Source organism: Streptomyces cinnabarinus (genome assembly GCF_027270315.1).
Taxonomy (GTDB): domain Bacteria; phylum Actinomycetota; class Actinomycetes; order Streptomycetales; family Streptomycetaceae; genus Streptomyces; species Streptomyces cinnabarinus.
The window spans coordinates 1485455-1710409 of record NZ_CP114413.1 but is presented as its reverse complement, the minus strand read 5'-3'; the positions used below and the strand labels follow the sequence as shown (position 1 = coordinate 1710409).

222 protein-coding genes, 1 tRNA gene, 3 rRNA genes, 4 pseudogenes and 2 riboswitches (1 of these 232 running past the window's edge) are annotated in these 224955 nt (G+C 70.7%); of the genes and pseudogenes, 161 read left to right on the top strand and 69 right to left on the bottom strand.

Annotated features, from left to right (window positions below):
• Positions 1-66 precede the first annotated feature (66 nt).
• From STRCI_RS07620 to STRCI_RS07595, 6 genes are all read left to right on the top strand, one after another.
• A complete protein-coding gene (locus STRCI_RS07620; RefSeq protein ID WP_003977346.1) occupies positions 67-390 on the top strand; it encodes an integration host factor in 324 nt (107 codons plus the stop codon).
• Positions 391-450: 60 nt separating this feature from the next.
• Positions 451-1008, top strand: coding sequence for a guanylate kinase (gene gmk / locus STRCI_RS07615; protein WP_269658087.1), 558 nt, complete (start codon positions 451-453; stop codon positions 1006-1008).
• A 50-nt stretch (positions 1009-1058) separates the two neighbouring features.
• Entirely contained in the window at positions 1059-1331 is a 273-nt protein-coding gene (gene rpoZ, locus STRCI_RS07610; RefSeq protein WP_003988945.1) for a DNA-directed RNA polymerase subunit omega, read from the top strand.
• A 102-nt stretch (positions 1332-1433) separates the two neighbouring features.
• Positions 1434-2636 (top strand): bifunctional phosphopantothenoylcysteine decarboxylase/phosphopantothenate--cysteine ligase CoaBC, encoded by a 1203-nt coding sequence (gene coaBC, locus STRCI_RS07605; RefSeq protein WP_269658086.1) that lies wholly within the window; start codon positions 1434-1436, stop codon positions 2634-2636.
• A 240-nt stretch (positions 2637-2876) separates the two neighbouring features.
• The gene (gene metK, locus STRCI_RS07600) at positions 2877-4085 is read left to right on the top strand and encodes a methionine adenosyltransferase (protein ID WP_269658085.1); all 1209 of its coding nucleotides are present in this window, start codon (positions 2877-2879) and stop codon (positions 4083-4085) included.
• 110 nt (positions 4086-4195) lie between these two features.
• Positions 4196-6355, top strand: coding sequence for a primosomal protein N' (locus tag STRCI_RS07595; protein WP_269658084.1), 2160 nt, complete (start codon positions 4196-4198; stop codon positions 6353-6355).
• Between the two features lie 127 nt (positions 6356-6482).
• Here STRCI_RS07595 and STRCI_RS07590 read toward each other — a convergent pair whose 3' ends face one another.
• Entirely contained in the window at positions 6483-7025 is a 543-nt protein-coding gene (locus tag STRCI_RS07590; RefSeq protein ID WP_269658083.1) for a hypothetical protein, read from the bottom strand.
• Between the two features lie 207 nt (positions 7026-7232).
• Here STRCI_RS07590 and fmt point away from each other — a divergent pair, with 207 nt between their 5' ends.
• From fmt to STRCI_RS07575, 3 genes are all read left to right on the top strand, one after another.
• Positions 7233-8165 carry a methionyl-tRNA formyltransferase gene (gene fmt / locus STRCI_RS07585; protein ID WP_269658082.1) on the top strand — a complete coding sequence of 311 codons (933 nt, stop codon included), beginning with the start codon at positions 7233-7235 and terminating at the stop codon, positions 8163-8165.
• Between the two features lie 84 nt (positions 8166-8249).
• Positions 8250-9668 carry an RsmB/NOP family class I SAM-dependent RNA methyltransferase gene (locus STRCI_RS07580; RefSeq protein WP_269658081.1) on the top strand — a complete coding sequence of 473 codons (1419 nt, stop codon included), beginning with the start codon at positions 8250-8252 and terminating at the stop codon, positions 9666-9668.
• 55 nt (positions 9669-9723) lie between these two features.
• Positions 9724-10152 (top strand): DUF6027 family protein, encoded by a 429-nt coding sequence (locus STRCI_RS07575; RefSeq protein WP_269658080.1) that lies wholly within the window; start codon positions 9724-9726, stop codon positions 10150-10152.
• On the opposite strand, the gene STRCI_RS07570 is transcribed toward STRCI_RS07575, so the two are convergent.
• The gene (locus STRCI_RS07570) at positions 10103-12250 is read right to left on the bottom strand and encodes an MMPL family transporter (protein ID WP_269658079.1); all 2148 of its coding nucleotides are present in this window, start codon (positions 12248-12250) and stop codon (positions 10103-10105) included. The genes STRCI_RS07575 and STRCI_RS07570 overlap by 50 nt on opposite strands.
• A 104-nt stretch (positions 12251-12354) precedes the next feature.
• Here STRCI_RS07570 and rpe point away from each other — a divergent pair, with 104 nt between their 5' ends.
• From rpe to STRCI_RS07540, 6 genes are all read left to right on the top strand, one after another.
• Positions 12355-13041, top strand: a complete 687-nt coding sequence (gene rpe / locus STRCI_RS07565; protein WP_269658078.1) for a ribulose-phosphate 3-epimerase — start codon at positions 12355-12357, stop codon at positions 13039-13041.
• A 78-nt stretch (positions 13042-13119) separates the two neighbouring features.
• Positions 13120-14163, top strand: a complete 1044-nt coding sequence (locus STRCI_RS07560) for a sugar-binding transcriptional regulator (protein ID WP_041820331.1) — start codon at positions 13120-13122, stop codon at positions 14161-14163.
• A 40-nt stretch (positions 14164-14203) separates the two neighbouring features.
• Positions 14204-14584, top strand: coding sequence for a guanyl-specific ribonuclease (locus tag STRCI_RS07555; protein ID WP_269658077.1), 381 nt, complete (start codon positions 14204-14206; stop codon positions 14582-14584).
• Positions 14585-14705: 121 nt separating this feature from the next.
• Positions 14706-16157: a GuaB1 family IMP dehydrogenase-related protein gene (locus STRCI_RS07550; RefSeq protein ID WP_269658076.1), complete on the top strand. Its 1452-nt coding sequence runs from the start codon at positions 14706-14708 to the stop codon at positions 16155-16157.
• 452 nt (positions 16158-16609) lie between these two features.
• Positions 16610-18079, top strand: coding sequence for an amino acid permease (locus STRCI_RS07545; RefSeq protein ID WP_269658075.1), 1470 nt, complete (start codon positions 16610-16612; stop codon positions 18077-18079).
• Positions 18080-18089: 10 nt separating this feature from the next.
• On the top strand, positions 18090-18542 hold the full coding sequence (locus STRCI_RS07540) for an Lrp/AsnC family transcriptional regulator (RefSeq protein ID WP_015661832.1): 453 nt from the start codon (positions 18090-18092) through the stop codon (positions 18540-18542).
• A 61-nt stretch (positions 18543-18603) separates the two neighbouring features.
• On the opposite strand, the gene STRCI_RS07535 is transcribed toward STRCI_RS07540, so the two are convergent.
• Both STRCI_RS07535 and STRCI_RS07530 read right to left on the bottom strand, forming a co-directional pair.
• Positions 18604-19065, bottom strand: coding sequence for a hypothetical protein (locus STRCI_RS07535; protein ID WP_269658074.1), 462 nt, complete (start codon positions 19063-19065; stop codon positions 18604-18606).
• The gene (locus STRCI_RS07530; protein WP_269658073.1) at positions 19062-19808 is read right to left on the bottom strand and encodes a GntR family transcriptional regulator; all 747 of its coding nucleotides are present in this window, start codon (positions 19806-19808) and stop codon (positions 19062-19064) included. The genes STRCI_RS07535 and STRCI_RS07530 overlap by 4 nt, the downstream gene beginning before the upstream one ends.
• A gap of 212 nt (positions 19809-20020) precedes the next feature.
• On the opposite strand from STRCI_RS07530, the gene STRCI_RS07525 reads away from it, so the two are divergent.
• From STRCI_RS07525 to STRCI_RS07490, 8 genes are all read left to right on the top strand, one after another.
• Positions 20021-21175, top strand: coding sequence for an ABC transporter substrate-binding protein (locus STRCI_RS07525; protein WP_269658072.1), 1155 nt, complete (start codon positions 20021-20023; stop codon positions 21173-21175).
• Positions 21172-22059, top strand: coding sequence for an ABC transporter permease (locus tag STRCI_RS07520; RefSeq protein WP_269658071.1), 888 nt, complete (start codon positions 21172-21174; stop codon positions 22057-22059). Before STRCI_RS07525 ends, STRCI_RS07520 begins: the two co-directional genes overlap by 4 nt.
• Positions 22047-22859 (top strand): ABC transporter permease, encoded by an 813-nt coding sequence (locus tag STRCI_RS07515; protein WP_269658070.1) that lies wholly within the window; start codon positions 22047-22049, stop codon positions 22857-22859. The genes STRCI_RS07520 and STRCI_RS07515 overlap by 13 nt, the downstream gene beginning before the upstream one ends.
• Positions 22856-23905 (top strand): ABC transporter ATP-binding protein, encoded by a 1050-nt coding sequence (locus STRCI_RS07510; RefSeq protein WP_269658069.1) that lies wholly within the window; start codon positions 22856-22858, stop codon positions 23903-23905. Before STRCI_RS07515 ends, STRCI_RS07510 begins: the two co-directional genes overlap by 4 nt.
• Before the next feature lie 41 nt (positions 23906-23946).
• Positions 23947-25359, top strand: coding sequence for an HAD-IA family hydrolase (locus tag STRCI_RS07505; RefSeq protein WP_269658068.1), 1413 nt, complete (start codon positions 23947-23949; stop codon positions 25357-25359).
• Between the two features lie 108 nt (positions 25360-25467).
• Positions 25468-26658 (top strand): MFS transporter, encoded by a 1191-nt coding sequence (locus tag STRCI_RS07500; protein ID WP_269658067.1) that lies wholly within the window; start codon positions 25468-25470, stop codon positions 26656-26658.
• Positions 26659-26814: 156 nt separating this feature from the next.
• The gene (locus tag STRCI_RS07495; protein ID WP_269658066.1) at positions 26815-27603 is read left to right on the top strand and encodes a carbon-nitrogen hydrolase family protein; all 789 of its coding nucleotides are present in this window, start codon (positions 26815-26817) and stop codon (positions 27601-27603) included.
• A 50-nt stretch (positions 27604-27653) separates the two neighbouring features.
• A complete protein-coding gene (locus STRCI_RS07490; protein ID WP_269658065.1) occupies positions 27654-29351 on the top strand; it encodes a flavin monoamine oxidase family protein in 1698 nt (565 codons plus the stop codon).
• Position 29352: 1 nt separating this feature from the next.
• Here the strand turns inward: STRCI_RS07490 and STRCI_RS07485 are convergent, their stop codons facing one another.
• On the bottom strand, positions 29353-30039 hold the full coding sequence (locus STRCI_RS07485; RefSeq protein ID WP_269658064.1) for a DUF5995 family protein: 687 nt from the start codon (positions 30037-30039) through the stop codon (positions 29353-29355).
• A gap of 173 nt (positions 30040-30212) precedes the next feature.
• Between STRCI_RS07485 and STRCI_RS07480 the strand changes: the two genes are divergently transcribed.
• Positions 30213-31334, top strand: coding sequence for a glycoside hydrolase family 6 protein (locus tag STRCI_RS07480; protein ID WP_269658063.1), 1122 nt, complete (start codon positions 30213-30215; stop codon positions 31332-31334).
• On the opposite strand, the gene STRCI_RS07475 is transcribed toward STRCI_RS07480, so the two are convergent.
• On the bottom strand, positions 31313-32692 hold the full coding sequence (locus STRCI_RS07475; protein ID WP_269658062.1) for a uracil-xanthine permease family protein: 1380 nt from the start codon (positions 32690-32692) through the stop codon (positions 31313-31315). The two genes, STRCI_RS07480 and STRCI_RS07475, sit on opposite strands and share 22 nt — an antisense overlap.
• 85 nt (positions 32693-32777) lie before the next feature.
• On the bottom strand, positions 32778-33989 hold the full coding sequence (locus STRCI_RS07470; protein WP_269658061.1) for an MFS transporter: 1212 nt from the start codon (positions 33987-33989) through the stop codon (positions 32778-32780).
• 116 nt (positions 33990-34105) lie between these two features.
• Here STRCI_RS07470 and STRCI_RS07465 point away from each other — a divergent pair, with 116 nt between their 5' ends.
• Entirely contained in the window at positions 34106-35311 is a 1206-nt protein-coding gene (locus STRCI_RS07465; RefSeq protein ID WP_269658060.1) for an ROK family transcriptional regulator, read from the top strand.
• A 49-nt stretch (positions 35312-35360) separates the two neighbouring features.
• Here the strand turns inward: STRCI_RS07465 and STRCI_RS07460 are convergent, their stop codons facing one another.
• The 3 genes from STRCI_RS07460 to STRCI_RS07450 all read right to left on the bottom strand — a co-directional run bounded on the left by STRCI_RS07460 (position 35361) and on the right by STRCI_RS07450 (position 39502).
• Positions 35361-36104, bottom strand: coding sequence for an SDR family oxidoreductase (locus STRCI_RS07460; protein ID WP_269658059.1), 744 nt, complete (start codon positions 36102-36104; stop codon positions 35361-35363).
• 93 nt (positions 36105-36197) lie between these two features.
• A complete protein-coding gene (locus STRCI_RS07455) occupies positions 36198-37085 on the bottom strand; it encodes an RNA polymerase sigma-70 factor (protein ID WP_269658058.1) in 888 nt (295 codons plus the stop codon).
• A gap of 89 nt (positions 37086-37174) precedes the next feature.
• Positions 37175-39502: a chitinase C-terminal domain-containing protein gene (locus tag STRCI_RS07450; protein ID WP_269658057.1), complete on the bottom strand. Its 2328-nt coding sequence runs from the start codon at positions 39500-39502 to the stop codon at positions 37175-37177.
• A 208-nt stretch (positions 39503-39710) separates the two neighbouring features.
• Positions 39711-39841: riboswitch (FMN riboswitch) on the top strand.
• Between the two features lie 149 nt (positions 39842-39990).
• Between STRCI_RS07450 and STRCI_RS07445 the strand changes: the two genes are divergently transcribed.
• The 9 genes from STRCI_RS07445 to STRCI_RS07405 all read left to right on the top strand — a co-directional run bounded on the left by STRCI_RS07445 (position 39991) and on the right by STRCI_RS07405 (position 47218).
• A complete protein-coding gene (locus STRCI_RS07445; RefSeq protein ID WP_269658056.1) occupies positions 39991-40584 on the top strand; it encodes a riboflavin synthase in 594 nt (197 codons plus the stop codon).
• Entirely contained in the window at positions 40581-41222 is a 642-nt protein-coding gene (locus STRCI_RS07440; RefSeq protein WP_269658055.1) for a nicotinamide mononucleotide transporter family protein, read from the top strand. The genes STRCI_RS07445 and STRCI_RS07440 overlap by 4 nt, the downstream gene beginning before the upstream one ends.
• The gene (locus STRCI_RS07435; RefSeq protein WP_269658054.1) at positions 41219-42508 is read left to right on the top strand and encodes a bifunctional 3,4-dihydroxy-2-butanone-4-phosphate synthase/GTP cyclohydrolase II; all 1290 of its coding nucleotides are present in this window, start codon (positions 41219-41221) and stop codon (positions 42506-42508) included. The genes STRCI_RS07440 and STRCI_RS07435 overlap by 4 nt, the downstream gene beginning before the upstream one ends.
• Before the next feature lie 23 nt (positions 42509-42531).
• On the top strand, positions 42532-43017 hold the full coding sequence (ribH, locus tag STRCI_RS07430; RefSeq protein WP_269658053.1) for a 6,7-dimethyl-8-ribityllumazine synthase: 486 nt from the start codon (positions 42532-42534) through the stop codon (positions 43015-43017).
• Positions 43018-43051: 34 nt separating this feature from the next.
• The gene (locus STRCI_RS07425; RefSeq protein WP_015661856.1) at positions 43052-43324 is read left to right on the top strand and encodes a phosphoribosyl-ATP diphosphatase; all 273 of its coding nucleotides are present in this window, start codon (positions 43052-43054) and stop codon (positions 43322-43324) included.
• A gap of 46 nt (positions 43325-43370) precedes the next feature.
• Positions 43371-44219: an ATP phosphoribosyltransferase gene (gene hisG / locus STRCI_RS07420; RefSeq protein ID WP_269658052.1), complete on the top strand. Its 849-nt coding sequence runs from the start codon at positions 43371-43373 to the stop codon at positions 44217-44219.
• 12 nt (positions 44220-44231) lie between these two features.
• The gene (locus STRCI_RS07415; RefSeq protein ID WP_269658051.1) at positions 44232-44675 is read left to right on the top strand and encodes a PH domain-containing protein; all 444 of its coding nucleotides are present in this window, start codon (positions 44232-44234) and stop codon (positions 44673-44675) included.
• A 174-nt stretch (positions 44676-44849) separates the two neighbouring features.
• Positions 44850-46175, top strand: coding sequence for a hemolysin family protein (locus tag STRCI_RS07410; RefSeq protein ID WP_269658050.1), 1326 nt, complete (start codon positions 44850-44852; stop codon positions 46173-46175).
• Positions 46172-47218 (top strand): hemolysin family protein, encoded by a 1047-nt coding sequence (locus tag STRCI_RS07405; protein WP_269658049.1) that lies wholly within the window; start codon positions 46172-46174, stop codon positions 47216-47218. Before STRCI_RS07410 ends, STRCI_RS07405 begins: the two co-directional genes overlap by 4 nt.
• Before the next feature lie 106 nt (positions 47219-47324).
• Here the strand turns inward: STRCI_RS07405 and STRCI_RS07400 are convergent, their stop codons facing one another.
• Both STRCI_RS07400 and STRCI_RS07395 read right to left on the bottom strand, forming a co-directional pair.
• The gene (locus STRCI_RS07400; RefSeq protein WP_269658048.1) at positions 47325-49187 is read right to left on the bottom strand and encodes an AAA family ATPase; all 1863 of its coding nucleotides are present in this window, start codon (positions 49185-49187) and stop codon (positions 47325-47327) included.
• A 431-nt stretch (positions 49188-49618) separates the two neighbouring features.
• Positions 49619-50269: a uridine kinase family protein gene (locus STRCI_RS07395; protein ID WP_269658047.1), complete on the bottom strand. Its 651-nt coding sequence runs from the start codon at positions 50267-50269 to the stop codon at positions 49619-49621.
• Positions 50270-50435: 166 nt separating this feature from the next.
• Between STRCI_RS07395 and STRCI_RS07390 the strand changes: the two genes are divergently transcribed.
• From STRCI_RS07390 to STRCI_RS07380, 3 genes are all read left to right on the top strand, one after another.
• Positions 50436-51800, top strand: coding sequence for a peptidase C39 family protein (locus STRCI_RS07390; RefSeq protein WP_269658046.1), 1365 nt, complete (start codon positions 50436-50438; stop codon positions 51798-51800).
• 97 nt (positions 51801-51897) lie between these two features.
• Positions 51898-52038, top strand: coding sequence for an SCO1431 family membrane protein (locus STRCI_RS07385; protein WP_269658045.1), 141 nt, complete (start codon positions 51898-51900; stop codon positions 52036-52038).
• Between the two features lie 77 nt (positions 52039-52115).
• The gene (locus tag STRCI_RS07380) at positions 52116-52775 is read left to right on the top strand and encodes a TetR/AcrR family transcriptional regulator (RefSeq protein ID WP_269658044.1); all 660 of its coding nucleotides are present in this window, start codon (positions 52116-52118) and stop codon (positions 52773-52775) included.
• Positions 52776-52836: 61 nt separating this feature from the next.
• Here the strand turns inward: STRCI_RS07380 and STRCI_RS07375 are convergent.
• Positions 52837-54087, bottom strand: a pseudogene (locus tag STRCI_RS07375) (glycoside hydrolase family 18 protein).
• Between the two features lie 325 nt (positions 54088-54412).
• Here STRCI_RS07375 and STRCI_RS07370 point away from each other — a divergent pair.
• Complete coding sequence (locus STRCI_RS07370; protein WP_269658043.1) at positions 54413-55585, top strand: acyl-CoA dehydrogenase family protein; 1173 nt, start codon at positions 54413-54415, stop codon at positions 55583-55585.
• Here STRCI_RS07370 and STRCI_RS07365 read toward each other — a convergent pair.
• Together STRCI_RS07365 and STRCI_RS07360 are read right to left on the bottom strand one after the other, a co-directional pair.
• Positions 55548-55796, bottom strand: a complete 249-nt coding sequence (locus tag STRCI_RS07365) for a hypothetical protein (RefSeq protein ID WP_269658042.1) — start codon at positions 55794-55796, stop codon at positions 55548-55550. The genes STRCI_RS07370 and STRCI_RS07365 overlap by 38 nt on opposite strands.
• Positions 55797-56001: 205 nt before the next feature.
• A complete protein-coding gene (locus STRCI_RS07360; protein WP_269658041.1) occupies positions 56002-56445 on the bottom strand; it encodes a uroporphyrinogen-III synthase in 444 nt (147 codons plus the stop codon).
• A 279-nt stretch (positions 56446-56724) separates the two neighbouring features.
• Here STRCI_RS07360 and STRCI_RS07355 point away from each other — a divergent pair, with 279 nt between their 5' ends.
• The 4 genes from STRCI_RS07355 (at position 56725) to fxsA (ending at position 60750) form a co-directional block, all read left to right on the top strand.
• A complete protein-coding gene (locus tag STRCI_RS07355; protein WP_015661871.1) occupies positions 56725-57165 on the top strand; it encodes an Lrp/AsnC family transcriptional regulator in 441 nt (146 codons plus the stop codon).
• 48 nt (positions 57166-57213) lie between these two features.
• Positions 57214-58815, top strand: coding sequence for an amidohydrolase (locus STRCI_RS07350; RefSeq protein ID WP_269658040.1), 1602 nt, complete (start codon positions 57214-57216; stop codon positions 58813-58815).
• A 492-nt stretch (positions 58816-59307) separates the two neighbouring features.
• A complete protein-coding gene (locus STRCI_RS07345) occupies positions 59308-60120 on the top strand; it encodes a polyprenol monophosphomannose synthase (RefSeq protein WP_269658039.1) in 813 nt (270 codons plus the stop codon).
• Between the two features lie 72 nt (positions 60121-60192).
• Entirely contained in the window at positions 60193-60750 is a 558-nt protein-coding gene (fxsA, locus tag STRCI_RS07340; RefSeq protein WP_269658038.1) for an FxsA family membrane protein, read from the top strand.
• Positions 60751-60853: 103 nt separating this feature from the next.
• Here the strand turns inward: fxsA and STRCI_RS07335 are convergent, their stop codons facing one another.
• The 4 genes from STRCI_RS07335 to yczE form a co-directional block, all read right to left on the bottom strand.
• Positions 60854-61228, bottom strand: coding sequence for an RNA polymerase-binding protein RbpA (locus tag STRCI_RS07335; RefSeq protein ID WP_003977404.1), 375 nt, complete (start codon positions 61226-61228; stop codon positions 60854-60856).
• Positions 61229-61483: 255 nt separating this feature from the next.
• Positions 61484-62824, bottom strand: coding sequence for an MFS transporter (locus tag STRCI_RS07330; protein ID WP_418953455.1), 1341 nt, complete (start codon positions 62822-62824; stop codon positions 61484-61486).
• Positions 62825-62882: 58 nt separating this feature from the next.
• Entirely contained in the window at positions 62883-63650 is a 768-nt protein-coding gene (locus tag STRCI_RS07325) for a glycerophosphodiester phosphodiesterase family protein (protein WP_269658036.1), read from the bottom strand.
• Positions 63647-64336 carry a membrane protein YczE gene (gene yczE / locus STRCI_RS07320; protein ID WP_269658035.1) on the bottom strand — a complete coding sequence of 230 codons (690 nt, stop codon included), beginning with the start codon at positions 64334-64336 and terminating at the stop codon, positions 63647-63649. The genes STRCI_RS07325 and yczE overlap by 4 nt, the downstream gene beginning before the upstream one ends.
• A gap of 64 nt (positions 64337-64400) precedes the next feature.
• On the opposite strand from yczE, the gene STRCI_RS07315 reads away from it, so the two are divergent.
• Positions 64401-65900, top strand: a complete 1500-nt coding sequence (locus tag STRCI_RS07315; protein WP_269658034.1) for an SCO1417 family PLP biosynthesis transcription factor — start codon at positions 64401-64403, stop codon at positions 65898-65900.
• A 3-nt stretch (positions 65901-65903) separates the two neighbouring features.
• On the opposite strand, the gene STRCI_RS07310 is transcribed toward STRCI_RS07315, so the two are convergent.
• Positions 65904-67535: an ATP-binding cassette domain-containing protein gene (locus tag STRCI_RS07310; protein WP_269658033.1), complete on the bottom strand. Its 1632-nt coding sequence runs from the start codon at positions 67533-67535 to the stop codon at positions 65904-65906.
• A gap of 40 nt (positions 67536-67575) precedes the next feature.
• A complete protein-coding gene (locus STRCI_RS07305; RefSeq protein ID WP_015661880.1) occupies positions 67576-67770 on the bottom strand; it encodes a hypothetical protein in 195 nt (64 codons plus the stop codon).
• 260 nt (positions 67771-68030) lie between these two features.
• Here STRCI_RS07305 and STRCI_RS07300 point away from each other — a divergent pair, with 260 nt between their 5' ends.
• The 5 genes from STRCI_RS07300 to STRCI_RS07280 all read left to right on the top strand — a co-directional run bounded on the left by STRCI_RS07300 (position 68031) and on the right by STRCI_RS07280 (position 73417).
• On the top strand, positions 68031-68423 hold the full coding sequence (locus tag STRCI_RS07300) for an ankyrin repeat domain-containing protein (RefSeq protein ID WP_015661881.1): 393 nt from the start codon (positions 68031-68033) through the stop codon (positions 68421-68423).
• A 300-nt stretch (positions 68424-68723) separates the two neighbouring features.
• On the top strand, positions 68724-70142 hold the full coding sequence (locus STRCI_RS07295; RefSeq protein WP_269658032.1) for a HEAT repeat domain-containing protein: 1419 nt from the start codon (positions 68724-68726) through the stop codon (positions 70140-70142).
• A gap of 139 nt (positions 70143-70281) precedes the next feature.
• A complete protein-coding gene (locus tag STRCI_RS07290) occupies positions 70282-71412 on the top strand; it encodes a glycosyltransferase family 4 protein (RefSeq protein WP_269658031.1) in 1131 nt (376 codons plus the stop codon).
• On the top strand, positions 71409-72569 hold the full coding sequence (locus STRCI_RS07285; RefSeq protein ID WP_269658030.1) for a glycosyltransferase: 1161 nt from the start codon (positions 71409-71411) through the stop codon (positions 72567-72569). Before STRCI_RS07290 ends, STRCI_RS07285 begins: the two co-directional genes overlap by 4 nt.
• Entirely contained in the window at positions 72566-73417 is an 852-nt protein-coding gene (locus STRCI_RS07280; protein WP_269658029.1) for an SGNH/GDSL hydrolase family protein, read from the top strand. Before STRCI_RS07285 ends, STRCI_RS07280 begins: the two co-directional genes overlap by 4 nt.
• A gap of 9 nt (positions 73418-73426) precedes the next feature.
• Here STRCI_RS07280 and STRCI_RS07275 read toward each other — a convergent pair whose 3' ends face one another.
• Genes STRCI_RS07275 through STRCI_RS07255 form a run of 5 tightly spaced genes read right to left on the bottom strand, consistent with a single transcriptional unit; the run spans position 73427 to position 77852 of the window.
• Positions 73427-74296 carry a 5-oxoprolinase subunit C family protein gene (locus STRCI_RS07275; protein WP_269658028.1) on the bottom strand — a complete coding sequence of 290 codons (870 nt, stop codon included), beginning with the start codon at positions 74294-74296 and terminating at the stop codon, positions 73427-73429.
• Complete coding sequence (locus STRCI_RS07270; RefSeq protein ID WP_269658027.1) at positions 74293-74934, bottom strand: 5-oxoprolinase subunit B family protein; 642 nt, start codon at positions 74932-74934, stop codon at positions 74293-74295. Before STRCI_RS07270 ends, STRCI_RS07275 begins: the two co-directional genes overlap by 4 nt.
• Positions 74931-75689, bottom strand: coding sequence for a LamB/YcsF family protein (locus STRCI_RS07265; RefSeq protein ID WP_269658026.1), 759 nt, complete (start codon positions 75687-75689; stop codon positions 74931-74933). Before STRCI_RS07265 ends, STRCI_RS07270 begins: the two co-directional genes overlap by 4 nt.
• Before the next feature lie 10 nt (positions 75690-75699).
• A complete protein-coding gene (locus STRCI_RS07260) occupies positions 75700-76530 on the bottom strand; it encodes a putative hydro-lyase (RefSeq protein ID WP_269658025.1) in 831 nt (276 codons plus the stop codon).
• Positions 76527-77852 (bottom strand): MFS transporter, encoded by a 1326-nt coding sequence (locus STRCI_RS07255; protein WP_269658024.1) that lies wholly within the window; start codon positions 77850-77852, stop codon positions 76527-76529. Before STRCI_RS07255 ends, STRCI_RS07260 begins: the two co-directional genes overlap by 4 nt.
• A 172-nt stretch (positions 77853-78024) precedes the next feature.
• On the opposite strand from STRCI_RS07255, the gene STRCI_RS07250 reads away from it, so the two are divergent.
• Genes STRCI_RS07250 through STRCI_RS07235 form a run of 4 tightly spaced genes read left to right on the top strand, consistent with a single transcriptional unit; the run spans position 78025 to position 85888 of the window.
• Positions 78025-78729 (top strand): GntR family transcriptional regulator, encoded by a 705-nt coding sequence (locus STRCI_RS07250; RefSeq protein WP_269658023.1) that lies wholly within the window; start codon positions 78025-78027, stop codon positions 78727-78729.
• Positions 78730-78788: 59 nt separating this feature from the next.
• Positions 78789-80315: a hypothetical protein gene (locus STRCI_RS07245; RefSeq protein WP_269658022.1), complete on the top strand. Its 1527-nt coding sequence runs from the start codon at positions 78789-78791 to the stop codon at positions 80313-80315.
• Positions 80316-80364: 49 nt separating this feature from the next.
• Entirely contained in the window at positions 80365-81246 is an 882-nt protein-coding gene (locus STRCI_RS07240) for a hypothetical protein (RefSeq protein ID WP_269658021.1), read from the top strand.
• Between the two features lie 37 nt (positions 81247-81283).
• Complete coding sequence (locus STRCI_RS07235; RefSeq protein WP_269658020.1) at positions 81284-85888, top strand: coiled-coil domain-containing protein; 4605 nt, start codon at positions 81284-81286, stop codon at positions 85886-85888.
• On the opposite strand, the gene STRCI_RS07230 is transcribed toward STRCI_RS07235, so the two are convergent.
• From STRCI_RS07230 to STRCI_RS07200, 7 genes are all read right to left on the bottom strand, one after another.
• Entirely contained in the window at positions 85885-87441 is a 1557-nt protein-coding gene (locus STRCI_RS07230; RefSeq protein ID WP_269658019.1) for a GMC family oxidoreductase, read from the bottom strand. The genes STRCI_RS07235 and STRCI_RS07230 overlap by 4 nt on opposite strands.
• A 10-nt stretch (positions 87442-87451) precedes the next feature.
• A complete protein-coding gene (locus STRCI_RS07225; protein ID WP_269658018.1) occupies positions 87452-88993 on the bottom strand; it encodes an APC family permease in 1542 nt (513 codons plus the stop codon).
• A gap of 98 nt (positions 88994-89091) precedes the next feature.
• Positions 89092-90561 (bottom strand): aldehyde dehydrogenase family protein, encoded by a 1470-nt coding sequence (locus tag STRCI_RS07220; protein ID WP_269658017.1) that lies wholly within the window; start codon positions 90559-90561, stop codon positions 89092-89094.
• Positions 90554-91684: an aromatic ring-hydroxylating oxygenase subunit alpha gene (locus STRCI_RS07215; RefSeq protein ID WP_269658016.1), complete on the bottom strand. Its 1131-nt coding sequence runs from the start codon at positions 91682-91684 to the stop codon at positions 90554-90556. Before STRCI_RS07215 ends, STRCI_RS07220 begins: the two co-directional genes overlap by 8 nt.
• Before the next feature lie 119 nt (positions 91685-91803).
• A complete protein-coding gene (locus STRCI_RS07210; RefSeq protein WP_269658015.1) occupies positions 91804-94248 on the bottom strand; it encodes a GcvT family protein in 2445 nt (814 codons plus the stop codon).
• 86 nt (positions 94249-94334) lie between these two features.
• Complete coding sequence (locus STRCI_RS07205; protein WP_269658014.1) at positions 94335-95420, bottom strand: S-(hydroxymethyl)mycothiol dehydrogenase; 1086 nt, start codon at positions 95418-95420, stop codon at positions 94335-94337.
• A gap of 213 nt (positions 95421-95633) precedes the next feature.
• Complete coding sequence (locus tag STRCI_RS07200) at positions 95634-96464, bottom strand: IclR family transcriptional regulator (RefSeq protein ID WP_269658013.1); 831 nt, start codon at positions 96462-96464, stop codon at positions 95634-95636.
• A gap of 359 nt (positions 96465-96823) precedes the next feature.
• On the opposite strand from STRCI_RS07200, the gene STRCI_RS07195 reads away from it, so the two are divergent.
• Both STRCI_RS07195 and STRCI_RS07190 read left to right on the top strand, forming a co-directional pair.
• Positions 96824-97147 (top strand): bifunctional 3-phenylpropionate/cinnamic acid dioxygenase ferredoxin subunit, encoded by a 324-nt coding sequence (locus STRCI_RS07195; RefSeq protein WP_269658012.1) that lies wholly within the window; start codon positions 96824-96826, stop codon positions 97145-97147.
• Positions 97148-97205: 58 nt separating this feature from the next.
• Positions 97206-98405: an NAD(P)/FAD-dependent oxidoreductase gene (locus STRCI_RS07190; protein ID WP_269658011.1), complete on the top strand. Its 1200-nt coding sequence runs from the start codon at positions 97206-97208 to the stop codon at positions 98403-98405.
• A gap of 107 nt (positions 98406-98512) precedes the next feature.
• On the opposite strand, the gene STRCI_RS07185 is transcribed toward STRCI_RS07190, so the two are convergent.
• The gene (locus tag STRCI_RS07185; protein WP_269658010.1) at positions 98513-99112 is read right to left on the bottom strand and encodes a hypothetical protein; all 600 of its coding nucleotides are present in this window, start codon (positions 99110-99112) and stop codon (positions 98513-98515) included.
• 420 nt (positions 99113-99532) lie between these two features.
• Here STRCI_RS07185 and STRCI_RS07180 point away from each other — a divergent pair, with 420 nt between their 5' ends.
• Genes STRCI_RS07180 through STRCI_RS07160 form a run of 5 tightly spaced genes read left to right on the top strand, consistent with a single transcriptional unit; the run spans position 99533 to position 107497 of the window.
• Positions 99533-102412 (top strand): nitrate- and nitrite sensing domain-containing protein, encoded by a 2880-nt coding sequence (locus tag STRCI_RS07180; protein WP_269664503.1) that lies wholly within the window; start codon positions 99533-99535, stop codon positions 102410-102412.
• Complete coding sequence (locus STRCI_RS07175; protein WP_269658009.1) at positions 102409-102846, top strand: roadblock/LC7 domain-containing protein; 438 nt, start codon at positions 102409-102411, stop codon at positions 102844-102846. The genes STRCI_RS07180 and STRCI_RS07175 overlap by 4 nt, the downstream gene beginning before the upstream one ends.
• A 9-nt stretch (positions 102847-102855) precedes the next feature.
• Positions 102856-103251, top strand: coding sequence for a DUF742 domain-containing protein (locus STRCI_RS07170; RefSeq protein ID WP_015661898.1), 396 nt, complete (start codon positions 102856-102858; stop codon positions 103249-103251).
• A gap of 24 nt (positions 103252-103275) precedes the next feature.
• Positions 103276-106911 (top strand): hydantoinase B/oxoprolinase family protein, encoded by a 3636-nt coding sequence (locus tag STRCI_RS07165; RefSeq protein WP_269658008.1) that lies wholly within the window; start codon positions 103276-103278, stop codon positions 106909-106911.
• Positions 106892-107497: a GTP-binding protein gene (locus tag STRCI_RS07160; RefSeq protein WP_269658007.1), complete on the top strand. Its 606-nt coding sequence runs from the start codon at positions 106892-106894 to the stop codon at positions 107495-107497. The genes STRCI_RS07165 and STRCI_RS07160 overlap by 20 nt, the downstream gene beginning before the upstream one ends.
• A 78-nt stretch (positions 107498-107575) precedes the next feature.
• Here the strand turns inward: STRCI_RS07160 and glpK are convergent, their stop codons facing one another.
• The 5 genes from glpK to STRCI_RS07135 all read right to left on the bottom strand — a co-directional run bounded on the left by glpK (position 107576) and on the right by STRCI_RS07135 (position 113553).
• The gene (gene glpK, locus STRCI_RS07155) at positions 107576-109087 is read right to left on the bottom strand and encodes a glycerol kinase GlpK (protein WP_269658006.1); all 1512 of its coding nucleotides are present in this window, start codon (positions 109085-109087) and stop codon (positions 107576-107578) included.
• A 22-nt stretch (positions 109088-109109) separates the two neighbouring features.
• Positions 109110-109835, bottom strand: a complete 726-nt coding sequence (locus STRCI_RS07150; protein ID WP_269658005.1) for an MIP/aquaporin family protein — start codon at positions 109833-109835, stop codon at positions 109110-109112.
• 329 nt (positions 109836-110164) lie between these two features.
• Positions 110165-111814: a GGDEF domain-containing protein gene (locus STRCI_RS07145; protein WP_269658004.1), complete on the bottom strand. Its 1650-nt coding sequence runs from the start codon at positions 111812-111814 to the stop codon at positions 110165-110167.
• A gap of 121 nt (positions 111815-111935) precedes the next feature.
• A complete protein-coding gene (locus STRCI_RS07140; RefSeq protein ID WP_269658003.1) occupies positions 111936-113126 on the bottom strand; it encodes a lipid-transfer protein in 1191 nt (396 codons plus the stop codon).
• A 4-nt stretch (positions 113127-113130) separates the two neighbouring features.
• Positions 113131-113553, bottom strand: a complete 423-nt coding sequence (locus STRCI_RS07135; protein WP_269664502.1) for a Zn-ribbon domain-containing OB-fold protein — start codon at positions 113551-113553, stop codon at positions 113131-113133.
• 169 nt (positions 113554-113722) lie between these two features.
• Between STRCI_RS07135 and STRCI_RS07130 the strand changes: the two genes are divergently transcribed.
• Positions 113723-114259 carry an NUDIX domain-containing protein gene (locus STRCI_RS07130; RefSeq protein WP_269658002.1) on the top strand — a complete coding sequence of 179 codons (537 nt, stop codon included), beginning with the start codon at positions 113723-113725 and terminating at the stop codon, positions 114257-114259.
• A 2-nt stretch (positions 114260-114261) separates the two neighbouring features.
• Here the strand turns inward: STRCI_RS07130 and STRCI_RS07125 are convergent, their stop codons facing one another.
• A complete protein-coding gene (locus STRCI_RS07125; protein WP_269658001.1) occupies positions 114262-116628 on the bottom strand; it encodes a glycoside hydrolase family 31 protein in 2367 nt (788 codons plus the stop codon).
• 212 nt (positions 116629-116840) lie between these two features.
• Here STRCI_RS07125 and STRCI_RS07120 point away from each other — a divergent pair, with 212 nt between their 5' ends.
• Both STRCI_RS07120 and STRCI_RS07115 read left to right on the top strand, forming a co-directional pair.
• On the top strand, positions 116841-118808 hold the full coding sequence (locus STRCI_RS07120) for an acetoacetate--CoA ligase (RefSeq protein WP_269658000.1): 1968 nt from the start codon (positions 116841-116843) through the stop codon (positions 118806-118808).
• A 129-nt stretch (positions 118809-118937) separates the two neighbouring features.
• Positions 118938-119828: a hypothetical protein gene (locus tag STRCI_RS07115; RefSeq protein ID WP_269657999.1), complete on the top strand. Its 891-nt coding sequence runs from the start codon at positions 118938-118940 to the stop codon at positions 119826-119828.
• Positions 119829-119897: 69 nt separating this feature from the next.
• Here STRCI_RS07115 and ptsP read toward each other — a convergent pair whose 3' ends face one another.
• Positions 119898-121568 carry a phosphoenolpyruvate--protein phosphotransferase gene (ptsP, locus tag STRCI_RS07110; protein ID WP_269657998.1) on the bottom strand — a complete coding sequence of 557 codons (1671 nt, stop codon included), beginning with the start codon at positions 121566-121568 and terminating at the stop codon, positions 119898-119900.
• 79 nt (positions 121569-121647) lie between these two features.
• Positions 121648-122097, bottom strand: coding sequence for a PTS sugar transporter subunit IIA (locus STRCI_RS07105; protein ID WP_269657997.1), 450 nt, complete (start codon positions 122095-122097; stop codon positions 121648-121650).
• Between the two features lie 552 nt (positions 122098-122649).
• Between STRCI_RS07105 and STRCI_RS07100 the strand changes: the two genes are divergently transcribed.
• From STRCI_RS07100 to STRCI_RS07040, 13 genes are all read left to right on the top strand, one after another.
• Positions 122650-124175, top strand: a 16S ribosomal RNA gene (locus STRCI_RS07100).
• Positions 124176-124488: 313 nt separating this feature from the next.
• A 23S ribosomal RNA gene (locus tag STRCI_RS07095) occupies positions 124489-127615 on the top strand.
• A 90-nt stretch (positions 127616-127705) separates the two neighbouring features.
• Positions 127706-127822, top strand: a 5S ribosomal RNA gene (gene rrf / locus STRCI_RS07090).
• Together the 16S, 23S and 5S rRNA genes form the textbook arrangement of a ribosomal RNA operon.
• 110 nt (positions 127823-127932) lie before the next feature.
• Positions 127933-128541, top strand: coding sequence for a cardiolipin synthase ClsA (gene pgsA, locus STRCI_RS07085; protein WP_269657996.1), 609 nt, complete (start codon positions 127933-127935; stop codon positions 128539-128541).
• A 115-nt stretch (positions 128542-128656) separates the two neighbouring features.
• On the top strand, positions 128657-131152 hold the full coding sequence (locus STRCI_RS07080) for a mannose-1-phosphate guanyltransferase (protein ID WP_269657995.1): 2496 nt from the start codon (positions 128657-128659) through the stop codon (positions 131150-131152).
• Positions 131153-131259: 107 nt separating this feature from the next.
• The gene (locus STRCI_RS07075; protein WP_269657994.1) at positions 131260-132162 is read left to right on the top strand and encodes a DUF881 domain-containing protein; all 903 of its coding nucleotides are present in this window, start codon (positions 131260-131262) and stop codon (positions 132160-132162) included.
• Complete coding sequence (locus STRCI_RS07070; RefSeq protein ID WP_003988855.1) at positions 132159-132491, top strand: small basic family protein; 333 nt, start codon at positions 132159-132161, stop codon at positions 132489-132491. The genes STRCI_RS07075 and STRCI_RS07070 overlap by 4 nt, the downstream gene beginning before the upstream one ends.
• 5 nt (positions 132492-132496) lie before the next feature.
• Positions 132497-133336: a DUF881 domain-containing protein gene (locus STRCI_RS07065; protein ID WP_269657993.1), complete on the top strand. Its 840-nt coding sequence runs from the start codon at positions 132497-132499 to the stop codon at positions 133334-133336.
• A 61-nt stretch (positions 133337-133397) separates the two neighbouring features.
• Complete coding sequence (locus STRCI_RS07060; protein WP_269657992.1) at positions 133398-134357, top strand: FHA domain-containing protein; 960 nt, start codon at positions 133398-133400, stop codon at positions 134355-134357.
• Positions 134358-134377: 20 nt separating this feature from the next.
• A complete protein-coding gene (gene ftsR / locus STRCI_RS07055) occupies positions 134378-135115 on the top strand; it encodes a transcriptional regulator FtsR (protein ID WP_269657991.1) in 738 nt (245 codons plus the stop codon).
• An 84-nt stretch (positions 135116-135199) separates the two neighbouring features.
• Positions 135200-135673, top strand: coding sequence for a bifunctional nuclease family protein (locus STRCI_RS07050; RefSeq protein ID WP_004002801.1), 474 nt, complete (start codon positions 135200-135202; stop codon positions 135671-135673).
• Between the two features lie 205 nt (positions 135674-135878).
• Entirely contained in the window at positions 135879-136562 is a 684-nt protein-coding gene (locus STRCI_RS07045; protein ID WP_269657990.1) for a MerR family transcriptional regulator, read from the top strand.
• Between the two features lie 69 nt (positions 136563-136631).
• Positions 136632-138014: a DNA polymerase IV gene (locus STRCI_RS07040; protein ID WP_269657989.1), complete on the top strand. Its 1383-nt coding sequence runs from the start codon at positions 136632-136634 to the stop codon at positions 138012-138014.
• Positions 138015-138084: 70 nt separating this feature from the next.
• On the opposite strand, the gene STRCI_RS07035 is transcribed toward STRCI_RS07040, so the two are convergent.
• Complete coding sequence (locus tag STRCI_RS07035) at positions 138085-138459, bottom strand: PRC-barrel domain-containing protein (protein ID WP_269657988.1); 375 nt, start codon at positions 138457-138459, stop codon at positions 138085-138087.
• A 113-nt stretch (positions 138460-138572) separates the two neighbouring features.
• A riboswitch (glycine riboswitch) is annotated at positions 138573-138668 on the top strand.
• A 175-nt stretch (positions 138669-138843) separates the two neighbouring features.
• Between STRCI_RS07035 and gcvP the strand changes: the two genes are divergently transcribed.
• Positions 138844-141729, top strand: coding sequence for an aminomethyl-transferring glycine dehydrogenase (gene gcvP / locus STRCI_RS07030; protein ID WP_269657987.1), 2886 nt, complete (start codon positions 138844-138846; stop codon positions 141727-141729).
• A 75-nt stretch (positions 141730-141804) separates the two neighbouring features.
• Here the strand turns inward: gcvP and STRCI_RS07025 are convergent, their stop codons facing one another.
• The 3 genes from STRCI_RS07025 to STRCI_RS07015 form a co-directional block, all read right to left on the bottom strand.
• Entirely contained in the window at positions 141805-142224 is a 420-nt protein-coding gene (locus tag STRCI_RS07025; protein WP_269657986.1) for a TOBE domain-containing protein, read from the bottom strand.
• A gap of 109 nt (positions 142225-142333) precedes the next feature.
• Positions 142334-144289 carry an APC family permease gene (locus STRCI_RS07020; RefSeq protein ID WP_269657985.1) on the bottom strand — a complete coding sequence of 652 codons (1956 nt, stop codon included), beginning with the start codon at positions 144287-144289 and terminating at the stop codon, positions 142334-142336.
• A gap of 180 nt (positions 144290-144469) precedes the next feature.
• Entirely contained in the window at positions 144470-144991 is a 522-nt protein-coding gene (locus STRCI_RS07015) for a hypothetical protein (RefSeq protein WP_269657984.1), read from the bottom strand.
• 211 nt (positions 144992-145202) lie between these two features.
• Between STRCI_RS07015 and STRCI_RS07010 the strand changes: the two genes are divergently transcribed.
• From STRCI_RS07010 to STRCI_RS06955, 12 genes and pseudogenes are all read left to right on the top strand, one after another.
• Positions 145203-147047, top strand: a complete 1845-nt coding sequence (locus STRCI_RS07010) for an APC family permease (RefSeq protein WP_269657983.1) — start codon at positions 145203-145205, stop codon at positions 147045-147047.
• Positions 147048-147273: 226 nt separating this feature from the next.
• Complete coding sequence (kdpF, locus tag STRCI_RS07005) at positions 147274-147363, top strand: K(+)-transporting ATPase subunit F (RefSeq protein WP_018543380.1); 90 nt, start codon at positions 147274-147276, stop codon at positions 147361-147363.
• Between the two features lie 8 nt (positions 147364-147371).
• Positions 147372-149033 carry a potassium-transporting ATPase subunit KdpA gene (kdpA, locus tag STRCI_RS07000; protein ID WP_269657982.1) on the top strand — a complete coding sequence of 554 codons (1662 nt, stop codon included), beginning with the start codon at positions 147372-147374 and terminating at the stop codon, positions 149031-149033.
• Positions 149033-151147, top strand: coding sequence for a potassium-transporting ATPase subunit KdpB (kdpB, locus tag STRCI_RS06995; RefSeq protein ID WP_269657981.1), 2115 nt, complete (start codon positions 149033-149035; stop codon positions 151145-151147). The genes kdpA and kdpB overlap by 1 nt, the downstream gene beginning before the upstream one ends.
• Before the next feature lie 9 nt (positions 151148-151156).
• On the top strand, positions 151157-151789 hold the full coding sequence (locus STRCI_RS06990; RefSeq protein WP_269657980.1) for a potassium-transporting ATPase subunit C: 633 nt from the start codon (positions 151157-151159) through the stop codon (positions 151787-151789).
• A gap of 63 nt (positions 151790-151852) precedes the next feature.
• Positions 151853-152122: pseudogene (locus tag STRCI_RS06985) on the top strand (winged helix-turn-helix domain-containing protein); the annotation flags it as partial.
• A 2-nt stretch (positions 152123-152124) separates the two neighbouring features.
• On the top strand, positions 152125-154659 hold the full coding sequence (locus STRCI_RS06980) for a sensor histidine kinase (RefSeq protein ID WP_269657979.1): 2535 nt from the start codon (positions 152125-152127) through the stop codon (positions 154657-154659).
• A gap of 108 nt (positions 154660-154767) precedes the next feature.
• The gene (locus STRCI_RS06975; RefSeq protein WP_269657978.1) at positions 154768-156267 is read left to right on the top strand and encodes a glycoside hydrolase family 43 protein; all 1500 of its coding nucleotides are present in this window, start codon (positions 154768-154770) and stop codon (positions 156265-156267) included.
• A 196-nt stretch (positions 156268-156463) separates the two neighbouring features.
• Positions 156464-157759 (top strand): extracellular solute-binding protein, encoded by a 1296-nt coding sequence (locus tag STRCI_RS06970; protein WP_269657977.1) that lies wholly within the window; start codon positions 156464-156466, stop codon positions 157757-157759.
• 6 nt (positions 157760-157765) lie between these two features.
• Positions 157766-158764, top strand: coding sequence for a carbohydrate ABC transporter permease (locus STRCI_RS06965; protein ID WP_269657976.1), 999 nt, complete (start codon positions 157766-157768; stop codon positions 158762-158764).
• A complete protein-coding gene (locus STRCI_RS06960) occupies positions 158761-159597 on the top strand; it encodes a carbohydrate ABC transporter permease (RefSeq protein WP_269657975.1) in 837 nt (278 codons plus the stop codon). Before STRCI_RS06965 ends, STRCI_RS06960 begins: the two co-directional genes overlap by 4 nt.
• A 59-nt stretch (positions 159598-159656) precedes the next feature.
• Entirely contained in the window at positions 159657-160715 is a 1059-nt protein-coding gene (locus STRCI_RS06955) for an endo-1,4-beta-xylanase (protein WP_269657974.1), read from the top strand.
• Here STRCI_RS06955 and STRCI_RS06950 read toward each other — a convergent pair.
• The 3 genes and pseudogenes from STRCI_RS06950 to STRCI_RS06940 form a co-directional block, all read right to left on the bottom strand.
• Positions 160708-161731, bottom strand: a pseudogene (locus tag STRCI_RS06950) (LacI family DNA-binding transcriptional regulator). The gene STRCI_RS06955 and the pseudogene STRCI_RS06950 sit on opposite strands and share 8 nt — an antisense overlap.
• Before the next feature lie 200 nt (positions 161732-161931).
• On the bottom strand, positions 161932-162138 hold the full coding sequence (locus STRCI_RS06945) for a DUF5999 family protein (protein WP_186282666.1): 207 nt from the start codon (positions 162136-162138) through the stop codon (positions 161932-161934).
• Positions 162139-162465: 327 nt separating this feature from the next.
• Positions 162466-163050, bottom strand: a complete 585-nt coding sequence (locus STRCI_RS06940) for a hypothetical protein (RefSeq protein ID WP_269657973.1) — start codon at positions 163048-163050, stop codon at positions 162466-162468.
• Between the two features lie 551 nt (positions 163051-163601).
• On the opposite strand from STRCI_RS06940, the gene STRCI_RS06935 reads away from it, so the two are divergent.
• Positions 163602-165119, top strand: a complete 1518-nt coding sequence (locus STRCI_RS06935; RefSeq protein ID WP_269657972.1) for a glutamate-cysteine ligase family protein — start codon at positions 163602-163604, stop codon at positions 165117-165119.
• An 89-nt stretch (positions 165120-165208) separates the two neighbouring features.
• Complete coding sequence (locus tag STRCI_RS06930) at positions 165209-166009, top strand: CPBP family intramembrane glutamic endopeptidase (RefSeq protein WP_269664501.1); 801 nt, start codon at positions 165209-165211, stop codon at positions 166007-166009.
• Positions 166010-166066: 57 nt separating this feature from the next.
• Here the strand turns inward: STRCI_RS06930 and STRCI_RS06925 are convergent, their stop codons facing one another.
• Positions 166067-166876 (bottom strand): PhzF family phenazine biosynthesis protein, encoded by an 810-nt coding sequence (locus STRCI_RS06925; protein WP_269657971.1) that lies wholly within the window; start codon positions 166874-166876, stop codon positions 166067-166069.
• A gap of 164 nt (positions 166877-167040) precedes the next feature.
• Here STRCI_RS06925 and STRCI_RS06920 point away from each other — a divergent pair, with 164 nt between their 5' ends.
• Positions 167041-167670 (top strand): PadR family transcriptional regulator, encoded by a 630-nt coding sequence (locus tag STRCI_RS06920; protein ID WP_269657970.1) that lies wholly within the window; start codon positions 167041-167043, stop codon positions 167668-167670.
• A gap of 63 nt (positions 167671-167733) precedes the next feature.
• On the opposite strand, the gene STRCI_RS06915 is transcribed toward STRCI_RS06920, so the two are convergent.
• Together STRCI_RS06915 and STRCI_RS06910 are read right to left on the bottom strand one after the other, a co-directional pair.
• Entirely contained in the window at positions 167734-168162 is a 429-nt protein-coding gene (locus tag STRCI_RS06915) for a type II toxin-antitoxin system Rv0910 family toxin (protein WP_015661945.1), read from the bottom strand.
• A 140-nt stretch (positions 168163-168302) separates the two neighbouring features.
• Positions 168303-168491 carry a hypothetical protein gene (locus STRCI_RS06910; protein WP_269657969.1) on the bottom strand — a complete coding sequence of 63 codons (189 nt, stop codon included), beginning with the start codon at positions 168489-168491 and terminating at the stop codon, positions 168303-168305.
• Positions 168492-168689: 198 nt separating this feature from the next.
• On the opposite strand from STRCI_RS06910, the gene STRCI_RS06905 reads away from it, so the two are divergent.
• Both STRCI_RS06905 and STRCI_RS06900 read left to right on the top strand, forming a co-directional pair.
• On the top strand, positions 168690-169232 hold the full coding sequence (locus STRCI_RS06905) for a peptidase (protein ID WP_269657968.1): 543 nt from the start codon (positions 168690-168692) through the stop codon (positions 169230-169232).
• Between the two features lie 109 nt (positions 169233-169341).
• Positions 169342-170346 carry an EamA family transporter gene (locus tag STRCI_RS06900; RefSeq protein ID WP_269657967.1) on the top strand — a complete coding sequence of 335 codons (1005 nt, stop codon included), beginning with the start codon at positions 169342-169344 and terminating at the stop codon, positions 170344-170346.
• Positions 170347-170360: 14 nt separating this feature from the next.
• Here STRCI_RS06900 and STRCI_RS06895 read toward each other — a convergent pair whose 3' ends face one another.
• Positions 170361-171038 carry a pyridoxamine 5'-phosphate oxidase family protein gene (locus tag STRCI_RS06895; protein ID WP_269657966.1) on the bottom strand — a complete coding sequence of 226 codons (678 nt, stop codon included), beginning with the start codon at positions 171036-171038 and terminating at the stop codon, positions 170361-170363.
• Positions 171039-171073: 35 nt separating this feature from the next.
• Between STRCI_RS06895 and STRCI_RS06890 the strand changes: the two genes are divergently transcribed.
• On the top strand, positions 171074-172405 hold the full coding sequence (locus tag STRCI_RS06890) for an aminotransferase class I/II-fold pyridoxal phosphate-dependent enzyme (protein ID WP_269657965.1): 1332 nt from the start codon (positions 171074-171076) through the stop codon (positions 172403-172405).
• Positions 172406-172546: 141 nt separating this feature from the next.
• On the opposite strand, the gene STRCI_RS06885 is transcribed toward STRCI_RS06890, so the two are convergent.
• On the bottom strand, positions 172547-173497 hold the full coding sequence (locus tag STRCI_RS06885; protein ID WP_269657964.1) for a DMT family transporter: 951 nt from the start codon (positions 173495-173497) through the stop codon (positions 172547-172549).
• 74 nt (positions 173498-173571) lie between these two features.
• Between STRCI_RS06885 and STRCI_RS06880 the strand changes: the two genes are divergently transcribed.
• Positions 173572-174495: a LysR family transcriptional regulator gene (locus STRCI_RS06880; protein ID WP_269657962.1), complete on the top strand. Its 924-nt coding sequence runs from the start codon at positions 173572-173574 to the stop codon at positions 174493-174495.
• Here STRCI_RS06880 and STRCI_RS06875 read toward each other — a convergent pair.
• The gene (locus STRCI_RS06875; RefSeq protein WP_269657961.1) at positions 174473-174940 is read right to left on the bottom strand and encodes a pyridoxamine 5'-phosphate oxidase family protein; all 468 of its coding nucleotides are present in this window, start codon (positions 174938-174940) and stop codon (positions 174473-174475) included. The two genes, STRCI_RS06880 and STRCI_RS06875, sit on opposite strands and share 23 nt — an antisense overlap.
• 136 nt (positions 174941-175076) lie before the next feature.
• Here STRCI_RS06875 and STRCI_RS06870 point away from each other — a divergent pair, with 136 nt between their 5' ends.
• On the top strand, positions 175077-175727 hold the full coding sequence (locus STRCI_RS06870; protein WP_269657960.1) for a cysteine hydrolase family protein: 651 nt from the start codon (positions 175077-175079) through the stop codon (positions 175725-175727).
• Here STRCI_RS06870 and STRCI_RS06865 read toward each other — a convergent pair.
• Positions 175714-176166 (bottom strand): Rieske (2Fe-2S) protein, encoded by a 453-nt coding sequence (locus tag STRCI_RS06865; RefSeq protein WP_269657959.1) that lies wholly within the window; start codon positions 176164-176166, stop codon positions 175714-175716. The genes STRCI_RS06870 and STRCI_RS06865 overlap by 14 nt on opposite strands.
• Positions 176167-176254: 88 nt before the next feature.
• Here STRCI_RS06865 and STRCI_RS06860 point away from each other — a divergent pair, with 88 nt between their 5' ends.
• On the top strand, positions 176255-177010 hold the full coding sequence (locus STRCI_RS06860; RefSeq protein ID WP_269657958.1) for a HipA family kinase: 756 nt from the start codon (positions 176255-176257) through the stop codon (positions 177008-177010).
• On the top strand, positions 177007-177423 hold the full coding sequence (locus STRCI_RS06855; protein WP_269657957.1) for a DUF3037 domain-containing protein: 417 nt from the start codon (positions 177007-177009) through the stop codon (positions 177421-177423). Before STRCI_RS06860 ends, STRCI_RS06855 begins: the two co-directional genes overlap by 4 nt.
• Position 177424: 1 nt before the next feature.
• On the opposite strand, the gene STRCI_RS06850 is transcribed toward STRCI_RS06855, so the two are convergent.
• The gene (locus STRCI_RS06850) at positions 177425-177883 is read right to left on the bottom strand and encodes an excalibur calcium-binding domain-containing protein (RefSeq protein ID WP_269657956.1); all 459 of its coding nucleotides are present in this window, start codon (positions 177881-177883) and stop codon (positions 177425-177427) included.
• A gap of 272 nt (positions 177884-178155) precedes the next feature.
• On the opposite strand from STRCI_RS06850, the gene fabG reads away from it, so the two are divergent.
• The 5 genes from fabG (at position 178156) to STRCI_RS06825 (ending at position 182984) form a co-directional block, all read left to right on the top strand.
• Positions 178156-178917, top strand: a complete 762-nt coding sequence (gene fabG, locus STRCI_RS06845) for a 3-oxoacyl-ACP reductase FabG (protein ID WP_269657955.1) — start codon at positions 178156-178158, stop codon at positions 178915-178917.
• A 12-nt stretch (positions 178918-178929) separates the two neighbouring features.
• Entirely contained in the window at positions 178930-179688 is a 759-nt protein-coding gene (locus tag STRCI_RS06840; RefSeq protein ID WP_269657954.1) for an SDR family oxidoreductase, read from the top strand.
• A gap of 220 nt (positions 179689-179908) precedes the next feature.
• Positions 179909-181492: an ABC transporter substrate-binding protein gene (locus STRCI_RS06835; RefSeq protein WP_269657953.1), complete on the top strand. Its 1584-nt coding sequence runs from the start codon at positions 179909-179911 to the stop codon at positions 181490-181492.
• A 106-nt stretch (positions 181493-181598) separates the two neighbouring features.
• A complete protein-coding gene (gene ung, locus STRCI_RS06830; protein ID WP_269657952.1) occupies positions 181599-182282 on the top strand; it encodes a uracil-DNA glycosylase in 684 nt (227 codons plus the stop codon).
• 186 nt (positions 182283-182468) lie between these two features.
• Positions 182469-182984, top strand: coding sequence for a hypothetical protein (locus tag STRCI_RS06825; protein WP_269664500.1), 516 nt, complete (start codon positions 182469-182471; stop codon positions 182982-182984).
• 21 nt (positions 182985-183005) lie between these two features.
• Here STRCI_RS06825 and STRCI_RS06820 read toward each other — a convergent pair whose 3' ends face one another.
• The 3 genes and pseudogenes from STRCI_RS06820 to STRCI_RS06810 form a co-directional block, all read right to left on the bottom strand.
• A complete protein-coding gene (locus tag STRCI_RS06820; RefSeq protein WP_269657951.1) occupies positions 183006-183473 on the bottom strand; it encodes a hypothetical protein in 468 nt (155 codons plus the stop codon).
• Positions 183474-183585: 112 nt separating this feature from the next.
• Positions 183586-184095, bottom strand: coding sequence for a DinB family protein (locus STRCI_RS06815; protein WP_269657950.1), 510 nt, complete (start codon positions 184093-184095; stop codon positions 183586-183588).
• A 42-nt stretch (positions 184096-184137) separates the two neighbouring features.
• Positions 184138-184576 (bottom strand): annotated as a pseudogene (locus STRCI_RS06810) (TetR/AcrR family transcriptional regulator); the annotation flags it as partial.
• Positions 184577-184578: 2 nt separating this feature from the next.
• Here STRCI_RS06810 and STRCI_RS06805 point away from each other — a divergent pair.
• Together STRCI_RS06805 and STRCI_RS06800 are read left to right on the top strand one after the other, a co-directional pair.
• On the top strand, positions 184579-184737 hold the full coding sequence (locus tag STRCI_RS06805) for a hypothetical protein (RefSeq protein ID WP_418953495.1): 159 nt from the start codon (positions 184579-184581) through the stop codon (positions 184735-184737).
• Between the two features lie 9 nt (positions 184738-184746).
• On the top strand, positions 184747-185652 hold the full coding sequence (locus tag STRCI_RS06800; protein WP_269657949.1) for a Gfo/Idh/MocA family protein: 906 nt from the start codon (positions 184747-184749) through the stop codon (positions 185650-185652).
• Here the strand turns inward: STRCI_RS06800 and lnt are convergent.
• The 4 genes from lnt to STRCI_RS06780 form a co-directional block, all read right to left on the bottom strand.
• The gene (lnt, locus tag STRCI_RS06795) at positions 185576-187150 is read right to left on the bottom strand and encodes an apolipoprotein N-acyltransferase (protein ID WP_269657948.1); all 1575 of its coding nucleotides are present in this window, start codon (positions 187148-187150) and stop codon (positions 185576-185578) included. The two genes, STRCI_RS06800 and lnt, sit on opposite strands and share 77 nt — an antisense overlap.
• Positions 187151-187228: 78 nt before the next feature.
• Positions 187229-187705: a nuclear transport factor 2 family protein gene (locus STRCI_RS06790; RefSeq protein WP_269657947.1), complete on the bottom strand. Its 477-nt coding sequence runs from the start codon at positions 187703-187705 to the stop codon at positions 187229-187231.
• Between the two features lie 58 nt (positions 187706-187763).
• Entirely contained in the window at positions 187764-187943 is a 180-nt protein-coding gene (locus STRCI_RS06785; protein WP_269657946.1) for a hypothetical protein, read from the bottom strand.
• Positions 187944-188033: 90 nt separating this feature from the next.
• A complete protein-coding gene (locus tag STRCI_RS06780) occupies positions 188034-188909 on the bottom strand; it encodes an undecaprenyl-diphosphate phosphatase (protein ID WP_269657945.1) in 876 nt (291 codons plus the stop codon).
• A gap of 169 nt (positions 188910-189078) precedes the next feature.
• On the opposite strand from STRCI_RS06780, the gene STRCI_RS06775 reads away from it, so the two are divergent.
• Positions 189079-189882, top strand: a complete 804-nt coding sequence (locus tag STRCI_RS06775) for an alpha/beta fold hydrolase (protein WP_269657944.1) — start codon at positions 189079-189081, stop codon at positions 189880-189882.
• 20 nt (positions 189883-189902) lie between these two features.
• Here STRCI_RS06775 and STRCI_RS06770 read toward each other — a convergent pair whose 3' ends face one another.
• Positions 189903-190376, bottom strand: coding sequence for a winged helix-turn-helix transcriptional regulator (locus STRCI_RS06770; RefSeq protein ID WP_269657943.1), 474 nt, complete (start codon positions 190374-190376; stop codon positions 189903-189905).
• Positions 190377-190483: 107 nt separating this feature from the next.
• Between STRCI_RS06770 and STRCI_RS06765 the strand changes: the two genes are divergently transcribed.
• A complete protein-coding gene (locus STRCI_RS06765; protein WP_269657942.1) occupies positions 190484-191653 on the top strand; it encodes a thiolase family protein in 1170 nt (389 codons plus the stop codon).
• Positions 191654-191677: 24 nt separating this feature from the next.
• Here the strand turns inward: STRCI_RS06765 and STRCI_RS06760 are convergent, their stop codons facing one another.
• Positions 191678-192445, bottom strand: coding sequence for a TVP38/TMEM64 family protein (locus STRCI_RS06760; protein WP_269657941.1), 768 nt, complete (start codon positions 192443-192445; stop codon positions 191678-191680).
• Between the two features lie 64 nt (positions 192446-192509).
• Here STRCI_RS06760 and STRCI_RS06755 point away from each other — a divergent pair, with 64 nt between their 5' ends.
• The gene (locus tag STRCI_RS06755; protein ID WP_269657940.1) at positions 192510-194096 is read left to right on the top strand and encodes a recombinase family protein; all 1587 of its coding nucleotides are present in this window, start codon (positions 192510-192512) and stop codon (positions 194094-194096) included.
• Between the two features lie 569 nt (positions 194097-194665).
• Positions 194666-195790 (top strand): FAD-dependent monooxygenase, encoded by a 1125-nt coding sequence (locus tag STRCI_RS06750; RefSeq protein WP_269657939.1) that lies wholly within the window; start codon positions 194666-194668, stop codon positions 195788-195790.
• A gap of 10 nt (positions 195791-195800) precedes the next feature.
• Here STRCI_RS06750 and STRCI_RS06745 read toward each other — a convergent pair whose 3' ends face one another.
• From STRCI_RS06745 to STRCI_RS06735, 3 genes are all read right to left on the bottom strand, one after another.
• Entirely contained in the window at positions 195801-196742 is a 942-nt protein-coding gene (locus STRCI_RS06745) for an MmyB family transcriptional regulator (RefSeq protein ID WP_269657938.1), read from the bottom strand.
• Between the two features lie 18 nt (positions 196743-196760).
• Positions 196761-197096 carry a hypothetical protein gene (locus tag STRCI_RS06740; RefSeq protein WP_269657937.1) on the bottom strand — a complete coding sequence of 112 codons (336 nt, stop codon included), beginning with the start codon at positions 197094-197096 and terminating at the stop codon, positions 196761-196763.
• Between the two features lie 133 nt (positions 197097-197229).
• Positions 197230-197742, bottom strand: coding sequence for a hypothetical protein (locus tag STRCI_RS06735; protein WP_269657936.1), 513 nt, complete (start codon positions 197740-197742; stop codon positions 197230-197232).
• Between the two features lie 205 nt (positions 197743-197947).
• Here STRCI_RS06735 and STRCI_RS06730 point away from each other — a divergent pair, with 205 nt between their 5' ends.
• The 52 genes from STRCI_RS06730 to STRCI_RS06475 form a co-directional block, all read left to right on the top strand.
• The gene (locus tag STRCI_RS06730; RefSeq protein ID WP_269657935.1) at positions 197948-198358 is read left to right on the top strand and encodes a helix-turn-helix transcriptional regulator; all 411 of its coding nucleotides are present in this window, start codon (positions 197948-197950) and stop codon (positions 198356-198358) included.
• Entirely contained in the window at positions 198358-198546 is a 189-nt protein-coding gene (locus STRCI_RS06725) for a hypothetical protein (protein ID WP_269657934.1), read from the top strand. Before STRCI_RS06730 ends, STRCI_RS06725 begins: the two co-directional genes overlap by 1 nt.
• A gap of 188 nt (positions 198547-198734) precedes the next feature.
• Complete coding sequence (locus tag STRCI_RS06720; RefSeq protein WP_269657933.1) at positions 198735-199007, top strand: hypothetical protein; 273 nt, start codon at positions 198735-198737, stop codon at positions 199005-199007.
• Positions 198997-199302, top strand: coding sequence for a hypothetical protein (locus tag STRCI_RS06715; protein WP_269657932.1), 306 nt, complete (start codon positions 198997-198999; stop codon positions 199300-199302). Before STRCI_RS06720 ends, STRCI_RS06715 begins: the two co-directional genes overlap by 11 nt.
• Positions 199292-199960: a LuxR C-terminal-related transcriptional regulator gene (locus tag STRCI_RS06710; RefSeq protein ID WP_269657931.1), complete on the top strand. Its 669-nt coding sequence runs from the start codon at positions 199292-199294 to the stop codon at positions 199958-199960. Before STRCI_RS06715 ends, STRCI_RS06710 begins: the two co-directional genes overlap by 11 nt.
• A complete protein-coding gene (locus STRCI_RS06705; protein WP_269657930.1) occupies positions 199957-200280 on the top strand; it encodes a hypothetical protein in 324 nt (107 codons plus the stop codon). Before STRCI_RS06710 ends, STRCI_RS06705 begins: the two co-directional genes overlap by 4 nt.
• 2 nt (positions 200281-200282) lie before the next feature.
• Positions 200283-200753 carry a hypothetical protein gene (locus STRCI_RS06700; protein WP_269657929.1) on the top strand — a complete coding sequence of 157 codons (471 nt, stop codon included), beginning with the start codon at positions 200283-200285 and terminating at the stop codon, positions 200751-200753.
• Complete coding sequence (locus STRCI_RS06695) at positions 200750-202201, top strand: YqaJ viral recombinase family protein (RefSeq protein ID WP_269657928.1); 1452 nt, start codon at positions 200750-200752, stop codon at positions 202199-202201. The genes STRCI_RS06700 and STRCI_RS06695 overlap by 4 nt, the downstream gene beginning before the upstream one ends.
• 2 nt (positions 202202-202203) lie before the next feature.
• Positions 202204-203100: a recombinase RecT gene (locus tag STRCI_RS06690; RefSeq protein ID WP_269657927.1), complete on the top strand. Its 897-nt coding sequence runs from the start codon at positions 202204-202206 to the stop codon at positions 203098-203100.
• Positions 203101-203159: 59 nt separating this feature from the next.
• Positions 203160-203459, top strand: coding sequence for a hypothetical protein (locus STRCI_RS06685; protein WP_269657926.1), 300 nt, complete (start codon positions 203160-203162; stop codon positions 203457-203459).
• A 193-nt stretch (positions 203460-203652) separates the two neighbouring features.
• Entirely contained in the window at positions 203653-204147 is a 495-nt protein-coding gene (locus tag STRCI_RS06680; RefSeq protein ID WP_269657925.1) for a RusA family crossover junction endodeoxyribonuclease, read from the top strand.
• Positions 204135-204647 carry a hypothetical protein gene (locus STRCI_RS06675; RefSeq protein ID WP_269657924.1) on the top strand — a complete coding sequence of 171 codons (513 nt, stop codon included), beginning with the start codon at positions 204135-204137 and terminating at the stop codon, positions 204645-204647. Before STRCI_RS06680 ends, STRCI_RS06675 begins: the two co-directional genes overlap by 13 nt.
• 41 nt (positions 204648-204688) lie before the next feature.
• Positions 204689-205993, top strand: coding sequence for a hypothetical protein (locus STRCI_RS06670; protein WP_269657923.1), 1305 nt, complete (start codon positions 204689-204691; stop codon positions 205991-205993).
• Positions 205990-206310 (top strand): hypothetical protein, encoded by a 321-nt coding sequence (locus tag STRCI_RS06665; protein WP_269657922.1) that lies wholly within the window; start codon positions 205990-205992, stop codon positions 206308-206310. Before STRCI_RS06670 ends, STRCI_RS06665 begins: the two co-directional genes overlap by 4 nt.
• A gap of 18 nt (positions 206311-206328) precedes the next feature.
• On the top strand, positions 206329-206730 hold the full coding sequence (locus tag STRCI_RS06660) for a hypothetical protein (protein WP_269657921.1): 402 nt from the start codon (positions 206329-206331) through the stop codon (positions 206728-206730).
• Positions 206727-207059, top strand: a complete 333-nt coding sequence (locus tag STRCI_RS06655) for a hypothetical protein (RefSeq protein ID WP_269657920.1) — start codon at positions 206727-206729, stop codon at positions 207057-207059. The genes STRCI_RS06660 and STRCI_RS06655 overlap by 4 nt, the downstream gene beginning before the upstream one ends.
• On the top strand, positions 207056-207409 hold the full coding sequence (locus STRCI_RS06650) for a hypothetical protein (RefSeq protein ID WP_269657919.1): 354 nt from the start codon (positions 207056-207058) through the stop codon (positions 207407-207409). Before STRCI_RS06655 ends, STRCI_RS06650 begins: the two co-directional genes overlap by 4 nt.
• Entirely contained in the window at positions 207409-207657 is a 249-nt protein-coding gene (locus STRCI_RS06645; RefSeq protein ID WP_269657918.1) for a hypothetical protein, read from the top strand. Before STRCI_RS06650 ends, STRCI_RS06645 begins: the two co-directional genes overlap by 1 nt.
• Positions 207654-208097: a hypothetical protein gene (locus tag STRCI_RS06640; RefSeq protein ID WP_269657917.1), complete on the top strand. Its 444-nt coding sequence runs from the start codon at positions 207654-207656 to the stop codon at positions 208095-208097. Before STRCI_RS06645 ends, STRCI_RS06640 begins: the two co-directional genes overlap by 4 nt.
• Positions 208098-208171: 74 nt before the next feature.
• Positions 208172-208915: a VWA domain-containing protein gene (locus STRCI_RS06635; RefSeq protein ID WP_269657916.1), complete on the top strand. Its 744-nt coding sequence runs from the start codon at positions 208172-208174 to the stop codon at positions 208913-208915.
• An 80-nt stretch (positions 208916-208995) separates the two neighbouring features.
• Entirely contained in the window at positions 208996-209283 is a 288-nt protein-coding gene (locus STRCI_RS06630; RefSeq protein WP_269657915.1) for a hypothetical protein, read from the top strand.
• A gap of 144 nt (positions 209284-209427) precedes the next feature.
• Positions 209428-209793, top strand: a complete 366-nt coding sequence (locus tag STRCI_RS06625) for an HU family DNA-binding protein (protein ID WP_269657914.1) — start codon at positions 209428-209430, stop codon at positions 209791-209793.
• 3 nt (positions 209794-209796) lie between these two features.
• Entirely contained in the window at positions 209797-210264 is a 468-nt protein-coding gene (locus STRCI_RS06620; protein WP_269657913.1) for a WhiB family transcriptional regulator, read from the top strand.
• Complete coding sequence (locus STRCI_RS06615) at positions 210261-210716, top strand: helix-turn-helix domain-containing protein (RefSeq protein WP_269657912.1); 456 nt, start codon at positions 210261-210263, stop codon at positions 210714-210716. The genes STRCI_RS06620 and STRCI_RS06615 overlap by 4 nt, the downstream gene beginning before the upstream one ends.
• On the top strand, positions 210713-210919 hold the full coding sequence (locus tag STRCI_RS06610) for a hypothetical protein (RefSeq protein ID WP_269657911.1): 207 nt from the start codon (positions 210713-210715) through the stop codon (positions 210917-210919). The genes STRCI_RS06615 and STRCI_RS06610 overlap by 4 nt, the downstream gene beginning before the upstream one ends.
• The gene (locus STRCI_RS06605; RefSeq protein WP_269657910.1) at positions 210901-211140 is read left to right on the top strand and encodes a hypothetical protein; all 240 of its coding nucleotides are present in this window, start codon (positions 210901-210903) and stop codon (positions 211138-211140) included. Before STRCI_RS06610 ends, STRCI_RS06605 begins: the two co-directional genes overlap by 19 nt.
• The gene (locus STRCI_RS06600; RefSeq protein WP_269657909.1) at positions 211140-211358 is read left to right on the top strand and encodes a hypothetical protein; all 219 of its coding nucleotides are present in this window, start codon (positions 211140-211142) and stop codon (positions 211356-211358) included. The genes STRCI_RS06605 and STRCI_RS06600 overlap by 1 nt, the downstream gene beginning before the upstream one ends.
• A gap of 6 nt (positions 211359-211364) precedes the next feature.
• Entirely contained in the window at positions 211365-211529 is a 165-nt protein-coding gene (locus STRCI_RS06595; protein ID WP_269657908.1) for a hypothetical protein, read from the top strand.
• Positions 211526-213031 (top strand): glycosyltransferase family 2 protein, encoded by a 1506-nt coding sequence (locus STRCI_RS06590; protein WP_269657907.1) that lies wholly within the window; start codon positions 211526-211528, stop codon positions 213029-213031. Before STRCI_RS06595 ends, STRCI_RS06590 begins: the two co-directional genes overlap by 4 nt.
• On the top strand, positions 213028-214479 hold the full coding sequence (locus STRCI_RS06585; RefSeq protein ID WP_269657906.1) for a hypothetical protein: 1452 nt from the start codon (positions 213028-213030) through the stop codon (positions 214477-214479). Before STRCI_RS06590 ends, STRCI_RS06585 begins: the two co-directional genes overlap by 4 nt.
• A 238-nt stretch (positions 214480-214717) precedes the next feature.
• Positions 214718-214984, top strand: coding sequence for a hypothetical protein (locus STRCI_RS06580; protein WP_269657905.1), 267 nt, complete (start codon positions 214718-214720; stop codon positions 214982-214984).
• Between the two features lie 142 nt (positions 214985-215126).
• Positions 215127-215444, top strand: coding sequence for a hypothetical protein (locus tag STRCI_RS06575; protein ID WP_269657904.1), 318 nt, complete (start codon positions 215127-215129; stop codon positions 215442-215444).
• Positions 215441-215773, top strand: coding sequence for a hypothetical protein (locus STRCI_RS06570; protein WP_269657903.1), 333 nt, complete (start codon positions 215441-215443; stop codon positions 215771-215773). The genes STRCI_RS06575 and STRCI_RS06570 overlap by 4 nt, the downstream gene beginning before the upstream one ends.
• Positions 215773-216156: a hypothetical protein gene (locus STRCI_RS06565; protein WP_269657902.1), complete on the top strand. Its 384-nt coding sequence runs from the start codon at positions 215773-215775 to the stop codon at positions 216154-216156. The genes STRCI_RS06570 and STRCI_RS06565 overlap by 1 nt, the downstream gene beginning before the upstream one ends.
• The gene (locus STRCI_RS06560; protein ID WP_269657901.1) at positions 216153-216458 is read left to right on the top strand and encodes a hypothetical protein; all 306 of its coding nucleotides are present in this window, start codon (positions 216153-216155) and stop codon (positions 216456-216458) included. Before STRCI_RS06565 ends, STRCI_RS06560 begins: the two co-directional genes overlap by 4 nt.
• Positions 216451-216618 (top strand): hypothetical protein, encoded by a 168-nt coding sequence (locus tag STRCI_RS06555; protein WP_269657900.1) that lies wholly within the window; start codon positions 216451-216453, stop codon positions 216616-216618. The genes STRCI_RS06560 and STRCI_RS06555 overlap by 8 nt, the downstream gene beginning before the upstream one ends.
• Positions 216611-216769: a hypothetical protein gene (locus tag STRCI_RS06550; RefSeq protein WP_269657899.1), complete on the top strand. Its 159-nt coding sequence runs from the start codon at positions 216611-216613 to the stop codon at positions 216767-216769. The genes STRCI_RS06555 and STRCI_RS06550 overlap by 8 nt, the downstream gene beginning before the upstream one ends.
• On the top strand, positions 216766-217242 hold the full coding sequence (locus STRCI_RS06545; RefSeq protein WP_269657898.1) for a hypothetical protein: 477 nt from the start codon (positions 216766-216768) through the stop codon (positions 217240-217242). Before STRCI_RS06550 ends, STRCI_RS06545 begins: the two co-directional genes overlap by 4 nt.
• Positions 217229-217795: a DUF7341 domain-containing protein gene (locus tag STRCI_RS06540; RefSeq protein ID WP_269657897.1), complete on the top strand. Its 567-nt coding sequence runs from the start codon at positions 217229-217231 to the stop codon at positions 217793-217795. The genes STRCI_RS06545 and STRCI_RS06540 overlap by 14 nt, the downstream gene beginning before the upstream one ends.
• Positions 217792-218535: a hypothetical protein gene (locus STRCI_RS06535; RefSeq protein ID WP_269657896.1), complete on the top strand. Its 744-nt coding sequence runs from the start codon at positions 217792-217794 to the stop codon at positions 218533-218535. Before STRCI_RS06540 ends, STRCI_RS06535 begins: the two co-directional genes overlap by 4 nt.
• Entirely contained in the window at positions 218532-219785 is a 1254-nt protein-coding gene (locus STRCI_RS06530) for a DNA methyltransferase (protein ID WP_269657895.1), read from the top strand. Before STRCI_RS06535 ends, STRCI_RS06530 begins: the two co-directional genes overlap by 4 nt.
• 130 nt (positions 219786-219915) lie before the next feature.
• Positions 219916-220263, top strand: coding sequence for a hypothetical protein (locus tag STRCI_RS06525; protein WP_269657894.1), 348 nt, complete (start codon positions 219916-219918; stop codon positions 220261-220263).
• Positions 220264-220273: 10 nt separating this feature from the next.
• Positions 220274-220519 carry a hypothetical protein gene (locus tag STRCI_RS06520; protein WP_269657893.1) on the top strand — a complete coding sequence of 82 codons (246 nt, stop codon included), beginning with the start codon at positions 220274-220276 and terminating at the stop codon, positions 220517-220519.
• Between the two features lie 31 nt (positions 220520-220550).
• Positions 220551-221753, top strand: coding sequence for a DUF932 domain-containing protein (locus STRCI_RS06515; RefSeq protein ID WP_269657892.1), 1203 nt, complete (start codon positions 220551-220553; stop codon positions 221751-221753).
• A 108-nt stretch (positions 221754-221861) separates the two neighbouring features.
• Positions 221862-221935: transfer RNA gene (locus tag STRCI_RS06510), tRNA-Ile, on the top strand.
• A gap of 32 nt (positions 221936-221967) precedes the next feature.
• Entirely contained in the window at positions 221968-222399 is a 432-nt protein-coding gene (locus STRCI_RS06505) for a hypothetical protein (protein ID WP_269657891.1), read from the top strand.
• 82 nt (positions 222400-222481) lie between these two features.
• Positions 222482-223090, top strand: coding sequence for a cell envelope biogenesis protein OmpA (locus STRCI_RS06500; protein WP_269657890.1), 609 nt, complete (start codon positions 222482-222484; stop codon positions 223088-223090).
• Positions 223091-223228: 138 nt separating this feature from the next.
• Positions 223229-223462: a hypothetical protein gene (locus STRCI_RS06495; protein WP_269657889.1), complete on the top strand. Its 234-nt coding sequence runs from the start codon at positions 223229-223231 to the stop codon at positions 223460-223462.
• A gap of 5 nt (positions 223463-223467) precedes the next feature.
• A complete protein-coding gene (locus STRCI_RS06490; RefSeq protein ID WP_269657888.1) occupies positions 223468-223821 on the top strand; it encodes a hypothetical protein in 354 nt (117 codons plus the stop codon).
• Entirely contained in the window at positions 223821-224195 is a 375-nt protein-coding gene (locus STRCI_RS06485) for a zinc finger domain-containing protein (RefSeq protein WP_269657887.1), read from the top strand. Before STRCI_RS06490 ends, STRCI_RS06485 begins: the two co-directional genes overlap by 1 nt.
• Complete coding sequence (locus STRCI_RS06480) at positions 224192-224737, top strand: hypothetical protein (protein ID WP_269657886.1); 546 nt, start codon at positions 224192-224194, stop codon at positions 224735-224737. The genes STRCI_RS06485 and STRCI_RS06480 overlap by 4 nt, the downstream gene beginning before the upstream one ends.
• Positions 224734-224955 carry the start of a hypothetical protein gene (locus STRCI_RS06475; RefSeq protein WP_269657885.1) on the top strand. 525 nt of this gene lie beyond the right edge of the window, so the window shows 222 of its 747 coding nt (coding positions 1-222); the start codon lies at positions 224734-224736; the stop codon falls past the right edge of the window. Before STRCI_RS06480 ends, STRCI_RS06475 begins: the two co-directional genes overlap by 4 nt.

The window sequence follows — 224955 nt, the reverse complement described above, 5'->3', positions numbered from 1 at the left end:
AGGTGTGGGGCGACTAGGTTCCTCACCGGTCCGTATCCGACAGTCAACATCCGAGGTGACGTAGGCGTGGCTCTTCCGCCCCTTACCCCTGAACAGCGCGCAGCCGCGCTCGAAAAGGCCGCCGCGGCTCGCCGGGAGCGGGCCGAGGTCAAGAATCGACTCAAGCACTCCGGCGCCTCCCTTCACGAGGTCATCAAGCAGGGCCAGGAGAACGACGTCATCGGCAAGATGAAGGTCTCCGCTCTCCTTGAGTCCCTGCCGGGCGTGGGCAAGGTCCGCGCCAAGCAGATCATGGAGCGGCTCGGCATCTCCGAGAGCCGCCGGGTGCGTGGCCTCGGCTCCAACCAGATCGCGTCCCTGGAGCGTGAGTTCGGCAGCACCGGCTCCTGAACCCGGACACTGCCGGGAAGGGAGTCCCGGGCACCCCGGGATTGCTGGAATAATCGCTGCATGAGTGAACGTCCGCGGCTGACCGTGCTCTCCGGCCCCTCTGGGGTCGGCAAGAGCACGGTCGTCGCCCATATGCGCAAGGAACACCCCGAGGTCTGGCTCTCGGTGTCGGCGACGACCCGCAAGCCCCGCCCCGGCGAGCAGCACGGAGTCCACTACTTCTTCGTCACCGACGAGGAGATGGACAAGCTGATCGCCAACGGCGAGCTGCTGGAGTGGGCCGAGTTCGCCGGCAACCGCTACGGCACGCCGCGTGCGGCGGTGCTGGAGCGGCTGGAGGCGGGTGAGCCGGTGCTGCTGGAGATCGATCTCCAGGGCGCCCGGCAGGTCCGCGAGTCCATGGCCGAGTCCCACCTGGTGTTCCTGGCTCCTCCCTCCTGGGAGGAGCTGGTGCGCAGACTCACCGGGCGGGGCACCGAGCCGCCCGAGGTGATCGAGCGTCGCCTCCAGGCGGCGAAGGTCGAACTGGCCGCCGAGCCGGAGTTCGACGAGACCTTGGTCAACACCTCCGTCGAGGACGTGGCGCGCGAGCTGCTAGCCTTGATGGACGTTGTGTGATCGTCTCTGATCACCTGACTGAATCTTTCCCATCCATCGGAAGGTAGAGCGTGTCCTCTTCCATCTCCGCGCCCGAGGGCATCATCAACCCGCCGATCGACGAGCTCCTCGAGGCCACGGACTCGAAGTACAGCCTCGTGATCTACGCGGCCAAGCGTGCCCGCCAGATCAACGCGTACTACTCGCAGCTCGGCGAGGGCCTCCTTGAGTACGTCGGTCCGCTCGTCGACACGCACGTCCACGAGAAGCCGCTCTCGATCGCGCTGCGCGAGATCAACGCGGGACTGCTGACGTCCGAGGCCGTCGAGGGCCCGGCGCAGTAGTATTTCCTGCTTGAAGTAGTCTTTTCCACAGGCCCGGCAGCATGACTGCCGGGCCTGTGGTGTGTCATGGGGGAAGTACGTTTTCCGAGCCGGGGAGAGACCGTGGACAAGCCGAGGGTCGTTCTGGGGGTCAGCGGTGGCATCGCCGCGTACAAGGCCTGTGAGCTGCTGCGAAGGCTGACGGAATCCGGACATGACGTCCGCGTCGTGCCCACCGACTCCGCGCTGCACTTCGTCGGCGCCGCCACCTGGTCGGCCCTGTCCGGCAACCCCGTCTCGACCGAGGTGTGGGACGCCGTCCACGAGGTGCCGCACGTCCGCATCGGCCAGCACGCCGACCTGGTCGTGGTCGCCCCGGCCACCGCGGACCTGCTCGCCAAGGCCGCGCACGGCCTCGCCGACGACCTGCTGACCAACACCCTGCTCACGGCCCGCTGCCCGGTCGTCTTCGCCCCGGCGATGCACACCGAGATGTGGGAGCACCCGGCCACCCAGGAGAACGTGGCGACGCTGCGCCGCCGCGGCGCCGTCGTCGTCGAGCCCGCCGTGGGCCGCCTCACCGGCGTCGACACCGGCAAGGGCCGGCTGCCCGACCCCGCGGAGATCTTCGAGGTCTGCCGCCGGGTGCTGGCCAGGGGCGTCACCGAGCCCGACCTCACCGGGCGGCATGTCGTCGTCAGCGCCGGCGGCACCCGTGAACCCCTCGACCCGGTCCGCTTCCTCGGCAACCGCTCCTCCGGCAAGCAGGGCTACGCCCTCGCCCGCACCGCCGCCGCACGCGGCGCCCGGGTCACGCTGATCGCCGCGAACACCGGGATGCCGGACCCGGCGGGCGTGGACGTCGTCCAGGTCGGTACGGCCGTACAGCTGCGGGAGGCCGTGCTGAAGGCGGCCGCCGACGCCGACGTGGTGGTCATGGCCGCCGCGGTCGCGGACTTCCGCCCGGCCGCCTACGCCGCCGGGAAGATCAAGAAGAAGGACGGGCAGGACCCGGACCCGATCGTGCTGGTGCGGAATCCGGACATCCTCGCGGAGATCTCCGCCGACCGGGCCCGCCCCGGACAGGTGGTCGTCGGCTTCGCCGCCGAGACGGACGATGTGCTGGCCAATGGCCGTGCCAAGCTCGCCCGCAAGGGCTGCGACCTGCTGGTGGTGAACGAGGTGGGGGAGCACAAGACCTTCGGCTCCGAGGAGAACGAGGCCGTGGTGCTGGGCGCCGACGGCAGCGAGACACCCGTGCCGTACGGGCCCAAGGAGGCCCTGGCCGAAACCGTGTGGGATCTGGTCGCCGGACGGCTGAGCTGAATGTCGCATTCGTCGCACGACATGCGGAAACCACGCACATTGGGGCGTGGCGCCCCTGGTCAAGGCCGCAAGGGATTGGGCAGAATGCCCGTGCCGCAGGTCACAGCGCTCCCGAGAGGCGAGACAGGTGGGCCCGCGGCCGAGCGCGACCGATAAACTGTTTCTCGGACGACGCCGGGCGCAGCCCCCGTCCCGTCCGCCCATGATCAGCCAGCAGCCGCTGCAACCCCAGGGAGCGTTGTGTCCCGTCGCCTGTTCACCTCGGAGTCTGTCACCGAGGGTCACCCCGACAAGATCGCTGACCAGATCAGCGACACCATTCTCGACGCGCTTCTGCGCGAGGACCCGACGTCCCGGGTCGCCGTCGAGACGCTGATCACCACCGGCCTGGTGCACGTGGCCGGCGAGGTCACGACCAAGACGTACGCGGACATCGCGACGCTGGTCCGCAACAAGATCCTGGAGATCGGCTACGACTCCTCGAAGAAGGGCTTCGACGGCGCCTCCTGCGGCGTCTCGGTGTCCATCGGCGCTCAGTCGCCCGACATCGCGCAGGGCGTGGACACCGCGTACGAGTCCCGGGTCGAGGGCGACGAGGACGAGCTGGACCGCCAGGGCGCCGGTGACCAGGGCCTGATGTTCGGCTACGCCACCGACGAGACCCCGACCCTGATGCCGCTGCCGATCTTCCTGGCGCACCGCCTGTCGAAGCGGCTGTCCGAGGTCCGCAAGAACGGCACCATCCCCTACCTGCGCCCCGACGGCAAGACGCAGGTCACCATCGAGTACGACGGCGACAAGGCCGTCCGCCTCGACACGGTCGTGGTCTCCTCGCAGCACGCGAGCGACATCGACCTGGAGTCCCTGCTGGCCCCCGACATCCGCGAATTCGTCGTGGAGCCGGAGCTGAAGGCGCTCCTGGACGAGGGCATCAAGCTGGACACCGAGGGCTACCGCCTGCTGGTCAACCCGACCGGCCGCTTCGAGATCGGCGGCCCGATGGGCGATGCCGGCCTTACCGGCCGCAAGATCATCATCGACACGTACGGCGGCATGGCCCGCCACGGCGGCGGTGCCTTCTCCGGCAAGGACCCGTCCAAGGTGGACCGCTCGGCCGCGTACGCCATGCGCTGGGTCGCCAAGAACGTCGTCGCGGCGGGCCTCGCCTCCCGTTGCGAGGTCCAGGTCGCGTACGCCATCGGCAAGGCCGAGCCCGTCGGCCTCTTCGTCGAGACCTTCGGCACCGCCAAGATCGACTCCGAGAAGATCGAGAAGGCCATCGACGAGGTCTTCGACCTCCGCCCGGCCGCGATCATCCGCGACCTCGACCTGCTCCGCCCGATCTACGCCCAGACGGCGGCGTACGGCCACTTCGGCCGCGAGCTCCCCGAGTTCACCTGGGAGCGCACGGACCGCGTGGACGCGCTGCGCGCGGCGGCGGGCCTGTAAGGGTTCCCTTTCGTACGGCTGACGAGGCCCGGTGTCCCTGGTGGGGATGCCGGGCCTCGGCGTATGTCCGGGCCGCTTCGCTGTCAGTGGGGTTTGGTAAGAATGCAAGGGTGAGCAGGGAAGACGGGCAGGGTGGTAGTGGGGCTGAGGGGGCGCCGCCTGAGCAGCTTGCGTTCATTCGGGAGAGTGTGCGGAAGGCCAAGGGGCCTCGGGCGAAGCCTCGCACCTGGCGGGGGGCGGAGCTGGCGGCGGAGTTGCCTGTTGCTCGGGTGCTCGTGGACAAGGGGGTGCTGCATCTTGACCGGTACTTCGACTATGCGGTGCCTGCGGAGCTGGATGCCGATGCTCAGCCCGGGGTGCGGGTTCGGGTGCGGTTCGGGGCCGGGCGGCATCGGGTGCGGGAAGGGCGTCGTGAGGGCGGGGGGCTGATCGACGGGTTTCTCGTCGAGCGGCTGGCGGAGTCCGATTACTCGGGGCCGTTGGCGGCGCTGGCTCAGGTGGTGTCGCCCGAGCGGGTACTCGATGAGGAGTTGCTGGGGCTGGCTCGGGCTGTCGCGGATCGGTACGCCGGGAGCCTTGCCGATGTGTTGCAGCTTGCGGTGCCGCCGCGTAGCGCTCGGGCCGAGCAGCGGGATTCGCCGGAGCCGTTGCCGGTGCCCGGTGTGCCTGAGGCGGGGTCCTGGGCGCGGTACGAGAGCGGGGGTGCGTTTCTGGGGGCGCTGGCCTCGGGTGGGGCACCGCGGGCCGTGTGGAACGCCCTGCCCGGGCCGGAGTGGAGTGCGGAGATCGCTCGGGCTGTCGCGGCGACGCTTTCGTCCGGGCGGGGGGCGCTGGTCGTGGTGCCGGACGGGCGGGCCGTCGCCCGGGTCGACGCCGCGTTGACGGAGCTGATGGGGACCGGGCGGCATGCGGTGCTGACCGCCGACGCCGGGCCCGAGAAGCGGTACCGGGAGTGGCTCGCGGTGCGGCGGGGGTCGGTTCGGGCCGTGGTGGGGGCACGGGCCGCGATGTTCGCGCCGGTGCGGGATCTCGGTCTTGTCGTCATCTGGGACGACGGGGACGACAGCCACAGTGAGCCGCATGCTCCGCAGCCGCATGCCCGGGATGTGCTGCTGCTGCGGGCCGCGCAGGACAAGTGCGCGTTTCTGCTGGGCGGTTGGAGCTGCACGGTGGAGGCCGCGCAGCTCGTGGAGAGCGGGTGGGCCCGGCCGCTGGTCGCCTCGCGGGAGCAGGTCCGGGGGGCGGCGCCGCTCGTGCGGACCGTGGGGGACGGGGATCTCGCCCGGGACGAGGCCGCGCGGGCGGCCCGGTTGCCGACGCTCGCCTGGCAGGTGGTGCGGGACGCGCTGCGGCAGGGGCCGGTGCTGGTGCAGGTGCCTCGGCGGGGGTATGTGCCTCGGCTGGCGTGTGCGAACTGCCGGGCGCCCGCGCGGTGTCGGCACTGTTCCGGGCCGATGGAGGCGCGGGACGACGCCGGGGCGTTGCGGTGTGGGTGGTGCGGGCGGGAGGAAGGCGCCTGGCACTGCCCGGAGTGCGGGGGGTTCCGGCTGCGGGCGCAGGTTGTCGGGGCTCGGCGGACCGCGGAGGAGTTGGGGCGGGCGTTTCCGGCCGTGCCGGTGCGGACGTCCGGGCGGGAGCATGTGCTGGACACGGTGCCGGGGGCTCCGGCGTTGGTGGTGAGTACGCCTGGGGCCGAGCCGGTGGCCGAGGGGGGGTACGCGGCGGCTCTGTTGCTGGACGGGTGGGCCATGCTGGGGCGGCCCGATCTGCGGGCCGGAGAGGACGCGTTGCGGCGGTGGATCGGGGCGGCGGGGCTGGTGCGGCCGCAGGGGGTCGGCGGGACCGTGGTGGTGGTGGCCGAGCCGACGCTGCGGCCTGTGCAGGCGCTGGTGCGGTGGGATCCCGTGGGGCATGCGGTGCGGGAGTTGGCCGAGCGGGCCGAGTTGGGGTTTCCGCCGGTGTCCCGGATGGCCGCGGTGTCGGGGGCCGTGGAGGCCGTGGAGGAGTTTCTTCGCGCTGTGGAACTGCCCGCGGAGGCGGAGGTGTTGGGGCCGGTGCCGGTGCCTGTCACGGCGCCGGGGCGGCCTCGGCGGGTTGGGGGGCCGCCGCCGGGGGAGCGGTGGGAGCGGGCCCTGATTCGGGTGCCACCTGGGAAGGGGGCGGCGTTGGCCGCTGCGCTGAAGGCGGCGCAGGCCGCGCGGATGGCTCGGGGGGGTTCCGGTGGGGAGGCCGCGGTCCGGGTGCGGATCGATCCGCCGGACATTGGGTGAGTGTTCGGGTATGTGCGTGTGCGGCGTCGGGGTCGCTGTGGGGGTGGGTGGTCGCTGTTCCAGTGGCATGACTGTGCCCCCGGCCTCCCGGTGTCGGCGCGGGAGGGCGGGGGCGTGGGGGGTGGAGTCAGCCGTTTCGGGGGGAGGGGAAGGCTGGGGGGCGGGGGTCGTCTCTCAGGGCGGGGCTGCCTGCGGTGGGCTGGGTGGGCATGGAGCGGGCCGCGGGGACCGTGGGGACCGACGGGATGCCCGTGTTGACGCTCACCGTACGGCTGCCCGACTGATCGGTCGTGCGCTCCGCCTCGGCCGCAGCCTGCGTCGCGGCGCGGCGGGAGCCGTAGCGGCGGTGCACCGCCTGCTTGGTCACGCCGAGGGCGGAGCCCACCGCGTCCCACGAGAAGCCGAGTGAGCGGTCGAAGTCCACCGCGGCCGTGACCAGGGTCTCGACGCTGTCCCGCAGTTCCTGGGCGAGACGTACGGTCGGAGCGGGGGCGCGTCCGTAGACGACGAAGCCCGTGGACGGGCCGGAGCGGCGCGGGCGGTAGACGTTGCCCAACTGGGCGGTCAGCGTGCGCAGTGCGTCCACCTGCCGGCGGACCCGCTCGATGTCCCGCACCAGCAAGTGCAGGCTGGCCCGAGCCTGGGCGTCGTGGGTTGCGTGGTCGGCCATGAACAAGCCTCTCGAACCGGCGTTGAAAAGGATCGGGCCGCGCGATGTGCGGCCCGTTGTGGTCAACTCTTTCTTGACCAACGCGTTTACGCTCCGCTGGTCACGCAGAGGGGGCGTACCGGCATATTCGTGCGCCGGGTGCCGGGGCTCGCCCAATAGACTGGTGAGCTGCCCGACCAACCCTGAGCGAGAGGCCCGTACTCACCCATGAAGCTTGTCTTCGCCGGTACCCCCGAGGTCGCCGTTCCCGCTCTGGACGCCCTGCTCGCCTCCGGTCGGCATGAGGTGGCCGCCGTGGTGACGCGCCCCGACGCTCCGGCCGGCCGGGGGCGGCGGCTGGTCGCCTCGCCCGTCGCGGAGCGGGCCGCGGAGGCGGGGATCGAGGTGCTGAAGCCCGTCAAGCCGCGGGATCCGGAGTTCCTGGAGCGGCTGCGGGAGATCGCGCCGGACTGCTGTCCCGTGGTGGCCTATGGGGCGCTGCTGCCTCGGGTCGCCCTCGACATTCCGGCCCATGGGTGGGTCAACCTGCACTTCTCCCTGCTGCCCGCCTGGCGTGGGGCCGCGCCCGTGCAGCACTCGATCATGGCGGGGGACGAGATCACCGGCGCGTCCACCTTCCTCATCGAGGAGGGGCTCGACTCCGGGCCCGTCTACGGGACCGTGACCGAGGCGATCCGGCCCACCGACACCAGCGGCGATCTGCTGACCCGGCTCGCCTTCGCCGGTGCCGGGCTGCTCGCGGCGACCATGGACGGGATCGAGGACGGCTCGCTGAAGGCCGTACCGCAGCCGGGCGAGGGCATCAGCCAGGCGCCGAAGGTCAATGTCGAGGACGCCCACATCGACTGGAACGCCCCCGCCCTGCGCGTGGACCGGGTGGTGCGCGGCTGCACCCCGGCGCCCGGCGCGTGGACGGTCTTCCGCGGTGAGCGGCTCAAGCTCATCCAGGTCCAGCCGGTTCCGGACCGCACCGAGCTGGCCCCGGGCGCGCTGGCCGTCGGCAAGAACAGCGTGCACGTCGGCACGGGTTCGTACGCCGTGGAGCTGCTGTGGGTGCAGGCGCAGGGCAAGAAGCCGATGCGGGCCGCCGACTGGGCCCGCGGGGTGCGGATCGGCGACGGCGAGCGCGTCGGGGTCTGACCGGCCGGGCACCGGGCGCCTGGTGCGACGTAGGCTGGACGCACACTTCAGCGAGCGTCATCCAGCAATCCGGAGCACCTTTTCGTGAGCGACACCTCCCGTCCGCCCCGCAAACCCGGCAAGCCCTACCGGCGGCCCAAGAAGGACCCCGTCCGCGTCCTCGCCTTCGAGGCCCTGCGGGCGGTGGACGAGCGGGACGCGTACGCCAACCTCGTGCTCCCGCCCCTGCTGCGCAAGGCGCGGGAGAAGGGGGACTTCGACGGGCGGGACGCCGCGCTCGCGACCGAGCTGGTGTACGGGACGCTGCGGCGGCAGGGGACGTACGACGCCGTCATCGCCGCGTGTGTCGACCGGCCGCTGCGCGAGGTCGACCCGCCGGTGCTGGATGTGCTGAGCCTCGGTGCCCATCAGCTGCTCGGGACCCGGATCCCGACGCACGCCGCGGTCTCCGCCTCTGTCGAGCTGGCGCGGGTCGTCCTCGGCGACGGGCGGGCCAAGTTCGTGAACGCCGTTCTGCGGAAGATCTCCCAGCACGATCTCGACGGCTGGATCGAGCAGGTCGCGCCGCCCTACGACGACGACCCCGAGGACCATCTCGCCGTCGTGCACTCGCATCCGCGCTGGGTCGTCTCCGCGCTGTGGGACTCCCTCGGCGGTGGCCGGGCCGGGATCGAGGAACTGCTGGAGGCCGACAACGAACGGCCCGAGGTGACGCTGGTCGCCCGGCCCGGCCGGGCCACGACGGAGGAGCTGCTCGGCGAGGAGGCCGCGGTGCCGGGGCGCTGGTCGCCGTATGCCGTACGGCTCGCCGAGGGTGGTGAGCCCGGCGCGATCCCGGCCGTCCGCGACGGGCGGGCCGGGGTGCAGGACGAGGGCAGTCAGTTGGTCGCCCTCGCGCTGGCCAACGCGCCGCTGGACGGGCCCGACGCCAAGTGGCTCGACGGGTGCGCGGGGCCCGGTGGCAAGGCCGCGCTGCTCGGTGCGCTGGCCGCCGAGCGCGGGGCGCTGCTGCTCGCCTCCGAGAAGCAGCCGCACCGGGCGGGGCTCGTCGCCAAGGCGCTCAACGGCAACCCCGGGCCGTACCAGGTGATCGCCGCCGACGGGACCCGGCCGCCTTGGCGGCCCGGCTCCTTCGACCGCGTGCTGATGGATGTGCCCTGCACCGGCCTCGGCGCGCTGCGGCGGCGGCCGGAGGCGCGGTGGCGGCGCAGGCCCGAGGACCTCGACGGCTTCGGGCCGCTCCAGCGGGGCCTGCTGCGCACGGCGCTCGAATCCGTGCGGGTCGGCGGGGTCGTCGGCTACGCCACCTGCTCCCCGCATCTCGCCGAGACCCGGGCCGTCGTCGACGACATGCTCAAGCAGTACCCGGGTGCGGAGCTGATCGACGCCCGGCCGCTGCTCCCCGGCGTGCCGGACCTCGGCGACGGGCCCGACGTGCAGTTGTGGCCGCACCGGCACGGGACCGACGCGATGTATCTGGCGCTTGTCCGGCGGACGGCCTGACGTCCGGGGGCCGGTGAGGCGAGACTCGGGGCATCCGACCCCTCCCAGGAGGCTGATGCCCGTGTCGAGCCAGGCCGAGGATCCCGATGTGTGGACCGACGAGGACGGTCAGGACGTCGTACGGCTGCGCCGCTGGAAGGGGGAGTGGGCCGCGGACGATCCGCACGCCAACTTCAAGTCGGACGTGGTGGGTTACGGCCTGCTCGAACCCCTGGACACGCTGCACGGGATGTCGCGGAACCTGGACGTCCCGGTGGGCGCCCTCGTCCGCTATGTGCTGGCGCGCTGGGCCTCCGGCGGCAGCGGCGGGCTGCTGGAGGTGGGCCCGGTGATGGTGCCCCGGCTCTGGGAACCCATCGCGGCCGCGGAGGAGGCCGACAGCGACGAGGAACGGCTCCGCGCCTACCACCAGCTGAGGCAGATGATCGCCTGGCTCAAGGTCCCGCTGGACGAGCCATCTGTTTATCCGCCTCAGCGGGACTGACCCCGCCGTCCTCCTTCGCCAGCCGGTGCGGCCACCACACCTTCGGGCCGACGTCCAGGAACAGCGCGGTGACCAGCACGGACCGCACGATGAAGGTGTCCAGGAGGACACCGAGCGCGACCGCGAAGCCGATCTCCGCGAAGGCGACCATGGGGAGCGTACCGAGGGCGGCGAAGGTGCCGGCCAGGACCAGGCCGGCCGAGGTGATGACGGCGCCCGTCGCGGCGAGTCCGGTCACCACGCCCGCACGGGTGCCCTGACGGCCCGCCTCCTCGCGGATCCGGGTGGTCAGGAAGATGTTGTAGTCGATGCCCAGGGCGACCAGGAACACGAAGACGAACAGCGGGAAGTCCGTCGACTCGCCCGCGTAGTCGAAGAGGTGGCGGAACGCGAGCGCGCTGATGCCCAGGGCCGCAGTGAAGGACAGGATCACCGTGCCGATCAGCAGCAGCGGCGCGATCAGGGAACGCAGCAGGGCGCACAGGATCAGCAGCACGACCACCAGCACCAGCGGGATGATCAGGATGTTGTCGTGCGTGGTCGCCTTGTCCATGTCCAGCAGGGCGGCCGTACCGCCGCCGACCTGGGCGTCCGCGTCCGGTACCGCGTGCACGGCGTCCCGGACCCGCTCCACCGTCTGCTTGGCGGCCTCGCTGTCGGCCGGGTCGGACATGGTCGCCTCGAACAGCACCCTGCCGTCGGCGGACGGAGCGGTGCCCGGTGGCAGGCCGAGCGACTCCGGGACCACGCCCGGGGTGTCCGCGACGGCCCGGCCGACCTCCTCGGCCTGCGCCTGGTTGCTGATGATGACCAGCGGATCGCCGCTGCCCGCCGGGAAGTACCGCTCGGAGACCTCCTGCCCGGTGATCGAGTCCGGGGTGCCGGTGAAGGCGTCCGCGTTGCTGATGCCCTCGGCGCGCAACTGGATCAGACCGAGCGAGCAGATGGCGAGGACCACCGCGGTGACGCCCCAGACCATGCGCGGCCGGGCGGCGATACGGCGGCCCATGCGTGCCCAGATGCCCCGCTCGTGCGGGTTCGGGGCGCCGAGGTGCGGGACGACCGGCCAGAAGATCCAGCGGCCGAAGATCACCAGCAGGGCCGGAAACAGCGTCATCATGGCCAGCATGCCGACCGCGACGCCGATCGCCGCGACCGGTCCGAGGCCGCTGGTGGAGTTCATCTCGGCGGCCATCAGCACCAGCATGCTCAGGACGACGGTCGCGCCGGAGGCGATCACGGCGGGCCCGGCGCGGTGCAGGGCCAGCGCCATCGCCTCGTGGCGGTCCTCGTGGCCGCGCAGTTCCTCGCGATATCGCGCGACCAGCAAGAGGGCATAGTCCGTCCCCGCGCCGAAGACGAGCACGGTGAGAATGCCCGCGCTCTGGCCATTCACGGTCAGGCCCGCGTACTCCGCCAGGAAGTAGATGAGGGCCTGAGCGGTGAACAGGGCGGCGATCACCGCGATCAGCGGGACCAGCAGGAGGGTGGGGCTGCGATAGGTGATCAGCAGCATGACGATGACGACGGCCATCGCGGAGAGCAGCAGGGTGGAGTCGATGCCCTCGAACGCCTCCGCGAAGTCCGCGGACGTACCGCCGGGGCCGGTGATGTGCACGGCGAGCCCGTTGCCGCCCTCGCCGGTGATCTCGCGGATGTCGTCGACCGCGGGCGAGATCTCCTCCCAGCCCTTCTCGTCCATCGTGATCGGCACCTGCACCTGGGCCGCGCGCGGATCCACCTCACGGTCGTAGGTGGGCCCGCGGGTCTCGTCGCCGCGGATGCCGTGCGCGGTGAGCTGCTTCAGCTCCCTTACGTCCTCCTCGATGGCGGCCCGGTCCTCGGCCGTCAGCCCGCTCTCCCGGGCGTAGATGACGACGGCGGGGATCTGCTCGGGCCGGAAGTCCTCCGAGATCTGAAGGACTTGGGTGGACTCGGCCGACCCCGGCAGCCAGGAGGCCGCGTCGTTGTCCTGCGCGTCGGTGAGTTTCTGGGCGAAGGGGGCGACGACGAACAGCACGATGAGCCACAGCACCAGCACGACCCACTTGGCCCGGCGTCCACAGACCAGATGCGCAATCCCACGCTTTTCAGTCATCGCCACCCCCGAGGCCGAAAGGATGCCACGCACAGCAGCGCCCCGTAAGGGGCGCGGGGAACACCGATGCGGCTGACCCCCGGAGGACATGGCAGAGTTGGGTCATGGCCGCGCAGATCAATCCCAGCATCCTGTCCGCCGACTTCGCCCGCCTTGCGGACGAGGCGAAGGCGGTCGAAGGAGCCGACTGGCTCCACGTCGACGTCATGGACAACCATTTCGTCCCGAACCTCACGCTCGGAGTGCCGGTCGTAGAGTCGTTGGCCCGTGCGACGGACACCCCGCTGGACTGCCATCTGATGATCGAGGCCCCCGATCGGTGGGCGCCCCAGTACGTAGAGGCGGGGGCCGGTTCCGTCACCTTCCATGTGGAGGCGGCCACCGCTCCGGTGCGTCTGGCCCGCGAGATCCGGGCCAAGGGCGCGCGTGCCTCCATGGCGCTGAGGCCCGCGACACCGATCGAGCCGTACGAGGATCTGCTCCCCGAGCTCGACATGTTGCTGATCATGACGGTCGAGCCCGGATTCGGGGGACAGGCGTTCCTCGACATCATGCTCCCCAAGATTCGCCGGACCCGCGAGTTGATCAGCAAGCACGGCCTTGAGCTGTGGCTACAGGTGGACGGCGGGGTCTCGGCGTCCACCATCGAGCGATGCGCGGAGGCCGGGGCGGATGTCTTCGTCGCCGGTTCCGCGGTCTACGGGGCCAAGGACCCCGCCGAGGCGGTCCGCGCGCTGCGCGCTCAGGCCGACGCGGTGACCAAGTCCGCGGCCTGGGCATGCGACCACTGAGCCAAGGGAACGTGAACGGCGCCCATCAGGGCGGATCGATCGCGCCGGATCTGCAAGGATGAACGGCGAATCCAGAATGTGAACAGTAGTGAGGAGATCGCCGTGTCGGGTATGTCGGCGGGCCGGTCAGCCATGCGGATGGGACCCGCTGAGCTGGTGCAGGCGGCGGCCATGGCCCGCCGCTTCTACCTTGAGGGCAAGTCCAAGATCCAGATCGCGGAGGAGTTCGGCGTCAGCCGCTTCAAGGTGGCCCGGGTCCTGGAGACCGCCCTCGAACGGGATCTCGTGCGTATCGAGATCCGCGTCCCCGCCGAGCTGGACGCCGAGCGCTCGGACGCGCTGCGCGCCCGCTACGGCCTCAGGCACGCCGTCGTGGTCGAGTCCCCGGCCGAGGCCGAGGAGTCTCCCGACCCGGAGAACCTCGGCGAGGTCGCGGCCGATCTGCTCGGCGAACTGGTGAACGAGGGAGATGTGCTCGGGCTGGCCTGGGGCCGGTCCACCATCCATATGGCGGCCGCCCTCGACCGGCTGCCGCCCTGCACGGTCGTCCAGCTGACCGGTGTGTACGACGCCGGGACCGCCGAGCGCGGTTCGGTGGAGGCGGTGCGCCGGGCGGCCCAGGTCTCGGGCGGCGACGCGCACCCCATCTATGCGCCGATGCTGCTGCCGGACGCGGCCACCGCGGCGGCGCTGCGCAACCAGACCGGTATCGCGCGGGCCTTCGAGTACTTCGACAAGGTCACGGTCGCCTGTGTCTCCATCGGATCCTGGGAGCCGGGTATCTCGACGGTGCACGACATGCTCAGCGACCAGGAGCGGGCGCACTACGCCTCGCTCGGGGTCGCCGCGGAGATGTCGGCGCACCTCTTCGACGCCGATGGCCGCCGGGTCGGGCGGGACCTGGGCGAGCGGTGCATCACCGTCAAGGCCGACCAGCTGCGCCGTATCCCCGAGGTGGTCGCCATCGCGGGTGGGGCGCGCAAGGCGTCCGCGATCGACGCGGTGCTGCGGTCGGGGCTCGTCACCAGCCTGGTGACGGACACCTCGGCGGCGGACGTGCTGATGACGGCGGGACCGACGCCGAAGCCCGCGCTCAACAGGGCGGACCCGGACGGGGTCTGACAGCAGGTCATGACGGACGGCCCGTGACAGCATCGAGGACATGCTGCTGCGGGCCGTCCCTCGTCTGCTTCTGTGTGTGCTCCTCCTGCTCGCGGGGTGCGCGACCGACGACTCCGCGACGGCGTCCCGGGCCGGGGGCATGGCCACCGTCGGCGTGGCCGACCTGCCGGACGAGGCCCGGGAGACCCTTCGGCTGATCGACGACGGCGGGCCCTTCCCGTACCCCAGGGACGGATCCGTCTTCGGGAACCGTGAAGGGCTGCTGCCCGAGCGTGCTCGCGGCTACTACCGCGAGTACACCGTCCCCACGCCGGGCTCTCCTGATCGCGGGGCCCGGCGGATCGTTGCCGGACGGGCCGGGGAGCTCTACTACACCGATGACCACTACCGGTCCTTCAGGGTTGTTGGAGGATCCTCCTAACGGTTTCCGGGCTGCCCTGGATGAACCGACCGTGTATCGCAATCCGGCTGACATGGGACAATGAAGTACGTGCTCCTTCCCCCTGGCTGACCTGTCCGGGGGCCACCTCTGAACGACTGGGATGCAGCACGTGCGTTTCCTCAACGACATCCAGCCCGCGTATGACCTGACGTACGACGACGTGTTCATGGTGCCGAGCCGCTCGGCGGTCGGTTCCCGGCAGGGCGTGGACCTCAGCTCCCCGGACGGCACGGGAACCACGATTCCGCTCGTCGTCGCCAACATGACCGCCATCGCCGGCCGCCGGATGGCCGAGACCATGGCCCGCCGGGGCGGACTGGTGGTCATCCCGCAGGACATCCCGATCGACGTCATCTCCGAGGTCGTCTCCTGGGTGAAGAGCCGCCACCTCGTCCTCGACACCCCGATCGTGCTGGCCCCGCACCAGACCGTCGCCGACGCCCTCGTGCTGCTGCCCAAGCGGGCGCACAACGCCGGTGTCGTCGTGGACGAGAACCACCGTCCGGTCGGCGTCGTCACCGACGAGGACCTCAGCGGCGTGGACCGCTTCACGCAGCTCGCCGAGGTCATGTCCCGCGACCTGCTGCTCCTGGACGCCGACATCGACCCGCGCGAGGCCTTCAACACCCTCGACCACCACAACCGCCGCTACGCCCCCGCCGTGGACGCCGAGGGCAAGCTGGCGGGCATCCTGACCCGCAAGGGCGCCCTGCGGGCCACGCTGTACAGCCCGGCCGTGGACGCCCGGGGCAAGCTGCGCGTCGCCGCCGCCGTCGGCATCAACGGCGATGTGGCGGGCAAGGCCAAGCAGCTCCTGGACGCGGGCGTCGACACGCTCGTCATCGACACGGCCCACGGCCACCAGGAGTCGATGATCACCGCGATCAAGCTGGTGCGCGCGCTCGACCCCCAGGTCCCGATCGTGGCCGGCAACATCGTCGCCGCCGAGGGCGTCCGGGACCTGATCGAGGCCGGTGCCGACATCATCAAGGTCGGCGTGGGCCCCGGCGCCATGTGCACCACCCGCATGATGACCGGCGTGGGCCGGCCGCAGTTCTCCGCGGTGCTGGAGTGCGCCGCCGAGGCGAAGAAGTACGGCAAGCACGTCTGGGCGGACGGCGGCGTCCGGCACCCGCGTGACGTGGCGATGGCGCTGGCCGCCGGCGCCTCCAACGTGATGGTCGGTTCCTGGTTCGCGGGCACCTACGAGTCGCCGGGCGACCTCCAGCACGACGCCCAGGGCCGCGCCTACAAGGAGTCCTTCGGCATGGCCTCCGCGCGTGCCGTGCGCAACCGCACCTCGGAGGAGTCCGCCTACGACCGGGCCCGCAAGGCGCTGTTCGAGGAGGGCATCTCCACCTCGCGGATGTTCCTCGACCCGGCCCGCCCGGGAGTCGAGGACCTGATCGACTCGATCATCGCCGGCGTCCGCTCCTCCTGCACCTACGCCGGTGCGGGCTCCCTGGAGGAGTTCGCCGAGAAGGCCGTCGTCGGCATCCAGAGCGCCGCCGGCTACGCCGAGGGCAAGCCGCTGCACGCCAGCTGGATCTGATCCAACTCCCTTCCGTACGGCCCCCGTCGACCCGGCTCCCGGGACAACGGGGGCCGTTTCCTGTGCTCCGGCCGTACGGTCGACGCCTGGCCCGCGAGTGGCGCGTGAACCGTGCCCCTGACCGACTACCTCGACCGCTACGCGTAAACGGACCACGACGGGTCCCTGCGGGAGTGCGTCGACCCCCGCACCTTCCTGGTCCGCGAACTCGGCTGAAACGGCGCCCGCGCAACGCTCGACAGCCGCCGTGCAACGAACACCCACCCTGCCCCGAGGAACGCAATGATCTTGCGGGCACGCGCAAGGTTGCTGCATTACAACGGCAATGCCGCAGCTCATAGGCTGTCGCCTCGTAAGTGGCGTGGCGGGGACCCCGCTCGGTGGGTTCCTGTCTCGCAGGTGTGCCCGCCGGTCCCCGTCGCCCTGACCGGCAGCGATAAGGAGCCCCCGCAGTGCTCGATCAAGGCGCACCCCCGCAGGACAGAAGTCAGACCGCCCCCGCGTCCCCGGGGTTCGGTGCGCGCCTGCTGCGGCGCAAGCCCGTGGAACGCCTGGTCGAGGAGGGTGGCCAGGGTGAGGGAGGCTCGCTGCGGCGCTCCCTCGGCCTGTGGCAGCTGACCATGATCAGCATCGGTGCCACCCTCGGCACCGGAATCTTCGTCGTCCTCGGCGACGCCGTCCCCGAGGCCGGCCCGGCGGTCACCCTGGCCTTCGTCATAGCCGGTCTCACGGCCCTGTTCTCCGCCCTGTCGTACGCGGAGCTCGCGGGCAGCATCCCGGTCGCCGGCTCCTCCTACTCGTATGCGTACGCAACGATGGGTGAGCTCGTCGCCTGGGTCTGCGGCTGGTGTCTGGTGCTGGAGTACGGCGTCTCCGTGGCCGCCGTCGCGGTCGGCTGGGGCGAGTACCTCAACGAGCTCCTCGACGGCACGATCGGCGTCACCATCCCCTCCGCGCTCTCCTCGGCGCCGGGTGAGGGCGGCATCGTCAACCTGCCCGCGCTGATCGTCGTCCTGCTGGCGATGGTGTTCCTGCTCGGTGGTGTCCGGGAGTCCGCCCGCGCCAACACGATCATGGTCGCCGTGAAGATCGCCGCGCTGGTGCTGTTCTGCACCGTCGGCTTCATGGGCTTCAAGTCCGGCAACTACGAGGACTTCATGCCGCTCGGCATGGCGGGCGTCAGCGCCGCCGGGGCCACGCTGTTCTTCTCCTACATCGGCTTCGACGCCGCCTCCACCGCCGGTGAGGAGGCCAAGAACCCCAAGAAGGACCTGCCCCGCGCGATCATGCTCTCGCTGATCATCGTCACGGCGCTGTACGTGCTCGTCGCCGCCGTCGCCGTCGGTGCCTGGAACTGGACCAAGTTCGAGGGCTCCGAGGCCTCCCTCGCGGCGATCATGAACGATGTCAGCGGCCAGACCTTCTGGGGCACCCTGCTCGCCCTCGGCGCGGTCATCTCCATCGCCTCCGTGGTCCTCACCGTGCTCTACGGCCAGACCCGCATCCTCTTCGCGATGTCCCGTGACGGCCTGGTGCCCAAGGCGCTCGGCAAGGTAGACCGCAAGACCGGCACCCCGCGTCTCAACACGATCCTCGTGTCCCTGTTCTGCGGTGTCCTCGCCGCGCTCATCCCGCTCGGCAAGCTGGTCGACGCCACCAGCATCGGCACGCTGTTCGCCTTCGCGCTGGTCAACATCGCGGTGATCGTGCTGCGCTACAAGCGGCCCGAGCTGGAGCGGACCTTCAAGGTGCCGTTCGGTCCGGTGCTGCCGATCCTGGGCTTCGGCTTCTGCGCGTACAACATGTTCAGCCTCGACACCGTCACCTGGGTGGTCTTCGGGTGCTGGATGGCGGCGGGTCTCGTGTTCTACTTCCTGTACGGCTACCGCCGGTCCCGTCTTGCCGTGTCAGAAGTGAAGTGAAACACCCGCAGTGCTGAACGATCTCGACGAACGCATCGTGCACGCCCTCGCCGAGGACGCCCGTCGCTCCTACGCCGACATCGGGCAGCTCGTCGGCCTGTCCGCGCCCGCCGTGAAGCGGCGCGTGGACCGGCTGCGGGCCACCGGGGCGATCACCGGGTTCACGGTGCGCGTCGATCCGGCGGCCCTTGGCTGGGAGACCGAGGGGTTCGTCGAGATCTACTGCCGGCGGAACACGTCTCCGGAGACCATTCAGCGAGGGCTTGAGCGGTATCAGGAGGTTGTGGCCGCGTCGACCGTCACCGGTGAGGCGGATGCGGTGGTGCAGGTCTTCGCCTCTGACATGCGGCACTTCGAGCGTGTGCTGGAGCGGATCGCCGGGGAGCCGTTCGTTGAGCGGACCAAGTCTGTACTGGTGCTGTCGCCTTTGTTGCGGCGGTTTTCTTCTGGGTCGCCCACGTAGTTTTTTGGGTGCGGGGCCGGTGGGGGCTTGTCGCGCAGTTCTCCGCGCCCCTTCTCGGCACTTACCTCGCTGCTGGTTCTTCTGCTCGGGTTCTGATTCCGGCCAGCAAGCGCCTCATGCCCATCGCGTGGCCGCCTGTGCCGATCGTCAGGCGTCGGTAGAGGCGGCCCGCCAGGCCCGGGAACGCTGCTCTCGACTCCGCGCGGAGCAAGTAGCGGTCCGGGCCTGCCTCCTCGATGTGGAACGTCAGGGTGTAGACCGAGAAGCGGTGGCGGCCGGTCAGGGCGAGCTCTTGGGGGCTGTCCGCCGTCGTCACCCGGAAGCCCGGCAGCGTCGAGCCCTCCGTCAGGGGGCGCGGGCCGGACGTCGTCGCGTCGGCGCAGCCCACCAAGCGGGCGTAGGCGGCGAAGCGGGTGGGGCCGAAGGCGGCGTCGAGGGAGTCCGACAGGGCCTGCCAGAGCGCGTCCGCGTCCGTCACGACGATCGTCGTGTGCTCGTCGATGTACGGCAGGGCGGTCGTCACATCGCATCCCCCGTCTTGCGGGCCAGGGCGTTGTTCCCTATCGAGTTGTGGACGCTGAAGCTCACCGCGTCCGAGCGGTAGCGGTCGTCCGACCACTCCACGGGGCGTCCCTCGCGGGTCGTGGTGACCCGGCGGACCCGCAGCAGTGGGCTGGTACGGCGGATTCCGAGCAGGTCGGCGTCCTGTGCGCCCGCGGCCACGGCGTCGATGACGTGCTCGCCGTAGGCGAAGACCAGGCCGGTGTCCTCGTAGAGGCGCTGGGTGACGGACGGGCAGTCCGGTTCGATGGACTCGACCGCCTTGCTGATCCAGTCCGCGTACACCGTGCGTTCCAGCAGGACCGGCTCGCCGTCCAGGCCGCGGACGCGGAGGACGTGCAACACCTCGGTGCCGGACGGCAGTTGGAGGCGTACCGCGTCCTCCGCCGTCGCCGGGCGGTACTCCTGCGCGACCACCTTGCCCGTGGCCTCGCGGCCCATCGCCTTCGCCCACTGCGCGAAGCTGCGCAGCTCGGCGAAGCTCTGGCTGCGGCGGCTGGCCAGCACCACCCGGCGGGCGCCCTGGCGGGAGCCGATGAGTCCCTCGGCGGTGAGGGCCGCCACGGCCTGGCGGACGGTGCCGCGCGAGACGCCGTAGTGGGCCGCGAGTTCCGTCTCGGCGGGCAGCAGGCTGCCGACGGTGTACTCCTCGCGGTCGATCGCCCGGCGCAGCTCGCCCGCGATCTCCTCGTGTCGCGCCGTCATGCTTCCCCTCTGGATCGGTTGCTGTGCACAGCGTGACCAGCCTAATCGAGAACCGTGGTTGATCCGTGTCAGCCGGGATTGTGCAGGGAATCGGGGGCCAGGGTTTCGCCGATGTTTACGGTCGTGTCACCGGAGGCGGGCGTACTGAGGCCAACTTGTTCAGACAAGTTTGCAGCATCCTCGGATTCCCTCCTGCGCCCCCTGGAGCAGTCGTGACCCTGTCCCTGCCGAGAACCGCCGCCCTCGGTGCCGTCGCCGCCCTCGCGCTGAGCGCGCTGAGCGCCTGTGGCGCCGCCCCTGACGACGCGTCCACCACCGCCGACGGCAAGAGCGCCGCCACCGCCACCTCCGCCGCCGACTTCGGCGGTCTGGACGCCCTGGTGAAGGCGGCCAAGAAGGAGGGCACGCTGAACGCCATCGCGCTGCCCCGCGACTGGGCCAACTACGGCGCCCTGATCGACGGCTTCGAGAAGAAGTACGGCATCAAGATCGAGGTCGAGGCCCCCGACGGCTCCAGCCAGGACGAGATCAACGCCGTCACCTCCCGCAAGGGCCAGGACCGCGCCCCCGACGTCCTCGACCTCGGCAGCTCCTTCGCGCTGAGCGCCGCCGAGCAGGGGCTGCTCGCGCCGTACAAGGTCGAGGCCTTCGACGACCTGCCCGCGGAGCAGAAGGACGCGCAGGGCCGCTGGTACAACGACTACGGCGGCTACGTCTCCATCGGCTGCGACGCCGAGCGCGTCAAGGATTGCCCGACCACGTTCAAGGAGCTGCTGGAGCCGAAGTACAAGGGCCAGGTCGCGCTCAACGGCAACCCCACCAAGTCCGGTTCCGCCTTCGCGGGTGTCTACGCGGCGTCCCTCGCCAACGGCGGCTCCTTCGACGACATCCAGCCCGGCCTGGACTTCTTCGCCGAGCTGAAGAAGAACGGCAACTACACGCCCGTCGAGTCGACCCCGGCCACCGTCGAGAAGGGCGAGACGCCCATCAGCATCGACTGGGACTATCTGAACGCCGGTTACGCCGAGGAGTTCAAGTCCAAGGGCCTCGACTGGAAGGTCGCCGTGCCCACCGACGGCGTCTTCTCGCAGTACTACTCCCAGGCCATCAACAAGGACGCCCCGCACCCGGCGGCCGCCCGGCTGTGGGAGGAGTACCTCTACAGCGCCGAGGGCCAGAACCTGTGGCTCCAGGGCTTCGCCCGGCCCGCGCTGATGCCCGCCATGGAGCAGGCCGGCACCCTCGACAAGGAGGCCGCGGCCAAGCTGCCCGCCGTCTCCGGCACCCCGAGCTTCCCGACCGAGGCCCAGCAGAACGAGGCCAAGACGGTCCTCGGACAGGGCTGGTCGAAGGCCGTCTCCGGATGACGACCACGCTCACGCGTCCGGACGTGGCGCCCGTCGCTTCGCCTCAGAAGCGGCGGCGCCGCGTCCCGGGTTCGCTCGCCGTGGTGCCGCTGCTGGCGTTCACCGCGATCGTCTTCGGGCTGCCCGCCTGGGCCATCCTCGACGGCGCGTTCACGGCCAAGGACACCGGCGCGTACAGCACCGCCAATCTGACCGCCTCCTTGCAGGGCGCCTACCTCACCGCCTTGCTCGGCAGCGTGAAGCTGTCCGCGGTCTCCGCCGGGCTCGCCGCCCTGCTCGGACTGCCGCTCGCCCAGGCCGTGGTGACCTCACGCTCGCGCGCCCTGCGCGAGGCGGTGCTCACCGCGTCCGGGGTGCTCGCCAACTTCGGCGGGGTCCCGCTGGCCTTCGCCTTCGTCGCCACCCTCGGCAACGCCGGTGTCCTCACCCGGCATTTGGGTCTGACGGACAAGGGCTGGGACCTCTACAGCTTCTGGGGCCTGGTCCTCGTCTACCTGTACTTCCTCATCCCGCTGATGGTCCTCACCATCGCCCCGGCCCTGGAGGGCCTGCGCGCCCAGTGGCGCGAGGCCGCCCGCAACAACGGCGCCACGGCCGTGCAGTACTGGCGCCACGTGGCCCTGCCCGTCCTCACGCCGAGCCTGCTGGGCGGGCTCGTGCTGCTCTTCGGCAGCGCCTTCGCCGCGTACGCCACCGCCGCCGCCATGGTGGGCAGTTCGGTGCCGCTGGTCACCCTCCAGATCGCCGACGCGCTCTCCGGCAACGTCCTGGTCGGCCAGGAGAACGTGGCGCTCGCCCTCAGCCTCGACATGGTCCTCGTCGCGGGCCTGGTCATGGCGGTCTACCTGCCCCTGCAACGACGGAGCACGCGATGGCTCGCCTGACCCTGTGGCGGTGGGGCGTGCTCGGCCTCGCCGCCGTCTACTTCCTGGTGCCGCTGGCCGCGTCGGTGGTCTTCACCGTCGACGTGCCGGGGCAGGGCGTCACCTTCGACGCCTATACGCGGATCTTCGGCACCGAGGGCTTCGTGAGCAGCCTGCTGCTCTCGCTCGGTCTCGCCGCCGCCACCATCGCCCTGGTCCTGCTGCTGACGGTGCCCGCCGCCGTGGCGCTCCGGCTCGGCGCGGCACGGTGGCGGCCGGTGGTGGAAGTGGTGTGCTCGCTGCCGCTGGTGGTCCCGCCGATCGCCTTCGTCGCCGGCATCGGCACCGTCCTGAAGTGGGGCCCCGAGCACCTGTCCCGCACGCCCCTCTTCCAGACCTTCGTGGCGATCCAGAACCCGGACTTCCCGTTCATCCTGGTCCTCGCCTACGTCGTGATGGCGCTGCCCTTCGTCTTCCGCGCCCTGGACTCCGGGCTCCGCGTCGTCGACGTCCGCACCCTCGTCGAGGCCGCCCGGAGCTGCGGAGCCAACTGGCCGCAGGCTCTGGTCCGGGCCGTACTGCCCAATCTGCGCGGCGCGCTGCTCAACGCCTCCTTCCTCACCCTCGCCCTGGTGCTCGGCGAGTTCACGGTGGCGCAGCTGCTCGGCTTCCAGCCCTTCGCCGTGTGGATCGTCAACGTCAGTGGCTCGCAGGCCCAGTTGTCCGTCGCCGTGTCCGTGCTCAGCCTGCTGGTGACCTGGCTGATGCTCCTCGCACTCGCCGGTTTCGGCGGACGTATCCCTAAGGACTCCCGATCATGAAGACGCTCGAAAAGGCGGCCACTGTCGAATTCCGTGGCCTGCGCCGGGAGTTCGGCGCCACTGTCGCGCTCGACGGACTCGACCTGACCGTCCGCCCCGGTGAACTCCTCGCCCTGCTCGGCCCCTCCGGCTGCGGCAAGACCACCGCGCTGCGCATGCTCGCCGGGTTCGAACACCCCGATTCCGGCGAGGTGCTGGTCGACGGCGAGGACGTCACCCGGGTCCCCGCGCACCGCCGGGACGCCGGGATGGTGTTCCAGTCGTACAGCCTCTTCCCGCATCTCGATGCCGTGGACAACGTCGCCTTCGGGCTACGGATGCGGAGGGTCGGCACGATGCAACGGCGGGCGCGGGCCGCCGAGTTGCTGGAGCTGGTCGGCCTCGCCGACAAGGGCGGCCGCTATCCGCATCAGCTCTCCGGCGGACAGCAGCAGCGCGTGGCGCTCGCCCGCGCGCTCGCCCTGCGCCCGCGCGTCCTGCTCCTCGACGAGCCGCTCTCCGCGCTCGACGCCAAGGTCCGCCTCACCCTCCGCGAGGAGATCCGGCGGCTCCAGCAGGAACTCGGCATCACCACCCTCTTCGTCACCCACGACCAGGAGGAGGCGCTGTCCATGGCCGACCGGGTCGCCGTGATGCGCGCCGGACGCCTCGAACAGTGCGCGGAACCCGCCGAGTTGTACGGCCGCCCGGCCACCGCGTTCGTGGCCGAGTTCGTCGGCACGATGAGCCGGATCCCGGGGAAGGTGTCCAAGGACGCCGTCGAGGTGCTGGGGCAGCGGCTGCCCGTGGACGGGCCGGTGCCGGCCTCGGCCGACGTGGATGTGCTGGTGCGCCCGGAGGCCGTGCGGGTGCGGGTGGACGAGGACGGGGACGCCCGCGTGATCGCCGCCGCCTTCCTCGGCGCCGTCACCCGGATCACCGTACGGCTGGCCGACGGCACGGAGGTGAAGGCCGACCTGGCCGAGGCGCCGTCCCTGGGAGCCGCCGTGCAGGTGTCCCTCCCCGAGCGGCCCGTGCTCGTGGCGGAGCGCAGCACCGCCGCATGACCAGTGGAGGATCGCAAGACCGACGTATGAAAGAGACCGACATGACCCGACTCCCGCTCCAGGCCGTGCTGTTCGACATGGACGGCACCCTGGTGGACACCGAGCGCCTGTGGTGGGAGGCGGTGGAGCAGGTCGCCGGGCGGGACCTCACCGGAGCCGACGAACCCGACGTGCTCGGCCGGCCCGTCGAGCACACCGCCGACTGGCTCGCGGCCACGACCGGACGCCCCGCCGCCGCACTCGCCGCCGCGCTCCACCGCGAGTTCGCCGACCGCGTCCGCGCCGGGATCGTGCCCCGCCCCGGCGCCCTCGGCCTGCTCGACGCGCTGGCCCGCGAGGGCGTACCCACCGCCCTGGTCACCGCCTCCCCGAGGGCCGTCGCCGACACGGTCATCGAGGCACTGGGCACCGAACGGTTCGCGGTCTCCGTCACCGCGGACGACACCGAGCACACCAAGCCCGCCCCCGACCCCTACCTCGCCGCCTGCCGCGCCCTCGGCGTCGACCCCGCCGCCTGCGTGGCCGTCGAGGACACCCAGACCGGCGTCAGCTCCGCCGAGGCCGCGGGCTGCACGGTGCTCGCCGTGCCCTCGCTCGCCCCGATCGACCCGGCACCCGGCCGCACGGTCCTGCAGGGCCTGACCGAGGTCACCCCGGACCGGCTGCGTGCCCTGCTGCCGTACGAGCTGCGGGTCATGAGCTGGAACCTCTGGTGCGGCGGCACCAAGGTGCGCGACCACCTGGCCAAGCAGCTCAAGATCATCGCGGAGACCGGGGTCGACGTGGTCGGCCTTCAGGAGACTTTCGGCAGCGCGGCGGAGGAACTCGCGGCGGCGCTCGGCTGGTATCACCACCGGGCGGGGGAGAACCTCGGGATCATCAGCCGCTACCCGATCACGGCCGGGCTCGGCGACCCGGACGTCGGGTTCTACGGGGCGGCCGGGGCCCGCATCGCGGTGGGGGACCGGCAGATCGAGATCTGGACGGCGCACCTCGACTACGAGAGCTACGGGCCGTATGTGACCGACGGCGACCCGACCGCGCACGAGGGCGTGCGGCTCGGGCAGATGCGGGAGGCCCTCGACTGGATCGGGGACGCCGAGCCGGCCGTGCTAGTGGGCGACTTCAACTGCCCGTCCCATCTGGACCGGCCCGGCGTCGACTGGCCGGTCACCAAGGCGGCCGAGGAGGCGGGCTTCCGGGACTCCTATCGCGAGGCGCATCCCGACCCGGAGCGGGATCCCGGGCACACCTGGTCGCCGGTCGAGGTCCACCCCGAGCCCCAGGACCGGATCGACTTCGTCCTGCACCGGGGCCTCACCGTGCTCGGCTCCCGCACCCACGTCAGCGGCAGCCCGCGGCCCCTGCCGGAGGTCGGCGACAACGAGTGGCCCTCCGACCACGCCGCCGTGATCACCGTATTTTCGCTGCACGGGAGCGCCGAACCGGCCTAACATCGATGTCATGACCTGGCGACATTGATCCATAACGCGTCGTGCCTCCCGAGGGCCGCCGCGGACGCCGTACCTCTCGCGTCCGCATCGCCCCTCCGGGAAGGCCTCATGACACTCTCACCTGCGCGCGTGCCCGCCACCGCCGGAATCCGCCGGCTGACGGCCACGCTGTACGGTTACGCGTTCCTCCAGGACCTCGTCCTGCTCTACCCGCTGTACGCGCTGCTCTTCGCCGACAGCGGCCTTTCGCTGTGGCAGATCTCCTCGCTGTTCGCGCTGTGGTCGATCACCGGCGTCCTGCTGGAGGTGCCCTCCGGCGCCTGGGCCGACGCCGTCTCCCGCCGTCTCCTGCTGTGGCTCGGCCCGCTGCTCGGCGCGGCCGGCTTCGCCCTGTGGGTGATCGCGCCCACGTACTGGGCCTTCGCGGCCGGATTCGTCCTGTGGGGGATCAGCGGCGCCCTGTGCTCCGGCGCGCTGGAGGCCCTGGTCTACGACGAACTGGACCGGCTCGGCGCCGCCGACCGCTACGCCCGGATCATGGGCCGGACCCGGGCCGCGGGGCTGCTGGGCGTGATGGCGGCGATGGCTGCGGCCGGTCCGGTGTTCGCGCTCGGCGGCTATCCGGCCGTGGGAGCGGCGAGCGTCGCGGCGGGGCTGCTGGCCTCGGTGACGGCGAGCCGGTTCCCGGACGACCGGGGGCGACCGGGCGACGGCGAGGGCTGGGCGGAGACCCTGCGCGCCGGGCTCGCCACCGTGCGCCGGGACCGGTCGCTGCGCGGGGCGCTGCTGCTCGTGCCGGCGGTGGCCTGCGTGTGGAGCGCGCTCGACGAGTACTCGCCGCTGCTGGTCCGGGAGACCGGGGTGCCCGACGGTCTGGTGCCGTACGCGCTGCTGGGAATCTGGTCCACGGTCACCGCCGTCAGCCTGTTGGCCGGGCCGGCCGAACGCCTCGGCACGACCGGCTTCACCTGGCTCATCGCGGCATCCGCCCTCGCCCTGGCGGCGGGCGCGGCCCTGCGCACCCCGGCCGGGCTCGCCCTGGTCGCCGTGGCCTTCGCCGGTTTCCAGCTGGCGACCGTCCTCGCCGACGTCCGCCTCCAGCACCGCATCGAGGAGGGCGGCCGGGCCACCCTGACCTCGGTCGCGGGCCTCGGCACGGAACTGGTGACGGTCCTGGTCTTCGCCGCCTACGCGGCGGCGGGCGACCACGCCTCCCACGGCACCGTCTTCGCGGTGTTCGCGCTGCCCTACCTGGTCGGAGCGGTGATCCGAGCCCTGGCCGGAAAGCCCCGGACCTGACGACGACCGGGGGCCGCGCAACGAATCGCCGCGCGGCCCCCGGTCCACGCAACAATCCGCGCACGAGCACGCAACGGCTTCTTCTTGTCCGGCCGAGCGCGCCGACCGTACCGTCTACTAGGCCCCCAAAACCCCCTTGCCCGGTGAGGAACACGCATGCGCACCGCCCTGCTCCAGAGCTCCGGTCGTCCCGGCTCGGTCGCCGAGAACCTCAAGGTGCTCGACGAGGCCGCCGGCCGGGCCGCCGCCGCGGGAGTCGGGCTGCTGATCACGCCGGAGATGTTCCTGACCGGGTACGCGATCGGCGACGGCATCGCCCGGCTCGCCGAGCCCGCCGACGGCGACAGCGCGGACGCGGTCGCGGAGATCGCCTCCCGGCACGGTGTCGCCGTCGTATACGCCTACCCGGAGCGGGACGGCGAGGCCGTGTACAACTCCGCCCAGCTGATCTCCGCCGACGGCAGCCGCCTCGCGAACTACCGCAAGACCCACCTCTTCGGCTGCTTCGAGCGCGACCACTTCACACCGGGCGAGCAGCAGGTGGTCCAGGCGGAGCTGAACGGCCTCCGCGTCGGCATCCTGATCTGCTACGACGTCGAGTTCCCGGAGAACGTGCGGGCCCACGCCCTGGCCGGCACCGACCTGCTCGTCGTACCGACCGCGCAGATGCACCCCTTCCAGTTCGTCGCCGAGTCGATGATCCCGGTACGCGCCTTCGAGAACCAGATGTACGTCGCGTACGTCAACCGCATCGGCCTGGAGGAGGAGTTCGAGTTCATCGGCCTCTCCACCCTCGCCGGCCCCGACGGCGTCGCCCGCGCCCGCGCCGGACGCGGTGAGGAGCTGGTGTTCGCCGACACCGACCCCGCGTTCCTCGCCGCCTCCCGGGAGAACAACCCGTACCTCAAGGACCGCCGCCCCGGCCTCTACGGGTCCCTCGTCTGAACCTCGCTCCGCCCCCTCGCTTCTCAGTTTTCGCAAGGAGTCCGTACCCCATGACGTCCACGGTGCCCAACGCCGTCCAGCACGCCGACGAGCAGCAGCCGCCGATCACCATGTTCGGTCCGGACTTCCCGTACGCGTACGACGACTTCCTGGCCCACCCGGCCGGGCTCGGCCAGATACCCGCGACGGAGCACGGCACCGAGGTCGCCGTCATCGGTGGCGGCCTGTCCGGCATCATCGCCGCGTACGAGCTGATGAAGATGGGCCTCAAGCCCGTCGTGTACGAGGCGGACCAGATCGGCGGCCGGCTGCGCACCGTCGGCTTCGAGGGCCCGGAGACCGAGGGGCTGACCGCGGAGATGGGCGCGATGCGATTCCCGCCGTCCTCCACCGCCCTGCAGCACTACATCGACCTGGTCGGCCTGAAGACCTCGCCGTTCCCGAACCCGCTGGCCGAGGCCACCCCGTCCACCGTCGTCGACCTCAAGGGCGAGTCCCACTACGCCGAGACCATCGACGACCTGCCGCAGATCTACCGCGACGTCGCCGACGCGTGGAGCGCCTGCCTCGACGAGGGCGCCGACTTCTCCGACATGAACCGGGCGATGCGCGAGCGCGACGTCCCGCGGATCCGTGAGATCTGGGCCAAGCTCGTCGAGAAGCTCGACGACGAGACCTTCTACGGCTTCCTCTGCAAGTCCGAGGCCTTCAAGTCCTTTCGCAAGCGCGAGATCTTCGGCCAGGTCGGGTTCGGCACCGGCGGCTGGGACACCGACTTCCCGAATTCCATCCTGGAGATCCTCCGGGTCGTCTACACCGAGGCGGACGACCACCACCGCGGCATCGTCGGCGGCTCGCAGCAACTGCCGCTGCGCCTGTGGGAGCGCGAGCCGCAGAAGATCGTCCACTGGGCGCAGGGCACCTCGCTGCAGTCCCTGCACGAGGGCGACCCGCGCCCGGCCGTGACCCGGCTGACCCGTGCCGCCGGCAACCGGATCACCGTCACCGACGCGTCCGGCGACATCCGGACGTACCAGGCGGCGATCTTCACCGCCCAGTCCTGGATGCTGCTGTCCAAGATCGCGTGCGACGACTCGCTCTTCCCGATCGACCACTGGACGGCGATGGAGCGGACCCACTACATGGAGTCCTCCAAGCTCTTCGTCCCCGTGGACCGGCCGTTCTGGCTGGACAAGGACGAGGAGACCGGCCGGGACGTCATGTCGATGACGCTGACCGACCGGATGACCCGCGGCACCTACCTCCTGGATGACGGCCCGGACAAGCCCGCCGTCATCTGCCTCTCCTACACCTGGTGCGACGACAGCCTGAAGTGGCTGCCGCTGTCCGCGCAGGAGCGGATGGAGGTCATGCTGAAGTCGCTCGGCGAGATCTATCCCAAGGTCGACATCCGCAAGCACATCATCGGCAACCCGGTGACCGTGTCCTGGGAGAACGAGCCCTACTTCATGGGCGCGTTCAAGGCCAACCTGCCCGGCCACTACCGCTACCAGCGCCGCCTGTTCACGCACTTCATGCAGGAGCGGCTGCCCGAGGACAAGCGGGGCATCTTCCTCGCCGGCGACGACATCTCCTGGACGGCCGGCTGGGCCGAGGGCGCGGTGCAGACGGCGCTGAACGCGGTGTGGGGCGTCATGCACCACCTCGGCGGCTCGACCGACACCACCAACCCCGGTCCGGGCGACCTGTACGACGAGATCGCGCCGGTGGAGCTGCCCGAGGACTGATTCAGTCCGGCAGCGGGGTGAGCAGCATCCGGCTCGCGAACCCCACCGCCGCGTCCAGGCGCTCGGTGAACTCCTCGGCCAGGTCGGGGAGTCGGCGCAGCGCCCACAGTGCCCGGGCCGCCGACCAGGTGGCGTCCCGGGCCCGCTCCAGGCTCCACGAGCCGAGCAGATGGGTGAGCGGGTCGGCGATCTGCAAAAGGTCGGGGCCCGGCATCAGATCCTCGCGGATGCGCTCCTCCAGCGAGACGAGGAGATCACCCACGCGATCGAACTCGTCCTCCAGCTCGACGGGTTCGCAGCCGAGCGTACGACAGGCGTCCACGAGGGCGAGCGCCAGATCGTGCCCGATGTGCGCATTGATGCCCGCCAGCGCGAACTGCAAGGGTCGTACGCCGGGATGGCGGCGGTACTGGAACAGCGGCCGCCAACAGGCAGGGGGGCGCCGCTCGTCGGCGGCCGTGTCGACCGCCGTGAGGTAGCGCTCCGCGAACCGCACGTCCAGTGTGATCGCGGCCCGCGCGTCGGCGAACCGGCCGGTGTCGATGCCCCGGTCCACCGCCTCCGTCACCGCCAGGTAGACGCGGTTGAAGACGGCGACGCCGTCCCGCGCGGGCAGCTCCGCGTCGAGGGCGCGCATACGGCGGATGACCGCGTCCACAGGTGAGGTGAGTTGTTCGCATTGCGCCATGGGGGCAGAGTCGCAGCTTTAAGCTGGCGGAAGTACCGGCGGGCCCGACGCTTCCCCAGAACGGGGGAACGCACCCGCCGTTGGGGGAGGGGGAAAGCGCTGTGGGCGGCTCACGTGCCCAACGGCTTGCCACGCGCAGGTCCGCGCGTCGACGGTCCGCTCGGCGCGGAGCCATGGTGGTGGCCGCGTCCGTCGTGGTCGCCGTCGGGACCGCGACCGGGATGATCTCGGCGGTCGACGACGGGGGCGGCTCCGACGAGGCCCGCCCCGATGTGACGTACTCCCCGCGCCTGGAGACCCTGCCGGTGGAGCCGCCACCGTCCCCGTCCGCGTCGCCCTCGGCCAAGCCCTCGCCGACGAAGAAGAAAAAGGCGAGCCCGACGCCCTCGCCGAAGAAGACCGACACCGAGCGCCGCACGGCCGCCGTCTCCACCCAGCTGTACCGCCACCCCGATTCCCAGGTGCTGGACTGGGTCGGCTCGAACTCCGGCGACCCCCGGCACGGCGTCATCCGGTCCCGGATCGCCGCCCAGCCCGCCGCAGTGTGGTTCGCCGACTTCACCCCGGACACCATCACCGCCCGGGTCCGCGCGGTCACTTCGGGCGGCGCCGCCCAGGGCCGGACCCCGGTGGTCGTGGCGTACGCGATCCCGGACCGCGACTGCGGCGGGGCCAGCCAGGGCGGGGCGCCCGACCTCGGTGCCTACGACGACTGGATCGACCGCTTCGCCGCCGGGCTCGGCTCCGGCGATGTCATCGTCGTCCTCGAACCCGACTCCATAGCCCAGGCCGAGTGCCTCTCCGGCGGCCAACGGGCCGACCGCTTCGCCTCGTTGGCCCGCGCCGGACGCGTCCTCAAGGACGCCAACCCCAACGCCCGTGTCTACTACGACGCCGGGCACTCCGGCTGGCACACCCCCGGCAAGCAGGCGGGCTGGCTGAGGCAGGCGGGCGCCGCCTCGTCCGCCTCCTCCGACGGGATCTTCAGCAACGTCTCCAACTTCCACACCACGGCCGCCGAGGCCGCCTACGACCGGCAGGTCCTCGACGCCCTCGGCGGCCCCGCCTCGCTCGGTGCCGTCATCGACACCAGCCGCAACGGCAACGGCGCCCCGGCCGACGGCGAATGGTGCGACCCGGCGGGACGGGCGCTGGGCCGGGTCCCGACGCTCAGCACCGGCGAGGCCCGCATCGACGGCTATCTGTGGGTGAAGCTGCCGGGGGAGTCCGACGGCTGCAAGGGGACGCCGGGAACCTTCTCGGCGTCGTACGCCTACGACTTGGCCTCGTCGTAGGAGGACGTGCCCTCGTCCAGGAGCGGGTGCTGGGTCTTGAGATGGGCCGGGGCGAAGGCGCGCAGGGCGTGGTAGCCGGTGATCACGACCAGCGTGCCGAGCGCGATGCCGCTCAACTCGAAGGTGTCGGTGAACTCCATGGTCACATTGCCGACGCCGATGATGATGCCCGCGGCGGCCGGGACCAGGTTCAGCGGATTGCGCAGGTCCACCCCGGCGTTGAGCCAGATCTGCGCGCCGAGCAGGCCGATCATGCCGTACAGGATGACGGTGATGCCGCCGAGGACGCCGCCCGGGATCGCGGCCACGACCGCGCCGAACTTCGGGCACAGGCCGAACAGGAGGGCGAAGCAGGCGGCGGCCCAGTAGGCGGCGGTGGAGTAGACGCGGGTCGCCGCCATGACGCCGATGTTCTCGGAGTAGGTGGTGGTGGGCGGTCCGCCGACCGCGGTGGAGAGCACGGAGCCGACGCCGTCCGCGGAGATGGCGGTGCCGAGCTTGTCGTCGAGGTTGTCGCCCGTCATCTCGCCGACCGCCTTGACGTGTCCGGCGTTCTCGGCGACCAGGGCGATGACGACGGGCAGGGCGACCAGGACCGCCGACCACTCGAAGGACGGGCCGTGGAAGGCGGGCAAGCCGATCCAGTCGGCCTGGCCGACGCCGGAGAGGTCCAGGCGCCAGTGGTCGGTGACCTGGCCGCTCGCGTCGGCCGCGTGGATCCGCCCGAAGATCCGGTCGAAGGCCCAGGAGATGCCGTAGCCGAAGACCAGGCCGAGGAAGATCGCGATCCGGGACCAGAAGCCGCGCAGACAGACCACGGCCAGACCGGTGAAGAGCATCACCAGCAGGGCCGTCCACTGGTCCTGCGGCCAGTAGGTGGTCGCGGTGACGGGGGCGAGGTTGAAGCCGATCAGCATCACGACCGCGCCGGTGACGATCGGTGGCATCGCGGCGTGGATGATCCGCGCCCCGAACTTCTGGACCGCGAGGCCCACCAGGAACAGCGCGACACCGACGACGAGGACCGCTCCGGTCACGGTGGCGCTGGTGCCGCCGTCGGCCCGGATGACGGCGGCGACGCCCACGAACGACAGTGAGCAGCCCAGGTAACTGGGCACCCGGCCGCGGGTGGCGAGCAGGAAGACGATCGTCGCCACGCCCGACATCATGATCGCCAGATTGGGGTCCAGGCCCATCAGGACCGGGGCCACGAAGGACGCTCCGAACATCGCCACCACGTGCTGGGCGCCGAGCCCGGCGGTGCGCGGCCAGGAGAGCCGTTCATCGGGCCGGACCACCGCTCCGGGCGCCGGGGTGCGCCCATCGCCGTGAAGTTTCCAGCGGACGCCGAGATCCATGGTGCGGTTTCGCTTTCGGTCGTGCCTGCGAGTGTCCGGACCATTGTCAGGGGTCGAAGGGGATGGTGATCGTCCGCTTGCCGGCTCAGGGCCGGGGGTCAGGGACCGCCGCGTCCGGCTTGCTGACCGCGGCGGGCTTGCGCTCGGCAGTGCGCAGTACGCCCGCGAAGCCGGCCAGACCGCTCGCCAGCAGCGTGACCAGGCCGAACGACACCACCAGGCTGGTCAGTTGCGCGAGACCGCCGATCGCGCTGGGCGCGACGAGCCCGGAGGTGTACGTGATGGTCGCGACGCCCGCGATGGCCTGACTGGGGTTGGGGCCGCTGCGGCCCGCCGCGGCGAAGCACAGCGGCACGACCACCGCGATGCCGAGGCCCATCAGCCCGAACCCGGTCATTGCCACCGCGGGATGGTCCGCGAGGACGATCAGCAGCCCGCCGGCCGCGGCGAGGACTCCGCCGGACCGGACCGTGCGCACCGCGCCGTACCGGTCCACCACCTTGTCGCCCGCGATCCGGGCGAGGGCCATGGTGAGCGTGAAGCCCATGGTGCACGCGGCGGCCAGACCGGCCGAACTGTCCAGTTCGTCGCGGAGATAGACCGCGGACCAGTCCAGGCTCGCGCCCTCCGCGAACACCGCGCAGAAGCCGACCGCGCCGATGAGCAGCGCCGACCGGGGCGGCAGTGCGAACCGGGGCGGCGGTTCCTCGTCCTGGGCGGGCTGGAGATCGAGCACCCAGGTGCAGGCGGCCACCCCGAGGACCGTGAGGACGGCCGCCGCCAGCGCGTGGTGGATCCGGGCGTCGGTGCCCAGGTGCGCGGCAAGCGTGCCGCCGAGCGAGCCGAGGACCGCTCCCGCGCTCCACATGCCGTGCAGGCCGGACATGATCGACTGGCCCAGGCGGTTCTCCACCTCCACGCCGAGGGCGTTCATCGCGACGTCCGCCATCCCGGAGGTGGCGCCGAAGACGAACAGGGCCAGACAGAGCGTGAGCAGGTTCGGGGCCAGGGCGGGCAGGAGCAGGGCGAGCGTCCACAGGGCGATCATGGCGCGCAGGGCGTTGCGGGCGCCGAAGCGGTGGGTGATGCCTCCGGCGAGCGGCATCGCCAGCGAGGCGCCGAGCGCGGGGAAGGCGAGGGCGAGCCCCAACTGGCCGGCGCTCACCCCGGCATGGTCCTGGATCCAGGGCACCCGGGTGGCGAACGAGCCGGTCACGGCGCCGTGCACGGTGAAGACGGCGGCCACGGCATAGCGTGCTCGCCGCACCTCGCGTCCGTCGTGGACCACGTCACTCATCCTCGAACCCCTCCCTCGCGATGCCGGTGCCGTAAACTATCAGGAACCCTGCCTGATAGATAGGGGATTCCATGCCCGCGCCTCGCACACCGTCGCCGATCTGGAAGGATTCCGGCATGCCCGCATCCCCCAGCACCGCCAGGGTCATCAACGACCGGCTGGCCCTGAACCTGCTTCAGCAGGAGGGCCCGCTGACGGCGGGACGGCTGAAGGAACTGACCGGCCTGTCCCGCCCGAGCGTGGCGGACCTCGTCGAACGCCTCAGCGCCGCCGGTCTGATCCAGGTCGTGGGGGAGTCCGGCGAACAGCGCCGCGGACCGAACGCCAAGGTGTACGGGATCGTCGCCGACCGCGCCCACCTCGCGGCGCTCGACGTGCGCACCGAAGGGGTCTCGGTGACCGTGTCCGACCTGGTCGGGCGGGTACTGGCGGAGGCGTCGGCGCCGATCGACACCGGTGTGGGCACCGGGCCCGCGGTGGAACAGGCGGTGGCGCTGGTGGAGCGGGCGGTGAAGGAGGCGGGCGTGGACCGGCCGCACACCGTAGGCATCGGCGCGCCCGGCCTGATCGACCCCGCCACGGGCGAACTGCGCAGCTCGTCCGGCCTGCCCGAGTGGCACCGCCGCCTGGTCGCGGCCATCCAGGAACGCCTGCCGGAAGCGCGCGTCAGCGTGGAGAACGAGACCAACCTCGCGGCGCTGGCGGAACAGCGCGACGGGGCGGCCCGTGACCGGGACACCTTCGTACTGCTCTGGCTGGGCATGGGCGTGGGCGCGGCGGTGATGCTGGACGGCACGATCCGCCGGGGCGCGTCGGGCGGCACGGGCGAGATCGGCTTCCTGCCGGTGCCGGGCACGGCGGGCCTGCCCTCGGCCACGGGCTGCGACGGCGGCTTCCACTCCCTGGCGTGCGCCGCGGCGATCACGGAATTGGCGGTGACTTACGGGGTGACGGCGACCCCGGAGCCGGGCGAGCCGGAGGCGGCGGCCCTGGTCCGAACGGCGACGGCCGAACCGTCCCTCCCACCCCACACCGCCTTCCTCAACACCCTCGCCGACCGCTTGGCCCTGGGCGCGGCTGCGGTCACCTCTGTCCTGGACCCCGGCTGTGTAGTCCTGGCCGGCGAAATCGGCGGAGCGGGCGGCCCATGCCTGGCCACCCTGGTCCAGTCCCGCCTGGCAGCCCTGTCCCCCCTCCCGACGGAGGTCAGGGCCAGCGAACTGGGCGGTGAGGCGGTGCTGCGGGGCGCGTTGCTGACGGCGAGGGAGAGGGCGCAGGAGGAACTGTTCGGCTACCACAGCTCGGGCCGGCCCGACGCCTGAGCCAGAGCGCGTCGCACCGATTTCCTTCGCGGGGGCGAATAAATGCCCGTCAGTCGCGGAAGCGCACCGTCAGATACTCCTCGAACGTCCCCTTCCCCACCGCCCGCTCCGGCGCCAGATGCCCGCCCTCCCGGAACGCCCGGTACGCCTTCCCCGCCAGCGGAACGTTCAGCACCGGACGCCGACGCCCGACCACCCGGAGATAGGCACGGGCCAGGGACTCGAACGACCGCACCTCCGGCCCCGCCACGTCCTCCACACGCCCCGCAGGCGGCCCCCCGGCCAGCTCCGCCAGCCGGTCCGCCACCTCCGCCACCTCCACCGGCTGATCCCGCACCCCCGCCGGCAACAGCATCACCGGCGACTTCGACAACGACCCGAACACCTGGGCCAGCAGGTCGTGGAACTGCGTCGCCCGCAGGATCGTCCACCCGATCCCCGAGTCCTCCACCAGCCGCTCCACCGCGAGCTTGCTCCGGTAGTAGCCGAGCGGCACCAGATCGACCCCCACGATCGAGATGTAGACCAGATGCCCCACCCCCGCCTTCCGCGCGGCGGCGATCAGATGTCCCGCCGCCTCCTCGTCCCCGCCCCGCGGCGAACTCGCGCAGTGCACGATCACGTCCGCCCCCGACACGGCCGCGTCCAGCCCCGCACCCCCCGCCCGGAGATCCACGGCGTACGGCTGCGCATGCCGGCTGAGCACCCGCACCTCATGCCCGTCCGCCCGCAGCCGCTCGGCGACGGGCCGGCCGAGGGTTCCGGTACCGCCGGTCACCAGGATCGTGGTCATGCTGTCCGTCCTTTCGCAGGCCGGAGCCCCGAACCGGGCCCCTACGTCAGCTCAGACCGGGCAGCCGCGCGAAATGTGACAGCGCCCGAGGGCCTACGCCGGTGCCAGCTGACGACGTACGAACTCCAGCTTCTCCGGATTCACCACGGCCCGCGCGTGGGTGATCACTCCGTCCCGCGTCTCGAAGGCGACCACCGAGATCAAGGCGGAGTCCGACCAGGCGGCCATCCCGGTCGCACCGTTGACCTCCACCGCGGAGAACTCCACCCCGGCCAGGAACGTCCGCCGCGACCCCACCAGGAACCGGGACACATGGTCCCGGCCCTCGATCGGCCGCCGTGCCGCGCTGACCTTGCCGCCCCCGTCGCCGGTCCAGATCACATCGGCCGCCAGGAGCTTCTCCAGCGCGACCACATCGCCCTCCCGGGCCGCCGTGATGAAGGACTCGACCAGCTCCTCCCGCCGCTCCGGCTCGGCCTCGAACCGGGACTCCGGCTCGCCCACCCGCCGCACCGCCCGCCGGTACAGCTGACGGCAGTTGGCCTCGGTCAGCTCCAGCGCCTCGGAGATCTCCCGATGGCCGTACGCGAACGCCTCCCGCAGCACGAAAACGGCCCGCTCCGTAGGAGTGAGCCGTTCCAGCAGCACCAGCATCGCCAGCGACACCGACTCCCGCTGCTCGGCGGACTCCAGCGGCCCGAGAGCGCCGTCGGAGGTGAGGACCGGCTCCGGCAGCCACTCCCCGACGTACTCCTCCCGGCGCGCCCGCGCCGAGGTCAGCCGGGACAGACAGAGGTTGGTGACGACCTTGGCGAGCCAGGCCGACGGGCGTGCGATCTCCGTCCGGTCGGCGGCGCTGAACCGCAGATACGCGTCCTGGACGGCGTCCTCGGCCTCCTGGGCGGAGCCCAGCATGCGATAGGCCAGGCCGAACAGCCGGGGGCGGTGGGTCTCGAACTCGTCGGCGGTCGCGGTCGTCATGCCGTTCACCCTGCCAGACGCGCTGCGCTGGAGGCCCGGCGGCGGGCAAGGGCCGTCGTCACCGCCGCCGGGCCGGTTCTAGCGCGGGGTCAGCAGGCGCCGAGGTCCTGCCACACCCCCCATTCACCGGTGGTTCCGGGCTCCTCGCCCTTCGTCCACCACTTGGCCTTCCACGAGTGCCCCTTGTGGGAGACCTGAGTACCGCCGCCGTACTCCGTCGTGGAGTTCCACGCGGGCGCCGTGCAGGCACCGGGCGTCGGGGTCGGGTCGGTCGGGTCCGGGGTGGGGGTGGTTCCCGATCCCGGCTCCACCAGCGTCGTCCCGCGACCCAGGTTCCCGGCCAGCGAGTACGTCGTGCCGCCGATGTTCACCGTCCAGTTCCACGGCGTGGACACCGGCAGGTAGTAGTTGAACGACAGCTCCACCGACGCGCCCGGCGCCAGCGACTGCCAGCTCGGCAGCTTCAGCGAGACCCGGTGGAAGTCACCCTTCAGCCCGCCCACGTTGGAACCGGTGTGGTCGCTGCTGATCACCTTGGCGCCGAAGCCCGACTGGTCCGAGGCATTGGCCGGAGCGGCGGTCGAGTAGTCGAACTGGAACTCTGTACCGCCCGGCAGGGCCGACTTGGTGTTGTTGGTGATCTTCACCTTCGGCGTGATCGGGTAGTTGGAGTCACCGAGCTTGAACTCGCCGAACTCCACGCCGATGTCGACGGCCTTCGTGGGCAGCGCCTTGTTCGAGACCGTCGCGCCGTACGGGGAGGCGGACTTGAACTTCTCGTACATCGCGGAGGTCAGCGTCGAGCCCGGCTCGTACTGCCCCTTCGTCGCGTTCCAGCCGTAGTCACCGGCCAGCTCCCACACCATCGTGCCACCGATGCCGTTGCGCACCACGTAGTCGGCCTTGGCGTTCACCGACTGCTCGTCCTCGGTGGACAGGAAGACCTTCTTCTCGGCGTTCCACAGCCACGGCGCGACCAGCGTGGAGTCGTACTTGCGGGCGTAGCTGCCGGTCAGCCGGGTGTCGGCCGGGAAGCCGTACTTCGTCACGTAGTCCCCGACGACGCCCTTCTCCAGGTTCTTGGCGTGCCACATCGGGTTCGAACCCGCGGGCGACTCCTTGCCGTTGGTGTCGAGGTCGTGCCAGAGGTTGTCGATACCGGTGGCGCCGTCACCGCACTTGGTCAGCCCGGACCCGGCCGGACAGTTCGTGGCGGCGGCCTTGCCCCACAGTCCGTCGGTCCCGCCGGTGACGTTCTTGAATCCCCTGGTGTAGTAGGGGAGTCCGATGTTGATACGGCCGGCCGGCATCGAACCGCGGAAGTAGTGATACGCCCAGTCGGTGTTCAGATAACCGATTCCGCCGTACTGAGAGGCCGAATACACGCCCGCCGCGGCGAGTTCGGCGTCCTTGCCGTCGTCGAAGAGCGAGGCGTTCGGACCGACGTACTCGTTCCAGGCGCCGTGCAGGTCGTAGGACATGATGTTGACGTAGTCCAGGTACTTCTGCACCTGGAAGGTCTCCATGCCGCGCAGCAGATATCCGGAGGACGGCGCCGCGACCGAGAGCAGATAGTGCTTGCCGTCCGCCGCGCCCGCCCGGTCGAGCTTCTCGCGCAGCGTCTTCATCAGGGCCGCGTAGCCCTTGACCAGACCGGCCCTGCGGGCGTTGGCGAAGGACCAGTCGAGCGGGTTGCCCGCGTCCTTCATGGTCGTCGGGTACTCGTAATCGATATCGACGCCGTTGAAGCCGTACTTCCTGATGAAGTCGACGGCGGACGTCGCGAAGGTGTCGATGCCCGCCTGGTTCACCGAGCCGTCGGCATTCGTGGCCATCGAGTAGAAGCCGCCCGAGTTCACGCGCGTGCCGTTGGCGTCGAAATAGCCGCCGGTCTCGGCCCAGCCGCCCACCGAGATCAGCGTCTTGACGTTCGGGTGCTGCTTCTTGAACTTGTTGAGCAGATTGAAATGGCCCTTGTAGGAGAAGCCCGGGTCCATTTCCGCGCCGCTCACCCCCGGCCAGGTCATCCCGGTCGCGGCGTTGGTCGCGCCGTCCGCGCCGACCGAGAGCTTGTTGGAGCCGTCGATGTGCGCGAAGGCGTAGTTGAGGTGGGTGACCTTGTCCCAGGGGATGTCCGGCGCGAGGTAGGCGGGAGTGCCGTCCTTGCCGGTGCGCCAGCCGGTGAAGTAGCCGATCACCCGGCGCTGGTGGTCGGCGCCCATCTTCTCCCGGCCCTCGGCGTCGTAGACCGAGCAGTACGGGACGTCCACGCCGGGGGTCTTGTAGAGCCCGTCAGGGCGGCAGGACTCCTGGTCGGCGGCGTGCGAGACGGTCGCTGGAAGGCCGGCGAGCAGCAGCCCGGCGATGGCCGCGGCGCCCGCGAGCAGGGAGGTTCTCGCTCGGTTGCGTGACAGCAAGTCGGTTCCTCTCCACGGAAGTTGGCCAGACAGTAGGGAGGACTAGACCAATGCGTCAATAGGTATGGACCAATTCAAGGTTGAAGAGGAGTTGAGGGACTGTGGAAGAAGCGCCGAAGGAGTCCAGCCGGACCGCCTGTGAGCCACCCCACAGCCCTCACCCGCATGGACGACTGCCGGGCGTGGCACACTGGCCCTGTACCAGAAGCAGCGCACTCCGGGGTCGGTGAAAGTCCGAACCGGCGGTTACAGTCCGCGACCCGACCGCTTCCAGCGGCCGGTTGACCAGGTGAAATTCCTGGACCGACGGTTAAAGTCCGGATGGGAGGCAGTGCGCGGCGGGCGGGCATTCGTGCGCGCCGCCGATGTGAGCTCGTTCCTTCGCGGACGAGTTCTTCCGGCGTCGTTCCCGGTGCCGCAGTCCGTGTTCTCTGTCGTCATCGACAGCCCCGGAGTCCGTGCCCCCATGAGGCAGGAGGACCCGGGAAGTGTTCACCGGAATCGTCGAAGAGCTGGGCGAGATCACCGCCGTCGAGAACCTCGGTGACGCCTGTCGCTTCCGCCTGCGCGGCCCCGTCGTCACCGAGGGCGCCAAGCACGGCGACTCCATCGCGGTCAACGGCGTCTGCCTCACGGTCGTCGACCACGAGGGCGACGAGTTCACCGCCGATGTCATGGCCGAGACCCTCAACCGCTCCAGCCTGGGCGCCCTCGACGTCGGCTCCCGCGTCAACCTGGAGCGCCCCACCGCGGTCGGCGCCCGCCTCGGCGGCCACATCGTGCAGGGACATGTCGACGGCACCGGCGCGGTGCTGGAGCGCAAGCCCTCCGACAACTGGGAGATCATCAAGATCTCGCTCCCCGCGGACCTCGCCCGGTACGTCGTGGAGAAGGGCTCCATCACCGTCGACGGCATCAGCCTGACCGTCGTGGACGCGGGCCCCGACTACTTCACCGTGAGCCTCATCCCCACCACCCTCGCCCTGACCACGCTCGGCCTCAAGCAGCCCGGCGACCCGGTCAACCTGGAAGTCGACGTCGTCGCCAAGTACGTCGAGCGGCTGCTGGGAGCAGCCAAGTGAACTGGCTCAACTCCGAGGCCTTCGTCCTGTTCGACCAGCACATCATCTGGTCGGACATGGTCGGCAACAGCCTGGGCCTCATCACCCTCGCGCTGGGCTTCAGGCGCTCCCTGTGGACCTGGCCGGTCCAGTTCCTCTCCGGCCTCGTCCTCTTCGGCGCCTTCTACGGTCATCTGACCGGCAGCGCCGGCAAGCAGGTCGTGATCATGGCCGTCGCTCTGTACGGCTGGTGGCAGTGGAACCGCGGCACCGACAAGGCCGCGGACGGCAAGGTCTCCGTACGGTTCGCCACCTGGACCGAGCGCGCCGCGATGGTGGCCCTCGCCGCCGCCGGCACGGTCGGGGTGGCCCTGCTCTTCAAGGCGTACCCGAGCCTGTCCTGGGACCCTTGGCCCGACGCCTACATCTTCGTCGGCACCATCGTCGCCATGTACGCCCAGGCCCGCAGCATGGTCGAGTTCTGGTTCGCCTGGCTCCTCGTCGACCTCGTCGGCGTCCCGCTGAACTTCGAGAACGGCTACGCCTTCTCCGGCTTCGTCTACGTCATCTACGGCGCACTCGTCCTGTGGGGCATGCGCGACTGGTGGCTGCGCTCCCGCAGGGACTCGCGGCCCGTCCTGGAAGGAGCGCCCGCATGAACAGGGTTCCCGTCCTGTACCGCACCGACAACATCGAGGACTTCTCGCTCGACCCGGTCGAGCAGGCCATCGCCGACATCGCGGCCGGCCGTCCGGTCGTGGTCGTCGACGACGAGGACCGCGAGAACGAGGGCGACCTCGTCATCGCCGCCGAGAAGGCGACCCCCGAGATCGTCGCGTTCATGATGAGCGAGTGCCGCGGCATGATCTGCGCCCCCATGGAGGGCGAGGAGCTGGACCGGCTCGGCATCCCGCTGATGGTGGAGAACAACACCGAGTCCATGCGGACCGCGTTCACCGTCACCGTCGACGGGGCCCCCGCCCACGGCGTGACCACCGGCATCTCCGCCTCGGACCGCGCGACCACGCTCCAGCTGCTGGCGAGCGGCACCGCCCAGGAGGACGACTTCGTCCGCCCCGGCCACATCTTCCCGCTGCGCGCCCGCTCCGGCGGTGTCCTGGTCCGCAACGGCCACACCGAGGCCGCCGTCGACCTGGCCCGCCTCGCGGGGCTGCGTCCGGCCGGCGCCATCGTCGAGATCGCCGGTGAGGACGGCCGGATGCTGCGGCTGCCCGAGCTGATCCCGTTCGCCCGCAAGCACGGCCTGACGATCATCTCCATCGAGGACCTGATCGCCTACCGCCGCTCCGCCGAGCCCACCGTCCGCCGCGAGGCCGAGGTCCACCTGCCGACTGCGCACGGCACCTTCACCGCCTACGGCTACCGCTCCACCGTGGACGGCGTCGAGCACGTCGCCCTGGTGCACGGCGAGATCGGCGACGGCAAGGACGTGGTGGTCCGGGTCCACTCCGAGTGCCTCACCGGTGATGTCTTCGGCTCCCTGCGCTGCGACTGCGGCCCCCAGCTGGACACCGCCCTCGAGCGCATCCAGACCGAGGGCCGGGGCATCGTCGTCTACCTCCGCGGCCACGAGGGACGCGGCATCGGCCTCGTCTCCAAGCTGCGCGCCTACGAGCTCCAGGAGCGCGGCCGCGACACCCTGGACGCCAACCTGGAGCTCGGCCTGCCCGCCGATGCCCGGGACTACGCCGCCGGCGCCCAGATCCTCAGGGACCTCGGGGTGCGGAGCGTCCGCCTGATGACCAACAACCCCGACAAGACCGACGCCCTGGTCCGGCACGGCATCGAGGTCACCGACCGGGAGCCGATGCCCGTCACCGCGGGCGAGCACAACCTCCGGTACCTGCGCACCAAGCGGGACCGGATGGGACATGACCTGCCCTGGCTGGAGACGGCTCCCGTCTCCGCGTGCGGCAACCAGTAGACGCGAACCACAGAAGGAGAGACGTGAGCGGCAAGGGTGCACCGGAACTGTCCGTACAGGGCGTGGGCGATCTGCGGGTCGCCGTCGTCGCGGCGCAGTGGCACGAGAAGGTGATGGACGGACTGGTGGACGGCGCCCTGCGCGCCCTGCACGACCTCGGCATCGACGAGCCGACCCTGCTGAGGGTCCCGGGCAGCTGGGAGCTCCCGGTCGTCGCCAAGGTCCTCGCGGGCCGCGGCTACGACGCCGTCGTCGCCCTCGGCGTCGTCATCCGGGGCGGCACCCCGCACTTCGAGTACGTGTGCCAGGGCGTCACCCAGGGCCTCACCCAGGTCTCGGTGGAGACCGGCGTCCCGATCGGCTTCGGCGTGCTGACCTGCGACACCGAGGAGCAGGCCCTGGACCGCGCCGGGCTGACCGGCTCCAACGAGGACAAGGGGCACGAGGCGGTGACCGCGGCCGTCGCCACCGCGGCCACCCTGCGTTCAGTATCTGAACCCTGGCGCTGACGAACCGGGTATGTGGCATAGGCTGAGCGTCACCATGTCCAAGAAGACGTTCGAGGAGCTCTTCACCGAGCTCCAGCACAAGGCCGCCACCGGCGACCCCGCCACCTCCCGCACCGCCGAACTGGTCGGGAAGGGGGTCCATGCCATCGGCAAGAAGGTCGTCGAAGAGGCCGCCGAGGTCTGGATGGCCGCCGAGTACGAGGGCAAGGACGCGGCAGCCGAGGAGATCTCGCAGCTGCTGTACCACGTCCAGGTGATGATGGTCGCCCGCGGGATCTCCCTGGACGACGTCTACGCCCACCTCTGAGCCACCGCCGCACACCCGTATCTCTCACGCAAAGGAAGCCGACCTCATGCTGCGCATCGCCGTCCCCAACAAGGGTTCCCTCTCAGGCCCTGCGGCGGAGATGCTGCATGAGGCCGGCTACCAGCAGCGCCGCGAGTCCAAGGAACTGCGCATCGTCGACCCGGAGAACGAGGTCGAGTTCTTCTACCTCCGCCCCCGCGACATCGCGATCTACGTCTCCTCCGGCCGCCTCGACATCGGCATCACCGGCCTCGACCTGCTGATCGACTCCGGCGCCGACGCCGAGGTGATCCTCCCGCTCGGCTTCGCCCGCTCCACCTTCCGCTTCGCCGCCAAGCCCGGCACCGCGAACGGCATCGAGGACCTGAAGGGCAAGACGGTCGCCACCTCCTACGAGGGCATCGTCGAGGGCCACCTCGCCGACAACGGCATCGACGCCTCCGTCGTCCACCTCGACGGCGCCGTCGAGACGGCCATCGAGCTCGGCGTCGCCGAGGTCATCGCCGATGTCGTCGAGACCGGCACCTCGCTGCGCAACGCCGGTCTTGAGGTCTTCGGCGAGCCGATCATGAAGTCCGAGGCCGCCGTCATCCGCCGTACCGGCGCCGACGCCGAGGACCCCAAGGTGCAGCAGTTCCTGCGCCGCCTCCAGGGCGTCCTGGTGGCCCGGACGTACGTGATGATGGACTACGACTGCCGGGTCGAGCAGCTGGAGAAGGCCGTCGCGCTCACTCCGGGCCTGGAGTCCCCGACCGTCTCCCCGCTGCACAACGAGGGCTGGGTCGCCGTCCGCGCGATGGTCCCGTCCAAGGAGGCCCAGCGGATCATGGACGACCTGTACGACATCGGCGCCCGGGCCATCCTGACGACGGCCATCCACGCCTGCCGTCTCTGAGAGCCGTACGTCATGTCTGAACTGCCCGCCCTTCCCGTCACGTTCCGGCCGGGCCGCACGCGTGCCGTGCTGCTCACCGCCGGGGTCACGATCTTCGTGGTCATCACCGCCGTAGCCCTCCTGCTGGAGAAGCTCGGTCCCGGCGAGCGCCTGAGCTTCGTCCTCACCGGGGCGCTGATGTTCGGCGTCCTGGCCATGCTCGCCCGGGTCAAGGTCGTCGCCGACGACTCCGGTGTCACCGTCGTGAACATCGCCAGTAGGCGCCGACTGGACTGGGCCGAGATCCTCCAGGTGAACCTGCGCCCCGGCGACCCCTGGGTCTTCCTCGACCTCAGCGACGGCACCAGCCTGCCCGCGCTCGGCATCCAGCCGGGTATCGCCAAGGAGCGGGCCATCGCCGACGCCCGCGCGCTGCGAGCGCTCGTCGAGGCCCGCACGACGAGGGATCTGCCGTAGGCGGCCCTGTCTTGATTAATCTGTTGGCGGAGGCGTCTTCCCGGCGCCTCCGCCACTGATGTTCCACCTGGTCCTCAGAGGCCCCCTGCTACCCGAGGAGTGACTCCCTCCAGCGATGGACGGATCGTCCTGTAGTACCTGCGCCGCCCCCTCCCGACATATCGAGGCGGCGGCATGACCATCCCCCTGCTGCTGCTTGCCGCGGCATTCCTGCTGATCCTCGCCAACGGCTTCTTCGTGGCGGCCGAGTTCGGCCTGGTGACGGTCGAGCGCCCGGAGGCCGAGAAGGCCGCCGCCGAGGGCGACCGCCGCGCCCGTACGGTCGTCGAGTCGCTGAAGGAACTCTCCTTCCAGCTCTCCGGCACCCAGCTCGGCATCACCATCACCTCCCTCGTGGTCGGCATGCTCGCCGAGCCCGCGCTCGCCGAGCTGCTGAACGGCCCGATCACCGCGCTCGGTATTCCCGAGGGAGCCGTCTCGGGCGTCGCCGTCATCGTCGGCATGCTGATGGCCTCGGCCGTGCAGATGGTGATCGGCGAACTCGTGCCCAAGAACTGGGCGGTGTCCCGTCCGCTTCAGGTCGCGCGGTTCGTCGCGGGCCCGCAGCACCTCTTCGCGCGGGTCTTCCGGCCGGTCATCGCCACGCTGAACGCCGTCGCCAACCGGCTCGTCCGGGCGCTCGGCATCGAGCCCACCGAGGAGCTGGCCTCCGCCCGCACCCCCGGTGAACTCGTCTCCCTGGCCCGCCACTCCGCCCAGGCCGGCACCCTGGAGCAGGACACCGCCGACCTGTTCGTGCGGACCCTGTCGCTCGGCGAGCTGACCGCGCAGCATGTGATGACGCCGCGGGTGAAGGTCAGCGCGCTCCAGTCGTCGGCGACCGCCGAGGACGTCGTCAACCTGACCCGCGCCACCGGCCTGTCCCGCTTCCCCGTCTACCGGGAGCGGATCGACGAGGTGGTCGGCATGGTCCACCTCAAGGACGCGCTCGCCGTCCCGGCCGCCGACCGGCTGCGCACCCCCGTCGGCCGCATCGCCCGCCCCGCCCTGCTGGTCCCCGAGACCCTGCCGGTACGGCCGCTGCTGGCCCGGCTGCGCAGCGAACAGCCCATCGCGGTCGTCGTCGACGAGTACGGCGGCACCGCGGGCGTGGTCACCCTGGAGGACATCGTCGAGGAGATCGTCGGCGAGGTCCGCGACGAGCACGACGCCAAGGACCTCCCCGAGCTCGCCGCGGCCCCGGCCGAGGACGGCAGGCCCGCCTGGGACGCCGACGGCAGCTGCCGGGTCGACATCCTGCAGCGCATAGGACTCGACGTGCCCGAGGGCCCGTACGAAACCGTCGCCGGTCTGGTCGCCGATCTGCTCGGCCGGATCCCGGTCCCCGGCGACAAGGCGGAACTGCCCGGCTGGCGGCTCTCGGTGCGCCAGGTCGGCCACTACCGCGCCGAGCGGGTGCGCCTGGTCCGCACCGCCCCCGTGGTGGAGGCAGCCCGATGAGCGTGCTCCAACTCCTCTTCGCCGCGCTGCTGGTACTCGCCAACGGCTTCTTCGTCGGCGCCGAGTTCGCGCTGGTCTCGGTCCGCCGCAGCCAGATCGAACCGCTCGGCACCGCCCGCGCCCGACAGGTGCTGTACGGCCTGGAACACCTGCCGCAGATGATGGCGGCGGCCCAGTTCGGCATCACGGTCTGCTCACTGACCCTGGGCGCGGTGGCCGAGCCGACGGTCGCGCACATCCTGGAACCGCTCTTCGAGTGGATCCACCTCCCGCACGCGATGATCCACCCGCTGGGCTACGTCATCGCCCTCGCCACGGTCGTCTTCTTCCACCTCGTCATTGGCGAGATGGTCCCGAAGAACCTCGCGATGGCCGCGCCGGAGAAGGCCGCGCTGTGGCTCAGCCCCGGCCTGGTCGCCTTCGCCCGGCTGTGCCGTCCGCTCACCGTCGCCCTCGGCGCCTGCGCCCAGGGCATTCTGCGGCTCTTCCGGGTCGAGCCCAAGGACGAGGTCGAGGCGGTCTTCACCAGCGAGCAGCTCAATCGGCTGGTGGAGGACGCGGGCCAGGCCGGCCTGCTCGACCCCGAGGAACAGGAACGCCTGGAGGACGCCCTGGAGCTGGGCTCCCGCCCGGTCACGGACGTCCTGCTGCGCCGGGAATCCCTGGTGACGGTCCCACCCTCGGTCACCCCCGGCCAGATCGTCGACCTCACCGCCCGCACCGGCTACTCCCGCTTCCCGGTGGTCGCCGACACGGGCGCCTTCATGGGCTACCTCCATGTGAAGGACGTCCTCGACCTGGAGGACTCGGAGCGTGCGGTGCCCCAGCAGGTCTGGCGCCCCATGACGACGCTGAGGCCGGAACTCCCTCTCGACGACGCCCTCACGGTGATGCGCAGGGCGGCGACACATCTGGCCCAGGTAGCGGACGCGTCCGGCAAGGTCCTGGGCCTGGTCGCCCTGGAGGACGTACTGGAACTACTGGTGGGCGAGGTAACGGACCCGGCCCACAGGGCTCTGCCGAAACAGGCCCTGGCGAGCTAGCCAGCGGTGGCCCCGCGCCCCTGAAGGGGCGCGGGGAACTGCGCGACAAGCCACGACGATCCCGCAGTCGCGAAACATCAGAGGCGACCGACCCAGTGGGCGACCCTCACATCCCCGGCGGATCCTGAGGCCCCCGCCCCGACAACACTTCCCCGTACGCCTGCATCAGATCCGGCAGCCGCAATGTCGACAAGTCATCCCGCGTCAACGTCCCGGGATAAGTCGACAACCGCAGGTCCCGATACGCGCAGCTCTTCTCGTACAGCGTCCGCAGGAACCGCCCGTTGCCCAGCTCGTCGATCCACCCCTGGTCCACGACATGCCCGGCGATGGACCGCAGCTCGTCCAGCGCCTCCTCGTCCCAAACGTCGCCGTTCTCCCCGGCGAGCACCTCTCCGATGGAGGTGAGTTCCAGGGGCCGGTAGGAGGGAAAGTCCACGCGGGTGGTGAAGCGGGAGGACAGCCCGGGGTTGGCGGCCAGCAGACGGTCCATGCCCTCGGGATACCCGGCGAGGATCACGACCAGGTGGTCCCGGTTGTCCTCCGCCCGCTTCAACAGCACCTGCAGCGCCTCGTCGCCGTACGCGTCCCCCTTGCCGTAGCCGGAGTTGGACAGCGAATACGCCTCGTCGACGAAGAGCACACCCCCGAGCGCGGAGTCGATCAGCTCGTTGGCCTTCACCGCCGTCTGCCCGAGATACTCACCGACCAGATCCGCGCGCTGCGCCTCCACGAGATGGTCGCCGCCGAGCAGCCCCAGGGCGTAGAAGACGCGGCCCAGGATGCGCGCGACCGTGGTCTTGCCGGTGCCGGAGGGACCGGAGAAGACGAAGTGCCGTTTGGGCGGCTGGACCGGAAGCCCCTGCCCGGCCCGCAGCCGGGCCATGTTCAACTGCGCCGACAACGCCTTGACCTGGCGCTTGACCGGCTCCAGGCCCACCATGCGCTCCAGTTCGGCGAGCGCCTCCTCGAGTAACACCGGATCGGTCGGCCCCGCGGGCGGCGGCTGGCCCGCGAAGTTCACCCGCTCCCGCACGGCGGGGTCGGGCACCGGCGGCAGCGGGCCGGAGGCCGGGAGGTCCGGCCCGGAGAGCTTCAGGTCCCGGCCCTCGCCGAAGAGCGGATCGAGCGTGTCGGGGCCGTCCACGGAGTCCTGGCCGAAACCGGTGAGCGTGATCGGCGCCAGATCGCCGGCCTCGTCGTACCCGTCGCCCTCGGCGATGGCGGCGAGCCGCGCCGAGGTGTCCATGAAGGCGGGGTCCACGCGGTGCACGGCCCGGTACAGCGGCAGCGCGGCCGCCGACCGCCCGGTGCCCTCATGGGCCCGCGCCAGCCAGTACCGCAGCTCCTTGCGCTGCGGCTGTTCGCTGCGGCAGCGCATCAGGGCCGCGGAGAGCAGCGGCTCGGCCTGGCCGTACATCTCCAGGCGGACCCGGGCCATCCCGCCGAACAGCCCGGCCTCGATGCCGAGCATCGGGTCGTCGAGCAGGGGGTCGGTGTGCCGGACGAGCTGTTCCCAGTCCTTGACCAGGTAGGCGCGGCAGGCGTGCAGGAAGCGGACCTGGGCGTCGGCGTCCACCGGTGGCAGTCCGGCGAGGGCCCGGTCCAGTTCCGGCACATGCCGGCCGTCCAGCCAGTGCGAGGCGTGCGCGAGCAGCAGATCGCGCGGGCTCTCCAGCACCGGTTGCACCCACCAGCCGAGCCAGTACCAGGAGTTGAGCGTGCGCCGGTGCCGGGCGCGCTGCTCCCCGAAGCGGTCCCGGTGCCGGAACATCCGCAGCAGCGCGGTCGTCGTGTCCACGCGCAGCGCGTGCAGGCCGAGCCAGCCGTCGGCCATGCCGGGATCCATCCGCACCGCGGCGCGGAACTCCTCCTCCGCCTGCGGATAAGCGCCCATCGTGTAGGCGTCCACGCCTCGCAACCAGGCGAGGTCGGCCGGGGCCTCGGGGCCCTGCGTGCCGAAGTCCATCACGTCCCCCACAAACCGTGCCCCCGTCGGTTGGCCGCCGGGCCGTCACCCGTCGGCCGCTGGAGTCGAACCGCCGTACCGCGGACCGGAGTTGCAACGGTGCGCGGAGCAACGGTCCAGGTCGCACCGAGGGCATCGTACCTGCGGTGGTGTCGCCCGCCCCAGGGTGCCGCACCGGTCGTTTGGCGAGGTGGGAGCAGATGGGGAGCGCACGACGTGGTGACCCAGGGTGAGCGAAACCCGCCTCGGGGCGGCCGGAAAACGGGGTGAGGGCAGAACGAAGCCCCCGATCACGGGGGAACAACCGGGGGCTTCGCGTCTATCGGGCGGTCTCCGATGACCGCACATTGAGAACGTAAGACCTGTACGGCCCCTGGGTCAAGCCGAGTTGGGGCACTCCGGCAAGTTCCGGTGGGGGGCTCTTCACAACTTCACCACATTGGGGACGGTCCATCACTCAGCGTGAGGAACTGGTCTGTTTCTCCTGTCCCGGCAGGCCCGGGACGCAGCTCGTACCCCTGCGCACACTGCCTTACCAGGACATCCGAGAACGGCCGTGAGGGGTCCGCCGAGAAGTGCCGTCGTTCCGCCGCGACCCAGCCGTCCCAGAACTCCCGCTGCTCCTCGCCGTCGCGCGAGCGGCCGCGCGCCCAGGACTCCGCGCGCGGCAGGTCCATCCAGAGCAGGAAGGCCAGATACGGCCGCAGTGCCTGCCGCCCGGCGCCGACTCCCTCGACGAGGACGACGGGGGAGGGCGGCAGCGGGACGGCGGGCCGGAAGCGGCGGGTGTGCCAGTCGTAGGGGGTGTAGTGGGCGGTCCCGCCGCGGGAGAGCGGGGCGATCACCTGGGTCAGCAGGCGGTCGGTCCAGTCGAACAGCTCGTCGTGGCTGGCGATGTCGTCCAGTCGCAGCACGGGCGCATCGCCCAGCGTCCGCGCCAGCCGCCCGGCGAACGTCGACTTCCCGGACCCGGCGTGTCCGTCGATCCCGATCAGACGGACCGGACCGCAGGAGGCGGGGAGGCTGTGGAGCCGCGAGGCGAGCTGGTGGATGACGGGTCCCGGGGTGAGTGGTGTGTGCACCGGGAGTCTAGTGATCCGGCGCTCGGGTGATGCCAGTGGTCGAGTCCAATATTCCTCCCGCGGCATGCTCCGAAGTGCTGGCAGCGGCCTTCCCTTGAGTCCATAGTTGGCGCACGCACCGTGCACTGGACCTGCCCCGACTCGGACACCTGGGGGTCTTCCGCCCATGAGCAGATCCGAACAGCCGTCCCGCAGAACCGTACTGAGCGCCGCGGTGGCCGCGGCCGTGGCGGGTGGGGCCGGCGCCGTCCCGGCCGTCGCCGCGAGCGGTGCCCCCACCGTTCCCGCGCGGGCCGGGAGCCGCCGGATCGACAACCGCGCCTGGACGACGTACACCGACTGGCGCTCCGGCGCCGCCAAGGGCACGCGCGCCGTGGCCGGGGTCCGGCCCGGACTGGTGATCGGCTCGCCGATCGGCCTCGCCGACTACACCGACCCGCACACCGGCACCACCGCCACCTGGGAGTACGCGAGCTGGACCTCGCCCGTGCACCGGCTCTCGGTGCCCTCGACCGAGGCCATAGCGTCCTGGAACGCGCACACCCCCGCCGGTACCTGGATCCAGATCGAGCTGAAGGGCACCTACTCCGACGGCACCGACACGCCCTGGTACGTGATGGGCCGCTGGGCCGCCGGGGACGAGGACATCAGGCGGACCTCCGTCGACGACCAGACGGACGACAGGTCCACGGTCTGGACCGACACCTTCGCGATCGACGACCCGGCGACCGGCCTGCGCCTGACCTCCTACCGGCTGCGGCTGACCCTCTACCGCAAGCCGGGGACGAAGCGGACCCCCACCGTGTGGCGGGTCGGCGCCATGGGCTCGGATGTCGAGGACCGCTTCACCGTCCCCGCCTCCACCCCCGGCCTCGCGCAGGAGCTGGCCGTCCCGCGGTACTCGCAGGAGATCCACATCGGCCAGTACCCCGAGTACGACAACGGCGGCGAGGCCTGGTGCAGCCCCACCTCCTCGCAGATGATCGTCGAGTACTGGGGCGGGAGGCTCACCCCGGAGCAACTGGCCTGGGTCGACCCGGCGTTCGCCGATCCGCAGGTGTGCCACGCGGCCCGCTACACCTTTGACTATCAGTACGAGGGCTGCGGCAACTGGCCCTTCAACGCCGCCTACGCCGCCACCTTCAAGGACCTCCAGGGCGTCGTCACCAGGCTCGGCTCGCTGACCGACCTGGAGACCCTCATCGCCGCGGGCATCCCGGCCATAACGTCCCAGTCCTTCCTGAAGGAGGAGCTGACCGGGGCGGGCTACGGCACCTCGGGGCATCTGATGACCGTGATCGGGTTCACCGCCGAGGGCGACGTGATCGCCAACGACCCGAACTCGCCGACCAACGCTGCGGTACGGCGTGTGTACCTCAGGCGGGAGTGGGAGAACATCTGGCTGCGCACCAAGCGGTACAACGCCGGCGGTAAGGTCGTCTCGGGCACCGGAGGCGTCTGCTACCTGTACTTCCCGTCCCGTCCCTCGATGCGCCAGCGCATGGCGCTCGCCGCGGTGGGCGTGCGCTGAGACGTCGTACGGCGGCCCCCCGGAGCCTTCCCGGGGGGTCGTCCCCTGTGACCAAGGTCTCGGCCGCAAAACCCCCGGCCGGTGGCAAGGTGGACGGATGAGCACGAATGCAGCCACCGCCACCCGGGTCCGTACCGGCGGCCCTGAGGAAGACGGTCCGAAGACCCTCGAACATGTCCTGGGCTGGACCCTCGTCGTGGTCGTCGCGATGCTCGTGACCCAGCTCGGTCTGCTCTGACCCGATGTGACCTGACACATATTCGAACCTGCCATACTGCGGAGGTCCCGCCGCCCGCTTGAGACCAGGGTCGAAACGTGAACAGTCAGCAGCGCGCCGCCGTCGTCCGGCCCCGGGCGCGCGGCACCGAGCGATCGGCGGCTCGGCGCGCCGAACTCATCGCCATCGGGCGGAGATTGTTCGCCGACACGTCCTATGACGCGCTCTCCATGGACGACATCGCGCGCCAGGCCCATGTGGCCAAGGGGCTGATCTACTACTACTTCCAGTCCAAGCGCGGCTACTACCTGGCGATCATCGAGGACTCCGTCGCCGACCTGGTCACCTACGCGGCGGGCGGCGTCGAACTGCCCCCGGTGGACCGGGTCCACCGCACGATCGACAGCTATCTGCGCTACGCCGAGCACAACCAGGCCGCCTACCGCACGATCGTCAGCGGCGGCGTCGGCTTCGACACCGAGGTGCACGGCATCCGGGACGGCGTGCGCGAGGCGATCGTCGCGACCATCGCCGAGGGCGCGTACGGCCGTACCGACATCGCCCCACTGGCCCGGATGAGCCTGCTGGCCTGGGTGTGCAGCGTCGAGGGCGCGGCCCTGGACTGGATAGACCGCCCCGAACTCTCCCGCGACACCATGCGCGATCTGCTGGTGAAGACCCTGGGCGGCGCCCTGCGCGCCGTCGAGGAAATGGACCCCGCCTACCAGGCTCCGCGGCCCGCCCGCCGCGACGCATGACCGCATGACGAAGGGGCGGAGTCTCGTGGTCTCCGCCCCTCCAAGTCCCCCGTGTCAGGGGCTACTTGATGGCCTTGATCAGCTCACCGTTGGCGGTGTCGCCGCTCAGCTCCCAGAAGAACGTGCCCGCCAGGCCCTGCTGGTTCTTGTACGTCATCTTCGAGGCGATGGTCGCCGGGGTGTCGTAGCTCCACCAGTTGTTGCCGCACTTGGCGTAGGCGGTGCCGCCCACCTTGCCGGTCGCCGGGCACTTGGTCTTCAGGACCTTGTAGTCCTCGATGCCCTGCTCGTACGTCCCGGCCGCCGGGCCGGTCGCGGTGCCGCCGGGCGCCGCCTGGGTCACTCCGGTCCAGCCGCGGCCGTAGAAGCCGATGCCGAGCAGGAGCTTGGAGGCCGGGATGCCGAGGCCCTTGAGCTTGGCGATGGTCGCCGAGCTGTGCAGGTTGGCCTTCGGGATGCCCGAGTAGGAGGTCAGCGGTGAGTGCGGGGCCGTCGGCCCGGCCGCGTCCCAGGCGCCGAAGTAGTCGTAGGTCATCGGGTTGTACCAGTTGACGTACCGGGCGGCGCCCGCGTAGTCCGCCGCGTCGATCTTGCCGCCGGCGGTGGCGTCGGCGGTGATCGCCGCGGTCACCAGGTTGCCGGTGCCGAACTTGGCGCGCAGCGCCTGCATCAGGTTCTTGAAGGCCGCCCGGCCGCTGGTGTCACAGGTCAGGCCGCAGCTGTTCGGATACTCCCAGTCGATGTCGATGCCGTCGAAGACATCCGCCCACTTGGAGTTCTCGACCAGGTCGTAGCAGGACTGGGCGAACGCGGCCGGGTTCTGCGCCGCCTAGCCGAAGCCGCCGGACCAGTTCCAGCCTCCGAAGGACCACAGCACCTTGAGGTTCGGGTGCTTCTTCTTCAGCTCGCGCAGCTGGTTCAAGGTGCCGCGCAGCGGCTGGTCCCAGGTGTCCGCGACGCCGTCGACCGACTCGGCCGCGGTGTAGGTGCGCTCGGTGGCCGCGTAGTTGTCCCCGATCACGCACTTGCCGCCGGTGACATTGCCGAAGGCGTAGTTGATGTGCGTGAGCCTGGCCGCGGAACCCGAGGTCTCGATGTTCTTGACGTAGTACTTGCGCTCGTAGGTGCCCCATTCGGTGAAGTAGCCGATCACCTTGGAGCCTGCCGCTTTGGTACCGACGGCCGCTTCAGCGGCGGGAGCGCTCGGTTCCGCGGTGGCCGTACCCGCCCCGGCGAGCAGTCCGGCGCCGAGTACGGCCGCGCAGGCGGCGGAGATCAGCCCCCGGAATCGGGTGCGGTGGGGAATGTGCATCGGGTGTCTCCTCGTGGGGGAGAGGGGAACGCGCGCCGATTGGCATGAACGCGGTAAAGCGTTGCCCGCACATTAGGAGGACTAGACCAGTCGGGTCAATGGTTCGGACCAATCTCACCGGGCTTGAGTTTTCTTGGAGTAAGCGGTCGTTAACTGGTGACTCGGTGCCTCCGATCGGGCATACTCACAGCGCACAGCCGCTGGTCAGCAGCTTCCGAGACCCGGGAGTGCGAGCATCGGCCCGCACCCAGTGAGACCCCGGCGGAGCCGCCCCACCCAAGGCGTACGTCCGCCGATGCGCCCGATAAGGGAGGAGAGCGTCGCCATGCCCGACCGCGCCCCGCAGCCGGTGGACCGGCCATTGCCCACGGACGAGGCCCGGGATCTGATCTCGCTCGTTCGTGACATCGCGCAGCGTGAGATCGCCCCGAAGGCGGCCGAGGAGGAGGACGCCGGACGCTTCCCGCGCGAGGTCTTCGCCCTGCTGTCGGAATCGGGCCTTCTCGGCCTGCCCTATGACTCCGAGTACGGCGGCGGCGATCAGCCGTACGAGGTCTACCTCCAGGTCCTCGAAGAGCTCGCGGCCGCCCGGCTCACCGTCGGCCTCGGCGTCAGCGTGCACACCCTGGCCTCCTACGCCCTCGCCGCCTACGGCACCAAGGAGCAGCAGGTCGAGCACCTGCCCGCGATGCTGGGCGGCGGTCTGCTGGGCGCCTACTGCCTCTCCGAGCCCTCCTCCGGCTCCGACGCGGCCTCCCTGCGCACCAAGGCGGTGCGGGACGGCGACGACTGGGTGATCACCGGGACGAAGGCCTGGATCACCCACGGCGGCATCGCCGACTACTACACGGTCATGGCCCGCACCGGCGAGGAGGGCCCGCGCGGGATCACCGCCTTCCTGGTCCCCGGCGACGCCGAGGGGCTGAGCGCGGCGGCGCCCGAGAAGAAGATGGGCATGAAGGGCTCCCCGACCGCCCAGGTCCACTTCGACGGCGTACGGGTCTCCGACGACCGCCGGCTCGGCGAGGAGGGGCAGGGCTTCGCCATCGCCCTGTCCGCGCTGGACTCCGGGCGGCTGGGCATCGCGGCCTGCGCGATCGGCGTGGCCCAGGCGGCGCTGGACGAGGCCGTGGCGTACGCGGCGGGACGCAGGCAGTTCGGGCGGCCCATCTCCGACTTCCAGGGCCTGCGCTTCATGCTCGCCGACATGGCGACCCAGATCGAGGCGGGCCGGGCGCTGTACCTGTCGGCCGCGCGCCTGCGGGACGCGGGGCGGCCGTTCGCCAAGCAGGCCGCGATGGCCAAGCTGCACTGCACCGACACCGCGATGAAGGTGACCACCGACGCCGTGCAGATCCTCGGCGGATACGGCTACACCGCGGACTTCCCGGCCGAGCGCTACATGCGCGAGGCCAAGGTGCTCCAGATCGTCGAGGGCACCAATCAGATCCAGCGCATGGTCATCGCCCGTCACCTCGCGGGTCCCGAGGGTCGCTGAACGCACCGGGCCGCACCGTCGGCGCCGCCAGCCGGATCCACTCCGGGTCGTGGCGGCCCGGCAGGGTGCGGCCCCGGTCCGCCCAAGTACGCATCAGATCCCGGTAGATGGGCGGGTCCGGGGGCTGCGGCGGGGCCAGCGGAACCGATTCTGCGGGTGGCGGCACGAAGATGCGTCGCTGACGCCCGGTCGTTGTATAGGTGGGGGTCATACCAGGGCAACGCCGGGGCGGCCGGACAGGTCACCGATCAGCTGAATCGGGAGTGCGTTCGCTGACGCCCCCGCGTCGATGTCCTCCGCGTCGATGCCCTCGCGTACACGCCGAACCCGCACACACCGAACCCGCACCACGGCAACCTGCGAGTCGTGGTGCGGGATTTCGGCTTTCCGGTACGGCTGACCGGTACGGAGATCGCTCAGGCGGCGTGGCGCCGCATCGTCGGTACGCGCATCGGGCGTGAGCCCGGGCCGCCGACGTGCGAGAAGGGCTGGGTCCGCCAGTCAAGACCCTGAGGGAGCGTCAACAGCAGCGCGGTGTCCTGCTCCTGGGGCTCGGCCGACTCGTCCGCGGAGCGGGCCTCGGTGGCACGGCGGCCGGTACCGGCGCACACCGTCAGCCCGAACGGGTTCCACGGCGAGGCACACAGTGCGTGCTCCGGCAGGACCTCCTCATCCGCCAGCAGCGCGATGGGCTGCGCGCAGTCCGGGCAGATCACCCGGTACATCTCGAAGGTGTCGTACGCGTCGAACTCGTCGTCGCCGAAGTCGGATGCGTCGGGTTCGACGCCCTCCGGCTCGGGCTCGACGACCAGCTGCGGGCGCTTGGCTCCGGTACGACCAGGGCGCTTAAGACTCTGCATGGGATTCTCCCCCTCGGGCTGGGCCGTTCAGGCACTGCGGCCTCGACCACAGCAAGCACTTCCCGCCCCGTCTCGGCGGTAATCACGAGAGCATCACGGAGCCGGTTCGGTGGCTGTGGCGTTCGTCACATGCCGCCCGCAGGTGCCCGGCGCGGCCGGTTTGTCCCCCGGGCGGCTCACAGTCTTCCGCCGGACTTCGGCCGGTCACATCACGAACCGGGTATGACCTGGGCCGCTCAGGTGTCCCAGGAGGTCAGGGGCACTGTAGGTTCTTGCGCCATGGAGGAGCTGGACCGACAGATCGTGCAGCTGCTCGTCAAGGACGGGCGGATGAGCTACACAGACCTGGGCAAGGCCACGGGCCTGTCCACGTCGGCCGTGCACCAGCGGGTGCGACGGCTCGAACAGCGTGGCGTCATCCGTGGCTACGCCGCGGTCGTGGACTCCGAGGCGGTCGGGCTGCCCATGACCGCGTTCATCTCGGTGAAACCGTTCGACCCCAGCGCGCCCGACGACATCGCGGACCGGCTCGCCGGGGTGCCCGAGATCGAGGCGTGCCACAGCGTCGCGGGGGACGAGAACTACATCCTCAAGGTACGTGTGGCCACGCCGCACGAGCTGGAGGAACTGCTCGCCCGGCTGCGGTCGCTGGCAGGCGTCTCCACCCGTACGACCGTGGTGCTCTCCACGCCCTACGAGGCACGCCCACCCCGCATCTGAGTCGACCTGCGTGCCAGGCGGGCGGGGCGAGGCGGGAGACTGTCCCCCATGAGTGAGCGCACCGCCGAGTCCAAGACCGTTCTGCTTCGCCGCGGAGAGGTCCACAGCCCCGCCGACCCGTTCGCCACCGCGATGGTCGTCGAGCGGGGGCAGGTCGCCTGGGTCGGGTCCGAAGGGGCCGCCGACGCCTTCGCGGACGGGGTGGACGAGGTCGTGGATCTGGACGGTGCGCTGGTCACCCCGGCCTTCACCGACGCCCATGTGCACACCACCGCCACGGGCCTCGCCCTGACCGGCCTCGACCTGTCCGCCGCCCCCTCCCTGGCGGCGGCCCTGGATCTCGTACGGGACTTCGCCGCCGCCCGCCCGCGGGACCGGGTCCTGCTCGGGCACGGGTGGGACTCCGCCCGCTGGCCCGACGGGCGCCCCCCGACGCGGGCCGAGCTGGACGCGGCCGCCGGCGGACGGCCCCTGTACCTCTCCCGGATCGACGTCCACTCGGCGGTCGTGACGACGGCGCTGCTGGAACTGACGCCGGACCTCGCCGCGCCCGACGGTCCGCTCACGGCCGACGCCCACCACGCCGTGCGGGCCGCCGCGCTGGGCGCCGTGACGCCCGCTCAGCGCGTCGAGGCTCAGCGCGCCGCCCTCGCCCACGCGGCCTCCCTCGGCATCGGCACCCTGCACGAGTGCGCGGGCCCGGAGATCTCCTCCGAGGACGACTTCACCGGCCTGCTCCGGCTCGCGGGTGAGGAACCCGGGCCGCGGGTCGTCGGTTACTGGGCCGAACAGGACGTCGACAAGGCGCGGGAGCTCGGCGCGGCCGGTGCGGCCGGGGACCTCTTCGTGGATGGCGCCCTCGGCTCGCACACCGCCTGTCTGCACCGGCCGTACTCCGACGCCGGGCACACCGGCATCGCGTACCTGGACGCCGCGGCCGTCGCCGCCCATGTTGCCGCCTGCACCGAGGCGGGGCTCCAGGCGGGCTTCCACGCGATCGGCGACGCCGCCGTGACGGCCGTCGTCGAGGGCGTGCGCGCCGCGGCGGAGAAGGTCGGGCTGGCGCGCGTCCGCGCCGCCCGGCACCGCGTCGAGCACGCCGAGATGCTGACCCCCGAGACCATCGCCGCCTTCGCCGAACTCGGTCTGACCGCTTCGGTCCAGCCCGCCTTCGACGCGCTGTGGGGCGGCGAGGAGGGCATGTACGCCGCCCGCCTGGGCGCCGAGCGGGCCCGCACCCTCAACCCGCTCGCGGCGCTGCTGAAGGCCGGTGTCCCGCTCGCCTTCGGCTCCGACAGCCCGGTCACACCCCTGGACCCGTGGGGCACGGTCCGCGCCGCCGCCTTCCACCGCACGCCCGAGCACCGGGTCTCGGTGCGGGCCGCGTTCACCGCGCACACGCGGGGCGGCTGGCGCGCGGTCGGGCGCGACGACGCGGGCGTGCTCGTGCCCGGCGCCCCCGCGGACTACGCCGTGTGGCGCACCGAGGAACTGGTCGTCCAGGCCCCCGACGACCGCGTCGCCCGCTGGTCCACCGACCCCCGCTCCGGCACCCCCGGCCTGCCCGATCTCACCCCGGGCCGTGACCTGCCGGTCTGCCTGCGCACGGTGGTCGGCGGACGGACGGTTTTCGTACGGCCGGGCGAGTGATCTCCGGGGGTGGCGTACCGCCGATCCGGCCCCGCCACCGCGTCGCGCGACCTGCGTATCCTCTGCCCTGACCAGGGCATTGACCGAGGACCCGCAGGTCAAACGGCTGTTGACAGCCGACGGCAGGGGGCCGGTAGGTTCGGCCGAGTCCACCACCGGACTCGCCCGACCTGGGACCCGAGAACTTCCGCAGCGCCCGCGCCACGGCGAGGGAACGTTCCGGCCGGTCGGGGAGGTGTGACCCGGGTGGGGCCCGGGCGCTCAGTAGACAACGGCTTTAGGTCGACCCGCAGCCAGCGGGCCCCAGGTCGGCCCGAAGGGCGCCGGGCCCCCATCCGCAGCGGGCCCCTCCGCACAGGGCGCGCATGATCCGAAAACCCGATGCTTACCCCGCTCTTGTGGTTTGGACACCACCATACGAACGTGATGTCACGTAATCGCAGGCCGCGCCCACTAAGGTGGACGTCTGCGGACGCACACGAAGGGGCAGCAGTGAACGACGGCGACGGGATCCGTGAGGCGGAGGCCTCAGGGAAGCGGTTCGGCCCGCTCGGCACGGCGTTGGTGATCATTCCGACCTACAACGAGGCGGAGAACATCAAGGCGATCGTCGGCAGGGTGCGCTCGGCCGTACCCGAGGCGCATGTCCTCGTGGCCGACGACAACAGCCCCGACGGCACCGGCAAGCTCGCCGACGAGCTGGCCGCCGAGGACGATCACGTCCAGGTGCTGCACCGCAAGGGCAAGGAGGGCCTCGGCGCGGCCTATCTCGCGGGCTTCCGCTGGGGCCTGGACAACGGCTACGGCGTCCTGGTCGAGATGGACGCCGACGGCTCCCACCGGCCGGAGGAGCTGCCCCGGCTGCTCACCGCACTCAAGAGCGCCGACCTGGTCCTGGGATCCCGCTGGGTGCCCGGCGGCCGGGTGGTGAACTGGCCCAAGAGCCGTGAGTTCATCTCCCGCGGCGGCAGCCTGTACTCCCGGGTGGCGCTGGACCTGCCGCTGCGCGACATCACCGGCGGCTACCGCGCCTTCCGCCGCGAGACCCTGGAGGGGCTCGGCCTCGACGACGTCGCCTCCCAGGGCTACTGCTTCCAGGTCGACCTCGCGCGCCGCTCGGTCAAGGCGGGCTACCACGTCATCGAGGTGCCCATCACCTTCGTCGAACGCGAGCTGGGCGACTCCAAGATGAGCCGCGACATCCTGGTGGAGGCCCTGTGGCGGGTCACCACCTGGGGCGCGCAGGAGCGGGCCGGAAAGCTCCTCGGCCGGGCCAAGAGGCCGCCCCTGCCGCCCCGGTCGTAGGTCCCCCACCGCGCACATCCTGCTGACCGTCCGCTTATCCCGCACTGAGCAGGGTGCAGGCACACTGGATGCATGATGACTGGTGCTCCGACTCCCACGCATCCTGCCCGGCCCCGGCGTTCCCGGCTGCGCACCTTCCTGCCGCTGGCCATCGCCGCGTGGCTGGTGCTGGAGATCTGGCTGCTGACCGTGGTGGCGGACGCGGCGGGCGGCTTCACCGTCTTCCTGCTGCTGGTCGCGGGTCTGGTGCTGGGCGCCGTGGTCATCAAGCGGGCGGGCCGGCGCGCCTTCCAGAACCTCAACGAGGCCTTGCAGCGCGGCGGCACCCCGGCGCCCTCCGGCGGCGGCAACGGCCTGATGATGCTCGGCGGACTGCTGCTGATGCTGCCCGGCCTGGTCTCGGACGCGGTCGGACTGCTCCTGCTGATCCCGCCGGTCCAGAAGGCGCTCGGGCGGTACACGGAGCGCACCTTGGAGAAGAAACTCCGCAAAGCCGGACCCGGCACCCTGGGCGACGCCTTCCAGCAGGCCCGGATCCACCGGCCCGACGGCAAGGTCGTGCAGGGTGAGGTCATCCGGGACGAGCCGGGGGACACCCCCGAGGGCCCGCGCCCGCCGCTGACGCACTGAGCCCGCGCACCGAGCGAGCAAGACCGCGGGCGCCGTACGTCGAAACGTACGGCGCCCGCGGTCTTGTGCTGTCTTGCTGAATCGGGTTCCGGACCCGGCAGGACTAGGCCGACTTGCGGCTGTCCCTGGGGTGGACCGCGATGTTCATCGCGCCGGAACGCAGAACGGCCAGGCGCTCCTCAAGGACCTCTTCGAGTTCCTCACGGGTGCGCCGCTCCATCAGCATGTCCCAATGCGTACGCGCGGGCTTGGCCTTCTTCTCCTCAGGGCCGTCGCCGTCAACGAGGAGTGCCTGGGCCCCGCAGACCTTGCACTCCCACTCCGGCGGGATCTCCGCCTCGACCGAGAAGGGCATCTCGAAGCGGTGCCCCTTCTCGCATGCGTACTCCACGGCCTGGCGCGGGGCCAGGTCGATGCCGCGGTCCGTCTCGTAGCTGGTCACCACGAGGCGCGTGCCGCGAAGAGCTCGCTCACTCATGAATCGTGCCTCCCGGGCTTGTCGCCCACAGGACAGGTGTCGCTGTCGTCGTCATCCGGTCAACGTCCGGTCGGCGGTAAAGATTCCCGTTCCGGGTCATGCGTCGCCGTCGTAGCCGCCCCTTGTTCTACCCACCGGCGCCCGGTTTGTCACATCTGCTAGCAGATGTCACCCAGCGTTTCGGCATCTTTGACGCGCAGTAACGGTACGCCTGGCAGGCCAAACGCGTACACTACAGCCCTTTCGCTCCGAACGCTAAATCCTTGCCGGAACGGGGTTGCCCGCGTCGCTGATCGCCTGCCGCACCGGGACCCGGGCGAGCAGCACGAACCCGAGCGCGAAGAAGGCCACCAGCGAGATGATCGCGTCGCGATAGCTCCCGGTCAGCTGGTAGGTGAGCCCGAACAGCAGCGGGCCGAGCCAGCTCATCCCGCGGTCGCTCACCTCGTAGGCGGAGAAGTACTCGGCCTCCTTGCCCGGCGGGACGAGATGGGAGAACAGGGAGCGCGACAGGGCCTGGCTGCCGCCCAGCACCAGTCCGATCCCGGCCGCCAGCACGAAGAACCACACCGGCGCCCCGGCCGGCAGGAAGTACCCGGCCGCCAGGGTCAGCGTCCACGCCACCAGCGAGCCGAGGATGGTGCGCTTCGCGCCGTACGTCCGGGCCAGCCGCCCCAGCAGCAGCGCCCCCGCCACCGCCAGCACCTGGACCAGCAGCACCGCGCCGATCAGCGTGGACTGGCCGAGACCGAGTTCCTCGGAGCCGTAGACCGACGCCTGAGTGATCACCGTCTGGATGCCGTCGTTGTAGACGAGGTAGGCCAGCAGGAAGGCGAGGGTGAGCGGGTGGCGGCGCATGTCGCGGATCGTCGCCGCGAGCTGCCGGAAGCCCGACGCGGTCGCGGGCGCAGTTCCGTCCGAGGCCGCCCGCCGGTCGCGCAGCCGTCGTAGCGGTACGAGGGTGAAGGCGCCCCACCATAGTCCGGCCGAGGCCAGGCAGATGCGGACGGCCGTGGTCTCGGAGACGCCGAAGGAGTCGTGGCCGAGGTACAGCGCCAGGTTCACGACCAGGACCAGGGCGCCCGAGGCGTATCCGAAGGCCCACCCGCGTGAGGAGACCGCGTCGCGCTCCTCGGGCGGGGCGATCTGCGGCAGGTAGGAGTTGTAGAGCATCATCGCCACGGACTGCGCGGCATTGGCGATGATCAGCAGGGCGCCGCCGAGCAGATAGCGGTCGCCGTCCAGGAAGAACATCGCCGTCGTCGCCGCGGCCCCGGTGTACGCGGCCGCCGCCAGCAGCGGCTTCTTCCGGCCACTTCGGTCGGCCGCCGCGCCGACCAGAGGCATCACCAGGACGGCCACGATCACAGAAAGCGACACCGAATAGGCGAAGAAGGACCCGGCGCGCACCGGGATGCCGAGCGGATGGACGAAGCCGTCCGCGCCGGCGGCCTCCTCGGCGACCGAGGTCAGATAGGGGCCGAGGAACACGGTGAGCACGCTCGTCGAATAGACGGAGCACGCCCAGTCGTAGAAGTACCAGCCGCGCTGCTCGCGCCGCCGCTCCGCGACCTCTTCGGCCGCACTGGTGCCCATGGTGCCGGTGTCCACCCGCGCCCCTCGCTTTTCCGTCCGGGCCGCGGGCCGCCGGGGCTCAGGCCCAGACGCCCCGGTCCTCCATGACCTTGCGCAATGTCTCGATGTGATCGGTCATGATGCCATCGACTCCCAGGTCCAGGAGCCGGTGCATGCGGTCTTCTTCGTTGACCGTCCACACATGCACCTGAAGCCCGCGCGCGTGGGCGGCGCGCACGAAGCGGCGGTCGACGACCGGGACGCCGGACTGCGTCTCGGGAACCTGCGCGGCGACGGCCGACCGGCGCACCACCGCGGGCACACCCCAGGAGCGCAGCCGCAGATTCAGCACCCCGCGCGTGCCGAACGACGTGGCCAGGCGCGGCCCGGCCAGCCGCTGGGCCCGGACCACCCGCGCCTCGGAGAAGGAGCCGAGGCAGATCCGGTCCCAGGTGTCGGTGCGCTCGACCAGGTCGAGGAAGGGCAGCAGCGCGGACTCCGCCTTGACATCGACGTTCCAGCGCGCCTCGGGGAAGGCCTCCAGCAGCTCCTCGAACAGCGGCACCGGTTCCTGGCCGGCCACGCGCGCGTGCGCCACGTCCGCCCAGGGCAGGTCGCAGATCCGGCCCGCCCCGTCCGTCACCCGGTCCAAGGTCGCGTCGTGGAAGGCGACCAGCTTGCCGTCGCGGGTGAGGTGGACGTCGGTCTCCAGGTACCGGTAGCCGAGGTCCACCGCGCGGCGGAACTGGAACCGGGTGTTCTCCAGGCCGTCGGCGTCCCCGCCGCGGTGGGCGAAGGGGATCGGGCCCGGATGGTCGAGATAGGGGTGGCGTATCGGCGTGCTCACCGTCGCAGTATGGCCCGCCGGGGTTGACCGGTGGCAACGACCGCGCTGCCGTCGGATGCCGGGGACACGGCGAAGACACGCAGGAAGAGCTGGGCGAGCGGGCCGATGGTCAGCGCGTACAGCACGGTGCCCACGCCGATCGTGCCGCCGAGGAGGAAGCCGGAGACGACCACCGCGAGTTCGATGCCGGTGCGCATCAGCCGGATCGAGCGCCCGGTGCGCTCGTGCAGCCCCGTCATCAGGCCGTCGCGGGGGCCCGGTCCGAAGGCGGCCGCGATGTAGAGGCCGGTGGCCACGCCGTTGAGGACGACACCGGCGAGGAGCAGGGGGATCCGGACGTAGAGGGAGTGCGCCTCGGGGAGGGCGGCCAAGGTGCCGTCCATGGCGATACCGACTACGAACACATTGGAGACGGTGCCGAGGCCCGGTCGCTGGCGCAGCGGGATCCACAGGAGCAGCACGGCTGCGCCCACGATGATCGACACCACGCCTATGGTCAGGCCGGTCAGCTCGGCCAGGCCCTGGTGCAGCACGTTCCAGGGTTCGAGGCCGAGGCCCGCCTCGACGAGAAGGGCCGAGCTCGCCCCGTACAGCGCGAGACCGACGTACAGCTGGATCAACCGTCGCCCGAGACGGCTCGTGGTGGACAAGAGGGTCCCCCCTGTGGTGGTAGTGGCCTGGCTCATGACACCCTGTGGCTTGAGGAGAACGGCCATCCATGGCCAATTCGGGGAAGGTGGACTGATTTCCATGGCGCAGTGGACCTCGGCGGTGGGACCGGCTCAGCTCGCCCGGCTGCTCAGCTCCCAGCAGGACCGCCCCGCGGGCCCCGGCACGCGCCGCCCGCCCGCCTATCGCGCGCTCGCCGACGGCATCCGGCTGCTGGTCCTGGAAGGCCGGGTGCCGGTGGCCGCCCGGTTGCCCGCGGAACGCGAACTGGCCCTCGCCCTGTCCGTCAGCCGTACGACCGTCGCCGCCGCCTACGAGGCACTGCGTGCCGAGGGCTTCCTGGAGTCCCGGCGCGGCGCGGGCAGCTGGACCGCCGTACCGGCCGGAAACCCGCTCCCCGCGCGGGGACTCGAACCACTGCCCCCCGAGGCCCTCGGTTCGATGATCGACCTCGGCTGCGCGGCGCTCCCCGCGCCCGAGCCCTGGCTCACCCGCGCCGTGCAGGGCGCCCTGGAGGAGCTGCCGCCGTACGCCCACACGCACGGCGACTATCCGGCCGGGCTGCCCGCGCTGCGCGCGATGATCGCCGACCGGTACACCGCGCGCGGGATCCCGACCATGCCTGAGCAGATCATGGTGACCACCGGCGCGATGGGCGCCATCGACGCCATCTGCCACCTCTTCGCGGGGCGGGGCGAGCGGATCGCCGTGGAGTCGCCGTCCTACGCCAACATCCTCCAGCTGATGCGCGAGGCGGGTGCCCGGCTGGTGCCGGTCGCCATGGCCGAGGGGCTCACCGGCTGGGACATGGACCGCTGGCGGCAGGTGCTGCGCGACGCGGCGCCCCGGATCGCCTATGTCGTCGCCGACTTCCACAACCCGACCGGCGCCCTCGCCGACGACGACCAGCGGCGGGCGATGGTGGACGCGGCCCGCTCGGCGGGGACCGTGCTGGTCGCCGACGAGACGATGACCGAACTCTGGCTGGACCCGGATGTCGCGATGCCGCGCCCGGTGTGCGCCTTCGACCCGGCCGGGGCCACCGTGGTCACCGTCGGATCGGCGAGCAAGGCCTTCTGGGCGGGTATGCGCATCGGCTGGGTCCGGGCGGCTCCGGACGTCATCCGCAGCCTCGTCGCCGCCCGGGCCTACGCCGACCTGGGGACCCCGGTGCTGGAGCAGCTCGCCGTGAACTGGCTGTTCAGCACCGGAGGCTGGGAACAGGCGGTGGAACTGCGCCGGGTCCAGGCCCAGGAGAACCGGGAGGCGCTGGTCACCGCGGTGCGGCGGGAGCTGCCCGGGTGGGAGTTCGAGGTGCCCCAGGGCGGGCTGACCCTGTGGGTGCGCACCGGAGGCCTGTCCGGCTCGCGGCTCGCCGAGGCGGGGGAGCGGGTCGGTGTCCGGGTGCCTTCGGGGCCCCGCTTCGGCGTGGACGGAGCCTTCGAGGGGTATGTGCGGCTGCCGTTCACCGTGGGCGGCGCGGTCGCCGAGGAGGCGGCGGTACGGCTGGCCGCGGCGGCCCGGCTGGTGGAGAGCGGCGGCGCCGGGGGCGGGGAGGCGCCGCGCACGTTCGTGGCGTAGTCGTTACGGCAGAGGGGACGTCTCCGCCGTGACGGCCTCCACCGCCAGTGCCTTGGCCGGTACGGCTTCCGTGCCGACGGCTTCCATCGACACTGCCTCCGCCGGTACCGGCTCCGCGTCCGCCGGGGTCGTGCGGGGCGGGAGCAGGTCCAGTACGGCCTGGCGCTGGGCGCCCGTCGTGGCGTCGTCGTAGGGGTCCGGGGTGGCCGGGACCTGGAGGCGCAGGACCGGGCCGGCGCCCAGGCGGGCGTAGCCGCGGCCGGGGGGCAGCTGGCTGATCGGGGTGGTGTGCGGGGGCACGCCGAGGACCGCCGTGAGCTGTTCCGCGGTCGCGGGGCCCAGGACGGCACGCGCGCGTGTGTGCTGGCGCACGGACTCGCTCAGGGCGTCCGCGGTGTCGAACTGGTCGGCCACCACGACCGTGACGTTGGCCGCGCGGCCGTGGCGCAGGGGCACCTGGAGCAGGGACTGCGGGTCCTTGTGGCCCTCGGTGGCGGCGACGTGGGCGAAGGCCGTCGGGCGGTCCAGCAGGATCCACAGGGGGCGCTTGGTGTCGTCCGGCGGCGGCTGCCCGGCCTGCCGGGCGCGGTTGACGGCGATCAGCCGGCGCTCCGTCTCGTGCGCCGCCCACTCCAGGCTGGCCAGCGCCCCGGCCAGCGCGCACTCCACGGCGAGGACACCGTCGCGGCCGGTCAGACAGGCGTACTCGCCGGTGCCGCCGCCCTCGACGATGACGATGTCGCCGTACTGCAGGGCCTGGAGGGCGATCGAGCGGAGCAGGGTGGAGGTGCCGCTGCCCGGCTGGCCCATGACCAGCAGATGCGGCTCGGTGGAGCGGATGCCGGTGCGCCAGACGACCGGCGGCATGTCGCGCAGCTCCTCGCCGTGGGTGAGGGGGAGCGTGCGCTGGACCTCGCCCGGGTCGGTGAAGCCGAGCACGGTCTCGCCCGGTGCCGTGACGAACCGCTGGGCGGCGATGTCGGTGGGCAGTGGGGGCAGGACCGAGACGGAGAGCTGGTTGCCCTCCTCGTCCCAGGCGAAGCGGTACTCCCGGCCGCGTCCCGACTTCGCGGTGAGCAGATGCTCGATCCGCGCGCGGGCCTCGGGCTCGCCGTCGGTGAAGTAGGCCGGGTAGCGGATCGTGAGGCTCGTGACGCGCCCCGAGGCGTCGAACTCGTATGCCGGGAAGGCGCTCTCCCATTCACCGCCGTGGGAGTAGAGGGGGGCCGGGTCCTCCGACGTCGAGAAGTACGGCACGAGGGCTTCGTACAGCGACTTCAGACGTTCCGTCTGGGACTCGTCCGGGCCCTCGGCGGCGGGCTCGGCGCGGTCCCGGCCCTGCCAGGCTGCCGCCGCCATCAGGGTGATGGCGGCGAGCAGCGGGCCGTACGGGACGAGCGCCACCACCAGGACCACCGAGGCGACCAGGAACAGCAGCGGCCCGCGCTTGTCCTTGGGGGTGTCCGCCCATTTGCGCCGCCCGGCCGAGGCCAGCCGACGCAGCCCGCGGCTGATCGTGATCAGCGGATGCAGGACGTCGGTGGCGCTGTCGGCCGCCGTCCGGGCCAGCTCCCGGCTCCGGGCGATCTGCGCGCTGCCTGTGCTCAGGATGCGGGGGAGGGGGCGCCGGGCCACTGCGGTCTCCTGACGGTGCGTACGGACGGGACGGTCGGGCTCAGAACTTGATGCCGCCGAGCAGGCTCGCCAGGCTCTCGCCGCCGGCCTTGATGCTCGGAGCGATGGCCGTACTGGCCAGATAGAAGCCGAACAGGGCCGCGACCAGGGCGTGCGAGGCCTTCAGTCCGTCCTTCTTGAAGAACAGAAAGACGATGATGCCGAGCAGGACCACGCCTGAGATGGACAAGATCATTTGAGTTCTCCTGGTTCGTGGGGACAGTCACCATGAGTACTTCCAGGCTCACAGGATGTATCCATACGATAAAAGGTGCAACTGGGTGAATTTCGGCGAATTTCCCTCACTTGGCGGAGCCGTCCTGGGCCGGATGAGCTGGGCTCTTGCGTCCGACCGGGTCCGTCGTGATCTTTACCTCGGGCACATCGGGTCATGTGCCCCGCGAGCCAGTACCCTGGCGATTCACCTGAACGGTTGTATGGAGAGGCGGTCCGGCGATGAGTGAAGTTCCCGACCCCGAGGTCGTGGAGCTGGCGACCAAGATCTTCGATCTGGCCCGGCAGGGGCGGACCGAGGCGCTCGTGGCGTACCTCGACGCGGGCGTTCCGGCCAACCTCACCAATGACCGGGGCGACTCCCTGGTGATGCTCGCCGCCTATCACGGCCACGCCGAGGCGGTGCGCGCGCTGCTCGAGCGTGGCGCCGAGGCGGACCGGATCAACGATCGCGGCCAGACCCCGCTCGCGGGGGCCGTGTTCAAGGGTGAGACGGAAGTGATCAGGGTGCTTCTGGAGGCCGGCGCCGACCCGTCGGCGGGTACCCCGTCGGCCGTCGACACCGCTCGGATGTTCGCCAAGACGGAACTGCTCGAACTGTTCGGCGCCCACTGATCCGACCGCGCTGACCAGCCACAACACAGAAAACGGGGGAGGCGGTAAAGGGCCGCCGAAATTTCGGTCGCGGCAGGTGGAACTGCCGAGTCATCATGACGTCGTGATTCACGGACGCGATGGCTGGGCAGGTGTTGCCGCACCGCGCGGACCGTGATGCGGTCCGCATGGGCCACCAACGAGAGGCAGAGGAAAATGGCTTACAGCAAGCAGGAAACGGCGGGCGCCCCGACGTGTTGTCACGCGGCCAGGTAGAGCACGTCCCCGGTTGCGTCGACGCTTGATGTGAGGCTGTTTCCCATGTTCGATCCGGTCATAGCGCCCAGCGGTACGCTGCTCGGCCTGCTCCAGAGGGGCCGCGGCGACGGCACGCTGCACGCGCTCACCGCCCCGCGCGCCGAAGCGCTCGCGGCACTGAACCACTGCGTGCTGAGCGACCCCCGCCACGACTGGCAGGTGGAGAACCGCTCCCTTTACTACGCCCGGCTCTACCTCGACCTGAACGGCGAGCTGGACGAGATCGAGGCCCATCTCTTCGCCGTCGAGGACGTCTTCGACGGCGAGGAGTCCCGTACCGGCCTCGCCCTGGCCGTCCTCGGCCACCTCGCCTCCTACGGCAGGCGCGACGCGCTCGCACTGCTGCGCAGGTACGCCGCCACCGGCGCCAACTGGGCCTGGGCCCTGGACGAACTGGCGCTGCGCGACGACGACGCCGCGCTGCGGGCCCTGGCCGCTCCGGTGCTGGCCCGGTTCGCCACCGACGCCGAGGGCGAGGCCGAGCTGGCCGCCGCCGTGCGCGACGCCTTTGAGCCACGGCCCTGGCGGCTGTGGGCGGAGGATCCGCGCGAATCGATCGCCACGCGCGTGCGTGCTGCTCAGGAGGCGGGCTGTTTCGACCGCTGGCAGCGGCAGATGCGACCCTCCGGGCCCCGGCCCGGGTGGAGCGTGCGGGCCGTCTTCGAGTGGGCCCAGCAGGGCGTCGACCGCGGCGCCGCGCTCCATGTGCCCGCCGCCCGCTGCCTTGCCGCCGTCGCGGGCCCCGAGGACCGGCCGGAGATCGTCCAGGCCGCCGAGGACGGCACCGAGGGCGCCCGCTGCACGGCCCTGCGCTACCTCGCCGACAGCGACGACCCGGACGCCCTCGACCTGATCGAGGCCGCCGTGGCCGCGGGGCCGCGGCCCGTCGTGGAGGCTGCCGTCGACGCCTTCGAACGAATGTGCAGTCCCGCCGTCGTGGACCGGGCCCGCGGCTGGGCCCACCGGCCCGATCCGCTGGGCGCCGCCGCCGGGCGGATGCTCGCCTGCCGTGGCGGGGCGCAGGACAGCGATCTCGTCCTCGCGGCCCTGCGCGAGGCCGTCCGCGGCGAAGGGCCCGACGCCCCAACCCTGTGGACCCTCGTGGATGGCACCGGACGGCTCGGCATCGCCTGCGCGGCCCCCGTCCTGCGCCATATCTACCGCGAGACCGCCTCCTCCCACCTACGCGGCCGCACCGCCCGCGCGCTGGCCGCCACCGATCCCTCCTTCCCCTCCGGATTCGCCGTCGAATGCCTGTGGGACTGCGAGGAGACCACCCGCGAGATCGCTGCCCGGCATGCCGAGACGGGTGACAACCGCGTCGTGGAGCGACTGCGCCGGCTCGCCGCCGACCCGGCCGAGGAGGACGAGGTCCAGACAGCCGTGCGCAGCCGGATCGGCCCTGACGCGCCCACCGGGTGAACGAGGGGTGACCCGCGGGTCAGGCGGGCATGGACACTGCCTGACCTGCTCGGGTGTGCAGCGGAACGCTCATGGGACGTTCCCTGTTCGGAAAGATCCACGTTGACGCGGCCACGTCCAGTACGGCGACAACACCGGTATGCGTGTCGTCATCGTGACCGAATCCTTTCCCCCCGACGTGAACGGCGTGGCCCACTGCGCGCTCCAGACCGCCCGACACCTCGTCGATCGCGGTCACGCCCCCGTCGTCGTCGCCCCGGCCCCCGCCCCCGGGAGCAAGCTCGGCGCGCTCGCCGCGCCGTGCCCCGTCGTCCATGTCCCCTCCCTTCCGCTTCCCGGCTACCCCCAGGTGCGCGTCGCTCTCCCCAGCAGGCGCCTGGCCTCGACGCTTATCGAGCACAACGCCGACATGGTCCACCTGGCCAGTCCCTTCGTCATCGGCGTCCGCGGCATGGCCGCCGCGGCCCGGCTCGGCATCCCCGCCGTCGCCGTCTACCAGACCGACCTGGCCGGATACGCCCGCACCTACATGGGCGCGGGCGAGGCGGCGGCCTGGCGGCGCATCCGCTCCGTGCACTCCGCCGCCGACCTCACCCTCGCCCCGTCCAGTGCCTCCCTGCGTGATCTGGAGGCCCACGGCGTGCCCCGGGTCAAGCTGTGGCCGCGCGGCGTGGACACCGTCCGCTTCCGCCCCGACCTGCGCGACGAGGCACTGCGCCGGGAACTCGCGCCCAACGGCGAGCTGATCGTCGGCTACGTCGGCCGGCTCGCCCCCGAGAAGCACATCGAGCTGCTCGCCGGCGCCTGCCGGCTGGACGGCGTCAAGCTCGTCGTCGTGGGCGACGGGCCGAGCCGCCCGAACCTGGAGCAGGCGCTGCCCGGCGCCGTCTTCCTGGGCCGCCGCACCGGCGACGACCTCGCCCGGATCTTCGCCTCCCTGGACGTCTTCGCACACACCGGGCCCTTCGAGACCTTCTGCCAGACCGTGCAGGAGGCCATGGCCAGCGGAGTGCCCGTCGTCGCGCCCGCCGTCGGCGGACCGCTGGACCTGGTCGCCCACGGGCACACCGGCCTGCTGTTCCCGGCAGGCGACGCCGACGCTCTGCGCGAGGCGGTGGCGGCCCTCCAGGCCGATCCCGCGCTGCGCGCCGCGTACGGCTCCGCCGCGCGGGAGATGGTCGAGGGGCGCACCTGGGCGGCCGTCGGCGACCAGCTCATCGGCCATTACGCGGATGTGCTGGCCGGTCGCAGGGCGAGGGTGGCGGCGTGAGCGAGCCACTGCGCATCGTCCGGCTCGCGAACTTCGTCGCGCCCTCCTCCGGCGGGCTGCGCACGGCGCTGCGCGAACTCGGCAAGGGCTTCAAGACGGCCGGGCACGAACCCGTGCTCATCGTGCCCGGCGAGCGCCACACCGACCAGGAGACCGAGCAGGGCCGGGTCATCACCCTGCCCGGACCGCTGCTGCCCGGCACCGGCGGCTACCGGGTCCTGACCGACAGGCGGCGCGTGGCCGCCCTCCTGGAGGAGCTGGCCCCGGACCGCCTGGAGGTGTCCGACCGGACGACCCTCAGGTGGACCGGCAAATGGGCGCGACGCGCGCGCGTGCCCGCCGTGATGGTCTCCCACGAGACCGCCGACGGCGTCCTGCGCACCTGGGGCCTGTCCGAGGGCGCGGCCCGCCGCGCCGCCGACGCCCTCAACGTCCGTACCGCCCACACCTACTCACGCGTGGTGTGCACCACGGAGTTCGCCGAGCGGGAGTTCGTGCGGATCGGCGCCCGGAACGTCGTACGGGCCCCGCTCGGCGTCGACCTGGTGCAGCGGCATCCCGCGCTGCGCGACGCGGGGCTTCGGGCCCGGCACGCGCATGTGGCCGAGGCGCTCCTCGTCACCTGCACCCGGCTGTCCGTGGAGAAGCGGCCCGGGACCGCGCTCGACGCGCTGGAGGCGCTCCTCGCCCGCGGGCGGCGGGCGGTGCTGGTCATCGCCGGGGACGGGCCGCTCAGGCCGCGTCTCGAACAGCGGGCCCGGGAGCGCGGGCTGCCGGTGACCTTCCTCGGGCACGTCTCCGACCGGGCCATGCTCGGGGCGCTCCAGGCGTCCGCCGACGTGTGCCTGGCGCCGGGGCCCGCGGAGACCTTCGGGCTCGCCGCGCTGGAGGCGATGGCGTGCGGGACGCCGGTGGCGGTGAGCACGTCGTCCGCGCTGCCGGAGGTGATCGGCTCCGCCGGGGCCGCGGCCGCGGACCACGGGGAGGGCTTCGCCGACGCCGTGGAGGAGCTCCTCGGGCGTCCCGAGGAGGAGCGGCGGGAGGCGGCACGGGCGCGTGCCGAGTGCTTCGGCTGGGACACGGCGGTCACGGCCTTCCTCACCGCGCACGACGCGCCCCTCCCCGGGCGGGACCGGGTGCCGGAGGGCGTCGTATGAGACCCCTGCGCTTCGTCGCCCTCGGGGACTCGCTGACCGAGGGCGTGGGGGATCCCGTCGGGGACGGGTGGCGCGGCTGGGCCGCGCTGCTCGCCGGCGGGCTCGCCGAACAGCCCGTGGACTTCACCAACCTCGCCGTCAGCGGGGCGCAGACCCGGGACGTACTGGAACGGCAACTGTCCGAAGCGCTGGACCTGCGCCCCGACGTGGTGTCCGTCGTCGTCGGCGTGAACGACACCCTGCGCTGCACCTTCGACATCCAGGCCGTGGCCGCCCGGCTGGACCAGGTGTACGCGGCGCTCACCGCGCGGGGCGCCGTCGTACTGACGGCCTGTCTGCCGGACCCGGGCGCGATGCTCGGCCTTCCGGGGGCGCTGGCGCGTCCGCTGGCCCGGCGGCAGCGGGCCGTCAACACGGTGGTGCACGCGCTGTCCGAGCGGTACGACGCGGTGCATCTGCACGCGTCCGAGGGCGCCTGGCTCACCGACCGTGCGATGTGGAGCGCGGACCGGCTGCATCCGGGGGAGCGGGGACACCGGCAGCTCGCGGTGCGGTTCCACGCGCTGCTGGCCGAGGGCGGGCTGGCCACGGGCCTCGCGCCGTCGCCGGAGCCCGAGTTCCCGGCGCCCACCAAGTCGGCGAGCCTGTGGTGGCTGGCCACCGCGGGCACGGGGTGGGTGGTGCGGCGGTGCACCGATCTGCTGCCTCAGCTGCTGACGCTGGCGGCCTCCGAGATGCGGCACCGCGCGCGCGGGACGAGCGCCCGGCTCGATCTGCGGACGGCCCACGCGGTGTCGGCGGCGTTGGCCGCGCTGTCGGTGGCGGAGCAGCAGCCGGACGCCGCGTGATGCCGTGCGTCAGTTCCGTCGCACCGCTGTGAAGCGGACCGGCGTCCCGGGCACGGCCTGCGCCGCGGCCGGCAGATCCCCGGCCCGGACCACCGCGATCACCGGGTAGCCCCCCGTGGTCGGGTGGTCCGCCAGGAACACCACCGGCCGGCCGTCCGGAGGGACCTGGACCGCGCCCAGCACCATGCCCTCGCTGGGGAGCTCGCCGGGGACGGCCCGCTCCAGCGCGGGGCCCTGGGTGCGCAGGCCGATGCGGTTGCTCGCGGGGGAGACCTGGTACGTGCGTGAGGTGAAGGTCCTGACGACCTCGGGCGTGAACCAGTCGTCGCGGGGGCCGAGGGTCACCCGCAGGACCAGTTCCGCGGGCGGGGACGGCTGGGGGGCCAGGTCCACGCGCGCGTGGAGGGCGATCGGCGCGCCGAGGGGCAGCACCGTGCCGTCCGCCAGCGGCGCGGGGCCCAGGCCGGACAGCAGGTCCGTGGAGCGGCTGCCGAGGACCGGGTCCACGGTGACACCGCCGCCGAAGGCCACGTAGCTGCGGATGCCGGAGCGGGCGGCGCCGATGTCCAGTACGGCTCCGGCGGGCACGCGCACCGGCCCGCCCCAGGCGACCGGGCGGCCGTCCACCGTGACCGCGCAGGGGGCTCCCGTGACGGCCGCGGTGACCGTCGAACGCGGGCGTACGGCGACGCCGTTGAGCGTGGTCTCCAGCACCGCCGCCTCGGGCGCGTTGCCCACCAGCCGGTTCGCCAGGGCCGCGGCGGGCCCGTCGAGCGCGCCGGAGCGGGGCACGCCGAGGTGGGCGTGGCCGGGGCGGCCGAGGTCCTGGACGGTGGTGAGGGCCCCCGCGCGTACGACGGCCAGGGCGCGGTCGGTCATGCGGGCCTCGCCGAGGTCGGGGGCGCCGCGGTCACCGGGACGAAGCGCACGCGTGTGCCCGGTGACAGGAGCGCGGCCGGTACACGTGCGTGGTCCCACAGGACGGCGTCCGTGGTGCCGATCAGCTGCCAGCCGCCCGGCGAGGAGCGGGGGTAGACGCCCGTGTACGGACCGGCGAGCGCCACCGAACCGGGCGGGACGGCGGTGCGCGGAGTGGCCCGGCGCGGTACGTCGTGGTGCGGCGGCAGACCCGTCAGATAGCCGAAGCCGGGGGCGAAACCGCAGAAGGCGACCGTGAACTCGGTGGCCGCGTGAATACGGGCCACCTCCTCGGCCCCGACGCCCCAGTGCGCGGCGACGTCCGCCAGGTCCGGGCCGTTGTAGCGGACCGGGAGTTCGACGACGTCCCGCGCGCGTGGGGGCGCGGTGGGCACGTCGGAGGCGGTGAGTTCGGAGGCCAGCCGGGCCGGGTCGGTGACACCGTCGAGCAGGACGGTGCGGGCGGCCGGGACGATCTCGCGGACGGACAGCGAGCCCTCCGCGCGGCGGCGCAGCAGGTCCGCGTGGAGGGCCTGGGCCTGCTCGCCCGAGGCCACCTCGATCAGGAGGGCGTCGCCGCCGACGCGCAGCGCCCTCATACGAAGGCCTCCACCCGGACCCCCGACCGCTGGAGGCGCTCACGGACCCGGCGGGCCAGGTCCACCGCGCCGGGCGTGTCGCCGTGCAGGCACAGGGAGCGGGCCCGCATCTGGATGCGCGTCCCGCAGTGGGCGTCGACCTCGCCGAAGCGGGCCATGCGAACGGAGCGCGCCACGACGGCGTCCGGGTCGGTGACGACGGCGCCCTCCCGGTCGCGCGGGACGAGTGTGCCCTGGTCGGTGTAGGCGCGGTCCGCGAACGCCTCCGTGACCGTCGGCAGCCCCGCCTTGGCGGCCAGCTCCAGCAGGCGGGAGCCGGGCAGCCCGAGCACGGACAGCGTGGCGCCGGCGAGCAGTACCCCGTCGACGACCGCGCCCGCCTGTTCCTCGTCGTGCACGACCCGGTTGTAGAGCGCGCCGTGCGGCTTGACGTACGACACGCGCGTGCCCGCCGCGCGGGCGAAGACCTCCAGCGCGCCGATCTGGTACGCCACCTCGGCCGTGAGTTCCGCGGGCGGCACGTCCATCGCGCGCCGCCCGAACCCCGCCAGGTCCCGGTAGGAGACCTGGGCGCCGATCCGCACCCCGCGCGTGGCCGCCAGCTCGCACACCCGCCGCATGGTGGCCGCGTCCCCGGCGTGGAAGCCGCAGGCCACGTTGGCGCTGGTGACGACGGACAGCAGCTGTTCGTCGTCGGTGAGCCGCCAGCGGCCGAAGCCCTCGCCGAGGTCGGCGTTCAGATCGATCGCGGTCATGGTTCTCCTGTCAGGCGGCGCTCAGCACGCGGTACTGCGCGTCCCGGGCGTCGGTGAGGAACATCTGGCCCGGCGCGTGGGTGATCGCGAACGGCGGCCGGGAAGCCGTCACGGCGGCCTGCGGGGTCACTCCGCAGGCCCAGAACACCGGGATGTCGTCCGGCGCGATCTCCACCGGGTCCCCGAAGTCGGGGTGGCCGAGGTCGCCGATGCCGAGCACCGAGGGGTCGCCGCAGTGCACGGGACCGCCGTGCACCGCCGGGAGCAGACTGCTCTCCCGGATCGCCGCCGCCAGATGCTCCGGCGGCACCGGGCGCATCGACACCACCATGGGTCCGTGCAGCCGCCCCGCCGACCTGCACTGACGGTCCGTCATATACATCGGGACGTTCCGCCCCTGCTCGATATGGCGGATGGGGACGCCCGCCTCGGTCAGCGCCCACTCGAAGGTGAAGCTGCACCCGATCAGGAACGACACCAGATCGTCCCGCCAGTGCGCCCGCACGTCCGTCGGCTCGGCCACCAGCTCGCCGTCCCGCCAGACCCGGTAGCGGGGCAGATCGGTGCGCAGATCCGCGCCGTCGGCCAGGACGGTCGTGTGCGACCCGGCGTCCGTGACGTCGAGCACCGGACGCGGCTTGGGGTTGCGCTGGCAGAACAGCAGCATGTCGTACGCCCAGTCCGCGGGCACCGAGATCAGGTTGACCTGGGTGTGGCCCGCCGCGACCCCGGCCGTGGGGCCTGTCAGCCCCGCGCGGAAGCGGGTGCGGGCCTCCGCCGGCCGCCACGCGTGCGCGTGCGCGTCGACGTGGAGCAGTGGGCGGTCGCCGATGCGGTTCACGCGAGCTCCTTCCCGCGCGTCTCCGGCAGCCCGAGCAGCGCCAGCGCCGCCAGGGCGTACCCGATCGCCCCGAAGACCAGCGCGCCGCCCACGCCCCAGCTGTCCGCCAGGAAGCCGACCGTGGTCGGGAAGACCGCGCCCACCGCGCGGCCGGTGTTGTACGTGAAGCCCTGCCCGGTGCCGCGCACCGCCGTCGGGTACAGCTCGCTCAGGAAGGACCCGAAGCCGCTGAAGATCGCCGACATGCAGAACCCGAGCGGGAAGCCCAGCACCAGCAGCAGGGTGTTGGCGCCGCTCGGGATGTTCGCGTACGCCAGGATGCAGAGCGCCGACAGCAGCGCGAACAGCCAGATGTTGCGGCGCCTGCCGAGCCGGTCGGTGAGATAGCCGCCGGTCAGATAGCCGAGGAAGGCGCCCGAGATCAGGAAGGTCAGATAGCCGCCCGTGCCGACGACCGACAGACCGCGCTCCGTCTTCAGATAGGTCGGCACCCATGTGGCCAGGGTGTAGTAGCCGCCTTGGACTCCGGTGGAGAGCAGCACGGCGAACACCGTGGTGCGCAGCAGGCCCGGCGATCCGGCGGTGCCCCTCTTGAAGATCGCGGCGAACGAGCCCTTCCCGGCGCTCCGTTCCCGTACCGCCACCGCCTGGGGCGCGTCGTGCACCCGGCGCCGCATCCAGACCACGAGCAGCGCGGGCAGCGCGCCGGTCCAGAACATCACGCGCCAGGCGAGGTCGTCGTCGAGCAGCGAGAACACCAGCGTGTACATGATCGCGGCGAGCGCCCAGCCGACGGCCCAGGAACTCTGGATCGCGCCGAGGGTGCGGCCGCGGTGCTTGGCGCTCGCGTACTCGGCGACCAGGATCGCGCCGACGGCCCACTCGCCGCCGAAACCCAGGCCCTGGAGCGCGCGGAAGACCAGCAGCGTCTCGTAGTTGGGCGCGAAACCGCAGGCGACCGTGAACACCGCGTAGGTGACGACGGTGATCATCAGTGCCTTGACCCGGCCGATCCGGTCCGCCACCACGCCCGCGAGCGCGCCGCCGACCGCGGAGACGACCAGCGTGACCGTGGTGAACAGGCCGGTCTGGCCGCTGTCCAGGCCGAAGTACGCGGCCAGCGCCACCATGCTCAGCGGCAGCGTGAAGTAGTCGTAGGAGTCCAGGGCATAGCCGCCGAAGGCGCCGGCGAAGGCGCGTCGGCCGCGCGGTCCCAGGGCGCGCAGCCAGCCCAGGGCGCCGTCGTCGGGGGCGTGTTCGGCGGCCGGCCGGGTGCCGGAGGCGGTCGAGGCGGGGCTGGTGTTGGTCGGGGTCGTGCTCATGTGCACCTCGCAGAGGGAGGACGGAGGGTGCTGGGGACTGAGCCGTGCCGTGCGGAAGTGAGCGGCGCCGCGGTGAGGGAGGCGGCGCCGTGCGTAGCAAGGTAGAGGATCGTTGAACGATCCCTCAATACCCACGTTGTTTCGTTCTTGTATCTGCGATTGAATTCCGGGCATGGCAGAGCAGCTGACGGGTCTGGCCGACGACCGTGCCCTCCTCGGGCGCACCAGCACCGCCGAGCGGGTCTCGGACATCCTCCGGGCCCGGATCGCCGAGGGGTACTTCCCGCCCGGCACGCGGCTGTCGGAGGACAGCATCGGCGGCGCCCTCGGGGTCTCCCGCAACACGCTGCGCGAGTCGTTCCGGCTGCTCACGCATGAACGCCTGCTGGTCCACGAGCTGAACCGGGGTGTCTTCGTCCGGGTCCTGACGGTCGAGGACGTCGAGGACATCTACCGCACCCGGATGCTCGTCGAGTGCGCGGTCGTGCGCGGGCTCGGGGAGCCGCCGTACGGGCTGGGCGATCTTGAGGGGGCCGTCGGGGAGGGGCAGCGGGCGGCGCGCGAAGGTGACTGGAACGGAGTGGGTACGGCCAATATCCACTTCCACCGGGAGCTGGTGGCCCTGGCGGGCAGCGACCGCACCGACGAGCTGATGCGCAGCGTCTTCGCCGAACTGCGGCTCGCGTTCCATGTCGTGGACGACCCGCGGCGGCTGCACGAGCCCTATCTGGTCCGGAACCTGGAAATACTCCAGGCGCTCCAGGGTGGCGACCGGGACAAGGCGGAGCGGCTTCTCGCGGTGTACCTCGAGGACTCGCTGCGGCGGGTGGTGGAGGTCTACCGGCGTCGGGTGGGGGAGGGCGTCCCGCCTGGGTGACGGCGGGGGCATCTGAGTCGTTTGGGTCGTTGTCAGACCAAGGACCTAGTCTGTGCACCGTGACTTCGCCTGCATCGACGGACAGCGTTCCGCCCCAGCTCAGCGCGGGGCCGCGGCCCGCGCCGGGCCCGGCCGCCGACGAGGGACTGGCGCGGCGCCTGCGCGCGCTCGCCTGCACCGCCCCGCTGCACGACCTGGACGCGCGCAAGGCGAACCTGGCCGGCGAGTACTCGGTGTACGGCATGGCGGAGGTGGCGCTCGCCGCCATCGATCTGGTCACCCTGAACATGGACTTCGACACGGGCGCCGACCACGACCAGATAGTGGCCCGGCTCATCCCGCGCATCGCCGCCCAGGCCCCGCGGCGGCCCGTCGCCGAGCACGAGCGCGTGGCGCGCTGGGTGCTGGAGAACCTGATCAACGTCGGCAGTGTCGACCGTGGATTCCGCGCCGTCTACGGCACATTCGCCCCTGACGGGACATATGTCCGCCGGGACTACGACTTCAAGTTGATCGAGGAGGTGCCGGGCCCCGGCGGCACGGTGTACCTCCGCACCACGGACGAAGCGGTCAACGTCCTCGTCGGCGCGCTGGACACCGATGTCACCAGCGCCCAGATCGCCGCCGAGGTCAAGCTGGAGGTGCTGATCAGCCGGGGGCGCCTCGCCGACGCCCAGCTCGCCGCCGAGCAGGCCCGCTACCGGACCGTGCAGTACTCCGAAACCCTGCGCAGGGCTCTGGACGCGACCCGGCGCAACGTCCGCGCGGTGGACTGGCTCCAGACGGTGCCCGACATGATCGCCGAGGCACTCGATCACGTCGCCGACCGGTACCGCCACGAGAACGCGATCCTCACCAACATCCGCAAGGCCCGGGACGAGTCCGAGGACCCCGAGCACAAGCGCCGCGCCGCCGAACTCGTCGACATCGTCAAGGACTGCATCCGGCGGCACACGCAATTGCAGTCCCGCCTGCTGGAGGCCGGGCCGCTGTTCCGCGCGGAGCAGGACCGCCAGGCCTTCGCGACCCCCATGACAACTTCGGGGATCGATCTCTACGGCCATCTCGTCGCGCCCGTGCTGCCGTTGCCCGTGGAGCAGGCCGTGCGGGTCACGGACGCGTTCTTCGCGCGCGGGACCGGGCTGCGGACACCGGTGTCGGTACGGGTCGCCGACCTGGTGGACATACTGCTGACGCCGCCGGTGGAGCGGGAGCACCTGGGCGCGGAGATGCCCGAGCCGGACCTCATCGCCACCCCGGACGACAGCCGGTTCAGTGAGGAACAGCTCGCTGCGGCGATGGAGCTGCTGGACCTGCCGGCGGACGCGCCGCGTCGGCTGTCGGGGCTGCTGGCGCAGGCGCGTCGGTCGGATCCCGATCTGCCGTATCTCGTCGCCCTGTTGGCCGTGCACGCGGCCAGTCCGGCGGTCGGGACCGCCTATCGGCAGGGCGAGGAGAAGCTGTTGTTCGCCGTGGACGACGGGACCGAGCTGGACGATCCGGAGTTCGGTGGGGCGGATCTGATCGTGGGGACCGCTTTGCTGGACGCGGCCGGGATGGCGGCGGACAGGACGGAAGCGGCATGAGCCGAGAAACGACACAGGGTCGACTGACAGCACAGCAAGGAGACCGACCGTGACCGAGCACGTCGAGTGGAGCGAGCCGGAGGCCGCTGCCCCCGTCGCCGGTGCCGCCGTCACGCCCGCCGACGCCGCCGACGCCGCGCGTCTTGTCGCGTTCGGCCTCCAGCCGAAGCTGCAGCCCGCGCGGGACCAGGAGTACACCGAGCTGCTGCGGCGCTACCGCGAGGACCCGCCGTTCGCCCGGCTCGCGGACGCCGTGGCCGCCGGGCTCGGCCTGATCGTGCTGGAGGTCTCCCCGCGCGCGGGGATGGCGGTGACCGCCGCCGAGGACTCGGTGTTCGCGGTGCGTATGGGGGACTACTCCCGGCGCACCTCCGCCGACGGCGGCGACCGGTTCCTGCACGGCCTCGCCCATCTCGCGGTCGCCGCCATGGCGTTCCCGCGGCCCGAGGACCTTGCGGACGACGGCTACGTCGGGCGCGTCTCCGTCAACGGCGTCGACGCGTTCGTACGGCAGGCCTGCCGTCGGCTGGAGGAGCGGGCCGAGGTCCAGGGCGAGAACACCGATCCGGCCACCGACGCGCCCGGTCTGGAGGCCGCCTGGCGGATCTGGGCCAGACGCACCGCCACCGGCGCCACCAAGGACGCCCGTCGGCTCGCCGGGTCCACCACCGGCATCGTCGGCAAGGCCGTCGCGTTCCTCACCGACTCGGGGTTCCTCCAGCGCACGGGCGACGACAACGGCGGTACGTACCGCACGACGGCCCGCTACCAGCTCCAGGTCCGCGACATGGCGGGCAGCGCCGCCATGGCCGAGCTGCTGGACCTGGGCGTCGTCCCGGTCACCGACGGCTCGGCGACCCTGCTGCCGCCCGAGGAGACGGACGACCTGGACCTGGTGGCCGACGCCGGACTGCCGTTCCACTCCGCCTGAACACCCCCCACCTGCCGAAGACTTACGAGAGTCCGCCATGTACGAGCTGTCCCGGATCCGCCTCTACTCCATCGGTCCCGCCGGTGCGCGCTACGCCGACACCGTGCTTGACCTGCGAGGCGTGGGCGAGCCCGTGCCCGACCCCGCCCCCACCCAGGCGGAGTTCTTCGAGGAGGAGCCGGTCGGCCCGCCGCGCCGGCCCGCGCCCGCCGGCGTGCTGTTCCTGGAGAACGGCGGCGGCAAGTCGGTCCTGCTCAAACTGATCTTCTCGGTGATGCTGCCCGGCCACCGCAACACCCTCGGCGGCGCCAGCTCCGGAGTGCTGCGCAAGTTCCTGCTCGCCGACGACTGCGGCCATGTCGCCCTGGAGTGGCAGCACACCCTGACCGGTGAGTGCGTGGTGGTCGGCAAGGTGAGCGAGTGGCGCGGTCGGCAGGTCTCCAACGACCCGCGGAAGTTCGCCGAGGCCTGGTACTCCTTCCGGCCCGGCCCCGGGCTCTCGCTGGACAACCTGCCGGTCGCCGAGTCCACCGCCGTACGGCCGCCCGTCGAGGGAGCCTCCGGCGCGCAGGGGCGACGGCGCACCATGAAGGGCTTCCGGGACGCCCTCACCGAGGCAGGCAAGGCGTATCCGCATCTGGAGGTGCACTGGGAGGAGATCCACGACCGGTGGATCGAGCACCTCGGAGACCTCGGCCTCGACCCCGAACTCTTCCGCTACCAGCGGGAGATGAACGCCGACGAGGGCGAGGCCGCCGGCCTGTTCGCGGTGAAGAAGGACTCCGACTTCACCGACCTGCTGCTCCGCGCGGTCACCGACACCCGGGACACCGACGGGCTCGCCGACCTGGTCAGCGGCTTCGGCAACAAGCTCGGCCGACGCGCCGAGCTGATCGCCGAACGGGACTTCACCGCCGGGTCCGTCGATCTGCTCGGGCGGATCGTGGAGGCCGCCGGGACGCGCTCACGCGCGCGTGACATCCACGCCGGGGCCGAGCGCCGGACCCGGAACCTGGCCCGGCGGCTGTCCGCGCGCGGCGTCCAGGAGCGGGTGCGCGCCGCTGACCTCGCCCAGCGGGTGACCGCCGCCGCCTACGCCGTCACCCACGCCGAGGCCGGGCGGGGGCACAGCGCCCTGATCGCCGCCGAACTCGCCTACCGGCACGCCTCGCTGGCCCTCGCCGCCGCCGAGAAGTCGGCCGCCGCGCAGAAGCGCGAGCTGGCCGAGGCGCGCACCCTGCACTCCGCGTGGCAGGCCGCCGAGGCCGTGCTGCGCCACCGCGCCGCCGCCGACCGGGTCGCCCGCGTGGCCGCCGCCATCCAGGAGGCCGAGCGCGACGCGGCCCCCGCCCTCGCCGCCCGCGCGAAGGCCGCCGTCGATCTCGTACGCGCGTTGCACACGGCCGCGGAGAGCGCCGAGGCCCTCGCCAACGAGGGCGAGGAGCGGTCCGCGGCACTCCAGGAGGTCGGCGAGGCCGCCCACCGGGACGCCACCTCCGCCGCCACCGAGGCGCAGCGCGCCCGCAGCGAGATCGGGCACCTCAAGCAGCGCCTCACCGAGGTCGAGCAGGAGACGGCCGAGGCCGTGCGGGCCGGCTGGCTGGACGACAGCGCCCCCGACGCCGACCCGGCCCGTGCCGCGCTCGCCGCGAGCGACGCCGAGAAGAGCGCCGTGGCCGCCTGGGACACCGCGCGGGAGGCCTCCCGGCGGGCCTCCGAGCACGCGCGCGAGGCGGCCGGTACGGAGTCCCGCGCGGAGCTGACCGCGGCCCGCGCGTCGGACGCGGCGACAGCCGCGGAGCGGACCTACGACGCCGAGCGGCGGCTCGCCGAGGCCCTCGCGGCCGAGGAGAGGCTGGCGGACCTGCTCAGCCTCACCGGCTCGGCACGGACTTCGGTCCCGCAGCCCCGGCACGAGGACCGGAACGCGCTGAGCCCCGAGGAACTCGACCGGTTCGCCGACGAGCTGCGGGAACTCCTCGACGACGCCGTCTCCTCCGCCGAGCGGCAGCTCTTCGAGCTGCGGACGGCGGCGGCCGACGACTCCCGGATCCTCGGCGCCCTCGGCGACGGCGGGCTGCTGCCGCCGGGACCGGACGTGCTGGCCACCGTGGAGTTCCTCGGTGAGCACGGCATCCCCGCGCTGCCCGGCTGGCGCTATCTCGCCCAGGCCGTCGACCCCGCCGACCACGCGCGCGTGCTGGCCGCCCGGCCCGAACTGGTCGACGGCGTCATCATCACCGACCCCGACACGCACGCGCGGGCCCGCGAGACACTGAGCGACGCGGCCCTGCTGCCCCGGTCGGCCGTGGCCGTCGGCACCGCCGCCGCCCTCCTCGCGCCCACGCCGGGCGCCGACGCACGGAGCGGCGACGTCTTTCTCGTACCTCCGAACCCGGCCATGCACGACGAGCATGCCGCCGACGAGGAACGGCAGGCGCTGCGGGCGCGGGCGACCGAGCGGGACGGGGAGATCCGCACCCTCGCCGCCCGGCTCGGCAAGGACCGGGAGCTGGCCGCGCGCCTCGCTTCCTGGCGTACCGGCTGCCCGGCCGGACGGCTGGTCGAACTGGCCGAGGGCGCCCGGGAGGCGCGCGCGTTCGCCGAGGAGGCCGAGGCCGAACTGGCCGAGGCACGGACCGTACGCGCGGAGGCCGACGAGGTCGCCGCCGAGACCGGTCAGGTCCGCGACGAGCGGCAGGAGGCCGCGCAGAAGGCCCGGCGCGCCGCCGACGCCCTCGCCGGGCTCGCCTTCCGGCTGCGCGAGCGGGCCGGCTGGCAGGCCAAGCTGCGCGAACTGGCCGACGAGGCCGCCGAATCGGAGGCCCGCGCCCAGTCCTGTCTGGAGCGGGCCCGCGCCGCCGACGAGGACCGGCGCGCCGCCCAGCGCGCCGCCGACGACGCCCGCCGCACCGCGCGGGCCCTGCGCGCCGAGCGCTCCGAGATCGCGGGCGCCCCCGACGACGTACCGGAGACCGACACGGACGCCCCGAAGGCGTCGCTCCCCGCGCTGCGCGAGGCGTATCGGGCCGCCTCGCAGGTGTACGAGAAGGTCGGCGTCGGCGCCGACCTGCGGGCCGAGCAGGCGCGGGCGGAGAGCGACGAGAGCGCGGCGCACGCGGAACTGGACCGGCTCAGCAACAAGGTCCGTACCCGCGCGGAGCAGTTGCTCCAGTCGCCCGACGGCTCCGACGGGCCGTCCCGGCAGGCGGCCGCCGCCCGCGCGGAGGAGCTGGTGCAGCTCCTGGAGACCCGGATGTCGACCGCGAGCGAGCAGCTGGGCCGGCTGCGCGGCGAGGCCGAGCGGCACGCGCCCGAGGACGGCGAGGCGCACACCGAGCTGTCCGAGGAGCTCCAGCCGCGCGACGCCGAGCACGCCCAGGCGCTGCTGCGCACGGCCACCGCCGAACTGGCCACGCGCACCGAGGCGTTGGGCCAGGCCCGGGAGGCGCATTCCGAGCTGCTGGACGCCCACCGCGCCGCCGAGGACGCGGCCGGCGGCTTCGACGAGATCGCCGCGATGCTCCGCGACCTGCTGCGCGAGCACGCCCCGGACGAGGAGCAGGAGGAGCCCGAGCCGTACCCGGGCAGCCCGGAGGAGGCCCGGCAGTCCGCCGCCGAGGCCCGCCGCTCGCTGCGCGGCTGCGCCGCCGACCTCTCCGCCGCCGAGTCCGCCGTGCGCGAGGCGAGCGATGTGCTGGTCCGCCACGCCAACGCCACGCGGTACGAGCAGGTACGCACCCCCGCGCGGCAGCAGATCCGTGAGCTGCCCGCCTCCGCGCTGCCCGAGCACGCGCAGAAGTGGGCCGATGCCTTCGCGCCCCGACTGCGGGTCCTCACCGACGAGTTGGAACAGCTGGAGCGCAACCGGGACTCGATCGTGGACCGGCTGCGCGGCCTGGTGGAGTCGGCGCTCGCCACGCTCCGCTCCGCCCAGCGGCTGTCCCGGCTGCCCGAGGGTCTCGGCGAGTGGTCGGGACAGGAGTTCCTGCGCATCCGCTTCGAGGAGCCCGACCAGGCCACGCTCACCGAGCGGCTCGGCGAGGTGATCGACGAGGCCACCCGCGCGGCGGTGAAGAAGAACTCCGATCTGCGGCGGGACGGCATGTCCCTGCTGCTGCGCGGTGTCGGCGCCGCACTCCAGCCCAAGGGCATCGCCGTCGAGATCCTCAAGCCGGACGCGGTACTGCGCGCGGAGCGCGTGCCCGTCGGGCAGATGGGTGATGTGTTCTCCGGCGGCCAGCTCCTCACCGCGGCCATCGCGCTCTACTGCACGATGGCCGCCCTGAGGTCGAACGACCGAGGCCGCGACAAGCACCGGCACGCGGGCACGCTGTTCCTCGACAACCCCATCGGCCGCGCCAACGCGACCTATCTGCTGGAACTCCAGCGAGCGGTCTCGGACGCCCTCGGCGTGCAGCTGCTGTACACCACGGGTCTGTTCGACACCACCGCGCTCGCCGAGTTCCCGCTGGTCATCCGGTTGCGCAACGACGCCGACCTGAGGGCGGGCCTGAAGTACATCAGCGTGGAGGAACACCTGCGCCCGGGACTGCCGCAGCAGGCCCGGGCGGAGGAGGCGGTCCACAGTGAGATCACCGCGACGCGGATGTTCAAACGGCCCCAGGCTTCCCAGGGTTAGGCCCTCGCGTCCTCCTTCAGCAGGTCCGCGCACTTCTCGCCGATCATCATCGTCGTGATGCACGGATTGACGGTGACGAGATCGGGCATCACGGACCCGTCGGCCACCCGCAGTCCCTCGACCCCCTTGACCCGCAGCCGTGGGTCGAGCGGGGCCGTGGGATCGCCGGCCGCGCCCATCTTCACCGTGCAGGAGGGGTGGTAGACGGTGTTGTGGGTCTTGTGGATGTACTCCAGCAGCTCGTCGTCCGAGCGGACGTCCGGGCCCGGCGCCAGTTCCGCGCCCGCCCATCCGCTCAGGGCGGGCCGCGCGGCGATCCGGCGGGCGAGCCGGAGGCCGTAGGTCATCACACGGACGTCGTGCTCGTGCGTGAAGTACCGCGGGTCCACCTTCGGCTTGTCCCGGTAGTCACGGGTGCGCAGACGGACCGTGCCGCGGGACTTCGCGCGGGTGACGTTCGGGGTGAGGCAGAAGGCGTTCTCGGAGGTGGGAAAGCCGTGCCGGGCCGTGTTCATGTCGAACGGCACCGAGCCGTAGTGGAACATCAGGTCGGGTCGGTCCAGGCCCGGTTCGGTGTCGTAGAAGATGCCCGCCTCCCACCACTGGCTGGAGGTGGTCGGCATGGGCTGCCGGGCCTCCCACATGATGACGCCCTCGGGGTGGTCCTGGAGGTTCTTGCCGACGCCGGGCGCGTCCACCACGACCTCGACGCCGACCTCGCCGAGATGCCCGGCCGGGCCGATGCCGGACAGCATCAGCAGCTTCGGGGAGTCGATGGCCCCGCAGGAGACGATCACCTCGCGCCGGGCCCGTACCGCCCGGGTGTGGATCAGATCGGGGTCGAGGTACTCGGCGCCGACGCACCGCCGCCCCTCCAGGATCAGCTTCTTGGCGCGTACGCCCGTCCGCACCGCCAGATTCGGCCGCTTGCCCATGACCGGGTGGAGGTAGGCCACCGACGAGGACTGCCGGATGTTGTTCTCGTCGGAGTTGATCTGGAACCAGTTGGCGCCGCGGACCACCGTCGTACCGGTGTTGAAGGCTGTGGTGGGGATGCCTTCCTGCGCGCACGCCTCCAGCAGGGCCGCGCCGCACGGGTCCGCGCCCTTCAGCGTGCGCAGCTTCACCGGGCCGGTGCGGCCGTGGTGGTCGCCGGGGGCGTCGTTGCTCTCCAGGCGCCGGTAGAGCGGGAACAACTCGGCGGCGCTCCAGCCCGTACAGCCGCCCGCCGCCCAGTCGTCGAGATCCTCGGCCGGGGCCCAGAAGGCGATGCAGGAGTTGTGCGAGGAGCAGCCGCCGAGCACCTTGGCGCGGGCGTGGCGCATGAAGCTGTTGCCGCTGGCCTGCGGTTCGACCGGATAGTCCCAGTCGTAGCCGGACTCCAGCAGGCCCATCCAGCGCTCCAGTCTGAGGACGTCGTCGTCGCCGACGTCGCTCGGACCGGCCTCCAGGACGCACACCGTGACCGAGGGATCCTCCGACAGCCGGGCCGCCACGACATTGCCCGCGGTGCCGCCGCCGACGACGACGTAGTCGAACTCGTCGATCCTCATGAGGTCTCCTTCAGTCGACGGTGGCTGTCTCGGCGGGGGACTCCAGCCGGTGCTCCTCCAGCACACCGGTGCGGTGCCGCTGCACGAACCAGTAGTAGGCGAATCCGCCGCCCGCGATGACACCCACGAACAGCACCGCGCCCCACTGGAGGTACCAGTGGAAGGGGGCGCTGGCGTTGTAGACGGAGGCCCGCGGCCAGATCAGGTTGATCGTCATGCCGAGGCCCCACAGCACGGCCAGGACATTGACGAGCAGTCCCCAACGGCCCAGCGAGAAACGTCCGTCGCCCGCCGGCTGCCACCTGCCGCGCAGCCGCGCCACCAGCATCGGGCCGGTGACGCCCAGGTAGGCGAGGTAGATCATGATGATGCCGATGCTGGTGACGACCGTGAAGATCTGCGGCTGGCGGATGTTGACCACCAGGATCGCCAGCGCCAGGATCCCGATGATCACGGTCGGCAGTACCGGTGTCTGGAACCGAGGATGACACTTGGCGAGCTTCGAGGACGCGGGCAGGTTGTTGTCCCGGGCCATTGCGAACGCCAGCCGCACCGCGGCCGTGTGCACCGCCAGCGCGCAGACGGTGACCGCGATCAGCACGCACCACAGCATTGCCTTGCCGGCCGTCGAGCCCAGCACGTCCAGCACGATGTACTGGAGGCCGTCCGTGGAGAGTTGCTCGCCCTTGAGACTGGACACGCTCATCAGCGCCAGCAGAAGGATCAGACCGCCGAGGACGAACGAGGCGACGATCGCCCGGATGATCGCGCGGGGCGCGTTGCGGGTCGGGTCGAGGGACTCCTCGCCGAGCGAGGCGGCCGTGTCGAAGCCGTACATGACGTACGCCGACGCCAGCGACGCCACCAGGAACGCGCCCAGGTATCCGGCGCCGTAGCCCGCGCCGGTGCCGTTGGTCTCCATGACGACCTGCGGACCGCGCGTGATGTGGACGGCGAACAGGACGATCAGTACAACGGTGGCGATCAACTCGATGAACACGCCCGCCGTGTTGATCGTCGCCATCAACTTGACGCCGAAGGCGTTCACCAGGGTGGTGAACAGGATCAACACCGCGGCCAGGATGACCGCGTTGGTCGCCACGTCGTACTTGCCGGTGCCGTCGCCGACGAACTGGAACGTGTCCGAGATCTGCGGCAGCGTCAGCTGGTAGGCCAGCGCCACGGCCGAGATGGACACGATGGACGCGATCAGCATCATCCACCCGGCGAGCCAGCCCAGATGCGGATTGCCTATCTTCTTCGACCAGTTGTAGACGGACCCCGCGACGGGATAGCGGGCCGCCAGCTCAGCGAAGCAGAGGGCGACCATGAACTGGCCGCCGAACACCATCGGCCACGACCACCAGTAGGCGGGGCCGCCACTGCCGTAGCCGAAGTAGAAGAGCTGGAAGGTGCCGGTCAGGATGGAGATGTAGCTGATGCCGGCGGCGAAGGTGTGGAAGTTGCCGAGGGTGCGCTTGAGTTCGGGTTTGTAGCCGAACTCGGCGAGTTCGGCGTCGTCGGTCTCTCTGGGTGGGTGGGTTGTTGCCATGAGCGGACTCCTGGTGGGCCTGAGGGAGGGGAGGGAGCGGCTCCTGCGGGTGCCGGGTGGTCCTTTCGGTGCGGGGTGTGCGGGCGGCTACCCGCGGATCAGCTGAACCATCCCTGCGGGGTGGGACTGGTGTTGCGCCAGATGTGCTTGGCCTCGCGGTACTCGGCCAGTCCGGAGGGGCCCAGTTCGCGCCCGGTTCCGGACTGCTTGAAGCCGCCCCACTCGGCCTGCGGGACGTAGGGGTGGTAGTCGTTGATCCAGACCGTGCCGATCCGCAGCGCGGCCGCGACGCGCGCGGCCTTCGCCTCGTCGCGCGTCCATACGGCGCCCGCGAGGCCGAAGACGGTGCCGTTCGCCAGGCGTACGGCCTCGTCCTCGCCGGTGAAGCGCTCCACCGTGAGTACCGGTCCGAAGGACTCCTCCTGGACCACCGACATCCCGGCGGCGCACTCGTCCAGCACCGTGGGCGGGTAGTAGAAGCCCTCGTCGAGGCCCGGTCCGGTGGGACGGGCGCCGCCGCAGCGCAGCACCGCGCCCTCGGCGATGCCCTTGGCCACGTACGCCTCGACCTTCGAGCGGTGCGCCGCCGAGATCAGCGGTCCGCTCTGGGCCCGTTCGTCGAAGGGGCCGCCGAGCCGGATCTCCGCGGCCCGGCGCACGACCTCGTCCACGAACCGGTCGTGCAGCGAGTCCTCCACCAGCAGCCGCGCGCCCGCCGAGCACACCTGCCCGGAGTGCAGGAACACGGCGGTCAGGGCCATGTCGACGGCTGTGTCGAAGTCGGCGTCGGCGAAGACGATGTTGGGGTTCTTGCCGCCGAGTTCGAGTGCGACCTTCTTGACGGTTCCGGCCGCGGCCGCCATCAGTCGCCGCCCGGTCGCCAGCCCGCCGGTGAAGGAGACGAGGTCGACGTCCGGATGGTCACCGAGCGGCGCGCCGGCCTCGGGACCGGCGCCGAGGACCAGATTGCCGACGCCGGCCGGGAGCCCGGCCTCGTCCAGCAGCCGCATGAGATGGATCGCGGTGTGCGGGGTCAGCTCGCTCGGCTTCAGCACGAAGGTGTTGCCCGCCGCGAGCGCCGGGGCCACCTTCCAGGCCGTCTGGAGCAACGGGTAGTTCCAGGGCGTGATGAGTCCGCAGACGCCGACCGGCTCGTACACCACCCGGCTGTCGATGCCCGCCGCGCCGGTGTCGACGACCCGTCCCGGCGCCTCGCTGGCGACCAGCCGCCCGAAGTACCGGAAGCAGTTGGCCACGTCGTCGACGTCGTACTCGCTCTCTACGAGCCGCTTTCCGGTGTCGAGCGACTCCGCGCGGGCGATCGACTCCTTGTCGCGTACGAGGAGTTCGGCCACGCGCAGCAGCAGGTCGCCGCGCTCCTGCGGCGCGGTCCTGGGCCAGGGACCGGTGTCGAAGGCACGCCGGGCGGCGCCGATCGCCTCCACCGTGTCCTTGCCGCCCGCCTCGTCGACCACGCCGACCGGGGAACCGTCGGCCGGGCAGTGGATCTCACGGGTGCGCTCGTCGAGCGCGCCCCGCCACTCGCCGTCGATGAACAGATCAGGCATGGCAGCCTCCCAGCTTGTGAAGGACCCACTCGTGGAAGATCCCGATGTGATGCTCGTTGGGGACCAGCACACCACCGCCGCGGTAAGCCCTGGACGCCATCGCGGGCTGTGTCCGCTCGCAGGCTTCGAAGTCCTGCGCGTTGACCCGGTGGAAGAGCTCCACCGACTTCGACACGTCCGTGCCGGACTCGACGACCTCGGGCGCATAGAGCCAGTCGCACTCCACGACCGTGCGGTCCTCGGCCAGCGGGAACATGCGGTGCAGGATCACGTGGTCGGGTACGAGGTTGACGAAGACCGTGGGCTTGACCGTGATGGCGTAGTAGCGGCGGTCCTGGTCGGCTGAGACCTCCGGGAGCTTCCCGAAGCCCTCGCTGCCGTCGACCGTGAAGCCCCTGACTCCCTCGCCGAACTCGGCGCCGTGGCCGACGTAGTACTGGGCGGCGTAGCCGTCGGCGAACTCCGGAAGGACATCGGTGAGTTCGGGGTGGATCGTCGCGCAGTGGTAGCACTCCATGAAGTTCTCGACGATCAGCTTCCAGTTCGCTTTCACGTCATAGGAGATGCGCCGGCCCAGGGCGAGGTTCGCTGTGCCGTAGTGGTCGATGGCGGCGGTGTCGCCGAGCCGTTCCACGGCGGCGCCCAGCACGGTCTCCTCGAAGGAGGGCGGTTCGTCGGCGAGGCACACCCAGGCGTAGCCGAGCCACTCGCGCAGGGCCACCTTGATCAATCCGTACGCGACCCGGTCGACGTCGGGCATCTTGATCAAGTTGGGGGCGGCGATCAATGTGCCGTCAAGGTCGTACGTCCACGCATGATAGGGACACTGGATGTTGCGCCGGACCTCCCCGGAGTCCTCCATGCACAGCCGCGCTCCACGATGACGGCAGACGTTGAGGAAGGCGCGCAGCTCACCCTTGCGGGTCCGGGTGACGATGACGCTCTCGCGTCCCACCTGGACGGTACGGAAGGCGCCCGGTTTGGCGAGGTCGGCGCTGCGGACGGCGCAGAACCACATCGACTCGAAGATGTGTTCCTGTTCCTGCCGGAAGAGCTCCGGGTCGGTGTAGTAGCGGCCCGGCAGCGTCGCGATGAGGCTCGGGGGGACGGGGGTCGTCGTCACGTGCGTGCTCCTGTTGTCGACATGCGGCTCAGACGGGCGCGGTGGCCGTGGACCGGGCCGAACCTCTCCGGGCCGAGCACGCGGACGATCACGTCGTACATGGGTGACACGGCCACCTCCTAGCGGCGGATGCGGGTCATCTTCGGGTCGAACAGGGGCTCTTCGGCGACCGTGGCCGGGACCTTCTCGCCGAAGTAGGCGATGTGCACGGCGGTGCCGACGGGCAGCACCGGCAGCCAGGCGTACGCGACGCAGCGGCCGAGCGTGTAGCCGTACGCCGCGCTGGTCACGTAGCCGGAGGGGACGCCGTCGACGTGGACGGGCTCCTTGCCGAGGACGACTGCGGCGGGGTCGTCGAGGAGGAGGGGGGTGAGTCTGCGGGTGACGGGCTCGTCGCCGAGGGCGGCGCGGCCCAGGAACTCCTTGTCGCCGCGGACCGCGAAGCCGACGCCCGCCTCGTAGGGGTTGTGCTCGTCGGTCATGTCGACGCCCCAGGCCCGGTACCCCTTCTCCAGGCGCAGGGAGTTGAAGGCCGAGCGGCCGGCGGCGACGACACCGAGGTCCCGGCCCGCCTCCCAGAGGGTGTCCCACAGGCGCAGGCCCAGGTCGGCGGTGGTGTAGAGCTCCCAGCCGAGTTCGCCGACGTACGACAGGCGCAGGGCGGTGACGGGGACGTGGCCGAGGTAGGTCTCCTTCGCGCGGAAGTAGCCGAACGCCTCGTGCGAGAAGTCGTCGCGGGTCAGGGGCTGGACGAGGGCGCGGGCGAGGGGGCCCCAGACGCCGATGCAGCAGGTCCCGGAGGTGATGTCCTGGAGGTGGACGTCCTCGGGCGCGTGCCGCAGGAGCCAGTCCAGGTCGGCGGGGGAGTTGGCGCCGACCTGGAAGCGGTCGGGGGCGAGCCGGGCCACGGTGAGGTCGGAGCGGATGCCGCCGGTCTCGTCGAGGAGGAGGGTGTAGGTGACCGCGCCGGGCTTCTTGCGGAGGTTGTTGGTGGTCATGCGGTCGAGGAAGTCCAGGGCGCCGGGGCCGGTGACCTCCAGGCGGCGCAGCGGGGTCATGTCGTAGAGGGCGACCTTCTCGCGGGTCGCCTTCGCCTCCGCCGCGGCGATCGGGGACCAGTAGCGGGATGACCAGGCGTCGCGCGGCGGGAGCTGGATCGCGTCGGTGAGAGGCGCGTTCGCCTCGTACCAGTGCGGGCGCTCCCAGCCGCCGCCCTCCAGGAAGAACGCGCCGAGCTGCTGCTGACGGGCGTAGAAGGGGCTGACGCGCAGCGGACGGGGCCGCTCCATCGGCTGGAGGGGGTGGAGTACGTCGTACACCTCGACGAACTGCTGTGAACCGCGTTCACGGACGTACGCCGGTGAACGCTGCGCTTCCTCGAACCGCGTGAGGTCGCACTCGTGCAGATCGAGGGCGGGGCGGCCGTTCACCATCCACTCGGCGACCGCCTTGGCGACTCCGGCGGAGTGGGTGACCCAGACGGCCTCGGCCAGCCAGAACCCTCTGACGTGCCGCGATTCGCCGAGGACCGGCATGCCGTCCGGGGTGAAGGAGAAGACGCCGTTGAAGCCCTCCTCGATCTCGGCGTTCCGCAGCGCCGGGATCAGCCAGCGGCAGTCCTCCCAGCTCGGCGCCCAGTCCTCCGGCGTGAAGGGGAACGAGGAGGGCATGTCGAGGTCCTGGGCGCGGGCCTCGTCGTAGGGCAGCACCGCGAACGGGTCCACGGGCAGCGGCCGGTGCGCGTAGGAGCCGATGCCGATGCGGTCGGTGTGCTCGCGGAAGTACAGGTCGCGGTCCTGGAAGCGGAGGATGGGCTTCGAGGCCTCCGTGGTGGCCGCTTCGAGCTCCGGCAGCGGCTTGGTCCGCGCGTACTGGTGGGCGAGCGGCTGGAGGGGTACGTCGACGCCGGCCATCCGGCCGATCACCGGGCCCCAGAATCCGGCCGCGGACACGACGTGGTCGGCGGGGAAGGCGCCCCGGTCGGTGACCACGGCGGTGACCCGGTCGCCTTCCCTCTCGATGCCGGTCACGGTGTGGCGTTCCAGGAAGCGGGCGCCCCTCGCGGTGGCCCGTTCCATCTGGGCACGGGCCGCCAGGAGGGCGCGGGCCAGTCCGTCGTCCGGGGTGTGGAAGCCGCCGAGCACCACGGACTGGTCGAGCAGCGGCCACAGTTGCTTGCAGCGGGCGGGGCTGATGATCTCGCCGCGGATGCCCCAGGCGGCGGCGTATCCGGCTCGGCGGTGCAGCTCGGCGAGGCGCTCGGGGGTGGTGGCCAGCTCCAGGCCGCCGACCGGGTCGAAGCAGGGAACCCCGTCGACGCTGAGCGCGTTGAACTTCTCGACCGTGTAGCGGGCGAACTCGGCAAGCGTCTTGGACGGGCTGGTCTGGAAGACGAGTCCGGGGGCGTGCGAGGTGGAGCCGCCGGGGGCGGGCAGAGGGCCCTGTTCGAGGACGGTGACGTCGGTCCAGCCGCGTGCGGTCAGCTCGTCGGCGAGTGAGCAGCCGACGATGCCGGCGCCGATGACGACCACGCGGGGGGACTGGCTTTCGGGCGTACTGGACATGCCCCTCCTTGCGGGGTGGGGGTCTCAGGGGGTTCTCGGGGCGGCAGTGGTCTCCGGGGACGGTGGTTCCGGGCTGTGAACGGTGCTTACAGGACCACGACCGAGCGCAGCACCTCACCCCGGTGCATCTTGGCGAACGCCTCCTCGACCTGGTCGAGGGCGATGGTCTCGGTCACGAAGGCGTTGAGGTCCAGCAGCCCGTAGAGGTACTGGTCGATGAGGTACGGGAAATCCCGGCTCGGCAGACAGTCGCCGTACCAGGAGGACTTGATCGCGCCGCCGCGCGAGAACACGTCGATCAGCGGGAGTTCGACCTTCATCTCGGGGGAGGGGACGCCGACCTGCACCAGCAGGCCCGCGTGATCGCGCATGTAGAAGGCCTGCTGGAAGGTCTCGGGGCGGCCTACGGCGTCGATGGCGATGTCCACTCCATGGCCGTCGGTCAGCGCCCGTACCGCCTCCACCGGGTCCGTGCCACGGGAGTTGACGGTGTGCGTGGCACCGAACTTCTCCGCCTGGTCCAGCTTCTTGTCGTCGATGTCGACGGCGATGACCTTCATGGCGCCGTTGAGGCAGGCGCCCGCGATGGCCGCGTTGCCGACGCCGCCGCAGCCGATGACGGCGACCGAGTCGCCCCGGCCGACGTTGCCGGTGTTGACGGCGGCGCCGTAACCGGCCATGACGCCACAGCCGATGAGACCGGCGGCCTCCGGGCGGGCGGCCGGGTCGATCTTCACCGCCTGTCCCGCGGCGACCAGCGTCTTCTCGGCGAAGGCGCCGATTCCCAGCGCGTTGCTGAGCGGCGTGCCGTCGAGCAGGGTCATCGGCTGGGTGGCGTTGCGGGAGTCGAAGCAGTACCAGGGGCGGCCGCGGCGACAGGAGCGGCAACTGCCGCACGGAGCACGCCAGGCGAGGACCACGTAGTCGCCGGGGGCGAGGTCGGTGACCCCCTCGCCGACCGCCTCGACGGTGCCGGCCGCCTCATGTCCCAGCAGGAACGGGAACTCGTCGTTGATCGCGCCCTCGCGGTAGTGCAGATCCGTGTGGCAGACCCCGCAGGCCTGCACCGCGACCAGTACCTCACCGGGCCCCGGGTCGGGGACGACGATCGTCCGCACCTCGACGGGTGCGCCCTTCTTCACAGCGACTACGGCACGGACCTCGTGTGGCACGACCAAGCTCCTCTGCTGTTGCGCAATGCACGATGGGTTGCGCGATGAGGAACATATTGAGAACGCCATCAAGCGGCCGTCAAGAGGTGCGAGTTAACCCTTGGCAAAAGGCGCCGGTGAGTGGAAACGCTCCGGACACACAGCGGCGCGGGACCAGGAGATTCCCGGTCCCGCGCCGCTGTTCGCGCAGCCGCGTGTCTGGACGTCCGTCGGTCAGAAGCCGTATCCCATACGGCGCGACAGCTCGGACCCGGCCGCGACCGTACGCTTCGCCAGCTCGGGCACCCGGTCGCTGTTCAGCCGGTAGACCGGCCCCGAGACACTGATCGCCGCGATCACCTTGCCGTCGTGCGACCGCACCGGCGCCGCGACGGCCGCGAGCCCCAGCTCCAGCTCCTCGATGGTGATCCCGTACCCCTGCTCCACCACCGCCTCCAGCTCGCCGCGCAGCACCGAGGCGCCGGTGATCGTGCGCTCCGTGAACCGCGGCAACGGCCGGGCCAGCAGGCCCTCCCGCAGTGTGGGCGGCATATGCGCGAGCAGCACCTTTCCGCTGGAGGTGGCGTGCAGCGGGGTGCGCCGGCCCAGCCAGTTCTGGGCCGTCACCGACGCGGTGCCGCGGGCCTGCATGATGTTGACCGCGGCGTCGTCGTCCAGCACGGCGATGTTGACCGTCTCGCCCAGCTCGTCGGCGAGTTCCCGGCAGACCGGGACGCCCTCCTGCGAGATGTCCAGCCGCACCGCCGCCGCCCCCGCGAGGCGCAGGACGCCCGCCCCCAGGTAGTACTTGCCGCGGTCCTTCGCCTGGGCCACCAGGCCGCGGTTCTCCAGGACGCCGAGCAGCCGGAAGGCCGTCGACTTGTGCACGTCCAGCTCGTCGGCGATCTCGGTGACGCCCGCCTCGCCGTGCCGGGCGAGGATCTCCAGGACGCTCACGGCCCGGTCCACCGACTGCACCGCGCTCGCCGCGCCTCTTCCGCTCTGCTTCTCCGGGCTCGCCGTGCTCTCACCTGGGTCGGACTGCTGCCTCTGCGTGCGGGTCATGGCTCAACTCTCACCACCTGTGGGCCCGGTTCGGGCCGCATCTGCGGGAAACCCTTGACGCGACGGTCGTCCCGCCCGGATTCTGTTGCGCATAGCGCTTGCTGGTGCGCCATACGAAACATCATGTTACCGAAGCGTCCGGCCCTAGGAAGGGGCCGAACAGCACCTACGGCCGCACCCGGCTCCGGACCGACGGCGTCCCGGAACCCCGTGCACTGCGGTACGGCACCCCGGAACACCGCGTTCCCGGGCTGTCTCTCCGGAGCCGGACCGAACGACGAAGGTCCGCACCCCGCACTTCTTGCTGCACCTGGACCACACATGTCCGGGCCCAGTGTCCCGGACCGAGAGGGGGGCCCGTGATTCCCGTCTGCCGCCTCGAAGACCTCCCCGAGGGCGAGTCCGTCCGTGTCGAGACGACACCGCCCGTCGCCGTGTTCCATACCGACGACGGCGAGCTGTACGCCATCGACGACACCTGCACCCATCAGGACGCCTCCCTCTCCGAGGGCTGGCTGGAGGGCTGTCTGGTCGAATGCCCGCTGCACGCCGCCTCATTCGACCTGCGCACCGGCCGGCCGACCTGCCTCCCGGCCCGCCGTCCCGTCCGCACCCACCGGGTCACGGTCGAGGACGGCGTCATCCATGTCCACCTGGCGGCGGAGGAGGGCACGGCGGCATGAACACGCGGATCCGGCCACTGAACCGGCGGCACGCCTCCACCGATCGGAGCCGCATCGCATGAGGACCGTGACTGTCGTCGGCGCCTCCCTCTCCGGTCTGTACGCGGCCCGGGAACTGCGGGCCCAGGGCTTCGACGGACGGCTGGTGATCGTCGGCGACGAACCCCACCGCCCCTATGACCGGCCTCCCCTCTCCAAGGACTTCCTCACCGGCCGGGCCGACGAGGACCAATTCGCCCTCGCCGACGCCGACGAGACCGCGGAACTCGACGCCGAATGGCTCCTCGGCACCCGCGCCCGGGGTCTCGACGCCCGCGGCCGTACGGTCCTGCTCGACGACGGCCGCACCGTGTCCACCGACGGCGTCGTTATCGCCACCGGCGCCTCGGCCCGCCGCCTCCCCGGCACCGACCTGGACGGCGTCCACACACTCCGCACCCTCGACGACGCCCGCGCACTGCGCGCGGAACTCACCCGAGGCCCACGTCGTGTCGTCGTCATCGGCGGCGGATTCATCGGCGCCGAGACCGCCTCCTCCTGCGTCGCCCTCGGCCACGCCGTCACCGTGGTCGAAGCCGCCCCGCTCCCGCTCGTCCCCCAACTGGGGCCCGAGTTGGCCGCCGTGTGCGCCGCCCTGCACCGCCGGGGCGGGGCCGAACTGGTCACCGGCGCCGGTGTGGCCGGTCTGCGCGGCACGGCCGCCGTCACCGGAGTGGCCCTCGCCGACGGCCGTACCCTTCCCGCCGACGTCGTCATCGTCGGCATCGGCGCCACCCCCAACACCGGCTGGCTGGCGGGCTCCCCGCTTGCCCTGCACGACGGCGTCCTGTGCGACGACGGCTGTATGACGGTCCTGCCTCAAGTGGTCGCCGTCGGCGACGTCGCCCGCGTCGGCGGCCACCGCGCCGAGCACTGGACCTCCGCGACGGAGCAACCCCGGGTCGCCGTCGCCAACCTGCTCGCCGGGCACAGTGCCGAGACGGTCCGGTCCCTGCCCTACTTCTGGTCGGACCAGTACGGCGCCCGCATCCAGTTCGCGGGCCGCCGCCGGGACGGTGACACGGTCCGTATCACCGAGGGCGGCCTGATCGAGGGCGGTCCGACCGGCGGCGCACCGGCCGAGGGCGGCCTGCTCGCCCTCTACGAACGGGACGGCCGCACCACCGCCGTGCTCTCCGTCGACCGGCCGCGCCCCTTCATGCGGGCACGGAAGGAACTCGAGCGCGCGGAGCGGCGGGTGGCGTCGGGGGCCGCCTGAAAAACGGGGCGGCCGGTGATGTTCGGGAGCGTGTGAGCGGGGCGGGGGCGGGCTGGCTTGATCCGGTCCCTCATGGGATGGACGACTGCTGGGCCCGGACCCTCAGCTCAAGGGTGCGACAGTTGCCCGGCGCCACCCCGCCCGCGTATCCGCTCCTGGGTGCGCTCGGCCGCCCGTGCCTGGCGTCGGGCCTTGCGGCGCTCTCGGCGCAGGGCACGCGCGGTGCTGGCCGGGGTCGAGACCACGCCGTGGCGCTGGTTCCACACCTGGCGGGTCACCCAGACGTCCAGTGCCGCCCAGGTGGCGACCACGGTGCTGGCCACGCCGCTGAGCACCATGGGGAAGGCCAACCAGGATCCGGCCAGGGTGCACAGGAAGGCCACCATCGCCTGTATCAGCGTCAGCGCGATGATCAGGACCGCGCGAACCGCCGCCGTCCGCACCGGATCTGGCATCCGGCGTCGTCGCGCCGGCTCCTCGATCCACAACGGGCGATAGGCGGTGTGCCCCAGCGCCTCTTCGTGCTCGCCCTCCTGGTCGGACCGCGTGACCTTCACAGACGCCACCGACTTCGCCCGCGCATCCCGCACAACCTCGCCCCGGTCCGCCGGAATATCGGGATCCGGTACCTGAGGACCCTGGCGCACCGTCGAGCGCACCGCCACTCCGCCGTCCTCGGGCGCCTCGCGCCGCTCCGCCGTGCCCATCACCGTGTCACTCCCCACCGCCGGTAGACCGCTCGCTTCCGCGTCCGAAGACCCGGTTCCCCAGTGGCTGCCCGGCTTGCGCTGATTTACGCCGCCGGGAGGCGAGACGCGGCTCCTGTGGCCGATTCCGCCCCCGTTTCCCATAGAGAAGGACGACCGGCATCGCCCGAAGATTCCCAACGAGGGAAAAATTCCGGCCAATTGGCGCCGCGGATGAGTGGGGCGTGTTCGACTGGTCGACGCCGGATTCCGGGAGGCAATCTCCCCCAATGGCCGGACAACTCCCCACGTCTCGCCCCCGGGGCGGAAGTCAAGCTTCCGGACGGCTCTTCGAGTTACCTGTGCGTCGGTAGTAGGCTCGCGCCGTTTGTTGACGCACATGTGTACCCCCGTCCGGTGGGGGTCGAGCTGGGGGAGGCCATGCGCTTTCGCGGGAAGTCCATCCGCCGGAAGATCGTGGCGTTGCTTCTCGTGCCGCTGGTGTCCCTGACCGCCATCTGGGGTTTCGCCACGGTACTGACGGGTCGCGAGGCACAGCAGCTGTTCAACGTGTCGTCCGTCGTGGAGAAGATCGGCTACCCCATCGAGGACACGGTCCGTGTCCTCCAGCAGGAACGCCGCCAGACTCTCGTCCACCTCGCCGACCCGCGCGCCTCCGACGGGCTCGCCGCCCTCAAGCGCAGCCGCAACGCCACCGACGAAGCCGTCGCCGAGATTCGCAGGAACGCCAAGAACCCTGATGTACGAGACGCGATGGGCCAAGGCACGGACGAGCGCCTCACCGCCGTCCTGGACGCCTTCGACGGCATCGCCTCCCTGCGCCGCAGCGTCGAGGACGGCACCGTCAACCGCGCCACCGCCCTCAACCTCTACAACAGCCTGGTCGACCCCTGTTATGTGCTGCTCGCCAACCTCCACGTCGTCGACAACGTGGAGATGGACAAGCAGTACCGTGCGCTGGTCAACCTCGCTCGCGCCCGCGAGCTGCTGTCCCGCGAGGACGCCCTCCTCGGCTCCGCGCTGATCGTCGGCAGGCTGACCCGCGAGGAGATCCGCGAGGTCTCCGACTACGCCGCCCAGCGAACGCTGCTCTACGACGTCAACCTCCCCCTGCTGCCGTCCTGGGAGCGGGACCGCTTCACCCGCTTCTGGAAGAACGCCGCCAGCGCCCCCCTGCGCGTCGCTGAGCAGTCCGCCGTCTCCACCGGGGCCGGAACGCCCAGCGGGGTCACGGCGAAGAGCTGGGACACCGCCGCGGGCAATGTGCTCGAAGAGGTCGCCGAGCTCAACGACCAGGCAGGCGACCGCTATCAGGACCGCGTCCGGCCGGTCGCGATGGGCGTCATCGCCAAGGCGGCCGTCGCCGGAGTGCTCGGTCTCCTCGCTCTGCTGGTCTCGCTGTTCCTGTCCGTCCGCGTCGGCCGCGGCCTCATCCGTGACCTGCGCCAGCTCCGGCTGGAGGCCCACGAGGCCTCCGGCGTCCGGCTGCCCAGCGTGATGCGCCGCCTGTCGACCGGCGAACAGGTCGACGTCGAGACCGAGGTCCCGCGTCTGGAGTACGACAGGAACGAGATCGGCGAGGTCGGCCAGGCCCTCAACACCCTCCAGCGCGCCGCTGTCGAGGCGGCCGTCAAACAGGCCGAGCTGCGCGCCGGCGTCTCCGAGGTCTTCGTCAACCTCGCCCGCCGCAGCCAGGTACTTCTCCACAAGCAGCTCACCCTTCTCGACACCATGGAACGCCGGACCGAGGACACCGACGAACTCGCCGACCTGTTCCGCCTCGACCACCTGACCACCCGAATGCGCCGGCACGCCGAGGGCCTGGTGATCCTCTCCGGCGCCGCCCCCTCCCGGCAGTGGCGCAAGCCCGTCCAGCTCATGGACGTGGTACGGGCCGCCGTCGCCGAGGTCGAGGACTACGAGCGCATCGAGGTCCGTAGACTGCCCAGGGTCGCCGTCACCGGCCCGGCCGTCGCGGACCTCACCCATCTCGTGGCCGAACTCCTGGAGAACGCCACCGTGTTCTCCCCGCCGCACACCGCCGTCCAGGTGCTCGGCGAGCGCGTCGCCAACGGCTTCACCCTGGAGATCCACGACCGCGGACTCGGCATGGCCGCCGACGCGCTGCTCGACGCCAACCTCCGGCTCGCCGAGACGCCCGAGTTCGAGCTGTCCGACACCGACCGGCTCGGCCTCTTCGTGGTCAGCCGGCTCGCCCAGCGCCAGAACGTCCGCGTCTCTCTTCAGCCGTCCCCGTACGGCGGCACCACCGCCGTCGTGTTCATCCCCGACGCCCTGCTCACGGACGACGTGCCGGACACCAACGGCATCGGCTTCCGTCTGGACCGCCCTGGCCCCTCCAAGGAGGCCGAGCTGGAGGAGACCCGCAGGCTGGAGGAGAGCCGGCGGGCCGCCCTGGCCCAGGTGCCCGTACCGCTGCCGGGCCTGCCCACCCAGCTCCTGGACGGTCCGGTCGAGCTGGAGGCACCGGTCGACCTGGACGCCCTGAGCGACTTCCCGGACGCGCTGGACGAGGAAGCCGACGAGCGCGGCGGACTGTTCCGCCCGCGCCGCTCCCACCTCTCCCGCGCGGAGGACGCCACCGCCCGGCCCGACGCGCCGCACCCCGGTGGCCCGGATCCGGCCGCGCCCGGCGACCAGCTGGGAGCGGCGGTCCCGCTGCCCCGGCGCGGCACGCCCAAGCTGGTCAGCTCCCATGGGCGCCCGGTCACCGAACAGCGCCCCCGACGGGACGAGGCGGCGGACGGGCCTTCCGCGGGCACCGGCCGCCACGGCTCCGACGGCCCGGCACCGCTGCCGAGCCGGCGACGGGGGGCCTCACCCCTGCGCCGTGGCCCCGGCGGAGCCGACCCGGCAACGGAGCGAGCAGGCTTCGACGACGCGGCAGGGCGCGACCTCACGGGGGAGCCCCCGGCCCTGCCCCGGCGCACCCGCCGCGCCGAGATCGAGTCCAGCAACCCCGGCTCCGCGGACCGGCGCCCGGCGCCTCTGTCGCGCCAGACCGGCTCCGGCACCGGGCCGGACCCCGTACCGCAGCCCGGCGCGGGAGCGCTGCCCCGGCGCGTACGCCAGGCCAATCTGGCCCCACAGCTCAAGCGGGACCCCGCCCGACCGACGGAGAGCCCGACGGAGCCCTCCGAGCGGGATGCCGACGAGGTACGCAGCCGCATGGCCTCGCTCCAGCGCGGCTGGCAGCGCGGCCGCGAGGAGAACGCCGCGGGCGACGACGCCACCAGCGGCACAGCACCACGAGGAACGACTAAGGGGGACGGTCGATGACCGCACCGAAGGTGACCGACCACACCACGACCACCGCGTACGGCGAGCTCAACTGGCTTCTGGACGACCTGGTGGACCGTGTCGCCAGCATCCGCAAGGCCGTCGTGCTCTCCGGTGACGGACTGGCGACGGGCGCGTCCAAGGACCTGACCCGGGAGGACAGCGAGCACCTGGCCGCCGTCGCCTCCGGCTTCCACAGCCTCGCCAAGGGCGTGGGCCGCCACTTCGAGGCCGGCAGCGTCCGTCAGACGGTCGTCGAGCTCGATGACGCCTTCCTCTTCGTCACGGCCGCCGGGGACGGCAGCTGCCTGGCCGTTCTCGCGGACGCCGACTCCGACGTCGGCCAGGTCGCGTACGAGATGACGCTCCTCGTCAAGCGGGTCGGTGCGCATCTGGGCGCCGCTCCGCGCACCGATCTGCCCGCGGGCGGGTAGTGGGATGACATGAGCGCAGACGGTCAGGGAAGAAGCCACTGGTTCGACGACGAGGCCGGACCGGTCGTCCGTCCGTACGCGATGACGCGCGGCCGCACCACCAGCGCGGCCCAGCACCGCCTCGACCTCATCGCGGTGGTCGTCACGGAGTCGCAGGCGGACGACCCGGAAGAGGACTCGACACTGTCCCCAGAGCACGTGGACATCGTCGAACTGTGCCGTGACGCCCCCCAGTCGGTCGCCGAACTCGCCGCTGAACTCGACCTTCCGATCGGAGTGGTGAGGGTCCTCGTCGGGGATCTCGTCGCCGGGGAACTCGTCCACGTCAACCGGCCCGTCCCCCCGGCGGAACTGGTCGACGAGAGTATTCTGCGCGACGTGATCAACGGCCTCCGGGCGCTGTGACCGGCGCGGAAGCGGGGTACTGACGTGACAGGCTGGCAGTTCTGGGTCGACCGAGGCGGCACCTTCACCGACATCGTCGCGCGACGCCCCGACGGCCGGCTGCTCACCCACAAGCTCCTCTCGGAGAACCCCGCGCGCTACGCCGACGCGGCCGTCGCGGGCGTACGCCTGCTGATGAACGGCTCCGAAGAGCCTGTCGAGGCCGTCCGCATGGGCACCACCGTCGCCACCAACGCCCTCCTGGAACGCAAGGGTGAGCGCACCCTCCTGGTCGTCACCCGCGGCTTCCGCGACGCCCTGCGCATCGCCTACCAGAACCGCCCCCGCATCTTCGCCCGCCGCATCGAACTCCCGGAGCTGCTCCACGAGCGGGTCGTCGAGGTCGACGAGCGCATCGCCGCTGACGGCACCGTCCTGCGCGCCCCCGACCTCGACGCCCTCGCCGGACCGCTGCGCCGGGCCTACGACGACGGGATCCGCGCCCTCGCCGTGGTGTGCGTGCACAGCCACCTCCACCCCGCCCACGAACAGGCCGTGGGACAACTGGCCGAGCGGATCGGCTTCCCCCAGATCTCGCTGTCCAGCGAGGTCAGCCCGCTGATGAAGCTCGTCCCGCGCGGGGACACCGCCGTCGTCGACGCCTACCTCTCGCCGGTGCTGCGCCGCTACGTCCAGCACGTCGCCGACGAACTCCACGGTGTCCGGCTGATGTTCATGCAGTCCAACGGCGGCCTCGCCGAGGCCGGGCAGTTCCGCGGCAAGGACGCCATCCTCTCCGGCCCCGCCGGCGGCATCGTCGGCATGGCCCGCATGTCGCAGCTGGCCGGATTCGACCGGGTCATCGGCTTCGACATGGGCGGCACCTCCACCGACGTCTCGCACTTCGCGGGCGAGTACGAACGCGTCTTCACCACACAGATCGCCGGTGTCCGGCTGCGCGCCCCCATGCTGGACATCCACACCGTCGCCGCGGGCGGCGGCTCGATCCTCCACTTCGACGGCTCCCGCTACCGCGTGGGACCCGACTCCGCGGGCGCGGACCCCGGCCCCGCCTGCTACCGCGGCGGCGGCCCGCTCGCCGTGACCGACGCCAACGTCATGCTCGGCCGCATCCAACCGGCCCATTTCCCCCAGGTGTTCGGGCCCGACGGCGACCTGCCGCTCGACGCCGACCTCGTCCGGGACCGGTTCGCCGCCCTCGCGCGGGAGATCCGCGACCGGACCGGCGACGACCGCACCCCCGAGCAGGTCGCCGAGGGCTACCTCCAGATCGCCGTCGCCAACATCGCCAACGCGGTCAAGCGGATCTCCGTGCAGAAGGGCCACGACGTCACCCGCTACGCCCTCACCACCTTCGGTGGTGCGGGCGGCCAGCACGCCTGCAGGGTCGCCGATTCGCTCGGCATCCGCACCGTCCTCGTGCCGCCCATGGCCGGGGTTCTCTCCGCCCTCGGGATCGGCCTCGCCGACACCACGGCCATGCGCGAACAGTCCGTCGAAGCCCTCCTGGAAGCCGCCGCCATGCCGGGCGTCCTGAAGACCGCCGACGACCTGGAGTCCGCCGCCCGCTCCGAACTCCTCGCCGAGGACGTCCCCGAGGACCGCGTCCGGGTCGTCCGGCGCGCCCAGCTCCGCTACGACGGCACCGACACCACCCTCACCGTCGAGCTGACCGAGCCCGACACCATGCGCCGCACCTTCGAAGAACGTCATCGCGCCACGTACTCCTTCGTCCTCGACCGCCCGATCGTCGTCGAAGCCCTCTCCGTGGAAGCCACCGGCATCACCGAACCCCCCGATCTGTCCACCCTGGCCACCCACCAGGGCCGTGCCGTCACCCCCGACACCGTCCGCCTCCACACGGGCGGCGCCTGGCGCGACGTACCCCTCCACCGCCGCGAGGACCTTCCTCCCGGCGAATCCGTCACCGGACCCGCGATCATCACCGAGGCCGGCTCGACGACCGTCGTGGACGACGGCTGGCGGGCCGCGACGACCGATGACGGGCATCTGGTCATGGAACGTGCGGCGATTACAGAGAGTTCCGATCTCGGCACACAAGCCGACCCGGTTCTGCTGGAGGTCTTCAACAACCTCTTCATGTCGATCGCCGAACAGATGGGCGCCCGCCTGGAGTCCACGGCCCAGTCCGTCAACATCAAGGAGCGTCTGGACTTCTCCTGCGCGCTCTTCGACCCGGACGGAAACCTGGTGGCCAACGCCCCGCACATCCCCGTCCACCTGGGCTCGATGGGCACCAGCGTCCAGGAGGTCATCCGGCGCCGCGGCGACTCGATGCGGCCGGGCGACACCTACGCCGTCAACGACCCGTACCACGGCGGCACGCATCTGCCCGACGTCACCGTGATCACCCCGGTCTTCGGCACGGAGGACGCGGCGGACACGGAGAGTCACCGGATTCTCTTCTACGTCGCTTCCCGCGGCCACCACGCCGAGATCGGCGGCATCGCCCCCGGCTCCATGCCCGCCGACAGCCGCACCATCGAGGAGGAGGGCGTCCTCTTCGACAACTGGCTCCTCGCCGAGGACGGCCGCTTCCGCGAGGAGAAGACGCGCGGCCTGCTGACCGAGGCGCCCTACCCCTCCCGCAACCCCACGACCAACCTCGCCGACCTGCGCGCCCAGATCGCGGCCAACCAGAAGGGCGTCGACGAAGTCGCCCGCATGATCGAGGACTTCGGCCTCGACGTAGTCCAGGCGTACATGCGCCACGTCCAGGACAATGCAGAAGAGGCGGTCCGCCGCGTCATCGACGCCCTCGACAACGGCGAGTACGCCTACGAGACCGACTCCGGCGCCGTCATCCGGGTGAGCGTGCGCGTGGACCGGGAGAGCCGCTCCGCCACCGTCGACTTCACCGGCACGTCAGCGCAGCTGGCCAACAACTTCAACGCGCCGTTCTCCGTGGTCAACGCGGCCGTCCTGTACGTCTTCCGCACGCTCGTCGACGACGACATCCCGCTCAACGACGGCTGCCTGCGCCCTCTGAGGATCGTCGTGCCGTCCGGCTCGATGCTCGCCCCCGAACCGCCGGCCGCGGTCGTCGCGGGCAACGTCGAGACCTCCCAGGCCATCACCGGCGCCCTCTACGCGGCGCTCGGCATCCAGGCCGAGGGCTCCGGAACCATGAACAACGTCACCTTCGGCAACGAACGCCACCAGTACTACGAGACCGTCGCCTCCGGATCCGGCGCGGGCGACGGCTTCCCCGGCGCGCCCGTCGTCCAGACCCACATGACCAACTCGCGGCTCACCGACCCCGAGGTCCTGGAGTGGCGACTGCCCGTGCGGCTCGACGAGTTCGCCGTCCGGCCCGGCAGCGGCGGCGACGGACGGTGGCGCGGGGGAGACGGCGCGGTGCGCCGGATCCGCTTCCTGGAGCCCATGACCGTCTCCACACTCGCCCAGCACCGCAGGGTCCCGCCGTACGGGCTGGCCGGTGGCGCGCCTGGCGCGCTCGGCGCCCATCGCGTGGAGCGCGCGGACGGCACGGTCACCGCGCTCGGCGGCAGCGACACGGCCGACGTCGGCCCCGGCGACGTACTCGTCATCGAAACCCCCGGCGGCGGAGGCTACGGCCCACCGTCGCCCGAACCCCATCAAGCAGGAGAAGAGATCGATGATCTTCGGGCGTTCTGAGCGCGGCAAGCCCCCGGTCGAGCCCGTCACGCTCAAGATCCTGGTGGCCGGCGGCTTCGGAGTGGGCAAGACCACCCTGGTCGGCGCGGTCAGCGAGATCAGGCCGCTGCGCACCGAGGAATACCTCACCGAGGCCGGGCGCCCGGTCGACGACACCAGCGGTGTGGAGGGCAAGAACACCACCACCGTGGCGATGGACTTCGGCCGCATCACCCTGCGCGAGGACCTGGTGCTGTACCTCTTCGGCACGCCCGGACAGGAGCGGTTCTGGTTCATGTGGGACGAGCTCTCCGAGGGCGCCCTCGGAGCCGTCGTCCTGGCCGACACCCGGCGCCTGGAGGACTGCTTCGCCGCCGTCGACTACTTCGAGCGGCGGTCCATACCGTTCCTCGTCGGCGTCAACTGCTTCGAGGGAGCGGCCCGTTATCCGGCCGACGATGTCCGGCAGGCCCTCGACCTCGACCACGACGTGCCGCTCGTGCTGTGCGACGCGCGGGACCGGGAGTCCGTCAAGGAGGTCCTCATCGGCGTCGTCCAGCACGCCATGGCCCAGAGCGCGGACCGCAGACAGGCCGTCACCACCTGAACCCGGCACGCGCACGGCCCGTACCCCCGCCGACCGGGGTACGGGCCGCAGCTGTGGGAGCGCCCCACGCGCGCGTGGCTACCCCTCGCCGTCCTCCAGCCAGCCGAAGCTCTTCTCCACGGCCTTGCGCCAGTTGCGGTACTCACGGTCCCGCACCGCCGCCTCCATCGACGGCGTCCACTCGACGTCCTTCTGCCAGTGCGACTTCAGCTCGTCGAGGTCGTTCCACACCCCGGTCGCGAGCCCGGCCGCGTACGCGGCGCCCAGGCAGGTCGTCTCGGAGACCCTCGGCCGGATGACCGGCACATCGAGCACATCCGCCTGATGCTGCATGAGCAGATTGTTCTTCGTCATGCCGCCGTCCACCTTCAGGGTGGTGATCTGCACCCCGGAGTCCTGGTACATGGCGTCCACGACCTCGCGGGTCTGCCAGCTCGTCGCCTCCAGCACGGCACGCGCGAGATGCGCCTTGGTGACGTAACGGGTGAGCCCGGTGACCACCCCGCGCGCGTCGGAGCGCCAATAGGGCGCGAACAGGCCGGAGAACGCCGGCACGATGTACGCGCCGCCGTTGTCGTCGACGCTTGCCGCGAGGGACTCGATCTCGTCCGCGGTGCGGATGATGCCGAGCTGGTCGCGGAACCATTGGACGAGGGCGCCCGTTATGGCGATGGACCCCTCCAGGCAGTACACGGGCGCTTCACTGCCGATCTTGTAGCCCATGGTCGTCAGCAGGCCGTTCTTCGACGGCACCGGACGGTTGCCGGTGTTGAGCAGCAGGAAGCTGCCCGTGCCGTACGTGTTCTTCGCCGTGCCCACGTCGTAGCAGGCCTGCCCGAACACCGCCGCCTGCTGATCGCCCAGTGCGGAGGCGACCGGCACTCCGGCGAGCTGGCCGACCGCGGTGCCGTAGACCTCGGCGGAGGAGCGGATCTCAGGCAGCACGGCCTCGGGGACGTTCATGGCGGCGAGGATCGAGGAGTCCCACTGGAGGGTCTCCAGGTTCATGAGCATGGTGCGCCCGGCGTTGGTGACGTCGGTGACGTGCCGGCCGCCGTCCGTGCCGCCCGTGAGGTTCCAGATCAGCCAGGAGTCGATGGTGCCGAAGGCGATCTCACCGTTCTCCGCGCGGGCCCGCAGCCCCGGCACGTTGTCCAGCAGCCAGGCCGCCTTGGGCCCGGAGAAGTAGCTCGCCAGCGGCAGCCCGGTCTGCTCGCGGAAACGGTCCTGCCCGTCGGAGCCGCCGAGCTGGTTGCACAGCGCCGAGGTCCGGGTGTCCTGCCACACGATCGCGTTGTGCACCGGCTTGCCCGTCGCGCGGTCCCACAGCACCGTCGTCTCACGCTGGTTCGTGATCCCGAGCGCGCTGAGCTGGTCCGCGCGCAGCCCGGCTTTGGCGATGGCCCCGGCGACCACCGCCTGCACCTTGGACCAGATCTCGGTGGCGTCGTGCTCCACCCAGCCGGGCTTGGGGAAGATCTGGCGGTGCTCGCGCTGGTCGACGGCGACGATCGCGCCGTTCTGGTCGAAGATGATGCAGCGGCTGGAGGTGGTGCCCTGGTCGATAGCGGCGACGAACTTGTCCGTCATGACGTCCCCTTCGTCGGTTCCTTCAGAAGGCTGCGTTGAAGATGAGCCCGGACAGCGCCCCGCCGATCAGCGGTCCCACCACCGGGATCCACGCGTAACCCCAGTCCGAGGTGCCCTTGTTGGGAATCGGCAGGACGGCGTGCGTCAACCGCGGACCCAGGTCACGGGCCGGGTTGATGGCGTATCCGGTGGGACCGCCGAGCGACAGACCGATGCCGACGACCAGGAACGAGACGATCAGGATCGCCGTACCGGACTCGCCGAGCCCCTCGGTCAGTCCGAACGCCAGGATCGGCAGCACCAGGCCGATGGTCGCGATGATCTCGGTCACCAGGTTCGCCACGGGATTGCGGATCGCGGGCGCGGTGGAGAAGATCCCGAGCGTCGGCTGCGCCTTGTCCTCCTCCGCATTGGCCTGGAACTGCGCGAAGTACGCCAGCCAGCACAGCACCGCGCCGAGTATCGCGCCGACCATCTGCCCGGCCATGTAGAGGGGCACCTTGTCCCATTCCCCGGTGTCGATGGCGATCCCCAGGGTCACGGCCGGGTTCAGATGCCCTCCGGACAGCGGCGCGGCCGTGTACGCCCCGGCCAGCACGCCGAAGCCCCAGCCGAACGCGATGACGACCCAGCCGGCGTCCTTCGCCTTGGAATCCTTCAGTACGACGGCGGCCACGACTCCGGCGCCGAAGAGGATCAGGATCGCGGTACCGATGACCTCACCGAGGAAGATGTCTCCGTTGCTCATGGCGGCTCCTAGGCCCTGGCCCGGAGTGATCGACCCCGGTCCTCGTGCAGGGTGCGTTTCCCATGGCGACTTCAGCCGAAGGCAGGGAGGTCCCGCGCCCCGCCCGGCGTCCGTGACGAGCGTGCCGTAGTCGTCGCATCGCCTCGGAGCGTGGCCGTGGCTGAATCAGGCGATCCCGCGCGTGGGCACAGTGCCTGGTACGCCGTGAATGTACGGCGATGTCGACTGACACCGGAAGTGTTCACCGGTGTCCCAAGGGCGTCAAGGTCGCGGACGACACCGGTTGAGGGCGCGCCCGTACGGCCGTGAGGGACACCGAGGGTCCGGATTCAGCCTCTGCCCGGCTCGGCCACGGCACACCGCTCCGGTGCCGCCGCTCCGGCGCCGCGCCGGATCTCATGACCGGGCAGCCCCGCGCGGCCCAGCACCCAACTGGCCCCCCTCAACGACTTCGCGGCCTGCTTCAGGGGCGCCAGACAGGCGGCGGCCTGCCGGTGGTCCAGCACACTCCCCGGCACGCACAGGACCGTCGCCAGGGACAGCGTGACGGGCCGCCCGCCCGCCGACCACGGCGCGTCCAGGACGGTGGCGGCCAGCGGGTCGAGCCCCTCCGGATCGGCCAGTACCAGGAAGTCGTCGCCGCCGATGTGCCCCACGCGCGTGCTGCCCGACGCCGCGTGCTGCAAGGTCCGCCCCACCGCCCGGATCAGCTCGTCACCCGCCGCGAACCCGGCGCCGTCGTTGACCTGTTTGAAGTGGTCGACATCCAGCCAGCTCAGCGCGAACGTCCGCCCGTCCGCGATCCGGCGGTCCACCTCGCCGGTGATCGCGTCCGAACCGGGCAGCCGGGTCAGCGGATTGAGCCCCGCCGCCTCCTCGACCCGCGACTCGGCGAGCGCCCGTACGAGGTCCGCGAGCCGTACGACGCCCACACACCGCCCGTACCGGTCCACGACCGCCACATCGTCGGACGTACGGTCCCGGTCGCCCACCGCCACGACGTCCAGCACCTCCCAGGCGGTGGCGTCGACACCGACCGTCCGCGGCGCGTCCCCGAGTTTGAACGCCGGCCGGTCGGCGTACAGGGCATGGCCGTAGCGCCCCGACATGGACAGCAGGAACCGCGAACGGTGCACCGACCGGACCGGCACCCCGCGCGTGTCGACGAGCAGCACTCCGGACACGTCCGGCGACCCGGTCAGCAGGGTGCGCACCTGACCGGCGGACGCGGTGGCCGGCAAGAGGGCGGCGGGCCGTACGAACTCCCGTACCGGCGGCCCCGAACGCGGAGGCGCGCCACCACCGGGGCGGCGGGGCGGAACGTATACGTCCGCCGCGGGCAGCCTGGAGGGCGGCGCGAAGAGCTCGCCCTGCGCCAGTTGCGCGCCGGCCGTGACCGCCGCCGCGTACTGCAACTCGGTCTCGACGCCCTCCACGCACAGCAGCGCGCCCAGTTCGTCGCACAGGGTCCGCATCGCCCGCACCGCCGCCGGCCGCGCCAGCAGCGAGGGATCGAGCTTCACCAGGTCGGGCGCCATGTCGATCAGCAGCCGCAGGGGTACGTCGCCGTCCCCGACGCCGTCCGCGCTGATCCGGAAGCCCTGCTCCCGCAGCGCGGCCACCGCCTCCAGCAGCGCCTGCTGGGGCACGTGCGTGTACGGCGGGACGATGTCGAGGGTCACCTCCCAGGTCATCCGGCCCACTTCCCGCACGGCGTCGTGCAGTTGGGGCAGCCCGGCGAGGTCGGCGAGGGTCCCGGCGAAGACGTTGACATGCAGGGGCAGCAGCGTCTCCTTGCGGGCCGCGGCCCGGACCGCCGACACGGCCAGACCGCCGTCGAGTTCGGGGTCCCGTCGGGCTTCGGCCAGGATGTCGCCGGTCTCCGGACGGGCAAGAACCTCCAGCCCCGCCACCCCGCCGGTGGTGAGATTGACCACCGGCTGGAAGGCGAAGCGGAGAGTATCCGTCCAGGAGTGCACGGGAAGCATAATGGCGCTCCCCGCGCGCGCCCGAGCCCAGTTCATGAGACGTTCACGCAGGATTCCGGGATGGTCACAGAGCGTGGAAAGCCCGTCCACGCGCCCCTCTCCGACGGCCTCCTCACCGCACCGTGACCACAGCTGAGCCGTGCCCGAACAGTCCTTGGTTCGTCGATATGCCCACGCGCGCGCCCGCGATCTGCCGATCGCCCGCGGTGCCCCTCAACTGCCATGTCAGTTCGCATACCTGGGCGATGGCCTGTGCGGGCACGGCCTCGCCGAAGGAGGCGAGCCCGCCGCTGGCGTTCACGGGTATGCGCCCGCCTGGGCCGGTCGCGCCCTCCCGCAGCAGTTTCGCGCCCTCGCCCTCGGCGCACAGCCCCAGATCCTCGTACCACTGCAACTCCAGTGCGGTGGAAAGGTCGTAGACCTCCGCCAGGGAGAGATCCTCGGGTCCGATACCGGCCTCCCCGTACGCGGCGCGGGCGATCGACGCCCGGAACGTCTCCGCGGCGGGCTCCACCGCGACCGCCGAGTCCGTCGCGATGTCCGGCAGGTCGAGCACCGTGCTGGGGTAGCGCGGGGTCACCGTGGACACCGCGCGGATCCGCACCGGCTCCGCCATGCCGTGTCGCCGAGCGAAATCCATGCTGGACAGCACCAGCGCCGCGCCGCCGTCGGAGGTCGCGCAGATGTCCAGCAGCCGCAGCGGATCGGCGACCACCGCGGAGGCGGCCACCTCCTCGGCGGTGACCCGCTTGCGATAGCGCGCGTACGGATTCAGCGCCCCCATGGCCGAGTTCTTCACTTTGACCTGAGCGAAGTCCTCGGCAGTGTCCCCGTGCAGCGCCATGCGCCGCCGCGCGTACAAGCCGAAGTACGTCGGATTGGTGGCCCCGAGGACCCGGAAGCGCAGCCAGTCCGGATCGTCCGGCCGATCCCCTCCCGCCGGCCGGAAGAAGCCCTTCGGAGCGGCGTCGGCCCCCACCACGAGCACCGTGTCCGCGAGCCCCGCGAGGATCTGCGCCCGCGCGGCGCCGATGGCCTGGGCACCGGACGCGCACGCCGCGTACACGCTGCTGACCCGGGCCCCCTGCCAGCCGAGCGCCTTGGCGAACGTCGCCCCGGCCACATAGCCCGGATAGCCGCCCCGCACGGTGTCCGCGCCGACGATCGACCCCACGTCGCGCCAGTCCAGCTCCGCGTCCGCGAGCGCCGCGCGCGCGGCCGCCGCGCCGTACTCGACGAAGCCGCGCCCCCACTTGCCCCAGGGGTGCAGACCCACGCCGAGCACCGCCACCTCGTCCGTCATGCCGTCATCGCCCCCTCGTCGGCCGCCACTGCCAGGTCGTCCGGACCGTCTCCGCGTCCTCATGGAGAACTCCCGGCACGACCTCCACCTCCATGCCCACCGCCAGATCACGCACGGTGACTCCGGGAACCGCCTGCCCGAGCACCACCAGGCGCTCTGCCTCCAATTCCACAGCGATCAACGTGTACGGCTCCCACGGAAGTTCCGGATCGGTCACATAGGGTGACGGTGGCCGATATTGACTGTCCGTGTACGACCAGATCCGGCCCCGTCGGGAGAGTGGAACCTCCTCCAGGTCGCCACCCGGGCACCCCGGGTTCCGGCAATGCGCGTCCTCACGCGGGAAGAACACCGAGGCGCATGCCGAGCAGCGCGTACCGAGAAGCCGGAACTCGTCCCCGTCGCCGGAGAACCATCCGGCGATCACGGGCTTACGTGTGCGTGACAAGAACCCTCCCCGGAACCAGATCTGACGGAACGTCAGAAGTGTGGCACGGGCCTCCGCGAAAGGACACCGTCCCCCGTCGCTCCGTGCCCCGGCATGCACGGGCCACCCCCGGAAGACGTCGTTCACGTGATCGGATACAGTCCGCCGCGTGTCCGAAACTCAACACTCCAGCCCCAACTCCGTGCCCGACTCCCACTGTTCGAGCTGCGGAGCGCCCTTCGGGGAGGGCGTGACCGGCTGGCCCCGCACCTGCCCGGTCTGCGGCGCGATCGCCTACCGCAACCCGCTGCCGGTCGCCATCGCGCTCCAGCCCGTGTACGACACCCAGGGCACCGCCCTGGTCGTCATCACGCGAACCATCCCTCCCGCGCGTGGGGGCATCGCACTGCCCGGCGGATACATCGACGACCGCGAGGACTGGCGACAGGCCGTCGTCCGCGAACTCAAGGAAGAGACCGGCATCGACGCCGCCACCCGGGACGTACGGCTGATCGACGCGATGAGCGCGCCCGACAGCCACCTGCTGCTGTTCGGGCTCCTCCCGGAGCGGCCGGCCGACCAGCTCCCGCCGTCCGCCGGGACGGACGAGACGGAGGGCTGGCACCTCCTGCGCCGCCCCGAGGAACTCGCCTTCCCCCTGCACACCGTGGCCGTACGGGCCTGGTTCGAGGGCCGCTACATCTGAGCTCAGGCCCCCGCGATCCCTCGTACACGCACCGGGTAGGGCGGCTCGCCGACACCGTCCTCACCCTCACGCCCCACGACCACCCGCCGGCCCTCCCAGCGGGCGACGTAACGCTCGACCTCCGGTTCGTCCCAACCGTCGCCCGCGTCCGGCACGACCAGCCCGCCCCCGGTCCGCCCCCGCGCGGGCGCCCACACCTCCAGCTCCAGATCGCCCTCCGCCCCACGCACGGGCAGGACGGAACCCGCACGCGCCAGCACCGGAATCCGGGAGAGCGGCGCGTCCACCAGCACCTGGCCCGGACCCTCGTACACCTGCCCCGTCACCGTGTCGTACCACCGGCCCCGCGGCAGCTGCACGGCCCGCCGGTCCGCACCGGGATCGAGCACCGGCGCGACCAGCAGACAGTCACCCAGCAAAAAGGCGTCCTCGCAGTCGCGCAGCGCCCGGTCCTCGGGCGCGCCCCACCAGAGCGGCCGCACATAAGGCGCCCCGGTACGCCGAGCCAGATGCGCCAGCGTCAGGAAGTACGGCACCAACCGCCGGCGCTCCACCAGCGCCACGCGCGCGTGCTCCAGCACCTCCGGACCGAACTCCCAGGGCTCCCTGCGCCCCGCGCGCAGACTCGCGTGGGTCCGGAACAGCGGCAGATACGAGCCCAGTTGGAACCACCGCAGATACAGCTCAGGAGACGGGCTCCCGTCGAATCCCCCCACGTCCGGCCCCGAGTACGGCACCCCGCACAGACCCAGCCCCAGCACCAGCGACAGCGAGGCCCGCAGCCCCGGCCACCCCGTCGCCACATCACCCGACCACGCCCCGCCGTAGCGCTGGAGACCCACCCATCCCGAGCGGGAGAAGACGAAGGGCCGCTCCTGGGGCGCCAGTTCGCGCAGACCCTCATAGCCCGCCCTGGCCATGCACAGCGCGTAGACGTTGTGCGCCTCCCGATGATCGCCGCCCCGCCCCTCCAGGGCATGCCGGGCGGAACGCGGCAACGTCGACTCCCCGAACGCGGCGAACGACGTGGGCTCGTTCATGTCGTGCCAGAAGCCCGCGAACCCCTGCGCCAACCGCTCCTCGTACAGACCGCCCCACCACTCGCGCACGCGCGCGTCCGTGAAGTCCGGGAACACCGCTTCCCCGGGCCAGACCACGCCCTCCACCAAGCGGCCGGACGCGTCCCGCACGAACGCGTCCACCGCCGACCCGCTGTCGTACACCGAGTTGCCCGGATCGGCCTTCACCGCCGGGTCGACGATCGACACCAGCCGGACACCGTCCCGCCGCAGCTCATCGGCGAGTTGCGGCAGCTTGGGAAAGCGATCCTGGTCGACGGTGAAGACCTGGTGACCGTCGTAGTGGTCGATGTCCAGATGCACCGCGTCCAGCGGCAACCCGCGCTCCACATAACCCGACACGATCCGCCGCACTTCCTGCTCACCGCCGAAGCCCCACCGCGCGTGGTGATGGCCGAGCGCCCACGCGGGCGGCAGCGCGGGAGCCCCCGTCAGCGAAGCCCAGGCGAGCAGCACCCGCGCGGGGGTGCCGACCATCACCCAGCACCGCAGCGGCCCCCCCTCCATCCGCACCTCGCACGTCCCCGCGCGGTCGTGACCGGAACCGGCCCCCTCCTCGCCCTCCCGCAGCGTCACCGTGCCGTCCCAGGAGGTGTCGTGGAACACCAGATGGGTCGCCGCGTCGGCCACAACCATCTGCACCGGCATGGTGATGTACAGCGGATCGTCGCCCGGCCCGAAGGCATGACCGGGGTCGGTGTTCCACAGGCGGTACGTGCCGTCCCGCAGCCGCGGCCCCGAAGCCCGTCCACCGAGCCCGAAGAAGCGCGCGTCCGCGGCCACCTCCGAGCGCTGCATCCAGCGCGCCCGACCCCCGTCGACCGGCTCCCACCATCGGGGCGGCAGATCACGGCGCAGCGTGACACCGCCCGGCGTGAGCACCTCGACGGCACCGTGCCGCGAGACCACGACCGTCGCCCGTTCGGCCACCACCCGCCAGCCGCCGTCCTTGTCCGGTTCCAGCACCACCCGCGGATCCGGCTCCGGACAACGACCGGCCAGCGCGTACGACGGCTCGGCCTCCGCCCCGTCCCAGCCCCAGAACACGGCACCGTTCACGGCCACCGTGATCCGCAGCGTCGTCCGGCTGAACCGCAGGATCCCACCGCCGGGACCGGGCTCCACCGCCTGCACGGGACCGGGCACGCGAGCGCGTTCGGCCCCCCTGGGCGGCAGCCCGGCCGCGTCCGCGCGCCGCCTGCGCCATGCCGCCCGCACAGTACGCAACCCCTGGGCCGCCCCCGCAGAACCGACCACCATCACCGAACGCACCAGGTCACGACCGTCCATGCTGCTCAGCCTGCCACTGACCGGCCCACATAGGAGTGCCGTTCAACTGCCGTTCACCCGTGGTGGGACCACATCTTCACGACGCGGACTATGTGCGGGGCGCCCTGGTGCGGGAGTCGATCACATGGCATCGTCCGTGTCAGCCGCGTCACGCGCACACCCAGCCCGTGCGCGGACGACGCACACGAAGCGCACAGTCCGGGAGCCGCCCCATGTCGACCCTGAACCCCGAGCCGCTCTGGCAGCCGGATCAGGCACGCATCACCCACGCACAGGTCACGAAATTCCAGGCCTGGGCGGCAGAGCGCCACGGAGCACCGGCCGAGGGGGGCTATCCGGCACTGCACCGCTGGTCCGTCGACGAGCTGGACACCTTCTGGCAGGCCGTCACCGAGTGGTTCGACGTACGGTTCTCGACGCCCTACGCGCGCGTGCTCGGCAGCCGCGGCATGCCCGGCGCCGAGTGGTTCCCCGGGGCGACCCTGAACTACGCCGAGCACGCCCTGCGCGCCGCCGAGACCCGCGCCGCCGAACCCGCCCTCCTCCACGTCGACGAGACCCACGAGCCGACCCCGGTGACCTGGTCCGAGCTGCGCCGCCAGGTCGGCTCCCTCGCCGCCGAACTGCGTACCCTCGGCGTACGCCCCGGCGACCGCGTCAGCGGCTACCTCCCGAACATCCCCCAGGCCGTCGTCGCCCTCCTCGCCACGGCGGCCGTGGGCGGAGTGTGGACCTCCTGTGCCCCCGACTTCGGCGCCCGCAGCGTCCTCGACCGCTTCCAGCAGGTCGAACCGGTCGTCCTGTTCACCGTCGACGGCTACCGCTACGGCGGCAAGGAACACGACCGCCGCGACACCGTCGCCGAACTCCGCCGCGAGCTGCCCACCCTGCGCGCCGTCGTCCACATCCCCGTCCTCGGCACCGAGGCACCCGACGGCGCCCTGGAATGGTCGGCCCTCACCGGCGCCGACACCGAGCCCGTCTTCGAGCAGGTGCCCTTCGACCACCCCCTGTGGGTGCTCTACTCCTCCGGCACCACCGGCCTGCCCAAGGCGATCGTCCAGTCCCAGGGCGGCATCCTCGTCGAACACCTCAAGCAGCTCGGCCTGCACTGCGACCTCGGCCCCGAGGACACCTTCTTCTGGTACACCTCGACCGGCTGGATGATGTGGAACTTCCTCGTCTCCGGCCTCCTCACCGGCACCACGATCGTCCTGTACGACGGAAGCCCCGGCTACCCGGACACCGGCGCCCAGTGGCGCGTCGCCGAACGCACCGGCGCCACCCTCTACGGCACCTCCGCCGCGTACGCCATGGCCTGCCGCAAGGCGGACGTGCACCCCGGACGCGACTTCGACCTCTCGAAGGTGCGATGCGTCGCCACCACCGGCTCCCCGCTGCCGCCCGACGGATTCCGCTGGCTGCACGACGAAGTCCGCGAGGACCTCTGGATCGCCTCCGTCAGCGGCGGCACCGACGTCTGCTCCTGCTTCGCCGGAGCCGTACCGACCCTGCCGGTGCACATCGGAGAGCTCCAGGCCGCCGGCCTCGGCACCGACCTCCAGTCCTGGGACCCGAGCGGCAAGCCCCTCATCGACGAGGTCGGCGAACTCGTGGTCACCAACCCCATGCCCTCGATGCCGATCCACTTCTGGAACGACCCCGACGGCAGCCGCTACCACGACAGCTACTTCGACACCTACCCCGGCGTCTGGCGCCACGGAGACTGGATCACCATCACCGCACGCGGCTCCGTCGTCATCCACGGCCGCTCCGACTCGACCCTCAACCGCCAAGGCGTGCGGATGGGCTCCGCCGACATCTACGAAGCCGTCGAGCGACTCCCCGAGATCAAGGAATCCCTCGTCATCGGCATCGAACAGCCCGATGGCGGCTACTGGATGCCGCTCTTCGTCCACCTGGCGCCCGGAGCGGTACTCGACGAGGCCCTGCTGAACCGCATCAAGCAGACCATCCGCGAACACCTCTCCCCGCGTCACGTCCCCGACGAGGTCATCGAGGTACCGGGCATCCCGCACACCCTCACCGGCAAGCGCATCGAGGTACCCGTCAAGCGCCTCCTCCAGGGCACCCCCCTCGACAAGGCCGTCAACCCGGGCTCCATCGACGACCTCGACCTGCTGCACTTCTACGAGGACCTCGCTCGCAAGCGCGCCTGACCGAACCTCGCCCGACCCCGCACCTGGCCTCGGACTGCCCAGCACAACGGCAAAGTCCGAGGCCAGACGCATTGTCAGTGCCCTCGGTTACTGTGAGTGAGCATTGATCGACCATGCGCAGGGGGAAACATGACGCACACAGACCACCAGACCATGCGACGCGTCCTGCGCCGCGAAATCGCCGGCACCATCGGCCTGCTCACCGACGAGCACGACTTCCGCGCCATGCGGCGCTATCGCAGCTTCGCCTTCGACGACCACACGATCTACCTCCAACAGGTCGAGGCACTCCTCAAAACACGAGCCTCACGAGGCAGCCACACCACAGTGGCCCTCTTCGACCCGCTGGAGTACGCCGAGTTCTGCGCGGACACCGGCCTCGACCCGGACATCCCCTCCAGTCGCACCCGCTTCACCGCCGAGCTCGCCGCCACAGGCCCCAGCCTCCCGTACGACGGCCAGCCACTGGCCGACCTCGTCCCGGACCTCATCGACGAAGCCGTCCGCCAGGCCACCTGGGAGTACGCCGCCACCCTCCTCACCCGCCTCGGCGCCTGCGCCACCTGCGGTGAGGACATCGGCCGCGCCGCCTTCGCCCGAGCCTCGTCCCTGCTCGTCCGCATCCTCGACACCGCCGGACCAGGCCACCGACATCTCGTGTGCAGCGTCTCCAGCACACCGGAAGCACTGGTCTCCGTCCTCCACGCCGACGACGACGCCAAGGGCAGCACAGAACTCGACGAAGCCGAAGCCCTCGAATTCACCACCGTCCTCGCCCTCGGAATCGCCACCCAGAGCACCGGCGGCCTCGTCATGCGCACCAGCACACCCGGTACCGCCGACACCATCTATGGCTGGCGCCTACGCGGAGACGGCCTCGAACCCCTCACCGCCGGCGAGGTCTTCGACGCCTACTGCACCGACATCGAATCCGGCGACCTCATCTCCCCGGAGTCCAACGTCGACTACACCGTCCCGCCGGACCTCGGAGAAACAGGGGGACGAGGACACACGCACTGAGCACGCAAGGGGCGCCCCACCCGAAGGTGGAGCGCCCCTCAAGACCAGGCGAGAACCGCCCCGGACTTCCTACTCGCCGGACAGCACGGCCTGTGCCGCACCGCGCGCTTCCTCGGCGCTGTCGGCAGCCCGAGCGGCCGCCGCGGCACGCTCGCACTGGGCCAGCGTGTACTTGGCGAGGGTCGCCCGCACATAAGGAATCGATGCCGAGCCCATGGAAAGAGAGGTGACACCCAGACCGGTCAGCACACACGCGAGCAGCGGGTCGGACGCGGCCTCACCGCAGACACCACAGCTCTTGCCCTCCGCCTTCGCCGCCTCGGCGGACAGCGCCACCAGGTCCAGCAGCGCAGGCTGCCACGGGTCCTGAAGGCGGGACACCGCACCCACCTGACGGTCGGCGGCGAAGGTGTACTGCGCGAGGTCATTGGTGCCCAGCGACAGAAACTCGACCTCCTGAAGGATCGAGCGCGCCCGCAGCGCCGCCGACGGGATCTCCACCATCGCGCCGAACTTCGCCTGAAGCCCGGCCGCACGGCAGGCGTCCGCGAACGCCTTGGCGTCGGCCCGGTCGGCCACCATCGGGGCCATAACCTCGAGGTACACCGGCAGGCCCTCGACCGCCTTGGCGAGCGCCGTCAGCTGCGTGCGCAGCACCTCCGGGTGGTCGAGCAGCGTCCGCAGCCCGCGCACACCCAGAGCCGGGTTCGGCTCGTCGGCCGGAGTGAGGAACTCCAGCGGTTTGTCCGCACCCGCGTCCAGCACGCGCACGACGACACGACCCTCGGGGAAGGCCTCGAGCACCTGCCGGTAGGCCTCGACCTGCTTCTCCTCCGACGGCGCCTTCTTGCTGTCGTCGAGGAAGAGGAACTCGGTACGGAACAGACCGACACCCTCGGCACCGGCCTCGACCGCGGCCGGCACGTCCGACGGGCCACCGACGTTGGCCAGCAGCGGCACCTTGTGGCCGTCAGCCGTGGCGCCCGGACCGGTCGAGGCGGCCAGCGCGGCCTTGCGCTCGGCGGCAGCGGCCTCCAGCTGTCCCTTCTTCTCTTCGCTCGGGTTCACGAAGATCTCGCCGGTGCTGCCATCGACGGCGATCATCGTCCCCTCGGCGAGCTCACCGGCTCCGGGCAGCGCCACCACGGCCGGAACACCGAGAGCCCGCGCCAGGATCGCGCTGTGGCTGGTCGGCCCGCCCTCTTCGGTGACGAACCCGAGCACCAGGGTCGGGTCCAGCAGCGCCGTGTCGGCCGGCGCGAGATCACGGGCGACCAGGACATAGGGCTCGTCGCTGTCCGGGACACCCGGCATCGGAACCCCGAGCAAACGGGCGACGATACGATTCCGCACGTCGTCCAGGTCGGCCACCCGACCGGCCAGATACTCACCGGCGTTCGCCAGCAGCTCGCGGTACGCGGCGAAAGCGTCGTACACCGCGCGCTCGGCCGTGCTGCCGACGGCGATACGGCGCTCCACGTCCGCCATCAACTCGGGGTCCTGCGCCATCATCGCCTGGGCCTCGAGCACCGCCTGGGCTTCGCCCCCCGCCAGATTGCCGCGCGCAATCAGGTCGGCTGCCACAGCCTCCACGGCCTTGCGGGCGCGCCCCTGTTCACGCCCTGCCTCTTCCGCCGGGATCTGCTTGGCCGGCGGCTCCAGGACCGCCGTTCCCATGTGCCGAACCTCGCCGATCGCCACACCGTGGCTCACGCCGACGCCTCGCAGCGTTGTCTCCATCTCACCCGTCTCCGTTAGTGCGGCGGGTCCCGCCGCCGCGATGGTTGTCCCTATATGCCGTCGCTGGACGGCGCTGACGTCACTTCCAGAGGAAGAGACTGTCGCCCGCCTTCACATCGCCCTCGTCACGGAGATCGGCAAGGGCCTCGGCGGTGGCCTCCAGCGCGACGATCGGGCACACCGGGGACTTTCCGGCGGCCTCGACGGCGGCCGGGTTCCAGCGCACGATGCTCTGACCACGGGTCACGGTGTCGCCCTTGCTCACGAGCAGCTCGAAGCCCTCGCCGTTGAGCTGCACGGTGTCGATGCCCAGGTGGGTGAGAACGCCGTGGCCCTGCTCGTCCACAACTACGAACGCGTGCGGGTGGAGGGAAACGATGACTCCGTCCACGGGGGAGACGGCCTCGGAGGGCTCACGGGCGGGGTCGATCGCTGTACCCGGGCCGACCATGGCCCCGGAGAAGACCGGATCCGGCACTGCCGCCAGTCCGATGGCGCGTCCTGCGAGCGGGGACGTCACGGTGGTCATGGGAAGCCTCCCAGGGGTGGAGATTTATATGGGCCGTCACTGCCTGTACCGGACGGCGCACTGTTCAGCAGGGTATGTCATAGGAAGTACCGGTTCTGCGTGGGTGAGCCGTTCGGTGGTCTAGACCATAACCCCAAACGATTTGCACGCGCTCCGCGGCCCCGTGTACAGTCGTACTCCTGCTTACGGCTGAGTGACGCGAACCAAGCGTCTTTGCCTGGCAGCACCCAACTTGTCAGATCCTATCTCGGGGTCACCTTCTGCATGCCTGCAGGACGGTGGTCAGGGAGTCGGAAAAACCCTGATAGAGTTTGGAAACACCGAAGGGAAGCCCGGAGGAAAGCCCGAGAGGGTGAGTACAAAGGAAGCGACCGTTCCTTGAGAACTCAACAGCGTGCCAAAAATCAACGCCAGATATGTTGATACCCCGTCTCCGGTCATCATGATCGGGACGAGGTTCCTTTGAAATAACACAGCGAGGACGCTGTGAACGGTCGGATTATTCCTCCGACTGTTCCGCTCTCGTGGTGTCGTCCCGATTACGGGAAAACATTCACGGAGAGTTTGATCCTGGCTCAGGACGAACGCTGGCGGCGTGCTTAACACATGCAAGTCGAACGATGAAGCCCTTCGGGGTGGATTAGTGGCGAACGGGTGAGTAACACGTGGGCAATCTGCCCTTCACTCTGGGACAAGCCCTGGAAACGGGGTCTAATACCGGATATCACTCTCGCAGGCATCTGTGAGGGTCGAAAGCTCCGGCGGTGAAGGATGAGCCCGCGGCCTATCAGCTTGTTGGTGAGGTAATGGCTCACCAAGGCGACGACGGGTAGCCGGCCTGAGAGGGCGACCGGCCACACTGGGACTGAGACACGGCCCAGACTCCTACGGGAGGCAGCAGTGGGGAATATTGCACAATGGGCGAAAGCCTGATGCAGCGACGCCGCGTGAGGGATGACGGCCTTCGGGTTGTAAACCTCTTTCAGCAGGGAAGAAGCGAAAGTGACGGTACCTGCAGAAGAAGCGCCGGCTAACTACGTGCCAGCAGCCGCGGTAATACGTAGGGCGCAAGCGTTGTCCGGAATTATTGGGCGTAAAGAGCTCGTAGGCGGCTTGTCACGTCGGGTGTGAAAGCTCGGGGCTTAACCCCGAGTCTGCATTCGATACGGGCTAGCTAGAGTGTGGTAGGGGAGATCGGAATTCCTGGTGTAGCGGTGAAATGCGCAGATATCAGGAGGAACACCGGTGGCGAAGGCGGATCTCTGGGCCATTACTGACGCTGAGGAGCGAAAGCGTGGGGAGCGAACAGGATTAGATACCCTGGTAGTCCACGCCGTAAACGGTGGGAACTAGGTGTTGGCGACATTCCACGTCGTCGGTGCCGCAGCTAACGCATTAAGTTCCCCGCCTGGGGAGTACGGCCGCAAGGCTAAAACTCAAAGGAATTGACGGGGGCCCGCACAAGCAGCGGAGCATGTGGCTTAATTCGACGCAACGCGAAGAACCTTACCAAGGCTTGACATACACCGGAAACGTCCAGAGATGGGCGCCCCCTTGTGGTCGGTGTACAGGTGGTGCATGGCTGTCGTCAGCTCGTGTCGTGAGATGTTGGGTTAAGTCCCGCAACGAGCGCAACCCTTGTTCTGTGTTGCCAGCATGCCCTTCGGGGTGATGGGGACTCACAGGAGACCGCCGGGGTCAACTCGGAGGAAGGTGGGGACGACGTCAAGTCATCATGCCCCTTATGTCTTGGGCTGCACACGTGCTACAATGGCCGATACAATGAGCTGCGATACCGCAAGGTGGAGCGAATCTCAAAAAGTCGGTCTCAGTTCGGATTGGGGTCTGCAACTCGACCCCATGAAGTTGGAGTTGCTAGTAATCGCAGATCAGCATTGCTGCGGTGAATACGTTCCCGGGCCTTGTACACACCGCCCGTCACGTCACGAAAGTCGGTAACACCCGAAGCCGGTGGCCCAACCCCTTGTGGGAGGGAGCTGTCGAAGGTGGGACTGGCGATTGGGACGAAGTCGTAACAAGGTAGCCGTACCGGAAGGTGCGGCTGGATCACCTCCTTTCTAAGGAGCACTTCTTACCGAGCTTGCTCGGTCAGAGGCCAGTACATCGGCGAATGTCCGGTGCTGGTTGCTCATGGGTGGAACGTTGATTATTCGGCACACTTGACCGTCTTCTCCTTCCAGTACTGCTCTTCGGAGCGTGGAACGTTGAGGGAAGCGGGGAGTGTGCCGGGCACGCTGTTGGGTGTCTGAGGGCACGGCCGTAAAGGTCTGTCTTCGGATGCCGGCCCCAGTGCACTCGGACCGTTAAGGGTTCGGGGTGATGGGTGGCTGGTCGTTGTTTGAGAACTGCACAGTGGACGCGAGCATCTGTGGCCAAGTTTTTAAGGGCGCACGGTGGATGCCTTGGCACCAGGAACCGATGAAGGACGTGGGAGGCCACGATAGTCCCCGGGGAGTCGTCAACCAGGCTTTGATCCGGGGGTTTCCGAATGGGGAAACCCGGCAGTCGTCATGGGCTGTCACCCGCTGCTGAACACATAGGCAGTGTGGAGGGAACGCGGGGAAGTGAAACATCTCAGTACCCGCAGGAAGAGAAAACAACCGTGATTCCGGGAGTAGTGGCGAGCGAAACTGGATGAGGCCAAACCTACGACGTGTGAGACCCGGCAGGGGTTGCGTCGTGGGGGTTGTGGGATCTCTCTTTCACAGTCTGCCGGCTGTGAGGCGAGTCAGAAACCGTTGATGTAGGCGAAGGACATGCGAAAGGTCCGGCGTAGAGGGTAAGACCCCCGTAGTCGAAACGTCAGCGGCTTGCTTGAGAGACACCCAAGTAGCACGGGGCCCGAGAAATCCCGTGTGAATCTGGCGGGACCACCCGCTAAGCCTAAATATTCCCTGGTGACCGATAGCGGATAGTACCGTGAGGGAATGGTGAAAAGTACCGCGGGAGCGGAGTGAAATAGTACCTGAAACCGTGTGCCTACAAGCCGTGGGAGCGTCGGACGGAGAGCTTGCTCTTCGTCTCGTGACTGCGTGCCTTTTGAAGAATGAGCCTGCGAGTTTGCGGTGTGTTGCGAGGTTAACCCGTGTGGGGAAGCCGTAGCGAAAGCGAGTCCGAATAGGGCGACATAGTAGCGCGCTCAAGACCCGAAGCGGAGTGATCTAGCCATGGGCAGGTTGAAGCGGAGGTAAGACTTCGTGGAGGACCGAACCCACCAGGGTTGAAAACCTGGGGGATGACCTGTGGTTAGGGGTGAAAGGCCAATCAAACTCCGTGATAGCTGGTTCTCCCCGAAATGCATTTAGGTGCAGCGTCGTGTGTTTCTTGCCGGAGGTAGAGCACTGGATAGGCGATGGGCCCTACCGGGTTACTGACCTTAGCCAAACTCCGAATGCCGGTAAGTGAGAGCGCGGCAGTGAGACTGTGGGGGATAAGCTCCATGGTCGAGAGGGAAACAGCCCAGAGCATCGACTAAGGCCCCTAAGCGTACGCTAAGTGGGAAAGGATGTGGAGTCGCAGAGACAACCAGGAGGTTGGCTTAGAAGCAGCCACCCTTGAAAGAGTGCGTAATAGCTCACTGGTCTAGTGATTCCGCGCCGACAATGTAGCGGGGCTCAAGCGTACCGCCGAAGTCGTGTCATTGCGATATGTACCCCCAACGGGGATCGTGATGGGTAGGGGAGCGTCGTGTGCCGGGTGAAGCAGCCGCGGAAGCGAGTTGTGGACGGTTCACGAGTGAGAATGCAGGCATGAGTAGCGATACAAACGTGAGAAACGTTTGCGCCGATTGACTAAGGGTTCCTGGGTCAAGCTGATCTGCCCAGGGTAAGTCGGGACCTAAGGCGAGGCCGACAGGCGTAGTCGATGGATAACCGGTTGATATTCCGGTACCCGCTGTGAAGCGTCAAACATCGAATCCAGTGATGCTAAGCCCGTGAAGCCGCCTGCCCCCAGCTTTGCTGTGGGTGGGAGTGGTGGAGCCGGTGACCCGAGCTGGTAGTAGGTGAGTGATGGGGTGACGCAGGAAGGTAGTCCATCCCGGGCGGTGGTTGTCCCGGGGTAAGGGTGTAGCCCGAGTGGTAGGCAAATCCGCCACTCATACAGGGTGAGACCTGATGCCGAGCCGATTGTGGTGAAGTGGATGATCCTATGCTGTCGAGAAAAGCCTCTAGCGAGTTTCATGGCGGCCCGTACCCTAAACCGACTCAGGTGGTCAGGTAGAGAATACCGAGGCGTTCGGGTGAACTATGGTTAAGGAACTCGGCAAAATGCCCCCGTAACTTCGGGAGAAGGGGGGCCATGTCTGGTGAGAGGACTTGCTCCTCGAGCTGGGTGTGGCCGCAGAGACCAGCGAGAAGCGACTGTTTACTAAAAACACAGGTCCGTGCGAAGCCGTAAGGCGATGTATACGGACTGACGCCTGCCCGGTGCTGGAACGTTAAGGGGACCGGTTAGTCCGACTTCGGTCGGGCGAAGCTGAGAACTTAAGCGCCAGTAAACGGCGGTGGTAACTATAACCATCCTAAGGTAGCGAAATTCCTTGTCGGGTAAGTTCCGACCTGCACGAATGGCGTAACGACTTCTCGACTGTCTCAACCATAGGCCCGGTGAAATTGCACTACGAGTAAAGATGCTCGTTTCGCGCAGCAGGACGGAAAGACCCCGGGACCTTTACTACAGTTTGATATTGGTGTTCGGTTCGGCTTGTGTAGGATAGCTGGGAGACTTTGAAACGCGGACGCCAGTTCGCGGTGAGTCGTCGTTGAAATACCAGTCTGGTCGTGCTGGATGTCTAACCTGGGTCCGTGATCCGGATCAGGGACAGTGTCTGATGGGTAGTTTAACTGGGGCGGTTGCCTCCTAAAGAGTAACGGAGGCGCCCAAAGGTTCCCTCAGCCTGGTTGGCAATCAGGTGTTGAGTGTAAGTGCACAAGGGAGCTTGACTGTGAGACCGACGGGTCGAGCAGGGACGAAAGTCGGGACTAGTGATCCGGCGGTGGCTTGTGGAAGCGCCGTCGCTCAACGGATAAAAGGTACCCCGGGGATAACAGGCTGATCTTCCCCAAGAGTCCATATCGACGGGATGGTTTGGCACCTCGATGTCGGCTCGTCGCATCCTGGGGCTGGAGTCGGTCCCAAGGGTTGGGCTGTTCGCCCATTAAAGCGGTACGCGAGCTGGGTTTAGAACGTCGTGAGACAGTTCGGTCCCTATCCGCTGCGCGCGCAGGAATATTGAGAAGGGCTGTCCCTAGTACGAGAGGACCGGGACGGACGAACCTCTGGTGTGCCAGTTGTTCTGCCAAGGGCATGGCTGGTTGGCTACGTTCGGGAGGGATAACCGCTGAAAGCATCTAAGCGGGAAGCCTGCTTCGAGATGAGTATTCCCACCCACTTGATGGGGTAAGGCTCCCAGTAGACGACTGGGTTGATAGGCCGGATCTGGAAGCCCAGTAATGGGTGGAGGTGACCGGTACTAATAGGCCGAGGGCTTGTCCTCAGTTGCTCGCGTCCACTGTGTTGGTTCTGAAACCACGAACAGCCCCACATCCCTGATGTGGTGCGGCATTGTTCGACAGTTTCATAGTGTTTCGGTGGTCATAGCGTGAGGGAAACGCCCGGTTACATTCCGAACCCGGAAGCTAAGCCTCACAGCGCCGATGGTACTGCAGGGGGGACCCTGTGGGAGAGTAGGACGCCGCCGAACTCCTTTTATAGCTCTGGCTCTTGGGCACACCGCCCAGGAGCCAGAGCTTTTTTGCGTTGAGGTAAGGTCAGGGGGCATCGTTCGCACGTTTCCCCACAGGAGGCCCCCGGGTGGAGGTCCAGGAGACCCGGGTCCAGACGGACCGGGTCCTCACCATCCCCAACATCCTCAGCATGGCTCGGCTCCTCGGTGTGCCGCTGTTCCTGTGGCTGATCCTCAGGCCGGAGTTCGGCGGACCGAAGAGCGATGGCTGGGCTCTGCTGGTACTGATGCTCAGCGGGATCAGTGACTACCTGGACGGCAAGCTCGCCCGGCGTTGGAATCAGGTCAGCAACCTCGGCCGGCTCCTGGATCCTGCTGCAGACCGGCTCTACATTCTCTCGACTTTGGTCGGACTCACCTGGCGGGAGATTCTGCCGCTCTGGTTGACTGCCGTACTTCTTGCGCGAGAACTGGTTCTGCTGGTGATGGTGGGCATCCTCAGGCGCCATGGCTATCCGCCGCCCCAGGTGAACTTCCTGGGGAAGGCGGCTACTTTCAACCTGATGTACGCCTTCCCGTTGCTCCTGCTCAGCGATGGAAGCGGGTGGCTCCCGTCACTTGCTGCTGTTTTCGGATGGGCGTTCGCCGGATGGGGTACAACGCTCTACTGGTGGGCAGGAGTCCTCTACGTGGTACAGGTCCGCCGCCTGGTCCGTGCGGACGCCATGGCCGATTGAACTCGCCCCCTCGAAGCGATCCAGCGGCTCGATGGCCCGCGGCAGAAAAGTGCGGGACAATCTGGACGGGTGAAGTCGGCTAGACCGTCGTCTCGTAGAGGAGGACGCTTCCGACATGAAGGCCGTCGTGATGGCCGGAGGCGAAGGCACACGCCTTCGCCCCATGACCTCAAGCATGCCCAAGCCGCTCCTGCCGGTGGCCAACCGGCCGATCATGGAGCACGTTCTTCGGCTGCTCAAAAGGCATGGGCTCAACGAGACCGTCGTTACTGTCCAGTTCCTGGCTTCTCTGGTCAAGAACTACTTCGGTGACGGCGAGGAGCTCGGAATGGAGCTCAGCTATGCCAACGAGGAGAAGCCACTCGGTACCGCCGGAAGCGTCAAGAACGCCGAAGAGGCGTTGAAGGACGATGCCTTCCTTGTGATCTCCGGCGATGCCCTGACCGACTTCGACCTCGGCGATCTGATCCGTTTCCACAAGGAGAAGGGTGCCCTCGTCACCGTCTGTCTGACGCGGGTGCCGAATCCCCTGGAATTCGGAATCACCATCGTCGACGAAGAGGGCAAGGTCGAGCGTTTCCTTGAGAAGCCGACCTGGGGCCAGGTTTTCTCCGACACCGTGAACACCGGTATTTACGTCATGGAGCCCGAGGTCTTCGAGTATGTCGAGGCTGATGTGCCCGTCGACTGGTCCGGTGATGTCTTCCCTCAGCTGATGAAGGAGGGCAAGCCGATCTATGGGTATGTCGCGGAGGGCTACTGGGAGGATGTCGGCACCCACGAGAGCTATGTGAAGGCGCAGGCCGACGTCCTGGAGGGCAAGGTCGACGTCGAGCTCGACGGGTTCGAGATCTCGCCGGGCGTATGGGTGGCGGAAGGTGCCGAAGTGCATCCCGATGCCGTCCTTCGCGGTCCCCTCTACATCGGGGACTACGCCAAGGTCGAGGCCGGTGTCGAAATCCGGGAGCACACCGTCGTCGGCTCCAACGTCGTCGTGAAGAGCGGGGCCTTTCTGCACAGGGCCGTCGTGCACGACAACGTGTATGTCGGGCAGCACAGCAATCTCCGTGGCTGTGTCGTCGGCAAGAACACCGACATCATGCGCTCGGCCCGGATCGAGGACGGCGCCGTCATCGGCGACGAGTGCCTGATCGGGGAAGAATCGATCATTCAGGGCAATGTGCGGGTCTACCCGTTCAAGATCATCGAGGCCGGTGCATTCGTCAACACCTCGGTGATCTGGGAGTCCAGGGGCCAGGCGCAGCTCTTCGGCGCCCGAGGGGTCTCGGGAATCCTGAACGTGGAGATCACGCCCGAGCTGGCCGTGCGGCTGGCCGGCGCCTATGCGACCACTCTCAAGAAGGGTGCGACCGTCACCACGGCCCGTGACCACTCCCGTGGTGCTCGGGCGCTGAAGCGCGCGGTCATCTCCGCTCTTCAGGCGAGCGCCATCGACGTACGGGACCTGGAGAACGTACCGCTGCCCGTGGCGCGGCAGCAGACCGCGCGCGGTAGCGCCGGCGGGATCATGATCAGGACCACGCCGGGAGTGCCGGACTCCGTGGACATCATGTTCTTCGACGGGCAGGGTGCCGACCTGTCGCAGGGCAGTCAGCGGAAGCTGGACCGGGTGTTCGCGCGGCAGGAGTACCGGCGGGCGTTCCCGGGGGAGATCGGGGACCTGCACTTCCCGGCGAGCGTCTTCGACTCGTACACGGGATCGCTGCTGCGCAACGTGGACACGACGGGGATAGCCGATTCCGGGCTCAAGGTCGTGGTGGACGCGTCCAACGGCAGTGCGGGACTCGTGCTCCCCAGTCTGCTGGGCAAGCTCGGTGTGGACTCGCTGACCATCAACCCCGGTCTCGACGAGTCGCGGCCGACGGAGACCGCGGACACCCGCCGTTCGGGGCTGGTGCGGCTGGGCGAGATCGTCGCCTCCGCGCGGGCCGCGTTCGGGGTGCGGTTCGACCCTGTGGGCGAGCGGCTGTCCCTGGTCGACGAGAAGGGACGCATTGTCGAGGACGACCGGGCCCTGCTCGTCATGCTCGACCTGGTGGCCGCGGAGCGGCGCAGCGGTCGGGTGGCGCTGCCGGTGACGACCACCAGGATCGCCGAGCAGGTGGCGGCGTACCACGGGACGCAGGTGGAGTGGACAACCACGTCGCCCGACGATTTGACCCGGGTGGGACGGGACGAGGCCACGATCTTCGGCGGCGACGGCAAGGCCGGGTTCATCGTCCCGGAGTTCAGCAGCGTCTTCGACGGTACGGCGGCCTTCGTACGGCTGATCGGGCTGGTGGCGCGTACCCAGCTCACCCTCAGCCAGATCGACGCCCGGATCCCGCGGGCGCATGTCCTCAAGCGGGACCTGGCGACTCCGTGGGCCGTCAAGGGGCTCGTCATGCGACGGGTCGTCGAGGCCGCCGGAGACCGGTTCGTGGACACCACGGACGGGGTGCGGGTCGTGGAGACCGACGGGCGCTGGGTGATGGTGCTGCCGGACCCGGCGGAAGCGGTCACCCACCTGTGGGCGGAGGGCCCGGACGACGCCTCCGCGCAGGCCCTGCTCGATGAGTGGTCGGCCGTGGTGGACAGCGCCGGCCGCTGAATCAGGCTGTACGCGCGCGTGCCGGACAAGTGTCCCCAAGGGGGCCTGTCCGGCACGCCGGAGGGGCCATTCGGAGGTACTGGGCGCGACGTGCGACGATGTGCGGCATGCCGCAGCAGCCCCCCGTTCGGAGCACTCCTACGCGCCCCCCGCGTCCGGACGCTTCCATGTCGCTGCTCAACAACGTCATGGATCACAGCCTCGATGACGGGTACGCGGAGGCGGCTGCTCGGAAGCAGGCGGCGGACGGTGGTCTGCCTAAGACGCTACGGGCGAAGCTCGGGCTCGCGGCCGGTCTGGTGCTGGCGGCCCTGGTCGTCACCGTGGGGGCGGCGCAGGCTCGGGTCGCGGCTCCTGTGGTGGCGAAGGAACGCGAGGAGCTGATCGACCGGATCGATCAGGAGACGGAGGCCGCCGACAAGCTCGAGGACAGCGTCGACAAGCTGCGGGACGACGTGAGCGCGCGCCGGCGCGAGGCGCTCAAGGAGAGCGGTGGCGGCGAGCAGGCCGGGCTGGTGGACATTCTCGCCGGGGCTGTCGAGGTGTACGGGCCTGGCGTGAAACTGGTCGTGAACGACGCCAAGGAATCCAGCGGGGGCGGGGACGGGGACCCGCGTGAGACGTCCGGCTTCTCGGACACGGGGCGGGTCCGCGACCGGGACATGCAGCGCGTGGTCAACGGGCTGTGGGAGTCGGGGGCCGAGGCCATCTCCATCAACGGGCAGCGGCTGACGGCGCTGTCGGCGATCAGGGCCGCGGGTGACGCGATACTGGTCGACAACAAGCCGCTGGTGCCGCCGTACACGGTGCTCGCGGTGGGGGACGGGGAGCGGCTGAGCCGCAGGTTCCAGGACAGCGCCGACGGGCTGTATCTGCACGCCTTGCAGGAGAACTTCGGCATCCGGACCGCCATCTCCGTGGAGGAGGAGCTCCGGCTGCCGGCAGCACCCAGTGTGACCGTACGAACAGCACAGCCGAACACCGAGAAAACCGAGAAGGGCACATCGTGATCGCCGTACTGGGCCTCGTCGTGGGAGTCGTGGCCGGCCTGTTGGTCCGGCCTGAGGTTCCGGCGGTCGTCGAGCCTTATCTGCCGATCGCCGTCGTGGCGGCGCTGGACGCCGTCTTCGGTGGTCTGCGGGCCATGCTCGACGGCATCTTCGACGACAAGGTCTTCGTGGTGTCGTTCCTGTCCAATGTGGTCGTAGCCGCGCTGATCGTGTTCCTCGGCGACAAGTTGGGCGTGGGGGCCCAGCTGTCCACTGGTGTCGTCGTGGTCCTCGGTATCCGGATCTTCTCGAACGCCGCGGCGATCCGCCGGCACGTGTTCCGGGCGTGAGGCCGATGAGCAACCAGGACGAGACGCCCGGGACCGAGAACAGACTGCGCAAGGAGCTGCCCGACGAGGTGCCGTCCGCGGCTTCCGGGGCGGCGCCGGAGGCCCCGGAGCCCCGGTCCGGGCTGACCGGTCGGCAGCGCCTGGCCAAGGGGCTGTGGCCGCCGCGTGTCACGCGGGCCCAACTGATCGTCGCGCTGCTGCTGTTCGGCCTCGGGTTCGGCCTGGCCGTGCAGGTCGCCTCCAACAGCGACGGGGACGACGCCCTGCGCGGAGCGCGTCAGGAAGATCTTGTCCGCATCCTCGATGAACTGGACGACCGCACACAGCGTCTTGAGGACGAGAAGCAGGGACTCGAAAAGCAGCGGGACGAGCTGGAGAACAGCTCGAACCAGGCCGAGGAGGCTCGTCGGCAGACGGTCGAGAAGGAGCGGCAACTCGGCATTCTGGCGGGCACGGTGGCAGCCCAGGGGCCCGGCATCACGGTGACCATCGACGACACGAAGGGGACGGTCGAGGCGGACATGCTGCTGGACGCCATCCAGGAACTTCGTGCGGCCGGCGCGGAGGCGATCCAGGTGAACGGGGTACGCGTGGTGGCGGGTACGTATCTGACGGATTCGGAGAACTCCGTGAGCGTCGACGGGAACAAGATCAACGCGCCCTATCGTTTCAAGGTCATCGGCAAGCCGCAGGACCTCGAACCGGCTCTGAACATCCCTGGAGGCGTGGTGCAGACTCTGGAGAAGGAGCAGGCCACCGTGACGGTCGAGCGGTCGGACAAGATCGTTGTGGACGCCTTGCGGGCCGCGGAGCGGCCTGACTACGCTCGGTCGTCCTCGCGGTGAATCGGGGGTGCATGGGGGACGTCCGGCGAGGGCATGAGGTTGCGGGGGGTCGGCGCACCGAATGGGTGGTGCGTGGTGGAAACTGTCTGGTGGATACGGACGTTGTGAGGATGTCCGGGTCGGCCGGAGTGTGCAGTCAGGGTTCGTCCTGCCCCACGGGCGGGTCTGTTTCAGTCAAGGGGAATCGCCCGTGAAGTTGTTTGCGAAGTTGTTCGGCAAGAGCGCGCGAGAGGGCAACGACAACGCCACCGCCCGTCATCGCGCCCAGCCTGACGCAGAGGGTCAGCGGCCGTTGTTCCGGGACCAGGTGGGCGGTCCGGGCGGCGACATTTCCGGAGGTCAGGGCGCGCCGTCGGTTGACCCTGCCCAGGCCGGAGGCATAGGTTTCGGGCAACCGTCAGCCTCAAGTACGGGCGGAGGGTTCGCCGCCGACCCGTACGCGTCCAATGCCCCGGCGGGGCAGCCGCGGCAGGAGGATCCGTCCATGTCGGCCCTGGTGTGCACGAGGTGCGGTAACCGCAACGCGGAGAACAGTCGCTTCTGTTCCAACTGCGGTGCTCCGCTGCGGGCGGGTGCGGTTCCCGAGCGTCCGTCCGAGACCACGTCCACGATCTCCATCTCCGGTCTTGAGGCCTACGACGCCGAGGTCACCGGTCAGACGCAGGTCCCGGCGCTGTCTCCCGAGGCGCAGGCCGCTGTCGACGCGCTGCCGCTCGGTTCCGCGCTCCTGGTGGTGCGCCGTGGGCCGAACTCGGGCAGCCGCTTCCTGCTGGACGGCGACCTGACCACCGCCGGCCGTCACCCGCAGAGCGACATCTTCCTGGACGACGTCACCGTCTCGCGCCGGCACGTGGAGTTCCGCCGCGGCCAGGACGGCTCGTTCACGGTCGCCGACGTGGGCAGCCTGAACGGCACGTACGTCAACCGCGAGCGGATCGACCAGGTCGCTCTGTCGAACGGTGACGAGGTGCAGATCGGCAAGTACCGGCTGGTCTTCTACGCGAGCCAGCGAGGCTACTGACCCTCCCCCGGAGAAGGTCCATGCTTCATACACCGAGCGGCGGTGCCGGGCACGGCATCGCCGCCACGGACAGCGGGCTGATGAGCATCGGCACGGTGTTGAACGCGCTGCACGACGAGTTTCCCGAAGTCACCATCTCCAAGATCCGTTTCCTGGAGTCCGAGGGCCTAGTCGAGCCGCGCCGGACGCCCTCCGGGTACCGCAAGTTCAGCGCCGACGACGTCGAGCGGCTCGGGTACGTGCTGCGGATGCAGCGGGACCACTATCTGCCGCTCAAGGTGATCCGCGAGCATCTGGACGCCATGGCGCGCGGTGAGGCCGTCCCGCTGCCCGCCGTGGGCCGCCAGCGGGACGGGGAGGCCGTGCCGGAGCTTTCCGAGGTCCCCACGGCGGCGCGGATCGGGCGGGCCGAGTTGCTGTCCGCCGCGGAGATCGAGGAACGCGACCTTCAGGAGTGGGAGTCGTACGGGCTGATCGCGCCGCTGCCGGACGGGGCGTACGACGCCGAGACGGTCACCGTGGCCTCGCTCGTCGCCGAGCTGGGGCGGTTCGGGATCGAGCCGCGGCACCTGCGGGTGATGAAGGCCGCCGCGGACCGTGAGGCGGGCCTGGTGGACCAGGTCGTGGCGCCGCTCAAGCGGCACCGCAACCCGCAGACCAGGGCGCACGCCGAGGCCCGTACGAAGGAGCTGGCGGGGCTCACGGTCAAGCTGCACGCCGCGCTCGTGCAGACCGCGCTCGGGGTGCGGCTGCCCTGAGCCGGGGGCCGTGGGAGGGCCGTATCGGCCGCCCGTTTCCTGCCCGACTACCCAAACGTCCCGGGCACGGCCTAGGGTTGCTGTGTGAACGAGCTCGATGTCGTAGGTGTCCGGGTCGAAATGCCCTCCAACCAACCGATCGTGCTCCTGCGCGAAGTGGGAGGCGACCGCTACCTCCCCATCTGGATCGGGCCGGGGGAGGCGACGGCCATCGCCTTCGCCCAGCAGGGCATGGCCCCCGCGCGACCGCTGACCCACGACCTGTTCAAGGACGTGCTGGAGGCCGTCGGCCAGGAGCTCACCGAAGTGCGCATCACGGACCTGCGTGAAGGCGTCTTCTATGCCGAGCTGGTCTTCGCCAGCGGGGTCGAGGTGAGCGCGCGTCCGTCCGACGCCATAGCGCTGGCCCTGCGCACCGGGACGCCGATCTACGGCAGCGACGGCGTGCTCGACGACGCCGGCATCGCGATCCCGGACGAGCAGGAGGACGAGGTGGAGAAGTTCCGCGAGTTCCTCGACCAGATCTCACCCGAGGACTTCGGCACCAGCAGCCAGTGAGATTCTCGGGCGGCGGCAATTGCCAGCGGCGAGTGAGAGCGTCCTGCGACCCGGCCCCAGTGCATTCGGCTAGCCTTTCCCCGCGGTTGGGTACGGGAAACCACTCCTAGGGTGATTATCACTCGGCGTGCCGAGTGTGGCGATCGTTGACGCACCCCTGGTGACTGCCTACCGTCGAGAAGGCAGGTCAAGGACGGAGGTCGGCGTGAGAAGCAGCGGCGACGGTACGGCTGGGGGTGCCCCCGGACGCAGTCTCGGGGAGAGCGGTCCGTACCCTCCCCCGAGCTCACGGCTCCGCTCGAACGGGGGATATCCCCAGTCGGGCGGTGCGGCCGACCGCGCCCCGCAGCGACCGACGGCCGTGCCGAGCGGCGGAGGGGCGGCGCCCATGGCGTCCGAGCAGATCGGCTATCGAGGCCCGACGGCCTGTGCGGCCGCCGGGATCACCTATCGGCAACTGGACTACTGGGCGCGCACCGGGCTCGTGGAGCCGAGCGTGCGGCCCGCGTACGGGTCGGGGACGCAGCGGCTGTACAGCTTCCGGGACGTCGTCGTCCTGAAGATCGTCAAGCGGTTCCTGGACACCGGGGTGTCGTTGCAGAACATCCGGACCGCGGTGCAGCACCTGCGGGAGCGGGGCTTCAGCGATCTGGAGCGCATGACGCTGATGAGCGACGGTGCCACGGTCTACGAGTGCACCTCGCCCGACGAGGTCCACGCGCTGCTCCAGGGCGGACAGGGGATCTTCGGGATCGCCGTCGGCGTGGTGTGGCGGGATGTCGAGAGCGCGCTGTCCCAGCTGCACGGGGAGCGCATCGACACCGGGGAGACACTCGTCGGGCACAACCCGGCGGACGAGCTGGCACGGCGGCGTAACCGGGCGGTCTGAGGGCCCCTGGTGAGCCCGGCCGGGAGCGGTGCGGGGGCATTGTCAGTGGTGTAGGGCAGCATCGGAGATGTGAGAAGCGCGCCTACGATCCTGCACCTCGACATGGATGCCTTCTTCGCCTCGGCGGAGCAGGCGTCCAAGCCGAGTCTGCGCGGGAAAGCCGTGATCGTGGGTGGGCTCGGACCACGCGGTGTGGTGGCTACCGCGTCGTACGAGGCCCGGGTCTTCGGGGTCAATTCCGCGATGCCCATGGCGCAGGCGCGGCGGCTGGCGCCGAACGCCGCGTATCTCGTGCCGCGCTTCGGGTTCTACCGGTCGATCAGTGAGCAGGTCATGGCGCTGTTGCGGGCGCTGTCGCCCTTGGTGGAGCCGCTCAGTCTGGACGAGGCGTTTGTGGATCTGGAGGCCGGGGGCGCGGCCTGGGACGCGGAGTCGGCTCGGCTGGCGGGGGTGAAGCTGCGCGCCGAGATACGGGCCGTCACCGGGCTCACCGGGTCTGTGGGGCTCGCGGCGTCGAAGATGCTGGCGAAGATCGCGTCGGAGCAGGCCAAGCCGGACGGGCTGGTGCTGATCGAGCCGGGGACCGAGCGGGCGTTGCTGGGGCCGATGTCGGTGCGGACCCTGCCGGGGGTGGGGCCGGCCACGGGGGACCATCTGCGGCGGGCCGGGATCCATACGGTCGACGAGCTGGCCGAGGCGGGGGAGGACGAGCTCGTACGGATGCTGGGGAAGGCACATGGGCACGCCTTGTACGCGATGGCGCTGGCGCGGGACGAGCGGGCGGTGGTGGCCGAGCGGGAGACGAAGTCGGTGTCGGTGGAGGACACGTACGACGTCGATATCCATGACCGGGTGCGGGTCGGGCTCGAGGTGCAGCGGCTGGCCGATCGGTGTGTGCGGCGGTTGCGGGGGGCGGGGCTGTCCGGGCGGACCATCGTGCTGAAGGTGCGGCGGTACGACTTCTCGACGCTGACTCGGTCCGAAACCCTGCGGGGGCCCACGGATGATCCGGCGGTGGTGCGGGAGGCGGCCGCGCGGCTGCTGGAGGCGGTCGACACCACGGGGGGTGTGCGGTTGCTGGGGGTCGGGGTGAGTGGGCTCGCGGATTACACGCAGGAGGATTTGTTCGCGCAGGCCGCGGGGGAGCTGGGGGCGGAGGATTCGGGGGAGGAGGGGGATGGTTCGGGTGAGGCCGCGGGGGTCGGGGACGCGGTGGAGGTGCTTGGGGAGCGGCGGTGGCCGGCGGGGCATGACGTGGTGCATGCGGAGTTCGGGCATGGGTGGGTGCAGGGGAGTGGGCTGGGGCGGGTGACTGTGCGGTTCGAGACGCCTGAGTCGGAGCCGGGGAGGGTGCGGACGTTCCGGGTCGATGATCCGCTGCTGGCTGTTGCCGAGCCGTTGCCCTTGGTGCGGGGGAGGCATGGGGCCTCAGCGGGCGGAGCTGGTTCATGAGCCCGTGCCTTTGACCGGCGTGGGGGTGGGCGCGCTCCGCCCGCAGCTACGGCGCCGCTGCCCGCAGTAGCTACATGTCCGCGTCCTCTGTTCCCGCCAAGTTGCCGAAGTCGTGGTCGGGGGGTGGAGGGGAGGTGATGTCCAGGCCGTAGTGGTGGTAGAGCTGGAGTTCTTGTTCGGGGGAGAGGTGGCGGCCTACGCCGAAGTCGGGGGCGTCCTTGATCAGGGAGCGGTCGAAGGGGACCTTCAACGTGCCTTCGATCAGTTCGCTGGGTTCCAGGGGGACGAAGGCGTCTCTGCTGAACAGGCCGGTGCGTATCGCTGCCCATTCCGGTACGCCGGTCGCGTCGTCGAGGTAGACCTCGTCAATCGTGCCGATCTTCGTGCCGTTGCGGTCGAACGCCTTGCGGCCGATCAGGTTGCGCGGATCGATGTCGGTCTGCACGGGCCCTCCACTTGGTCGCAACTCATCCGTAAGCACTACGAAAGAGCACATTCGGGCGCGCGGCCACTCGAACGCCTGGGCGTTGACCTCGCTGGTAGGCTGACAGCGGCTGCTGACCCCGTGCGGGAGAGTCCTCCAGACATCATCGGAGGCGCCGAAGGAGCAAATCCTCCCCGGAATCTCTCAGGCCCACGTACCGCACGGACGAGGTCACTCTGGAAAGCAGAGCGGGTGTCGAAGGCTTCCGCTCTCACCGACGGTGAAAGCCGGGCGCCCTCAGGCCCCCGGTGAAACTCTCAGGTTGAGATGACAGAGGGGGAGGCCGTCCGGGTACCCGTGCCGTGGTGCCCCTCGAAGGTCGTGTCTGACCAGGAGGCCTCCGTAATGACCGCCCACCGCATTCCGCTCTCCGAGCTCGAGATGGGGATCCCCTTCGAGCAGCGTCACATCGGGCCTGACCAGGAAGCCCGGGCCAAGATGCTCGCCCAGGTCGGATACGGCTCGCTCGACGAGCTCACCGCCGCCGCGGTGCCGGATGTGATCAAGAACGCCGACTCCCTCGCCCTGCCGGGAGCGCGGACCGAGGCCGAGGTGCTCGCCGAGCTGCGCTCGCTCGCGGACCGTAACCAGGTGCTCGGCTCCATGATCGGGCTCGGGTACTACGGGACCTTCACCCCGCCGGTCATCCTGCGCAATGTCATGGAGAACCCGGCCTGGTACACCGCCTACACGCCCTACCAGCCGGAGATCTCGCAGGGCCGGCTCGAGGCGCTGCTGAACTTCCAGACCATGGTCGCCGAACTCACCGGGCTGCCCACCTCCGGTGCCTCGCTGCTCGACGAGGGGACCGCCGCGGCCGAGGCCATGGCGCTGTCCCGGCGCATGGGCAAGAACAAGAAGGGCCTGTTCCTGATCGACGCGGACGCCCTTCCGCAGACCATCGCCGTGATCGAGACGCGCGCCGAGCCGACGGGTGTCGAGGTCGTCGTCGCCGACCTGAGCGAGGGCATCCCGGCCGACATCGCCGCCCGCGAGATCAACGGCGTGCTCCTCCAGTACCCGGGCGCCTCCGGCGCCGTGCGCGACATCAAGCCCGTCATCGAGCAGGCCCATGAGCTCGGTGCACTCGTCACCGTCGCCGCCGATCTGCTGGCGCTGACGCTGCTGACGTCGCCCGGTGAGCTGGGCGCGGACATCGCGGTCGGTACCACGCAGCGCTTCGGTGTGCCCATGGGCTTCGGCGGTCCGCACGCCGGTTACATGGCCGTGCACGAGAAGTTCGCGCGCAGCCTGCCCGGCCGCCTCGTCGGGGTGTCCGTGGACGCGGACGGGAACAAGGCGTACCGGCTGGCGCTGCAGACGCGTGAGCAGCACATTCGCCGGGAGAAGGCGACCAGCAACATCTGTACGGCGCAGGTGCTGCTCGCCGTCATGGCGGGCATGTACGCCGTCTACCACGGGCCCGAGGGGCTGAAGGGCATCGCCGGACGGGTTCACCGCTACGCCACGATCCTCGCCGCGGGGCTGACCGCGGGCGGGGTCGAGGTCGTGCACGGCTCGTACTTCGACACGGTCACCGTGCGGGTTCCCGGGCGGGCCGCCGAGGTCGTGGCCGCCGCGCGGGAAGGCGGCGTGAACCTCTGGCTCGTCGACGCCGACCATGTCTCCGCCGCCTGCGACGAGACCACCGGCCGGGCCCAGCTGGCCGCCGTGTGGAGCGCCTTCGGGGTCGAGGGCGACGTCGAGGCGCTGGACGCCCAGGCCGGCGACGCGCTGCCGGAGGGCCTGCTGCGCGGGGACGAGTTCCTCACCCACCCGGTGTTCCACCAGCACCGCTCCGAGACCGCGATGCTGCGCTACCTGCGCCGTCTCGCGGACCGCGACTACGCGCTCGACCGCGGCATGATCCCGCTGGGCTCCTGCACGATGAAGCTCAACGCGACCACCGAGATGGAGCCGGTCACCTGGCCCGAGTTCGGGCAGCTGCACCCCTTCGTGCCCCAGGAGCAGGCCGAGGGCTACCTCACGCTCATCCACGAGCTGGAGGAGCGTCTCGCCGAGGTCACCGGGTACGACAAGGTCTCCCTCCAGCCCAACGCCGGGTCGCAGGGCGAGCTGGCCGGGCTGCTCGCCGTACGCGGATACCACCGGGCCAACGGGGACGAGCAGCGGACCGTGTGCCTCATCCCGTCCTCCGCGCACGGCACCAACGCCGCCAGCGCCGTGATGGCGGGCATGAAGGTCGTCGTCGTCAAGACCGCCGAGGACGGCGAGATCGACGTCGAGGATCTGCGGGCGAAGATCGAGCAGTACCGCGACGAGCTCTCGGTGCTGATGATCACGTACCCCTCGACGCACGGTGTGTTCGAGGAGCATGTCGCCGACATCTGCGCGCAGGTGCACGAGGCGGGCGGGCAGGTCTACGTCGACGGCGCCAACCTCAACGCGCTGGTGGGGCTCGCCAAGCCGGGGCACTTCGGCGGTGACGTCTCGCATCTGAACCTGCACAAGACCTTCTGCATCCCGCACGGCGGCGGCGGTCCGGGTGTCGGTCCGGTGGGTGTACGGGCCCACTTGGCGCCGTATCTGCCGAACCACCCGCTCCAGCCGGCCGCCGGGCCGAAGACCGGTGTCGGGCCGATCTCGGCGGCGCCGTGGGGTTCCGCGGGGATCCTGCCGATCTCGTGGTCGTACGTCCGCCTCATGGGCGGCGAGGGGCTGAAGCGGGCCACGCAGGTCGCGGTGCTCAGCGCCAACTACATCGCCAAGCGCCTCGAGCCGCACTTCCCCGTGCTGTACACGGGTCCGGGCGGGCTGGTCGCGCACGAGTGCATCATCGATCTGCGGCCGCTGACGAAGGCGACCGGCGTGAGCGTCGACGACGTGGCCAAGCGGCTCATCGACTACGGCTTCCACGCGCCGACGATGTCCTTCCCCGTCGCCGGCACGCTGATGATCGAGCCGACGGAGTCCGAGGACCTCATCGAGCTGGACCGTTTCTGCGAGGCGATGATCGCCATTCGCGGGGAGATCGAGAAGGTCGGTTCCGGGGAGTGGGCCGCGGACGACAACCCGCTGCGGAACGCCCCGCACACCGCCGCCGCGCTGGGCGGGGAGTGGGACCACGGGTACAGCCGTGCGGAGGCCGTGTTCCCGGGCGGGGTCTCGGCCGCGGAGAAGTACTGGCCGCCGGTGCGCCGTATCGACCAGGCCTTCGGTGACCGCAACCTCGTGTGCTCGTGCCCGCCGCTGGACGCGTACGAGGACTGATCCGGCGACGTGAAATGAAGGGCTCCGCCCGGGCTTACGGCCTGGGCGGAGCCCTTTTGCGTCGGAGGCGGCGTGTCAGGGGGTCGCGAGGGCGATCTCCGTCGACTTGATCAGGGCCACGACGGAGATGCCGGGGGACAGGGCCAGGTCGGTCGCCGCGTCGGTGGTGATCGCCGAGGTGAGGTCGCCGCCGGGCACCTTGATCCGCACCGTGGTCATCGCGTTGCCCGTCGCGATCCCGGTCACCGTGCCCGGGAGCTGGTTGCGGATCGACAGGCCGGTCAGGGGGCCGGTGGCGAGGGAGACCTCGGTCGACTTCACCAGGACGCGGACTTCGGAGCCCGGGGCGAGGGCCAGGTCCTCGACCGCGTCTCGGGTGATCGCGGCCGTGATGTCGTGGCCGCCGGCGAGGCCGACCCTGACTGTGGCCATGGCCTCGCCGGGGGTGATGGCGGTGACGGTGCCGGGGAGTTGGTTGCGGATGCTCAGGGGCATGGGGCGCCTCGCCTTCGGGGCGGTCGGTGGGGGCGTCCCACGGTAGCCGGGACGGGTGCTTATGCCCCGTATGTCAGGCGGTCGGCCGGTTGCCCCGTATGTCGGGCTGTCAGCCGGTGTGGACGCGGGGGCGGCGGGCCCGGTCCGGTTCCGCCTCGCGCAGGACCTCCCGGGTCACCGGGGCGACCTCGCCCTGGCCGAAGAGGAAGAAGCGGAGGAAGTTGGCGAACGGGCTGCCCTCGGTCCACTCGAAGTAGATGTGGGGCGTCCGGCCCGTGGTGTCGCGGACGTGGAGGAGGAAGGCGGCCAGGGCGTTCGGGACGGAGGAGGACTCCAGGGTCAGGACGCGGTAGCGGTCGTGGAGGACCTCGCCGTGCACCGTCAGGCCCGCCTCGAATTCCGACGGGTCTGTCACCGTCACCTCGACGAAGACGAAGTCCTCCTGGCCGGGGACGTCGTTGTCCTGCCGGATCTGCTCGATCTTGTCGCGGTACTCGGCCTTGTCCCGGTTGTCGGGCTCGTTGGCGATGAACCGGATCTTCCGGCTGGCCATGTCACGGACGAACCGTTCCGCCATGGGGTCCAGCGTCACGCTGGTCACGCGGAGCTCGAAGGCGCGCAGCAGCCGGGAGAGCAGGGAGATCAGGATGATGCCCGCGATGAAGCAGGCGCCGATCTTCACACCGTCGGGGCGCTCGATGACGTTCACGACCGTCGTGTAGAGGAACACCGCGGAGATCACGGCGAAGGCGATCGTCCAGTTCCGCTGTCCCGCCTTGCGGGCGGCGATGGTCACGGCGATCGCGGCGGAGCTGATGAGGACCAGCACACCGGTGGCGTAGGCGCCGCCCTGGGCGTCGACGTCGGCGTCGAAGATCCAGGTCACCAGGAACGCGACCAGAGTGAAGACGATGACCATCGGGCGTACCGCGCGTGCCCAGTGCGGTGCCATTCCGTACCGGGGCAGATAGCGGGGCATCAGGTTCAGCAGGCCCGCCATCGCGGAGGCGCCGGCGAACCAGAGGATCGCGATCGTGGAGACGTCGTAAACCGTGCCGAAGGTGCCGCCGAGGTAGTCGTGCGCGAGGTAGGCGAGGGCGCGGCCGTTGGCCGGGCCGCCCTCCTCGAAGTCCTCCTCGGGGATGAGGAGGGTGGTGATGAAGCTGGTGGTGATCAGGAAGCAGCTCATGATCAGGGCGGCCGTGGTGAGCAGCTTCTTGGTGTCGCGGATGCGGCCCGTGGGCCGTTCCTCGGTGTCGCCCGGGTCACCCTTGACGTGTGGCATCACCGCGACGCCGGTCTCGAAGCCGGACATGCCGAGGGCGAGCTTCGGGAAGACGAGGAGGGCCATGCCGATCATCACGAAGACGTTGCCGTGCTCGGCGGTCAGGGCGTTGGACCAGTCGGTGACCACATGGCCCTCGGTGATCACATGCCACAGGCCGACCGTCACCACGACCGCGTTGAGCGCCAGGTAGGCCACCACCAGCGCCACCGCGACGCCGATCGCCTCCAGGAAGCCCTTCAGGAACACCGCGCCGAGCAGCGCCACGAGCAGCAGGGTGATCAGCATCTGCTGGTCGTGGAGGGCATCGTTGAGGTGCGGGTTCTCGACCAGGTGGGTCGAGGCGTCCGCCGCCGAGAGCGTGATGGTGATCAGGAAGTCGGTGGCGGCGAAGCCGAGCAGGGTGAGGACGAAGAGCTTGCCCTTCCAGAAGGAGAGCAGTCGTTCCAGCATGGCGATCGAGCCCTCGCCGCGGGGGCTCTCCTCGGCCACCCTCCGGTACACGGGCAGGGCGCCCGCCAGGGTGACGATCACCAGCACGATGGTCGCGATCGGTGACAGCAGGCCGGCCGCGAGGGCCGCGATGCCCGGCTGGTAGCCGAGGGTGGAGAAGTAGTCGACGCCGGTCAGGCACATCACGCGGTACCAGCGTTGGCCCTGGTGCGCGGGCTCCGGTTCGGGGCGTTGTGCCTGCTGAGCATGGCCCTTGCCCATGTCGGACAGGCCCTCCAGCATCCAGGCGCGCAGGCGGCTGGGCGCGGGGTGTTGCGTGGTGGCCATCCGGAGGCTCCTGATGTGCGGCGCGGCGAGCGTTTTCGGCCATCCCGCGGACGGCCGCATCAGCGTAAGCAGAGAGTGACGCCTGGGCCTACGGATCACGGGGGGTGCAGGCGTCAAGCTTCCGTTAAGACTGGGTCGGCCGCGTAGTGAGCCGGGTCGCCACCCAGCGTGACGCTGCCCTCAGTCCAGGCCCGACACCTTGAACACCGTCTCCGCGGTCTTGCGGTCGATGCGCTCGGCCGCCTGACGCAGTGCCGTCCGACCGCACAGCAGGGATCCCGCGGCCACGGACCGCTGGGTGTCCTCGTCGAGGCGGTGCCAGAGGTCGGGGTTGCCGATCAGGAGCAGGGGGTCGATCTCCACCCGGTCGCAGAAGGCATTCCGCAGCACCAGGCGCTGGGCCACGCCGTCGAGGCAGCGCACCGACACCAGCAGGTCGGTGCGTACCCGCCGGGTCACCAGCAGACGGCGCGTCTCCAGCCAGCCCTCGCCGGCCGTCACGCGGGCCGGGCACAGCACCACGAAGAGCAGCGCGGCGAGAGTGACCCACAGCGCCCCGCGCGCCGGAGTAAGGGTGTCGGCACCCCAGTCGACGAGCAGGAACAGCCCGAGGACCAGGCCCGAGCAGCGGACCGAGCTGAGCAGGTCCGGCGCCCATTGACGGTCGTACACCACTGGGCTCTCCGGCTGTGTGTGTTCCATGCCGCCGACGCCAGGGACGGCACGTGCGCGGATCGCGCGTGTTGACGGGACTCTGACGGAGCGCCGCCGCTTCTTGACGTCCCACCGCGCGTCAGCGATCCGTCAAAGTCGTCCGGATCGGCGCGAAGAACCCGCAAGGAGTGCCCGGTGGCGCGTCGGCGCGGACGGAATCTGGCTGGACAACGCACACCGTACGAAGGAGCACCCAGCCATGTCCGTGCTGACCGCCGAACCGGACGCCGACCCTGCCGGCGAGGAGCCGCCCGATACCGGCGAGCGCCATCGCCTCACCGCGGTCACCGGCCTGGCCGCGCTGTCCCTGGACGCGATGGCGTCCGTGGCCTACGGGCCCGAGGCGATCGTGCTCGTCCTGGCCGCAGCCGGCACCCATGGGCTGGGCTTCACGCTGCCGGTCACGCTGGCCATCGCGGGCCTGCTGGCGGTGCTGGTCGCCTCGTACCGGCAGGTGATCGCGGCCTTCCCGGACGGCGGCGGATCCTATGCCGTGGCCAAGCGACACCTCGGTGCGCGCACCAGCCTGGTGGCGGCCGCCTCGCTGGTCCTGGACTACGTCCTGAATGTCGCCGTCGCCGTCACCGCCGGTGTCGCCGCCCTGACCTCCGCCTTTCCGGAGCTCTACGCCGACCGGCTGTGGCTGTGTCTGGCCGTCCTGGTGCTGATCACCGGCGTGAACCTGCGCGGCATCGTCGAGTCGGCCAAGGCGTTCATCGTGCCGACCGTCGTGTTCGTCGGGTCGATCCTCGTGCTCATATCGGTCGGCCTCTTCCGGTCCGCGCCCGTCAGCACCGCCACCGCCGAGGGCCACGCCTCGGTGCTCGCCGACAACGCCACCACCGTCGGTGCCCTGCTCCTGCTGAAGGCCTTCGCCTCCGGATGCAGCGCCCTCACCGGCGTCGAGGCCATCGCCAACGCCGTCCCCTCCTTCCGCACCCCGCGGGGCAAGCGGGCCCAGCACGCCGAGGTCGCCCTCGGCGCGGTCCTCGGAGTGATGCTGATCGGTCTTTCGGTGCTGATCTCCCGCTTCCACCTCCAGCCGGTCGAGGGCGTCACCGCCCTCGCCCAGCTCGCGGACGCCTCCCTCGGCCACAACTGGGCGTTCTACGTCATCCAGTTCGCCACGATGATCCTGCTGGCCCTGTCGGCCAACACCTCCTTCGGCGGCCTCCCGGTGCTGCTGAAGCTGCTGGCCCGCGACAACTACCTTCCGCACGTCTTCGCCCTCAAGGCCGACCGGCAGGTCCACCGGCACGGCGTGCTCGCCCTGGCCCTCGTCTCCGCCGCCCTGCTCGTCTTCTCCGGAGGCGACACCAACACCCTCGTGCCGCTCTTCGCCATCGGTGTCTTCGTCGGCTTCACCATCGCCCAAGTGGGCATGGTCCGGCACTGGCGTCAGGCAGGCGCGCCCCGCAAGGCGCTGCTCAACGGGTTCGGCGGCCTCCTCACCGGCATCTCCGCCGTCGTCGTCACCGCGACCAAGTTCGAGGAGGGCGCCTGGCTCATCGTCGTGGCCCTGCCGCTGCTGGTACTCGCCTTCGAGACCGTGCACCGCGCCTACAGCCGGATCGGCGAGCGGCTCGGCCTCGGCCGCACTCCCCAGGCCCCGCACCGCGACCGCTCGGTCGTGATCGTCCCCGTCTCCTCCCTGTCCCGGCTGACCTCCGAGGCCCTGACCGCCGCCGCCTCGCTAGGCGACGAAGTCCGCGCGGTCACCGTCTGCTACCCCGACCCCGAGGACCGAGCCGCCTTGTACGCCCTGGAGCTGGGCTGGAGACAGTGGAACCCCGGCGTGCCCCTGGTCCGGCTGAACAGCGAGCACCGCTCACTGGGCCGTCCCATCGCCGCCTACGTCCGTGAGGTCGCCGTGGCCGAGCCGGCCACCCGTGTCACCGTGCTGATCCCGGAGACGGAGCCGGAGCGGTGGTGGCAGCGGATCCTCCAGAACCAGCGCGGTGCCGTGGTCGCGCACGCCGTGCGGCGCGACACCGACGCGGTCATCTGCCGGCTGCGCTTCCGGCTGCGCTTCCGGCTGCGCTGAGGCCTGCCGCACACCAGGCGTAAGAGTCCCGTCAAAGCCGCGCACGGGCCCGTAAGGGAGCCGTCAACGACGGTCGTTTCCGGCCAGAGAAGCGGTTTCCTCTAATCGTCCCTGTCCAACCGAACCGCACACTCCAGGAGCTCACGATGGCCGATCTGGCCTTCGTCTTCACCACGATCGCGGCGATCGCGCTGGTGGTTCTCGTCGCCAAGGGGGTGGCGAAGCTGTGACTGTCGAGAACATCGTCGGCCTGGTGGTCGCCGTCGCCCTGCTGGGCTATCTCGTCCTCGCCCTTGTTTTCCCGGAGAGGTTCTGAGAGCAGATATGGGTCCCGTACTCGCCGGCGTCCTCCAACTGGTCGCTCTCATAGCGGCGCTGGCGCTCGTCCACGTCCCCCTCGGCAACTACATGGCCAAGGTCTACTCCTCCGACAAGCACTGGCGTGTGGAGAAGTGGATCTACAAGGAGATCGGAGCCAACCCCGACACCGAGATGCGCTGGCCCGCGTACCTGCGCGGCGTCCTCGCCTTCTCCGTGGTCGGCATCCTCTTCCTTTACGGCCTCCAGCGGCTCCAGGGCGTCCTGCCCGGCTCGCTGGGCTTCTCCTCGATCGACCCGGACCAGGCGTTCAACACCGCCGTGTCGTTCGTGACCAACACCAACTGGCAGTCGTACTACGGCGAGCAGGCCATGGGCCACGTCGTGCAGACCGCCGGTCTGGCCGTGCAGAACTTCGTCTCGGCGGCTGTGGGTATCGCGGTCGCGGTGGCGCTGGTGCGCGGCTTCGCCCGCTCCCGCACCGGTGAACTCGGCAACTTCTGGGCCGACTTGGTGCGCGGCACCGTTCGCATCCTTGTGCCGCTCGCGGGCGTCGCCGCCATTGTGCTGGTTGCCTGCGGCGCCATCCAGAACTTCTCCGGGATCCACGAGGTCGGCCAGTTCATGGGCGGCTCGCAGCAGTGGAACGGGGGCGCGGTCGCCTCGCAGGAGGCCATCAAGGAGCTGGGCACCAACGGCGGCGGTTACTTCAACGCCAACTCCGCCCACCCCTTCGAGAACCCCACGCCGTTCTCCAACCTGTTCGAGATCTTCCTGATCCTGGTCATCCCGTTCTCCCTGACTCGCGCCTTCGGCGTCATGGTCGGCTCGGTGAAGCAGGGATACGCCATCCTCGCCACGATGGGCACCATCTGGCTCGGCTTCGTCGCCTTGATGATGTGGACCGAATTCGCCCACCACGGCCCGGCGTTCGAGCTGGCGAAGGGTGCGATGGAGGGCAAGGAGGTCCGGTTCGGCATCGGCGGTTCGTCGATCTTCGCCGTATCGACCACGCTCACCTCCACCGGCGCGGTCGACTCCTTCCACTCCTCCTTCACCGGCCTCGGCGGCGGCATCACCATGCTCGGCATGATGCTGGGCGAGATCGCGCCCGGCGGTGTCGGCTCCGGCCTCTACGGCATGCTGATCATGGCGATCATCGCGGTGTTCATCGCCGGACTGATGGTCGGCCGTACGCCCGAGTACCTGGGCAAGAAGATCGGCACCCGCGAGATCAAGCTGGCGGCCTGCTACATCCTCGTCACCCCGGCGCTGGTGCTCGTCTTCACCGCCTTCGCGATGGCGCTGCCCACCCCGGCGAACTCGATGACCAACAGCGGGGCACACGGATTCTCCGAGATCCTCTACGCCTACACCTCCGCCTCGAACAACAACGGCTCGGCCTTCGCCGGTCTGAACGCGGACACGCAGTGGTTCAACAGCACGCTCGGCCTGTGCATGCTCTTCGGCCGCTTCCTGCCGATGGTGTTCGTGCTGGCCCTGGCCGGTTCGCTCGCCGAGCAGAAGCCGGTGCCGGCCACCGCGGGCACCCTGCGCACCGAGAAGCCGCTGTTCACCGGGCTGCTGGTGGGCGCGATCCTCATCATCACCGGTCTGACCTACTTCCCCGCCCTCGCGCTGGGGCCGCTCGCCGAAGGGCTGGCGTGATGACCACCGACGTAAAGAAGCAGGACTCCATGTCCACTCCCACCCTTGCGCCCCACCAGGACGCACCCACCGGGCACAAGCCCTCCGAGGGGCGGGTAGGCGCGGGCCTGTTCGACCCCAAGCAGCTGGTCAAGTCGCTGCCGGACGCGTTCCGCAAGCTCGACCCGCGGGTGATGGTCAAGTCGCCCGTGATGTTCGTGGTCCTCGTCGGCTCCGTGCTGACGACGGTCTTCTCCTTCAAGGACCCGGGCGACTGGTTCGGCTGGACCATCAGCGCCTGGCTGTGGCTGACGGTGATCTTCGCCAACCTGGCGGAGGCGGTCGCGGAAGGACGCGGCAAGGCGCAGGCGGACACGCTGCGCAAGGCCAAGACCGACACCGTGGCCCGCAAGGTCGACGGGACGGTGGTCGCCGGTACCGAGCTGAGGATCGGTGACCTGGTCGTCTGCGAGGCGGGCGATGTCATCCCCGGCGACGGTGATGTCGTCGAGGGCGTCGCGAGCGTCGACGAGTCGGCGATCACCGGTGAGTCGGCCCCGGTCATCCGGGAGTCCGGCGGCGACCGCTCGGCGGTCACCGGCGGTACGAAGGTCCTCTCCGACCGGATCGTCATCAAGATCACTACGAAGCCCGGCGAGACCTTCATCGACCGGATGATCAACCTGGTCGAGGGCGCGGCCCGGCAGAAGACGCCGAACGAGATCGCGCTGAACATCCTGCTGGCGTCGCTGACCATCGTGTTCCTGCTGGCCGTGGCGACCCTGCCGCCGTTCGCCGAGTACGCGGGCACCGACCTGACGATGGTCGTTCTCATCGCCCTGCTGGTCTGCCTCATCCCGACCACCATCGGCGCCCTGCTCTCCGCGATCGGCATCGCGGGCATGGACCGGCTGGTCCAGCGCAATGTGCTCGCCATGTCCGGCCGCGCGGTCGAGGCCGCCGGTGATGTCTCCACCCTGCTGCTCGACAAGACCGGCACCATCACGCTGGGCAACCGCCAGGCTGCCGAGTTCGTGCCGGTGCGCGGAACGACGGAGGCCGAACTGGCCGACGCCGCCCAGCTCTCCTCGCTGGCCGACGAGACGCCCGAGGGCCGCTCCATCGTCGTCCTGGCGAAGGAGAAGTACGGGCTGCGTGAGCGGCACCAGGGCGAGCTGGCCCAGGCCGGCTGGATCGAGTTCACCGCCCAGACCCGGATGTCGGGTGTGGACGTCGACGGACGCATGATCCGCAAGGGCGCGGCCGGTTCGGTCATCACCTGGGTCGAGGAGCGGGGCGGCCGGGTCACGGACGACGCGGACGCCCTCGCCAACCGGATCTCCGAGGCCGGCGGTACGCCGCTCCTCGTCGCCGTCGAGGACGCCAAGGGCCCGCGGATCCTCGGCGTCATCCACCTCAAGGACGTCGTCAAGGACGGCATGCGGGAGCGGTTCGACGAGCTGCGCCGCATGGGCATCAAGACGGTCATGATCACGGGCGACAACCCGCTGACGGCCAAGGCGATCGCCGAGGAGGCGGGTGTCGACGACTTCCTCGCGGAGGCGACTCCCGAGGACAAGATGGCGCTGATCAAGCGGGAGCAGGCCGGCGGCAAGCTCGTCGCGATGACCGGTGACGGCACCAACGACGCGCCCGCGCTCGCGCAGGCGGACGTCGGCGTGGCGATGAACACCGGTACGTCGGCCGCCAAGGAGGCCGGCAACATGGTCGACCTCGACTCCAACCCGACCAAGCTCATCGAGATCGTCGAGATCGGCAAGCAACTCCTCATCACCCGCGGCGCGTTGACGACGTTCTCCATCGCCAACGACGTGGCGAAGTACTTCGCGATCATCCCGGCGCTGTTCGCGGCCGTGTACCCGGGCCTGGACAAGCTCAACATCATGAACCTGTCCTCGCCGGACTCCGCGATCCTGTCCGCGGTCATCTTCAACGCGCTGATCATCATCGCCCTGGTGCCGCTCGCCCTGAAGGGCGTGCAGTACCGGCCGGTCAGCGCGGATCGCATGCTGCGGCGGAACCTTGGGATCTACGGTCTCGGCGGCCTGATCGCGCCCTTCATCGGCATCAAGCTCATCGACATGATCATCTCGCTGATCCCCGGGATCGGGTGAAGGACCACCATGAACAACTCCGTTGTGAACACCGGCCGGTTGCTGGGGGCGGCGCTGCGGGCGCTGCTCGTGTTGACCGTGCTCACGGGCGTTCTGTATCCGCTGGCGGTCACAGGTGTGGGCCAGGCGCTCTTCAGCCACCAGGCGAACGGCTCGGAGATCAAGGCGGACGGCGAGGTCGTCGGCTCGTCCCTGATCGGCCAACAGGGCTACAGCCTGGACTACTTCCAGCCCCGGCCGGCGGGCGGACTGGGGGAGAACTCGGTCAACACGCAGTACCGGCTGATCCTCTCGGGCGCCACCAACCGCTCCGGGGACAACCCCGAACTGATCAAGTGGGTCAAGGAGGCCAAGGCCAAGGTCGTCAAGGAGAACTCTACGGCGGACTACAAGGTCCAGCCCGCCCAGGTCCCCGCCGACGCCGTCACCTCCTCCGGCTCCGGACTCGACCCGGACATCTCCCCGGCGTACGCCGAACTCCAGGTCCACCGCGTCGCCGAGCGCAACGGCCTCCCGGTCGAGGAGGTTCGCGAGCTGGTCGGGGACCACACCGAAGGCCGCACCCTCGGCTTCATCGGCGAGCCCCGCGTGAACGTCCTGCAACTCAACATCGCCCTCAAGGATCTCGTGGCGAAGAGCTGATGGCGTTGCCCGACTCGAACGGGAGCCGGCGGCCCGGAACACGTCCCGGTTCCGCCGACTCCCGCCGCCATGAAGTCCGAAGCCCCGCTGCTCGACCTCGGCCTGCCCGACATGGACGGCGTCGACGTGATCAAGGCCCTGCGTGGCTGGAGCCGGGTGCCGGTACTCGTGCTGTCCGCCCGGCGGGCGTCCGACGAGAAGGTTGCCGCCCTGACCAAGTCCAACTACCTGCGGGTCTACATGGCCCAACTGCGCCGCAAGCTGGAAGCGGACCCCTCCCACCCCCGCTTTCTCATCACCGAACCCGGCATGGGTTACCGCTTCGAAGGATGACCATGGGACGCGGCAAGCTTCGGATCTACCTCGGTGCGGCACCCGGCGTCGGCAAGACGTACGCGATGCTCTCCGAGGCGCACCGGCGTGCCGAGCGGGGCACCGACTGCGTCGTCGCCTTCGTCGAGCACTATCACCGGCCGCGTACCGAGGTGATGCTGCACGGTCTGGAGCAGATCGCGCGCGGGCAGCTGGCGTACCGGGGCACGGCCTTCACCGAGATGGACGTGGACGCTGTTCTCGCCCGCCGCCCGCAGGTGGCGCTGGTCGACGAGCTGGCCCATACGAATGTCCCCGGCTCCCGCAACGTCAAGCGGTGGCAGGATGTCGAGGAGCTGCTGGCGGCCGGGATCGATGTCATATCGACCGTGAACATCCAGCATCTGGAGTCCCTCGGGGACGTGGTGGAGTCGATCACGGGGGTGCGGCAGCAGGAGACGGTGCCGGACGAGGTGGTGCGGCGGGCGGATCAGATCGAGCTGGTCGACATGTCGCCGCAGGCGCTGCGGCGGCGGATGGCGCACGGCAACGTCTATCAGCCGGACAAGGTCGACGCGGCGCTGTCCAACTACTTCCGGCCCGGGAATCTGACGGCTCTGCGGGAGTTGGCGCTGTTGTGGGTGGCCGACCGGGTCGACGAGTACCTGCGTGAATACCGCGGCGAGCACCGGGTGCAGAAGATCTGGGGTTCGCGGGAGCGGATCGTGGTGGGGCTGACCGGTGGTCCGGAGGGGCGGACGCTGATCCGGCGGGCGGCGCGGCTGGCGGAGAAGGGTGCCGGGGGTGAGGTGCTTGCGGTGTACATCGCCCGCAGTGACGGGCTGACCGCGGCCTCGCCCAAGGAACTCGCCGTACAGCGCACCCTGGTGGAGGATCTCGGCGGCACCTTCCACCACGTCGTCGGGGACGACATACCGGCGGCGCTGCTGGCCTTCGCGCGCGGGGTGAACGCCACCCAGATCGTCCTGGGCGTGTCCCGGCGCAAGAGTTGGCAGTACGTCTTCGGGCCTGGCGTCGGCGCGACCGTCGCCCGGGAGTCGGGGCCCGATCTCGATGTTCACCTGATCACGCATGCCGAGGTGGGCAAGGGCCGGGGCGGGCTGCCCGTTCCCCGGGGCGCCCGGCTCGGTCGCTTGCGGATCCTCTGGGGCTGGGCCGTCGGTGTGCTCGGTCCTGCCCTGCTCACCTTCCTGCTGACCGTGGTCGCACCCGAAGTCGGCCTCGCCAACGACATGTTGCTGTTCCTGAGCCTGACGGTCGCGGCGGCGCTGCTGGGCGGTCTGCTGCCCGCGCTGGCCTCGGCGGTGGTGGGGTCGCTGCTGCTGAACTGGTTCTTCACCCCGCCCGTCCACACCCTGACCATCGCCGACCCGAAGAACATCGTCGCCATCGCGATCTTTGTCGGCGTCGCGGTCTCGGTCGCCTCGGTGGTCGACCTCGCCGCCCGCCGGACCCATCAGGCGGCCCGGCTGCGCGCCGAGTCGGAGATCCTCTCCTTCCTCGCCGGCAACGTGCTGCGCGGCGAGACCAGCCTGGAGGCGTTGCTGGAACGGGTCCGGGAGACCTTCGGCATGGAGTCCGCCGCCCTGCTGGAGCGGGCGAGCGAAGTCGACCCGTGGACCTGCGCCGGAAGCGTGGGACCTGGGCCGTGCACGAACCCCGAGCACGCTGATGTCGACGTACCGGTCGGGGACCACATGGCGCTCGCGCTGACCGGCCGGGTGCTGCCCGCCGAGGACCGCAGGGTGCTCGCCGCGTTCGCCGCGCAGGCCGCCGTGGTCCTGGACCGGCGCCGCCTCCGCGAGGAGGCCGACCAGGCCCGAACCCTCGCCGAGGGCAACCGCATCCGCACCGCGCTGCTGGCCGCCGTAAGCCATGATCTGCGCACCCCGCTCGCCGGGATCAAGGCGGCGGTGAGCAGCCTCAGGTCGGACGACGTGGCGTGGTCCGAGGAGGACGAGGCGGAGCTGCTGGCCGGGATCGAGGAGGGCGCCGACCGGTTGGATCACCTGGTCGGGAACCTCCTCGACATGTCCCGCCTGCAGACCGGCACGGTCAGCGCGATCGTCCGCGAGATCGACCTCGACGAGGTGGTGCCGATGGCGCTCGGCGGGGTGCCCGAGGACAGCGTCGAACTCGACATCCCGGAAACGCTTCCCATGGTCGACGTGGACAAGGGGCTGCTGGAGAGAGCCGTCGCCAACGTCGTGGAGAACGCCGTCAAGTACAGCCCGCCGGGCACGCCCGTCCTCGTCTCCGCCAGTGCCATCGCCGATCGCGTCGAGGTGCGCGTCGTGGACCGCGGGCCCGGCGTCCCCGACGAGGCGAAGGAGCGTGTCTTTGAACCCTTCCAGCGCTACGGCGACGCCCCTCGCGGCGCCGGTGTCGGGCTGGGGCTCGCGGTCGCCCGGGGTTTCGCCGAGGCCATGGACGGCACCCTGCACGCCGAGGACACTCCCGGCGGCGGCCTGACCATGGTGCTGAGCCTGCCCATGGCCCAGGGGAGCGGCCCGGAAGCCCGTACGCCCGCCGCCTAGGCCTGCCGCTGCCAGCCTTGCCGCCCCCCAAGGGTCCGCTTACAGTCCGCTCCGTAATGTTCGCCAGGAAGACCGAATGTTTCGCTCGGTCTACGGAGGGACTGACGCATGCGGATGTACGACAACCCCGTCCTCCCCGGCTTCCACCCCGACCCCAGCGTGTGCCGGGTCGGGGCGGACTACTACATGGTGTGCTCCAGTTTCGAGTACTTCCCCGCGCTGCCGGTCTTCCACAGCCGGGATCTCGTGAACTGGCGTCAGATCGGCAATGTCCTCGACCGTGCGGGGCAGTTCGAGGTGCCGGAGGACCTGGCGGTCTCCGACGGGATCTATGCGCCGACGATCCGTCATCATGACGGCCGCTTCCACGTCATCACCACCCATGTGGGCGGCGGGGGCAACTTCCTCGTCACCGCCGAGCGTCCCGAGGGTCCCTGGTCGGACCCGGTGTGGATCGACCTGCCCGGCATCGATCCCGACCTGGCCTGGGACGAGGACGGCACCTGCTGGAGCGCCGTCGCGGGGGTGGGGCTCGCGCGGATCGACCCCGCGGCGGGGAAGGTGCTCGACGGGCCGGTGCCGGTCTGGTCGGGGTCGGGCATGGCGGACCCCGAAGGGCCGCATCTGTACCGCATCGGGGAGTGGTGGTACCTCATGGTCGCCGAGGGCGGCACCGCGGACGGGCACAGTGTGTCCATCGCCCGCGCCCGCTCACCCAGGGGCCCCTTCGAACCGGCCCCGCACAACCCCGTGCTCTCCCACCGCAGCACCGGACTGCCCATCCAGTGCACCGGTCACGCGGACCTCGTCCAGGCGGCCGACGGCAGTTGGTGGATGGTGCTGCTCGGGACGCGGCCGCGCGGGTTCTTCCCCAAGTTCCATGTCCTCGGCCGGGAGACCTTCCTGGTCCCCGTGGAGTGGGCGGACGGCTGGCCCTGCGTCGGCACCGTGCGCGAGCGCTACGAGGCGCCCGCCGCCCTGCACCCGTTCCCGCCGGAGCCCGCTCGCGACGACTTCGACGCCCCCGCCCTCGCCCCGCACCTCATCTCCCCGCGCCGCCGCCCCGACGGCGCCTGGTCGCTGGCCGAGCGCCCGGGATGGCTCACCCTGCACGCCACCGGTGACAGCCTCGACCGGCCCGGCCACACCTTCGTGGGCCGTCGGCAGCAGCACCACGACTGCCGGGTGGCGACCCGGGTGGACCCGGGGCAAGGGCGCGCTGGTCTGTCGGTGCGGATGGACGAGGCCCATCACTACGACATCGAGGTGTGCCGGGGCACGGTCAGTGTGCTCGCCCGGATCGGGCCGGTCCGGCAGTGCGTGGCCCAACTCGTCGTTCCGGAAGGGCCGGTGACCCTGGCCGTGGAGTTCTGCTCGGCCGACGCGCCGCGTCCCGCGGAGGGCGTCCGGGCCGGCGGGCCCGACACGGTCGCCTTCTCGGTCGAAAGCTCCGACGGCGGGGCGACCGTGGCCGAGCTCGACGGACGCTATCTCTCCACCCAGGTCGCGGGTGGCTTCACCGGGCGGGTGATCGGCATGTACGTCACCGAGGGCAGCGCGGGTTTCGACTGGTTCGAGTACATAGGCCGGGGCGCGGCGGACCGCTGATCCCAACTCCCTTGCGGCCGTGGGCGAGCCGGAGCCGGATTCCCCGTGTACGAGGGGTTGCCACCCGTCAGGCGCTGTCTCTAGGGTGCGGCAGCAGCGAAGCTTTCTGTCATTCGACCGAAACTTTCGAAGCGAAACTGTCGAAACCCCTGGTGGACGGAGTGCACGCGCCGTCCCGGATCTCAAGGAGCGCATGATGGGCGACCCGGCACTCTCCCGCCGCGGCTTCCTGGCGGCCTCCGCCGCGGCCGGTCTGAGCATGACGGCACTCAGCGGCTGCGGCGGCGACTCGGACGGAGGGTCGTCCGACGGCACGACCACCATCGAGTGGTGGAACATCTCCACCACCCAGCCCACGAAGGACGTCTGGGCGGGCCTCGCGCGGAAGTTCGAGGCGCAGAACCCCAAGGTGAAGATAAAGATCGTCCAGCTGGAGAACGACGCCTACAAGTCGAAGATGACGGCGCTGACCGCCTCCGGGAAGCTCCCCGACATCTTCCACACCTGGGGCGGCGGCGTACTGAAGCAGCAGGTCGACGCGGGACTCGTCGAGGATCTCTCGGACCGCACCAAGGACTGGGCCGAGACCCTGCTGCCGGTCGCGCGGCAGCCGTATCTGCTCGACGAGAAGCTGTACGGCATTCCCTTCGACATCGGCATGATCGGCTTCTGGTACAATAAGGCGCTCTTCAAGAAGGCGGGCATCAGCGCGCCCCCGGCCACCTGGAGCGCCTTCCTGGAGGCGGTCACCAAGCTGAAGTCGGCCGATGTCGCCCCGCTCGCCCTCGCGGGCAAGGAGAAGTGGCCCGGCATGTACTTCTGGGCCTACCTCGCGATGCGCACCGCCGGTGCGGGCGCCCTTCAGAAGGCCAACGAGGACAAGGACTTCACCGCCCCCGGTCTGGTCCAGGCCGGCGAGCACCTCAAGGACCTGGTGGCGCTGGAGCCGTTCCAGAAGGGCTTCCTCGGCGCCTCCTACTCAGGGCCCACCGGGCAGGCGGCCACCGTCGGCAACGGCAAGGCGGCCATGGAGCTGATGGGCCAGTGGGCGCCCGTCGTCCAGGCCGACGCGGGCAAGGGGCTCGGGGACGACCTCGGGTTCTTCCCGTTCCCCGAGGTCGAGGGCGGACAGGGCGCGATCACCGAGGTGTTCGGCGGGGGCGGCGGCCACGCCCTGCGCAGCGGCGCCCCGCAGGCGGCGGTGGACTTCCTGAAGTTCTTCGCCTCCGAGGCGACCGATCTGGAGCTGGTCAAGAAGACCGGCGTGCTGCCGGTGGTCCCGGGCGCCGAGAGTGCCATCGCCGACCCCAACATCAAGGCCGTGCACAAGGAGCTGACGGCTGCCACCGGCTTCCAGCTCTACCTCGACCAGGCCTATGCGCCCGCCCTCGGCCAGGAGGTCAACGACAGTGTCGGAGCGCTGATCGCCGGGTCGAAGTCGCCGGAGCAGGTCACCGAGTCGCTCACGAGCGTCGCGAAGGAAGAGCAGTAGTCGCCGATGACGTCCACCTTCCTCCCGGACAAGCGGAGCCGTCCTGACACGGACCTGCCGCCCCCGGCCGCCGACGCGGTCCGGGGGCGGGTCCGCCGGAGCGCGCTGCACTGGCTCACCGCGGTCTCCTTCCAGGTGCCCGCGCTGGTGCTGTTCGGCGTCCTGGTCCTGCTGCCGATCCTGTTCGCGCTGTACGCCGCCTTCTTCCGGTGGGGCGGTTTCGGCATGCCCTCCGAGTACATCGGCGTCGACAACTTCACCCGGCTCCTGGACGACCCGGTCTTCCTCGGCGACCTGTGGCGCTGTCTGGTCCTGGTGCTGCTCTCGCTCGCGCTGCAGCTGCCGTTCGCGCTCGCCATGGCCGTCGCGCTCAATCAGCGCATGCGCGGCCGGGCCGTGTACCGGATGCTGTTCTTCGCGCCGTACGTGCTCTCCGAGGCGATCACCGGTGTGCTGTTCGCCATGATCTTCGCCCCGGACGACGGTCTCGCGGACCAAGTCCTCGGCGGGATCGGCCTGGACGGTCTGGGCGGTGAGTGGTTCGCCGACCCGGACATGGTGATGGCCACCCTGTTCCTGGTGATGACCTGGAAGTACTTCGGCTTCCACATGATGCTCTACCTGGCCGGACTCCAGTCCATCCCGAAGGAGTTGCACGAGGCCGCGCTGATCGACGGCGCCGGGCCCTGGCAACGGTTCCGCAGTGTCACCCTGCCGCTGCTCGCGCCGACCCTGCGGATCAGTGTCTTCCTGTCCGTCATCGGGTCGATCCAGCTCTTCGACCTGGTCTGGGTGGTCACCGCCGGCGGCCCCGACCATCACTCCGAGACGATGGCCGTGACCATGTTCCAGTTCGGCTTCAAGCGCTACCAGGTCGGCTACGCCAGCGCGATCAGCGTGGCCATGTTCGCCATCAGCCTCGTCTTCGCCCTCGCCTACCAGCGGTTCGTGCTCCGCCGGGACCTGGAGGGCGCGACCACGACCATGCGGGGAGGCGGCGCATGACCGTCCGGCACAAGACGCGGGGGCGGAACCTGCCGCTGCACCTCCTGCTGATCGGGGTCGGCACGGTGATGGGTGTACCGCTGCTCTACGCGGTCATCTCCGGCTTCAAGTCCACCGACCAGCTCTCCCGCAACCCCATCGGGCTGCCCGATCCGTGGGTCACCGGCAACTACACCGACATCCTCGCCTCCACCGACTTCTGGCGGCTGGTCGGCAACAGCACGCTGATCGCGGTGGGTACGACCCTCCTCGTGGTCGCCGCCTCGGCGCTCGCCGCGTTCTCCTTCGCGCGGTTCGCCTTCCGTGGCCGCGAGGTGCTGTTCACGGTGTTCACGATGGGGCTGATGTTCCCCTTCGCGGTGGCGGCGCTGCCGCTGTTCCTGCTCCTGCGCTCGATGGACCTGCTGGACAACCCGCTCGGCGTGATCCTGCCGCAGGCCGCCTTCGGACTGCCGATGACCATCATCATCCTGCGCGGCTTCTTCCGGCAGATCCCGGGCGAGCTGGAGGAGGCGGCCACCCTCGACGGCTGCGGTCCGCTGGGCTTCTTCTGGCGGGTGCTGCTGCCGATGGCGCGGCCCGCGCTCGGCACCGTCTCGGTGCTCGCGGTCGTCACCAGCTGGAACAACTTCTTCCTGCCGCTGCTCGTCTTCAACGAGCCCACCTGGTGGACCATCCCGATCGGCGTCCAGCAGTTCCAGGGCCAGTACTCGCAGGACGTGGCCCGCGTCTTCGCCTATCTCGTCCTCGCCATGGTCCCCGCCCTGGCCTTCTACTCCGTCGCCGAGCGCCAGCTCGTCGGCGGCCTCACCGCCGGCGCCACGAAGGGATGACCCGCGCCCGCGGACGTACGGCTCACCCACACCCCCTTTGTTCCGTGAGGAGTCGCACCATGCGCAAGAACCGCAGGAACCGTCTCAGACTCGTCGGTGCCCTGGCCGCCGTACTGGTCGCCGTCACCGCCCCGTCCGCCCAGGGTCTTTGCGGTGAAGGCCACAACGAGCCGCCCACCCTCGCCGAACTCGCCCAGCGCCACGGCCGCTATTTCGGCAGCGCCACCGACAACCCCGAGCTGGTGGACGAGCCGTACAAGGCGATCCTGGACAGCGAGTTCGACCAGATCACCCCCGGCAATGGCATGAAGTGGTACGCCACCGAACCCCAGCAGGGCGTCTTCGACTTCTCCGCGGGCGACGAGATCGTCGACCTCGCCCGCGCCAACCGCCAGAAGGTGCGCGGCCACACCCTGGTCTGGCACAGCCAGTTGCCCAACTGGCTGACCAGCCGCGAGTGGACGGCGCCCGAGCTGCGGGCGGTCCTGAAGAAGCACATCCAGACGGAGGTACGGCACTACCGGGGCAAGGTGTTCGCCTGGGACGTCGTCAACGAGGCGTTCAACGAGGACGGCACCTACCGGGAGACCGTCTTCTACAAGACCCTCGGCCCCGGTTACATCGCCGACGCCCTGCGCTGGGCCCACCAGGCCGATCCTCGGGTGAAGCTCTACCTCAACGACTACAACATCGAGTCGATCGGCCCCAAGAGCGACGCCTACTTCAAGCTCGCCCAGGAGTTGAGGGCCGAGGGCGTCCCGCTGCACGGCATCGGACTCCAGGCCCATCTGGCGCTCCAGTACGGCTATCCGACCACGCTGGAGGACAACCTCCGCCGCTTCTCCCGGCTCGGTCTCGACACCGCGCTCACCGAGGTCGACATCCGCATGTACGTGCCCGCGGACGAACAGAAGCTGGCCACGCAGGCCCAGTGGTACATGGACCTGACCGAGGCGTGTCTGGCGGTGCGCCGCTGCGTGGGCATCACCATCTGGGACTACACGGACAAGTACTCCTGGATCCCGGCCTTCTTCGACGGCGAGGGCGCGGCCCTGCCGTGGGACGAGCAACTGCAGCCCAAGCCCGCGTACTACGCGATCCGGGAGGCCCTCAAGTAGCAGGTGCGGACGGTGGTGCGGTGCTCGACCGCACCACCAGCTCCGTGCCCAGTTCCACCCGGGGCGAGTCCGGCCGTTCGCCCGCGGCCAGCCGCAGCACGGTACGGACGGCCAACTTGTCCATGTCGGCGAGGGGTTGGCGCACCGTGGTCAGCGGCGGCGCCGACCAGCGCACTTCCGGAAGGTCGTCGAAACCGACCACACTCATGTCCTCCGGGACCCTCAGGCCCCGTCGGCGCAGTGCCTCGATCGCGCCGAGCGCCATCTGGTCGCTGGCCGCGAACACGGCGGTCGGCGGCTCGGGCAGATCGAGCAGCGCGGTGCAGCCCGTACAGCCGGACTCGGGGCGGAAGTCGCCGGGGACGACCAGGGAGTCGTCCACCGCGAGACCGGCGCCCTCCAGGGCCGCGCGGTAGCCGTCGAAGCGGGCCCGAGAGCACAGCAGCCGCGGCGGGCCCGCGATCAGGCCGATCCGGCGATGGCCGAGGGCCAGCAGATGCTCGGTGGCCGCGAGTCCGCCCGCCCAGTTGGCGGCGCCGATCGTGGGCACGTCGAGGACGGGCGAGCCCGCCGGGTCGACCACCACCAACGGCACGCCGAGGAGCCGCAACTCCTCGTGCAGCACCGGCTCCAGGGCCGAGGTGACCAGGACGACGCCGTCGGAGGCGCGGGCCCGCAGATTGCGCATCCACTCCCTGGCGTCGCCCGAGCGGCCGTGGATCGCCGAGACCACGGTCCCGACGCCGGCGGCGTGCGCGACCTCCTCCACGCCGCGGATGATCTCCACTGCCCAGGGGCTGTCGAGATCGTTGAAGACCAGGTCGACGAGGGTGGCGGGGGCTGCCGAGGCCCGCTTCCGATACCCGTGCGCGCAGCAGGTCCTCCACCCGGGCGCGGGTCCGCGGGGACACGTCGGACCGGCCGTTGACGACCCGCGAGACGGTGGGCACCGAGACCCCGGCCTGCCGGGCGATCTCCGTGATGGTGACCCTGCCATCGGCGTGCTCCTCTGACAACTGCCCACCTCCGTCGACCCGTTGCCGAAAACTTCCAGAAGTCTTCCGGAAAACCGGTGCCCGTGGAAGCCCGGACCGAGCACGCACGGAGAACTACGGTCAGTGACCGCCCCCGGACATGCGTCGGGGCCGGTGCGCAGAACGGGTCTGCGGCCGGCCCCCAAGGTCTCCGGGCGGCCGTTTCGGCCGCCCGGCCGCGCTCAGGCCGCGGTCATCACCTGGTCGGCGCCCAGCGGGCGGTGCGGGGCGATGATCTGGCCGTCGGGCAGGAGCTCACCGGTGTCCTCGAAGAGCAGAACGCCGTTGCACAGCAGGCTCCAGCCCTGTTCCGGGTGGTGCGCCATGAGGCGCGCCGATTCCCGGTCGGCGGAGTCTGCGGAGGGACACGGTGGCTGGTGCTGGCACATGGATGGGATCTTTCGCTCTGTCGTGATGTTCATGGCCGCCCCCGTTGCGACAAGTGGTTCGAACCCAGTGTTGCCCCACGGGCGTCAATCCGCAGGGATTTCGGTGCACCGCTTCTCACAGGTTGATGACGCATCACTCGCGCGGACGGTTCAGTCCAACTGCACTGTCCTTTCGGGTGGTTCGCAGTGGCCGGAGCGGACTAGTCCATGCAGGTCGGAGGCTCTGCGGAGCGTCCTCGCGCTCGTACGAGCGACTGGCGCCGCGCACAGCGCCGCACCCCGCGACCGGTGTGCCGGTGGCGGGGTGCGGGGAGCCGGGACGGCGGCTCAGGCGGGTGAGCCGAGCAGGGGCGCCGGGGTCACGCGGTGGGTGAGCACCGGGAGCAGATCGGCGGCCCGGTGCGGCCGGTGGGCCGCGATGCCGGGGGGTGCCGGGGCCAGCGGGACCAGCAGGTCCGTGGGCTCCGGGTGGCCGGCGGTGGCGTCGGCGGCGGGGTCGCCGTGCAGCCACAGCGTCAGCATGTACAGGCCGGGGACGGACAGCAGCCGGGGCTGGTAGGGCTGCGGCATCGTGTCGGCCTGGCGCAGCGCTTGCTCGGTGGAGGTGATGTAGGGCCCTTCGAAGAAGTGTGAGAAGGCCCAGCCGTCGGGGGTCAGGCGGGTCTCGGCGGCGGCTACGGCGCGGTCGCCGCAGCGGATCAGGAACCGCCATCCGGCTAGCCGGGTGACGGAGGGTCCGGTGGCGGTGATGCCGTCCAGGACGTGCACCGGCAACGGCAGTTCCGGAGTGGCGGGTCCCTGGGCGGCGCGCAGGGACGGCGTTCGGGCCTCGCGGACCGCGGTGGGAGACCCCAGGGCGGCGAGGACGGAGCGAAGTGCGGGCGCGGGAGCCGGGGGGACATGCAGCGGCATGGTGGGTCGCCTCTCATGAGACGGGCACGGTGGCGCGAGGGCGGGGCGGACGGCGCTGTCAGCTCGCGGGGGCGGAGAGGCATGGGCCGAGGCCTGGGATGCGTGGGTGCGCGTGAGGCCTGCCGTACGTCGATCGCTACGGCAGGTCCTCCGACCGGGCGCCAGCCTTCCGCCTTGTCCGCGGAGTTTATACGACAAGTGTTCAGTGAGTGTTTCGTCTACCCGTTTCCGGCGCACTCGGCAAGGGCGCATTCGGTCGGCGATCCGCGGTAATCATCCCGATTCCGGAAGGACAGTGTCGCGGTGACCTCGGGAACCGCACGAGAAGCGGTCGGCCAATTCTCGTCGGCGTTTTTCACGAGTTCGTCGAGCCGCCCGAAACCGCGCGCTGACCCATGCCCGGTGAATGTGCCGCCGGTCACGTCCGACAGCCTAGCGGGAGGAGGGTCCGGCCGGGACGTTATCGATCGCTTCGGCTGGGCATCATCCCACCTGACCCGGGACACCGGCGGCCGGATCTTCGGCCCGTCCATTCGAGGAGGGATGCTTCGATGGGGGAGAAGGTCGTGGCAGGTCGGTTCGATCTGTCCGACCGCCAGCGCTACCGCGACAAGCTCCGGAAGTGTCTGGCGGGCCTGGAGCGGCTTCTGGCGGAGAAGCGGTTCGATCGCCCGAAGAACCTCATGGGGCTCGAGATCGAATTGAATCTCGCTGGAGCCGACGGCATGCCGAGAATGTTGAATGCGCAGGTTCTCGAGCGGATCGCGAGCCGGGATTTCCAAACAGAACTCGCCATGTTCAACCTGGAAGTCAACATCGCCCCGCACCGGCTCGGCGGGCAGGTATTCGACCAGCTCGCGGAGGAACTCCGTACCTCCCTGGCATATGCCCATCGAAAAGCCGGAGAGCTGTCCGCCGGAATCGTGATGATCGGCATTCTGCCGACACTCGGCCGGGACGACCTGGTCTCCTCCAACCTCTCCGACGTGGACCGCTACACGCTCCTCAACGACCAGATCGTGGCCGCCCGCGGCGAGGACTTCGTGCTCGACATCGCGGGCGTGGAGCATCTCACCTGTACCTCGAAGTCCATAGCGCCCGAGGCCGCCTGTACCTCGGTCCAACTGCACCTCCAGGTCACCCCGGCCCGCTTCGCCGACGTCTGGAACGCGGCGCAGGCCATCGCCGCCGCGCAGGTCGCGGTCGGCGCCAACTCGCCGTTCCTGTTCGGCCGGGAGCTGTGGAGCGAGTCCCGGCCCCCGCTGTTCCAGCAGTCCACCGACACCCGTCCGCCCGAGCTCCAGGCCCAGGGCGTCCGCCCGCGCACCTGGTTCGGGGAACGCTGGATCACCTCCGCCTACGATCTCTTCGAGGAGAACCTGCGCTTCTTCCCCGCCCTGCTGCCGATCTGCGACGACGAGGACCCCCTGCGCGTGCTCGATGAGGGCGGCGTCCCCTCGCTCGCCGAACTCGTCCTGCACAACGGCACGGTGTACCGCTGGAACCGCCCCGTCTACGGCATCGCCGACGGCGTCCCGCACCTCCGCGTCGAGAACCGCGTGCTGCCCGCCGGACCCACCGTCACGGACGTCATCGCCAACGCGGCCTTCTACTACGGCGTCATCCGTGCCCTCGCCGAGGAACAGCGCCCGGTGTGGACCCGGCTGCCCTTCGAGGCCGCCGCCGCCAACTTCGACACCGCCTGCCGGCACGGCATCGACGCCCGCCTCCAGTGGCCCCGGCGCGGCCGGTACGGCGGCGTCACCGAGGTCGACGCGGCCACCCTCGTGCGCGACGAACTGCTGCCGCTCGCGGAGGCCGGTCTAGAGGCGTGGGGGGTCGAGCGCGCCGACCGGGAGCTGTATCTCGGGGTCATCGAGGAGCGCTGCCGACGCCGGGCCAACGGCGCCTCCTGGCAGTCCGCCACCTTCCACCGGGCCCTGGAGCAGGGGCTCTCCCGCGACGCCGCCCTGGCGGCCACGACCCGCCGCTATTGCGAGCTGATGCACCTGGGCGAGCCCGTGCACACCTGGCCGGTGGGTCTGCCGGAGGCCGTCCCGCTCGGCTGAGGGGCCCTGACCGGGGGCCGCCGCCGTCCACCGCATACTGGTCGGGCAAGCTGTGACGTCCGATGACGGTGGTGCCCCTGGGAGGCAGTGTGCAGGCGGAGGCGGGCCCCGCGGCCGGTTCATTCCCTCCGGAGGTCCCCTCGCGGCGGATCCTGCGGGACGAGACGCTGCTGGTACTGGCGCTCTCGCTCGGTGCGAGCGGGGTCTCCGCACTGATCAGCTTCATCGGCTCGGTCACCAAGCCCGGCGGCCTGAAGGACCAGGCGGCCACGCTCAACGCCTCCGCGGCGCCGGGCCGCCCCTGGCTGGACCTCGCCTGGCAGCTCTTCGGGATCACCACCTCCCTGGTGCCGGTGCTCCTCGTCGCGCACTTCCTGATCCGCGAGGGCAGCGGCCTGCGGGCTCTCGGCTTCGACCGCACCCGCCCCTGGTTCGACCTGGGCCGGGGCGCCGCGATCGCCGCGGTGATCGGCAGCAGCGGCATCGCCTTCTACCTCGCCGCCCGCGGCCTCGGCTTCAACCTCACCGTGGTGCCGGAGGCACTGCCCGAGGTGTGGTGGAAGTACCCGGTACTGATCCTGTCGGCGCTCCAGAACGCGATCCTCGAAGAGGTCATCGTGGTCGGCTACCTGCTGCGCCGGCTCCACCAGTTGGGCTGGACACCCGGCGCCGCGCTCGTGGCCAGCTCCGTCCTGCGCGGCTCGTACCACCTCTACCAGGGCATCGGCGGCTTCATCGGCAACATGGTGATGGGCGTGGTGTTCGTCTACCTCTACCGCCGCTGGGGCCGCGTCGGACCGCTGGTCGTGGCGCACTCGCTGCTCGACATCGGTGCGTTCGTCGGGTACGCGCTGCTGGCGGGGAAGGTGGACTGGCTGCCGACGGCGTGAGCGGGCGCTTCAGGGCAGGGAGGGGCGTACGAGGATCTCGTACGCCCCTTTCGGCTGCTAGGCCAGCAGTTCGCCGTCGATCACGGTGACCGCGCTGCCGCCGAGCAGGGTGCGGTCGCCGCGTACCTCGGTGCGGACCAGGCCGGAGCGCGGGGAGGCCTGGAGGCCGGTGAGGTCGGGGCGGCCGAGGCGCTCGGACCAGAACGGCGCCAGGGCGGTGTGGGCGCTGCCGGTGACCGGGTCCTCGTCGATGCCCACGTTCGGGAAGAAGCAGCGGGAGACGAAGTCGTAGCCCCGGGCGGGGTCCTCCGCGCGGGCGGTGGCGATGATGCCCCGCTCGGAGAAGGCGCCGAGGGCCCGGTGGTCGGGGGTCAGGGCACGGACGGTCTTCTCGTCGGCGAGCTCGACCAGCAGGTCGCCCACGTTCGGGCCGGTGTCGCAGGCGGTCAGCGGCTCGGCACCCAGTGCCTCGGCGACGCCGTCCGGGATCCCGGACGCGGTGAGCGGGGCGGTGGGGAAGTCGAGGGTGAAGGAGCCGTCCTCGCGAGGCGTCGCGATCAGCACGCCGCTGCGGGTGGCGAACCGTACCGGGCCCTCGTGAGCGCCGGTGGCGCGCAGCACGTGGGCCGTGGCGAGCGTGGCGTGTCCGCACATCGCGACCTCGGCCGCCGGTGTGAACCAGCGCAGCGCCCAGTCGGCCCCGGGGTCGTCGGAGAGTCGGTGGGCGAACGCGGTCTCGGCGTGGTTGACCTCCAGGGCGACCTTCTGGAGCCAGTCGTCGGCGGGGAAGGCGTCGAGGAGCAGGACCCCGGCGGGGTTCCCGGAGAAGGGGCGGTCGGTGAAGGCGTCGACGATTCGGATGCGCATCCCTCGACGTTAGAGGGGCGGCAAAGCCGCAGGCCAAGGCCAATTCGGGGGTGCTGGACCGATTTCGGGGCGCGGTGCGCCGTCGGCAGGGGGTTGCCGTAAGAACAGTTCCGATATATCGTTGACGCATCGCGACAGATCAACGATGGAATGGAGTGATTGCGATGCGTTCCCATGGATTCGAACGTGGACACAGTGGTGCCGGTCATCAGGGCCGGGGCGGTTTCGATGGCCGGCGTGGCGCCTTCGGGCCCTTCGGGCCTGGTGGTCCCGGCTTCGGTGGCCCGGGGTTCGGCGGTGGTCCGGGCCCGGGCGGGCACTGGGGGCCCAGGGGCCGTGGTGGCCCGCGGGGGAGGGCGCGACGCGGTGATGTGCGCGCCTCGATCCTGGCCCTGCTCAAGGACCGGCCGATGCACGGCTACGAGATGATCCAGGAGATCGCCGAGCGCAGCGGCGGGGCGTGGAAGCCCAGCCCCGGCTCGGTGTACCCGACCCTTCAACTGCTGGAGGACGAGGGCCTGATCGCCAGCGAGAGCGAGGGTGGCAAGAAGCTGTTCTCCCTCACCGAGGCCGGCCGTACCGCGGCCGACGACGGCCCCGACGCGCCCTGGGAGGAAGCCTCCCGAGGCGTGGACTGGGAGGCCGTGAACGATATCCGGCAGGCCGGGTTCGGCCTGATGGAGGCCTTCGGCCAGGTCTGGAAGACCGGCAGCAAGGAGCAGCGCGAGAAGGCGATCTCCGTGATCAACGAAGCGCGCAAGAAGCTGTATCTGATCCTCGCCGACGAGGACTGACGGCAGCCGTGAGTGCGGCGCCCCGTGGAATCCTCCGCGGGGCGCCCTTCGCGTTGCAGGGGCTCAGCTCACCAGCCCGGCCAGCTTCCGCAGCGACTCGTTCAGGGCCGCCGTGCCCGAGTCCTTGAGGCGGCCCGCCATCAGCGAGACCGCGGCGCCGGTGAACTCCCCGTCGATACGGACCGTCGTGGCGTCCCCGTCCGGCGTCAGCGTGTAGCGGGTGGCGACGCTCACGGCCATCGGCCCCTTGCCGCGCAGGGCCAGCACCCGGGCCGGTTCCAGCTCCTCGATCGTCCACTCGACCTCGGCCGGGAAGCCCATCAGCTTCATGTTCTCCTGGAAGGTCCCGCCCACTTCCAGCGCCGTCGGTCCGCCCTTGGGGAAGCTGGTGTGGGTCGCGTTCCACTCGCCGTACGCGGGCCAGTCGACGAGTTGTGCCCACACCTTGTCGGCCGGTGCCCCGATCCGTGCCTCCGCGCTGACTTCGGCCATGCGACCACCCCTTCGTCTCGGGCTACGGTGTCGCGGAACGTAGCCGCAGGGCCTGGAACATTCAATACTGATGAACCGTCAGGAAGTGTGGAGAGAAGCGAAGTGTGGAGAGAAGCGTGGGGACCGGACCCCGGCCGGGCTCAGCCGACGAGGCGTATGACCGCCGCGTCGAACAGGTCCCACGCGCGCGGGTGGGTGCTCTCGTCGTGGCAGTGCCAGGCGTCCCAGAACAGGTCGGCGGGCAGCGCGTCCTCCGGGGCGTACACCCGGTAGACGTACTGTCTGCCGTCGACGGCCGGCAACGCGACCAGCCAGCACCTGCTCTCCATGCACCTGTTGGACGTCCGGGAGGGCGCCGTGGTTGCGCGCGGGGAGCGCGGTGCACGGCGGCGCGCCCGTTCGGGCGACAAGGGCCTGATCTCATCCCCAAGGAGGAGATTCCGGCCCGCCGGGTCCACTTTGTGTGGGACGCGAAGATGCATCCCTCCGCGGATGACCCGGGCCGCCGGGGCTGATGGGGTAAGGGTGTGCAACCCCGTATCCCCCGTCAGCCGGACCACGACCAGGCCGGAGGGCGCCCGGACGACGATGCCCGGCTCACGGCCGAACTGGCAGCGGTGATCTCCGCCGCCCGCCGACGCGCGGTGCGGGACGCGGACCGCCACGTCGACACCGCCCATCTGCTGCACTCCCTGCTGGAGTACGACCCCGAGGTGCGGTCCGTCTTCGACGACGGGCCCCAGATCGCCCGGCTGCTCGGCTATCTCGTCCAGCGCAGCATCGGCTACGGCCTGCGCTGGCAGGGCAGCGTCGAGGACTCCGGGGCCGTGCCCCTGGTGACCGCCGACGGACTCTCGCCGCTGGCCGCGGGCGCGCTGGAGTACGCCTGCGCCCGTGCCGCCGGCCGGGGCGACGAACCCGCTCGGGGCGTCGACCTGCTCGCCGCGATCGTCGTGGACAGGGAGGCGCGGGCGGTCGAGGTGCTGGCCCGAGCGGGGATCGACGCGGGCGAGGTGTACGCCCGGATCGACAGCCGCCCCGAGCGGCACGCCTGGGAGGGCGGCTACTGAGGGCGGGCGCCCAGAGGTCTGCTGTGGGGCCTGCTGAGGGGTCTTGTGCCGTCCACTCGCTGAGACAGGTGTCATTGGGGGTGACGCTCATGTCATCGCCTGTCATCATGTGCCGGTGCGTACGTCAGAGAGCAGTCAGGGCAGTCGCGGCAAGGGGATGGGGCTCGGCCTCGCCCTCGCCTCGGCGCTCGCCTTCGGGGGATCCGGTGTCGCGGCCAAGCCGCTGATCGAGGCGGGGCTCGACCCGCTGCACGTGGTGTGGCTGAGGGTGGCCGGAGCGGCGCTGGTGATGCTGCCGCTCGCCGTGCGCCACCGGGACCTGGTGCGCCGCCGCCCCGCGCTGCTCGCCGGGTTCGGACTGCTCGGCGTGGCCGGTGTGCAGGCCTTCTACTTCGCCTCCATCTCCCGGATCCCGGTCGGCGTCGCGCTCCTCGTGGAGTACCTCGCGCCCGCGCTGGTACTGGGCTGGGTGCGGTTCGTGCAGCGGCGCCCGGTGACCCGGGCCGCCGCGCTCGGAGTGGTCCTCGCGGTGGGCGGGCTGGCCTGTGTCGTCGAGGTGTGGGCGGGCCTCAGCTTCGACGCCCTCGGCCTGCTCCTCGCACTCGGCGCCGCCTGCTGCCAGGTCGGCTACTTCGTCCTGTCCGACCAGGGCACCGACTCGGCCGACGAGGCCCCGGACCCGCTCGGCGTCATCGCCTACGGCCTCCTGGTCGGCGCCGCCGTGCTGACCGTCGTGTCCCGCCCCTGGTCGATGGAGTGGTCCGTCCTCGCGGACGGCGCGGACATGAACGGCACCCCGGTCGCGGCCGCGCTGCTGCTCTCCTGGATCGTGCTGATCGCCACCGTCGTCGCCTACGTCACCGGCGTGGTCTCGGTGCGCCGGCTCTCCCCGCAGGTCGCGGGCGTCGTCGCCTGTCTGGAAGCGGTCATCGCGACCGTGCTCGCCTGGATCCTGCTCGGCGAGCACCTCTCCGCCCCGCAGATCATCGGCGGCGCGGTCGTCCTGCTCGGCGCCTTCATCGCCCAGTCCTCGGCCCCGAGCAAGGGTTCCCCGGAACCGGTCGCGGGCGGCGGCGCCGAGCGGGAGCCGGCGGCTCGGAGCACCGTCGCATAAGGCCTGGGACACGGTCACCCGAGGTAGGCGGGAAGCTCCGTGCCGGGCGCCAGGTCCGGGTCGTCGAGCGGGGTCTCGTAGCCCTTGCGCAGCGGGACCACTCCGGCCCAGTGCGGGAGGGCGAGGTCCTCGGGCTCGTCGTTCACACCGCCCGTGCGGAGCTTCGCGGAGACCTCGTTCAGGTCGAGGCGGATGACGGCGGTGGCGGCCAGCTCCTTCTTGTTGGCGGGCCGGGAGTCCGCCGAGCGGCCCGGGACCACATGGTCGACCAGCGCGTCCAGGGCGAGGCGCTTCTCCTCCGGGTCCGTCACCTGGTGGGCGACGCCGTGCACCACCACGGACCGGTAGTTGATCGAGTGGTGGAACGCCGAACGGGCCAGGATCAGCGCGTCCACGTGCGTGACGGTGAGGCACACCTCCAGCCCCGGGTCGGCCTGCCCCGTCATCCGCAGCGGGCGCGAGCCCGTCGAGCCATGCACGTAGAGCCGGTCACCGACCCGCCCGAACAGTGTCGGCAGCACCACCGGCGAACCGTCCCGGACGAAGCCGAGATGGCAGACATAGGCCTCGTCGAGTATCGAGTGCACCAGCTCCTTGTCGTACGACGCCCGCTCGGCGGAGCGGGTGGGAACCGTGCGGTCGGTCGGCGTGTAGGCGGCGGGTTCCGATGTCGGCTGCTGCGTCCCCTGCATTGCGGTCTCCATTGCACTAGTGCATAATCTGGTTTGTGCTAGGAGAATATCGGATCACGGGTCGGCGCGCAGCAGAGATTGCGGCCGGCATCGAGGCCGCGGTCGGTTCCGGAGCCCTGGAGCCGGGGCAACTGCTGCCGCCGATGCGGGAGTTGGCAATCGAGCTGGGGGTGAATCCCAATACCGTCGCGGCGGCTTATCGCACCCTGCGGGAGCGTGGGGTCATCGAGACCGCCGGTCGCCGGGGGAGCCGGGTGCGCCCCAAACCGGCCACCACCGCCCGTGAGTACGTCCGCACGGACGTCCCCGCCGGGGTGCGGGACCTGGCGAACGGCAACCCGGATCCGGCGCTGCTGCCCCCGCTCGGCCCGGCGTTCGCGGCGGCGACGGAACGGGGCGACCGCGACCCCGTGCTGTACGGCGACGAGCCCGTGGATCCCGAGCTGGCGCGCCTCGCGCGGGCGCAACTGGACGCCGACGGGGTTCCGGAAGGGCCGCTGGCCGTCACCTCCGGCTCGCTGGACGCCATCGAGCGCGTCCTGGCTGCGCATCTGCGGCCGGGGGACACCGTCGCCGTCGAGGACCCGGGCTGGCGCAGCGCCCTCGACCTCGTCCCGGCGCTCGGGCTGCGCGTCGCACCCGTGGGTGTCGACGACGACGGGCCGCTCCCGGACGATGTGCGCCGGGTGCTCGGCGCCGGGGCCCGCGCCCTGATCGTCACCGACCGCGCCCAGAACCCGACCGGCGCCGCGGTGAGCGCGACACGCGCGCGTGCGCTGCGTTCCGTGCTCCGGGAGCACCCGCGGACCCTGCTCATCGAGGACGACCACGGCCACGCGATCGTCGACGTCCCGCTGAGCCCGCTGGCCGGCACCACCGATCACTGGGCCTTCGTCCGCTCCGCCGCCAAGGCGTACGGCCCCGATCTGCGCCTCGCGGTGCTCACCGGCGACGCCGTCACCGTGGACCGGGTGCGCGGCCGCCAGCGCCTCGGGCCCGGCTGGGTCAGCCTGATGCTCCAGCGGGCCGTGGCCCGGCTGTGGGCGGACGGCGCGATCGACCCGAAGGCGGTGGCGGCACGGTACGGCGGCCGCCGGGATCTGCTGATCGACGCGCTCGCCGAACGAGGCGTCACCGCGCGGGGCCGCACCGGCATGAACGTCTGGGTGCCCGTGCCGGACGAGACGGGTGCCGTCTCACGTCTCCTGCACGCGGGCTGGGCCGTCGCCCCCGGCGCCCGCTTCCGCCTGGACTCCGGTCCCGGGATGCGCGTCACGGTCTCGACCCTGACGGAGGCGGAGACCGGGCCCCTGGCCGACGCCATCGCCTCCGCTGTACGCCCCGCTCCGGACCGCAGCGGGGTCTAGGGCGCCGCCTTGGCCGTACACCGGGATTCGGACCGTTGCGGAGTTCAGGGGCTGTTTCAGTCGTACGCCTGGCTCCGGGCCGCAGCGGGGTGAGGGGCGCGCCGCCTTCGGCCGTACGCCCTGCTCCCGACCGCAGCGCGACTAGGAGGCTGCCTCGGCGCGCTCCCGCGCGGGGCGCTCGGCCTCGACGGCCGTCTCTCCCCGCTCGCGCGGGCGTATCTGGGTCAGCGCCGCCCCCGCCAGGACGATCAGCGCACCGACCGGTGTCGACCAGGTCAGCGACTCGCCGAGCAGGGCGACGCCCGCCGCCGTGGCGATGACCGGGATGAAGTACGTGACCATCTGGGCGGTCGTCGGGCCGACTTCGGCGACGAGTCCGTACTGGAGCAGCACCGCGAAGCCGGTGCCGAGGGCGCCGAGGGCCGCGACCGCGAGCAGGGGGAGCAGCGGGAAGTCGGTCGGGGCGGTGGTGAACAGCGGGGTGACGACGGCCAGTTGCCCGGTGGCGAGCAGCAACTGGGCGCCGGTCAGCGACAGGTTCGAGGAGCCCGCCCCGGCCAGGGTGCGCCGGACGTAGATCCAGCCGATCGGGTAGCAGAGCGAGGCCAGCAGGGCCATGCCGGTGCCGCGCGCGTCCATGCCCGCGAAGCCCTGCCAGGCGCCGAGCACCGTCAGGACGCCGAGGAAGCCGACGCCGAGGCCCGCGACCCGGAGCCGGGTGGGCCGGTCCTCGGAGAGGGCGACCAGGGACAGGGCCATGCCCCACAGCGGGGAGGTGGCGTTGCAGATGCCCGCGAGCGTCGAGGGGATCGTCAGCTCCGCGTAGGCGAACAGCGAGAACGGCAGCGCGTTCAGCAGCAGCGCGGCGACTGTCAGATGCCCCCAGGTGCGCGCCCCGCGCGGGAGCCTCTCCCGGCGTACCGTCATGGCGACGGCGAGCACCGCCGTACCGAACAGCAGCCGGCCGAAGGTGACCTGGAACGGGGCGTAGCCGTCGGTGCCCACCTTGATGAGCAGGAAACTGAAGCCCCAGATCAGGGAGAGGGCGGCGAAGCGCAGTCGCCAGTCGAGCAGCGAGCGGGAGCGGGTCATGGGAACAGGGTGCGGCATGGCAATCTCGTAGCACAAGCGAGAATTCGCGAGCCTTATCTCGTAGCATTGCTTACATGTTGAACCTGGAGCGCCTGCGCACCCTCGACGCCCTCGCCCGGCACGGCTCGGTCAGCGGTGCGGCCGAAGGGCTGCACATCACCACCTCCGCCGTCTCGCAGCAGATGTCCAAGCTGGAGCGGGAGGTCGGCCAGCAGCTGCTCGCCAAGAACGGCCGGGGCGTGCGGCTCACCGACGCCGGACGGCTGCTCGCGGAGCACGCGGCACGGATCCTGTCCCAGGTCGAGCTGGCCCAGTCCGATCTGGAGGCGCAGCGCGGGCAGGTCGCGGGCGAGCTGAGACTGGCGGCCTTCCCGACGGCCGCGCGCGGCCTCTTCCCGGTCGCCCTCGCCGCGCTGCGCGCCGAGCACCCGGCGCTGCGGCTGCGCTCCTGCGAGCTGGAACCGGAGAACGGCGTCGCCGGAGTGGTCCGCGGCGATCTCGACCTGGCCGTGGTGCTCGACTGGTACAACAAGCCGATGCCGCTCCCGGACGGACTGGTCAAGGCGCCGATCCTGGACGACCCCGCCGATGTGGCGATGCCCGTCGGCCATCGCTTCGCGGGCCGCGAGGAGGTGGACCTCGCCGACTTCGCCGAGGACGAGTGGATCACCTGGGGCCAGGGCGAGTTCTGTCACGAGTGGCTGATGTTCACCCTGCGCTCCAAGGGCATCGAGCCGATCGTCGGCCACCGCGCGGCCGAGACCCACACCCAACTCGGCCTGGTCGCCGCCGGGCTCGGCGTCTGCGTGGTCCCGCTGCTCGGCCGCAACCCCATGCCCGAGGGAGTCGTCGCGGTGCCGCTGCGGCAGCGGGTGCGGCGGCACGTGTACGTGATCTGGCGGGCGGACGCGGACCGGCGTCCGTCGATCAGGGCGGCGGTCAAGGCGCTGCGGGCGGCGGGGGAACGGATCGGGGCTAGCTCGACCCCAGCTTTCTGAAGTCCCAGGACACCGTCTTCGTCGGTGTCAGCCGCATCCACGCGTGGCGGCCGTCGTGCGGCATCTCCTCCAGGCCGAAGTTCTTCCGCGCGAACAGCGTCTCGATCGCGTCGAGTTCGGCGCGCAGTTCGCCGGTGCGGGGGATCTCGCCCACGAACTCCACCGTCCCGGACAGCTCCGCGCCGCGCAGCTCGTCGTACTCCTCGCCCGTGTCGATCACCACGGCGACCCGCGGGTCGCGGCGCAGCTGGGTCCAGCGCCTGCTGCGCACCACCGAGTACAGCCACAGCGAGGTGCCGTCCCAGGCGAACCACAGGGTGCTCACATGCGGGGCGCCCTCCGCCGACACCGTGGCGACCCGGCACGTGCGCTGGGTGTACAGGAACTCGTCCAGTTCGCCCGGCGTCATCATGATCTTCCGGCCCCGGCGCTGAGTGACCGTCATGCGTCCCCCTCGTTCTCCCACGTCGTGCCAGAGGAGATCCTCTGACATCACGTCAGAAAAGGATGGGCCGTCTTCCGTCCGAACGCAATGGTGGCTATCGTCGCCCGCCCCAGACCGTCGGCGACAAGGGGGAACCGTGCCGTCGTACGACCAGCTCAGCGAACTCCTGGACCCCGCGGGCACCGTCCTGCTCACCGTCGAGTGCCAGCAGGGGGTGGTGGGACCGGACAGCGCACTGCCCGCACTTGCCGAGGAGGCCCGCTCCTCCGGCGCCCTCGCCAATGTGGCCCGGCTGGTGGCCGGCGCCCACGCCCACGGGCTCCAGGTGATCCACGCGATCGCCGAGCGCCGCCCCGACGGCCGCGGCGCCAATCGCAACGCCCGGCTGTTCCGCGCCGCCGGACGGCTGCCCGTGCAGCAGCTGTCCGGAACCACCGCGGTCCGGCTCGCCGCCCCGATCGAGGTCCATGAGGAGGACTTCGTCGTACGGCGGCTGCACGGCCTGTCGCCGATCCAGGGCACCGACGTCGACGCCCTGCTGCGCAACCTGGGCTGCCGCACGCTGGTGGTGACCGGGGTCTCGGCCAATGTGGCGATCCCCAACGCCGTGTTCGACGCGGTCAACCGGGGCTACACGGCCGTGGTGCCCACCGACGCGATCGCCGGGGTGCCCGCCGAATACACCCCCGCGATGATCCGGCACACCCTCTCCCTGGTCGCCACGCTCGCGACCACCGACGAGGTGCTGGCCGCCCTCAGGCGTGACCGGCGGCTCAGGCCAGTGTGATCGAGTCCCCCTCCACCTTGACCTCCCGGGCGGGCAGCGGCTGGGTGGCGGGCCCCTTCTGCACACTGCCGTCCTCGATGGAGAACCTGCTGTTGTGGCACGGGCAGGTGATCGCGCCGTCCGCGACGCCGGTCACCGGGCAGCCCTGGTGGGTGCACTCGTACGAGAACGCCTTGAAGGTGCCCGCGGTCGGCTGGGTGACCACGACCTTGTGGTCGTTGAGGATCTTGCCCCCGCCCTCCGGGATGTCCGAGGTCTTCGCCACGGCCGTTCCGCCGGCCCCGGCCGCCGCCGCTCCGGACGACCCGGTCGACTCGGACGGCTCCTCGTCCTCCGAACCGCACGCGTTCAGCGCGAAGGTGAGCCCCACGGCACCGACCGCCGCCACGACGGTACGGCGGCTCGGGGTCGTGACGGGGTGGAGCGGTTCGCTGGTCATGCCGGTCTTCCCTTCCACGGGGGTAGCCTTGCGCCCTCAGGTACGGGCGACGCGGGTTTCCCGTTCAGAGCGCCAGTAACCTGGGGCGATGCTCAAGGAAGTGATCGCGACCCGCTTCATCACGCCGTTGCGCGAGGGCGGCTCGCTGCCGGGGCTCGTGGAGGCCGACGACTTCGGGACGTACGTCCTGAAGTTCCGCGGCGCCGGACAGGGCCGCAAGACGCTGGTCGCCGAGGTGGTGTGCGGGGAACTCGCCCGCCGGCTGGGATTCCGGATGCCCCGGCTGGTCACGGTCGAGCTCGATCCGGTGCTGGGTCTCGGCGAACCCGAGCAGCAGGTGCAGGAGCTGCTCAGGGCCAGCGGGGGGACCAACCTGGGCATGGACTTCCTGTCCGGCGCGCTCGGCTTCGACCCGCTGGCGTTCACGGTGAGCCCCGAGGAGGCCGGGCGGATCCTCTGGTTCGACGCGCTCGTCAACAACGTCGACCGCTCCTGGCGCAACCCCAACCTGCTGATGTGGCGGGGGGAGTTGTGGCTCATCGACCACGGCGCGACCATGATCTGGCACCACAACTGGCCCGGCGCGGAGGCGTCTTCGGCGCGCCCCTACGACGCCTCGGACCACGCGCTGACGCCCTTCGGGCCCGATCTGGCAGCGGCGGCAGCGGAGTTGGCCCCCCTCGTCACCGAGGACCTGCTGACGGAAGTCACGGCGGAGATCCCGGACGCCTGGCTCACCGACGAACCGGGCTTCGACACCCCGGACGACCTCCGCCGCGCCTACGCCCGCCCGCTGCTGGCCCGCGCCGCCGTCATCCACGAGCGAATCGAGGGAACCCAGTGAGCGACGACCGCCACTTCATCAAGGGAGGCCCGAGCGAGCGCGAGGTCTTCGAGTACGCCGTCCTGCGGGTCGTCCCCCGGATCGAGCGCGGCGAGTGCATCAACGCCGGGGTACTGGTCTACTCCCGCGCCAGGTCCTACGTCGGCGTCCGCACCCACCTCGACGAGCCCCGCCTGCTGGCCCTGGACCCCGAGGCGGACGTGGCCGGAGTCCGCGCGGCACTCGGGGCGGTGGAACGCGTCTGTTCCGGCGGCCGGGCGGCGGGCCAGGCGGCCCTCGACGACGCGGGCCGCCGCTTCCGCTGGCTCATCGCCCCCCGCTCCACGATCGTCCAGCCGGGCCCGCTCCACACCGGCCTCACCACCGACCCCACCGCGGAACCGGATCGCCTCCTGGACCTGCTGGTGCGCTGACTCAGCCGCGCCGCCGCCTGACGACGTAGCCGGCCGCGACGGCACCGCCGGTGACCAGGGCGAACCCCGCTCCGACCGCCCAGCCGCCGATCCTCGCGTCCGTCGAACCGCCCAGCCCACCGCGGACGCCGAGCGTCGGGGTGACGGTGGCAGCGGGCGTGAGCGTGGGCGTGGGAGTGGGGGTGGGGGTGACGGCGAGGGTGGGGGTCAGGGTGACGGGCGGGACGGTGCTGACGGCGGTGCCGAGCCGGGGGAGCGCCTCGCAGGCGATGCCGTCGTCCGGGCCCTGATCCTCGTCGAGTCGGTGCGGATCACTGGGGTCGCGGTCGAATTCGGCCTGCGCTTCCTCCTGGGTGCTGAAGTCCCGGCAGTCCAGGTCCTGTGCGTGTGCGATGTCGGCCAGCGGCACGATCGCGGACATGGCGATCAAGATGCCGGCGGCCCCGGTGCGACGGCGCATGGTGCGCCTCCCTTCCGAGCCACGGACGGCCCTCGGCCGACGCTAGGGGCGACCTGGCGCGGGGACGCGCGGAGCGGGGCCGAACGGGTGCTCCTGGCGGCAGTGGGTGCGCGAGGATGGCGGAAGAGCTCAGGTAATGGATCACATGGGGCCGGGCTGCCGTTGACACCGGGTGCCAGGGCTTCTAGCGTCACGTCTGCTGAAGGTACTAAGCGGTCGCTCACCGAAGAGTCGGTCGCTGAGCCGCACCCCAAGGGCGAGGAGAAGCAGCCATGTCCACCACTGACCAGCGGGTCGCCGTAGTCACCGGCGCAGCGCGCGGAATCGGTGCCGCCACCGCCGTACGGCTGGCCGCCGAGGGCCACGCGGTGGCCGTCATCGACCTCGACGAGGGCGCCTGCAAGGACACCGTGGAGAAGATCACCGCGGAGGGCGGCAAGGCCCTCGCGGTCGGCTGCGACGTCTCCGACGAGGCGCAGGTCGAGGCCGCCATCGCGCGGATCGCCCAGGAGCTCGGCGCGCCGACCATCCTGGTCAACAACGCGGGCGTGCTGCGCGACAACCTGCTGTTCAAGATGAGCGCGTCCGACTGGGACACGGTCCTGAACGTCCACCTGCGCGGCGCCTTCCTGATGTCGAAGGCCTGCCAGAAGCACATGGTGGACGCCAAGTTCGGCCGGATCGTCAACCTCTCCTCGTCGTCCGCCCTCGGCAACCGCGGCCAGGTCAACTACTCCGCCGCCAAGGCCGGTATGCAGGGCTTCACCAAGACCCTCGCCATCGAACTCGGCAAGTTCGGCATCACCGCCAACGCCGTCGCCCCCGGCTTCATCGCCACCGACATGACCGCGGCCACCGCCGAGCGCGTCGGCATGGGCTTCGACGACTTCAAGGCCGCCGCCGCCACCCAGATCCCGGTCCAGCGCGTCGGCTACCCCGAGGACATCGCCAACGCCATCGCCTTCTTCACGGGCGAGGCGGCCGGCTTTGTCTCCGGCCAGGTGCTGTACGTCGCCGGCGGACCGCTCGACTAGGAGATCACGCACATGACATCGGTGGAACTCTCCGGCAAGGTCGCCCTGATCACGGGCGCCAGCCGCGGTATCGGATACGGCGTCGCCGAGGCGCTCGTCGCGCGCGGCGACCGGGTCGCCATCACGGGCCGCAACGAGGACGCCCTCAAGGAGGCCGTCGAGCAGCTCGGCTCCGACCGCGCGATCTACATCGCCGGCAAGGCGCACGACGAGGAGCACCAGGCCGTCGCCGTCCAGCGCGCCATGGAGGCCTTCGGCCGCGTCGACTTCCTGGTCAACAACGCCGGTACCAACCCGGTGTTCGGGCCGATCGCCGACCTGGACCTGGATGTCGCCCGCAAGGTGTTCGAGACCAATGTGATCTCGGCGCTGGGCTTCGCGCAGAAGACCTGGCACGCCTGGCAGAAGGACAACGGCGGCGCGATCGTCAACATCGCCTCCGTCGCGGGCATCGCGCCCTCGCCCTTCATCGCCGCCTACGGCGTCAGCAAGGCAGCGATGATCAACCTCACGCAGCAGCTCGCGCACGAGTTCGCGCCCAAGGTGCGGGTCAACGCCATCGCCCCGGCCGTGGTGAAGACCAAGTTCGCCCAGGCGCTGTACGAGGGCCGGGAAGCGGAGGCGGCCGCCTCCTACCCGCTGGCCCGCCTCGGCGTGCCCTCCGACATCGGCGGCGCCGCGGCCTTCCTCACCTCGGAGCAGTCCGACTGGGTCACCGGTCAGACCCTCGTCGTGGACGGCGGCATCTTCCTCAACGCCGGCGTCGGCTGACCGTCGTACGGCCGGATCGGGCCCGTGTCTCCCTGGTGGAGACGCGGGCCCGACTGTGTACAGAGCCGGGCGGAACGTCCAAACCGAATACGTTCACAGAGCGCTGACAACGTAGTCAAAGGTTTATCGATCAAGAACCGTTGTGAGACACCGGTTCAACCGGCGAAGCTCTGCGGTATGGTCTGCCGACCCTTGGTATGGCAGATCGAGGAGCGTGCGCGTGTTCAACCGGAACCGATGCCTGCGGCAGGTGGCGGCCATCGCGTCCATATCGTCCCTGTTGGCGGGATGCGGAATGCTCTCGTCGGACTCCTCCGGCGAGGAGGGGCCGATCGTCGTGGGGACGACCAGTGCGCCCAGCACTCTGGACCCCGCCGCGTCCTGGGACAGCTCCTGGGAACTGTTCCGCAACATCTACCAGACGTTGCTCAGTTACCCCGCGGGCGCGAGCAAGCCCGAGCCGGACGCGGCCGAGAAGTGCGAGTTCACCGACGCCTCGAACACGGCCTACCACTGCGAGCTGCGCGAGGGCCTGAAGTTCTCCAACGGCGGCACGCTGGACGCGCAGGCCGTCAAGTACTCGATCGACCGGATCCGGGACATCAACGTCAACGGCGGTCCCGCCGGTCTGCTGGGCAGCCTCGACCGGGTCCAGGCGCTGGGCGAGAACGAGGTGGTCTTCCACCTCAACAAGCCCGACGCCACCTTCCCGTTCGTGCTGGCCACGCCCGCGATGTCGATCGTCGACCCGGACAGCTACCCGGCCGACAAGCTGCGCGAGGACGGCAAGGTCGTCGGCTCCGGGCCGTACAACCTGGATTCGTACCAGGACGGCGACAAGGCCGAGCTGGTCCGCAACGACAGCTACGACGGGTACGCGGAGGTCAAGAACGACGCCGTGACCATCCGCTACTTCCAGGACTCGAGCAAGATGGTCGGCGCGCTGCGCGAGCACGAGCTCGACGTCGCCTTCCGCGGTCTGGCCGCCGACGACATCCTCGACCTCCAGACCCATGAGGCGCAGAAGACCTTCCAGGTCGTGGAGAGCGTCAGCACCTCCATCAGCTACCTGGTCTTCAACCCCAAGGACTCCTGGGCCGCGAAGCCCGCCGTCCGCAAGGCGATCGCCCAGGTCCTGGACCGCCCCGCCATCGCGCACAAGGTCTACAAGGACACCGTGGAGCCGCTGTACTCCATGGTCCCCAAGGGCCTGACCGGCCACACCACGGGCTTCTTCGACGACTACGGCCAGCCCAGCACCTCCAAGGCCCGCCAGATCCTCTCCGAGGCCGGCATCACCGAACCGGTGCCGCTCGAGTTCTGGTACACCACGGACCGCTACGGCTCGGAGACCAAGGCGGAGTTCGAGGAGATCAAGAAGCAGCTGGACGCGTCCGGGCTGTTCGAGATCACCCTCAAGAGCCGCCCCTGGAAGACCTACGTCACGGGCTACCAGGAGGGCGAGTACCCGGTGTTCGGCCGCGGCTGGTCCCCCGACTTCCCCGACGCCGACAACTTCATCGCGCCCTTCGTCGGCGACAAGAACGCCCTCGGTACGCCGTACCCGGCACCCGAGATCACCGGCGAACTGCTGCCCCGCTCCCGGCAGGAGAGCGACCGCGCCGCCGTGGAGAAGGAGTTCGAGGAGGCCCAGAAGATCCTCGTCGAGGACGCGCGTCTGCTGCCGCTGTGGCAGGGGCGCCAGTACGTGGCCGCCAACAACGACATCTCCGGCGCGGAGCGGGCGCTGGACCCGTCGACGATCATGACGATGGGGTCGCTGTACCGCAAGACCAGCTGGTAGCGGGCCGGATGGGGCGGACTCGGGGTGCGTTGTCAGTGGTCGCCGGTAGGTTCTGTGGTCAGGAAGCGACGCACGTCGTAGTGACCGCACACCGAAGGAAGTTGACGTGACCGACATCGCCATGCTGCCCGAGTCCTGGCGCGGGGTTCTGGGCGACGAACTTCAGCAGCCCTACTTCAAGGAGCTGATGGAGTTCGTCGAGGAGGAGCGAGCGAAGGGTCCCGTCTACCCTCCGCGCGAGGAGGTCTTCGCGGCGCTGGACGCGACGCCCTTCGACCGGGTGAGGGTCCTGGTCCTCGGCCAGGACCCGTACCACGGCGAGGGGCAGGGCCACGGTCTGTGCTTCTCGGTGCGGCCCGGGGTGAAGACCCCGCCCTCCCTGCGCAACATCTACAAGGAGATGCAGCAGGAGCTGGAGCTGCCGGTCCCGGACAACGGCTATCTGATGCCGTGGGCCCAGCAGGGCGTCCTGCTGCTCAACGCGGTCCTCACCGTGCGCTCCGGTGAGGCCAACTCCCACAAGGGCAAGGGCTGGGAGAAGTTCACCGACGCCGTGATCCGCGCGGTCGCCGACCGGCCCGACCCGGCGGTGTTCGTGCTGTGGGGCAACTACGCGCAGAAGAAGCTCCCGCTGATCGACGAGACCCGGCACGTCGTGGTCAAGGGCGCGCACCCCTCGCCGCTGTCGGCGAAGAAGTTCTTCGGCTCCCGTCCCTTCACACAGATCAACGAGGCGGTCGCGGCACAGGGCCACGAGCCGATCGACTGGCGGCTGCCGAACCTGGGCTGACCTGGAGCGGGGCCGGCCGCGCGGTCGGCCCCGCCTCGCCGGGATCGCCGGTGCCTGCGGTTAGCGTCGGGGGCGACAAGAGCCTGGGTCACCTCCCTGGTCGGATCAGCGTGCGTGCCAGACGCCGCGCGCCCGGCCGGGGAGGTGACCCAGGCTCTAGGCGCCGGTGAGGGTGTGGAGGACGCGGTGGCGGAGCGACAGGAGCGGACGGCACCGGATGCCGTGCTGACACGCATCGGGCAGGTCGTGATGCTGCATCACGCGGGGGACCGCGAGGAGGCCCGGCACCGCCTCCTGGACCTGTGGGCCGAGATCGGCGAGATCGGCCACCCGCTGCACCGCTGCACCCTCGCCCACTACCTGGCCGACACCCAGGACGAGCCCGCCGACGAACTCGCCTGGGACCTGCGGGCGCTGACGGCGGCGGAGGAGCTGACCGACGACCGCCTCGCCGAGTGCGACGGGGCGCCCGCGATCCGGGCGCTGTATCCCTCGCTGCATCTGAACCTCGCCGCCGACTATGTGAAGCTCGGCCGCTCGGAGGCGGCCCGGAGCCATCTGCGCCGGGCCCGCACGGCGGCTCGGGAGCTCGCCGAGGACAGCTACGGCGACGGCGTACGGGCGGCGATCAGTCGACTGGAGCTGCGGCTGGGGGAGGGGGACGCCTTCGGCGACTGGGGGCCGCCGGGACAGCGGCCCTGACGGCCCGGCGGGCGCCTGCTGTCAGCGGCCGTACGTCCGCTCGCAGATCCGTGCCTCGGGGCTGTCCTTGCGCCAGCCGCCGTACCTCTTGCCCAGGCCGCAGACGTCGGTGTTCTCGCGCACCGATTCCGCGATGTCCGGGATGTCGACCCGGGGGCGCTGCGGAGCCGGCCGCTCGGCTCGCGGGGCCGCCGGGCGAGGGCTGTTCGGAGGGGGTGCCTGCGCGGCGGGGGCCGCCGGCGCCGGGGGCGTCCGGCTGGGGCGCCGGGTCGTCGACGGCCGGGGTTCCGGGCGGCGGGTCGGACCGATGAGTTCCAGCGCCTCCAGGGCCGGTGCCTGCACGATCTGCGGCTGCGGGCGGGCCGCGGACGGCTGGGCGGGCGCCGGTCCCGGCGCCGAGGCGGGCGGGCGCTGGACCGTCACACAGCCCGAGAGGGCCGAGACGGCCACGGTGACCAGGAGCGCTGCGGTGGTCGTCGTTCGATGCATCTGCGCAACTCTGGTGGCTGCGGGCCGCGTCGGGACAGCGGACAGGCGCAGGATGCCCCGCAAGGGTGATCTCCGTCCCCGTACGGAGGCCGCCTGTCCGCCGAGGGTGACGTCAGTCGCCGGTGGACCCGTCGACGCGCTCGCGCAGCAGGTCGGCGTGGCCGTTGTGACGGGCGTACTCCTCGATCATGTGGGTGTAGATCCAGCGCAGGTTGAAGCGTTCGCCCGACCGGCTCTTGCCCTGGGACAAGGCGTCGAGGTCCAGTCCGGCCGCGTTGCCCCGGGCCCGGGCGATCTCGGCCTGCCAGGTGGTGTGCGCCTCCTGCCAGGTGTCCGAGTCGGAGAAGTGGAATTCGCCGTCCCGGTCCTGCTCCGAGGAGTAGAGCACCCCGAGGTCCTCGCCGAGCAGGATCTCGTGGAACCAGAACCGCTCGACCTCCGCCATGTGCCGCACCAGGCCCATCAGGCTCAGCTCGGACGGCTCCACGGAGGCGGTGCGCAGCTGGGCCTCGGTCAGGCCCTCGCACTTCCAGGCGAGGGTCTGGCGGTGGTAGTCCAGCCAGCCGTCCAGCATGGAGCGCTCGTCGGCGGTGATGGAAGGCTCTTGGCGTTCAGTCGTCATGGGTCGCATCCTCGCCCAACTCGCCCGGCCCCACCAGCGGTTTTACGACGGCCCGAACATCCCGTCGAGCAGCTCCTCCAGCCTGGCGCGCACCTGCTCCTGGCTCGGCGGCTCGGCGCTGAAGGAACCGGCGACGCAGGCGAACATCAGCCCGTCCGCCCAGGCCACCAGCGACAGCGCGTGCCGGGCCGGATCCGTCGAACCCAGCACGGCCACCAGGGCGCCGAGCTGATCGCGGAAGCGGGCGCCGGTCGCGTCGAAGCAGGCGCGCAGCTCGGGGCGTCGGGTGGCCTCCAGGGAGTCCCCGCCGCCCCGTGGGTCGGGCAGCTTCTCCAGGGCCGGCACGCGCGCCTCGCGCTCGGCGAGCCGCCGTACCGCCAGTTCCAGGAGCGCCTGCCGGGTGCGGGCCAGGTGGGAGGCCGAGCCCTGGGGGAAGTGCGGCGGCCTCGTCGACCGCCCGGTGGGTCAGTCCGCGCATTCCTGATGACCGGCCGCACCGGGATCGCCGTACGCGACGCTCTCGTCGCCGCCGTGTCCAAGGCCGGGCCCGGCCTCGTGCTGGGCGGCTTCGACGGCATCGCCGACCGGCGGCCGCCGCAGCCGCCGTATGCTTCCGTCGTGTCACACCCAGGAACGCGGTAGGGAGCACCAGTGAAGGTCGGCTGCATCGGACTCGGCGACATCGCGCAGAAGGCCTACCTGCCCGTGCTCGGTCAGCAGCCCGGGATCGAACTGCACTTGCAGACCCGGACGCCGGCCACCCTCCACCGGGTCGCCGACACCCTCCACCTGCCCGGCGCACAGCGCCACACCGACCCCGACTCGCTGCTCGCCCAGGGCCTCGACGCGGCCTTCGTGCACGCGCCCACCGCCGTCCACCCGGAGATCGTCACCCGGCTGCTGCAGGCCGGCGTGCCGACCTACGTGGACAAGCCGATGGCGTACGAACTCGCCGAGTCCGAGCGGCTGGTGGAGCTTGCCGAGCAGCGCGGGGTGAGCCTCGCGGTGGGCTTCAACCGGCGGTTCGCGCCCGGGTACGCGCAGTGCGCCGACCATCCGCGCGAGCTGATCCTCATGCAGAAGAACCGGGTCGGGCTCCCGGAGGAGCCGCGCTCGATGATCCTGGACGACTTCATCCATGTCGTGGACACCCTGCGATTCCTGGTGCCGGGGCCGGTCGACGACGTGACCGTGCGGGCCCGCACCGAGGGCGGACTGCTGCACCACGTGGTGCTCCAGCTGGCCGGGGAAGGCTTCACCGCCCTCGGGGTGATGAACCGGCTCAGCGGCTCCAACGAGGAGATCCTGGAGGTGTCCGGGCAGGACACCAAGCGTCAGGTGCTCAACCTCGCCGAGGTCGTCGACCACAAGGGCCAGCCGACCGTGCGCCGGCGCGGCGACTGGGTGCCGGTGGCCCGGCAGCGCGGGATCGAGCAGGCGGTGCTGGCGTTCCTGGACGCCGTGCGCGCGGGCAAGGTGCTCAGCGCCCGGGACGCGCTGGCGACCCATGAACTGTGCGAGCGGGTGGTACGCGCGGTCCAGGAGCGGGCCGCCTGACCCGCAGGGTCCGCACTCCCTCGCCCAGGCACCAGGCGGCGAGGATCAGCAGCGCCGCCAGCACCGGCCAGTCGCCGAACCGGACGTAGAGCGTGGTTCCCCGGGCGAGCGGCACGTCGTACACCTGGGCCGCGCTCGCGCTGGTGCCGAGCCAGTCGCCGACGCGCTCCCCGCTCGCGTCGTACACCGCGGAGACGCCGGTCAGCGTCGAGTGCACCATGGGGCGGCCGGACTCGGCGGCGCGCAGGGCGGCCAGCGAGGCGTGCTGTTCGGGAGCCCAGCTCTGCTGGAAGGTCGAGGTCGCGGACTGCGCGACGAGCACCTGGGCGCGGTCCTCGACCAGTTGGCGGCTCATGTCGGGGAACGCCGACTCGAAGCACACCATGGGGCCGACCCGGAGGCCGTTCCCGGTCCTCATCACGACCTGCTCGGAACCGCGCCGCCGGTCCTCGCCCGCCGCCTCGCCGACCGAGGTGGCCCAGCCGAGCAGGGAGCGGGCCGGGACGTACTCGCCGAACGGCACGAGCCGCATCTTGTCGTAGCGGTCGCCCGTCAGGCCCTCGGGGCCGACCAGGACCGAACTCTTGTAGATGCCGGGCTTGTCGGAGCGCCGGGCGTCGACGTTGACGAGTATCGGAGCGCCGGTCGCCCGGGAGAGATCCGCGAGCCGGGTCGCCAGATCGGGGCGACTGGCCAGGTCGAAACCCACGCTGCTCTCCCCCCAGACGATCAGGTCCAGGTCCTGGCCGACGAGTTCGCGGGTGAGCCGCTCCTCCACCGCGAAGCGCTGCGCGCCGCTGTCGGCGCCCTTGATCACGCCCGGCTGGACCACCGCGATCCGGGTCCGGCCGTCGGTGTCCGGGCGCGGCGACCAGACCCAGGCCACCGAGGTGACGGTGGCGGTGGCGACCAGTCCGGCCACGGCGGGGACCCGGGAGGCGCGCACCGACACCAGGACGGCGACGGCGACATTGAGTGCCACCAGCAGGAAGCTGACCAGCCAGACCCCGCCGACCGAGGCGAGCCGCAGCCCCGCCGTCACCTGCCACTGGGAGGCGCCGAGCATCCCCCACGGCCCGCCCAGGCCCTCCCAGGAGCGGACCAGTTCGACCATCAGCCAGCCCGAGGGCAGCACGACGAGGGCGCCCGCGACCCGGCCCGGTCCCGGTGTCCCGGCGAGGAAGTGGCGCACCAGACCGCCCCAGGGTGCCCACAGCGCGCCGAGGAGGGCGGCGATCACGAAGGTGAAGACATGCAGGTTCGGCAGCAGCCAGTGGTGCATGGCCAGCATGAACCCGAAGCCGCCGCACCAGCCGTCGTACAGGGCCCGGCGGGCCGTGGGGGCGGTGCGCAGCAGGAGGATCCAGGGGACCAGGGTGACGTAGGCGAACCACCACAGCGCGGGGGCCGGGAAGGCGAGGACGGGCAGGGCGCCGGCCAGTGCGGCGAGCAGCGAACGCCGCCACGGGGAGTCGAACCAGTGGCCGAACCTCTGCATACCGCGCCTCCCTGCGCCGTGGTCACTCCAGTGTGCGCGCTGAGATCGGCGCGGGAACAGAGCGCCCCGACTATTCGATCATCGTGTCGCGGCCGGTTCGGGCAGCCGCCGCCATTTCTCCCGTACGACGACCTCGCTCAGCCGCCAGCCGTCGTGGGTGCGGGTCAGTCCGAAGGCGTAGCGGCCGCCGCAGACGAAGTCGGGGGCGGCCGAGGCGGCGCCGTCGCGGGCGAAGCGCATCGGGTTGACGTAGTCGGCCTGGACCTGGGCCGTGTCGCCGGTGTCCTGGTCCAGGATCCCGAAGCTGAGCCGGCGGTTGACGATGAGGTGCTGGCGCATCGGGAACAGCCGCATGCTCTCCGCCAGCCAGTCGGCGACCTGCCGGGCATCGCCCTCGATCCCACCCGCCGAGCGGTAGTCCGCACGCCCGGCGGGCGCGAACAGCCCGCGGTACGCCTCCCAGTCGCCGTCGTCGACGGCCACCGCGTACTCGGTGATCAGACCGTCGACGGCCAGCCGGTCCATCACGGTCGCGAGCTCCACACGCTGCGTCATCGGCTCAGTGTTGGGCATGGGGCGGACGACGCCAAGAGGCGTGCGGCATCCGTGCGGATCAGGCCGCCTCGATGACGTCGGCGCGGATCGCGGCCGCCCACTCCACCACCAACAGTTCGTACTCGGCGCGCTCTTGGGCCGACAGGGTGCCGCCCGCGCGCACCCACAGGGCGCGGATCTGCTCGTTCACCTCTGCGGCAGAGCGCACGGAACCACGGGCTTCGGAATCGGGGGACATGCGGACCAGCCTAGGGGCTGGAACTGACACTGCGCTACCGAACGGCTACGCATCCTGTATGCGATGAGTCACGGAAATTCCCGGCGCCCGCTAGTGCGCGGGCTCGCCCGCGTCCGGGCTCAGCGCGCCCGTGGCGACGAGCACGATGATCAGGATGCCGAGAGCGATGCGGTACCAGACGAACGGCATGAAGCTCTTGGTCGAGATGAACTTCATGAACCAGGCGATGACCGCGTAGCCGGAGACGAAGGCGATGATCGTCGCGAAGATCGTCGGACCCCAGTCGGTTCCCCCGGTCTCCATCGCGTCCTTCAGCTCGAACAGGCCGGAGGCGAGCACCGCGGGGATCGCGAGGAGGAAGGAGTAACGGGCCGCCGCCTCGCGGTTGTAGCCCATGAACAGACCGCCGCTGATGGTGGCGCCGGAGCGGGAGACGCCCGGGATCAGTGCCGCGGACTGGCACAGGCCGAAGATCAGGCCGTCCCGGACATTGAGGTCCTGGAGCTCCTTGCGCTGCTTGGCCGCGCGGTGCCGGCCCCCGGCCTCGTCGCGCGCCGCCAGCCGGTCGGCGATGCCGATGATGATGCCGACCACGATCAGCATGGTCGCGGTGAGGCGCAGATCGCGGAAGGGGCCCTCGATCTGCTCCTTCAGCGTCAGGCCCAGCACCCCGATCGGGATCGAGCCGACGATCACCAGCCAGCCCATCTGGGCGTCGTGATCGCGGCGCATCGCCTTGTTCGTGAGCGACTTCGACCAGGCGAGCAGAATCCGCCCGATGTCCTTGCGGAAGTAGATCAGCACGGCGGTCTCCGTGCCGATCTGGGTGATCGCGGTGAAGGCCGCGCCCGGGTCCTCCCAGCCGGAGAACGCCGCGGTCAACCGCAGGTGCGCGCTGGAGGACACGGGGAGGAACTCGGTCAGCCCCTGGACGAGTCCGAGGATGAGGGATTCAAACCAAGACATGAAGTAACGACGTCCAAGTGCTGATGGTGGTAGGCGCGAACGGGCACACCGTGCCTTTGAGGCCCGGTGATCACAGTGGTCGAGGGGCAGCGTAGCGCCACTCGACGACGGCTATGGCACAGGGGTTTCGCAGTGGGCGCCCCACCCGGTCCGTGGCTAGCCTGGATTCATGGCAACCGTGCGGGTCAGCGGGGTGGAGGTCGGCTACGCGCGCGTGGGGGACGGTCCGGGGCCGCCGCTGGTCCTGGTGCACGGGGCGGGCGTCGACGGCCGGATGTGGCAGCCGCAAGCGGAGGCGCTGGCCGCCGAGTTCACGGTCGTCGCCTGGGACGAGCCCGGTGCCGGGATGTCGTCCGACGTGCCCTCCGGGTTCGGTCTCGACGACTACGCGCGGGCCCTCGCCGCCGTCATCGAGGACCTCGGGCTGGGCCCCGCGCACGTGGCCGGGCTGTCCTGGGGCGGCACCGTCGTGCTGGAGCTGTACCGGCGGCGCCCGGATCTGGTCAGGACGTTGATCATGATCGACACCTATGCCGGCTGGAAGGGCTCGCTGCCGCCCGAGGAGGTGGCCGTGCGGGTCATGGGTGCGGAGCGGATGCTCGCGGCGCCGCGGGAGAGGTTCGATCCGACGCTGCCGGGGCTGTTCGCGGGGGACGGTCCGCCCGAGGAGTTCGTGGCCCTGCTCGACGCGATGCAGCGCGAGGTGCGCCCGCGGACCCTCGGGGCGCAGCTCGCCCTCATGGCCGAGGCCGATCTGACCGACGTGCTGCCGCGGATCACGGTGCCGACCCTGCTCCTGTGGGGCGAGGCCGACGTACGGTCGCCGCTGGGCGTGGCCCGGGACTTCGCGGCGGCGGTCCCGCACGCCGAGCTGGTGGTGCTGCCCGGCGTGGGACACATGAGCAATCTGGAGGATCCGGAGGGCGTCACGGGGGCGTTGCGGGCGTTCTGCCGGGCGCACGCGTCGGCGTGAAGGCCTGAGGGCCCGAAGGGTCACGCCACCGCGGTCGGTCCCGCCACCGTCCAGCCCCCGGCCTGCGGATGGGCCGTGAGGTCCTCGTGCCGGACCCGGTCGCCGCACGCCGAGCAGGTGACGACCGGCAGCAGTTCATGGCCGCAGACGTGCTCGATGACCATCGGGCGGTCGTCGTCCTTGCGCAGGTGCCGGTCGCCCCACGCCATCAGGGTCATCAGGACCGGTTCCAGCTCCAGGCCGGCCTGGGTGGGCCGGTACTCGAAGCGCCGCGGGCGCTCGCTGTAGGCCCGCTTGGTCAGGATCCCGGCGTCCACGAGGCGGCGCAGCCGGGTCGCGAGGACATCGCGCGGGGCGCCGATGTTGCGCACCAGCTGGTCGAAGCGGCCGTTGCCGAGGCACACCTCGCGCAGGACGAGCAGGGAGTACTTCTCGCCGACCAGCGCCAGGGCGTCGGCGATGGAGCAGGGGCGCGGGTCCTTGGGGGCGGGCATGGTGCCAAGTCTAGGTGAGGGTTTGATTTTCCAACTCACGGAGCTATGGTGAGTTTGGATTTCCTACTGACCGGTAGCCGTAGAGCCCAGCCATGGAGGCCCGCACCATGCGTGACGCAGTGATCGTCGAAGCCGTACGCACACCCATAGGCAAGGGCAAGCCCGGCGGCGCCCTGGCCCACGTCCACCCCGTCGAACTCCTCGCCCACACCCTGCGCACCCTCGTCGAGCGCTCCGGCGTCGACCCGGCGCTGGTCGACGACGTCATCGGCGGCACCGTCGACCAGGTCGGCGAACAGGCCATGAACACCACCCGGTACGCCGCCCTGTCCGCCGGGTTCCCCGAGTCGGTGCCCGCGACCACCGTGGACCGCCAGTGCGGCTCCTCCCAGCAGGCCGTGCACTTCGCCGCCCAGGGCGTCATGGCGGGCGCCTACGACCTCGTCGTGGCCTGCGGTGTGGAGTCCATGAGCCGGGTGCCGATGTGGTCGAACGTCCCGCCCGGCAAGGACCCCTTCGGCCCCGGTGTCGCCGAGCGCTACCCGGAGGGCCTGGTCCCGCAGGGCATCAGCGCCGAACTCATCGCCGCCAAGTGGTCCATCACCCGCGACCGGATGGACGCCTTCGCGGTCTCCTCGCACCACCGGGCGGCCGAGGCGTGGGCCGCGGGCCGCTTCGACGCCGAGGTCGCGCCCCTGGACGGCGTGGCCCGTGACGAGTGCGTACGGCCGAACAGCAGCACCGAGATCCTGGCCGGGCTGAAGCCCGCCTACCACGACCCCGGGTTCGCCGAGCGCTTCCCGCAGATCGAGTGGAACGTCACCGCGGGCAACGCCAGCCCCGTCAACGACGGCGCCTCCGCCGTCCTGATCACCTCCAGCGAAACGGCCGACCGGCTCGGCCTGCGCCCGCTGGCCCGGCTGCACAGCTTCGCGGTCACCGGCTCCGACCCGCTGCTCATGCTCACCGGCGTCATCCCGGCCACCGAGAAGGTGCTGCGCAGGGCCTCGCTGACCCTCGACGACATCGACCTGTTCGAGGTCAACGAGGCCTTCTCCAGCGTCGTTCTCGCCTGGCGCCAGGAGACCGGCGCCGACCTGGCCAAGGTCAATGTCAACGGCGGCGCCATCGCCCTCGGCCACCCCCTCGGCGCCAGCGGCACCCGCCTGACGACGACACTCGTCCACGCGATGCGCGAGCGGGGAGCCCGCTACGGCCTCCAGACCATGTGCGAGGCGGGCGGGCTGGCCAACGCGATGATCCTGGAGTCGGTGTAACGGCGGAGAGTCCGCGCAGGTGCCTCAGTGCCCGCGCAGGTGATGCCGCTTGCGCCAGGCCACCACCACGCCCACCAGGGCGGGTACGGCGATGCAGGCCAGCGCGATCAGGAAGGCCGGGGAGGTCGGCGCCGAGGCACGGGCGCCGGCCACCACGTAGGCGGCGGTGTTCGGGATCGAGCCGAGCGCCGTCGCGAGCAGGAACGGCACATACCCCATGCGGGAGACGGCGGCGCAGTAGTTCGCCGCCCAGAACGGCACCCCGGGGAACAGCCGTACCGCCAGCATCGAGCGGAAGCCGTGCCGGGAGAGCTGCCCGTCCGCCGCCTTCAGCCAGCGGCCCCGCAGCAGCGGGCGCAGCGCCTCCTGGCCGAGGATCCGGCCGAGCCCGAAGGCGAGCCCCGCCCCGAGCACCGTGCCCGCGAGGGCGGCGCCCAGACCCAGCTGGGCGCCGAAGAGCGCGCCCGCCCCGAGATTGAGCAGCGGCCGGGGCACGAACGCCACCGTGCACAGTCCGTACGCCACCGCGAACACCACCGTCGCCGCGGCCCCGCCCAGCTGGGGTGGCCAGCCGTCCGCCAGCAGCCGCTGTGGTTCGAACAGCAGCACGGCGGCCGCGGCCGAGATCAGCAGGGCGACCAGCAGGGACAGCCGTGACCAGGGCGAGAGCAGCGCTCTCGAACAGCGCGCGGCGAGGGTCACGGGCGCGCCGGCGACGGCGAGCTCCGTGGTGACGACGGCCTGGGGAGAGGCCAGGGCGGTGCCCCCAGAGCGGGTGGTGGCATCGAGCATTTGACTCCTCAGAAAACACCGACTCCGCGGCATCATAGGCAGGTGCCACGGAAGGAGGCCGACCGTGCTCCAGATCCCGCAACGCCCATGCCTCTACACGAGGCTCTCACACGCCCCGGACGGCTCCCTGGAGAAGTGTGAGCACCAGGAGGAGCGCGGCCGCGAGGCTGGCGCGCGTCTTCGCTGGCCAGAGTTCTGCTGCGTCTACGTCGACAACTCGCGCTCTGCCTGGCGTCGCGACCGCAAGAGGCCGGACTGGGACAGGATGCTTCTCACACTCGACAGCGACAGCGGCAAGCTGATCGTGGGCGATCCCAAGGCGGACCACCACCACGACGGGATCATGACCTACCACGGCGACCGCCTCATCCGGCAGCCGTACGACCTGGAAGTTCTCCTCAACGTCGCCGACACCCGCCGCATCCCGCTGGCCTCGGTGGGCGGCGTCCGTGACCTCGCCAACCCCGACGACCGCTTCGTCCTGCGCATCGAGGCGGCACAGGCGTGCCGTGAGATCGACAACCTCTCCCGCCGCCGCATCGAGGGCTACACCCGCCAGGTGATCAGACACGGCACCTGCCAGCACGGCGGCAACCGGCCCTTCGGGTTCGGCACTCCAACCGGCAGGACCAAGGTCAAGAGGGACAGGGAGACCGGAGAGGAACGGGAAGTCGAGACCCTCGACTTCAGCAAGCCCCGGGCGGAGGAAACCGAGCTGCTCGCCATCGTGGCCCGCCGCCTGCTGGTCGACCACTCCGTCAACGGAGCCCTGCGCAGCCTGAACAACGTGTCGACTACCACTGCGGGAGGCGAGTGGACGTCACGGGTGATGTGGGCGGTGTTTACGGCCCCGCGCATCTCCGGCCACATCGAACGGAACGGCGTTCTGCACAAGGCGGTCTGGGACGGGGTCATCACCGAGGAGGAGCGCCAGGCGCTCATCGCACTTCGGGAGGGCAAGCGCAAGGAGAAGCCGAACCCGGGACCTGCACGCAAGTACCTCCTGGTTGGAGGGCTTCGCTGCGGGCGGTGCGGGAGCGTCAGCTGGCGCGCCAAGCCGGTACGCAAGGCAGCCGACGGCCAGCCTGCGAAGCGGGTGTACGACTGCTCGCAGTGCCATCTCTCGCGCAGCCAGGAGCACTTGGACGCGTATGTCACGGGCCGGGTGCTGCGGCTGCTGGCCACAAAAAGGTTCTTGCGTGAACTGCACGCGGCAGCCGAGGACGGAAAGCCCGACATTGCCGCGGAGATCACCGCGCTTGAGCTCCGCAAGGCACAAACCCGCCAGCAGCTGGAGCAGTTGGCAGACAACCCGGATGTGGATCCGGTGCTGGCGATGCTGTCGCTCGCCAGCTTCGACAAGAAGATCAAGGAACTGCGCGGCCTGCTCGCGCAGACCGCCCAGCACCGCCAGCTGACCCGGATGGCGGGCATCGGCAAGGGTGCCTGGGAGGCCGAGCCTGTTGACGTGCGGCACGAGGTCGTCACATCCCTCTTTGAGATCACGGTGAAGGAGGGCGAGTGGCGTGGCCCTGGGTTCAATCCGGCCAGCGTTGAGCTGCTGCGGAAGTCCCTTAAGACTGCGTCGGAGGAGATAGACCCCCAGACACAGCCGTGGGCCGCGGAGCCTCCGGCCCTCCCCGCCCCGTAGGCCAGGCTAACGGCGGGTCCCGCTTTCTCGGCCGGTGAGGGCCCGCTGCACGCCAGACGCCTCGCCGCCGACCAGAGAGAGGTGCCGTCTGGTGACGAACTGCGCTGAGGCCGCTGCTGTTAGGTCGTGCCCTTCGTGGCCGAGATTCTGAGTGCCGGGCAGGAGCTGACAACCGTCGATGTCGACGCGAAGTGCGCTGATTCGTGCCCGCAGTTCTCGGACCTGCCAGCCCAGTACGGCGATGGTCGAAAGGGCCGTGCCGACTGCTCCTGAAAGAACGATCTCAACCACTGCTCTCGCCTGTCCTCTTCGTATGGCACGACTGCCGGGGTGAGATCTATATGCCACCGGTAATGCCCGGCGTCTACGAAGTGACTTTTCAGGAAGTGCCACTTCCGGAACTCTGCTTCCAGTGAAGGGAATTCGCCTCAACCCCGCCACTGGGCGGAAGAGCGCGAGTAGCCTGCGCTCAACCCCGTCTTGAGGCAAGTGCTGTAGCAGGGGAGCAGCCAACAGCACGTAGGCGCGACTCCCGACTGCCCGGAGCCGCACCCGAGAGAGGACCTGGCATGGCCCGTGCACGGAGTGTCCTGATCGTCGGAGGGGGATCGGCGGGAAACACGCTCGCGATCCTGCTGGCCAACTCCGGAGTCTCCGTTGACCTCGTCGAGTCGCGGCCGGACTGGGGCGTCCTGGGCTCCGGCATCCTCCTGCACGGAAACGCGCTCAGGGTGCTGCGTGACGCGGGCGTGTGGCCACAGGTCCGCGACGCAGGGTTCGCATTCGACTCGATCGGCATCCTTGCACCGGACGGCACCGTGGTGGCCGAGCAGCCCGACCTGCACAGCGGCGGATCGGACCTGCCGTCGACCTTGGGCATCCTCCGGCCGGCCTTGCAGCAGATCCTGATCGACGCGGTCCGCGCCAGCGGCACCCGAGTGCGCCTGGGCTGCACGGTGGAGAAGCTTGACGACCAGGGCGAGGGAGCGGAAGCTGTCTTCAGCGACGGCACTGCCAGCAGCTACGACCTGGTGGTCGGCTGTGACGGCATCTACTCCACCACCCGTGAGTCGATCGGAGTGACGGACCGGCCGGAACCGACGGGGATGGGAGTGTGGCGCACTCTGGTGCCGCGCCCGGCCGAGCTGGTGCGTACGGATCTGGCCTATGGCGGGCCGTGCCACATCGCTGGCTACTCACCCATGAGCGATGACCTGGCGTACGCGCTGCTGGTCGTGGACTGGCATGAGCGCGACGAGGCCGACCCGGCCGACTACGCCGAGCGGATGTGCGCAGAGAGTGCCACGTACGGCGGGCTGTGGCCGACGATCCGCGCGCACATCACCGATCCGGCGGCGGTCCACTACACAGCCTTCCACCGCCTGCTGGTGGAAGGGCCGTGGCACCGCGGACGCATCGCGCTCGCCGGGGACGCGGTGCACGTCTGCCCGCCCACCCTTGCCCAGGGCGTCGCGATGTCCCTGGAGGACGCAGCCGTCGTCGCCGAGCTGCTGTCGTCGCGAGACGTGTGGGACGACGCGCTGCTGACCGAGTACCGAGATCGTCGCATGCCTCGGGTGCAGACGGTCGTTGACGGCTCCATGCAACTCGCGCAGTGGCTGAGGGAAGGTAACCGCCAAGCGGCGCCCGCCCTGATCGCCCGCATCCTGACCGCCCTGATCGAAAGGCCGTGACTGACGGCCTTCATCCGCCCATTGCCGCGACAGAAGCCTCCAACTCCTCCAAGTCACCCTTGAGATGCGCGGGCAGCAATGCGACGAAGCGGAAGCCCGCCAGCCGCAGTGACTCCGGTGTCGCGGCCAGGTTCACCACCGCGGTCTCTCCCCACTGCGGGTGCCTCAACGCTCGCTCGACCGTATCCGGGTACGTGGTGCTGCTGGTCTCGCGCCGCTCCCACAGCTCACGAGTCGTCGGGTGGCGAGCCACGTCACGGATCAGCGCGGCCAGCCGCTCGTTGGCGGGATGGAGCTGGTACGTGGACCACACCTGGCGGAGTACCGGCTCGGCCCAATCCTGAGCCCAGTTGACCAACACGTCCTGTGCCTCAGGGCGCAGCAGAGCGGAGCGCACGATGTTGGCCTCGGCGTCGGCGCTGGCCGGTGCGACGAACGGGAAGCAGTCGTAGTAGGCCCGGTTCGCTACCAAGATGTCCCAGGCCGTGGTGCACACGTAGGCCGGATACGGCTGAAGGTGGACCATCATCCGCCACATTGGGTCCACCAGCGAACCGTCCGGGGGTGCTGGCACAGGTGGGGGATCCTGGTGCAGCGCGAGGCGGTGCAGCACGGCCCGGTCTGCCTCCGGCATGCCCAGGACAGCCGCCAGGGCCGCGACGATCTCGGGGCGTATGGCGGCTGTGCCGCGCTCCCATGCACCGTAGGCGCGCGCGCTCACATGCAGAAGCGCGCTGAGCTGCTCCTGGGTGAGCCCGGCAGCGCGTAGCTTTCCCGGCAGGTACTGCACTGGAGGCGGGTCCACGCCGAGGGCGTCGGCGGCTCGGTGCGCATCGAGCGGTGCGCGGCTGGTGCGGTAGCGGCGCAGCAGCGCACTGAGCGCCTCCGCGATCTCGGGTCCGGGAGTGCCGGTCGAATCGGCGACCTCCGTCAGCGGTGGGAAAACGGGCATGGTCAACCTCCCCTGTCGTTACCCGAGAACCAGGAATGCCGCTGCCGCCACAGCGGCGGCCGCAGTGGCCACCACCGCCGGGCGGTGGTTGTTGTAGAGCTGGGCTAGGGCGGAGCCCAGGCCGTCCTGGAAGGGGGTTAGGCGCCCATGTCGTATCCTCCGAGAGACCTCGGGCTCCGGGAGGTCTGATGACCCTGCCTCTGCGCGTAGCCCAATCTCACGCAAAATCGATTCGCTGTCGCGCTCGACGCGTATCTGCGTGAGCTGCCAACTGAGCTGCCTCAGGCGCTGGATGAGCAGGAACACGACAGGAGCGAATGCGCCGAGTGCGCCCGCGAGAATGATCTCCGTCATTCCCGTCCCTTACGAGCGGCATGCGGACTTCCATGTACCGTGCGGATTTTGAGAATGCGTCAAAGTCGGGCCAAGTCGGTTGCATTCATATCGATCGTGACCGGTCTGTGACTTGGCTCTAACCAGGGTATTACTATGCGCTACGGCCGGGGGTCTGGCGGCCCCCCTCGTCCTTGCCTGTGGGCTCGCTTGTCGCCTCCGCCTCGATCTTCGCGGCCAGGGTGCGCAGCAGCAGCGCCTTCTCCTGGGGGCTTCGAGGACGCTCGTCCAGTGCGTTGAGGATGACCTTCTGCTGCCATTCCTCCAGCGCCGCAAGCGGACTCCGCTCCGGTGACTCATCCGGGATGGGCGCACTGGTGCGCTCCATCTCGCGAAGGATCTCGACTGCGGCGGTGCGGCCGGTCTCGGCCAGTCGCTCCGCACTGATGCGGAGCGAGAAGCACATCTGTGCAAGCGTCTGGTCCGGCGCCACGACAGGGGTATCGCTGTCCTTGCGCCAGCCGCGCTCGATCTGGCGCCATCTGCTGCCGCTGAACCTGGACTCCATGCGTGCCGCTGCGGTTTCCGGACTGAGTCCGGCCGCTTCCCGTACGAGGCGGATGAGCAAGGCCTCCGCCGGCGGTGGGGGTGTCGCCGGTGCTCCCATGACCGTCTCTCCCCTGCCCTTCGTTCGGTTGTTGGACTTTCTTGGACTGTATCGGACGGTGATGGGTGGCCGCCTAGGGCTCCGCACACAACCTCCACAGTCGGAACCACCCCGATGCACCCCTGTGACGTAATGTAAAAGAAAGTCACAGCTCTTAGGTCGGACAGGCTTGTACTGTCCGAATCAGTCGCATACAGTCGTAGACATGAGAACCCCAGTGGATCCCCAGCGACTCACGCGCCGCAGGGTGGAAGCGGGACTGAGTCAAAACGCACTGGCCCGGGCGGTCGGCGTCACCAAGCAGCTGGTGAGCGCGGTCAGCCTCGGAAAGGCGAACTTCAGCCCTGAAGTGCTGGACAAGGTCGCCCAAGTCCTCGGCTGCGAGATCGTCGACCTGCTCCCCCCGGCCGAGGTCCGCAGCCGCCTCCAGCAGCTCGCCGGCCTCGCATCGATCGGTCTGGTCAGCGTCGGCCTCGACGACGTGGACAAGGTCGCCGAGATGCTCGGCTGCGAGATCACCGACCTGATCCCCGAAGACCTGGCCACGCTCGCCGGGATCCTCGGCTGCGAGGCAACAGATCTGCTCCGCGCCGACGCAGCCAAGGCGTCTGCCTGATGAGCGCGCGCATCTGCCGCACCGCCGAAGAGGCGTTCGACGCCGGGTGGAAGGAGCCGTGCGATCACGGCGTCGCCGACCCGGGGGAGTGCCCCCGCTGCGGCTTGACGGACGCGGAGATCGCCCGGCTTGCCGCCCTGCTCAGCGGCCTCGCCGCGCCCGCCCCCGCGACAAGGGCGGCGGCCTGACTGTGACCGACGTCGTGTGCTGCTGGCTCTGCCAGTCCTGCAACCACCGCAACCCCGGCTGGCGCATGCGCTGCCGCCGCTGCCGGACGGACCGGCCACTCGGCTCCTGACAGATCAAAGGGCCCGCCGGGGGTGCATCCCGACGAGCCCTGGCCCGCTCGCCATCCATTACGAGAGGAGCAGACCCGATGTCCTCCAGCATCGCATACGTGCCCCGCGTCGTCGGGGGAAAGCCCGCCGCGATGGTCGAACGCGACGACCTCCGCGACCTCCTGGCCGCCATCCGTGACGCACTGGATGTGCCGCCCGGCCCCGAGCGGTCGGCCCTGCTCGGCGACCGCGCCCTGCTCGTCGGCGGCGTCCTGCGCGATGTCCTCGACGGCACGCCCGCCTTCGACATCCCGTCGGAGACCGACTACCTGCGCCGCACGATCAGCGAGGGCGGCCGCCATGTCGCCTGAGCCGCTTACTGCCGCGTACCTGCGGGAGACGCAGCAGATCGTCGCCGCCGTGCCGAATGGTCCCTGGGAGCCGGTGCCCAACGACTTCGGCCTCGTGGACGCCGTTGGCCCGATCTCCTACCTGGAGTGCTTCGACGGCGAGCAGCAGGTTCCCGTCATCGAGTTCGTCCGCCACGCCCGGGAGGCCCTGCCGCGCTACGTCGGCGAGGTGTCCCGGCAGGCCGACCGGATCCGGATCCTGGAGCGCCGTGTCCGTGCGCTGGAGAGCGCCCAGGGCGGTGGCCATGTCCGATAGCCCTCTCGCCTTCGCATGGGCCCGCGCCTACGGCGCCGACCAACTGTCCGCATTCATCGAGGACCTCTGGGGCGCCGCCTCCGGCGACAACGACCTCCAGACGCTGGATGCGATCGAGCGGGTCATCGCGGACCACCGCCCGGACAATGACGCGGTCCCCTGCCCGCTGACCGCGCGTCAGATCGCCGTGCTGACCGAGCTGGCGTGCGGTGAGACGTACGAGTCAGCTGGCCGCAAGCTGGAGATCTCCGGCTCCACGGTCCACACCATGTGCCGCCAGATCTGCGATCTCCTCCGCGCCAACAACACGATGCACGCGGTGACCATCGCGACCGGCTACGGGTGGTTGACCGCTCTCAGCCTTCCGCAGCCGCACCCCAAGCCGAAGCGCAGGAACCCCATCGAGGGAGCAGCACGCCACCGCGCACACGCTGCCGAGTTGAGAGAGCAGCCCGGCGTCGAACTGTGCGTCGGCGACTACGCAGACCGGCACACGGCTCGGACTACCGCGCGCCGCATCCGCAAGGGCGGGTTTTCGGCCTATGCGCCCGCGGACTCCTTCGAAGCGCGCCCCGTCCAGACGGACAACGGCAGATGGACGATCCGCGCCCAGTACGTCGGCAACTCCAGCGACACCTCACAGGAAGCAGCGTCATGACCATCGACAGGCCCGACACGCGCCTTGACTTCCGGGGCACGGTCGACACCAGCGAGCAGATGGCCGGGTTCCTCGACTCGATCTCCGAGAAGTGGCCGGACCTCCAGCCGGTCACGCACAAGGACCACAACACCTACGGCGTCGTCCGCGACGACAGCCCGGCCAACGTGCCCGGCCACTTCGACGGCAAGCCCCGCCGCGTGTGCCTCGACTACAGCGGTGAGACCTGGGTGTCCGTCGTCTGGAACCCGGGCGGTGCGGTCCCGCTGCGCTGCTGGGTGCCCGCCCGCCGCCTCACGACGTGCGGCCGGAGGTACTGACCATGCGGTATGCGGTCATCAGCACGGACGGCACGCTCACCCACCACGAGGGCGACCTCGACTGGGACGCGCTCGTCGGCCCCGAGGGCAAGGTCCGCGTCGACCTGCCCGGCCTCTCCGTGGCTGGCTGGGTCAACGACGTCGGCCTGCTGTACCCGAAGCGGTACCCGCGCAACATCATCGGCTCCTGCGTGCTCGCCGCGCTCCGGGCCCGCGTGCAGCCCTACGCCGGGCCGGTCGTCTTCACCGGCTGGAACCCCGCCAACACCGCCCTCGGCCTGATCGAGATCGAGTCGCTGCCCCAGCCCGTGGAAGTCCTCGACACCGTGCACGGCGACGTCCTCAAGGCACTCGCCGGGCAGACCCCGCGCGCCATGTCCCCCTCGTGGGCCGAGCAGATGCGCGAGATCGCCGACCACGCCCGCACCGCCCCAACCCCCGGCATCACGATCCGGACGGTGACGCTGCGATGACGACCACGCGTCCGGCGTCAACGCCGACCACCGCCGCCACGAAGCGGGCCGCCGTGGAAGCCAAGGCGGAAGAGGAGCAGACCGAAGCCGCTCCCGTGACGCCGCCTGCGCCGGACGCGATCCCGACCACCCACCCGGAGTCAACGTCACCCGCAGGCGCCCGCAGCGCCGTTGAGGGATCGAAGGCAGGCGAGGAGCGCACCCCTGTGACAGCTCCCGAGACCCTGCCTGCTCCGGGTGGGCCCCAGACCGCCCGTACGACGTCAACGTCACCTGCCGATGACCTGAGCACGGGCTCGGCGGGAGCCAAGGCCGGAGAGGAGCCGCCTGGACGAACACCGCCTCCAGTGACTCGACCTGCGCCGTACGGGCCCCAGCCGACCGGGCCGGAGGCTGGTGACAGAGTCTCTGGCCCGGTCACCCCCACAGCCCGTCTGCTACTGCCCGCAGGCGCCCCCATCGACGCCTGGTGTGACGCTCGGCGCCAGGGCGCGGGTGGCAGTGACGTCGCGGCGATCCTCGGCATGGACGGCCACGGCGGCGCCCTGCGCGTCTGGCTGGAGAAGACCGGCCAGGCCCCCGAACGCCGTGACGCGCGCCTGGAACGATCTGCCCGGCGCGGCCACGCCCTGGAGGGCCTCGTCGCGGAGTTCTTCGCTGAAGAGTCCGGGCTGATCGTGCTCGACTCGCCGGGCACTCTCCAGCACGTCGACCACCCCCACTGGATCGCCAACCCCGACCGCCTCACCGTCGCCCCCGACACCCAGGCCCGCGACGAACTCGGCGTACTGGAGTGCAAGACCCGCACCTGGCGCTCCGCCCGCGTCGAGAACTGGCGCGGCGACGAAGCCCCCGACGGGCCCGCTCTCCAAGCCCACTGGTACATGACCGTCACCGGCCTCGGCTTCGCCTACGTCGCCGGGCTCATCGACGACGACCTGACCTGGTTCCGGCTGGAGCACGACGACGAACTCTCCGGCCTACTCGCCGACGCCGTCGACCGGTTCTGGCACGACCACGTCCTCGCCGGCCTCCCGCCCAAGCCCGACGGGGCCGAGGCCACCACCGAGCTACTCGCACGTCTGTGGGACGCCCGCGAAGAGGCCACCGTCGAGGTCGACCCGGTCGAAGTCGCGTTCCTCACGCAGCGCCGCAGCGTGCTGAAGGAGCGGATGGGCGACCTCGCCGAGGAACTCGGCACGGTCGAGAACCGCATGCGGCAACTCGCCGGTGAGGCTGAGGTCGCCATGGTCGGCGGCCGGGAGGCCTACTCCTGGCGCGCCAACGGCCAGTTCGCCCCTGCCCGGTTCCGTGCGGGTGAGCCCGAACTCGCGGCCCAGTACTCCCGCCTGGTCCCGGCCGTCGACGTGACGCGGCTGGAAGCCGAGCACCCCAAGACCTACCGCAAGTACCGAGCACGCGTGCTTCGCGTGCCCACGGAGGGATGACCATGTCCGACCTCAAGGACCGTGTGAAGCAGGCCGCGAGCGGCGTCGACGAGCAGCCGGAGCAGGCGCCGGTCACCGACCTGGCTGTGACGGACACGGCTCGCCAGTGGCTCCAGCGTCGCGAGACCTACTTCACCGACGCGCTGCCCCGGCACGTCGACCGGGCGCACTTCATGGCCGTCGCCCTCGCCGCGATGGAGAAGCTGAAGGGCTGCTCGCCTGCGAGCCTGCACACCGCGCTGCTGGCGTGCTGCCGCTTCGGCCTGGAGCCCGACGGCCGTCAGGCCGCCATCGTCCCCTACAAGGGCGTGGCGACCTTCCAGCCGATGTACGAGGGCTACATCGAGCTGATGTACCGGCATTCCCGCGTCGACAGCGTCCATTTCAGCTGGGTCCGGGAGAACGACCAGTGGGACTACGAGCCCACCGCCCCGAGCCCGCGCGACTTCTTCCACAAGCCGCGCGTCGACCTCACCGACGACGAGCGCGGCCCCGTGATCCTCGCCTACGCGTTCGCGTGGATCGACGGTCGCCGCTCCCAGGTCATCATCCTCAACCGCAGCCAGGCCGAGCAGATCCGGAACAAGTACAGCAAGGCGTACGCGAAGGCGGAGCGGGAGAAGATGTACGACTCCCCGTGGCACACCGACTTCGACGCCATGTGGGCCAAGTCGGCCGTCCGGCGCTTGGTCAAGGTCGTGCCCACGTCGCACGACATCACCGAACTGCTCCAGGCCGACGATGACGCCGATGACGGCCAGACCACCCCGCCCGTCATCCGGGGCACCGTCATCTCCCGCGACGACCGACCCGGCACCGAAGGGCAGGAGACGCAGGCCACGGCCTGGCCGACCACCGCGCAGCCCGGCGGCGCTGCCGAGGGCGGTGAGCAGGAGTGAGCCACCACGACTGCGAAGAGGCGCTCGCGCGACAGATGAATGCTCTTGGCCTCCGGACGATGACCAGCAAGACGTGGTCCCGGCAGTCTGCCCTGGACGTCCTTCGCGAGCAGCGCCGCCGGTTCGCCGATGACGGCAGGTCAGAGGCTCTGGACAGCCTCGCGGCGGTGCTCGCCGACCGTCTCGCCGAGCACACGGACGTGCCGCCCGCAGACGCCGCCACGGTGCTGCTCCTGGCAGGAGCGTGCGTCGGTGGTCTCGCCGTCACCCACCAGATGCCTGCGGTGATGCTCGCCGAGATCATTCAGGCCACGGCCGTCGAGCTGGACCGGCGTGCGAGCGGCGGCGAGACCTCATGAAGACGGCGATCCGCGACTTCAACGGCCCCGCAGCGCATCTGATGCTCGGCACCTGCCGTGCTTGCGGCAGGGCGTCTTTCGGCAGTCGCCGAGACGCCAAGCGGGCGGCGAAAGCGATGTTCCCCGGCTCCCACCACCGGCCGGTCCCGTGCGGTGAAGGCTGGCACATGCAGCGTGTCTGGGGTGAGGCCCGATGACCGCGCTCGCCTTGATCCTCACCGTGCACGGCACGCCGGGCCCGCAGGGCTCCAAGACCCGCAACGCCGCTGGTGCCCTGTACGAGTCCTCGGCCAAGGTCAAGCCGTGGCGTGAAGCGGTGAAGTCGGCCGCGCTCGACGCCCTCAGCTACGACATCTGCTGGTCACCGCTCAGCGAAGCCGTGCGGCTGGAGGTCGTCTTCACGCTCCGGCGGCCGAAGCATCACTTCGGCACCGGCCGTAACGCAGGCACCGTCAAGCCTTCCGCACCGGTGTACCCGACCGGCAAGCCGGACGCGGACAAGCTGCTGCGCTCGACCCAGGACGCCTTGAAAGACGCGGGCGTGCTTGTCGACGACAGCGTCGTCACGGATGCCTCGGCCGCGAAGCGGTACGCCCTGACGGGCCTCGACGCCCTCGCTCACCCCGGCGCCGTCATCCGCGTCTGGCGCCTGAACACCCCCAAGGAGGACCCGTCGTGCCTGTCCTGAAGTTCGACTCGAAGGTGTCCGCGTCCGCCCAGGAGGCGCTCGAAGCGCACGTGCGGCCGGTCTACGACCAGCCCGGCGCACGCCGCATGGCGATCATCGAGTTCGCGCACATGGAGCGCACAGAGCCCGCGCCCAACACCGACGGCAAGCCCTCGGTGAAGGTCCGCATCGTCGGCCTGGAAGTCCCCAACCGGGAGCAGGAAGGCGCCATCCGCGAAGCGCAGCGCTACCTCCACCTCCAGCGCACCGCGCGCGGCACCTTCGACGACGACACCGGCCAGCTCGAACTCTCCGAGTCCACGCTGCGCCAGACCGCCGGCCTGCTGGCGAACATCGAGACCGCCCGCCTCCGCACCGGGCTCAGCCACTGGCGCGACTACTGCCAGCGGCTCGTGCAGGGACCGGAGTTGACGCTCAGCGAGGTCCGCCACGAGATGCAGGCCGTGTTCGACGGGCTCACCGCGGTCCTCGAAACCGCCCGCGACCACCACGACGACTGACCCCGCCTCAACCCGACTGCCCCTGAAGGGAGGTGACCCCCATGCCTCAGCGCGTCCGTGTCCCGCTGCGTGTGATCGTCGGCTCGTACAGCGACGCCACCGTGTCGGTGTACGTGAAGATCGCGGCCCTGGACCGTCGCACGACTGGCTGCGAGGCCGGGGTCGCCTACCTTGCGGGGTTGTTGGGCCTGGCGCGTTCCACCGTCGAGCGGGCGCTGACGCAGCTGATGCGGCCTGCGCCGGACGACGACGTGGTCGAGCTGACGAGCCAGCGGCGCACCTACGAAGGCGGGATGGGGCAGACGGCCGTGCGCCGGATCCGCGCCACCAACCCCCGGCGTGAGCACGGCGCTTGGGTGCCGACGCGCGCCAGTGAGTCACTCAGCCCGCGCCAGTTGCGCTGCTACGCCGCCCTGGCGTACGCCACCGCAACCGGCGCACACATCACCCTCGGAGAGCTGGCGCGCGTCCTGCGCCACCACTCCGGACAGAAAGCCGGCCAGCCCCTCGACGCCCGCACGGTGCGGCGCATCCTGCGGGAGCTGGCGCAGCTCGGCTGGATCACCGTGGACCGGCGCGCCGGATACCGCGGCCGCCACGTCTACACCGTCCACGACGAGCCGATGCAGGCGGCGCTGACTGCGGACACCGGTGAGGGATCGGGTGGGGATCTTCGTGAGGGATCCCTCGCGTCTAAGGAACACCACCCGACTGACTCACCGGATGATGTTCCGCCCACCGCCGTCTCTTCCAGCCGCCGTAGGCGAGTGCAGGAAGTAGCGCGAGGGCCTGTGGACGACGCTCCGCTTCCCGCCGCGCTGCGCCGCCCGTACAGCGGGCCTGAGCTGACGCTCGCTCCGCGGATCTGGCGAGTCCTCGAACCGGTCAATAGCCTGCTCCCGGGCCTGTCGCCGTACGTGGTGCGGCAGTTGGCGCGGGAGATCGGACGGCAGCTCGACGAGGGCCAAGAGCCCGCTCGGCTGCGCGCCCGGCTGGAGTTCCGCCTTGCCTCCACCGAGGACGTCCGCGACGTGGGCCGGTGGCTGCTCGGTGCGGCCGTCGTACGCCACGGCTGCGGCCTGGTGGCGTGCGAGTCCGGCCGGATCTGGCACGCCGGCGCTCGCTGCGACGTATGCACCGACCTTCGAGCCGCCGACGGACAACGCCCGCCAGGACGGCCGCCAAGCCCGCCCGCGCCTCCCGGGAGCCCGCCCGGCCCGCGCCGCCCCGGCCGCTGGCACGAGTGCCGCCACTGCCAGGCCCCATCCCGCCAGCCGCTCCCCGACGGCCTGTGCCGCACCTGCCGAACCCCCGAACCCGCAACACCGCTGAGGAGGTGGCCATGACCGACACCGAGGTCCCCCGCCCGGCCACCGGCCAGCTACTCGCGCTCGCCGCAGCCGCCCGGCCCGACTGGTCGCCCGGCCAGCTGCAAGACGTCGTCGGCCAGCTCCGCTGCCGCGAGGACATGAGCTTCGGCCGCCTTGTCGTGGCCGTGGCACAGCTGATCGCCGACCCGAAGGCCGAGCCGCCCGACCTGCTCGCCGCCATCCCCGAGGCGTGGCGCCAACGCCGACGCCCGCAGGCACCCGAGACCGCACACCGCGGGGCCGCCGCCGCACGCGCCGCCCTGCACCCCACCACCGAATCCGACTGCTCCTGAGAAGGGAGGCGACGAGCCATGACCGCACCGCTGCACATCGGCCGTCGCACCACCCCGCACCACCCGACCACCGGCCTGCGTGAGCGCTGGAACGCATTCAAGCTCCGGTACCTCCGCGGCACCCAGAACCGCTACTTCGCCGCACTGCACGACTCGCTGCCCCTGGACGACCCTGACCGCCACCACCTGGAAGCGCCCGCGCTGGAGGCCGCGTTCGCCAACCTCGCCGCCGCGAACCCGCACAGGGTCACCCCGACGGTCCGTGACGCCGACCGCGAGCAGTCGCTTCTCGCCACCTGCGACCTCTGGTTCCGAGACATCCACGGCCCCGAGCACCGGTGGGATCCGCGGACCATCACCGCCTACAACCAGCTCATGGGCGGCATCCGCACTGTCTTCCACCCGGGCGGTGAGGCATGAGCAAGACGGCCTCCACCGACCACACCCTCGACGACAGCCATCGGCTGGTCCTGCGGGACGACCTTCAGCGCATCACCGGCCGGATCCTGACCGAGGTCCGCATCACCCAGACCCTGTACGGCGGCGGCATCGCCTACTGCGCCATGGCCCTCGACGAACAGCGCCGGGAAGTGCCCCTGCCCGGCATCCAGCGCGACGTCGTCGACCGCGTGCGCCGCGCCTTCAACCGTGCCGACTGGTCCCGCGCCCAGGACTACAACGTCACCGTCGGCGTCCTGCGCGAGCACGTCGTGCGCCGCCCCGCATGCCTGCGGGGTGACGCCCCATGACCGCAGTCCAGGGCCACGTGCGGATCGACCACCAGCACGCCGCCCAGCAGGCCCGCCAGATGCCCGGCCAGTGGGTGCTCGCCGGCACCTACCGCAGCCGCGCCTCCGCGGTCTCGGCCGTGAAGCAGGTCCGCGTGGCGAGGCTCGCCGCATACGAGCCTGCCGGGTCGTTCGATGCCCGCCAGGAGGTCGGCCAGGACGGCGCGGACTTGTGGGTGCGCTACGTCGACCCGGGCGCCGTCGCCGCCGCCGGATTCCGCCAGTCCGTCGAGGCCGGGCTGACCGAGGACTTCGAAGCCTTCTCCCGCCGCATGGACGCGGCCACCGCTACCACCTCACGGAGCGCCTGATGCTGCTCATCACCAAGACACCACTGCAGCCGTCGGCCCGAGAGCGGCAGCTCGAAGCCGAGGTCCTCAGGCTGAAGCGCCTGCTCGCCACGTTCGCCGAGCTGCTCGGCGACGCGCAGCGGGCGAACGAGGGCCAGTACCGGGTGCAGTGCGAGGCGACCGGCGGCCCGCGCTTCGACCCCGAGCAGCCGTTCGGCAGCGACCCCCGCAAGCTTGGCACGCTGTGGCTGAAGGACGGCGCCCTGTGATCGCCTACGTCTTCCTGGCCCTCGGTACGGCGGGCACCGCCGGTGTCCTCTACGCCGTCGCCCCCGCTGGCCGCGGCCTGCACCGCTACGTCGTACCGCGCTCCGTCCTGCGTGCCGAGGCCGCGAAGAGCAACGCGTCGGCCGACGAACTGGCCTGCAAACTCGTCGGCGTCACCTCGGAGTTGGAGGGCGCATACGAAGAGCTGCGGGGCGCCCTGGCCGACAAGGAGAAGGCGGAGCGGCAGGTCACCGTGCTGGAAGAGCAGCTGGAGGGCTTCGACGCCGTGTGCGCCGAGAACACCGAGCTGCGCTCCCACCTCTCCAACGTCACCGCCATCCGGCTGCTCCGCTCCGCCGACGGCGACGGCGTATCCGCGCCGCCTGATGAGGCGCAGGAGTTCACCGACCTCACCCCCGCCGCCTGGCGCGCCCGCGCCTGAACAGACCCCGCCCGCCGCCGGGATGAGTTCCGGCCCGGCGGCGGGCGGTCACCAAGAGAGAAGAGCAACCACCCATGTTCAACCGCAAGAAGAGCCCGGCCCCGAGCGGCCCGCACACCCCGGCGATCAGCCTCGACAAGGTGCCCGCGCCGCTGGTGTCCCTCGCCAAGGCGGCCACCGCGTCGCTGGAGAAGAGCGGCCTGTCCGGGCTGCGCGCGGCCGTGTACCTGGTCGTCGACCGGTCCCGCTCGATGCGCCCGTACTTCGCCAACGGGTCCGTGCAGCGCCTCACGGACCAGACGCTCGGCCTGTCCGTGACCGTCGACGACGACGGCCAGGTCCCGCTGGTGATGTTCGACAGCCGGCCGTACCCCATCGTCGACGTCAGCCTCGACCGGTACCAGGGCGTGGTCGCCCAGCAGCACCAGCTGCACGGCGGGGACCACACCATGGGCGGCACCCAGTACACGATCGCGATGCGCGCCGTCATCGAGCACTACCTCAACTCGCAGTCCTCGGATCCGGCGCTGGTCATCTTCCAGACCGACGGCACACCGCAGGACCCGGACGACGTCTGTCTCCAGCTCGTGCAGACGTCCAAGCTGCCGGTGTTCTGGGCCTTCTGCGGATTCGGCCCTGGCAAGGTCCGCTTCCTCACCGAGCTGGACACGATGCGCGGCCGACTGCTCGACAACGCCTCCTACTTCCACGCCGGGGCGGACCCGCGGTCCGTGCCCGACGAGCAGCTGTACGACGGCCTCGTCGGCGAGTTCGGCAAGTGGGTTCCGCAGGCTCGCGCGAAGGGCCTCCTGCCGTGAACGGAAAGTGCCCGATCTGCGGCAACCCCTACCCGTGCCTCGACCACGTCGTCCCCGCCATCTCGAAGGACCCCAGCCTGATGCGAACCATCCGTGCCCGCGCCGCTGTTACGGCTGTTATCGCCGCGGTGACGCTCGCGGTTCTCGCCGGATGCAGCGCGAAGGGCACCGAGCCCTTCAAGGACGCGCCGCGCTCCGGCAAGGACAACGGCACTGCGGCCGACCTCATCCGCTTCCCGGACGGCTTCTCCAACGCGGCCACCAAGTGTGACCACGGCAACCGCCTCTACAGCGCCTACCACGGTGACAGCCCGTACGCCGCGATCGCCGTCGTGGCGAACGACCCCACCTGCGCGGACAGTCGGTGAGCCGCCGTCGCCGCCGCAAGTCCTGGATCGGCGAACTCGTCGACGCCGCCCTCGACAGCCTAGCCGTCTGGCTCTCCCGCCTCCTGCCCTGACCGCCCGGCGCGGGGCCCCGTCCTGCCCCGCGCCTCCGTCCTGGAGCATCCCGTGAAGAAGAAGCCCACCCTCATCACCGAGCGTCTGACCACGACCAAGCTGGTCGAGGTTGTCGCGGCCGATCTCGGCATCACGCTGAAGGAGGCGCACGAGACGATCGTGGTCGTCTTCGACGCCATCGCCCGCGCCGCCGCGAGCGGACACGACGTCGCCGTCACCAACTTCGGCACCTGGATCTCGTCCCGCACGCGGCGGCGTACGGCACGCAACCCCCAGAACGGCGACCCGGTCCCCGTGGCCGCCTTCCAGAAGGTCCGCTTCCGCGTGTCTCCGCACCTGCGCGAAGCCGTGCGCCGCCGGGACCGCAAGGTCACCATCCGCAAGGCGCCCAAGGGCGCCCGGACGGCAGCGGAGTGAGTCATGTCGTACACCGGATCCGTACCCGACACGGTCGCGCGCCCCCGCGACTGGATGGGGCAGGCCGCCTGCCGTGACGACGTGGACCTGTTCTTCGACCTTCAGCGCGTGCACGAGGCCCGCGCCGTGTGCGTGGTCCGCTGCCCCGTCCGCGCCCAGTGCCTGGCCTCCGTCATGGCCCGCGAGGAAGGCACGTCCGAGCACTCCCGTGACGAAGGCGTCTTCGCCGGCTTGGACCGTCGCCAGCGGTGGCGCCTCGATCCGAAGGCCCCCGGCAAGGGCGACGACGGTCCGGCGACGGCGGCGGTCGAACTGCCGCAGTGCGGAACGGCGGCAGCACTCGAACACCATCTCGCCCGGGGCGAAGCGGTCGACGGCACGTGCTGGAGCGGCGAGCTGCGTCGGCACCACGTCAGCCACCGCGTACGCCGTACCGACGGCGAACCTGAAGCCCTGCCGGAGGCGCCATGAAGGTGCGCGCAGACATCGCCGAGCTGCTGCGGGCGGGCAACCTCACCCACGCCGAGATCGCCCGCAGGCTCGGCGTCGACCGGGGCACGGTGCGCAAGGTCCAGAAGGCGCTGGGGCTGCCCGGCCCGCGCCGCGGGCAGGCGCGCGCCCACGCCTCGCTGGAGGAGGCGTTCTGGGCTCACATCGAGCCGAGCGAGGACGGGCACGCGAGATGGACCGGCTACCGCGACGACCGCTCCGGCCTGGCCCTGGTCTTCCACGGCAAAGCTCGCGTCCCCGGGCCCAGGCTGGCGTTCCGGCTGCGCTACGGCCGAGACCCAGTAGGACGCGTCACCCACGCCTGCGGCAGGCCCGACTGCCACGCCGGGTCGCACCTGGCCGACGACGTCACCCGCGCCGCGAACCGGCGGGCCGACCGCGCCTTCGAGCGCATCTTCGGGGACCCGCCGTGACCCGGCAGCTGGCCATCTTCGTGGACTGCCCGTACGGCGGCTGCGAAGACGGCTACTGCGCCTGCCTCGACGTGGACCCCGATGTCGACGAGGACCAGGGCGACGCCCCCGAGCGGGGCAGCGCCCGGCCCGTCGGCACCGTCCCGATCTCCATCGACGACTACGAACCCCCGCAAGGAATCCCATGCCTCCGCTCAGCCTGATCGCGCTCGCCATCGGCTTCATCGCCGTCGTCGGCACGCTGTTCGGTCTGCCCGACCGGTGGTTCTTCGGCCTGCTCTCCCTGACCTGCATGATCTCCGGCGCGCAAGTCGCCTACTACGACCTGCGCGCGTGGGCGGTCGCGTTCCTGGCCACCGGCATGCTGCTCGCCGTCGCTGCCGCGGTGGCCGCCATCAGGGCCGCCCGCCGGAGGAACCCCTGATGGCCCACCTCACCCCGTGGCAGGTGTTCCTGGTCGCCGTCATCGGCGGCTTCGCGGCCGGACTCGCCAACACCCTCCTGCGCCTGATGTGGCGCGGCCTGGACCGCCTCTTCGAGGACTTCGTGACCTGGCGCGACGCCTGCCGGACCCGCCGCGACCACCTCCGCACCTGCCGGGCCATCAACGCGCTCGGCACCACCAACCACCCCAAGGAATAGCCCCTCATGTCCGACCAGCTCGCCCGCACCGGAACCGCCGGAAGCCTCGTCATCGGCGGTGTCGCCCTCACGGGCTACTACCTGGTGGCCCTCGCCGCCGCCATCGTCCTCGTCGGCGCCCTCGCCGTCCGCGTCGGCTTCCGCTCCGGCCGTAAGGCAGGGGAGAAGTGACCGGCATACGCCCCCTGACGGCGCACCGGCACCGCTCCGGCGTCCTCCTGACCGGGGCGCTGTGCCTGACCCTGGCCGCAGGATGGGCCGTCCACCACGGCATCCAGGCAGCCCAGTACGGCCATCACTCCAGCCGCCTCGCCGTCGTCTGGGCCACCACGTTCCTGCTGCTCGCCACGCAGACCGTCATGTACCACTGCGAGCGGCCCCGCCGGGTCACGCCGCGCGCCCGCCGCCAACTCGACGCCCTACACGTCGCCGTCCTCCTGCCCGTCTACAACGAGGACCCGGGCTACTTGAGGCTCGGCCTGGAGTCGTTCCTCGCGCAGACCCGCCGGCCCACCTCGGTGCACGTCGTCGACGACGGCTCGACGACCGGCGACTACCGGCTCCTGCGCGGCTGGTGGCTGGCCGCCGCCGATGCGGCCGGGATCGCCACGACGTGGCAGCGCACCCCCAACGGCGGGAAGCGGCACGCCCAGGCCGCGGCCGCCCGCGCCTGCCCGGAGGCGGACGCGTACGTCACCGTCGACTCGGACTCCTGCCTGGCGCCGAACGCCCTGGAGGAGATCCTCCTGCCGTTCGCCCGCGCCCGGGTGCAGTCCGTCGCCGGGATCGTCCTCGCCACCAACCACCGCAGGAACCTGCTGACCCGGGTCACGGACCTGTGGTTCGTGACGGGGCAGCTCACCGACCGCTCCGCGCTGTCCGCGACCGGCGCCGTCCTCGTCAACAGTGGGCCGCTCGCCGCCTACCGGGCCCCGGTGGTCCGCGACAACCTCGACAGCTACCTGAACGAGCGGTTCCTGGGCCGCCCGGTGATGTTCTCCGACGACAGCCTGCTGACCCTGTACGCGCTGCTGCGCGGCAGCGCGGTGCAGCAGCCCACCGCCGTCGTGTTCACCGCTCTCCCGGAACGGCCGAGCCACTTCCTGCGCATGTACATGCGGTGGATGCGCGGCTCCACGATCCGCTCCGTGTGGCGGTTCCGGTACCTGCCGCTGTCGGGCTGGGCGTACTGGGCGCACCTGCTGAGGTGGTTCCAAGTTGCGCTGTCCACCGGGGTCCTGGGCTGGCTGCTCATCGTCGAGCCGATCGTCTACGGCCGCACGCCGCCCGCGACGTTCTTGGTCGTGCCGTTCCTGGTCGGCTGGGCGCAGGCCCTGCGCTACCTGTCCGTCGCCCGCAGCGACGAACGCCTGTGGGGGCGGCTGGTGACGTGGCTGCTGATGCCCCTCGCCGTCATCGGCGCCTGGACCGCGCTGCGCGCCGCCCGCTGGTACGGCGTCGCGACCTGCGCCCGCACAGGCTGGGGCACCCGCCAGAACGGCGCCGAAGTCACCCTCGACGAGGCACCGGCCGCGGCCCTCCCGGACGACGACACCGTTCGCATGCGCATCCCCGTCGCCAAGCTCCTCGACCCCGACACCGAGACCACGCTCACCATGCCCATCCCGCACCAGCGCACCGCCACGCCCATGCACGAAGGAACCGCGCGATGACCTTCTGCTACACCGACCCCGACGGCGACCTCATGCACATCGAACCGCTCACCCGCCACGGCCAACCCGCCATCAGCCTGCGAAGCCAGCCCGCCGGCACCAGCAACGGCGCCGCCGTCCACGTCCCCGTCGACCGGATCGAGGAGTTCATCGCGGGCGTACGCGACACCGCGCGCGATGCTGCCGCTCACGCCAAGAGCGAGGCTGAAGGGTTCCGGCCGGTCACAGCCGAACCGGTCACCTTCGGCCGCCCTTTCGTCCTGCGGCGGGACCGTGACGTCAGCGGTGTCTCGGGCACCGGCTTCATCGCCGACGGGGTCCTGTTCCCGGACGGGCAGGCGGTCATCCACTGGCGCGGGGAGTGGGCGCTGACGACGCCGCATCCGGACGGCATCGACTCGATCATGGCCATCCACGACCACGGCGGCCAAGGCGACCTGCACATCATCTGGCCCGACCAGGAAGGGCAGCGGCAGAAGGTGCTCGCCCACATCGTGGAAGCGTTCGACGTCCCCGCGGAGTTGTGTGGTCCTGAGGCGGAACGGGCCTGGCTGCGTCGCCAGATCGAGCAGGCGATCCAGAGCGTGCAGGACGGGGAAGCGGCCCCGGTCGAAGTCGATGACGAGCGGATCGTCGACGCGGTGATGCCGATCGTGCGCCACGTCCAGGAGCAACGGGACCGTGCGCGGAGGACCGCGGGCCGGGCCTACCTGCTCGCCGACCGCTGGCAGGCCGCCCACGGTTCCGCGATGTTGCTCGTGCGGGCGGCTGGGGCCGAGTTGCGCGACGAGCTGGATGAAACAGGGGAGTGCGACCACCGGCTGATGCCGATCCTGTCCGGCATCGTTCGCGGTGGTCCGTGCGTTGTGCATGGACCGCACACCGAGCACAGGACCGCTGACGGCACTGTCTTCACAGACATCGACCACGGTCCGCCGAACCAGGGTCCGTTGACGGGGATTGAGGTGCCGGACCAGTGCCCGTACTGCGACGGGCCCCCGCTCATCCCGCGCCGTCAGATGATCGACCACATCCGGGAGCGCCACCCGGACATCACCGTCGCCAGCCACGAGAACGGCAGCCGGGCGTGGTCCGAAGGGACCGAGCCCACCCCATGCGACGCATACGAGCCGCCGGACAATCCGGCCGACACCGGCTTTTGCGCCCGCTGCGGCATGTTCGACCACACGCACCCCTCGCGGTTCCGCGTGGGCGGCCCCGACGTTCCGGTGCCGCCAGTCGAGTCGGAGAGCGTCGGCCTCACCCCGCGACAGCGCGCCCACAAGGCCGTCCGCGAGTACGTAGAGACCCTCCGGGGGACCCCGCCGACCACCCAGTCCCAGCGCACAGCGCACATCTGGCTCGCCGTGAACCGTGCCCTCGAAGCCGCCGGGCACCCCATGGATCCCGAGACGCAGTGGGGCCTCCCGCACGAGATGGAGGTCTGACCGTGATCTGCAAGCCCTGTCGTGACGCGGCCGATGGCGTGCCTGGCGCTGAGCACTGCAAGGAGACCGGCGCCCCGTCCTGGTCCTGCTCCTGCGGACACCGGCCCTCCACCCGCCAAGTCCAGACGCTCACGCAGGAGTGCCGCGACACCAACGACTGCTGTCCCGGCGGGCCCTTTGCATGCCGACTCGATGCAGCGAGGGCCGCCGCTCCTGCACACGGGACGGAGGTGTGACCGTGGCGCAGCGCATCAGGGCCGCCAGCGTCCGCCAGCTCCTCATCGACCAGGGCCACGAGTTCTCCGAGTTCGAGGGCGGCGAGTGGGACCCGGGCTTCCGCGTCGCCCAGGCCGGACGCCGAGCCGTGCACGTCTTCTACGACGGACCTGGCGAGGCCGAGCAACTGGAAGCCATCACCAGCGAGCTCCGCGCCGCCGGATACCACGTCGTTGCCTCCCAGCAGGACCGCGGCGGCCGCCGGCGCCTGGAGGTGACCCGGCCGTGAGTCTCGCCCTGGTCCTGCTCGTGACGTTCGCCTTGGGGCATGCCGTCGGTCGCCGTGCTGCGATCCGTCACTGTGCCCAACTCCTTCGCGACGTGTGCCACTTCGACGCCGCGAACCTCATCGCTCCCGGAAAGGACCGCTGGTGAGCGAGCGCCGCATCATCGACTGCGAGGCCCTGTGGGCGCGCCAGTTCAGCACGCCGGACGGCATGCACGCGGTGCTGACGTGGCTGCACGCCAACGGCATCAACCCGCGCGACGTGCCGGTGTCCTCGGAGCTGGTCATCGAGGACAGCGCCTTCGGGGTCGTCATCCGCTACGAGGCGTACCTGCGTACGGCGGAAGGCTGTCCGTACGTCGACCCCGACGACCCGGACCGGGCCGCGATGGCAAGCCGTACGGCGCTGCTCCTGCTCGCGCCGCTCGCCGACTGGCTGACCACGACCGGCGGTGAGCGATGAGCACCCAGGACTTGGTGGCCGAGCTGCGCACCGCAGCCGCACGCGTGCGCGCCAGCGCCGACATGAAGGCCCGCGTCGACAGCGACAACCTGCCGCTGCTGGACATCATCCGCAGTCTCCTGCGAGCGGCTGAACCGCTCGCCCGATGGCTGGACGAGCAGGCCCGGTACGTCGCCGCCTCCGGCATGTACGACGTCCTCGCCCTCGATGTCGCCCGCGCCATCAACGACACCGGCGAGCCCGGCCGCGGCGAGGACGGACACATCGCGGACCGGCACAGCGGCGCCTACCTGTACGAGCGACTGAAGCGACTGAGCGGAGAAGTCTGATGCAGCCCGTCTTCACCCGCGGCTTCCGCCTGCACCACAACGGCCAGGTCCTCGACGGTGCCGAGTTCCCCTCCGGCCGCACCTTCGTGATCGACGACCCGGAGTTCGGGCTCGCCACCGTGGCGACATCGCTGGAGGAACTCCTGAAGGGCTACCACGGCGCGCGCGTCGAACGGCCCGACGGGCAGCCGGTGCCCACCGCGCTGCTGCTGGACCTGGTGAACATCGCCGCGCAGGCCGCCGATTCCGACGACGTGCGCCGCGCCGACGTGGCCCGTGCCGTTCTTGGCCAGCTCACTAAGCACCTCGGCTACGACGTCGCTGAACGCGCCGCCGAACAGGAAGCCGCTCGCGCCCTCGCACGAGGGGAGACACACCTGTGAGCGCGCCCCACCCCGGCGAAGTGGTCATCGAGTACCAGACCGCAGTGGAAGCCGCGCTCGCCGTCGCGGACGCCGACCTCCGAGACCGCCACGGGCCAGAGAACGCGGTCGAGCCCTGGTACCTCGCGCCCATGGGCCTGACCGACCACATCTATTCGACCTGCCCCCACCTGCTCCGATCCCTCAAGGGAGCCGAACCGCAGCAGGGCTCGGGCGCGCTGTACCCCGACGCCGGTGACGTGTGCGGCTGGTGCTGCCGCGTCTGGCGCGCACGACGAAGCAAGGAGCACCCCGATGCCTGACCGCCACGTAAGCGTCACGCTCACCTTCCGCACGGATGCACCGCCCTCGGCCCTGGCCATGGCAGTCGGCGCGGCGATCACCAATCACGTTCCAGATGCGCTCACCTCGATCGTCTGGCACGGCTTCGACCTCGACGAGGAAGAGACCCCCAATGCCTGACGAGATACCCGCCCCGATCACCGAACTCGCTGCCATGGCCGTGCAACACCACGAGGCCTTCCAGGCGTGGGTCGACGCCGGGTTCACGGAGGCGCAGGCTCTCGACCTCCTGAAGACGATCATCCTTCGAGGCATAGCAGGTGGCGCGTGATCGACGAGCCCACCGTCACGCTGACCTTCAAGCGGTACGCCCTCCAGTTCCTGGCGGACGAAGAGGTGTTCCTCGACCTCGACGTCTCCATGCAGCGCGAGATCTTCGGCCAGTACCTGTTCCAGCTCCGCACGAAGCTCCTCGCCGACGATCTGCCGCCCCACATGCTCACCCAGCGGACCCGGGTCCCGTTCGAGGTGCCGGCCTCCACCTGGCAGATGTGGAAGAAGCGTCACGCGTGCCGCTGGTACGCCCGGCGCATGGTCGCCCGCTGGCCGGTCCGCTACGAGCCGGACCCGGACGGCCGCTACGCCGACGCCGTGTGCTCCTTCGACCTGGAGCGCTTCCGCACCTACCCGCAGGCCCGGGTGCAACTGCCGCGCGACCAGTTCGGCATGGCGGTCCTGGCCCACGGCATCCGGAACGTCCGCTGGAGCGTGCTCGGGAGGGAGGACGGCCATGCAGACGCTTGACGACCTGGTGCGGGACCTCGTGGACCGCTTCACGGGCGACGAACACCACCCCGGCGACGGCGGCCCCGGCCTCATCCACCGGCTCGACACCCTCGGTCTGCGCACCCGGCAGCCGGCCACCGGCGGCCACGCGTCGCCCGGGTCGCGGCCGCCGACGTCGCTGGAGGCGGTGTCGTGGTCGCAGCGCATCAAGACCGAGGCCATCGGCTTGGACATGCGGCTGCGGCAGTCAGCGCGCACGCAGCGCTGGGACCGGGCGCTCAAGGCGATCCCGCCGGGCGCGGAGGCCGCAGAACAGGTGTCGGAGGTGGCCCGGATTGTGGGCCGGTGGCACGGCACGGTGCTGACGGTGCTCGGGCTGCGGGGGCCGTCGGTGCACTTCCGGCATGCGCTGTGTCTGGCGTGCGGGGAGCGCACCGTGTATGGCCGCGCGGACGATGACCGGCCGCGCGCCTGGTGCATCAACGACGGCTGCGAGGACGGCGATACGGGCGGCCCGGCCCGCTACGAGGGAAGCCGCCTGTACCTGCTCACCGAGAACCGGGCGTCATGAGCGCCGACATACCCGTCGCGCACGGCTACACCGTGCGCGACCTCGAACACCTCACCCGCACCGTGCTGCGCCTGGACCGCTGGTACACCGCTGGCGACATCGATGAGCGGTACGACGCGGTCTGGTTCGGCATCACCGAGCACCTGCTGACTGCCGTCGAACCGCCCACCCGGCGCGAGCTGCTGAACGCGGGTACTGCGGCCTCCGACGCGCGCGTCAAGGACGACATGCGCACCCACGGGCGGTGCACGCAGAACTACGGCCAGCCCATGCCCCGCTTCCACGCCTACTGGAACCCGGCCAACCCGCCATCCCCGGAGCCACGCGTCGTCGACCGCCTCGCCGTCGAGCAGATCTGGCCCCTCCTCCAGCCCCGCCAGCAGCAGGCTCTCGCCGCGCTCGCCGTCACCGGCGACTACGACCAGGCCGCCGCCGCGCTCGGTGTCACGAAGGGAACGTTCAGCGTGCTCATCTCCACCGGGCGCCGCCGCTTCTACGCCTGGTGGCACGAGCACGAGACACCGTCCCGGCAGTGGCGCACCGACCGGCGCGTCCGCTCCCGCAACGGCCGCGACCACTTGGGGCGGCAGCGCCTCGACGAGCGGCAGGTCGAGACCTACCGCGAGCGCCGCGAGGCTGGCGAGCCCGTGAAGGCTCTGGCCGCGGAGGCGGGCATCGCGGCCGCCACCATGTACAGGCTGCTCAAGGGCACAGCCAAGCCCGCGCGGGTGATGACGTGAGGCCCGGCGTCCTTGAGGCGATCGCTGCCGAAGCTCCCGGCCCCGGCGGGCAGCGGCAGATCGTGCGCCTGGCCGTCAATGCGGTCGCGGCCGCCCGCGGCCTGCAACCACCTTGGCCGGTTGGGCTGCCCGACGATGCTGCCGAGCGTGTACAGAAGCTCCTGTCTGACTTCGGTGATCTCGGCCAGTGGGGAGCGGCGGAACTGGGTGCTCTGCGCGAGGAACTGCTGCGAGCCGAGGACCGCAGCGCATCGGGCGCCTGGTACACCCCGGCCGAAGTCGCAGGACCGTTGACCTGTGCGGCCTTCCGCCAGGTGGCCGACTGGTACCTGGACGACGACCCGGCCGACGTGTTGAAGGTGTCCGTTCTGGATCCGGCATGCGGCGGAGGCGTGTTCCTGGTGGCGGCTGCCCGGCTGCTGGCCGCGCTGTACGTCAGCCGTCTCTATCGCACGCAGCGCCCGGCTCCGCTCACGGTTCAGGCCGTGATGGCGGATGTACTGAAGTCCTGCGTGTACGGCATCGACACTGACCCGGTGGCCGTCGACCTCGCGAAGTCGGCGTGCTGGCTGGAGACCAGCGGGTTCACCCCTATCACCTGGCTCGACGACAACATCATCGTCGGGAACGCCCTCGACGGTGACATGCCCTCGACTCTGGCCGGCCGCCTCAACTGCGAGCGGCCGTTCGTCATCGTGGGCAACCCGCCCTACCGGGACAAGGCCAAGGGCGCCGCGCCCTGGATCGAGGCCCGCCGCCCGCGGCGGGCAGCCGACCGCACCCCGGACGAACTGTGGCGCCCGTCGATGGACGAGTTCCGTATGCCCGGCCAGGGTCGCATGGAGTACTCGCTGTCCAACCTGTACGCGTTCTTCTGGCGTTGGGCGCTGTGGCGCGTCTTCGAGACCCGCATGAACTGTGGCGCCGTCGCCTTTCTCACACCGAGCGCCTGGCTGGCGGGCGAGGGGTTCAGCGGGATGCGCGCCGCCATGCGGCGGACTGCCGACCAGATCCTCGTCGTGGACCTGAGCCCGGAGGGCAAGGCTCCGCCGGTTCCGACCCGTATCTTTCCCGGCGTCACATTGCCGCTCTGCGCGGCAGTGCTCATCCGGCGCGGAGGCCCACGACCGGACGACCTGGCCCCCGCGCACTACGCCACCGTGGCGGGCACCCGCGAGGACAAGTTCCGGCAGCTGGAACAGCTCCTCGACGGCTCCAGTGCCGGGGAGCGGACCAGCGGCGACAGCTGATCAACGGGTGCGGACGGGTCGGGAGTTGTCAAAGAAAGTACGACCAAACAGTTGTGGTGACTCGTACTCTCTCGTACAATTTTTGACATGGGGCAAGGCGTTCGGCCCGGCCCACACCGCAGGGGGTGCCATGAACCGCAGGATCACCGTCGCCGAATACCTGGTCCGGCGCGGACTCCCGGCCGACTGGCGGTTCGGTTCGTGGCTCGGCCGTGTGGCCGCAGAGATCTACCGCGACACCTACCGGCGTGAGCCCCGTCGCGCGTTCCGGTTCATCAACGGCAGGTTCCGCCGCGTCATGGCGTACACGCCCGGTGAGCGGCACGTGCTGAGCGAGGCGTGGGAGGCGTACGGCCGCTACGCGGTAGACCGGCCCGCCCCGGCCGCTCGGCCTCGCCCCGTTGCGGTGCCCCGGCTGACCAGCGGCGACGCCATGCGCTGGATCCCGACCAACGCCCCCGTCCGCAGCCACCCGTGAAGGAGGAGTCATGTCGGACACGCTCATCCGCGCACTCGACCTGATCGAGCCCGGCGCCCTAGTCATGTACCACGGCTCCATCACCGACCTGCACGGCCTGTGGCTGGCCATCCCGTGCCCGTGCCGGATCTGCCGGGCCCTCGACGCGCACGGTCTGCCCGACGTGCGGTGCGCCCTGGTCGACCCGTGGGGCGAGCGCTCCGGCCCGTTCCACGCCCGCCGCGAGTCCATCACCCGATCCGCCGCCTGCGCCTGACACCTGATCAACCCTGAAGGGGGAACCCATCGTGACCACCGACGTCAACACCGCCTTCGCCGCCGAGAAGACCGCGCAGATCGAGAGCATCCGCAACGTCGAGCGCCGCTTCCAGGCCCGCATCGACCGGGGCGAGATCCGCATGATCGGCGGCGACCGGTACGAAGTCCTCACCGGCTGGGACCGGGGCGAGACCTTCACCGTCGCCCGCAACACCCAGGGCCAGATCGAGCAGATCATCGCCAACCACGGCCTCGACACCCGCGCCGACGGCACGATCGGCCTGTACGCGTCGTCCCCCGCCTGGCACGATCTCGGCCAGATCATCCCCGGCGGGACCACCGACATCGACGAGGTGCTCGGCCTGTCCGGCCTCGACTTCAAGGTCGACACCGTCCCCGCCCTGTACGAGTGGAACGGCGAGTTGCGCGAGCACGTCGACCAGCGGCACACCGTCCGAACCGACACCGGCGCCGCTCTCGGAGCCGTCGGCCGGAAGTACATGCCGATCCAGAATCGCGCTGGGTTTGAGTTCCTCCAGGAACTCGTGGGCCGCTACGACGTCGTCTGGGAGTCCGCCGGACTCATCCGGGGCGGGCGGCGCGTGTTCATCGCCATCCGCCTGCCGGAGACCGTCACGGTGGACGCCGACGGCATCAACGACTTGATCGTCCCGTACGTGGCGGTGATGAACGACCACAGCGGGAAGGCGCAGTTCCAGTGCATCGTCACCCCGTGGCGGCCCGTGTGCGCCAACACGGAGAGGTTCGCGGTCCGCGACGCCGTCACCCGCTGGGCTGTCCGTCACACCGCCGGGGCCACCAGCCAGATCAAGGAAGCCCGCCGCACCCTCGGCCTGAGCGTCCGCTACTTCGCCCAGTTCGCCGACGAAGAGACCGCCCTCGCCCGCACTGACATCGCCCTGCGCGACTTCCACGACGTGATCGGCGACCTGTGGCCGCTGGAGGACGACGCCACCGACCGCACCAAGACCAACCACGCCGCCCGTACCGGCGCCCTCGACGACCTGTTCCGCACCGAGACCGAGCGCGTCGGACACACCGCCTACGCGGCCGAGCGCGCCATCACCGGCTACCTCGACCACGCCGCCCCTCGCCGCCCCGCCAAGACCATGACCGAGGAACTGGCGCGCGCCACCGCGTCCTTGGAAGGCGCCGACGACGACCTGAAGACCCGGGCCCACAAGCGGCTGCTGCTCCTGCGCAAGCCCTGACCAGACCAGCGGCCGGGCTGACTCCCCCCAGCCCGGCCGCTCCCAGGGCCGCCGCCCCGCGCACCCCCCGCCCCGGGGCGGCGGCCCGCCCAAACCACTCAACATCGCGGTGCTGTAGCTCAGTTGGCAGAGCGCGGATCTTATAAGTCCTGAGGTCGTGGGTTCGAGTCCCACCAGCACTACTCCAACCTCGCATCCCGTGACTGGAGTTGCCATGACCGCTACCACGGTCACCCCTTACCCCGAGACGCCAGCTGAGGTCGCGCGCGCCGTCCTCGACGCCATCGACAACCAACCCGACGCCTTCGACATGCAGAGCTGGGCCTACCTCACGGAGTCCATCCGGCTGGCCCCCAGAGCGGTCCCGAACTGCGGCACAACGCTGTGCGCGGCCGGATGGGTCGCGCACGTCACCGGCTGGACCCTCGTCGACCTGCCCGAAGACGAGGAGGACGAAGTCACCGGCCGCGACGAGGATGGCGCCGACGTCCCGACCACCGCTCAGTGTTACGCGGAGAGGGGCGATGAGCGGCGCCTGATCTGCGACGTGGCACAGGACGCCCTCGGCCTGACGCCTGCGGAGACCTTCTGGTACAGCCCTGCCGATACGGCCCTGAAGCGGCTCCGTGAGATCGCTGGACGCTGACCCCTCAACTGCCCGGCGGCCGGACACGCGACCCTTCCGACTCGCTTCCGCGCCGCCGGGCGCCATCTACCGGAGACCTCCTATGCCGAAGCCACGTCGTTCCCGAACAGTGCAGCCGCCCGCCCGCGCGGCAGCCCTGCCGCGCCACGGCGGACTGGCCGTCCCGTGGATCACAGGATGGTTCGACGGACGCCCCTACTTCGGCGTCAACTTCCCGGTCCGCCGCAGCCAGGCCGTCACGTACCGGCTGTGCCAGTTCTGCCGCCAGCCGCTCGGCCGCCGTATCGGGCTGGTCGTACGGCCCGCAGACACGTCCGCCGGATACGTCGACGAGCCCGGCATGCACCCCGAATGCCTCGACTACGCCGTCGCCGTCTGCCCGATGCTCAACGGCGCCATGGACCACTACCGGTCCGGCCCGCCCGCCACCGTTGCGGGCCTGCTCGCCTCGACGCCGGCGCGCGCCGGGAAGCCTGCCGAAGCGTACGAAGCCTGGTTCATCACCCCGTCCGGCTACGAGATCGCCTATGCCGCCGACGGCATGGTGCTCGGCATCCGCCTCGACGTGCCCGTCCTGATGAAGCGGCCCGTACGCGCTGCTGCACACCCCCGCCTCACCGACGAGCACGCGGCCCTGCTGCGCCAGGTGCTCGCCCTCGAATCCTCACCCGAAGGACTGACCACGCCATGACGACCTCGCCCACGCGCCACCTGTCCGGCGCCGCCGAACTGATCAGAGAGTTCAACCACGCCTCCCAGTTCACCAAGGCGGACTGGGAGTGCCCCAGCGCTTCATGCCGCGCTCGGTGCCCTGTCCAGCCTCGTCGCGATGCTGGCGCAGTCGATCGAGCAGTCCGTGCGCCCCGTGATGCACACCTACGAACACGGACGCCTCGCCATCGACGGCGGAGGCGACGCCGACCAGGCCATCAGGCACATGCGCACCGCCGTGGACAACGCCGCGACGGCGGCACGCCTGCTCGCTTCCACGGTCGACCACCTGCACGCCACCACGTCGCCCATGAGCGTCGACACCCGCGGCCTGACCGGAATCGAGGACTGAGCGCCATGCACGTCATCATCAAGCCCGGCTCCGAGCCCGTCCCACTCGCGACGGAGAGACAAGCCGCACACGCGGCCGCTGTGTTCGTCCTCGACCTCTGCGGAAGCCTCCAGGTCGTCGGCGCGGCCCGGACGCCCGAGTCGGACCGAGGGCAGGGCTGGTACGCCTTCACGCTCACCATGGCCGACGGGCGGGCCGTCGTGATTCAGATGCCCGGCCTGCCCCTCGACCAGGTCCGCTACATGGACGACGAGCGCGAGACCACCTGGGACCCGCGTCTGTACGTCAACGGCAGGGCGCTGGTGTGGAGGTCCGCACTGGCCGCTTGCCAGCCCGACGTCGAGGACGGGGGCGAGTGATGGCCACCACCGCCGACCGTTCGCCGCGCAACGTGGACTGCCCGCCGCCTCCGCTGGGCTGCGCCGCGACCGCTGGCGAACCGTGCCTGAGCCACGGCGGCACCCGTGTACGCCACGACTTCCACCGGTCCCGGACCGCCGCTTGGCAGGCCACGCGGCTCGTGGCGGTCCCGGCCGCGAAGCTGATCGCCGATGCCGTGCAGAACCGGACGATCATCTCCGGCACACGCGCGGCCGAGCTGCTTGCCCAGCACGGATACACCGTCGAGGCCGACCGGATCCGCAGCGAGGTGAAGGCCCGCAACGGGCTGATGTCCGCCAAGCAGGCCGGCGCGCTCATCCTCGACGAAGCCGAGGGCGGTGCGAGCCGGTGAGCGCCCGCGACGAGCTGTTCCTGAACTTGCCGGACTCCCTGTGGCTCAGCAAGCGGGACGCGCTGATCGCCGCGCACACGGCCGAGGTGTACCGCGAGGTCGCCTCCAGGCTGCTGCGTGAGCGCTGCCAGCATGCCAGCCGCGCCATCTTCAGCGACGGCATCACGCACTGCGCCGACCTGCTGACCGAGTGGGCCGAGACGACGGAGAAGGACACCAGCGGCGGCGGACAGCCGTGCGAGGTCGTCATCAACGAGCTGCTGCGCCTGACCCGTCTCCGCATGCTCCTGTGGATCGCCCACACAGCCGACCTCGCAGAGGGGCCCGACTGGCTGGGCGGCCACGGGCGCGACGTCGCCGCGTGGATGCGCCGGATGGCCGACGTCCTGGTGCAGGAAGGCACCGACGTGCCAGACGACGTGCGGCGGGCAGCGAACAGCCTCGCCGTGCTGGACGAGGCATCCGCGCCCCACGCGTCGGCCAGGACCCGCATCACTGACCGGCCGACAACGGCCGATGCCGAGCGCGGTGAGGGCCGGTGAGCGCCCGCGAGACGGCCAGCGTCCGGAACTACTGGACGCAGCAGCAGGTCCTCGAACTGCTCGATGACCACCGCGCCGAGGTGCTGACGGAGGCCGCCGACATGGTGCACGCCATGGCCGACCCGCGGTGCACATGCGGGGGCTGCGACTCCTGCACGGCTCGCAACTACGCCAAGGAACTGCGGAGCAAAGTCGGGGAGCAGTACCACCCGGCCCCG

What these genes read in the sequence shown, in the direction of transcription:
- gmk (WP_269658087.1), top strand. Translation starts at nt 451, where the DNA reads ATGAGTGAACGTCCGCGGCTGACCGTGCTCTCCGGCCCCTCTGGGGTC.
- STRCI_RS07590 (WP_269658083.1), bottom strand. Translation starts at nt 7,025, where the DNA reads ATGGCCGACCACGCAACCCACGACGCCCAGGCTCGGGCCAGCCTGCAC.
- fmt (WP_269658082.1), top strand. Translation starts at nt 7,233, where the DNA reads ATGAAGCTTGTCTTCGCCGGTACCCCCGAGGTCGCCGTTCCCGCTCTG.
- STRCI_RS07575 (WP_269658080.1), top strand. Translation starts at nt 9,724, where the DNA reads ATGCCCGTGTCGAGCCAGGCCGAGGATCCCGATGTGTGGACCGACGAG.
- STRCI_RS07570 (WP_269658079.1), bottom strand. Translation starts at nt 12,250, where the DNA reads ATGACTGAAAAGCGTGGGATTGCGCATCTGGTCTGTGGACGCCGGGCC.
- rpe (WP_269658078.1), top strand. Translation starts at nt 12,355, where the DNA reads ATGGCCGCGCAGATCAATCCCAGCATCCTGTCCGCCGACTTCGCCCGC.
- STRCI_RS07555 (WP_269658077.1), top strand. Translation starts at nt 14,204, where the DNA reads ATGCTGCTGCGGGCCGTCCCTCGTCTGCTTCTGTGTGTGCTCCTCCTG.
- STRCI_RS07550 (WP_269658076.1), top strand. Translation starts at nt 14,706, where the DNA reads ATGCAGCACGTGCGTTTCCTCAACGACATCCAGCCCGCGTATGACCTG.
- STRCI_RS07530 (WP_269658073.1), bottom strand. Translation starts at nt 19,808, where the DNA reads ATGACGGCGCGACACGAGGAGATCGCGGGCGAGCTGCGCCGGGCGATC.
- STRCI_RS07520 (WP_269658071.1), top strand. Translation starts at nt 21,172, where the DNA reads ATGACGACCACGCTCACGCGTCCGGACGTGGCGCCCGTCGCTTCGCCT.
- STRCI_RS07515 (WP_269658070.1), top strand. Translation starts at nt 22,047, where the DNA reads ATGGCTCGCCTGACCCTGTGGCGGTGGGGCGTGCTCGGCCTCGCCGCC.
- STRCI_RS07510 (WP_269658069.1), top strand. Translation starts at nt 22,856, where the DNA reads ATGAAGACGCTCGAAAAGGCGGCCACTGTCGAATTCCGTGGCCTGCGC.
- STRCI_RS07505 (WP_269658068.1), top strand. Translation starts at nt 23,947, where the DNA reads ATGACCCGACTCCCGCTCCAGGCCGTGCTGTTCGACATGGACGGCACC.
- STRCI_RS07500 (WP_269658067.1), top strand. Translation starts at nt 25,468, where the DNA reads ATGACACTCTCACCTGCGCGCGTGCCCGCCACCGCCGGAATCCGCCGG.
- STRCI_RS07495 (WP_269658066.1), top strand. Translation starts at nt 26,815, where the DNA reads ATGCGCACCGCCCTGCTCCAGAGCTCCGGTCGTCCCGGCTCGGTCGCC.
- STRCI_RS07490 (WP_269658065.1), top strand. Translation starts at nt 27,654, where the DNA reads ATGACGTCCACGGTGCCCAACGCCGTCCAGCACGCCGACGAGCAGCAG.
- STRCI_RS07485 (WP_269658064.1), bottom strand. Translation starts at nt 30,039, where the DNA reads ATGGCGCAATGCGAACAACTCACCTCACCTGTGGACGCGGTCATCCGC.
- STRCI_RS07480 (WP_269658063.1), top strand. Translation starts at nt 30,213, where the DNA reads ATGGTGGTGGCCGCGTCCGTCGTGGTCGCCGTCGGGACCGCGACCGGG.
- STRCI_RS07475 (WP_269658062.1), bottom strand. Translation starts at nt 32,692, where the DNA reads ATGGATCTCGGCGTCCGCTGGAAACTTCACGGCGATGGGCGCACCCCG.
- STRCI_RS07470 (WP_269658061.1), bottom strand. Translation starts at nt 33,989, where the DNA reads ATGAGTGACGTGGTCCACGACGGACGCGAGGTGCGGCGAGCACGCTAT.
- STRCI_RS07465 (WP_269658060.1), top strand. Translation starts at nt 34,106, where the DNA reads ATGCCCGCATCCCCCAGCACCGCCAGGGTCATCAACGACCGGCTGGCC.
- STRCI_RS07460 (WP_269658059.1), bottom strand. Translation starts at nt 36,104, where the DNA reads ATGACCACGATCCTGGTGACCGGCGGTACCGGAACCCTCGGCCGGCCC.
- STRCI_RS07455 (WP_269658058.1), bottom strand. Translation starts at nt 37,085, where the DNA reads ATGACGACCGCGACCGCCGACGAGTTCGAGACCCACCGCCCCCGGCTG.
- STRCI_RS07435 (WP_269658054.1), top strand. Translation starts at nt 41,219, where the DNA reads ATGAACAGGGTTCCCGTCCTGTACCGCACCGACAACATCGAGGACTTC.
- STRCI_RS07425 (WP_015661856.1), top strand. Translation starts at nt 43,052, where the DNA reads ATGTCCAAGAAGACGTTCGAGGAGCTCTTCACCGAGCTCCAGCACAAG.
- hisG (WP_269658052.1), top strand. Translation starts at nt 43,371, where the DNA reads ATGCTGCGCATCGCCGTCCCCAACAAGGGTTCCCTCTCAGGCCCTGCG.
- STRCI_RS07415 (WP_269658051.1), top strand. Translation starts at nt 44,232, where the DNA reads ATGTCTGAACTGCCCGCCCTTCCCGTCACGTTCCGGCCGGGCCGCACG.
- STRCI_RS07410 (WP_269658050.1), top strand. Translation starts at nt 44,850, where the DNA reads ATGACCATCCCCCTGCTGCTGCTTGCCGCGGCATTCCTGCTGATCCTC.
- STRCI_RS07405 (WP_269658049.1), top strand. Translation starts at nt 46,172, where the DNA reads ATGAGCGTGCTCCAACTCCTCTTCGCCGCGCTGCTGGTACTCGCCAAC.
- STRCI_RS07400 (WP_269658048.1), bottom strand. Translation starts at nt 49,187, where the DNA reads ATGGACTTCGGCACGCAGGGCCCCGAGGCCCCGGCCGACCTCGCCTGG.
- STRCI_RS07390 (WP_269658046.1), top strand. Translation starts at nt 50,436, where the DNA reads ATGAGCAGATCCGAACAGCCGTCCCGCAGAACCGTACTGAGCGCCGCG.
- STRCI_RS07385 (WP_269658045.1), top strand. Translation starts at nt 51,898, where the DNA reads ATGAGCACGAATGCAGCCACCGCCACCCGGGTCCGTACCGGCGGCCCT.
- STRCI_RS07370 (WP_269658043.1), top strand. Translation starts at nt 54,413, where the DNA reads ATGCCCGACCGCGCCCCGCAGCCGGTGGACCGGCCATTGCCCACGGAC.
- STRCI_RS07365 (WP_269658042.1), bottom strand. Translation starts at nt 55,796, where the DNA reads ATGACCCCCACCTATACAACGACCGGGCGTCAGCGACGCATCTTCGTG.
- STRCI_RS07360 (WP_269658041.1), bottom strand. Translation starts at nt 56,445, where the DNA reads ATGCAGAGTCTTAAGCGCCCTGGTCGTACCGGAGCCAAGCGCCCGCAG.
- STRCI_RS07355 (WP_015661871.1), top strand. Translation starts at nt 56,725, where the DNA reads ATGGAGGAGCTGGACCGACAGATCGTGCAGCTGCTCGTCAAGGACGGG.
- STRCI_RS07350 (WP_269658040.1), top strand. Translation starts at nt 57,214, where the DNA reads ATGAGTGAGCGCACCGCCGAGTCCAAGACCGTTCTGCTTCGCCGCGGA.
- fxsA (WP_269658038.1), top strand. Translation starts at nt 60,193, where the DNA reads ATGATGACTGGTGCTCCGACTCCCACGCATCCTGCCCGGCCCCGGCGT.
- STRCI_RS07335 (WP_003977404.1), bottom strand. Translation starts at nt 61,228, where the DNA reads ATGAGTGAGCGAGCTCTTCGCGGCACGCGCCTCGTGGTGACCAGCTAC.
- STRCI_RS07330 (WP_418953455.1), bottom strand. Translation starts at nt 62,824, where the DNA reads ATGGGCACCAGTGCGGCCGAAGAGGTCGCGGAGCGGCGGCGCGAGCAG.
- yczE (WP_269658035.1), bottom strand. Translation starts at nt 64,336, where the DNA reads ATGAGCCAGGCCACTACCACCACAGGGGGGACCCTCTTGTCCACCACG.
- STRCI_RS07315 (WP_269658034.1), top strand. Translation starts at nt 64,401, where the DNA reads ATGGCGCAGTGGACCTCGGCGGTGGGACCGGCTCAGCTCGCCCGGCTG.
- STRCI_RS07305 (WP_015661880.1), bottom strand. Translation starts at nt 67,770, where the DNA reads ATGATCTTGTCCATCTCAGGCGTGGTCCTGCTCGGCATCATCGTCTTT.
- STRCI_RS07300 (WP_015661881.1), top strand. Translation starts at nt 68,031, where the DNA reads ATGAGTGAAGTTCCCGACCCCGAGGTCGTGGAGCTGGCGACCAAGATC.
- STRCI_RS07295 (WP_269658032.1), top strand. Translation starts at nt 68,724, where the DNA reads ATGTTCGATCCGGTCATAGCGCCCAGCGGTACGCTGCTCGGCCTGCTC.
- STRCI_RS07290 (WP_269658031.1), top strand. Translation starts at nt 70,282, where the DNA reads ATGCGTGTCGTCATCGTGACCGAATCCTTTCCCCCCGACGTGAACGGC.
- STRCI_RS07280 (WP_269658029.1), top strand. Translation starts at nt 72,566, where the DNA reads ATGAGACCCCTGCGCTTCGTCGCCCTCGGGGACTCGCTGACCGAGGGC.
- STRCI_RS07275 (WP_269658028.1), bottom strand. Translation starts at nt 74,296, where the DNA reads ATGACCGACCGCGCCCTGGCCGTCGTACGCGCGGGGGCCCTCACCACC.
- STRCI_RS07270 (WP_269658027.1), bottom strand. Translation starts at nt 74,934, where the DNA reads ATGAGGGCGCTGCGCGTCGGCGGCGACGCCCTCCTGATCGAGGTGGCC.
- STRCI_RS07265 (WP_269658026.1), bottom strand. Translation starts at nt 75,689, where the DNA reads ATGACCGCGATCGATCTGAACGCCGACCTCGGCGAGGGCTTCGGCCGC.
- STRCI_RS07255 (WP_269658024.1), bottom strand. Translation starts at nt 77,852, where the DNA reads ATGAGCACGACCCCGACCAACACCAGCCCCGCCTCGACCGCCTCCGGC.
- STRCI_RS07250 (WP_269658023.1), top strand. Translation starts at nt 78,025, where the DNA reads ATGGCAGAGCAGCTGACGGGTCTGGCCGACGACCGTGCCCTCCTCGGG.
- STRCI_RS07235 (WP_269658020.1), top strand. Translation starts at nt 81,284, where the DNA reads ATGTACGAGCTGTCCCGGATCCGCCTCTACTCCATCGGTCCCGCCGGT.
- STRCI_RS07230 (WP_269658019.1), bottom strand. Translation starts at nt 87,441, where the DNA reads ATGAGGATCGACGAGTTCGACTACGTCGTCGTCGGCGGCGGCACCGCG.
- STRCI_RS07225 (WP_269658018.1), bottom strand. Translation starts at nt 88,993, where the DNA reads ATGGCAACAACCCACCCACCCAGAGAGACCGACGACGCCGAACTCGCC.
- STRCI_RS07220 (WP_269658017.1), bottom strand. Translation starts at nt 90,561, where the DNA reads ATGCCTGATCTGTTCATCGACGGCGAGTGGCGGGGCGCGCTCGACGAG.
- STRCI_RS07210 (WP_269658015.1), bottom strand. Translation starts at nt 94,248, where the DNA reads ATGTCCAGTACGCCCGAAAGCCAGTCCCCCCGCGTGGTCGTCATCGGC.
- STRCI_RS07200 (WP_269658013.1), bottom strand. Translation starts at nt 96,464, where the DNA reads ATGACCCGCACGCAGAGGCAGCAGTCCGACCCAGGTGAGAGCACGGCG.
- STRCI_RS07190 (WP_269658011.1), top strand. Translation starts at nt 97,206, where the DNA reads ATGAGGACCGTGACTGTCGTCGGCGCCTCCCTCTCCGGTCTGTACGCG.
- STRCI_RS07185 (WP_269658010.1), bottom strand. Translation starts at nt 99,112, where the DNA reads ATGGGCACGGCGGAGCGGCGCGAGGCGCCCGAGGACGGCGGAGTGGCG.
- STRCI_RS07180 (WP_269664503.1), top strand. Translation starts at nt 99,533, where the DNA reads ATGCGCTTTCGCGGGAAGTCCATCCGCCGGAAGATCGTGGCGTTGCTT.
- STRCI_RS07175 (WP_269658009.1), top strand. Translation starts at nt 102,409, where the DNA reads ATGACCGCACCGAAGGTGACCGACCACACCACGACCACCGCGTACGGC.
- STRCI_RS07170 (WP_015661898.1), top strand. Translation starts at nt 102,856, where the DNA reads ATGAGCGCAGACGGTCAGGGAAGAAGCCACTGGTTCGACGACGAGGCC.
- STRCI_RS07160 (WP_269658007.1), top strand. Translation starts at nt 106,892, where the DNA reads ATGATCTTCGGGCGTTCTGAGCGCGGCAAGCCCCCGGTCGAGCCCGTC.
- glpK (WP_269658006.1), bottom strand. Translation starts at nt 109,087, where the DNA reads ATGACGGACAAGTTCGTCGCCGCTATCGACCAGGGCACCACCTCCAGC.
- STRCI_RS07150 (WP_269658005.1), bottom strand. Translation starts at nt 109,835, where the DNA reads ATGAGCAACGGAGACATCTTCCTCGGTGAGGTCATCGGTACCGCGATC.
- STRCI_RS07140 (WP_269658003.1), bottom strand. Translation starts at nt 113,126, where the DNA reads ATGACGGACGAGGTGGCGGTGCTCGGCGTGGGTCTGCACCCCTGGGGC.
- STRCI_RS07125 (WP_269658001.1), bottom strand. Translation starts at nt 116,628, where the DNA reads ATGGACGGTCGTGACCTGGTGCGTTCGGTGATGGTGGTCGGTTCTGCG.
- STRCI_RS07120 (WP_269658000.1), top strand. Translation starts at nt 116,841, where the DNA reads ATGTCGACCCTGAACCCCGAGCCGCTCTGGCAGCCGGATCAGGCACGC.
- STRCI_RS07115 (WP_269657999.1), top strand. Translation starts at nt 118,938, where the DNA reads ATGACGCACACAGACCACCAGACCATGCGACGCGTCCTGCGCCGCGAA.
- ptsP (WP_269657998.1), bottom strand. Translation starts at nt 121,568, where the DNA reads ATGGAGACAACGCTGCGAGGCGTCGGCGTGAGCCACGGTGTGGCGATC.
- STRCI_RS07105 (WP_269657997.1), bottom strand. Translation starts at nt 122,097, where the DNA reads ATGACCACCGTGACGTCCCCGCTCGCAGGACGCGCCATCGGACTGGCG.
- STRCI_RS07080 (WP_269657995.1), top strand. Translation starts at nt 128,657, where the DNA reads ATGAAGGCCGTCGTGATGGCCGGAGGCGAAGGCACACGCCTTCGCCCC.
- STRCI_RS07075 (WP_269657994.1), top strand. Translation starts at nt 131,260, where the DNA reads ATGCCGCAGCAGCCCCCCGTTCGGAGCACTCCTACGCGCCCCCCGCGT.
- STRCI_RS07065 (WP_269657993.1), top strand. Translation starts at nt 132,497, where the DNA reads ATGAGCAACCAGGACGAGACGCCCGGGACCGAGAACAGACTGCGCAAG.
- STRCI_RS07060 (WP_269657992.1), top strand. Translation starts at nt 133,398, where the DNA reads ATGGGTGGTGCGTGGTGGAAACTGTCTGGTGGATACGGACGTTGTGAG.
- ftsR (WP_269657991.1), top strand. Translation starts at nt 134,378, where the DNA reads ATGCTTCATACACCGAGCGGCGGTGCCGGGCACGGCATCGCCGCCACG.
- gcvP (WP_269657987.1), top strand. Translation starts at nt 138,844, where the DNA reads ATGACCGCCCACCGCATTCCGCTCTCCGAGCTCGAGATGGGGATCCCC.
- STRCI_RS07025 (WP_269657986.1), bottom strand. Translation starts at nt 142,224, where the DNA reads ATGCCCCTGAGCATCCGCAACCAACTCCCCGGCACCGTCACCGCCATC.
- STRCI_RS07020 (WP_269657985.1), bottom strand. Translation starts at nt 144,289, where the DNA reads ATGGCCACCACGCAACACCCCGCGCCCAGCCGCCTGCGCGCCTGGATG.
- STRCI_RS07015 (WP_269657984.1), bottom strand. Translation starts at nt 144,991, where the DNA reads ATGGAACACACACAGCCGGAGAGCCCAGTGGTGTACGACCGTCAATGG.
- STRCI_RS07010 (WP_269657983.1), top strand. Translation starts at nt 145,203, where the DNA reads ATGTCCGTGCTGACCGCCGAACCGGACGCCGACCCTGCCGGCGAGGAG.
- kdpA (WP_269657982.1), top strand. Translation starts at nt 147,372, where the DNA reads ATGGGTCCCGTACTCGCCGGCGTCCTCCAACTGGTCGCTCTCATAGCG.
- kdpB (WP_269657981.1), top strand. Translation starts at nt 149,033, where the DNA reads ATGACCACCGACGTAAAGAAGCAGGACTCCATGTCCACTCCCACCCTT.
- STRCI_RS06990 (WP_269657980.1), top strand. Translation starts at nt 151,157, where the DNA reads ATGAACAACTCCGTTGTGAACACCGGCCGGTTGCTGGGGGCGGCGCTG.
- STRCI_RS06980 (WP_269657979.1), top strand. Translation starts at nt 152,125, where the DNA reads ATGGGACGCGGCAAGCTTCGGATCTACCTCGGTGCGGCACCCGGCGTC.
- STRCI_RS06975 (WP_269657978.1), top strand. Translation starts at nt 154,768, where the DNA reads ATGCGGATGTACGACAACCCCGTCCTCCCCGGCTTCCACCCCGACCCC.
- STRCI_RS06970 (WP_269657977.1), top strand. Translation starts at nt 156,464, where the DNA reads ATGGGCGACCCGGCACTCTCCCGCCGCGGCTTCCTGGCGGCCTCCGCC.
- STRCI_RS06965 (WP_269657976.1), top strand. Translation starts at nt 157,766, where the DNA reads ATGACGTCCACCTTCCTCCCGGACAAGCGGAGCCGTCCTGACACGGAC.
- STRCI_RS06960 (WP_269657975.1), top strand. Translation starts at nt 158,761, where the DNA reads ATGACCGTCCGGCACAAGACGCGGGGGCGGAACCTGCCGCTGCACCTC.
- STRCI_RS06955 (WP_269657974.1), top strand. Translation starts at nt 159,657, where the DNA reads ATGCGCAAGAACCGCAGGAACCGTCTCAGACTCGTCGGTGCCCTGGCC.
- STRCI_RS06945 (WP_186282666.1), bottom strand. Translation starts at nt 162,138, where the DNA reads ATGTGCCAGCACCAGCCACCGTGTCCCTCCGCAGACTCCGCCGACCGG.
- STRCI_RS06940 (WP_269657973.1), bottom strand. Translation starts at nt 163,050, where the DNA reads ATGCCGCTGCATGTCCCCCCGGCTCCCGCGCCCGCACTTCGCTCCGTC.
- STRCI_RS06935 (WP_269657972.1), top strand. Translation starts at nt 163,602, where the DNA reads ATGGGGGAGAAGGTCGTGGCAGGTCGGTTCGATCTGTCCGACCGCCAG.
- STRCI_RS06925 (WP_269657971.1), bottom strand. Translation starts at nt 166,876, where the DNA reads ATGCGCATCCGAATCGTCGACGCCTTCACCGACCGCCCCTTCTCCGGG.
- STRCI_RS06920 (WP_269657970.1), top strand. Translation starts at nt 167,041, where the DNA reads ATGCGTTCCCATGGATTCGAACGTGGACACAGTGGTGCCGGTCATCAG.
- STRCI_RS06915 (WP_015661945.1), bottom strand. Translation starts at nt 168,162, where the DNA reads ATGGCCGAAGTCAGCGCGGAGGCACGGATCGGGGCACCGGCCGACAAG.
- STRCI_RS06910 (WP_269657969.1), bottom strand. Translation starts at nt 168,491, where the DNA reads ATGGAGAGCAGGTGCTGGCTGGTCGCGTTGCCGGCCGTCGACGGCAGA.
- STRCI_RS06895 (WP_269657966.1), bottom strand. Translation starts at nt 171,038, where the DNA reads ATGCAGGGGACGCAGCAGCCGACATCGGAACCCGCCGCCTACACGCCG.
- STRCI_RS06885 (WP_269657964.1), bottom strand. Translation starts at nt 173,497, where the DNA reads ATGACCCGCTCCCGCTCGCTGCTCGACTGGCGACTGCGCTTCGCCGCC.
- STRCI_RS06880 (WP_269657962.1), top strand. Translation starts at nt 173,572, where the DNA reads ATGTTGAACCTGGAGCGCCTGCGCACCCTCGACGCCCTCGCCCGGCAC.
- STRCI_RS06875 (WP_269657961.1), bottom strand. Translation starts at nt 174,940, where the DNA reads ATGACGGTCACTCAGCGCCGGGGCCGGAAGATCATGATGACGCCGGGC.
- STRCI_RS06865 (WP_269657959.1), bottom strand. Translation starts at nt 176,166, where the DNA reads ATGACCAGCGAACCGCTCCACCCCGTCACGACCCCGAGCCGCCGTACC.
- STRCI_RS06860 (WP_269657958.1), top strand. Translation starts at nt 176,255, where the DNA reads ATGCTCAAGGAAGTGATCGCGACCCGCTTCATCACGCCGTTGCGCGAG.
- STRCI_RS06850 (WP_269657956.1), bottom strand. Translation starts at nt 177,883, where the DNA reads ATGCGCCGTCGCACCGGGGCCGCCGGCATCTTGATCGCCATGTCCGCG.
- fabG (WP_269657955.1), top strand. Translation starts at nt 178,156, where the DNA reads ATGTCCACCACTGACCAGCGGGTCGCCGTAGTCACCGGCGCAGCGCGC.
- STRCI_RS06840 (WP_269657954.1), top strand. Translation starts at nt 178,930, where the DNA reads ATGACATCGGTGGAACTCTCCGGCAAGGTCGCCCTGATCACGGGCGCC.
- STRCI_RS06820 (WP_269657951.1), bottom strand. Translation starts at nt 183,473, where the DNA reads ATGCATCGAACGACGACCACCGCAGCGCTCCTGGTCACCGTGGCCGTC.
- STRCI_RS06815 (WP_269657950.1), bottom strand. Translation starts at nt 184,095, where the DNA reads ATGACGACTGAACGCCAAGAGCCTTCCATCACCGCCGACGAGCGCTCC.
- STRCI_RS06805 (WP_418953495.1), top strand. Translation starts at nt 184,579, where the DNA reads ATGACCGGCCGCACCGGGATCGCCGTACGCGACGCTCTCGTCGCCGCC.
- lnt (WP_269657948.1), bottom strand. Translation starts at nt 187,150, where the DNA reads ATGCAGAGGTTCGGCCACTGGTTCGACTCCCCGTGGCGGCGTTCGCTG.
- STRCI_RS06790 (WP_269657947.1), bottom strand. Translation starts at nt 187,705, where the DNA reads ATGACGCAGCGTGTGGAGCTCGCGACCGTGATGGACCGGCTGGCCGTC.
- STRCI_RS06785 (WP_269657946.1), bottom strand. Translation starts at nt 187,943, where the DNA reads ATGTCCCCCGATTCCGAAGCCCGTGGTTCCGTGCGCTCTGCCGCAGAG.
- STRCI_RS06780 (WP_269657945.1), bottom strand. Translation starts at nt 188,909, where the DNA reads ATGTCTTGGTTTGAATCCCTCATCCTCGGACTCGTCCAGGGGCTGACC.
- STRCI_RS06775 (WP_269657944.1), top strand. Translation starts at nt 189,079, where the DNA reads ATGGCAACCGTGCGGGTCAGCGGGGTGGAGGTCGGCTACGCGCGCGTG.
- STRCI_RS06770 (WP_269657943.1), bottom strand. Translation starts at nt 190,376, where the DNA reads ATGCCCGCCCCCAAGGACCCGCGCCCCTGCTCCATCGCCGACGCCCTG.
- STRCI_RS06765 (WP_269657942.1), top strand. Translation starts at nt 190,484, where the DNA reads ATGCGTGACGCAGTGATCGTCGAAGCCGTACGCACACCCATAGGCAAG.
- STRCI_RS06760 (WP_269657941.1), bottom strand. Translation starts at nt 192,445, where the DNA reads ATGCTCGATGCCACCACCCGCTCTGGGGGCACCGCCCTGGCCTCTCCC.
- STRCI_RS06750 (WP_269657939.1), top strand. Translation starts at nt 194,666, where the DNA reads ATGGCCCGTGCACGGAGTGTCCTGATCGTCGGAGGGGGATCGGCGGGA.
- STRCI_RS06745 (WP_269657938.1), bottom strand. Translation starts at nt 196,742, where the DNA reads ATGCCCGTTTTCCCACCGCTGACGGAGGTCGCCGATTCGACCGGCACT.
- STRCI_RS06740 (WP_269657937.1), bottom strand. Translation starts at nt 197,096, where the DNA reads ATGACGGAGATCATTCTCGCGGGCGCACTCGGCGCATTCGCTCCTGTC.
- STRCI_RS06735 (WP_269657936.1), bottom strand. Translation starts at nt 197,742, where the DNA reads ATGGGAGCACCGGCGACACCCCCACCGCCGGCGGAGGCCTTGCTCATC.
- STRCI_RS06730 (WP_269657935.1), top strand. Translation starts at nt 197,948, where the DNA reads ATGAGAACCCCAGTGGATCCCCAGCGACTCACGCGCCGCAGGGTGGAA.
- STRCI_RS06725 (WP_269657934.1), top strand. Translation starts at nt 198,358, where the DNA reads ATGAGCGCGCGCATCTGCCGCACCGCCGAAGAGGCGTTCGACGCCGGG.
- STRCI_RS06720 (WP_269657933.1), top strand. Translation starts at nt 198,735, where the DNA reads ATGTCCTCCAGCATCGCATACGTGCCCCGCGTCGTCGGGGGAAAGCCC.
- STRCI_RS06715 (WP_269657932.1), top strand. Translation starts at nt 198,997, where the DNA reads ATGTCGCCTGAGCCGCTTACTGCCGCGTACCTGCGGGAGACGCAGCAG.
- STRCI_RS06710 (WP_269657931.1), top strand. Translation starts at nt 199,292, where the DNA reads ATGTCCGATAGCCCTCTCGCCTTCGCATGGGCCCGCGCCTACGGCGCC.
- STRCI_RS06705 (WP_269657930.1), top strand. Translation starts at nt 199,957, where the DNA reads ATGACCATCGACAGGCCCGACACGCGCCTTGACTTCCGGGGCACGGTC.
- STRCI_RS06700 (WP_269657929.1), top strand. Translation starts at nt 200,283, where the DNA reads ATGCGGTATGCGGTCATCAGCACGGACGGCACGCTCACCCACCACGAG.
- STRCI_RS06695 (WP_269657928.1), top strand. Translation starts at nt 200,750, where the DNA reads ATGACGACCACGCGTCCGGCGTCAACGCCGACCACCGCCGCCACGAAG.
- STRCI_RS06690 (WP_269657927.1), top strand. Translation starts at nt 202,204, where the DNA reads ATGTCCGACCTCAAGGACCGTGTGAAGCAGGCCGCGAGCGGCGTCGAC.
- STRCI_RS06685 (WP_269657926.1), top strand. Translation starts at nt 203,160, where the DNA reads ATGACCAGCAAGACGTGGTCCCGGCAGTCTGCCCTGGACGTCCTTCGC.
- STRCI_RS06680 (WP_269657925.1), top strand. Translation starts at nt 203,653, where the DNA reads ATGACCGCGCTCGCCTTGATCCTCACCGTGCACGGCACGCCGGGCCCG.
- STRCI_RS06670 (WP_269657923.1), top strand. Translation starts at nt 204,689, where the DNA reads ATGCCTCAGCGCGTCCGTGTCCCGCTGCGTGTGATCGTCGGCTCGTAC.
- STRCI_RS06665 (WP_269657922.1), top strand. Translation starts at nt 205,990, where the DNA reads ATGACCGACACCGAGGTCCCCCGCCCGGCCACCGGCCAGCTACTCGCG.
- STRCI_RS06660 (WP_269657921.1), top strand. Translation starts at nt 206,329, where the DNA reads ATGACCGCACCGCTGCACATCGGCCGTCGCACCACCCCGCACCACCCG.
- STRCI_RS06655 (WP_269657920.1), top strand. Translation starts at nt 206,727, where the DNA reads ATGAGCAAGACGGCCTCCACCGACCACACCCTCGACGACAGCCATCGG.
- STRCI_RS06650 (WP_269657919.1), top strand. Translation starts at nt 207,056, where the DNA reads ATGACCGCAGTCCAGGGCCACGTGCGGATCGACCACCAGCACGCCGCC.
- STRCI_RS06645 (WP_269657918.1), top strand. Translation starts at nt 207,409, where the DNA reads ATGCTGCTCATCACCAAGACACCACTGCAGCCGTCGGCCCGAGAGCGG.
- STRCI_RS06635 (WP_269657916.1), top strand. Translation starts at nt 208,172, where the DNA reads ATGTTCAACCGCAAGAAGAGCCCGGCCCCGAGCGGCCCGCACACCCCG.
- STRCI_RS06630 (WP_269657915.1), top strand. Translation starts at nt 208,996, where the DNA reads ATGCGAACCATCCGTGCCCGCGCCGCTGTTACGGCTGTTATCGCCGCG.
- STRCI_RS06620 (WP_269657913.1), top strand. Translation starts at nt 209,797, where the DNA reads ATGTCGTACACCGGATCCGTACCCGACACGGTCGCGCGCCCCCGCGAC.
- STRCI_RS06615 (WP_269657912.1), top strand. Translation starts at nt 210,261, where the DNA reads ATGAAGGTGCGCGCAGACATCGCCGAGCTGCTGCGGGCGGGCAACCTC.
- STRCI_RS06605 (WP_269657910.1), top strand. Translation starts at nt 210,901, where the DNA reads ATGCCTCCGCTCAGCCTGATCGCGCTCGCCATCGGCTTCATCGCCGTC.
- STRCI_RS06600 (WP_269657909.1), top strand. Translation starts at nt 211,140, where the DNA reads ATGGCCCACCTCACCCCGTGGCAGGTGTTCCTGGTCGCCGTCATCGGC.
- STRCI_RS06595 (WP_269657908.1), top strand. Translation starts at nt 211,365, where the DNA reads ATGTCCGACCAGCTCGCCCGCACCGGAACCGCCGGAAGCCTCGTCATC.
- STRCI_RS06585 (WP_269657906.1), top strand. Translation starts at nt 213,028, where the DNA reads ATGACCTTCTGCTACACCGACCCCGACGGCGACCTCATGCACATCGAA.
- STRCI_RS06570 (WP_269657903.1), top strand. Translation starts at nt 215,441, where the DNA reads ATGAGCACCCAGGACTTGGTGGCCGAGCTGCGCACCGCAGCCGCACGC.
- STRCI_RS06565 (WP_269657902.1), top strand. Translation starts at nt 215,773, where the DNA reads ATGCAGCCCGTCTTCACCCGCGGCTTCCGCCTGCACCACAACGGCCAG.
- STRCI_RS06555 (WP_269657900.1), top strand. Translation starts at nt 216,451, where the DNA reads ATGCCTGACCGCCACGTAAGCGTCACGCTCACCTTCCGCACGGATGCA.
- STRCI_RS06550 (WP_269657899.1), top strand. Translation starts at nt 216,611, where the DNA reads ATGCCTGACGAGATACCCGCCCCGATCACCGAACTCGCTGCCATGGCC.
- STRCI_RS06540 (WP_269657897.1), top strand. Translation starts at nt 217,229, where the DNA reads ATGCAGACGCTTGACGACCTGGTGCGGGACCTCGTGGACCGCTTCACG.
- STRCI_RS06535 (WP_269657896.1), top strand. Translation starts at nt 217,792, where the DNA reads ATGAGCGCCGACATACCCGTCGCGCACGGCTACACCGTGCGCGACCTC.
- STRCI_RS06525 (WP_269657894.1), top strand. Translation starts at nt 219,916, where the DNA reads ATGAACCGCAGGATCACCGTCGCCGAATACCTGGTCCGGCGCGGACTC.
- STRCI_RS06520 (WP_269657893.1), top strand. Translation starts at nt 220,274, where the DNA reads ATGTCGGACACGCTCATCCGCGCACTCGACCTGATCGAGCCCGGCGCC.
- STRCI_RS06505 (WP_269657891.1), top strand. Translation starts at nt 221,968, where the DNA reads ATGACCGCTACCACGGTCACCCCTTACCCCGAGACGCCAGCTGAGGTC.
- STRCI_RS06500 (WP_269657890.1), top strand. Translation starts at nt 222,482, where the DNA reads ATGCCGAAGCCACGTCGTTCCCGAACAGTGCAGCCGCCCGCCCGCGCG.
- STRCI_RS06495 (WP_269657889.1), top strand. Translation starts at nt 223,229, where the DNA reads ATGCTGGCGCAGTCGATCGAGCAGTCCGTGCGCCCCGTGATGCACACC.
- STRCI_RS06490 (WP_269657888.1), top strand. Translation starts at nt 223,468, where the DNA reads ATGCACGTCATCATCAAGCCCGGCTCCGAGCCCGTCCCACTCGCGACG.
- STRCI_RS06485 (WP_269657887.1), top strand. Translation starts at nt 223,821, where the DNA reads ATGGCCACCACCGCCGACCGTTCGCCGCGCAACGTGGACTGCCCGCCG.